This is a genomic window from Streptomyces sp. NPDC006610, assembly GCF_040611575.1.
In the GTDB taxonomy this organism is placed as follows: Bacteria; Actinomycetota; Actinomycetes; order Streptomycetales; family Streptomycetaceae; genus Streptomyces.
Genome location: NZ_JBEXOP010000014.1, coordinates 1 through 170,045, shown reverse-complemented (window position 1 = coordinate 170,045; position 170,045 = coordinate 1). Strand labels below are relative to the sequence as shown.

The following is a 170,045-nucleotide window of genomic DNA, read 5'->3' as shown; positions in this document are numbered from 1 at the left end:
ATGCGCAACTACCTCATCCTCAAGGAGCGCGCCGCCGCGTTCCGCGCGGACCCGGAGGTCCAGGAGGCCCTGCGCGCCGCGCGTCTGGACGAACTCGCCCGGCCCACCGCCGACGACGGTCTGCAGGCGCTGCTCGATGACCGCGCCTCGTTCGAGGAGTTCGACGTCGACGCCGCCGCCGCGCGCGGCATGGCCTTCGAGCGTCTGGACCAGCTCGCGATGGACCACCTCCTCGCCGCCCGCGGCTGAGCAGTCGGCCCGGCCGACCCTTCGGCGCCCCCGCGCGGAACGCCACGGACTCAACAGGTCCGCGACGCCCTCCGCGCGGGGGCCCGCGGTGGCTCAGAGCACTTCCTCCCCGGGGTCGCGCCCTAGCGAGGCCAGCGCGGTGGCCGGGTCGTGGGCCCCGCCCCCGGCCGGCACCCAGTGGCCGTCCTCCGCGCGGTAGGGCCACCAGCGGCCGTCACGGCCCAGACGCAGCTGGGCCGACCCGTCGGCGACCGTCCACCGGTTGCCGTGCACACACAGCGCGGGCCGTTCGCCCTCGTCCCAGGCCGCGTCCAGGGCCGCACACGCGCGTGCCCACGCTTCGCCCCGCACGTCCCACTCCTCCTCCAGCACACGGAGCGCGGTGACGCCTCCGTACCGCCACGCCCGGACGGCCGACGCCAGCTCTTTCCTGCTGCGCCCCGACCCTTCGGCGAGCCGGTCCACGACGGCCCGCTCGGGAGTACCGGCGGCCAGCCGCACGGCATCCTGGCCGACCGTCGGTTCCGCGCCCTCGGGCAGCAGTCCGGGTCCGGCGTGCAGGGACTCGGCCAGCAGCCGGTATGCCGCCACGGCGGTCCGGGCCGCCAGGAACTCCAGCGCCGCCGGATCCACCGGTCGTGCGGGCCGCGTCCCGGTGTCGAGCGACGGCGGGAGTCCCGGCTCGGACGGCAGCTCGGGCAGGGCGGGAAGCGGCGGGAGGATGTCACCGGCCGCGTACGCCTCGCCGGCGTCCACACCGGGCGGTGCCGCGGTCTCCTCGCGGGGTTCGGCGCCGCGTGACTGGAGGTTCGCCAGCAGGGCACGCCCGCCGCGCCCCCGCATCAGCAGCAGCACGAGGGGGTCCTCGTCGAGCAACCGCGCCACCTGGTAACAGAGCGCCGCGGTGTGCCCGCAGTGGTCCCAGGCGCCGCAGTCGCACTCGGGCTCCAGATCACCCGTCCCCGGCAGCAGGTCCACCCCGGCCGCCGCCGCGTCCTCCACGAGGTGCGGTGGCATCTCCCCGTCGAGCAGCGCGGCGACATGCCCCGCACGCTCCGCGGTCATCTCCAGGAAACGGTCCCACTGCTCGGCCGGCAGCTCGGCGAGGAGGACATCGGCCCGGTGCCCCGTGCCGTCCCGGTCCTGCACGACGGCGCTGATGCGCCCCGGCCGCACCGACACCGCTCCCACGGCCCCCGCGCGCGCGAGCCGACGACCGGTCCTCACCTGCTCCCCGTCCAGCGCCGCCTCCTCCAGCGCCTTCAGCCACGCCCGGCCCCACCAGGTCAGCGCGAAACCACGCCCCCGCGCGGGCGGCAGCGCGGCGAAGGTGCGCTCCACTTCGCCGGGCCGGCCGGTGGTGCGCCCGCCGCAGTCGCGGTACCCGTTCATCGCGTGCCTCCTCGCAGCTCGACCAGTTCGGCCAGCTCGGCGTCCGTCAACTCGGTCAGCGCGGCCTCGCCCGAACCGAGCACCGCGTCGGCAAGCTGCCGTTTGCGGCTCAGCATGTCGGCGATGCGGTCCTCGATGGTGCCCTCGGCGATCAGCCGGTGCACCTGCACGGGCCGGTCCTGGCCGATGCGGTACGCGCGGTCCGTGGCCTGTGCCTCGACGGCCGGGTTCCACCAGCGGTCGTAGTGCACGACGTGCTCGGCCCGGGTGAGGTTCAGCCCCGTGCCCGCCGCCTTGAGCGAGAGGAGGAAGACGGGCACGTCACCGTCCTGGAACCGCCGGACCATCGCTTCCCGCTCGGCCACGGACGTCCCGCCGTGCAGGAACTGCGCGGACACGCCGAGCTGTGCAAGGTGCCGTTCGAGGAGCCGTCCCATGCTCACGTACTGCGTGAAGACGAGTAGGCTCGCGTCCTCGGAGAGGATCGTGCCGAGCAGCTCGTCCAGCAGCTCCAGCTTCCCTGAGCGACCGGCGATCCTGGGACGCTCCTCCTTGAGGTACTGCGCCGGATGGTTGCAGATCTGCTTCAGCCCGGTCAGGAGCTTCATGATCATCCCCCGCCGCTCCATGCCGTCGGCACCGGCGATTGCCGCGAGGGTCTCCCGCACCACCGCCTCGTACAGCCCCGCCTGCTCGTCGGTGAGGGACACGGCACGGTCGGTCTCCGTCTTCGGCGGCAGCTCGGGCGCGATCCCGGGGTCCGACTTGCGGCGCCGCAGCAGGAACGGGCGGACGAGCCGGGCCAGCCGTTCCGCGGCGGCGGGGTCGCGGTCGTCCTCGATCGCCCGCGCGTACCGCGCGCGGAAGGCGCCGAGGCGGCCGAGCAGCCCCGGCGTGGTCCAGTCGAGGATCGCCCAGAGTTCCGACAGGTTGTTCTCCACCGGCGTGCCCGTGAGCGCCACGCGCGCGCGTGCGCCGATGGCACGCAGCTCCCGCGCGGTCGAGGAGTAGGGGTTCTTGACGTGCTGCGCCTCGTCCGCCACGACCAGCCCCCACGTCACCTCGGACAGCCGGGCCCGGTCCAGCCGCATCGTGCCGTACGTCGTGAGCACGAACTCCCCGTCGGCCAGACCTTCAAGGTCACGCCCCGCCCCGTGGAAACGGCGCACCGGCGTGCCCGGGGCGAACCGCTCGATCTCCCGCTGCCAGTTGCCCATGAGGGATGTCGGACACACCACCAGGGTGGGTCCGGCGGAGTCCGGGTCGCACTGTCGGTGCAGGTGCAGCGCGATCAGCGTGATCGTCTTTCCCAGGCCCATGTCGTCGGCGAGGCAGCAGCCCAGCCCGAGGGACGTCATCCGGGCCAGCCAGTTCAGTCCACGCCGCTGATAGTCACGCAGGTCGGCGGCGAGTGCGGCAGGCTGCTCGACGGGCTCGTGCGCCTCGGGGTCCGCGAGCCGTTCCCGCAGCTCCGCCAGCCGGCCCGTCGGCTCCACCTCGACGCGGTGGCCGTCGACCTCCGCGGAGCCCGTCAGAGCGGCGCCGAGCGCGTCCACGGGTGCGATCCTGCGGTTCTGCCGGGCGCGGGCACTGCGTACCTGCCGAGGGTCGATCAGTACCCACTGGTCGCGCAGCCGGACGAGGGGACGGCTCGCCTCCGCGAGGCGGTCCAGTTCCTCGCGCGTCAGTTGCCGGTCGCCCAGGGCGAACCGCCAGTCGAAGGCGAACAGCGCGTCGGCGGAAAGGAACGACGGTCCGTCCGAGAGCAGACGCGTTCGCCCCTGCGGGGGACCGACGACTGCCCGCGCGGTCAGCCCGCGGGCCGCCTCCCGGGGCCAGTGCACCTCGACGCCGGCGCCCGCGAGCGCCGCGGCGCCCTCGCCCAGGAGTTCGACGACCTCCTCGTCGGCCAGGTCCACGGTGTCCGGCACCGCGGCCGACAGCAGGGGAGTGAGCGGCGGCCACGCCCGTGCGGCGCGCCGCAGCGCCAGCAGGGCGTCCATCCGCGCACGGGCGCCGAACGCGCGGGCGGCGGCACTGGTCCCGGTCCACACCTCGGCGGCGTCCGTGACCAGAGCGGGATCGCTCAGGCTGTGCACTTGGAGCACGGCGCGGAAGGCGGGCGCCGACTCCTGCGGAGTGGTGTCCGTCAGGCCGGGCGCCTCGACGCGCAGCGAGATGCGCACGCCCGCATCGTGGCCCGCCGCGACGTCGGCAGCCCATTCCCGCAGTTCGGGCAGGTGCTGCGGCTCGGTCGCCGCGTAGGCGGGACCGCCGGTCACCAGTGTGGCCGCCGGGGAGCGGGGCAGCGTGTCGGCGATCGCGTCCAGGAAGGCGCGCAGCAGCAGTTCCGGGTCGGGCAGCCGGAGGGGGCCGTCCGCTCCGGCTGCCTGGGTGTCGCCGGTCCCGCCGAGGGGCGTGGCATGCGCCTCCGGTGGCATGGCGGCGGCGAGCCGCCGGACGGCCTCGACGTCCTCCGAGCCCAAGGGACCCGTGCGCCAGGCGTCATGGCCGCCCGCCGAAAGGCCGGGCAACAGCAGGCCGCGCGCGGCGAACTGCAGGCCGAGCAGGGTGGCCGCGCCCCAGAAGACGGCCGACCGGTGCCCGTCCGCGGACACACGCGCGCGCGTGAGGACGGGCAGTGCCGCGCGTACCGGCAGCACGACGGACGGCACGGTCACGGGCTCGACGGTCTCGCCGTCCGGCACGACGACGGTCAACTCTTCTGCGCTGCCCGTCTCCTGAGTCCGTGGGGCAGTGCCGTCGCCGTGCCAGAACGCGACTCGGCCGGCGCGAGGCGGGTCGCCGGGCAGGAACACGGCACGGCACCGGTCCGGTTCGGAGATGTCAAAGGGGGATGGCGCGGGGAATGTCTGCGCAGCGATGACTGATTCCTCAAATTTGACTACCGGCTTGGAGTCGCTGAGGATACAGCGCTTCACTGGTCGGCTGACGATCTGAGAGTGTGGTGTCCGACACATGCAGGAGGGCTAGGGGAGGACGTCAGGGATCTCTCAGGGTGCCTCTCGGGGTCGGACGCGGAACCGGCCGAGGCGCGGGCGCGTTCTTCCGGACAGAGAGCGGCACCGGCCGCGAAGGAGGCGACACACATGTCGAAGAAGGCGAAGATCGCCGCAGGGGGTGTGGCGGTCGGGCTCATCCTGACGATCTGGCTCCCCTTGTGGGCAGCGCTGCTGATCGTGCTGGGCGTCCCGGCCGCCGCCTACCTCACGCTCGACCCCTCGCAGCGGCGTCGGCTGCGCCGTGTCTCCCGCAAGGAACTCGGCCGCTGAAGGTCACCGGCTCCCGGCGGCGCTGCCGTCCAGCGCACAGGCATTGACCACGTCACCGCCCGAGGGCCGGCCGACGGTCCGGTCCGCGGGCGGGCGGACGCCCCGCTCCGCCCAGGTCACCAGCGCCTCGAAGGCCGTCAGGTAGCAGGGGAGGATCGGCCGGAGCCGGTCGGGGTGGGTGTCGTACAGCCCGTCGACATGGGTTCCGCCCTCGATCGTGTAATAGCGGTGCAGGGCACCCCGCCCGCTCCGGTCGACCATGCGCGCGTACACGTCGGAGTCGGCGGCCTTCGGCAGCAGGGTGTCCAGATCGCCGTGCACCGTGATCAGCGGCTTGCCGACGCGGCCGGTCAGGGCCACTTCGGCCACCGCGCGACGGACGGACGCGGGCCGCGAGGCGTAGTCGTAGGCGGCGTCGGACGCGCACGGCGCCAGGATCTCGTCCAGGGTGCTTCCGGCCGACGCTCCCGGACAGTCCGGGTCGTAGGCGGGGTCGAACTCGGCGCGGTACGTCTTCTGCGTGACGCCCCAGTAGGCCTTCTCGTGGTACGGCCAGAGGAACTCCGAACCGCGCGCGAAGCCGACCCGGTAAAGGTCCTCGTCCGAGGCCGAGCCCACGCTCCGGGCCACCGCGGCGGGCAGGGAGGTGAGCAGGTTGGGCCCGTGCGCCGTCCACAGCGCGCCCTCCCAGTCCACTCCGCCGTCGTACAGCTCCGGATGGTTCTCCAGCTGCCACCGGGTGAGATAGCCGCCGTTGGAGATGCCGGTCATATAGGTGCGGTGCGGCGCCTGCCCGTAGCGCTGGGCGACTGCCCTGCGGGCCGCGCGGGTGAGCTGGGTCGTCCGCATGTTCCACTCGGCGACCGCGTCCCCGGGCCTGGCGCCGTCCCGGTAGAAGTCGGTGCCGTTGTTGCCCTTGTCGGTCGCGGCGTACGCGAACCCCCGCGCCAGCACCTGATCGGAGATGGCCTTGTCCGTCGCGTACTGACGCCGGGTTCCCGGCGCGCCCGTGACGACGAGACCACCGTTCCAGCGATCCGGCAACCGGATCACGAACTGCGCGTCGTGCCGCCAGCCGTGCGTGGCGTTGAACCGCGAGGAATCCGGGAAGTAGCCGTCGATCTGCACCCCGGGCACTCCGGACGGCGTGTGCGTGGCACGGGCGGTGAGCCCCGTCTGGTCGGCCGGATCGGTGTACGGCGTACCGGCCAGACCGGTGGTGGTCAGATCGGGCAGACAGGCCGTCCGCTGGAAGGCCGCGCCCGGCACCCGCACCCGGTCCTGCCGTGCGCAGTGGCCGTCACCGGGGTCCGAGGCGGCGGCCGGAGCCGGCCCGGCCAGGGCCGCCGCCACGAGAGCGGCGCTGAGCAGGGGAACACCACGGGACGGACGCATCGGGGGCCTCCACACGGGACGGAGCGGGCGGGAGCCGTCGGCCGCACGGCCGAGGGCTGCCCCATCGTGCGGTGCTCCGCTCACGTCATCCATGGAGTGGCACCACATGCCGCACGGTGCGCGCGTGGTGGCCCAAGACATTCATCGGTCGGGGCGTCCGACCGGGGTGATCAACTGGGCCGGACGGCCATCCTGTCCAGTGCCTCCAGCAGCCCCGGCAGCTCGGGTCCCCGTCCCACCGGGAGGACTTCCCCGGGAGCCTCGTCGAGCAGCACGAACGCGATGTCGTCGGTCCTGGCCACCAGTGACCAGCCCGGACCGTCGGCGCGCAGCGTCCGCGCGTCCCCGGGCGCGAAGGACGACCGCACCCGACCCAGCGGCGGCGGCGAGTCCACATAACCCCGGGCCTCCGCGAGGACCCGCCGTATCCGGGTCCGGCTCTCGCCCCCGGTCGGCTGCGCGGCGTCCTCGTCCGAGGAGGCGTCGGAGGCGGCGGGGGACCCGTCGGGAGCCTCGGCGCCGTCCGATGTGCCCGGGCCGCCCTGTGAGCCGCCGCCGGACGGCACGAACTGCGAGTCGTCGATCTGCCCTCGCCACGCCGCCCACTGCAGCGCGATCTCGTCCGCGCCCAGGCGCCGCTGGGCGGGTCCCCAGCCCGCGGTGTCCGGCGGACACAGCACGGGACCGTCCACGACCTCGGGGCCCGGGTCGTGCGGCGGGGGCACGTGGGGAGCGGCGACGGCGACGGCGAGCGGCCAGCCGGGCAGGGCCGCCACCACGGACCGCTCGTCGGGGGACAGGTCGTACTCCATGCCGCAGTCCCAGGAGGCGATGGCGACCGCGACGAGCGACACGTCGTCCGTGACGACGGTCCACCGCGCGCCGTCCCCGTCCTGCCCCAGCACCAGGCCGTAGCCGTCGGCGAGCGGCGCGAGACCGAGCGCCGCGCAAGCCTCCGGGTAGTCGTCGCCCAGCACGCTTGGGAACTGCGCCGGCGTCAGCAGCACCGCCGTGAGCACATAGAGCGCATCGTCCGCGGCGGCGACGGCGCCCTCGTCCGTCCCGGCCATCCCAGCCTCCCCAGGAGTTCGTCCAACGGCGCGCACCCTAATGCGCCCGGGAGCCCCTTGTCACGACCTCCCGGACCAGCCGGAGCTGCGGTGATCCAGCGGGAGGAGGGGAAACGCTCCGGCCTGCACCCCGGTTGGGGCGCGCCCTCGGCCGTCGCGGGAAAGTTCTTCTCTCGCTGAGCGTCGATCTACCGCTACGCACCGTAGAGTTGAAGGGAGTCGGCGGCAGAAGGGGGACGGCAGGGTGAGGCGCTTCGAGAGGCTCGAGCAGATCCGGCGGATGGACCCGCACAAGGACGCGTCGGAGATCTACCGGCTCAGCGCGGCGTACGAGTTCCCCTGGGACCACACCCGCGCGCTCGAGCTGGCCCTCTACCGCACCTACGCGGTGCCCTCCATCGGCGGGCTGCTCGCCGAGACGGCGGAGCTGACCGACCGGTCGCAGAAGCGCTACGACGACACCTCGCTGCTCCTCGACACGGTCGTCGAGCACGGCTTCGACAGCGGTCTCGGCCGCACGGCGATCCGCCGCATCAACGGGATGCACCGCTCCTACGACATCAGTGACGACGACATGCGCTATGTACTCTGCACGTTCGTCGTGATGCCCAAACGGTGGATTGACGCCTATGGCTGGCGGCGCCTGTCGCGGCACGAGGTGATCGCCTCCACCGTCCACTACACCACCCTCGGCCGGTACATGGGCATCAAGGGCATCCCGGGCTCCTACGAGGAGTTCGAGTCCTACCTCGACGCCTACGAGGAGACGCACTTCGCGTGGGACGAGGGCGCACGCCGCGTCTCCGACGCCACGCTCGACCTGATGGCCTCCTGGTATCCCCGCCCGCTCGCCCCCCTCCTGCGCACGGCCACCCTCGCTCTCCTCGACGACCCCCTGCTGCGCGCCTTCCGCTACCCGCCGCCCGGCCCGGCCACCCGCGCCCTCGTCCGTCGCGCCGTACGACTGAGGGGGCGCGCCGTACGGCTCCTGCCGCCACGCCGCGCACCCCACTACGCCCGGCAGAACCGCGAGATCAAGGGCTACCCCAACGGCTACCGGGTGAACGACTTGGGCACCTGGCCGGTTCCCGGCTTCGGCGGGTGCCCTGTGCGGCACGCGGAGGGACCGGCCAGGGACGGCTCGGCCGCGGAGTGAGCCCACCCCTGGGCATCACTCTTCCCGGACGGCCAGGGCGAGGAAGCGGGTGTCCTCGTCGGTGTACGACGTCATGCGCCACCCCGCCTTCGCCAGCAGCGGGCGAAGGTTGGGCTCCGCGCGCAGGTCGTCGGATGTGATCCGGCGGCCATGGCGGGCCGCGAGCGCGGCCCGGCCGATGGGGTGGAACAGCGCCAGCACACCGCCGCTGCGCACCACGCGCGCCAACTCCCGCAGATTCGCCAATGGTTCGGGCAAGTGTGCGACCAGGCCCGCCGCGAACACCGCGTCGAGCGAGCCGGAACGCAGCGGCAGTGCCGCCACGTCGGCGAGCAGGAGCCGCCCGTCACGATCACGACCGGCGCGTACCGCGACGTCCAGCATGGCGGCGGTCAGATCCACCCCCAGGACCACCCCCGCGGGTCCCACGGCGGCCCGCAGTGGTGGCAGGGCGCGACCTGTGCCGCACCCCGCGTCGAGGACCCGGTCACCCGCGCGCAGGCCCAGCTCGGCGACAGCCGCCGCGTAGGCCGGGCCGTCGTGCGGGAATCTGCCGTCCCAGCCGGCCGCACGGGCCGCGAAGAACTCCTGGACGTGTGTGCGGTCGTCGCTCATGTTCCGCATCATCCCCCACCAGCGAGTTACGCGTCGGTGTACCCGTGTGCGAGTGGGCTCAGTCGGACACCCCCTTCTCCGCCGGCACCTTGTCGATCACCACCCGGACGAGGAGTTCTCCGGGTACACCGTTGCGGGCGCCGAATTCCTCCGCCCGCTCCTCACCCATGTACCGCGCGCCGAGGAGGGCCGCCCAGCGCCGGACCTCCACCAGATCCTCCACGATCCGGGCGCGGCCCTCCAGGACCGTATGGGCGAACGGCGGCCGGTCGTCGTCCACGCACAGGGCGACCCGGCCGTCCCGGGCAAGGTTGCGTCCCTTGACCGTTCCCCTGCCGGTGGTGAAGACCAGCTCGTCGCCGTCGAGCAGGAACCAGACGGGGGCGAGGTGCGGGCGCCCGTCCGCCCGGACGGTGGCCAGTTTCGCGGTACGGGTGCCGTGTGTGACGAACTCGCGCCACTCGGTGTCGGTCATCTTATCCGCCATGCCCGACATCCTCCTTGCCCGGGAACCGGTCGTGGGGAAGGCTGGCGGAGAGATCCTCCGGCCAGGGGGAGTCGGCACACGGGGAGACCGAACCATGGCGCAGAACCGGAAACTGGGCTGGCTGCTGGACGACCTGACCGAGCGCGTCGAGCATGTGCGGCATGCGCTGGTCCTGTCCAACGACGGGCTGGTGACCGGAGCGAGTACGGGACTGCGACGCGAGGACGCCGAGCACCTGGCGGCGGTGGCGTCCGGCCTGCACAGCCTGGCCAAGGGATCGGGACGCCACTTCGGCGCCGGGCAGGTGCGCCAGACGATGGTCGAGTTCGACGAGGCGGTCCTCTTCGTCACCGCCGCCGGCAGCGGCAGCTGCCTGTGCGTGCTCAGCGGCGCCCAGGCGGACATCGGCCAGATCGGCTACGAGATGACCCTGCTCGTCAACCGGGTCGGCGAGCACCTCGGGCTCGATGCCCGAAAGCCCGAACAGCAGACCCCGAACGAACCGTCCTGACCTGCTCGTTCTTCACCCCTGCGGAGTTATCCACAGGCTCGCCGCGATCTCGGCGAGACCGGTTACGGTTCTGTCATCGCCAACGCACACAGCGTGAGCACAGAACCTCCACGGGGGCACCATGTCAGGCAGCACCGTCACCGCATCGAGGCGCGCGAGCCTCGCACCGAGCCACGCCGCCCGCGAGCTGGGCCTGAAACGACGTGAGTTCGAGCTGGCCGTGAACCTCGGACGGATCCGCACCGTGACCGACGAGGGAGGCGGAGGACGCCGCGTCGCCCGTACCGAGATCGAACGGCTGCGCTCACTGGACGGCTTCCCCGACACACTGCGGGACGGCGTCCGCGCGGTGGCCGGCACCGAGGCGGCCAGACTCATGGACGTGTCCGAGGCGCGGTTCAAGCGCCTGGCCCGCCTCGGCCTGATCGTGCCGGTCCTCTTCTACGTGAACCGCTACGGCGCCCTGGTCTGGATCTACCTGGCCGACGAGGTGGGGCAGTTCGCCGCGGACGAGAAGAACGCCCCGCTGCTCAACGGGCGCACGCCCGAGCCGCTGAAGAAGCAACTGGACACAGGGCTCGACCTGCGCCCCCGCAACTGGCGCGGACGCCACCTCGGATTCATGCTGCGACAGGCCGAGGACCCCTGGGAACGCGCCGGGGCCTTCGCGGCGCTGCTCGACCCCGCGCTGATCGCCGACGTGGTCAAGGACCCCTACGAACGCGCTCACCTGAACCGGTTCCGGCCGGGACCGCCCGGCCACACCAGCCCCGGAACACCGGCCGCGCGGCTCGCCGAGCAGCTCATGACGGCGAGCGACGCGGACGAGATCGACTGGCTGCGGGCCGACCTCGCGGCAGCCCTGGCCGAGGCCCGCGAACACCGGCAGGCGCCGCGTCCCACCCGCCCGTCGGCACCGGTGCACACCCTGCCCGAGCCGCGCCGGGACGCAGCCGAGCCGCAGCGGCCTCGCAGCCTGCTGCACTGGCTGCGGCGATGCAGAGGCGTCTGACTACAGCGCCCGGAACAGCCCTTCCTGGACGACCGACACCAGCAGCCGGCCCTCAAGGTCGTAGATCCGGCCTCGGGCGAGCCCTCGCCCGCCCGTGGCGATCGGCGACTCCTGGTCGTACAGGAACCACTCGTCCGCGCGGAACGGCCGGTGGAACCACATCGCGTGATCCAGCGACGCCATGTCGAACCCCCGCGGACCCCACAACGGCTCGACCGGAATGCGGACCGCGTCCAGCAGCGTCATGTCACTGGCGTACGTCAGCGCGCAGGTGTGCACGAGCGGATCGTCACCCAGCGGACCGACCGCGCGCATCCATACCGCGCTGCGCGGGTCCGCGCCCTTGATCTCGTCGGGCGTCCAGCGCAACCGGTCCACATAACGGATGTCGAAGGGCTGACGCCGCGCCATCCGCTCCAACTGTTCCGGCAACTCCCCCAGATGCTCCCGGATCTCGTCCACCACCGTCGGCAGGGACTCCGGGTCGGGAACCTCTCGGGCCGGCGGCAACTGATGCTCGAAGCTCCCTTCCTCGGGCTTGTGAAAGGAGGCGGTGAGATTGAAGATCGTGCGGCCCTGCTGCACAGCGGTGACCCGGCGGGTCGTGAACGACCGCCCGTCCCGCACCCGTTCGACCTGGTACACGATCGGCACCCCGGGGCGGCCCGGGCGCAGGAAGTACGCGTGCAGCGAGTGCACGGGCCGGTCGCCCTCCGTGGTCCGACCCGCGGCCACCAGCGCCTGGCCCGCGACCTGGCCGCCGAAGACCCGCTGCAGCGACTCCTCGGGGCTGCGGCCCCGGAAGATGTTGACCTCGATCGGCTCCAGGTCGAGCAGATCGACGAGCTTCTCGGCCGGGTTCGTCATGGGTGCCTTTCTCCTGTGCTCACAGCTGTCCGACGTCGGTGACGCGGACCACGGCGCGGCCCTCCGCGTCGGAGGCCGCCAGATCGATCTCCGCGCTGATGCCCCAGTCATGATCGTCATTGGGGTCGTCGAAGATCTGCCGGACGCGCCACAGCCCGTGCTCCGGCTCCTCCTCGATCAACAGCAGCTTCGGGCCGCGGGCGTCGGGGCCGGTGCCGAGGTCGTCGTACTCGTCCCAGTACTTGTCCATCGCCTCACCCCAGGCCTGCGCGTCCCAGCCGGACTCGCCGTCCAGCTCGCCCAGCTCCTCGACCTGGTCCAGGGCGGCCAGCTCGACCCGGCGGAACATCGCGTTGCGCACCAGGACGCGGAAGGCGCGTGCGTTGGCGGTGACCGGCTTGACCTGGTCGGCCTTCTCCTGGGCCTCCTCGGCGGTCATCTCCTCCGGGTTGGCGAGCTGCTCCCACTCGTCGAGCAGACTGGAGTCCACCTGGCGCACCATCTCGCCCAGCCAGGCGATCAGATCCTCCAGGTCCTCCGATTTCAGGTCGTCCGGGACGGTGTGGTCGAGGGCCTTGTAGGCGCCGGCCAGGTAGCGCAGCACGATGCCCTCGGTGCGGGCCAGCTCGTAGACGGAGACCAGCTCCGTGAAGGACAGCGCGCGCTCGTACATGTCCCGGACGACGGACTTCGGCGACAGCGGATGGTCGCCGACCCACGGATGGCTCTTGCGGTACGTGTCGTACGCGTGGAAGAGCAACTCCTCCAAGGGCTTCGGGTAGGTGATGTCCTGGAGCCGCTCCATGCGCTCCTCGTACTCGACACCGTCCGCCTTCATCGCCGCCACGGCCTCGCCCCGCGCCTTGTTCTGCTGGGCGGCGAGGATCTGGCGCGGGTCGTCGAGCGTGGACTCCACGACGGACACCATGTCCAGGGCGTACGACGGCGATTCCGGGTCCAGGAGCTCGAAGGCGGCCAGGGCGAACGTCGACAGCGGCTGGTTCAGGGCGAAGTCCTGCTGCAGATCCACCGTGAGCCGGACGATACGGCCCTCGGCGTCGGGCGTGTCCAGCTTCTCGACGATGCCGCCGTCGAGCAGCGAGCGGTAGATGGCGATCGCGCGCCGGATGTGCCGCAACTGCTGCTTTCGCGGCTCGTGGTTGTCCTCCAGCAGATGGCGCATCGCCTCGAAGGCGTTGCCGGGACGGGCGATCACCGACAGCAGCATCGTGTGCGTCACCCGGAAACGCGACGTCAGCGGCTCCGGTTCGGAGGCGATGAGCTTCTCGAAGGTGTCCTCCGACCAGGCCACGAAACCCTCGGGCGCCTTCTTGCGCACCACCTTGCGACGCTTCTTCGGATCGTCGCCCGCCTTGGCGAGTGCCTTCTCGTTCTCGATGACGTGCTCGGGCGCCTGGGCGACGACGAAGCCCTCCGTGTCGAAGCCCGCCCGCCCGGCCCGCCCGGCGATCTGGTGGAACTCCCGCGCGCGCAGCGTGCGCACCCGGCTGCCGTCGTACTTGGTCAGCGCCGTGAACAGCACGGTGCGGATGGGCACGTTGACGCCGACGCCCAGGGTGTCGGTGCCGCAGATGACCTTCAGCAGACCGGCCTGCGCCAGCTTCTCCACCAGGCGCCGGTACTTCGGCAGCATGCCGGCGTGGTGCACGCCGATGCCGTGCCGGACGTACCGGGAGAGGTTGCGGCCGAACTTGGTCGTGAAGCGGAAGTTGCCGATCAGCTCGGCGATCCGGTCCTTCTCCTCCCGCGAGCACATGTTGATGCTCATCAGCGCCTGCGCCCGTTCCACGGCCTGGGCCTGGGTGAAGTGCACGATGTAGACGGGCGCTTGACGCGTCTCGAGCAGCTCGGTCAGCGTTTCGGTGAGCGGGGTGCGGCGGTACTCGTAGGAGAGCGGCACGGGCCGCGTCGCCGAGCGGACCACCGAGGTCGGGCGGCCGGTGCGCCGGGTGAGGTCCTTCTCGAACATCGAGACGTCGCCGAGGGTGGCGGACATCAGGATGAACTGCGCCTGCGGCAGTTCGAGCAGCGGAATCTGCCAGGCCCAGCCCCGGTCCGGCTCGGCGTAGAAGTGGAACTCGTCCATGACGACCTGGCCGACGTCCGCGTGCCTGCCGTCGCGCAGTGCGATCGACGCGAGGACCTCGGCGGTGCAGCAGATCACCGGGGCGTCGGCGTTGACGGAGGCGTCGCCGGTGAGCATACCGACGTTCTCGGTGCCGAACAGCTTGCACAGCTCGAAGAACTTCTCCGAGACGAGCGCCTTGATCGGGGCCGTGTAGAAGGTGACCTCGTCGCGGGCCAGCGCGGCGAAGTGGGCGCCCGCGGCGATCATGCTCTTGCCGGATCCGGTGGGCGTCGACACGATCACGTTCGCGCCGGACACCACCTCGATCAGCGCCTCCTCCTGGTGGGGGTAGAGGGTGAGACCGCGATCCTGGGCCCACGACTCGAAGGCTTCGTAGAGGGCGTCGGGGTCGGCGGTCTGCGGCAGCTGATCGATGAGGGTCACGCCCCCATCTTGCCTGGCCTGCGGTCGGATGAGGGAATCGGATGCCCGCACGAAGATCGCGAACGCTACGCTGTGTCGCCGGCACGACGTCGGCGCACAGCGCCAACTGCACAGCGGCACACCAGGAACGGGGCGGGCTACGGCGATGATGGGACCAGCGCATTCTCTCTCCGGCGCCGCGGCCTGGCTCGGTGTCGGAGCGGCCGCGACGGCGGCGGGGCACTCGATGCCCTGGCCGGTTCTGCTGTGCGGCGCCCTGATCTGCGCCGGCGCCGCGCTCGCCCCGGACCTCGACCACAAGGCGGCCACCATCTCGCGCGCCTTCGGACCGCTTTCGCGCTGGCTGTGCGGGATCGTCGACAAGCTTTCCTACGCCGTGTACAAGGCGACCAAGAAGCAGGGCGACCCGCGCCGCTCCGGCGGTCACCGCACGCTGACCCACACCTGGCTCTGGGCGGTCCTGATCGGCGCAGGCGCCTCGGTGCTGGCGATCACCGGAGGGCGCTGGGCGGTGCTCGCGCTCCTCTTCGTGCACCTGGTGCTGGCCATCGAGGGCCTGCTGTGGCGGGCCACCCGTGGTTCGAGCAGCGATGTGCTGGTGTGGCTGCTGGCGGCGACGAGCGCCTGGATCCTCGCCGGGATCCTGGACCAGCCCGGCAACGGCGCGGACTGGCTGTTCACGGAGCCGGGCCAGGAGTACCTGTGGCTGGGCCTGCCGATCGTGCTGGGCGCGCTGGTGCACGACATCGGGGACGCGCTGACCGTGTCGGGCTGCCCGATCCTGTGGCCGATACCGCTGGGCCGCAAGCGCTGGTATCCGATCGGCCCGCCCAGGGGCATGCGGTTCCGGGCGGGCAGCTGGGTGGAGCTCAAGGTGCTGATGCCGGCGTTCATGGTGCTCGGCGGAGTCGGCGGCGCGGCGGCGCTGAACGTGATCTGAGGCGCCCTCCTCCGCGGGGCAGCCGCCTGGTCTCATTCGGAGGCGCGGCGGATTCCCTCGCCGTAGCGGCGTTCGAAACGGGCGACGCGGCCCTCGGTGTCGACCGTGCGGGCCTTGCCCGTGTAGAAGGGGTGGCTCTCGGAGGAGATCTCGACGTCCACGACGGGGTAGGTCTCGCCGTCGTCCCACTCGATCGTCTGGTCGCTGGTCGCGGTGGACCTGGTCAGGAAGGCGTACCCGGCGGCCCGGTCACGGAAGACGACGGGGTGGTATTCGGGGTGCTTGTCCTGCTGCATGGCTGCTCCTGGGGTGGCGGTGACGTTGCCGGGTGCGGATGCGGACGGCGGCCGGGGTCAGCCGTAGAGGCTGTCCTCGTCGACGATGTGCACGGCTGCCTCCTCCGCGGAGGCGGCGGCGCCGTCGATGCCGACGTCGGTGGCGACCAGCGCGCTCTCCTCGTCCTCGTGCGCACCTTCGTCCGGGGCGACGAGCCGGCCGGAGCGGGCCGCGCCGACCTCGTTGTCGAGGGGCTCGCCGTCGGTGCCGTCGCAGTCGCCGATGCCGTCTCCGTCCGGCGGGGCGAGGTCGGGGAGTTCCTCGGCCAGCCGCTGGTCGAGGGTTTCGCCAGCCTGCCGCTCGGCGGCGGTGACGCCGGTGTGCTCGACCGCCCAGGGCCTCTCGGGAGGGGACCAGCCGCGGTCCAGAGGACTGTCGACCCCGTCGTTCTCCAGGGTGTCCTCCGCGTCGAGCAGTCCCGAATCGTCCTGAATCTCGGAGGCGTCGGGCTGGTAGACGTCGTCACCCCATCCGTCGGCGCTGTTCACGGGTACCTCCAGGTGGTCAGGACGGGGCCGCTCCCGCAGCGGTCGGCCACGCGGGTTCACGGGCGCTCCCCGAGCCTGCGCCGTCTTCCAGCCTTCCACCCCTTTTCGCACCCGCGCAACGGCACGGGCGACGGCCGCCGGCCTCCGACGGGCGGAGGTCGCCTCCCCGGGCCGGACGGCATCCCGCGCCCGGGACTCCGGGACGGGCCCTTGCGCCGGCGTGCCGCCCGGCGCAAGGCCCGAGCCCGGTTCGGCCCGCCGCTTCTTCCGGCAGCCCAGGTCCACCCCAGGTCTAAGCCCAGGTACGCCCAAGCCCGGGCCCCGCCCCGGTGTCTCACCCGTGCCAGGACCGCCACAGCGCCGCGTACGCGCCGTCCGCCGCGACCAGCTCGTCGTGGCTGCCCAGCTCGGTGATCCGGCCGTTCTCGACGACGGCTATGACGTCGGCGTCGTGGGCCGTGTGGAGGCGGTGTGCGATGGCGACGACCGTGCGGCCGTCGAGGACGCGGGCCAGGGACCGCTCCAGATGGCGTGCCGCGCGGGGATCGAGCAACGAGGTGGCCTCGTCCAGCACCAGCGTGTGCGGGTCGGCCAGCACCAGCCGGGCCAGCGCGATCTGCTGGGCCTGTGCGGGGGTGAGCGCCAGCCCGCCCGAGCCGACCTCCGTGTCCAGGCCGTCGTCGAGCCCTCGCACCCACTCGTCCGCGTCCACCGCGGCGAGCGCCGCCCACAGCTCGGCGTCGACGGCTTCGACGCGTGTCCCCTCGCCCGACCGCAGCCGGGAGGGCGGCAGGGCGAGGAGCAGGTTGTCGCGCAGGGATCCCACGAAGACGTGGTGCTCCTGGTTGACGAGGGCGACGTGGGAGCGGACGCGTTCCGCGGGCATCCGGGACAGTTCGGCGCCGCCGAGGGTGATCCGGCCCTCCCGAGGGGCGTAGATGCCGGCGAGCAGACGGCCCAGCGTGGACTTGCCCGCCCCCGAGGGACCCACCAGCGCCAGCCGGGTGCCGGGGGCGACCTCCAGCGACACCCTGCGCAGGACGTCCACGCCGTCCAGATAGCCGAAGCGCACCCGGTCGGCGTGCACATCGCGCCCGTCGGGCGCCACCGAGGGGTCACCGGCGGCCGGCTCGATGTCCCGGACGCCGACCAGCCGGCCCAGCGACACCTGGGCGACCTGCAGCTCGTCGTACCAGCGCAGGATCAGCCCGACCGGGTCGACCAGCATCTGGGCGATCAGCGCGCCGGTCGTCAGCTGACCGACGTCGAGCCAGCCCTGCAGGACGAACGCCCCGCCGACCATGAGGACCGAAGACAGGACCGTGACATGCGTGACATTGATGACCGGGAAGAGCACCGACCGCAGCCAGAGCGTGTAGCGCTCCCAGGCGGTCCACTCCTTGATCCGCCGGTCGGACAGCTCCACCCGGCGCGCGCCGAGGCGGTGCGCCTCGACGGTGTGCCCGGCGTCGACGGTCTCCGCGAGAGCGGCGGCGACGGCGGCGTACCCGGCGGACTCCGAGCGGTAGGCGGACGGCGCGCGCCGGAAGTACCAGCGGCAGCCGACGATCAGCAGCGGCAGCGCGAGCAGCACGGCAGCGGCCAGCGGGGGCGCGGTGACGACGAGACCGCCCAGCAGCAGCACCACCCAGACGACGCCGATCGCCAGTTGCGGCACGGCCTCCCGCATGGCGTTGGCGAGCCGGTCGACGTCCGTGGTGATCCGGGACAGCAGATCGCCCGTGCCGGCCCGTTCGAGGACACCGGGCGGCAGTCCTACCGACCGGACGAGGAAATCTTCACGCAGGTCGGCCAGCATCCGCTCACCGAGTACGGCGCCGCGCAGCCGTACCTCGCGCACGAAACCGGCCTGCACGATCAGCGCCACCGCGAACAGGGTGACGGTGAGTCCGAGATGGAGCTCCCGTGCGCCCTGCGACACCCGCTCGACGAGCCCGCCGAGCAGGTAGGGGCCGACCATCGAGGCGATCACGGCGATCGTGTTGACGGTGATGAGGAGGAGAAAGGCCCGGCGGTGCCTGCGGAACAGCTCGGCCACATAGGCGCGCACGGTCGCGGGAGCGCCGACCGGCAGCGTGTGGGCCGTCGTCGGGGCCGCCGGGTCGTGGTCCGGCGGCGCGAGGCCGATCATGCGGTCTCCTCGATCTCTTCCAGGTCGTCCAGGTCGTGCAGGTCGTCCATGTTGTTCATGTTCTTCATGTGGTTCAGGCCGTCCGGGTCACCGTGGGGGCCGCCCGTGGCGGTCTCCTCCTCGGTCTCGCGGGTCACCACGGCCCGGTACCGGGGCTCCTTGTGCACCAGGTCCCGGTGGACGCCGACCGCGGCGACCTCGCCCTCGTGGACGAGCACCACCCGGTCCGCGCGGTCCAGCAGCAGCGGGGAGGAGGTGAAGACGACTGTGGTGCGGCCGCTGCGCAGTCCACGCACGCCCTCGGCGATCCGCGCCTCGGTGTGGGAGTCGACGGCAGAGGTCGGCTCGTCCAGGACCAGCACCTCCGGGTCGGTGATCAGGGAGCGGGCGAGAGCCAGCCGCTGGCGCTGGCCGCCCGACAGAGAGCGCCCGCGTTCGGTGATCCGCGCGTCCATCGGGTCGTCGGCGTGCAGGGAGCCCTGGGCGAGCGCCGCCAGGACGTCGTCGCACTGGGCGGCGGCCAGCGCCTCCGCCGGTTCGACGCCCCCGGAGGCGGGTACGTCGAGCAGTTCTCGCAGGGTGCCGGACAGCAGGACCGGGTCCTTGTCCTGGACCAGGACGGCGGTGCGGGCGCTGTCCAGGGGCAGTTCGTCCAGCGGGACGCCGCCCAGCCGCACGGAGACGCCCTCCTCGGAGGGGTGTCCGCCGAGACGTTCCGCCAGCCGTCCGGCGGCGTCCGGGTCGCCGCACACCACGGCGGTGAGGCGTCCGGCGGGGGCGAGCAGACCGGTGGCGGGGTCGTACAGATCGCCGCTCGGCAGGTCGGCCGCGCGGGAGCCGTCCGTGTCGGTGGCCCGTTCCAGTGACAGCACCGCGGCGGCCCGCCGGGCGGCGGGGCGGGAGAAGGAGTACGCCATGGCGATCTCCTCGAAGTGCCGCAACGGGTAGGTGAGGATCATGACGGAGCTGTAGACGGTGACGAGTTCGCCGACGGTGACACGGCCTTCGCGGGTCAGATGGACGCCGTACCAGACGACCACGATGAGCAGCACTCCCGGCAGCAGCACCTGGATCGCGGAGATCAGCGCCCACATGCGGGCGCTGCGCACGGCGGCGTGCCGGACCTCCTGCGAGGCCCTGCGGTAGCGGTCGAGGAACAGTTCCTCGCCGCCGATGCCGCGGAGCACGCGCAGGCCGGCGACGGTGTCCGAGGCCAGTTCGGTGGCGCGACCGGCCTTCTCTCGCTGGACGTCGGCGCGCCGAGTGGCGCGGGGCAGCAACGGCAGGACCGCCACCGCCAGCACCGGCAGGCCGACCGCGACGACGACGCCGAGGGCCGGCTGGTAGACGACCAGACCGACGCAGACGAGCACCGCGGTGACGGCCGCGGCGCTGAAGCGGGAGATGGCCTCCACGAACCAGCCGATGCGTTCGACGTCGCCCGTGGACACGGCCACCACCTCGCCCGCCGCGACCCGCCGGGTCAGCGCGGAGCCGAGGTGGGCGGCCTTGCGGGCCAGGAGTTGCTGGAGGCGGGCGGCAGCCGTGATCCAGTTGGTGACGGCGGCCCGGTGCAGGAAGGTGTCGCCGACGGCGGTGCCGGCGCAGGCCAGGGCCAGCATTCCGCCCGCGAGGGCGAGCCGGCCGCCGGAGCGGTCGACGACGGCCTGGACGGCGAAGCCGACGCAGAACGGCAGCGAGGAGACCGCCACGAAGTGGAGCAGTCCCCAGGCCAGCGACTTGAGCTGACCGCGAAGTTGGTTCCGGCCCAGCCACCACAGCAATCGCGGTCCCGAGCGTGCGTCCGGCACGCCGGGGTCGGGATACGGAAGGTCTTGGATCTGCATGACGTCCCAGTGGCTAGGTGTCGACGGGCGGGGCGAGTGGCGAGCGGGTCAGGGTAAGGAGCGAGAGCGACGAGAGGAGCGGGCGAGCCGGGAGGAGAAGACGTGGGAGGACGAGAAGTCGATGACGGACGACATGCCGTTGCGCAGCACGAAGGGCCGCGAACGGCGGCAGCAGGCCGTGAAAGGTTCGCGTCAACGCGTGGTCGAAAGCAACCCGTTTTCCCCGTGGCCGCACGGATCCGGCTACGTCTTCGCACCCTCGCGGGCACTCACATCCGGCCACGCCTTCGTGTCCCCACACCCGCCCGGATCCGGCCCCCGCCCGGTGCCGGCCACGCCTTGGTACTCCCGCGCGCGGCGGACGAGGTCCTCAGTACGGGCCCTCCAGCGGCGCCCCGTCGATCAGTGTGTCCAGCAGCCCGCCCAGGACACGGCGTTGTTCCTGCGTCAGGGGCGCCAGGATCTCGTCAGCGGCCGAGCGGCGGGCGCCGCGCAGCTCGCGCAAAGCCTTGCGGCCGTCCTCGGTGAGTTCGATGCGGATCACCCGCCGGTTGACGCGGTCGGGCGCGCGCCGGACCATGCCGCTCGCCTCCAGACCGTCGACCAGCGTCGTCACGGCACGCGGCACCACCTCGAGGCGCTCGGCCAGGTCGGCCATGCGCGGCGGCGAACCGTAGTGGGCGAGCGTGCGCAGCAGCCGCGACTGGGCCGGCGTGATGCCGAGCGCGCGCTGCTCCAGATGACGCTTCTGGATGCGGTGCACCCGGCGGGTGAGCCGCAGCAGTTGCTCGGCCAGCAAACCGTCCGGATCGGGGGTGGTCATGCGGGAACAATATCAGGATGCCATTCATTGTGAGTATAGGTAACAATGAGCTACGATCCGCTCGATCCCCTGCGGTCGGCCCTCCCCTCGTGCGGAGCCGCGTCCACCCCTCCATGAGGAGCCCATGCACCCCGACCAAGAACCGACCTGGAAGCCGCCCGCCGACGACGGGGAGGGACCCCGGCAGACGCGGCGCATCCTCGCGCTGTTCCGTCCCTACCGCGGCCGTCTCCTGGTCGTCGCCCTGCTCGTCGGCGCCGCCTCGCTGGTCACGGTCGCCTCGCCGTTCCTGCTGAAGGCGATCCTCGACGTCGCCCTCCCCGAGGGCCGCACCGGCCTGCTCACCCTGCTCGCCCTCGGCATGATCCTCAGCGCCGTGCTGACCAGCGTCTTCGGCGTGCTGCAGACACTGATCTCCACGACCGTCGGCCAGCGGGTCATGCACGACCTGCGCACCGCCGTCTACGGCCGCCTCCAGCGCATGTCCCTGGCCTTCTTCACGCGCACGCGCACCGGCGAGGTCCAGTCCCGCATCGCCAACGACATCGGCGGGATGCAGGCCACCGTCACCTCCACCGCGACGTCGCTCGTCTCCAACTTCACCAGCGTCGTCGCCACGATCATCGCCATGCTCGTCCTCGACTGGCGGCTGACGGTCGTCTCGCTGCTCCTGCTGCCGGTCTTCGTGTGGATCAGCAGACGGGTCGGCGACGAGCGGCGGCGGATCACCACCCGGCGCCAGAAGCAGATGGCCGCGATGGCCGCCACCGTCACCGAGTCGCTCTCCGTCAGCGGCATCCTGCTCGGCCGCACCATGGGCCGTGCCGACTCGCTGACGAAGTCCTTCGCCGACGAGTCGGAGGCCCTGGTCGACCTCGAGGTGCGGGCGAACATGGCCGGCCGGTGGCGGATGGCGGTCGTCACGATCGTGATGGCCGCGATGCCCGCCGTCATCTACTGGACCGCCGGGCTCGCTCTCCATATGGGCGGACCGGAGGTCTCCCTCGGCACGATCGTCGCGTTCGTCTCGCTCCAGCAGGGCCTGTTCCGCCCGGCTGTGAGCCTGCTCGGCACCGGCGTGCAGATCCAGGCCTCCCTCGCGCTCTTCCAGCGCATCTTCGAGTACCTCGACCTGCCCGTCGACATCACCGAACCCGAGCGCCCCGTCCGTCTGGAGAGGATCAAGGGGGAGGTCGCCTTCGAGAACGTCCGGTTCCACTACGACGACAGGAGCGGTCCGGTCCTCGACGGCATCGACCTCACCGTCCCCGCCGGCGGCAGCCTCGCGATCGTCGGCCCGACCGGCGCCGGGAAGTCCACGCTGGGCTACCTGGTGCCACGGCTGTACGACGTGACGGGCGGCCGGGTCACCCTCGACGGCGTCGACGTCCGCGACCTCGACTTCGACACACTCGCCCGCGCGGTCGGCGTCGTCTCCCAGGAGACGTACCTCTTCCACGCCTCGATCGCCGACAACCTGCGCTTCGCCAAGCCCGATGCCACGGACGAGGAACTGCACGCCGCCGCGCGGGCCGCCCAGATCCACGACCACATCGCCTCGCTGCCCGACGGCTACGACACCGTCGTCGGCGAGCGCGGCCACCGCTTCTCCGGCGGGGAGAAACAGCGCCTGGCCATCGCCCGCACCATCCTGCGCGACCCGCCCGTGCTGATCCTCGACGAGGCGACCAGCGCCCTGGACACCCGCACCGAGCAGGCCGTCCAGGAGGCGATCGACCGGCTGTCGGCGAACCGGACGACGCTCACGATCGCGCACCGTCTGTCCACCGTCCGGGGCGCCCACCAGATCGTCGTCCTCGACGGCGGACGCGCGGTGGAACGGGGCACGCACCAGGAACTGCTGGGGCGCGACGGCCGGTACGCCGCCCTGGTCCGCAGGGACGCCCGACTGGAGCCGACCGGCTGAAGATATGCCGGGTTTGCCCGCACCTGCGGGTTACCGTGCCCGCATGCAGACCAACACTCCGCCACGGAACACGATTCGACTGACGCGCCGGGGCCGGGTCGCCCTCATCGCGACCGGAGCCGTCGTGGCCGGCACCGCCGTGGCGGTGCCGCTGCTGACTCTCCAGGGCGAGGAGGACCCGAAGCCCGCCCTGGTGATCCCGGAGGGCTGGCGCGCCACCCAGGTCTACGCGGCCGTCGACAAGGCCCTCGCCCTGCCGCCCGGCACCACGAAGAAGGCGGTGCCCACGGCGGGTCTGACATTGCCGAACGACGCCGAGGGCAACCCGGAGGGCTATCTCTACCCGGCGACATATCCGCTCGACGACAAGTCGACCCCCCGGTTGCTGCTGAAGGTCATGGTCGACACCGCCACCAAGAAGTTCAACGCCGCCCCGGTCGCCGCCGGGGCGCAGCGCAACGCAATGAACGTCTACCAGGCGGTCACCATCGCCAGCATCGTCCAGGCGGAAGCGGCCACCAAGGCCGACATGGGAAAGGTGGCCCGGGTCGTCTTCAACCGGCTGGAGCGCGGGATGCCGCTCCAGATGGACTCCACCATCCATTACGCGCTCAACCGCAGGACGCCGAACACCACGCTCAGCGACACCCGCATCGACAGTCCCTACAACTCGTACCAGCGCATGGGCCTGCCGCCTACGCCCATCGCCAACCCGGGCGCGGACGCGATGCGCGCCGCCATCCGCCCGACGCCGGGCGACTGGCTGTACTTCGTCACGGTCAAACCGGGCGACACCCGCTTCACGGCCGACTACGCCGAGCACCAGCGCAACGTGGCCGCGTTCAACGCACAGCGCCGGCCCGGACAGAGCCCGGCGCGCTGAGCCGGCGCCCGGTCAGGCGGCGAGCGCCTCCCGGGCCAGGAGCCGTCGTATGTCCCGTACGGCCGCCCGCCCGGCCCGGTTGGCGCCGATGGTGCTGGCGGAGGGGCCGTACCCGACGAGATGGATCCGCGGGTCGGCCACCGCACGCGTTCCGTCGACCCGGATGCCGCCGCCCGGCTCGCGCAGACCCAGCGGTGCGAGATGCCCGATGGCTGCCCGGAACCCCGTCGCCCACAGAATGGCGTCGGCGGCCACGCGCTGCCCGTCCCGCCACTCCACGCCGTCCGTCGTGATCCGGTCGAACATCGGCCGGCGGTCGAGCACACCGCTCGCGAGACCCTGCCGGAGGGCGTCGTTCAGCGGCAGCCCGGTGACGGAGACGACGCTGCGCGGCGGCAGCCCCTGCCGCACCCGTTCCTCCACGAGCGCGACCGCGGCCCGGCCCGCCTCCTCGTCGAACGGCCCCTCGCGGAAGACGGGCGGCCGGCGCGTCACCCAGGTCGTGGCCGCGGCCACCGGCGCGATCTCCAGCAGATGCTGCGTCCCGGACGCGCCGCCGCCCACCACGACGACCCGCTGCCCGGCGAACGCCTGCGGACCGGGATACTGCGCGGTGTGCAGCTGCCACCCGCGGAAGGTCTCCTGGCCCGGGTAGCGCGGCCAGAACGGCCGGTCCCAGGTCCCCGTCGCGTTGATCAGCGCCCGCGCCGACCAGACGCCCGCCGAGGTCTCCACGAGCAGCCGCCCGCCCGGTCCCTCCCGCACGGCACGCACGTCCACGGGACGCCGTACACGCAGGCCGAAGGTCTCCTCGTACGCCGCGAAGTAGGCGCCGACGACCTCGGACGACGGCCGTGCCGGATCGGCGTCCGTCAGTTCCATGCCGGGCAGCGCGTGCATGCCGTGCACCTTGCCGTACGTCAGCGAGGGCCAGCGGAACTGCCAGGCGCCGCCCGGCGCGGGGGAGCGGTCCAGGACGACGAAGTCGCGGTCCGGCTCGAGACCGGACCGCCGCAGGTGATAGGCGCCGGCCAGTCCGGCCTGACCGGCGCCGATGACGACCACCTCGACCTCGCGCACACTGTCCACGCTTCCCCCAACCCCCGTGGGGCCGTGGATCTTCCCGCGAGGTCAGCGCCCGCTCGCCACCAGCAGCGGCGCACCGGCCGGACCGCCCGGCGCATGCGTCAGCAGCCCCCGGGCGGCCAGCTCGGGAATCACCCCCTCGCCGAACCAGTACGCCTCCTCCAGGTGCGGATAGCCGGACAGCACGAAGTGCTCGACGCCCAGGGCGTGATACTCCTCGATCCGTTCCGCCACCTCGCCATGGCTGCCGACCAGCGCGGTCCCCGCACCGCCGCGGACCAGCCCCACACCCGCCCACAGGTTGGGGTGGATCTCCAGGTCCTTGCGCGAGCCGCCGTGCAGCGCGAGCATCCGTCGCTGCCCCACGGACTCGCTGCGCCCCAGCGCGGCCTGTGCGGCGGCGATCGTGTCCGGGTCGAGATCGTCGAGCAGCCGGTCCGCGGCCGCCCACGCCTCGGCCGACGAGTCGCGCGAGATGGTGTGCAGCCGGACGCCGAAGCGCACCTCGCGGCCCTCCCGCTCGGCGAGCGAGCGGATCCAGTCGATCTTCTCCTTGACCTGCGCGGGAGGCTCGCCCCAGGTCAGATACACGTCCGCGTGCCGTGCCGCGACCGGACCGGCCGCCGCCGACGAACCACCGAAGAACAACGGCGGCACCGGCTCCGGGGGCAGCGCGGTCAGCCCGCCGTCGATCCGGTAGTGGCTGCCGTGGAAGTCGTACGGCAGCCCCTGCCAGACCCCGCGGACGACCGAGAGGAACTCGTCGGTGCGGGCGTAGCGCTGGTCGTGGCCGAGACGGTCGCCGAAGCGGCGCTGCTCGTCGGAGTCGCCGCCGGTGACCACGTTCAGCAGCAGCCGTCCGCGGGTGAGGCGCTGGTACGTCGCCGCCATCTGCGCGGCCAGCGTCGGCGAGAGCAGCCCCGGCCGGAACGCCACCAGGAACTTCAGCCGCTCGGTGTGCTGGGCGAGCGCCACCGTGGTCAGCCAGGCGTCCTCGCACCAGGTGCCGGTCGGCGTGAGCACCGCCTCGAACCCCAGTTGCTCGGCGGCCTTGGCGATCTGGGCGAGGTACTCGATGTCCGGGGCGCGCACGCCGCCGACCGCGCGGGGCGCGCCGAGGTCGTTCGGGGCGTAGGCGTGCCGGTCCACCAGGGTGCGGCCGTCGCCGCCCGTGGGCAGGAACCAGTGGAGACGGACGGTCATGTCAAGACTCCTTGTAGACGCGGGGAGCGGTGGTGGACGGCGGAAGGCCGCCGTTGTAGCGGGTGTCGACGAAATCGGCGAAGTCGACCTTCTCGGGGATCAGCTTCAGTTCGGCGAAGGTGTCGACGATCTCCTGCTCGGACGCGATGGCCGCATCGTCGACGGCGACCGGGACCCGCGTGCCGTTGGTGCGCTTCACCGAGGCCAGCGCCACCTCGTAGGGCAGACCGGTGTCCTTGGCCCACACCTCGGCCCATTCCTCGGGATGGTCGTACACCCAGTCCTGAGCCCGCCGCAGCCGGTCCAGGTAGTCCTCGATGGCCGCGGACTTCTCCTCGTCCGCGAGGGCGTGCGGCGCGGCGACCTGGAAGGTGAGGCCGTTGGTCACGCCGTCGCCGGTGGTGAGGACGCGGCCCTGCTTCGCCCCCAGCACCTGGGAGGTGTACGGGTCCCACACCGCCCATGCGTCGACCTTGCCGCTGGTGAACGCGGCGAGCGCGTCGGCCGGCTGGAGGTACTTCACCTTGACGTCGCTCGGCGAGAGGCCCGCCTTCCGCAGTGAGGCGACGAGTTGGTAGTGCGCCGACGAGCCCTGCGCCACGGCGACCGACCTGCCCTTGAGTTGCTGCGTGCCGGACAGCTCGGAGCCGTGCGGCACGAGGATGGTGTCGCCCTTGGACGTGCCGTGCCACGCGGCCACGACCGTGATCCTGGAGCCGGCGCCCGCCGCGAACACCGGTGGCGTGTTGCCGACGCCACCGATGTCGACGGCCTTGGCGTTGACGGCCTCCAGCAAGGGCGGTCCGGAGGTGAAGGTGGACCACTTGATCTTGTAGTCGAGGTCGTCGAGTTCCCCGGCGGCGCGCAGGACCGCTTCGGAACCCCCTTTCTGGTCACCGACGTTGAGCGTGAGGGAGCCCTTGCCGTCGACGCCGGACGAGGAGTCGGCTGCCGAGGTCCCGCCGCATGCGGTGAGGGCCAGGGCGAGGGGGAGGAGCAGGGCCGCGGGGAGATGGCGTCGTCGCATGGTGGTTCCGTTCGTCGGGGTCGGGGTCGGGGTCGGGTGCGGGTGCGGAAGGGCCGGGCCGGACAGGTGAGGTGTGGTCGGCGGGCCCGGGTGCGCAGAAGCAGGTCGGGGAGGTCGGTTCGGGGCGCGGGGATTCAGGCGGCCTGGGTGCCGGTGCCGACGCCGAGGCGTTCCAGGAGTCCGGCGCGCAGTGCGGCGAACCGCGGGTCGGCGAGGTCGCGCGGCCGGTCGAGGCCGATGTGCTGTTCGTGGGCGATGACCCCGTGGTCCATGACCAGGACCCGGTCGGCGAGCAGAACGGCCTCCTCGACGTCGTGCGTGACCAGCAGCACGGCGCAGCCGCGCCGCTGCCACAACTCGCCGACCAGGCGCTGGGCGTTGATGCGGGTGAGCGCGTCCAGCGCCCCGAAAGGCTCGTCCAGGAGCAGCAGATCGGGCTCGCGCACCAGGGCGCGGGCCAGCGAGGCGCGCTGGGCCTCGCCGCCGGACAGCGTCTTGGGCCAGGCGTCGGCGCGGTGACCGAGGCCGACCTCGTCCAGCGCCCGCGCGGCGACGGCCCGTTCGGTCCTGCCCGGCAGTCCCAGCAGGACGTTGCGCCAGACCTTCTTCCACGGCATCAGCCGCGGCGCCTGGAAGGCGACGGCCTTGCGGCGCGGCACCAGCACCGTGCCCTCGATCTCGCGGTCGAGGCCGGCGAGGATGCGCAGCAGCGTGGACTTGCCGCAGCCACTGCGGCCGAGCAGGGCCACGAACTCGCCTGGTCGGATGTCGAGTTCGAGGTTCTCGATCACCGCCCGGCCGCCGAAGGAGCGGGTCAGCCCGGCCACGTGCACGGCCTGCGGGGTCACCGGCCGGTGAATGTCGGTCGCCATTGCAGCAGCAGCCTTTCGAGCGAGCGGACGATGAAGTCGGCGAGCAGGCCGAGGAAGGCGTAGACGATGAGGCAGACCACGATCACGTCGGTCCGCAGGAAGTCCCGTGCCTGCACCATGAGGAACCCGATGCCGGCGTCGGCGTTGATCTGCTCCGCGAACACCAGCGCGAGCCAGGCGATGCCGAGCGAGTAGCGCAGGCCGGTCAGCGCACCGGGCAGTGCGCCGGGCAGGACGACGTGCCGCACGAGTCCCCACCGCGACAGGCCGAGCGACTCCCCGGCCTCGATCAACTGGGCGTCCACACCGCGAATACCGGCGTAGACGTTGAGGTAGAGCGGGAAGGTCACGCCGAGGGTGATGACGGCGATCTTCGGGGCCTCGCCGATGCCGAACCAGATGATGAACAGCGGGATCAGCCCCACGAACGGCACCGTGCGCAGCATCTGCACGGAGGCGTCCACCAGGTCCTCGCCGATTCTGAACAGGCCCGAGACCAGGGCGAGACCGGTGCCGACGACCGTGCCGAGCAGCAGGCCGGCGGCGACCCGCTGGAGCGAGGTGCCCATGGCCGCGGGCAGCGACCCGTCGGCCAGCAGATCACCGGCGACCTGGGCGATCCGCCCGGGTGAGGCGAGGACCTCGGCGGCCAGGACGCCCGTCGAGCTGAGGAGTTGCCACAGCCCGAGCAGCAGGACGGGCCCGGTGGTGCGGCGCAGCCAGCGCGGGACACGGGCGGTCCGGTGGTCGGCCGGCACTGTCGACGTGCGCGATATATCGGAAATATCCAGCTGAACGGGGCTGGGTGGGGCATGGCTGATGGTCATGAGGGCTCCACGAGGACAAGAGCGACGCGTGGTGGGCGCGTGTCCCGGCACTGCCACGCCGGAGGTTCAGGAGCCGTCAGCGCCCGTACGACCGTCGAAGCGGGCCGTACGACCGCCGAGGCGGGTCCATGGCCCACGACCCGCGGACAGATCTCGAGCGGGCCAAGGCGGAACCGAAGGCGGGAAACACGCCGGAAGACGCGGGGAAGAGCCGAAGCGAAGAGGGGGAGAGGGCGTCAGCAGCCGCGGCGACAGGCGGCGGAGGCCACCCGCAGCAGGTCGATGTGACCGCGCGTGGTGAGCAGGGCTGAACGCAACATGCGGCAGAAAGTAGCCAGACGGCGGAGTCACGGTCAATGGGTGTCTCGCAGAGTGGACCGGTGTGTCATCCACTGGTCGGCCGCTGCCGGGCACGGCCGGTCCCATGCGTCAGGATGGTGGCATGGCAGATGCGTTCACCACCCGCGTCCTGAACATCGCCACCGGCTCCGCGGAGCGCGTCGTCGACATCACCGGCGACTGCGAGTCCTTCCTGCGCGAGGCCGCGGCGGGCCGGGACGGACTGCTCAACGTCTTCGTCCCGCACGCCACCGCCGGGGTGGCGATCATCGAGACCGGTTCCGGCAGTGACGACGACCTGCTCGCCGCCCTGCACACCCTGCTCCCCGCCGACGACCGCTGGCAGCACCGCCACGGCAGCCCCGGTCACGGCCGCGACCACGTCCTCCCCGCGTTCGTGCCCCCGCACGCGACCCTGCCCGTGATCGACGGGCGGCTGGAACTGGGCACCTGGCAGTCGGTGTGCCTGGTGGACACCAACAAGGACAACACCCACCGCAAGGTCCGGCTGTCGTTCCTCGGCTGACCCGGCGCGCGACCGCGCGGCGCACGGGGACCGCGGGACCGCGCGGTGCGGGGCCGAGGAGCGCGGGGCCGTGGGGCCCCTCGGCCCCGCGCCTTCGAGTGGTGGCCGCCGGGGCGCGGGCGTACGGTCGAACGGTGAACCGTCAGTGGACGGAACCGTTCACCGCCCTCAGCAAGGGCGTTCACTGACTCTCGTGAGGGCCTGCCCCCGAGAGGGCGACATGTCATGACCAGCAGCCCGCAGCCGACGTCCGCCCCGCAGACCACCGCCCGTTCCCGCGGCGGGGGCGGGAACGGGATGGCTCTGCTGGTGATCGCCTCGTGCCAGCTGATGGTGGTGCTGGACATCACCATCGTGAACATCGCCCTGCCGGACATCCAGCGTTCCCTGGAGTTCTCCACCACCAGCCTGTCGTGGGTCGTCAACGCCTACACCCTGACCTTCGGCGGTCTGCTGCTGCTCGGCGGCCGGGTCGGGGACATCCTCGGCAGACGGCGGGTGTTCGTCTTCGGCGTGCTGCTCTTCGTGCTGGCCTCGCTGCTCGGCGGGCTCGCCCAGAACGCCGGTCAGTTGCTGGCCGCACGAGCCCTCCAGGGCGTCGGTGGCGCCATCGCTTCCCCGACGGCGCTGTCCCTGATCAGCACGACCTTCCGTGAAGGCCCGGAGCGCAACCGGGCGTTCGGCGTCTTCGCGGCGGTCTCGGCGGGCGGCGGCGCGATCGGGCTGCTCGCCGGCGGGGTGCTCGTCGAGTGGCTCAACTGGCGGTGGGTCCTGTTCGTCAACGTGCCCATCGGGCTGCTCATCGCGTTGGCCACGCCCCGCTGGATCAAGGAGTCGGAACGTCATCCCGGCCGCTTCGACGTCGCCGGGGCGCTGACCTCCACGGTGGGCATGGTGCTGCTGGTGTACGGCTTCATCCGGGCCGCCCAGGACGGCTGGCGGGACGCGCTGACGCTGGCGTCGTTCGCCGCGGCCGTGGTGATCCTCGCGGTCTTCCTCCTGGTGGAACGGCGGTCCCGGCAGCCGATCACGCCGCTGCACATGTTCGCCGACCGCAACCGTGCGGGCACGTACGGGATCATGCTGTGCCTCGCCGCCGCCATGTTCGGGATGTTCTTCTTCCTCACCCTGTTCGTGCAGAACGTGCTGGACTTCAGCCCGATGCAGGCGGGACTGGCCTTCCTGCCGGTCAGCGCGGTCATCACGGTCGGCGCAGGGCTGGCCTCGCAGTTCCTGCCCCGCTACGGCCCCAAGCCGTTCATGGTGATCGGCGCGATCCTGGCGGCGGCCGGACTGGCCTGGCTGACCCTCACGGACGTCCACTCCACCTACGCGGGCAGCGTTCTCGGGCCGATGCTGGTGTTCAGCCTGGGCATGGGCATGGAGTTCGTGTCGCTGACGCTGATGGCGCTGTCCAACGTGTCGGCGCGGGAGACCGGCGCGGCCTCCGGGCTGCTCAACGCGACGCAGCAGGTGGGCGGTTCGCTGGGGCTGTCCATCCTGGTCACCGTGTTCGGCACCGCGAGCAACGACGAGGCCGGGCGCCGGATTCCGGCGTTCCTCGCCCAGGCGACCCCGGCCGAGCGGGCGCGGTTCGAGAGCACCGGTGAGCTTCCGCCGCCCTGGAGCCACGAGGTCCTCACCGCCGGGGTCTCGGCGGCCTTCATCATGGCGGCGATCTTCGCTGTCCTGGCGGCGCTGATCGCCGTCGTGGCCATCCAGGTGCGCGCCGCCGACGTGGAACGCCTCAAGGGCACGCCGGAGTCCGGCCAGGTGTGACGCAGGTGTGACGCAGGTGTGACGGGGACGCCGGGCGTCAGTGGGCGAGTTTGAGCCCGATCACGCTGCCGACGATCAGCGTCAGGAACACGATTTTGAGCGTGCTCACCGACTCCTGGCCGGTGAGCATCGCATACAGGATCGTGAGCACCGCACCGATGCCGACCCACACCGCGTAGGCCGTGCCGACCGGCAGATCGCGTGTCGCGTACGCCAGTCCGGCCATGCTCGCGCCGAGGCCGACGACGAAGACCAGGGACGGGACGAGGCGGCTCAGCCCTTTGGACCTGCCCAGCGCGGTCGCCCACACGGCTTCCAGAACGCCCGAGAGAACGAGGATGATCCACGACATGACTGCCCTCAAACGGGCCGTCTTGTCGCACGCCGGGTACGGCACCCCTCGTCCGGGAGCCACTGATCGGGCTCCGTTCCACGTTCTCACACGCCCTGTGAGGGGGCAATTCCCGCTGGTTCGGGCCGTGCGGGCCGACGCGGATCGGCCACATGGCGGACGGGGGGTGGCGCGGCGGCCGGTTTTTCCCTAGTTTCCCTATCGAATTACTAGGAAAGCGTTGACGCTCCCAGACCGGGCGAGTGAGGATGACATCGTGACCATCGCACCAGCGGCTCCGGCCCCGGCCTCACAGACGGACGCCGGCCACGCGCACTGGCTGCACGTCGCCCGGGAACTGGCCGACGATCTCGCCACGGACGCCGTGGAGCGCGAGCGGGCCGGCAAACCGCCCCTGGACGAGGTGGAACGGCTGCGCGAGGCGGGCCTGCTGACCCTGCTCGCGGCCACCGCTCATGGTGGGGGCGGCGCGGACTGGCGCACCGCCTACGCGGTCGTCCGCACGATCTCCGCCGCCGACGCCGCGATCGGTGAACTGCTCGGCGTGCATTACTTCCTGTCCTCGGGCGCCCGGTTCTTCGCGGGGCCCGCCCGCGCCGAGCGCGTCGAGCGGGAGTCGGCGGCCGGGCGTTGGTGCTGGAGCGGAGGCATCGCCTCCGACCAGCCGTCGCTCATGCTCAACCCCGGCGCGAACGGGCATCTGCTGGACGGCAGGCTGAGCTGTGCCGTCGGCGCGGGCGTCGCCGACCGGCTGCTGGTCCGCGCCTCCCGCACCGACACCGGCGAGCCGCTGGCCGTGGTGGTCGACCCCTCTCACCCGGGCGTCGTCCGGGGGACCGGCGGCGAGACCTTCGGGCAGCGGCCGGCGGCCGGCGGCAGCGTGGCGTTCGACTCCGTGCCCGTGACGGCCGACGACGTGTTCGGCTCCCTCTCCGCGGACGACGGAGTGCTGTCGCCCTTCGCCGGGCTGGCCGCGCCGACCGCCCGGCTGGTCTCGGCCCAGGTCTGTCTGGGCGCAGCGGAAGGACTGCTCGCCGAGGCGCGCGAGCTCAGCCGGCCCGCGACCGCGTCAGGGCAGCCGTCCGACCCGCTGCACTGGCCGGTGCTGTCCGGCGCCCCGCACTGGCCGGTGAGCCCGGCACAGGATCCGTACGTGCTCGGCGCCTACGGCGAACTCGCCGTCACCGCCCGCTCCGCCGCCGCCCTCGCCGACCAGGCCGTCGACGCGCTGATGCGCGGACTGGCGCGGGGCGAGGAACTCGACGACGACGAAGGCGCGGAGATCACCGTCCTGGCCGGCGCCGCCGAGGCCGCCGCCTCCCGTGCCGCGCAGGAGATCACCACCCGGGCCCTCGACGTCATCGGAGCACGCGCCGCATCCACCCGCTACGGCCTCGACCGTTTCTGGCGCAACGCGCGTACGCACACCCTGCGCACCCCCGTCTCCTCCCGGCTCCGCGAGGCCGGCGACTACCACCTCAACGGCACCCACCCGCCCTTCACACTGCCCTGAGCCGTCGACTCCCGTGCGAGCCGGCCTCGTCGTGAACCTCGGCGTCCTCTGGAACAGGGAGGGAAAACGAATGGTCCACCCGCCGCCCCCGCCGATCTCCCGCCGCCAGGTCCACCCGGCGCCCGCCGGCAGCGCGGACCCCCGGGCCTGACACGGCTCGCGCCCGACAAAGCCCGTCGCGTCCGGGGCCCTCCACGAGTACGCCGCCCCGAGGCGCGCCCTCACGAGTACGCCGCACCAAGTCCCCCCACGAGTACGCCGCCGCGCCGGCGCCGTCGCGGTCCGCCCCGCCACGCCCGCGCCTTTCCGAGGGAGACGCATGCTCGCCACACACCCCGACCCCGTTCCGGCCTTCCGCGGCAGGATCGGCCAGGATCCCCGCAGCGGCTATCACGCCGTCCCACACCGCTACCGCCTGTATCTCACCCCGTCCTGTCCGGAGTGTCTGCGCATCGCCGTCACCCACGACCTGCTCGGCATCGGCGACACCCTCCCCGTCACCCTGCTGCCGGCCCTGCCCGACACGGCCGACGGCGGCCACGGGGCGCTGCGCCCCCTGTACGAGGCCGGATCGCACCGCCACCCGGGACCGGCCCTGGCCCCCGTGCTCGGCGACGACTGGACCGGACGCATCGTCAGCACGCACGCCCCCGACATCCTGCGGGACCTGGCCCGATGGTTCGGCGGACCGGGCGCGGCACTCCGCCCGTGCGAGGCGCAGGAGGAGACCGAGACGGTCGACCGGCTCTGCGAGCGGGGCGTCACCGCGTCCGCCCACCGTGCCGGACGAGCGGACGCCGACGCCGAGACCCGGGACGCCGCGCTCACCGATCTGCTCACCGCCCTCGACGGCTTGGAACGGCGGCTCGCCGGCCGTGCGTACGTCCTCGGCTGCGGTGGCGGACCCACCGCCGCGGACGTGCAGGTCTGGGTCACGCTGGTGTGGCTCGACACCGTGCACGGCCGGCATCTGGACGGCGCCGCGGCGCGGCGGATCGCCGCGCACACCCGTCTGTGGGACTACGCCCGCCGACTGACGGCGCACCCAGCGTTCGGCCGCCACCTCGACCTGGACGCCATCACTCGGCGCCACCGCGCCGAGTGCGGGAACACCGGCGTCTGCGCCGGGGCGCCGAGAATCACGCAACGGGCGGCGTGACGCGAGGCGCCAGCCGGCCTCGGACGACGAACGTGACGGCATGACGCGGACGGTCCGCCCTGGTCACGAGCCCGGAGGCACGACGTGAGCCGCCGGCCTCAGTCCTGCCGCGCCCGCTCCGCGTCCCGCTCCTTGAGGCGGGCCGCCTCCTTGCGGACCTCGGCCTGGGTCTCCTGCTCCTTGCGCAGCCACTCGGGCCGTTCCTGCTTCAGCGCCTCGATCTGCTCGGTCGTGAGCGGCTCCGTGACGCCGCCGCGGGCGAGGCCGGCGATGGACACGCCGAGCCTGGCCGCGACCACGGGGCGGGGGTGCGGGCCGGTGCGTCGCAGTTCCCGCAGCCACTCGGGCGGGTTGGCCTGGAGCTCGTTCAGCTCGGCGCGGGAGACCACGCCCTCCTGGAACTCGGCGGGGGTGGCGGGGAGGTACACGCCCAGCTTCTTCGCCGCGGTCGCGGGCTTCATCGTCTGGGCGCTCTGGTGCGACGTCATGCCGTCCAGACTATCCGCCGGTCACGGGGCCCCCGACCACAGCCGGTAACCTGGCGGGGTGACAGGCTCGGAAGCACCGCCCACGTTCCGGCTCGCGTACGTCCCTGGGACGACACCCGGCAAGTGGGTGCGGATCTGGAACGAGCGCCTGCCCGAGGTTCCCCTGACCCTCCTGTCGGTGACCGCCGCCGAGGCCCCCGACGTCCTGCGCGAGGGCCGCGCGGACGCGGGCGTCCTCCGGCTGCCGGTCGATCGCGAGGTCTTCAGCGCCATCCCCCTCTATACGGAGGCGACGGTCGTGGTCGTGCCCAAGGACCACCTGATCACCGTCGCGGACGAGGTGACGACGGCCGATCTCGCCGACGACGTCGTCTTCCACCCCCTCGACGACGTGCTGGAGTGGGAGCGGCTGCCGGGCCGCCCGGCCGTCGAGCGCCCGGCCACCACCGCCGACGCCGTCGAACTGGTCGCCGCGGGCGTCGGCGTCCTCGTCGTGCCCCAGTCGCTGGCCCGGCTCCACCATCGGCGCGACCTGACCTACCGCCCGGTCGTGGACGCACCCCAGTCGAGCGTGGCCCTGTCCTGGCCCGAGGACGCGACGACCGACCTGGTCGAGGAGTTCATCGGCATCGTGCGGGGCCGCACCGTCAACAGCACCCGCGGCCGGTCCCAGCCCCGGCCGGAGCAGCAGCGGCGCGACGAGAATCCCGCCCGGCGGAAGCCGACGCCGGGCAAGTCCGCCGGCGGGAAGAATCCGCGCGGCCGGTCGGGCGGCTCCCCGAAGGCCGGGGCACCCAGGACCGGAGCCAAGCGAGGCAAGCCGCGTCGCCGCTCCTGACCCGCCGCGGGGCTCGGCCGGCCCGGCCTCTCAGCGCACGTACACCGCCCGCCGCGCGGTGTTCACCACCGCCTCCCCGTCCGCCCGACCCAGCAGCCCTGCCGCTGTCCACGCCTCCACGGTCGACCGCACCCGCGTCACCAGCGCGCCCTTCCCGGTGAACGGTGCCCCGCCCACACCTCGTCCAGCAGCGTCGTGCCGTCGGCCCGACCCGGATTGGCGACTCCCGAGTCCGCGCCGCCGAGGACCACGCGCGGTTCGACGCGCCGGAGCAGGCGTGCGTCGGCTCCTCGACACCCTCGAAGAACGGCGCGAACAGGATGCCGTGCAGCGTGAAGTGGAGCGGTTCGCCCGGTACCGGCGTGAGCGAGGGCAGCAGATCGCCGGAGAGGGCGGCGTTGCCGTACAGGGCGACGTCGAGGTGCTCGGTCGTGCTCGACGGCGGTCCCGAACCTCCCCGCGACGCTGAGCACGGCCGGTTCCGCGCGCAGCGCCTCGCGCACCTCCTCCAGCGCCGTGATCACGGTGCGGATGCGGTCCGCGTACACCTCGTCGCCGGTGCTCGCGTACGCCTGGGACAGCATGGTGAGGAAGTGGCCGGTGTAGTGCCCGCGCAGATTGCCGTTGGCCTCGCCGTCCAGTCCCTCCCAGCCGCCGGGTGCCACCGCACCCCGGGTGGACAGGCCCGCGTTGGCGCGGAAGACCTGCACCAGCCGGTCGACGGCGTAGCCGCGGGCGTGGTCGAGCATCAGCTGCCGTTTCGCGGCGAACAGGCTCTCGCCCAGTTTCACCTCGCCGAGGAGAAGGGGTGCAGAGCCCAGCACGCGGGCGGCGCGGGCGGTGCGGGCACGGCGGCGGACGCCCGCGCCGCCGCTGTCCCGGCGAGTGGGGGCGCTGCGGCTGCGGCGATCGCCGACTGCAGGAGGGTCCGTCGGGAGAAGGGCTGTGCCATGGTGCGCCTCCACGGGGCCACTGGCCGAGGTGGTGGTGCGATATGTCGAACATTGTGCGAAAGGTCGACCGGACGGTAGAGACGGGGTGGGGGCGCGTCAACGGTACCGGCGGGTTCGGCCGCGGCCCGGTGTCACTTCCGGACCGACCGTCCGATCGACTCCACCAGCGGCAGCAGCCGGTGGGGCACGCGTTCCCGCAGCGCCACCTCGGTGCGGGTGCGCACCACGCCGGGGAGGCTGATCAGCTTCTGGATCACGTCCTCCAGGTGCGCGTTGTCCCGCGCGACGACCCGGGTGAGCAGATCGCCGCCGCCCGTGATCGAGAACGCCTCCACGATCTCCGGTACGACGGCCAGCGCGTCGCCCACGTCGTCCAGGTGGCCCTGGGTGACCTCGATGTGCACGAACGCCAGGACCGGATGGCCGAGCGCGGCGGGGGAGAGGGCAGGGGCGGTGCCGGTGATCACGCCCTCCCGCTCCAGGCGGTCGAGGCGGGCCTGGAGCGTGCCCCGGGCGACACCGAGAATCCGGGCGTACTCCCGCACGCTGGTGCGCGGCTGCTCCAGCAGTAGCCGCAGGATGCGGGTGTCGAGCTCGTCGACGGTCATGGCGGCCGTCCTCCTCGGTGTCGCCGGTCGGCTGTGATCACCGTCGACCGTACCAATGGCGCACTCGAACACGGCCGGGCTGGGCCGCCGGATCTGATCCGTTGGCTCGTCGATGGCCGAGTCCTTCCCCACTGTGCTGTGCCAATGGTTCAGTGGAGGAGACGCCACTTGAGCCACTGGTGGCATGAGTGTTGTCATAGAGGTGTCGATGGCGCTGCGGATCCCGCGGCGCCTTTTTCGTGCCGGGTGTCGGACCGGCCGTCACACGTTCGCGGCAAGGGGGCGGAAGACAGTGCTGAAGAGGATGTTCGTGGCTCCGGACCCGGGGCGGGCGCGGCTGCGTTTCGCCGCGCGGGCCGTCCTCGGCATCGGTCTGGCGGTCGTCGTCTGCGGCCTCGCCGGGCACTCCCTCGCCGCCGCCGTCACGGGCGGCCTCGCCGCGCTGCTCGCCCTGTTCACGGTCACGGACCCGAGCGTGCGGCAGCAGGCCGTCACCACCGCCCTGCTGCCCGTGGTCGGCCTGCCCGTCCTGGCCGCCGCGGCCGAGCTGCACGACCAGCCGGTGGCCCGCGACCTGACGTTCCTCGCCGTCGTCGGCGCAGGCGTCTACGCCCGCCGCTGGGGCCCTCGCGGCCACAGCCTCGGCGTGTTCGCGTTCATGACCTTCTTCATCGCGCAGTTCCTGCGGGCCACCCCGGGGCAGCTCCCCGAGCTGTCCGCCGCCGTGCTGCTGTCCGTGGCCGCCGCCGCGGTCGTCCGCTTCGGGCTGTGGTGCTACGAACGCCGTACGCCCCCGGCCCCGGCGATCGCCCCGCCGGACGGCTCCGGTCTCGACCGGATCACCACCCGGCAGGCGATCCAGGCGACCGCCGGCTCCGGCTTCGCTCTCGTCGTGGGCCAGCTCGTCTCCGGCGAGCGGTGGTACTGGGCCGTCGGCGCGACCTGGTGGATCTTCGTGAACACCACCTCGCGCGGCGAGACCCTGGTCCGCGGCTTCCGGCGGCTGCTCGGCACGGTGATCGGCATCGGCCTCGGTCTGCTCGTCGCCGTGCCGGTGGACGGCTCGCCCATCCCCTCGGCCGTCCTGGCCGCCGTATGCGTGTTCGGCATCTTCTACACGGCCGCCGTCTCCTACACCTGGATGATGCTCTGCGTCACCCTGCTCGCCGAGCTGCTCTACGGCCTCCTGGACGTGCTGCACCCCGCCCTGCTCGCCCTGCGGCTGGCCGAGACCGGCGTCGGCGCGCTGGGCGCGGCGCTGGCCGTGCTGTTCGTGCTCCCCGTCACCACCCACACCGTCACCGACGCCTGGATCCAGCGCGCCCTGCGCTGCGTCCACGCCTGCACCGCGGAGGCCGCCGCCCGCCTCGCGGGAACGCCGGACGCCGACCCCGCGCGGCGCGTGGCGGAACTGGAGCAGCTCCTCGGCCGCGTCCGGCTCGCCGTCGCCCCGCTGGTGCACCCGCTCAACCCGATGCTCGTCCGCAAGCGGCGGGCCCGGCGCGTGCTGGCCCTGCTGGACGACTGCGCCCGGGAGATCCGCGGACTGGTCGCCGTGGCCGCCGACCCGGAGGCCTCCCACGACGCTCGGCTGGCCGCCGCCTGCTGGCGGGTCGAGGCGGCCGTCGAGGCGCTCACCGACGGCGACGGCACGCCCGTCGTCCCCACCCCGCAGCCGCCCGCGGCGACCGAACCGGCCCTCGCCCATCTGCACGGCCTGGAACGCGCCCTCGCCGAACTCGCCACGCCCCTGCGCGGCCACTTCGGCCCCTCGCCGGTGGGCGCGTCGAGGCACGATTCCCCGCTTGGTCTAGACCGCGCATGATCGACTGCTACCGTCGCCTGCGACAGCCATGGACCGAGAGGGGACAGCGGTGGCAGACGGCGGGCGGGCGTTCATCGGGTCGTTCACGGCGGCGGGCGGCCCCGGAGTGGTCACGGCGGCCGTGGACGCGACGAGCGGCGCACTGACGGTCCTCGGCAGCACGGGCGGCGTTCCCGATCCCTCCTACCTGACCCTGTCGCCGGGCGGGGACATGCTCTACGCGGTCAGCGAGACCGCCGACGGCGCGGTCGCCGCGTACCGCGTGTCCGGGGACGCGCCCGAACCGGCCGGACCGCCGGTCCCCGTGCGGGGCAGCGGGCCGACGCATCTGTGCGTGTTCGACGGTCACGTCCTCACCGCCAACTACGGCTCCGGCAGCGTCAGCGCCCTGCCGCTGCGCCCCGACGGCACCCTGGCGGGCGGCGATGCCGCGGTGCTCCGGCACACCGGCGCGGGACCGTACACGCCCCGCCAGCAGGGGCCGCACGCCCACCAGGTGCAGCCCGACCCGAGCGGACGGTGGGTCGTCAGCGTGGACCTCGGCACCGACTCGGTGCGCGCGTGCGCCCTGGCGGACGGCGGACTCGTCCTGCACCGCGAGACCGCCCTGCGCCCCGGTTCCGGTCCCCGCCACCTCGCCTTCCACCCGGCCGGCCGGCACGCCTACGTGGTCAACGAGCTGACCCCCACGGTCACGGTCTGCCGCTGGGACGGCTCGGAGGGCTCCCTCAAGCCGCTCGCCGAGACGCCGGTGCTGCACGGCGCCCCGGCCGGCGACGCCTACCCCTCGGGCATCGTCGCCTCGCCCGACGGCCGTTTCGTGTGGACCGCCACACGCGGCGAGGACGTGCTGTCCGTGTTCGCCGTCGCGGGCGACGAGCTGCGGCTCACGGCGACGGTGCCGTGCGGCGGACGCTGGCCCCGCGCGCTCGCCCTGCGAGGCGGGTTCCTGTACGCCGCGAACGAGCACTCGGGCGACGTGACGTGGTTCGCCGTGGACCCGGACACGGGGCTGCCCCGGCGTGCCGGGGCGGTGGCGGTGCCGGCGGCTTCGTGCGTGGTGTTCGGCTGAGCCCCCGAGGCGGCTCACCTGCGCAGAAGGGCCCGCTCCGGCGTCTCGGAGCGGGCCCTCGTCGTGCGGGTGGGTTCAGCGGGCCGGCACGCCCTGGGGCTGCGGGGCGATACCCAGGGCCGTCGTGTACTTGGCCAGGGTCAGCTTGCCGATGGCCGGGTACGCGCCGAGGGACTCGGAGGCGGAGCAGCCCGCCTCGCGGGAGGCGTCCTCGAGCACCGACGCGTCGACCTCGGGGCCGATCAGGTACGGGGCCAGCGCCAGCTGCTGCGAGCCGGACGAGCGCAGCTGCTCGGCGACGGAGGCGATCGAGCCGTCCTGGTCCAGGGCCGCCGCCATCACCGGCACGGCGAGCCGCGCGGCCAGCAGCATGCCCGTGATCCCGGCCGCCTGCACGGCCTCCTCGCCGCCCACGGCGGCCAGGATGATGCCGTCCGCAGCGGTCGCCACGGTGAACAGCCGGGCCCGGTCGGCGCGGGCCAGACCCGCCTCCGACAGCCGCACGTGCAGGGCCTCGGCCAGCAGCGGATGCGGGCCGAGCACGTCGGTCAGCTCGGCGGCGACCCGGCTGTCCATGACGGCCAGGCGGATCTGGCGCAGCAGCGCGCTGTCCGGGCCGGCCAGCAGGGGCACCACGACGGCGACCGGGCCCTCGGGCTCCTTGGTCTCCACGCCGGCGGCCAGTGCCTGCTCGTAGCGGGCGGTGCGCTGGTCGGCCGCGCCGGACAGCACCGACTGGAGCGTGGGGAACTCCGCGTCGTCGCCGTCCACGAACCCGATGCGGGCGTCGAGGCCGGGCAGCTCGGAGCGGGCGATGCTCACGACCTCCTCGGCGAGGCTGCGCGTGGCGGCGCTGGGCGTGCCCGGGACCGCGAGGACGAGCGCGGGCGCGCCCTCGGGAGCCGCCAGGGGCTCGGGTCGGCGGTGCCGCCCGGGCTGGCGGGGGCGCGGCATTCGTACTGGCAGGCCGGACGCGGGCCCAGTGGGGGAGCTCATGGCGCCGCATGTTACTGGTTTCCTGGGCTCCCCTGTTCGGGGAGGGTGCAGGTGAGCGGTATCCGTCCGGTTTTGTCTGATGAGTTACGTACCGATCGGAAGTGATCGGCGCCTTTGCCCGGGATGACCGCCCGCGGCCGGTATCGGCCTCACCCTCCGGGCGCGGTCACCACTTGGAGCAGAGCCTCCTGTTCGGGCAACTCCCTTCTTCCGGCGGCCAGTCCGGTGGCGATGCGGACCGCCCCGTGCAACGGGTCGCCGTCGGCCGGGACCCGGCGGGCGTGCGGCAGCCGCCTCGACAGTTCCTCCTCCAGGGGAACGAGAAGAGGCGGGCCCGTTCTCAGCAGTCCGCCCGTGAGCGCGACCGGCGGCTCGCCCGTCGTGGGGCACACCGCGGCGGCCGAGTCGGCCATGTGCCGGGCCGCCGCCCGCAGGATCTCCGCGGCGACGGGATCACCGGCCGCGGCGCAGTCGGCGACCAGGGGCGCGAACGACGCGAGCACCGCGGCGCGGTCCTCGCGCGGGTACAGCTGCCCCGGCAGACCGGGCGGCGCCCCGAACCGCTCCCGCGCGCACGCCAGCAGCCGGCCGGAGCCGCCGTCCCGGCCGTCGTGGGCCCGCAGCGCCGCCTCCAGACCGGCCCGGCCGATCCACGCCCCGCCGCCGCAGTCGCCCAGCAGATGCCCCCAGCCGTCCGCGCGCCGCCAGCCCGTCAGGTCGGTGCCGATCGCGATCAGCCCGGTGCCCGCGGCGACCACCGCACCGGGCCGGACGCCCAGCGCGCCGACGTACGCCGTGACGGCGTCGGCGGCCAGGGCGACGCACCGCACGCCCCACTCCCGCCGCAGCGCGCCGGGAAGTTCCGCACGCAGAGCGGCGCCCAGCGTCCCGAACCCGGCGGCGCCGACCACCGCCGTGCCCGGAGCCGCGACTCCGGTGTCGGCCATCAGCGCCCGGGCCATCGGCGCCAGCTGATCCATCAGATGCCCGGCGTCGATGCCCCGCGCCCCCGTGCGCACCGGTTCGCGCGACTCCCGCACGCCGAGCACCCCGCGCTCCACGGCGCCGACGGCGACCCGCAGTCCGGAGCCGCCCGAGTCCACGGCGACGAAACCGCCGGCCGTCCCGTCACCCGGGGTGCCGCCGCCCGCCGCCGGGCCGCTCACGGCAGACGCCAGTCCACCGGCTGTCCGCCCTGCCGCATGAGCAGGTCGTTGGCCCGGCTGAACGGGCGGGAGCCGAAGAAGCCGCGGTCGGCCGACATGGGCGAGGGGTGCGCGGACTCCACCGAAGGCAGGTCACCCAGCAGCGGGCGCAGGTTGCGGGCGTCCCGACCCCAGAGGATGGACACCAGCGGCTTGCCGCGCGCGGCGAGGGCGCGGATGGCCTGCTCGGTGACCTCCTCCCACCCCTTGCCGCGGTGGGCCGCGGGTTTGCGCGGGGCCGTGGTGAGCGCCCTGTTGAGCAGCAGCACGCCCTGTTGCGTCCACGGCGTCAGATCGCCGTTGGAGGGCTGGGGGACGCCCAGGTCGGTGGTCAGTTCCCGGAATATGTTGATCAGGCTGCCGGGCAGCGGGCGCACGTCGGGCGCGACCGAGAACGACAGGCCCACCGCGTGTCCGGGCGTGGGGTACGGGTCCTGACCGACGATCAGAACGCGTACCTCGTCGAACGGTTGCTGGAAGGCCCGCAGGACGTTCGGCCCGGCCGGGAGGTAGGTGCGTCCGGCGGCGATCTCCGCGCGCAGGAAGTCACCCATCTCGGCGATCCGCCCGGCCACGGGTTCCAGGGCCTTCGCCCAGCCCGGTTCGACGATTTCATGCAAGGGTCGTGGTGCCACGGGCGTCACCCTACTGCCGGGCGGCGGGCGGCGATCAACCGGTGGCCGGGGCGGTTCCGCCTCATCCCACGACCGCGGCGCGCACGCACAGCACGTCCGGCAGGTGCGACGCCAACTGCCGCCAGCTGTCGCCGTCGTCGGCCGAGGCGAACACCTCGCCGTTGCGGTTGCCGAAGTACACGCCGGCCGGGTCCGCGTCGTCCGTGCACAGCGCGTCGCGCAGCACCGTGCCGTAGTGGTCCTCGCTCGGCAGCCCCGCCGTGAGCGGTTCCCAGGACCGGCCCGCGTCCGCCGTGCGGTAGACGCGGCAGCGCCGGTCGGCCGGGACGCGGTCGGAGTCCGCGGTGATGGGGAAGACGTAGGCCGTGTCCCCTCGGCGCGGGTGGGTGGCCGCGGCGAAGCCGAAGGTGGACGGCAGGCCCTCGCCGATGTCGGTCCAGTGCGCGCCCGCGTCGTCGCTGCGGTAGACGCCCCAGTGGTTCTGCAGGTACAGACGGTCCGGTGTCGAGGCGTCCCGTGCGACCTTGTGCACGCACTGGCCGAACTCCGGGTTGGGGTCCGGCAGGAACACCGCGGAGACGCCGGAGTTGGAGGGCGTCCAGCTCTGCCCGCCGTCCGTGGTGCGGAACACGCCGGCCGTGGAGACGGCGACCGTCACGGACCGTGGATCGCGCGCGTCGGTGAGCACCGTGTGCAGGCCCTCGCCGCCGCCGCCCGGCACCCACCGCGAGCGTGTCGGGTGCTCCCACAGCGGCCGGACCAGCTCGAAGCTCTCGCCGCGGTCCTCCGAGCGGTACAGCGCGGCGGGTTCGGTGCCCGCGTAGACCACGTCGGGCTCGGCGGCGGCCGGGTGCAGCTGCCACACCCTCTCCAGGGAGGCGCCCGTGTCCTGGGGGAACTTCACGGCGGGCCGGGCCGGTTCCGTCCAGGTGCGGCCGAGGTCGTCGGAGTGGAACACCGACGGCCCCCAGTGCGCGCTGTCGCCCCCGGCCAGCAGCCGCGGGGCGGAGCCGCGGGTGTCGATGGCGACCGAGTACACGGCCTGTGCGTTGAAGTAGGGGCTTTCGTCGAACTCCCAGGCGCCACCGCGCCGGCGTCCGATGAACAGGCCTTTGCGCGTGCCCACGGCGAGCAGTACCTCGGTCATGCCGATCACCTCCGCGACATCTTCGTCTCAGACACCGGCCAGTCTGCACCCCACCACTGACAGTCACCTCCGCACGGAGTGTCGTCGCAGGTCAGGGGAGGCCGGCCGGTATCGCCGGAGATGACGGACGGCCGTACGAAACGCTGTGGGGTCCGTTTCGTACGGCCGTTTCCCGCCGGGTCGGTCTACCGGTAGGTGATGTCCGAGGCGGAGTACTTGCAGTAGGTGCCGTCGGGGCCGGAGCCGTTGGTCGTGGGCTCGTCGCCGTCGTCGTTGCCGATGTACTTCTGGCAGGGGACGATCTTCCTGCCGGTGTCCCCGACGATGGTGATGTTGCGCAGGGTCGCGCTGTCGCCGTAGTTGGTGTTGATGCCGACGATGCGGCTGCCCTTGTAGGTGACCTCGACGGTGTTCAGGTTGATCGTCCGCTTGTACTGCGTGGAGCAGTTGCCGCAGGAGCGGATGAACGTGCCGAAGTTCTTCACCGCGAAGTTGGAGACGTTCAGCGTGCCGGCGCCGTTGAACTGGAACACCTTGTCGCTGGCTTCCTTCGCGCCGCCGCCGGTGATGGTGTAGACGCTGGACGAGGAGGTGCCCTTGAAGGTCGCCGCGTCCTCGCCGACGTCCTCCCACCAGACGTTCTGCAGCGTGCAGCTGCCCTGGCAGTGGATGCCGTCCGCGGCCGGGGCGCCGATGATGACGTTCTTCAGGACGGTCCCGGCGGCCAGCTTCAGGATCGGGCCCTGGTCCTCGTCCTGCCCGTCGCTGCCCAGGGCGCCGGAGCCGTACAGGCGCTTCATCCCGTAGTCGTGGGTGCCGGACAGGGAGATGGTGGAGGAGACGGCCTGGCTGCCGTTGGCGGTCGGCCAGGTGGCGGCGTTCGCCGCGGGCACCTGGCCTGTGGTGATCATGCCAACCGTGACGCCGAGCGCGGCGAGCCCGCCGGCCAGCGCGCGCCGCCGCGCGGCGCGGCCCCGGCGGGGGCCTGTCAGTGCGGTCATGTCCCGAGTTCCTTCCGGGTGGGTCCAGGGCCTGTGGGGTCGATGGGGTCGTTGCGGCTCGGCCCTGGTACGTGAACAAGGTTCGTGTTTCTGAACGCTGCAGGCGTGATGCGGCGCGATTTCCTCCCTCGATGGGTCTCAATCGGTCACATCTCTGAACGGAAGGTAGAGGGCAAGCGCTTTCTGGTCAACGGTTCCGACAGAATCCGTGCCTCCGTGGGAGCGCTTCCATGCGCGGCTGTGGACATGTCACCATGCGGTTGCTCCTCCCTCTCAGCGATGCACCGTCGGTGCTCCTTCCCCGCGCCGACGGCCCACGAGCCGCGATCACGAAGGGACGACCACGTGCCCGTCACCGTCTCCGGCACCACCGCGCGCGGAAAGCCGCGCACCCCGCTCCTCACGCTCCTCGGCGCGCTCCTGCCGATGCTCGCCGCCCTGCTCCTGGCCGCACCGCAGGCCGCCGCCCGCCAGCAGGCCGCCGACGCGGTGCCCACCGCGACGCTCACCGAGGTCACCGGCTTCGGCAGCAACCCGAGCAACCTGCAGATGTACCTCTACGTCCCCGCCAACGTCGCCCCGGACCCGGCGGTGCTCGTGGCCGTCCACTACTGCACCGGGTCCGGCCCTGCGATGTACTCCGGGACCGAGTACGCCTCGCTCGCCGACCGCCACGGCTTCATCGTCGTGTACCCGTCGGTCACCCGCTCCAGCAAGTGCTTCGACGTCGCCTCGCCCCAGGCGCTGCGCCGCGGTGGCGGCAGCGACCCGGTCGGCATCAAGTCCATGGTCGACTGGGTGAAGACGAACTACGACGCCGACCCGAGCCGGGTCTTCGTCACCGGCATCTCCTCCGGCGCGATGATGACCAACGTCCTGCTCGGCGTCTACCCGGACGTGTTCGCCGCCGGCGCCGCCTTCGCGGGCGTGCCCTTCGGCTGCTTCGCCACCACCGACGGCTCCGAGTGGAACAGCGCCTGCGCCAACGGCACCGTGACCCGCACCCCGGCCGCCTGGGGCGACCTGGTCCGCGCCGCGTACCCGGGCTACACCGGCCCCAGGCCCCGGATGCAGCTGTGGCACGGCACCCAGGACGACATCCTGCGCTACCCGAACTTCGGGGAGGAGATCAAACAGTGGACCAACGTCCACGGCCTCGGCCAGACCCCGGCCGCCAGCGACTCGCCCGCCTCCGGCTGGACCCGCACCCGCTACGGCGGCACCGGTGACCGCGCGCCCGTCGAGGCGATCAGCCTCCAGGGCGTCGGCCACAACCTCTACACCCAGGGCATGGGCGCCCGCGTGCTCGCCTTCTTCGGCCTGGACAGCGGCGGCGGCCCCGGTCCGCAGCCCCAGCCCGGCGCCTGCAAGGTGACCGTGACCACCAACGCCTGGAACACCGGCCTGACGGCCTCCGTCACGATCACCAACACCGGCACCGCACCCGTCAGCGGCTGGAAACTGGGCTTCGCCCTGCCCAGCGGCCAGACCGTCACCGGTGGCTGGGGCGCCTCGTACGCCCCCGCGTCCGGGAACGTGACGGCGACGAACGCCTCGTACAACGGGACGATCGCGCCCGGCGCGAGCGTCGGACTCGGCTACCAGGCCACCCACACCGGCGACAGCAAGGCGCCGTCCGGCTTCACGCTCAACGGCACGGCCTGCGCGACCGGCTGAGCCGGGGCCCGCGCGCGGGTGGCCGGCTCAGTCCTCCGCGGCCACCCGCGTTTCCCGCGTTCACGCGGGTGAGCCCACGTATCCCGGGGAACACGGCGGGTGAAAGAGAGCGGACCCGTCAGGGAGGCGTGGAAGTCATGACCGCACAGAAACCGCCGCCCCATCTCCCGCAGCCGCTGCGCGCCACCGTCTCGGCCCTGGGGAAGGCGCCCGGCGCCGGAATCGTCCGCAGGGCACCCGGTGTCGGCACCGTGACCAGGGCCGCCGAGGGCGCGCTGGGCTCCGTCGCCGGCATGTCGCCGCGCGGCCGGCGCGTCGCCGTCTACACCGGCGCCGGAGTGCTCGGCGTCGCGGGCGTCGTGGAGTGGCCCGTGGCGCTCACCGCGGCGGGCGTGGCCTGGCTGACCCGGTCGCGGGGCGAGGCCTCCGGGGAGACACGGAAGACCGGACAGGAACGGACCGCAGGCGCCAGGACGGCGTCGTCGGCCGGACGACCGACGGCTTCGGCGGACGACACGAAGACGGCCTCGACCGGCAGCGCCAAGAAGGCCACGGCCGGCAGCGCGAAGACGGCCACGGCCGGGCGGAGCGCCAAGTCGGCGTCCGCCGGATCGGGCCGCAGGACGTCACCCGCCGGACGGAGCGCCAAGGCGGCCGCGAGCGGACCGGGCGGGACCCGGAAACCCGGCAAGTCGAAGTCCGCCGCCGGGACAGCCGGAACCGCCGCCAAGACCGCCAAGACCGCCAAGACCGCCAAGTCCACCGCCAAGTCGGCCGCCGCATCCACGGCCACGAAGCGCGGGACGACCTCCAGGAGCGGCACGTCGACGGGCAGCCGGCGCAAGGCGGGCACGAGAGCCTAGAGCGGGGCCGGGCGACGGGCGGACCGGGTGCGTCACGCCCGGCCCGCGCCCGGCCCTCCGGACTTCGATCACGAGCTGAGGGCATGAGATGGGGCTTGGGTTGCTGACGGGTTCGACCGCGGCCGTCTCCGGCGTCGTACTCGCCGGTCCGCGGCTGCTGACACGGGGCGCCGCGCCCACCGTGGGTGCGGCGGCCGGCGCCGTGGCGGGCACTGCACGCGCGGGCGTGCGCGGCGCGGACGCCGTGGCCCGGGCCGCACGGGTCGCCCGCGGCGCGCTGCCGGGCGCCGGACGCGACTGGCGCTCGCCCGGACGGGCGCACCTCGCGCTGCGGCTCGCCGCGCCGGACCGGGCACGGATCGCCGGCGAAACGGCGCGGGCGGCGCGCCGGGTGGCCGCGGCGCTGGCCGAACGGCCGGATGTCGCCTACGCCTACTGGGACGGCGGGCTGTCCCGGCTGGTGATCGCCGCCAGCGAGGCCGTACTGTCCGACCGGCTGCTGGACAAGGCGTCCGACCTCGCCGCGCGCCACGGCCTGGTGCCCGCGGACGACGACGTGGAGGAGGCGTGCGCGCACCCCGGCGACCGGGGCGAGGTGCGCACCACGACCGCCGCGCTGGTGGCCGACGCGGCGGGCGTCGCCGCCGCCGTGACCGGCTCCGCCCTGCGCTGGCCCGCCTCCCCGCGCTTCGTCACCGCCGCCGCGACCCTGCTGCGCGAGAACCCGCGTTTCCGGCGCTGGATGCGGTCCCGGTTCGGGGCCGCCCGCACGGACCTGGTCCTCGCGGTGGCCAACGCCGCCGTCCACGGCGCCGGACAGACCCCGACCTCGCTGGTGCTCGACGCCGCCCTGCGCTCGCTCCAGCTCACCGAGACCCTCGCGCGCGGCGGCGCCTTCGAGACCCTGCACGACCAGGTGTGCCGCCCCGACCGGGAGACCGTGGCCGCGCACCGGTTCCCGCGCCCTCCGCTGCGCACCACCCCCGCCCACGACTACGCCGTGCACGCGGAGACCGGCAGCATCGCGGGCGCCGCCGCCACCCTGCTGGTCAAGCACAGCGGGGCCGAGGCCGCCGAGGCCGTGCTCGCCGGCTCCCCGAAGGCCGCCCGCTACGGGCCCGCCGCCTTCCACGCGGTGCTGGGCTGCGCGCTGGCCCGCGGCGGGGTGCTGATGCGCGACATGGAGCGGCTGCGCCTGCTGGAGACGGCCGAGACGGTGTTCCTGCATCCGAGCGCTCTGCACACGCCCGAGGGCGACGCCGACCCCTGGGCGGAGTCCGTGCTGGACGCGGCCCGCCGGGCCGGGCTGCGGGTGGTCGTGGTGGACGACCCCGCGCTCGGCGAGTTCACCGCCCTCGCCGACCACATCGTCTCCCCGGACCGGCCCGCGGGCGAGGTCGTGGCCGGACTGCGCGAGGGCGGGGGAGTGCTCACGGTGGCCCGGCCGGCGTCGGCCGACGACCACGACGTGCTGGCCGGGCTGCTCGCCGGTGACGTGGCGGTCTCGCTCGCCGACGGCGAGGCGGCCGTCGCCTGGGGCGCGGACCTGGTCGCCACGGGCGGGCTGGCCGATGTGTGGCGGGTTCTCGCCGCGGTGCCGGCGGCCCGCGCGGTCGGCCGGCGCTCCCAGGTCCTGGCCCGCTCCGGCGCCGCGCTGTCCGGCCTGATGGTGGCCGTCGGCGAGTCCGGGCGCAGCCCCATCCCGATGGTCGGACTGCGGCACGCCCCCGTCGACGTCGGCGCCGCCCTCGCCCTGCTGGACGGGGTGCGCGCCGCGGTCGGCGTGGCCCGCGCCCGCGCCCCGCATCCGCGGGCCCGGGTGGCCTGGCACGCCCTGAAGGCCGGCGAGGTCCGCGAACGGATCAGCCGCGCGAGGGCGTCCGAACCGACGCCGGTCGAGGAGGTCAAGGGCAGGCTGGCCAGGACGGCCGGCGCGCTCGGCCGGACGCCCGCGATGGCACCGGCCCGCTGGTCGCTGCAGCTCGGCCGTGCCGTGCGGGGCGAACTGGACGACCCGCTCACCCCGGTCCTGGCGGTCGGCTCGGCCGCCTCCGCGATCCTCGGGTCGGTCGTGGACGCCCTGCTGGTCGTCGGCGCCCTGGACCTCAACGCGCTGGTCGGGGGCGTCCAGCGGCTGCGGGCCGAGCGGGCGCTGTCCGGGCTGCTCGCCGAGCAGAAGCAGAAGGCGCGGGTGACGGGCGAGGGCGACGGCGACACCGACGGGCCGCGCACCGTGGACGCCGCCCGGCTCAGGCCCGGCGACGTGATCGAGCTGAAGGCCGACGACGTCGTGCCCGCCGACGCCCGCCTGCTGTGGGTGGACGGCCTCGAGGTGGACGAGTCGGCGCTCACCGGGGAGTCCCTGCCGGTGGACAAGCAGCTCGACCCGACGCCGCGCGCGCCGGTGCCGGACCGCCGCTGCATGGTGTTCGAGGGCACGACCGTGGTGGCGGGACAGGCCAGGGCGGTGGTCGTGGAGACGGGCGAGCGCACCGAGGCGGCCCGTGCCGTCCACCTGGCCGCCCGCACGCCGCCGTCTGCGGGCGTGCAGGCGCGGCTGCAGGAACTGACCCGCAAGGCCCTGCCGTTGACGATGGCGGGCGGCGCCGCGGTGACCAGTATCTCCCTGCTGCGCGGCACCCCGATCCGGGAAGCCGTCAGCGGCGGCGTGGCCGTCGCGGTGGCCGCCGTGCCCGAAGGGCTGCCGCTGGTCGCCACCGTGGCGCAGCTCGCCGCCGCGCGCCGGCTGAGCGCGCGGGGCGTGCTGGTCCGTACCCCGCGCACGCTGGAGGCGCTGGGCCGGATGGACACCGTCTGCTTCGACAAGACGGGCACGCTCACCGAGAACAAGCTGCGTCTGGTGCGGGTGACCGACGCCGAGGGCACGGCCCGCACGCCGGACGAGGCGAAGGACACCGAGACGCTGAGGGTCGCGGTACGGGCCTGCCCGCAGCCGGAGGAGGGGCCGCACCGGCTGGTGCACGCCACCGACGAGGCCGTGCTGGCCGCTGCCGGGCGCGACCCGGAGTGGGTGCAGACCGTGGGCCGGGAGTTCGAGGCGGGCCGCGGGTACGCGGGCGCCGTGGGCCACAACGGCGAGGGCCGGGTGTTCGTGGTCAAGGGCGCGCCGGAGACGGTCCTGCCGGCCTGCCGCGACCTGCCCGACCACGCCTCCCGCCAGGCCCAGGAGCTGGCCGGCGACGGACTGCGGGTCCTCGCGGTCGCCCAACGCCGCCTGGCCGACGGGGAGAAGGACGAGGAGGCCGGCGAGGAGCCCTTGGAGGGGCTGGAGTTCATGGGGCTGCTGGCGCTGGCCGACGTGGCGCGCGAGTCGTCCACGGCACTGGTGCACGGGCTGCGCGAGGCGGGCGTGCGGCCCGTCATGCTGACCGGCGACCATCCGCAGACCGCGCGGGCGATCGCCCTCGACCTGGGCTGGCCCGAGGACACGCCCGTGGTCACCGGCGACGAACTCGCCGCCGCGGACCGCTCCGAGCGCGCCCGGATGCTCCACGACGCGGGCGTGGTCGCCCGGGTGGCGCCCGAGCAGAAGCTCCAGGTCGTGGAGGCGCTGATGGACTCCGGCCGGGTCGTCGGGATGGTCGGCGACGGGGCGAACGACGCGGCGGCCATCCGCGCCGCCGACATCGGCGTCGGCATCAACGCCCGCGGTTCGGCGGCGGCCCGCAACGCCGCCGACCTGGTGCTCACCGACGACGACATGACGGTGCTGGTCGAGGCGGTCCGTGAGGGCCGTGCCCTGTGGCACAGCGTCGCCGACGCCGTCGCCATCCTCATCGGCGGCAACGCGGGCGAGGTCGGCTTCGGCATCCTGGGCACCGTGCTGGGCGGCGCGGCCCCGCTGTCCACCCGTCAGATGCTGCTGGTCAACCTCTTCACGGACCTGTTCCCGGCGATGGCGGTGGCGGTCACGCCGACGAAGGACGCCGGAGGCGAGGGCGAGGGTCCGGGCGACGCACCCCTCGGGACGTCGCTGCTGGGCGCCCCGTTGCTGCGGCAGATCCGGCACCGGGCGCTCACCACCTGTCTGGGCGCGGTGGCGGCCTGGCTGATCGGCCGCTTCACCCCGGGCACGGCGGGCCGCACCACCACGATGGCCCTGTGCGCCGTGGTCGGCACCCAGCTCGCCCAGACCCTCGCCGACCGCCGGGACAGCCCTCTGGTCCAGGTGACCGCCCTGGGCTCCGCCCTCGCCCTGGTCGCGCTGGTCGAGACGCCCGGGGTGAGCCGGCTGTTCGGCTGCACGCCCCTCGGTCCCGTCGCCTGGGCGGGCGTCCTCGCGGCCATCGCGCTGGCGCTGGCGGGCCAGCGGACGCTGCCGCGACTGGAGCGGACGCTCACCCGGCTCGGCAGCTGACCCGCCGCCCCGCAGCCGTACCTGCGACCGGGCATGCCGGCGCCGGCAGGGAGCGGACGGCCCCTGGGGCCGACTCCACGCGGCCTGTCGGTCCGGGCCGCTGGGCCGCACGCCGAACCGCCCTGCCGATGTGCGTCTCGTGCAACGGTTCCCGGCATGGCCTACGCGCCGGTCCTCGCCGCCGCCAGCAGCGACTCCCAGTCGGGGAGTTTGACCACGCCGCCCCGCCCGAGCCGCGCCCCCAGTTCGGCCTCGGCCCGCTCGATGGCCCGCCACCCGGCCCACTCCACCGGCTCGGCGCCCGTGGCCCGGAGCGCCGCGAGGGGGTCGGCCGGGACCTCCTTGCGCGCGAGCACGTCCGCGTCCTCCAGCAGCGACGCCACGGTCTCCTTGGCACACGGCCGGTTGGTGCCGATGACGCCGGTCGGGCCCCGCTTGATCCAGCCCGCCACGTACTCGCCCGGCGCGACGACCCCGCCTCGCACCACCCGGCCGGCCAGATGCGGGACCGTGCCGGTGGCCGCGTCGAACGGCAGCCCTTCCAGCGGCACCCCGCGATAGCCCACCGACCGCAGCACGAGCTGGGCCCCGATCTCCTCGAACCGGCCCGTCCCGGTCACCCCGCCCCGGCCGTCGGGCCGCGTCCGCTCGAACCGCACCCCGCCCACCCGCCCTCCGTCGGCGAGCACCTCCACCGGGCGCAGGAAGAACCGCGGCCGGATCCGCCGCGCGGCCCCCCGCACCGGGTGCTCGGCCCAGTCGCGCAACACCTCCACGTTGCGGCGCTGCGCCGCGGGCAGACCGGACGGGTCGGCCCACGCCGGATCCAGCGCCGTCTCCCGCGGGTCGACGATCACCTCGGCGTCCGGCAGTCCGCCCAGCTCGCGCAGCTCCTTGGTGGTGAACCGGGCCTGCGAGGGCCCGCGCCGGCCCACCATGTGGATGTCGGTCACCCGGCTCGCCGCCAGCGCGGTGAGGGCCGCCTGCGGCATGTCGGTGGGGCTCAGCTCGGCCGCGCCGCGGGCCAGGATCCGGGTGACGTCCACGGCGACGTTGCCGACGCCGATCACCACGGCCGACCGGGCGCCGGGCACGAACCCGTCCGCGGCGGCGTCCGGATGGGCGCTGTACCAGGAGACGAACGCGGTTGCCGAGAAGCTGCCCGGCAGGTCCTCGCCGGGGATGCCCAGATGCCGGTCGGTGGCCGCGCCCACGCAGTACACGACCGCGTGGTACAGCTCCCGCAGCCGCGCGGCCGGCACTCCGCCGCCGCCCACCTGGACGCCGCCGAGGAACCGCACCCGCTCGTGCTCCAGCACCGTGCGCAGACTGCCCTGCAGCGACTTGATCTTCTCGTGGTCCGGCGCCACGCCGTAGCGCACCAGCCCGTACGGGCACGGCAGCCGGTCCAGGACGTCGACGAGCACGGCGGCGTCCTGCTGGACGAGGCCCTGGGCGGTGTAGACCCCGCTCGGGCCGGAACCCACGACGGCGACACGCAGCACGGTGGAACTCCTTACCCGGGCGGACCGCAGGAGATCGCTCCGACTCCAGCATCGCACCGCCGCGCCCCGCTGTCAGGGGACCGGGCACGGGCCGCGCGGACGCGCCCTCACAGCATCCGGCGCATCCGGGTGATCTCGCTCGTCTGCTGGGCGATCACGTCGTCGGCCATTTCCTCCACGCGGACGTTGTTGCCCTGCGCCTTCACGTCCGTGGCCATCGCGATCGCCCCCTCGTGGTGCGTGATCATCAGGCGCAGGAAGAGCCGGTCGAAGGCCTTCCCCTCGGCCGCGCGGAGCTGCTTCAGCTGCGCCTCGGTGGCCATGCCGGGCATGGTGGCGTGGTCGTGGCGCCCGCCCTGTTCCCCCTTGCCGTGCTCCTTCAACCAGCCGCGCATGGCGCCGACTTCGGGCTGCTGCGCGGCCTCGATCCGCTCGGCGAGCTTCTTCAGCCGTGCCGAGTCGGCACGCTGCGGGGCGAGTTCGGTCATCTCCAGGGCCTGGGAGTGGTGCGCGATCATCATGCGCGCGTAGTCCACGTCGGCCGAGTTGGGGCTGTCGTCGTCGGCGCGGTGCCGTGCGGCCTCGTCGGCGGACAGGGTGCGGTTGCCCTCGCCGGGCCTGCCGGGCGCCAGCACCGAGGGGCCGCCCGTGCCGTCCGCCCGGTCCGGAGCGCCGTCCGAACCGGACTCGCAGGCCCCGAGTCCCAGCGTGGCCAGCGCGGTCAGGGCGACCGTGGCGAGCGACGCGCGGCGGAAGAGCACGACAGCCTCCTGTGGCAGGCGGGACGCGGAAGGCACCTCGTGAGTGCCGGTGACGGTCCTAGGACTCTTCCGCGCACGCCCCACCGAAAACCTTCATGACAAGTTCGTTGCGCCCTGTTGATCTGCGCATGCCCAAGACCATACTGCGGGGGTTCGTGAACCGTTCCCTGGCGAACGGCACAAGGGAGGAAACAGTGACCCTGTTCAACGATCCCCGAACGCGGCGCAGAGGTTTGGGAGTCACCGCGGCCGCGGCCGGACTCCTGGCCGCCCTGCTGACGGCCCATCCGGCACTCGCCACCCCCGACCCGGGGGACGCGCCGGCGACCGGGCGAGAGGTGTCCCGCGGCACCGAGGCCGAGGTGCGCGAGGCCATCGAGGCCGGGGAGATACCCGGCAAGGACGAGATCGTCCACTCCGCCAACATCGAACACCTCACCAACGTCCCCAAGGACCTGCTGCCCGGCGCCAACACGGACCTCGCCTTCCAGGGCAGGTACGCCTTCGCCGGCAACTACGACGGCTTCCGCATCTTCGACATCAGCGACCCCGCGGAGCCCGAGACGGTCGCCCAGGTGCTCTGCCCCGGGTCGCAGAACGACATCTCCGTCTCCGGCGACCTGCTGTTCCTGTCCACCGACTCCTCGCGCAGCGACGACAGTTGCAACAGCACCACGCAGCCGGTGACCGAGAAGTCCTCCTGGGAGGGCGTGAAGGTCTTCGACATCAGCGACAAGCGCAACCCCGAGTACGTCGCCGCCGTCGAGACCGCCTGCGGCTCGCACACCCACACGCTGGTGCCCGAGCGCCGCAACGTCTACGTCTACGTCTCCTCGTACTCCCCGGACGCCGCCTATCCCGACTGCCGGCCGCCGCACGACGGCATCTCCGTGATCAAGGTGCCGCGGCACGCCCCCGAGAAGGCGGCGGTCGTCGGCTTCCCGGTCCTCTTCCCCGGCGAGGGCCCCGACGGCGGCGGCAACCCCGGCGGCCCGGTCAACCCGGGCGTGTCCAAGACCACCGGCTGCCACGACATCACCGTGCTGCCCTCCAAGGACCTCGCCGCGGGCGCCTGCATGGGCGACGGCATCCTGTTCTCCATCGAGGACCCGGAGCGCCCGAAGGTCATCGACCAGGTCCAGGACAACGTGAACTTCGCGTTCTGGCACTCGGCGACCTTCAACCAGAAGGCGGACAAGGTCGTCTTCACCGACGAACTCGGCGGCGGCGGGGCGGCCACCTGCAACGCCGAGGTCGGCCCGAACCGCGGCGCCGACGGCATCTACGACATCGTCGGCCGGGGCGACCACCGCAAGCTGGTCTTCCGCAGCTACTTCAAGATCCCGCGCCACCAGGCCGACACCGAGAACTGCGTCGCCCACAACGGCTCGCTGATCCCGGTCAAGGGCAAGGACCTCATGGTCCAAGCCTGGTACCAGGGAGGCGTCTCCGTCTGGGACTTCACCGACTCCGACCGCCCGAAGGAGATCGCCTACTTCGAGCGCGGCCCGCTGAGCACCGACACGCTCACGGGCGGCGGTTCCTGGTCGGCGTACTACCACAACGGCCACATCTACTCGAACGACATCGTCAAGGGCTTCGACGTGCTCAGGCTCCACGACCGGCGCACCGCACCGGCCGAGCGGGTGCGGCTGCGCGAGCTCAACGTCCAGACGCAGCCGGACTACTTCGACTGACCCTCACCCGTCGCGAAGAACCGTGACAGCGGTTCCTCGCGCTCCCCGCCGGGCGCCTCGGCGTCCGGCGGGGAGCCCTGCTCCCAGTCCAGCCGGTAGCGGCGGAACAGCTCCGCGCGCAGCGGCGCGATCGGCATCCCCACGTTCGGCAGCACCATCGCGTAGACCGCGCCCATCAGCAGCGCCCGCAGCATCGGATAGTCGGTGGCGAGGTCCGTCGAGCCGTGCCGTGCGCAGGTGTCCCGCAGCAGTTCCGCGAGCCGCTGCTGCTCCGGGCACTGCACGAACCCGACGTCCTGGAGCAGCCCCGCCATGTGCTGACGCATCAGCACGGTACGGTCGCGGGCCAGGCCCAGGACGGCGTCGATGGCCCGCGCCATCCGTTCCCGCCCGTCCTCGGTGCGCGGCTCCCGCTCCAGTGCCTCCTCCAGCGTGCGGTGCATCAGCCGGTGCACGGCCGACTGCACCAGCTGGCGCTTGCCGGGGAAGTAGTACGACACCAGACCGCGTGCCGACCCGGCCCGGTCGGCGATGTCGCCGAGCGTCGTGGACTCGTATCCCCGCTCGTTGACCAGCTCGATCGCCGCTTGCAGGAGCCGCTCCCGGGAACGCCTCCGCAACTCTTCATTGACCGAGGCGCTACGGGGGGTCATGCTGTAACTCCTGCGTTGACTGGCTGCCAGCCAACTATACTCAGGGCATCCGGCGCGACCCCTTGCGGGTCGGGTCCGGGTTTGCTGTCCGTCTCGGGCGACGCGGGGGATCGTCCGAGGCGGGCAGCGCTGTTCTTCGGCGGCGATGTCGCAGGCCGGCGCGGGCGCCGGCGGTCACGGCCGCCACCGCTGGTGGGCCGCGACGGCCAGGGCGACCAGCGTGGCGCCCAGCAGCCAGCCGCCGATGACGTCGGTGGCCCAGTGCACCCCGAGCCAGATCCGGGTCAGGCCCACCCCCGCCACGGACACCGCCGCCACCGCGGCCGCCGTGTGCCGCACCGCCCGCCCGGCGCCGTGCCGGTGCAGCAGCCACAGGAGCACGCCCAGCACCACCGTGGCGGTCATGGCGTGTCCGGAGGGGAACGCCGCGTAGTGCGCGGAGTCGACGGGGTCGGGCCAGTGCGGGCGCTCCCGCCCCACGGCGGCCTTCAGGGACTGCTGGACCACCGTGGCCAGCGCGCAGGTGGCGACGAGCCAGACGGCCGTCCAGCGGGCTCCGCGCCGCCACCACAGCCACACCGCCGTCACGCCGGCCAGCACACGCATCGTCTGCGGGTCCCACACCCAGTCGGTGAGGATCCGGAACGCGTGCGTCAGCCCCGGCTCGTCCACCGCCCAGCGGTGGGTGGTGCGCGCGACGTCGCCGTCCCAGTCGACCAGCAGCCGCCACTCGGCGGCGACCAGGGCGAGCAGCAGCAGCGAGCACAAGGCGAGGGGGACCGCGAGGCGGACGGCCGGGCGCTGCGGGGCCGGCCGGGGCGGGGAGTCGACGGCGGGGGTCTGCATGGTTCGATCCTCGCCGACGAGCCGGGTCCGAGGCCAACCCCGCGCGGGGAAAGGGCCACCCGGCCCGGGGTAAGGGCTACCCGAGGGCGCGCAGCGCCGGCACGAACGTCACCAGCACCGGCACCACGGGCACCAGCGCGGCCGTCGCGGTCAGCCGCAGCCTGCGGGCCACGGTGAGCCGGTTCGGCGGTGTGAGCAGGCGGTGCACCCGCTGCGGGACGTGCGCCTGCGAAGCGGGGGAGGGGCCGAACACCCCGCGGTCCTCGTTCAGTTCCACCAGCGCCAGCGCGGTGGTGAGCCGGCCGAAACGGCGCGAGGCCATGTCGTCGGCGGCGAGTTCGACGAGCCGGTGCATCTCGTCCCGGAACGCGGCGAACACCGGCACCTGCGGGAACCCGCCGGCCAGCGCCTGCGAACAGTGCAGCAGCCAGTCGTGCCGCGCCCGCGCATGCCCCTGCTCGTGCGCGAGTACGGCGTCCAGCTGCCGTCCCTTGAGCCGGCGCAGCGCGGCCGTCGTGACGACCAGCCGGGGCTCGGAGCCGGACAGCCACCAGGCGTCGGGCCGCTCACTCTCCAGCACCACCAGTCGACCGCCCGGCTGCTCACCGGGCAACTCCGGGGCACGCCGCAGCAGTTCCGCCCGGCGCCGCCGACGCCGCGCACGGGCCCGTACGACCTCCCGCACCAGCATGGCCGCACTCCACACCGCGCCGCCCGCGAGCGCCACCGCGATCGTCGCCGCCCAGGGTCCGGTCGGGCCGAAGGCGTAGGCGTCCACGACCGCGCTCGGCGCCGGCGCGAACAGCCGGCCGCGCACCGCGTGCCAGGCGGCCGACGCGCTCAGCGCCATCGACAGCGCGCAGCACAGCAGCACCGCGGCCACGACGCACTGCCACATCCACAGGGCGATCACCGGTTCGCGGTCCGGCCAGTCGGCCCGGGCGAGCAGCCGCGGGGCGAGCACGGCGGTCAGCACGCCGAGCAGCAACAGTGCCGCGGGGACCATCATGGCCACAGCCTATGAGCGCCGGGCCGCTCCGAGGCCGGGCTCGGCGACCAAGTGACGCACGCCACGGTTTCGTCGTCCGTTTTGTCACACGGTTTCTCACACGGTGAGCAGCATCGCCACCATCCCGATCCCCATCGACAGCCGGCACGCCCGCACCAACTCCGGCCGGTCCGCCCAGCCCGCCCGCCGCGAGACGCCCGCGACGGCGGGGACCGGTATCAGCCGGGCGCCGCAGAGCAGGACGTACCCGGTGAAGTAGAGGAAGAGGGCGCCGGTCAGCAGCGGGACGCCCGAGCCGCCGTGGCCTTGGTGCCCTGCCCCGGAGGCCGGGGCGGACATCATCACCAGGGACATGTGGACCATGGCCAGGGCGCCCACCAGATGGTGCAGATGGTGCCGGCTCGTCCTGGCCGCCCACAGGGCGTGCAGCCCGGCCGCGCCGAACACCGCCGCGTAGACGCCCCATGCCCACGGCGGCGGGGTGAAGGCCGCCGCCGGCACGGCCATCGCGGCCATGCCGAACCCCATCAGGGCCTCGCCCCCGGCCGTCCGCCGCTGCTCCTCCACGCCGCTGCGCAGCCGCAGCAGACAGTAGGCGCCGGTGGCCGTGCACAGCGCCACCAGCAGCCAGCCGGACGCAGCCGGTCCGTGCACGTGCCGCTCCTCCCCGCTCGGCGGCCGCGCGACAGGGCCGCGTCGGCCGACGCTCAGTGGCTGCCCGTGCCCGGCGGCGCCCACGCGAGCGCGCAGGGGTGCACAGGGTGTATCCGGTGCACGGCGCACTGCGAGTGCGCCGGGGCGGGCGGCGGCGAGGCGGCGGGGCACGTCGGGTCGGGATGACGGCGGGGCCGCAGAGCGCGCCGGGGCGGCGGTGGCGGGAATGCCGCACAGCACGTCATCCACTTCCTCGCCGTACCGCATCCGCTTCCGGCCGCACCGCCTCCCGCCCCGGCCGGTCCCGCGGCCCGCTCGCCAGGCGCTCGCCGCCGCGCCGACCGGCCAGGCAGCCGCGGCGGACGCGGCGTCCGGCGAGCGGGGCAGGACCGCTGCCCCGGAAGCGGGTCGTGCCGGCCGAAGCCCGCGGACGCCGTACGCTCACCGCGACGGCACGACGCAGGGCCGCTCCTGGACCGGGAGACGGGCACGACGACGGAGGACGCACGGCCATGACGGCGACGAACCCGGGCCCCGGGCCCGGGGAGAACGGGGACGACGGGCCGGACGCGGCTCGCGCGGGGACCGGCGGCGACACCGTCGCCGCCGTCGTGCGGCAGTGGCGGGCCGTGCGGCCCGACCTCGACACCGGGCCGATCGAGATCATCGGCCGCGTCAACCGCTGTGCCGCCCTCCTCCAGCAGGCCGAGGACGCTCCGCTGCGCCGCGCCGGGCTCAGCAGGCCCGAGTTCGACCTGCTCGGCGCGCTGCGCCGAACCGGCTGCGAGCTGACCCCCGGCGAACTGGCCCGCGAGACCTACTCCTCCGGCGCCGCCGTCACCAAGCGCGTCAAGCACCTCACCGAACGCGGCCTGGTGGAGCGGCGCGGCGACGACCGCGACCGCAGGGTGGCCCATCTGCGCCTCACGGACGCCGGACGCGACCTGGTCGACGGCGTCCTGCCCGACCAGCTCGCCTACGAGAGCGCCGTCCTGTCCGGTCTCGGCCCGGCGGCACAGGGGGAACTGGCCGTGCTGCTCGGCACGTTGCTCGGGCGGCTGGAGAACCGCCCGGGTGCCCCGCGCACCTGAGCCGGAGCGGTCCCGAGCCCCGCCGGTCTCAGATGCCCGGCCGGTACCGCATCGGATGGTCCGCCGGCACCTCCACCAGCACGATCGGCGTCCCGTCCGGATCCGCGATCCACATCTCGATCAGTCCCCACGGCTCCCGCACCGGCGGCCGGGCGATCTCCACGCCCGCGGCCAGCAGCTCCTCCTGGGCCGCGGCGACGTCCTTCACCTGGAGCCACAGCCGCACGGACGGGTCGGGCGGCGTCTCGGAGCGGCCGGACAGCTCGAGGAAGCCGCCGCCGAGGAAGTAGACGGTCCCGCGCTGCGGCCCCGTGCCGAACTCCCGATGGACGCAGAGGCCGAGCTGCCCGCCGTAGAAGGCGCGCGAGCGCTCGGGGTCGGTGGGGCGGAGCAGGGTACGGCTGCTGAGTACGTGCACCATGCATCCGCAGGGTAGCGGCAGCGTTAGGCTCGTCGCTGCCGAGCCGCGCGCACGAGAACCGGAGAGCCGACAGATGTCCACAGCCGAGACCGCCGGAACCACCGCGACCGCAGGCCCCGCCGCCGACCTGACCTTCCGGGACGCCACCGCCGCCGACGTCGGCACGCTGGTCGCGCTGATCGAGTCGGCGTACCGGGGTGAGGCGAGCAGGGCCGGGTGGACCACCGAGGCGGACATCCTGGAAGGGCAGCGCACCGACCCCGAGGGCGTGCTCGCGGTCATCGAGGCGCCGGACAGCCGGCTGCTGACGGTGGAGCGGGACGGCGCCGTCGTCGCCTGCTGCCAGCTGGAACACCGCGGCGACCACGCCTACTTCGGCATGTTCGCGGTCAGCCCCCGGCTGCAGGGCGCCGGCCTCGGCAAGCGGATCATCGCGGAGGCGGAGCGGCAGGCCCGGCTGGCCTGGGGCGCCACGCAGATGCACATGACCGTGATCTCGGTGCGCGAGGACCTCATCGCCTGGTACGAGCGGCGCGGCTACCGCCGTACGGGCCGCACCAGCCCGTTCCCGTACGGCGACGAGCGCTTCGGCGTTCCGCTCCGCGCCGGGCTGGAGTTCGAACTGCTGGTGAAGGACCTGGTCTGAGCCTCACGCGGTGAAGCGGCCGGTGCGCTCGATCCCCGGCTGGTCGGCGGTCACGCCGTCCAGCTCCAGGGAGCGCGCCGGCCGCACTGCGTGTTCACCCCCCGGCCGACAGCCCGGATCGTCATGGCCGACTGCCTCGGCAGCGACGGAGTCGGGAAGCGCCCGCGTTCACGCCGGTGACCGACAGGAAAAAATGCGGTGAAGGTGGGGTTGGGGAAGGATAATTTCCCGAGGGTCCCCTTGCTGGGAGAAACCCCGCACGTATACGGTCTGCGTACGAGAGGTTCTCGCGTGGAGGATGGGACATGACGGAAATTCTTGTGCAGGCGGGTGCTGGGGAGCGGATTCCTCCGGCGGACAGGGTGGTGGACCACCCGGCGTGGCCCGTGCTCAAGGATGCCGTGGAGCAGATCCGGCCATGGCAGTCCAAGGACGGGTCCATCGACTTCGACGCCGAGGGCGCCCCCGGCCGCGCGGAGGCCGAGCGTGCCGTGCGCCGCGTCGCCGACGCCGTGACGGAGCTGTCCCCGCTGCTCCCGGACGACGCCGCCTACCACGCCGCCCTCGTGGCCGACCTGCGCCGCTGGGCGGACGACGGCTTCGGCGTACCCGACTTCCTGGACTCGCTGCTGGCCTTCCAGCCCGCCGCCAACCGGCGGGACGGTCTGCAGCACCTGGTCGTCTTCCCGATGTACACGCAGAACGGCAATCCGGACCGCAACCTCGAAGCGGTCGTGCTGCGCATGGTCTGGCCCGACTGGCTGGCCGAACTCGAGCGCACCCGCTACGACAACCCGCTGTTCTGCGGCATCAAGTTCGAGGACTTCACGGCCGGCTACGACACCAACTCCGCCGTCCTGTTCCCCGAGACCATCGCCGTGCGCGAGGCCCCCGAGCGCTTCACCTGGGGCGGCATCTTCTGCGACCGCGAGGCCGCCCGCTTCCGCCGGGTCACCGAAGCCGCCGTCGGCATCCTCGGCCTGGAGCTCCCCGAGGACATCGCCGCGATGGTCCACGACCAGAAGCGGTGCGAGGAGGCATTCGTGCTGTGGGACATGGTCCACGACCGCACCCACAGCCACGGCGACCTGCCCTTCGACCCGTTCATGATCAAGCAGCGCCAGCCGTTCTGGATGTACGGCCTGGAGGAGCTGCGCTGCGACCTCACCGCCTTCAAGGAGGCCGTGAAGCTGGAGGCCGACGGCGTCCCGCAGGCCCGTGACGTGCAGTACGCGGTGCTGTTCGACCGGATGTTCCGCTTCCCGGTCACCGGCGAGCGGGTCCGCAACTACGACGGTCTCGGCGGCCAGCTGCTCTTCGCCTACCTGCACCGGCACGACGTCGTTCGCTGGACCGACAACAAGCTGTTCATCGACTGGCAGCGCGCCCCGCACGTCACCAACCAGCTGTGCGCCGAGATCGAGAAGCTGTACCGCGACGGAATCGACCGTCCCAAGCTGGTCCACTGGTTCGCCGGCTACGAACTGGTCTCCACCTACCTCGCCCCGCACCCCGGCTCCAAGTGGGCCAAGGGCCCCGACGCCCTGGACCTGACCCAGCCGCCGCGCAAGCTGGTGGACGACGTGCTTCCGGACGAGTTTCCGCTGAGCATGTTCTACGAGGCCCTGTCCAAGAAGCTGAAGAACGTGATCGCTTCCACCAAGGGCATCACGGCGGACGGCGCCGAGCGGACGGCCGCGTGAGCGACCGCCGTACCGAGGACACTGCTCAGGAGGAGACGGACATGGGTAACGGCGGGGCTCTCAGCGGTGCGGTGATCGCGGTGGCCGGCGCGGGGGGACCGGCAGGACGGGCGACGCTGCTGCGGCTGGCCGAGGCGGGCGCCACGGTCGTCGGCGCGGACAACGACCCGGAGCGGCTCGCCGAGGCCGTCGACGCCGCGCGGTACGCCGCCGGCGGCTCGACCGTCACCGGCGAGACCGTGGACCTGCTCGACCTGGACACCACCCGCGACTGGGCGACGCGCACCGAGAAGGAGTTCGGGCGCGTCGACGGGCTGGTCCACCTGGTCGGCGGCTGGCGCGGCAGCGAGACCTTCACCAAGACCAGCCTCGACGACTGGGACTTCCTGGAGCTGCTGCTGATCCGCACCGTGCAGCACACCTCCCTCGCCTTCCACGAGGCGCTGCAGCGCAGTGACCGGGGCCGCTACGTCCTGATCAGCGCCGCCGGCGCGACGAGGCCGACGGCGGGCAACGCCGCGTACGCCGCCGGCAAGGCCGCCGCGGAGGCGTGGACGCTCGCCCTCGCGGACTACTTCCGCAAGGCGGGGGGCGAGCAGGGGCCGACCTCGGCGGCTGCCATCCTGGTGGTGAAGGCGCTGGTGCACGACGCGATGCGCGCCGAGCGACCCAACGCGAAGTTCGCGGGCTTCACCGACGTCAAGGACCTGGCCGAGGCCATCGCCGGAGTCTGGGACAAGCCCGCCGCCGAAGTGAACGGAAACCGTCTGTGGCTGACCGAGAAGCCGTGAACCCTCCGAAGACCGACGCGCGCCGCCACCACGACCCGGACAGCCGGGGGTTCGCCAGCGACAACTACGCCGGGGCCCACCCGGAGGTGCTCGCCGCGCTCGCCCTCGCCAACGGCGGGCATCAGGTGGCGTACGGCGAGGACGCGTACACGGAGAACCTCCAGCGGATCGTGCGCAGCCACTTCGGCGCCACCGCCGAGGCGTTCCCGGTCTTCAACGGCACCGGCGCCAACGTCGTCGCGCTTCAGGCGGTCACCGACCGCTGGGGCGCGGTGATCTGCGCCGAGAGCGCGCACATCAACGTCGACGAGGGCGGCGCCCCCGAGCGCATGGGCGGGCTGAAACTGCTCACCGTGCCCACCCCGGACGGCAAGCTCACCCCCGAGCTGATCGACCGGCAGGCGTACGGCTGGGAGGACGAGCACCGGGCCATGCCGCAGGCCGTCTCGATCACCCAGGCCACGGAGCTGGGCACCCTCTACACGCCCGACGAGATACGCGCGATCTGCGACCACGCCCACGCCCACGGCATGAAGGTCCACCTGGACGGCTCGCGGATTGCCAACGCCGCCGCGTCCCTGGACGTCCCCATGCGGGCGTTCACCAACGCGGCCGGCGTCGACATCCTCTCCCTCGGCGGCACCAAGAACGGCGCCCTGTTCGGCGAGGCGGTCGTCGTCATCAACCAGGACGCCGTCCGCCGGATGAAGCACCTGCGCAAGATGTCCATGCAGCTCGCCTCCAAGATGCGCTTCGTCTCGGTGCAGCTGGAGGCCCTGCTGGCGAAGGACCTGTGGCTGCGCAACGCCCGGCACGCCAACGAGATGGCCCAGCGCCTGGCCGAGGGCGTGCGCGCCGTGCACGGCGTGGAGATCCTCCACCCGGTGCAGGCCAACGCCGTCTTCGCCCGGCTCCCGCACGATGTGAGCGAGCGCCTGCAGAAGCGGTTCCGCTTCTACTTCTGGGACGAGGCCGCGGGTGACGTCCGCTGGATGTGCGCCTTCGACACGACCGAGGACGACGTCGACGCGTTCGTGGCCGCCCTGAAGGAAGAGATGGCCCGCTAGCCGCGCCGACGCGCCAAGGGATGCATAGGTATGCGGTTGATCGGAAATGCATTGACTCTCGATCGGCCGCATACCTATGCTCCGATGCCATGCAGCTCATCCAGGAGACGGCCGACCTCTCCGCCTACCTAGCCGCCGACGAGGCGATTGACCACCATCACCCGCTCGTCGTGGAGACCGCCGCGCGGCTGGCCCGCGGGGTCGCCGACTCGTATGAATATGCACGGGCCGCATTCGAGTTCGTGCGCGACGAGATACCGCACTCCCACGACGTCGGCGACCTCCGTGTCACCTGGCGCGCCTCCGACGTCCTCGAGCAGCGCACCGGCATCTGTTACGCCAAGGCCCACGCGCTCGCCGCGCTGCTGCGCGCCGAGGACATCCCGACGGCGCTGTGCTACCAGCGGTTCGACGTGCTGCACGGCCTGGTCGCCGTGCGGTTCAACGGCGCCTGGCACCGCCAGGACCCGCGCGGCAACAAGCCCGGCGTGGACGCGCGGTTCTCCCTGGACGGCGAACGGCTGGCGTTCACCCCCGACCCCGAGGCCGGGGAGGAGGATCACCCGGTCCTCTACGCCCGCCCTCGTCCGGCCGTGCTCCGGGCCCTGCGGGCGGCGCCCGACCGTCCGGCCCTGTGGGCGACGCTCCCCACCGCGCTCTGAGGCGGCGGCTCTGAGGCGGCGGGGAGTTCCCGGACGGCGCGGGACGCTTCCGGGCGGGGCGGGGCGGCTTTCGGGCGGCGCCGGAGTCAGCGCTTCTCGGCCTCGCGGACCTGCTCGGGCGTGGGCGCCGTGCCGCCGAGGTGGGCCGGCAGCCACCAGGTGTCGTCCGCGTCCCGGGGCCGGGTCGGATAGGCGCGCTGCGCCGCCTCCAGAAGCTCCTGCACGCGGTCGCGCAGCCGCCGGGTGATCGCGCCCGCGTACTGGTCGCAGGGGGCCTCGACGGGCTCGCCGACGCGGATGGTCACCGGCGTGTGGCTGCGCTTGAAGTTGCGCGGGTGACCCTTGGTCCACAGCCGCTGCGTGCCCCATACGGCCATCGGGATCAGCGGGACGCCCGCTTCCTGCGCCAGGCGCGCCGCGCCCGACTTGAAGCTCTTGAGCGTGAACGACTCCGAGATCGTGGCCTCGGGGAACACGCCCACCACCTCGCCCGAACGCAGCGCGTCCAGCGCGTGCGCGTAGGCCGCCTCGCCCTGTGTGCGGTCCACCGGGATGTGCTTCATGCCCCGCATCAGCGGACCGGAGACCTTGTGCCGGAAGACCGACTCCTTCGCCATGAAGCGCACCAGACGCTTCTGCGGCAGCGCCGCCAGGCCGTTGAAGATGAAGTCGAGATAGCTGATGTGATTGCTCACCAGCACGGCGCCGCCCGAGCGCGGAATGTTCTCCGACCCCTTGCAGTCGATCTTGAGGTCCCATGCCTTGAACAAGGTGAGCGCGAGACCGACGACGGGACGGTAGACGAGTTCTGCCATGGGCGCGACGGACCCTTCCTGCTCTGCCTGGGGAGGTTCCCGGCCGGAAAGCTACGCTGCCGTAGGTTTACGGCATCTCGCAGATCGTGCCCCAAGAACGGACGGGTAGCCAGCCCTGGTGCCCGCGCGCGGAGAGATCCTCGTCACGTCGGCCCTGTGCCCACCTCGGGCTTTTTCCCTTCCTTGGCCATGCGTCGAGCGTTCCTCGGGGGAAACCCTTGCGGGAGCCGGGAATGTTTGCGGTCCCTGGACCGGTTGGCCAGGGGATGGCAGGAAGAACCCGACCCGTGGTGGGAGGTCGCGCGTGCGCGCACAGGACGAGGACGGGCGGCTGGGCCCGGCGGAACTCGGCGCCGGCCTCGGGGAGCGGGCCACGCTGGTCCAGTTCTCCACGGCCTTCTGCGCCCCCTGCCGGGCGACCCGCCGCGTCCTCGCCGACGTGGCGGCCCTGGTCCCCGGCGTGGTCCACGTCGAGATCGACGCCGAGGCCCGGCTGACCCTCGTACGCGCCCTGGACATCCGGCGGACCCCCACCGTGCTGGTCCTCGACGCCGACGGGCGGATCGTGCGCCGGGCCGCCGGACAGCCCCGCAGGGCGGACGTCCTCGCGGCCCTGGGGGAGGCGCTATGAGGACCGGCGGACCGCCGCGCGCAGGCCGTGCGGACCCGCGTGGGGCCGCCCGCGCAAACGGGCGCGGCCTTGACTGCATCGCACGGATATCGTCAGCCTGCTTTGGCCCGCCCACCCCAGGAGAAGGCCCTTCATGACCGCCGGCACCGAACTCGCCAGCCCTCGGCTCACCGCGTCCGAACTGCTCCGTGCCGCGTTCCGGCGGCACGCGGCGGGCGTCGCGGTGATCACCGCGCGGGACGAGCACGGCCCGGTCGGATTCACCGCCACCTCCCTCACCTCCGTCTCCGCCGAACCGCCGATGCTCTCCTTCGGCATCGCCGTCGGCTCCTCCAGCTGGCCCGCCGTCTCGGCTGCCGAGTACGTCGGGGTGCACATCCTCGGCGAGCATCAGCGGGAGCTGGCCGCCACCTTCGCCCGCAGCGGCGCCGACCGGTTCGCCGCGCCCACCGTGTGGCGCGAGGGGCCCGAGGGCGTTCCGGTCCTCGACGGTGTGCAGGCCTGGCTGGTGTGCCGCGTCCACGCGCGCGTGCCCGTCGGCGACCACCGGATCGTCGTCGCGGAGATCGTCTCGGGCGACCCGGACGGCGCCGGCCGCCCGCTCCTCTACCACCAGGGGCGGTTCACCGCGCTGCGCGATTGATCACGGTCCGTCCGTGTGTGCGGAGCGGGCCGGTTCCGGTTACGCTGCGTTGCGAAGGTCACAGTTCAAAGCGCTTGCTTAGCGGGCATGAACTGGATGTACTGACGAGTAATATCTCGCTCGGGGCGTGGGTCGCTCCGATGGGATCGGCCGCTTGAGGGCGCCTATGCTGCCTGCAAGCAGGCAGCCGAGAAATGACGATGCAGTAGGAGAGCCGGCGTGAGCTTGAGGATCGTTGTCACTGTGAAGTACGTGCCCGACGCCACTGGCGACCGGCACTTCGCCGATGACCTGACCGTCGACCGCGACGATGTGGACGGTCTGCTCTCCGAACTGGACGAGTACGCGGTCGAGCAGGCGCTGCAGATCGCGGAGGCCGCCGACGACGCCGAGGTCACCGTGCTGACGGTCGGCCCCGAGGACGCCAAGGACGCCCTGCGCAAGGCCCTGTCGATGGGCGCCGACAAGGCCGTCCACGTCGAGGACGACGACCTGCACGGCACCGACGCCATCGGCACCTCCCTGGTGCTGGCCAAGGCGATCGAGAAGGCCGGCTACGACCTGGTCATCTCCGGCATGGCCTCCACCGACGGCACCATGGGCGTCGTCCCCGCGCTGGTCGCCGAGCGCCTGGGCGTCCCGCAGGTCACCCTGCTCTCCGAGGTCTCCGTCGAGGACGGCACGGTCAAGGGCCGCCGCGACGGCGACGCCGCCTCCGAGCAGCTCGAGGCCACGCTGCCCGCGGTCGTGTCGGTCACCGACCAGTCGGGCGAGGCGCGCTACCCGTCCTTCAAGGGCATCATGGCGGCCAAGAAGAAGCCGGTGCAGTCCTGGGACCTGGACGACCTGGACATCGACGCGGAGGAGGTCGGCCTCGACGGCGCCTTCACCAAGGTCGAGTCCGCGACCGAGCGCCCGGCCCGCACGGCCGGCACGATCGTCAAGGACGAGGGCGAGGGCGGCAAGCAGCTCGCCGCCTTCCTCGCGGAGCGAAAGTTCGTCTGACGCAGCCTCGCGGGCCGGAAGTTCATCCGAGCCCCGCATTCGCCGACCGCCCCCTCACACTTTCGCAAGCAGGAGAGCATTCCCATGGCTGAAGTCCTCGTCTACGTCGACCACGTGGACGGCGCCGTCCGCAAGCCCACCCTGGAGCTGCTGACCCTGGCCCGCCGCATCGGCGAGCCGGTCGCCGTGGCCCTCGGAGGCGGCGCCGCCGACACCGCCGCCACGCTGGCCGAGTACGGCGCCGTGAAGGTGCTGACCCACGACGCCGCCGAGTACGCCGACTACCTGGTCGTCCCGAAGGTGGACGCCCTGCAGGCCGCGTACGAGGCCGTCTCCCCGGCCGCCGTGCTGGTGCCGTCCTCCGCCGAGGGCAAGGAGATCGCCGCCCGTCTGGCGCTGCGCATCGGCTCCGGCATCATCACCGACGCCGTCGACCTCGAGGCCGGCGACGAGGGCCCGGTGGCCACCCAGTCGGTGTTCGCTGCCGCCTTCACCACCAAGTCCCGCGTGATCAAGGGCACCCCGGTCATCACCGTCAAGCCCAACAGCGCCGCCGTCGAGGCCGCCCCGGCCGCCGGCGCGGTCGAGGCGCTGGAGGTCTCCTTCGGCGAGCTGGCCACCGGCACCAAGGTCACCGGCCGCACCCCGCGCGAGTCCACGGGCCGCCCGGAGCTGACCGAGGCCGCGATCGTCGTCTCCGGCGGCCGAGGCGTCAACGGCGCCGAGAACTTCGCGATCATCGAGGCGCTCGCCGACTCCCTCGGCGCGGCCGTCGGCGCCTCCCGCGCCGCGGTGGACGCCGGTTGGTACCCGCACACCAACCAGGTCGGCCAGACCGGCAAGTCGGTCTCGCCGCAGCTGTACATCGCCTCCGGCATCTCCGGCGCGATCCAGCACCGCGCGGGCATGCAGACCTCGAAGACCATCGTGGCCATCAACAAGGACCCCGAGGCCCCGATCTTCGACCTGGTCGACTACGGCGTCGTCGGCGACCTGTTCGACGTCGTCCCGCAGCTCACCGAGGAGATCAAGGCCCGCAAGGGCTGATCGACGCGCCCGGCCCGGGCCGTACGAGGCCCCCGTGACCGCACCGGTCACGGGGGCCTCGTCTCATCCCAGGGTCAGCGTCGCCTGCACGGGCAGGTGGTCGCTCGGGAACCGGCCGTCCACGGAGAAGGTGTTGATCTCCGCCCGGTGGACGGCGACCCCCGGCGTGGCGAGGATCCAGTCGATGCGGTCGCCGCCGGGCGTCAGCGGCCGGTAGCCGTGGAACGTGGCGTACAGCGGGCCGCGTTCGGCGGCCGTGTCCCAGGTGTCGGTGAGCCCTGCGGCCAGCATCGTGTCGTAGACCGGGTTGCGGTGCGCGGCGACGTTGAAGTCGCCGGTCACCAGCAGCGGCAGCGCCGGGCCGAGTGCGGCGATCCGCCGGGCGATCAGCTGGGCGGCACGCGCGCGTGCGTCCTGGCTGCGGTTGTCCAGGTGGGTGTTGAGGACGCCGAACTCCCGTCCGCCGTCGGCGAGATCCCGGAACCGGACCCGGGTGACCATCCGGATGGAGCCGCCGCCCCAGGTGTTGGATCCGATGACGTCCGGGGTGTCGGAGAGCCAGAAGTGGTCGTACTCCACCGGGGCGAGCCGCCGGGTGTCGTAGAACACGGCCATGAACTCGTCGCGGCTGCCGCCCGCGCGGCCCGTGCCGATCCAGTCGTAGTGCGGCCCGAGGTCGGCGTCGATGTCCCGCAGCTGCTGGTAGAGGCCCTCCTGGGTGCCGAGGACGTGGGGCCGCTCGCGGCGCAGCAGCTCGCGCGTCACCGGCCTGCGCACGGCCCAGCTGTTCGGCTCGGCCGTGCTCGCGAACCGCAGGTTGAACGACATGACCCGCAGCGCGTCGCCCGCCGCTTCGGCGGCCGACGCGGGCGCGGCGGACAGTGCTGTACTGGACAGAGGCAGGGCGGCGGCCGCCGCCAACGCGGTCTGCAGGCCCAGGCGGCGCGTGAGGCGGCTGTGGTTCGGCACGGGGGCTCCTTCGGACGCGGCTGACGAGGCGGACGCGGTGCGGTGGAGGTGCGCTCGTCGAGAGTCTTCCCGCGCCGGATGAGATGAGAGTGAACATGCCGAGAGCCCGGAGTGGCCCGGTCGGGAAGCGGCGTTGACCGGCGTGGGGGTCCCGGATAACTTCGTTTTACGGATTACTGATTCCGTAAAGCGGAAAATGGAGGGTTCGGGATGGGTCAGGGCCAGCAGGAGCAGGTGGCGACGAGCCTCGCCGACACGGTCGCCGAGGAGATCGGCGCCTTCCTCGCCCCCGTCGACGCCGAACTGGCGCGCCGCTACCCCGGCGACCCCGGCACCCGCCAGCCCGTCCACACCGTCTACGTGCCCGGCGACGCCTTCGCCGCCGGCACCGTCCGCTCCTGGGGCGACCGGGCGCTCGCCGCCCTCGACGACCACGCGCCCGACGCCGCCTCCTTCGCCGCCGTCCTCGGCCTGGCCGACGACCTGGCCGAGGCCGTCCACGACCGGGTCCGCGCCAAACTGGAACGGGAGCCGGTGGAAGACCTCCGCATCGACTTCGAGGACGGCTACGGCCCACCCCCCGACGCCGAGGAGGACGAGACCGCCGCCCGGGCCGCCCGGCTCGTCGCCGAGGCGCACGCGGACGGCACCGCGCCCCCGTACACGGGCATCCGCATGAAGTGCATGGAGGCCCCGGTGCGCGACCGCGGCATCCGCACCCTCGACATCTTCCTCACCGGCCTGATGCGGGCCGGCGGACTGCCCGACGGGCTGCTGCTCACCCTGCCCAAGGTCACCTGCCCCGAGCAGGTCACCGCCATGGTCCGGCTCCTGGAGGCGTTCGAGAAGGCGCACGGCCTCCCGTCCGGCCGGCTCGGCTTCGAGATCCAGATCGAGACCAGCCAGGCCATCCTCGCCGCCGACGGCACCGCCACCGTCGCCCGGTTGATCCAGGCCGCCGAGGGCCGCGCCACGGGACTGCACTACGGCACCTTCGACTACAGCGCCTGCCTCGGCGTCTCCGCGGCGCACCAGGCCAGTGACCATCCGGCCGCCGACCACGCCAAGGCGGTCATGCAGGTCGCCGCCGCCGGGACCGGCGTACGCCTCTCGGACGGCTCCACCAACGTCCTGCCGGTCGGCCCCACCGAGCAGGTCCACGCGGCCTGGCGGCTGCACTACGGACTCACCCGGCGGGCCCTGGCCCGCGCCTACTACCAGGGCTGGGACATGCACCCCGGCCACCTCCCCACCCGCTACGCCGCCGTGTTCGCCTTCTACCGCGAGGGCTTCGCCCAGGCCGCCGGGCGACTCGCCCGCTACGCCGAGCGGGCCGGCGGCGACATCATGGACGAACCCGCCACCGCCAAGGCGCTCAGCGGCCATCTGCTGCGCGGCTTGGACTGCGGCGCCCTGGACGTCGCCGAGGTCGCCCGGCACAGCGGTCTGACCCGCGCCGACCTGGAGGCCTTCGCGGCCCCCCGGCGCCGGAACCCGACGGCGACCTGATCCGTCCGTGCGGTGAGACCGAGGCCCGCCGCGTCCGTCCGGCGAGCCCGCGCGGGAGGCCCTCGGCAGGCGCCTCCCGGCTCGCGGGCGCGGACGTACCGCTCCGGGCCGCAGGCCGTCACAGCCCCTCCCCGGCGAACAGCCGGGTGCCCCGGTCGCACAGCCCCCGGTCGGCGCGCGCCCGCGCGCAGAACGCCTCCGGCGTGTCCCCGAACAGCTCGCCCAACCGCGGGAGGGCGACGAGGAGTTCACCGATCAGGACGCGCCGTCGCCAGTGTGCCTGCGGGGCGCACCGGCGGCGCCGTCGTTGCAGGACGCCGTGCCGGTCGACGCACGCGAACCCGCCCGGTGACACCCGGCCTTGGGCGACCTCGGCCCCGACGTCGGGCGAAGGCAGCCACGCCCGGCGGAAGGCGCCGCGCGTGAGCGGCATGCCCTCGCTCGCGTCGAGCACCGTGAGCTGCTCGGCCTCCAGCCACAGCACGAACAACTCCCGTACGGCGTCGTGCGCGGACCGGCGACGCCGAGACGTACCCCATGAGGCTCACGTGCGCCGAGACGCCCACGTCGACGCCGGTCACCCGCGCCTTCACCATCGGCACGCGGGAGATGGCGCCGAACTCGGCCGGCTTGTGACGCAGTTGAGCGGGGGAGGCGTTCGACCCGACGGCGAGCACGGGCCCCCGGCCCTCGTGCACCGGGCGGTCCAGCGGCAGCAGCCGGTCGCCGTCCAGCAGGGCAGCATCCGGCGGCCGGGCGCCCGGGCAGGCCGGCGGCGCCTCACGCGGCACCACGGCCCGTCCGAGGGCCTCCAGCGTGCGGTCCTCGTCCGTGCGGTCGTCCACGGGTGGACCCGTCAGTCCGCCGGTGGCAGCTCACCGGAGCCGCGGGTGATCAGCCGGGTCGGCAGCTCGATGCGGTCCGGGGCCGTCAGGGAGCCGTCCAGCTGACGGAAGAGACGCTCGGCGGCGGTGCGGCCGAGCGTCGCCGCGTCCTGGGCGACCACGGTCACGCCCGGCCGGAGCAGGTCGGCCAGTTCGATGTCGTCGAAACCGACGAGGGCCACCGGGCGGGTGTGCTCGGCGAGCACCCGGATCACCGTGACCGTCACCCGGTTGTTCCCCGCGAAGACTGCGGTGACGGGGGCGGGCCCGGACAGCATCTCCTCGGCTGCCCGCCGCACCCGCTGCGGGTTCGTGGCGCCGAGCGACGTCCAGGAGGCCTCCGCCCGGATGCCGGCGTCCTCCAGGGCCGCCCGGTAGCCGCGCAGCCGCTCGGCGGCGGTGTGGATGCGGGGCATGTCGCCGATGAACCCGATCCGGCGGTGCCCGTGAGCGATCAGATGGGCCACGCCGTCGCGGGCGCCGCCGAAGTTGTCCGAGAGCACCGTGTCCGCCTCGATCATCCCGGCCGGGCGGTCCACGAACACCGTGGCGACACCCGCCTTCAGCTCGGGCTCCAGATAGCGGTGGTCGCCGCCGGCGGGGATGACGAGCAGCCCGTCCACCCGCCGCGCGCACAGTGCCAGCACCAGTTCCTGCTCGCGCTCGGGATCCTCGGCGCTGGAGCCGTTGATCAGCAGGGCGCCGTGCGCGCGGGCCACCTCCTCCACCGCGCGGCTGAGGGGGCCGTAGAACGGGTCCGCCAGGTCCTCGAGGACCAGCCCGATGCTGGCGGTGCGGCCCTTGCGCAGCACGCGGGCGCTGTCGTTGCGGCGGAAACCGAGGGCCTCGATGGCCTCCTGCACGCGGCGTTCCGTCTCGGGCGTGACGCCCGGCTCACCGTTCACCACCCGGGAGACCGTCTTCAGGCCGACCCCGGCGCGCGCCGCGACGTCCTTCATGGTCGGCCGGTTGCCGTAGCGGGTCCCGGTGGGGCGGTCTGCTCGGCGGTGGCTCTCGGGCACGGTGGGGATCCTGTCCTTCTGCGTGGGTCCTGCGGGTTCCCGGGGAGGTGGCGCCTTTCCCGTGGGGATGTGGCGTCGAGCATAGGGCCTGGACGACTGGACAACGTTGTCAAAAGCGGGGACACTGCCTAGGTTTTCCGATGTGACCGATGGCTGACGGGGAGATTTCACACTGATGCACACCGACCTCGTGGCCGCGCTGGACATCGGCGGCACCAAGATCGCGGGCGCGCTGGTGGACGACGGCGGCCGGATCCTGGCGCGCGCCCAGCGCCCCACGCCCGCCCGGCAGGACGGCGACACCGTGATGCGGGCCGTCGAAGAGGTGATCGGCGAGCTGAGCGCCTCGCCCCTGTGGGGACGGGCGGACGCCGTCGGCATCGGCAGCGCCGGCCCGGTGGACGCCTCGGCGGGCACCGTCAGCCCGGTCAACGTGCCCGGCTGGCGGGAGTATCCGCTGGTCGAGAGGGTCCGGGCGGCGACCGGCGGGCTGCCCGTCGAGCTGATCGGCGACGGCGTGGCCATCACGGCGGCCGAGCACTGGCAGGGCGCGGCGCGCGGCCACGACAACGCGCTGTGCATGGTCGTGTCGACGGGAGTCGGGGGCGGGCTGGTCCTCGACGGACGGCTGCATCCCGGCCCGACGGGCAACGCGGGCCACATCGGCCACATCAGCGTCGACCTCGACGGCGACCCGTGTCCGTGCGGGGGACGCGGCTGCGTGGAGCGCATCGCCAGCGGTCCCAACATCGCGCGGCGCGCGCTGGAGGACGGCTGGCTGCCCGGCCCGGGCGGCGACACGTCCGCCGCCGCGGTGGCCGCCGCCGCCCGCGCGGGCGACCCGGTCGCCGTCGCCTCCTTCGAACGCGCCGCCCGGGCCCTCGCCGCCGGCATCGCGGCCACCGCGACCCTGGTCGAGATCGACATCGCCGTCATCGGCGGCGGCGTCGGCAAGGCGGGCGACGTCCTCTTCGCCCCCCTGCGCGAGGCCCTCGCCGACTACGCGACCCTCTCCTTCGTACGGCGCCTGACCGTGGCCCCGGCCCAGATGAGCACGGACGCCGGGCTGGTGGGCGCGGCGGCCGCGGCCCTGACGGGGCGGAGGGGGCGCGTGCGGGCGGCGGGGGTGTGAGAGGGGCGGTGGGGTTGTGCGCCGGTCCCGGGGAGCCTGAGCAGGGGGCGGGCGGGGCGGTCCGTCGGGCGGTACGGGGGGTCGGGCGATGAGCGGTGGTGAGTGTGGGCAGTGGTGGGCATCCGGTGGGTGGTTTCCCCGCGCGGCCCTGCGTGACCCCCGGGCGGCGCCGGCCGTTGAGTGGGGCATGAAGAAGCGCAGCATGCTCGCCATCGCCTCACTCGCCACCGGGTTCGTCGTCGCCGCGATCAGCCCCTCCCACAGCGTGGACCAGCGTCCGGACGGCATCGGGGCCGGTCAGGCGCTCGGGTCGCTCGACGGGGCGGTCGCCGCCGCCGACACGCCGCAGCCGGACGACGCCCCCGCCCCCGGCGCGCGGGAGAACTGACCCAGGACTCACCCCGCACCCCGAGGCGCCGGTCCCCGTGAAGGGGCACCGGCGCTTCCGCTTGTGTGCCCTCAGCAGGGGCTGGTTTCCGTGGCAGGGTGAAGCGGGCAAGCCACAGGGGGCCAACAGAAGAGGGGGACACGTGACCGTCGTTTGGATCAACGGCGCGTTCGGTGCGGGAAAGTCCACGACCGCACGGGAACTGATCGAACTGATTCCGAACAGCACGCTCTTCGACCCCGAGGACATCGGCGGAGCGCTCGGGCACCTGCTGCCGGCCAAACGCCTCGCCGAGGTCGGCGACTTCCAGGACCTGCCGATCTGGCGCCGTCTCGTCATCGACACCGCGGCCGCGCTGCTGAACGAGCTGGGCGGCACCCTCGTGGTGCCCATGACCCTGCTGCGCCAGGAGTACCGCGACGAGATCTTCGGCGGCCTCGCCGCACGCCGGATCAGTGTCCGGCACGTCCTGCTCGCCCCGGCTGAAACGATCCTGCGTGCGCGCATGGCCGCCCGTGAGGTCCCCCCGGACCCGCCCGACGGCGCGATGCGCGAGATACGCGCGGGCCAGTGGGCCCGCGACCACATCGAGCCCTACCACACCGCCCTCGCCTCCTGGCTCGTCGCCGACGCCCACCTCGTCGACAACGGCGCCCTCACGCCGTACGAGACGGCCGTCCGCATCGCGGAGGCGGTCGGCTCGGGGGCCGTGCCCGCCTGCGACATCGTGCAGACGCCGGAACCCACCGCCGAGACCCTCGCCTCCGGTGTCCTCCTCTTCGACGAACGGGACCGCGTCCTGCTCGTCGATCCCACCTACAAGCCCGGTTGGGAGTTCCCCGGCGGCGTGGTCGAACCCGGCGAGGCCCCCGCCCGCGCCGGGATCCGCGAGGTCGCCGAGGAGACCGGGATCCGGCTTCAGGACGTACCGCGCCTGCTCGTCGTGGACTGGGAACCGCCCGCCCCTCCCGGATACGGCGGCCTGCGCCTCCTCTTCGACGGCGGCCGCCTCGACTCCGCCACCGCGGGAAGCATGCTGCTGCCCGGCCCGGAACTGCGCGACTGCCGTTTCGTCACCGAGGAGGAGGCCGCTGGCCTGCTGCCGCCGGTCCGCTATGAGCGGCTGCGCTGGGCCCTGCGCGCGCGCGAACGGGGCGCGGCCTTCTATCTGGAGGCAGGGGTTCCCGTAGGCGTGTAGGGGAGGGAGCGTGCAGGAGAGGCAGCGGGCGGGCCGGTCAGGCGTAGGAGTCGGCCGACGTGCGCAGCGCCGTCGCGGCATCGGTGGTCACCGGGTCGCCGTGCCCGAAGCAGGCGATCCGCGCGTCGAGCGCCGCCAGCCGGCGGAAGGAGGCGACGGCCTGCGCCCGGTCGACGTTGAACACCCCGAGGATCACCGCGCCGTCCACCGGGGACACGGCCACCGCGTCCCCGGTGAACAGCACGCCGTGGCGCGGCAGATGCACCCCGATGCTGCCCGGCGTGTGGCCGGGGGCATGGACGACGTGCGCCCCGCCGCCGAAGTCCAGGACGTCGCCCTCCTCCACCTCGGTGACGCCTGCCGGGCGGGCGTACTCCACCTGCGGCAGCAGAGCCAGGGCCGCCGCGTGCAGGGGCCGCTCCCACTCCTCGAACACCGGTGCCGGGCCCGGCCGTTCCCCCCGCACCACCGGCGCCTCCAGACCGTGCGCCACCACCTCCGCGCCGGTCAGCGCGGCCAACTCGCCCGCCCCGCCCGCATGATCCTCATGAAAGTGAGTGAGCACGATGCGCCGTACGCGACCCCAGTCCCGTACGGCGTCGGCGATCCGTTCCCCCGAACCAGCCGGTCCCGCGTCGATCAGCGTCAACTCGGACCCGTCGCGCCAGACGTAGGCCTGGCCGACCGGAAAGCGCAGCAGGTGAAGACGCGGATGAAGCTCGACGATGTCCATGGGACGACGTTAGGCAGGGCCCTCGCGCCGGGGCGAGGGCCCTCTGCTGTCGGCAGAACGGTTGTCGGCGAAGCCGTCAACTCGCGGCGTAGTTGCGCAGGAACAGCGCCTCCGCCACCGACAGGCGCTCCAACTCCTCCGGCGACACGCTCTCGTTCACCGCGTGGATCTGCGCCTCCGGCTCGCTCAGCCCGATCAGCAGGATCTCCGCGCGCGGGTAGAGGGCGGCGAGCGTGTTGCAGAGCGGAATGGAGCCGCCCTGCCCCGCGAAGCTCATCTCCTGCCCCGGGTACGCCACCGCCATCGCGTCCGCCATCGCCCGGTACGCCGGGCTGCTCGTGTCCGCCCGGAACGGCTGCCCCTGCCCGATCTGCTCCGTGCTCACCCGCGCGCCCCACGGCGTGTGCGCCTCGATGTGCGCCTGGAGCAGCTTGGTCGCCTGCGCCGCGTCCACGCCCGGCGGCACCCGCAGGCTGACCAGCGCGCGGGCGCTCGCCTGCACGGACGGTGTCGCGCCGACGACCGGCGGGCAGTCGATGCCGAGCACGGTGACCGCCGGGCGCGCCCAGATCCGGTCGGCGACCGAGCCCGAGCCGATCAGCCGCACGCCGTCGAGGACCCGGGCGTCCCGGCGGAACTGCTCGTCGTCGTACTCCAGCCCTTCCCACCGGCTGTCCGCACCCAGCCCGTCCACCGTGGTCGAACCGTCCTGCGCGCGCAGCGAGTCCAGCACCCGGATCAGCGCCGCGAGCGCGTCCGGGGCGGCGCCGCCGAATTGCCCGGAGTGCAGATTGCCCTCCAGCGTGTCCACCTTCACCCGCACCAGCGTCATGCCGCGCAGCGTCGAGGTCACGGTCGGCAGGCCGGCGCGGAAGTTGCCCGAGTCGCCGATCACGATCGCGTCGGCCTCCAGCAGCTCCGGATGCTCCTCGGCGTACCGCTCCAGACCGCCCGTGCCCATCTCCTCGGAGCCCTCGGCGATCACCTTGACGTGCACCGGCACGCCACCGTTCGCCTTCAGCGCGCGCAGCGCCAGCAGGTGCATGATCACACCGCCCTTGCAGTCGGCGGCCCCGCGCCCGTACCAGCGGCCGTCGCGTTCGGTCAGCTCGAACGGCGGAGTCGTCCAGGCGGCCTCGTCCAGCGGCGGCTGCACGTCGTAGTGGGCGTACAGCAGCACGGTCTTCGCGCCCTCGGGCCCCGGCAGGTGGCCGTACACCGACTGGGTGCCGTCCGGGGTGTCGAGCAGCGCCACGTCCTGGAAGCCTTCGGCGGCGAGCGCGTCCGCGACCCATCGGGCGGCCCCCTCGCTCTCGCTCCTCGGGAACTGGTCGAAGTCCGCCACCGACTTGAAGGCCACCAGCTCGCCGAGTTCCGCCCTGGCCCGCGGCATCAGCGAGGCGACGGTCTCGGCGACCGGATTCGACGACATGGGCACGCTCCTCGTGGGTGCGACGTGTGGGCGGACGTGCGGGTGCGATGGGCGCCGGCACGTAACGACGTGCGGGTGCACGTCATGATGATCCGTGTGGCTCGATCCTCCCACAGCGGCCCCCGCGGACGGCCGCCGTAGGATGCGGGGGACAGGTGCGGCATGCGGCTTGATCGGAGCAGTAGACCATCGTGAGCAGCGAGAACTCTTCGGCGGACGACGCGCGGCAGGTGTGGGACGTCGTCGTGGTGGGCGCGGGACCCGCGGGGGCCTCGGCCGCCTACGCGGCGGCGGTCGCGGGGCGGCGCGTGCTGTTGCTGGAGAAGGCGGAGCTGCCCCGCTACAAGACCTGCGGCGGCGGCATCATCGGTCCCTCGCGCGACGCCCTGCCTCCCGGCTTCGAACTGCCCTTGCGGGACCGGGTGCACGCCGTGACCTTCACGAACAACGGACGTTTCACCCGCACCCGCCGCTCCCGCACCATGCTCTTCGGGCTCATCAACCGGCCCGAGTTCGACCAGCAGCTCGTGGAGCACGCCCAGAAGGCCGGCGCCGAACTGCGCACCGGCGCGACGGTGACCCGCGTGGAGCAGCACGGTTCCACGGTGCCCGACCGGCGCACGGTGGCCGTCGTCCTGCAGGGCGGCGAGGTGGTGCTGGCCCGGGCCGTCGTCGGGGCGGACGGCAGCGCCAGCCGGATAGGCGCCCACGTCGGCGTCAAGCTCGACCAGGTGGATCTCGGTCTGGAGGCGGAGATCCCGGTCCCGGACACGGTGGCCGAGGACTGGAAGGGGCGGGTCCTGCTCGACTGGGGCCCGATCCCCGGCAGCTACGGCTGGGTCTTCCCCAAGGGCGACACCCTCACGGTCGGCGTCATCTCGGCGCGCGGCGAGGGCGCGGCCACCAAGCGCTACCTGGAGGACTTCATCGGACGGCTGGGCCTCGCCGGCTTCGAACCGTCCATCTCCTCCGGCCATCTGACCCGCTGCCGCGCCGACGACTCACCGCTCTCGCGCGGCAGGGTGCTGGTCTGCGGTGACGCGGCGGGGCTGCTGGAGCCGTGGACGCGCGAGGGCATCTCCTTCGCCCTGCGGTCGGGACGCCTCGCGGGGGAGTGGGCGGTGCGCATCGCGGAGGCGCACGACGCCGTGGACGCCCGCCGCCAGGCGCTGAACTACGCCTTCGCCGTCAAGGCCGGTCTCGGCGTGGAGATGAGCGTCGGCAAGCGGATGCTGGCGATCTTCGAACGGCGGCCCGGATTCGTCCACACCCTGCTGACCGGGTTCCGGCCCGCGTGGAACGCCTTCCGTGAGATCACCCAGGGCTCGACCTCGCTGGGTGAGCTGGTCCGCAGCCATCCGATGGCCCAGCGCGCCCTGACCGCGCTCGACCGGCGGTCACCGGTCGGGAAGGACCAGGAGAGCAAGCAGGAAGGGGAGCGGGAGGGCCGGGGCGGCGACGGAGGCCGCGAGGGAGCCGAGGTCACTTCCTGACCGTGATGCGGAAGACGGGGTGGTCGGGAGCGATGCGACGCAGCTCGGACTCCGGCGAGTCGGGGCCGACCCCCCGGAAGAAGACGCCGACCTCGGCCTTCCAGCGCTTGAGGTAGGCGCGCAGCAGCGGCGGCTTGTCGTCGTCGGCGACCTCCGTGGCGGTGAACTCCTCCACCCGCTTGCCCAGCCGCAGCTCACCGCCGCCCGCGGCACGCATGTTGTGCGTCCACTGGACGTGGCCGCGCGGGGCGACGAGGTACTGCTCGCCGTCCAGCGTCAGCACGTTGACGGGGGTGGTCCGCCACTCGCCGCTCTTGCGCCCACGGACCGCGAGCACGCGGGAGCCCCAGACGCTGAGGCCGCGGCGGGTGAACCAGGCGATGGTCGGGTTGATGACGTTCACGGTGATCCGGCCGGGTTTTTGGACGTGGGTGGAGGTGGACATGAGGGCTCCTTGGGTTGTTGGTGGGTGCGGGGGTGCGGTGAGCGGTGCTCCTATAAGTGAGCGCTGCTCCCGTCCGTGAGCGACGCTCCTTGTTGTGAGCGGTGCTCTCGTTTCCGTGTCTTGAGTGTGCACCGGATCGGTGCTTCGAAGCAAGAGCAGTGCTCTCTTTTGTGTGCGGCGATCTGGGTCCGATCTGTATGGTCCTCATGTTGCGTCGGTGGTCGGGTTTCGGAGCACTGCTCCCAGCGGAGTGCGCCGCTCAGGATCGATCGCCCCGCCCCACATCGCGTGCACCGCTCCAGCCCCAGTGCACTGCTCGAACTCGTGTGCACTGCTCTGAAACGTGTGCACTGCTCCGCCGTCATGGCACACTGACCCCATGACCAACCCAGTGCGCGGCGCCCGCGCCAAGGCGAGAATCGAGGTCACGACCGCCATCAAGGACGAGGCGCGCAGACAGCTCGCGGCCGAGGGCGCCGCCAAGCTCTCGCTGCGTGCCGTCGCCCGTGAGCTGGGCATGGTCTCCTCCGCGATCTACCGCTACTTCCCCAGCCGCGACGACCTGCTCACCGCGCTCATCATCGACGCCTACGACTCCCTGGGCGAGGCTGCCGAAACGGCGCACGACGCGGTTGCCGAGGAGGGTCCCGTCCGGCGCTGGACCACCGTCTGCGAGGCGGTGCGCGCCTGGGCGCTGGCGCATCCGCACGAGTACGCGCTGATCTACGGGTCCCCGGTCCCCGGCTACACGGCGCCGCAGACCACCGTCCGGGCCGCCGCCCGCGTCGGGCTGCTGCTCATCGGCATCGTCCGCGACGCGCGGCAGGGCCTCGGCGTGGCCAAGCCGCGGGTGCCCGAGGAGCTGCGGCCCGAGGCGGTGCGGATGACCGCGGACCTCGCGCCCGATCTGCCGCCCGAGGTCGTGGTCACGCTGGTGGCGGCCTGGGCGCAGTTGTTCGGGCTGGTGGGGTTCGAGGTGTTCGGGCAGTTCAACCGGGTCGTCGAGGAGCGGGAGCCGTTCTTCCGGAACGCGGTGCTCCAGCTCGCCCACACCGTCGGTCTCGTGTACCCCCAGCAGGGCCGTGCGGGCGCCGGACCCCGTCAGGGCACCGCGACCGGCGGTAAGGGAAGCAGCTCCGGGTCCTGACGCAGGATCCGGGCGTGCAGTGACCGCAGCGCGGGCCCGGGGTCCGCGCCCATCGCCTCGGCGAGCCGTTGCCGCGCGCCCTCGTAGGCGGCGAGTGCGTCGGACGGGCGGCCCGCCTGGCACAGCGCCAGCATCAGCAGCTCCACGAGGCGTTCGCGCAGCGGGTGCGCGGCGACGAGCCGGACGAGTTCGTGGACGTACTCGAAGGACCGGCCGAGCCGGATCTCGCCGGTCAGCCTCGCCTCGAGAAGGGTGAGCCGCTTCTCCGTCCAGCGCAGGCGCTCCGCCGCCAGGTACGGCGCCCGGAGGCCCTCGGCGAAGTCGCCGCGCCACAACCCCTCCGCGCGATGGGCCAGTTCGACGGCCTGCCGCACCTCTCCGGCGTCCCGGGCGGCGAGCGCCGCGTCCACCAGCCGGCGGCGTTCGCGCAGGTCGCCGATGTCGGCGCCGGTGAGCCGGTACCCGGCGCCGGTCCAGGTCAGCTCCGGCCCGCCGCCCAGCGCACGGCGCAGCCCGGAGACGTACTTCTGCACGAGGTTGCGCACGTGCACCGGAGGCGCGCCGCCCCACACGGCCTCGACCAGGCCCTCGTACGACAGCGGGCGGCCCTCCTGCAGCAGGAGAACCGCGAGCACCGCTCTCTGTTTGGGCGGGCCGAGCGGGATCTCGACCCCGTCGCGCAGGGCGCGCAGGGGGCCGAGCAGTTCGAACCGCAGGTCGTTCACCCCGCCACCCGCCGCGCCGTTCGTCCCCTCACCCATGGGGCGAGCGTATCCCGAGCCGGCCCACCGCGGCGGAACCGCGGCGGACCGCGACGGTGGCTCCGAGCACCATCGCGCTGCCCAACCGCCTCCGCCCGATCCCGTCCCGCCCCCGCCCCGCCTCATCCCTCCCGCCCGCCGCGCCCAGCCTCCCGCCCCACCTCGCGCCGCGGTGGCCCCCCTCGCCGCCGTGGCCCCCCTCACCGCCGTGGCCCCCTCACCGCCGTGGTCCTCGCACCGCCGCGACCCCCGCGCCCGATCTTCCAGTGGATCTTCCAGCGGGCCTTCCAGCCGTGTGCCCGACCGTGACCGGACGGGAAACACGGTGAAAGGCCCCCCTCATGCTCACTCGGCTCGGCCGCCTGGCCGTTCGGCACAGCCGTGCCGTTCTGCTCGGCTTCCTCCTCGTCTTCCTCGGCCTCGGAGCCTACGGCGCCGGCGCTCAGGGCGACCTCGATCTGTCCCGTTGGGACGCTCCCGGCACGGAGTCCGTCCACGCCGGGGAGCGGCTGCGCGACGACTTCGGCACCGGCAACCCCAATCTCGCCCTGCTCGTCACCGCCCGCGACGGCGACGTGGACAGTCCGGCGACCCGGCGGGCCGCCCGCGAACTGACGGCGGAAATGGAGCAGTTGCCGCTCGTCACGGACGTCACTGCCTACTGGGACGCGGGCAGCCCCGCCCTGCGCGGCGAGGACGGCCGGCGCGCCCTGATCCTGGCCCGCCTCGAAGGCACCGCCACCGAGACGCGCGAGGAACTGGCGGCGCTGTCCCCGGAGTTGACGCGCACGACGCCCGAACTCCAGGTCATGGTCGGTGGGCAGGAGGAGATCTCGCGTCAGGTCGGCGAGCAGGCCCGCGCCGACTTCCTGCGCGCGGAGGCCTTCGCCCTGCCGGCCATGATCCTGCTGCTGATCCTGGTGTACCGGCGCACGGTCGCCGCCCTGCTGACCGTCGCGGTCGGTCTGTTCTCGGTGCTGGGCACGCTCGCCGGGCTGCGCGCGCTGGCGCAGTTCACGGAGGTCTCGCAGTTCGCGGCGAACCTCGCTCTCGTGCTGGGACTCGGACTCGGCATCGACTACAGCCTGTTCGTGATCAACCGCTACCGGGAGGAGCGCGGTGCGGGACACGAGCGGCCGGGTGCGGTGGTCCGGGCGACCGCGGCGGCCGGGCGCACGGTCGTGTTCAGCGGGGTGACGGTGGCGGTGTCGCTGTGCGCGCTGCTGGTGTTCCCGTTCTTCTTCCTGCGTTCGTTCGCGTACGCCGGTGTGCTCGTGGTGGTCGCCGCGGTGGCCGGGGCGGTGCTGTTCCTGCCGGCCGCGCTCGCCCGCTGGGGCCACCGGGTGGAGCGCCCGGCCGCGCCCGCCTCCGGTTTCTGGCACCGCACCGCGCTCGCGGCGATGCGCAGGCCGGTGGCGGCCGGCGGCGCCGTGCTGGCGGTCCTGCTCGTCGCCGCCTCCCCGCTGCTGGGGCTGCGCTTCGGTCTGCCCGACGAGCGGACCCTGCCGGAGGGCACGTCCTCGCGGACCGCCTCGGAGATCGTGCACCGCGAGTTCGCGGCCGAGCCGACCGACACCGTGCAGGTGGTTTTCGAGCGACCCGCCGAACTGGCCGCCACGCGCGCGTACGCCGCGGAACTCTCCCGGCTCCCGGGCGTGCACCAGGTCGACGCCCCCGCGGGCGCCTTCCGGGAGGGCCGGCGCGTCGGGCAGGCCGGCCAGGACCGGCTGACTGCGCAGGGCGGCGGGGTGCGGCTGGCCGTCGTACCGGCCCAGGAGGCGATGAACGGCGACGTGCCCGCGTTCGTCGAGCGGATCCGGGACACCGCCGCCCCCGCGCCCGTCCTGGTCGGCGGCTACCCGGCCGAGACCACGGACTTCCGCGCCACCCTCCTGGACCGGCTGCCGCTCGCCGTGGCCCTGGTGCTGGCGGCGACGTACGTGATCCTCTTCCTGATGACGGGCAGCGTGCTGCTGCCGGCCAAGGCGACCGTGCTGAACCTGCTCAGCCTCTCGGTGATGTTCGGCTGTCTGGTGTGGGTGTTCCAGGAGGGGCACCTGTCCGGGCCGCTCGGGTTCACGCCGACCGGTTCGATCGAGCCGAGCATTCCGGTGCTGATGTTCTGCGTCGCCTACGGCCTGTCCATGGACTACGAGGTGTTCCTGCTGGCCCGCATCAAGGAGGAGCACGAGCGCACCGGCGACACCGAGCGTGCCGTCGCCGAGGGCATCCGGCGCAGCGCCCCGCTGATCACCGCCGCGGCCGGGATCCTGGCCCTGTCGTTCCTGTCGTACGCCACCGGAGGCGTCGTCTTCCTCAAGGAACTCGGCATCGGCACGGCCGTGACGATCCTCGTCGACGCCACCCTCATCCGCGTGGTGCTGCTGCCGGTGACGATGCGGCTCGCCGGGCGTGCGAACTGGTGGGCGCCCAGGGCGCTGCGCCGGCTGCGGATCAGGGAGGACGCCGAGGCACGGGAGGTACTTCGCCGGGAGTACGTGTGATGTCCCCGGGCGGCTGACGTCGTCGGGGGTGGACGGCGTCTAGCGTGACGGGCATGGAGGAGCAGCGCGTACGCGGTCGCCGCCGGTGGACCGTTCCTCGGCCCAGTCCGTGGTCCGGCCGCTTGGAAGAGGAGCGGCCGGCCCGGTGGCCGTGGCGGTCCACGCTGGCGCTGACGGTCTTCGTCGTCGTCGGCTCGCAGTCCGCCGCGCAGGCTCAGGCGGCCGAGCGTGCGGCGCTCGATCCGTTCGCGCGGGTGCTGCTGCTCGCGGCGGCGGGGGTGCTGCTGTGGCGGCAGCGGTGTCCGCGGGCGGTCGTGTTCGGGAACGCGGCGGCGGTGGCGGTGTATCTGGGCGCGGGCTATCCGTACGGACCGGTGCTGCTGACCGTGGCGGTGGCCTGCTTCGGCGCGATCGTGCGGGGACGGCGCCGGGCGGCCTGGGCGGCGCTCGCCCTGCTCTGGGCGACGCATCTGCTGGTCGCCCACTGGCTGTACCGGTGGCTGCCGCCGTCCGGGGACGAGCCCGCCGCCTGGGGGCAGGAGGCCGTGATCGCCGCCTGGGTGGCGGCGATCACGGCGCTGTCGGAACTGGTCCGGGTGCGCAGGGAGCAGCGGGCGCGCGAGCGGGCCGAAAGCGCCCAGGCCGCGCGCCGGCGCGCGGACGAGGAGCGGCTGCGGATCGCACGGGAACTGCACGACGTCCTCGCCCACAGCATCTCGGTGATCCATGTGCAGGCCGGGGTGGGGCTGGCGTTGCTCGACAGCGATCCGGAGCAGGCGCGCACGGCCCTCACCACGATCAAGGCCGCCAGCAAGGAGGCGCTCGGCGAGGTCCGACAGGTCCTCGACACGCTGCGCACGCCGGGAGACGCGCCGCGCGCCCCGGCGCCCGGCCTGGACCGGCTTCCCGAACTGGTGGAGCAGGCGGCGAGCGCCGGCCTCGCCGTCGAGGTCGAGGGCGAGCCGCCGCGCCTGCCGCCGGGCACGGATCTCACCGCGTTCCGCATCCTCCAGGAGGCCCTGACCAATGTCGTACGGCACTCCGGTTCGCGGCACGCACGCGTGCGGCTGGACCAGGACGGCGGGGCCCTGCGGCTGCGCGTGGACGACGACGGGCCCGCGACCGGCGCCGAGGCGGGCGGCAGCGGCAACGGGCTCGCCGGGATGCGGGAACGGGCCGCCGCGCTGGGCGGCGCCATCGAGGCGGGACCGCGGCCGGACGGCGGCTTCAGGGTGCTCGCCGTCCTGCCGTTGCGGGACGGGGACGACGGGGGACGAGGCCAGGGCAGGGACCGGGACAGCGGGGCGGGGCCGGGAGACCGGAGGCAGCGGGAAGGCGGGAGCGACCGGAGCGACCGGAGAGACCGGGATGAGCCCAGGACGGAGACACCGTGATCCGCGTACTGCTCGCCGACGACCAGGCACTGGTCCGGGCCGGGTTCCGGGCGCTGCTGGACGCCCAGCCGGACATCGAGGTCGCGGGGGAGGCGTCCGACGGCGAGGAGGCCCTGCGCGGCGTGCGCGACCTGCGGCCCGACGTCGTCCTGATGGACATCCGCATGCCGGTCCTCGACGGACTCGCCGCGACCCGGCGGATCACCGAGGACGAGGCGCTCGCCGACGTCAGGGTGGTCATGCTGACCACGTTCGAGCTCGACGAGTACGTCTTCGAGGCGATCCGTTCGGGCGCGTCCGGCTTCCTGGTGAAGGACACCGAGCCGGAGGAACTTCTGCGCGCGGTGAGGGCCGTGGTGGCGGGCGACGCGCTGCTGTCGCCCGGCGTGACCCGCAGGCTGATCGCCGAGTTCGCCGCCCGTTCCAAGGAGCCGGCGGCGGCCGGCGCCCTGGCCGCGCTGACCGAACGGGAACGGGAGGTGATGGCCCTGGTCGGCATCGGCCTGTCCAACGAGGAGATCGCCCGCCGCCTGGTCGTCAGCCCGCTCACCGCGAAGACGCACGTCAGCCGTACGATGGTGAAGCTCGGCGCGCGGGACCGGGCCCAACTGGTCGTGCTGGCCTACGAGTCGGGACTCGTACGGCCCGGATGGCTCGGCTGATCCGGATCCCGGGCCACCGGCGGCGCCGCTGCCCTGCCATGGCGCCACAGGACGCCGATCACCCGCGCCGTGAACACCACCGCCGCGAGCACGGACCCTGCCCGCAGCAGCAACGTCTCCACGGGGCCCGGCAGTTCGAAGAGCCACGCAGGCCCGGCCACCGCGCCCAGCAGCACCGCCGCCGCGAACGCCCCGCTGCACAGGGCGTACCCGATCTCGACGGTGATCGTGTCCCGCTCGGCCTGGCCGCGCCGCCGTCCCCCGTACTCGGTCATCCCGCGAGTCAAGCAGGCGTGTGCCCGGCAGGGCAAGCAGACCCTGCCGGGCACACGCGGGGCGGAGGGGTCCCCCTCAGTCGCGGACGGAGACCCGTGCGACTGCCGCCTCCTTCTCGGTGGAATCGGTGGAATCGGTGGAATCGGTGGAGTCGGTGGGCTCGTTGGACCCGGTGGCCTCCGCAGGACGGGTCGACTCGGTGAACGCCCCGAAACCGGCGGACCCGGCGGACCCGTCGGACCCGGCTCCGACGGCCGACGGACCGGCGGGGCGGGCGCGCAGTCCCGACAGGGCGATCAGCAGACCCGCCACCGCGACGCCGGTCACCACGATCAGGCCGGGTCGGTAGCTGTCGAGGACGGCCTGCGGGGTCGGGTCCTCGGGGGCGCCCGCGGTCACCACGGCCGTCACGATCGCCAGGAAGATCGCGCCCCCGACCTGGACCGAGGTGTTCAGCAGCCCGGAGACCATGCCCTGCTCGTGGTCGTCGACACCGTTGGTGGCCTGGATGTTGAGCGAGGGGAAGACCAGGGCGCAGGCGGCGCCGATCAGCAGCATGCTGGGCAGGACGGCGATGGCGTAGACCGGGTCGAGGTCGACGCCGAGGAACAGTGCGTATCCGGCGGTCATCAGTGCGAAGCCCACCGCGATGAGCCGCGGCGTGCCGAACCGGTCGACGATCGCGCCCATCTTCGTGGCGGACAGCGCCACGAGCGCGCCGGCCGGCAGGAAGGCGAGCGCCGTGTGCAGCGCGGACCAGCCGAGCAGGGACTGCATGTACAGCGTGACCAGGAACTGGAAGCCGACGTACGAGCCGAAGAACGTCATGGCGCCGAGCTGGGCGCGGATCTGCACGCCGGAGCGGAGCACGCCGAGCCGGATCAGCGGGCCGGGCGAGCGCCGCTCCACCGCGAGGAACACCGTCAGCAGCACGGCGACCGCGAGGAACGACAGCAGCGTACGGGCGGAGGCCCAGCCGACCTCGGGCGCCTGGACGACGGTGAAGACCAGCAGCAGCATCGAGGCGGTGCCGAGGACGGCGCCGGGGACGTCGTAGCCGTTGTGGTCGCGTTCGCGGGCGCTGCGCGGCAGCAGTTTCAGGCCCGCGGCCAGGGCGATCAGCGCGATCGGCGCGGGCAGCAGCATGGTCAGCCGCCAACTGGCCTCGGTGAGCAGGCCGGAGAGCACCAGGCCCATGGAGAAGCCGGTGGCCGCGCAGGTGGTGTAGATGGACAGGGCGCGGTTGCGCAGCGGGCCCTCGGGGAACGTCGTCGTGATGATCGACAGGCCGGCCGGGGCGGTGAACGCCGCGCTCAGGCCCTTGATGAACCGGCTGGCGATGAGCAGCGGGCCGGAGTCGACGAGCCCGCCGAGCAGTGAGGCGAGGGCGAAGACGGCCAGCGCGACCAGGAAGACCTGGCGCCGGCCCAGCAGGTCGGCGGTCCGGCCGCCGAGCAGCAACAGGCCGCCGTAGCCGAGGATGTAGCCGCTGACGATCCACTGCAGGGCCGAGGTGGACAGGTCGAGGTCGGAGGCGATGGACGGCAGGGCCACGCCGACCATCGACACGTCGAGGGCGTCGAGGAACATCGCGGCGCAGAGCACCAGGAGGGTGCCCCACAGCCGGGGGGTCCAGCGCCCCTCGGACGCGGAGGCGGTGAGCGGAGAGGTCATGACCCCAGAGATTACATGCGCATGCATTGGATGCAAGCGCATTTAATTCGGGTGCAATGAATTCACCGCTCTGCTACCGTGCCGTCATGGCGGCGAAGAAGGCCGAACAGGCGCTCGTGGAACAGTGGCGAGGGATCCTCGCCGTACATGCGCGCACCTCGTGCGAGCTCGACCGTGCGCTGCACCGGCACGGCCTGTGCGCCAGCGACTTCGAGGTGCTCGACGTCCTGGCGGACGGCTGCGGATTCCGCGTGCAGGAGATCGCCGAGCGCGTTCATCTCAGCCAGAGCGCGCTCTCCCGGCTGATCGCCCGTCTGGAGAAGGACGGGCTCGTCGTGCGCGGCATGTGTCAGGAGGACCGGCGCGGCGTCCGCGTCGCCCTCACGGAGAAGGGCCGGGCGCTGCACGGCGAAGTGCTGCCGGTGCAGCGCTCGGTGCTCACTCGGATGCTCGCGGGCCCCGCCGGCGATTCGGGCGAAGCGGCGCGGTAAGGGCGCGCGGGGGAGCGCCCGGTCGTACGGTCGCTCGCACTCCCGCCGCGGTGGGGCCGGTGCATGGCCGGACGGCCGTCGAGCGTTCCGGCCCCAACCGGGCCGCGTGGTCGGACGGCTGCCGAGCGTTCCGGCCCCAACCGGGCCGCGTGGTCGGACGGCTGCCGAGCGTTCCGGCCCAGTGGGCCGCGTGGTCGGACGGCCGCCGATCGTTCCCGGCCCAGTGGGCCGCGCGGTCAGACGACCGCCGAGCGCTCCCGCCACAGTTCGGCCAGTGCGGGGTCGCCGGTCACCTTCGGCACGGGAAGCCGGTTCCACAGCGCCAGGTACAAGCGCTCGGCCGGGCCCGACAGTTCGCACTGCGCCTCCCCGGACTCGCCCCGCGTGGCGACGGGCGGCTGCGCCGACAGCCGTATCGTCCACACCGCGTCGACGTCCGTGGCGCGCACCCGCAGCAGCCGGGGCTCGTCCGTGCGGACGCGGCTCTTGGCGCGGGCGTGGAAGCCGCGCAGCAGTTCGTCGATGCCGTCCGCCGCGAAGCCGGCGTCCAGCGGATCCGGGGCGGGGGCGCCGGGCAGGGCGGCGGCGAGGGCGGCCTGGGCGTCGAAGCGGTGCACGGCCGTCTCGTGGGCCTGCCGCCGGGTCCAGAACGCCAGCGGGGTCGGGGCGGGCAGGAACGTCCAGCACTCCACGTCGGACGGCGCCGCGGCGAGGGTCTCGACCAGCCGGCCGTGACACGCGCGGTACCAGTCCAGCAGTTCCGCGCCGTCGAGATGCCGGGGCAGGTCCTCCATGGGGCGCGGCGACGGATGCCGGTCCGCGACGAATCCGGCGGCCCAGCGGTGCACGACGCCGGTGTGCAGCAGCAGGTCCCGCACCGTCCAGCCGGGGCAGGTCGGCACCGCCGTGTCCGTCCCGGCCCGCTCCGCCGCGGTGGCCAGCAACTCGCCCTCGCGGCGCAGCGCTTCGAGGAAACGGCCCGTCGTGTCGTCGATCTCCATGTCCGTGTTCATGCGGGGAGTCTGCCTGACGGAGCGCGTTCCGGGACACGTGGTTTTCCTCCCGGGCGCGCGGGACGACCCGAAAACGAGACGACCAATGACAATGGGAACCGTTGTCGATAACGTGTCCAGCGCACCGCCCGGAGCCTGGCGCATCAGGCCTCATCGGGCTGCCCTGACATGCCCGTCTCGCGCTGTGAAAAGGGGAATTGTGGGTCATCTGCTGGTGGTCGAGAGCTGGGTCGGCTCGATGAGCAGGCTGCTGCCGCGTGCGATCCGGGAGAGCGGGCACGAGTTCACCTTCCTCACCCGGGACCTGCACCACTACCTGAGAGCGGCCCCGGAGGGAGCAGCGCATCCCCTGCTCGGCGCGCGCAACGTGATCACCGCCGAAACCAACGACGGCGAGACCCTGCTGCCCTTCGTGGAACGCCTGCACGGGGTGCTCGGGTTCGACGGCGTGATCACCTCCTGCGACTACTACCTGCCGACCGTGGCGCGGATCGCCGGCCGGCTCGGACTGCCCGGCCCCGGCCCCGAAGCGGTCGAGAACGCCTGCCGCAAGGACGCCACCCGCCGGGTCCTCGCCGACGCGGGGCTTCCGCAGCCGAGGTTCGCGGTGGAGGAGGAGTGGGCCGCCGTCGCCCGCGCCGCACGGGAGATCGGCTACCCCCTCGTCGTCAAGCCGGTCGACCTGTGCGCGGGGATGTTCGTACGGCGCGTGGACGACGAAAGCGAACTCGCCGCCGCATGCCGTGCCCTGGGCGACTTCCCGGTCAACGCGCGCGGACAGCGGCGCGCGCCCGTCGTCCTGCTGGAGGAGTTGCTCGACGGACCCGAGGTCAGCGTCGAGACCGTGTCCCACGACGGCGCCGTGCACGTCGTCGGCGTGACCGACAAGAGCATCGGCGGGGCGCCCGCCTTCATCGAGACCGGGCACATGTTCCCCGCCGCACTGCCGGCCGCCGACACCGAGGCCGCCGAACAGACCGCGCTGGGCGCGCTGAAGGCGCTCGGCCTGACGGACGGGGTCGTGGCGCACACCGAGATCAAGCTGACGTCCGCCGGCCCACGCGTCGTGGAGGTCAACCCGCGCCCCGCCGGCAACCGCATCACCGAGCTGGTCCGCCACGTCACCGGCATCGACCTGGCCGCCGCCTGCGTCGACGTCGCCCTCGGCCGCACGCCCGACCTGCGGCGCACCGACACCGGGCTGCGCAGCGCCGCGATCGGGTTCCTGGTGCCGGACACCGGGGGAGTCCTCGACACGGCCCCCGACGCACGCCGGCTGCTGGACGAGCCCGGGGTGCTGGAGGTCCAGCTCGCCGAGCCGGGCCGGACGGTCAAGGCGGCCGGCAGCAACAACGAATACCTCGGACACGTCATGGCCGCGGACTCCGGGGGCCTCGGTGCGCGCGACCGGGCCGAGGAACTGCTGGCCGCGGTGCGGGCGGAGCTGGTGATCCGGTGACCGGCGCCGTCGGCACGACCATCGGGCGCCCGCCGTCCTCCCCCGGGCTGCGCGGCCTCCAGGACCTCGTCGACCGGGCCCGCGCAGGTGAACTCGGGCCCGACCCCGAGGACTTGCGCATCGCCGTCGCCTTCCTCACCCTGCAGGCCGTGCGACACGACGGGCGGGGCACCGGCTACCGCAACGAGGTCCTCAGCCTGCGCCTGGCCGAGGTCGTCGGCTCCTGCGCGACCGAGCCCGGCGCCCTGCCCGGCACAGCGCTGGAAGACTGCGTCGGCGCCGACGTCGCCCGGCTGCTGGACCATCCGCTCGCCCCCGTCCGGGTGGCCGCCCTCGACGCCTACCTGATGCACCTCACCCCGCACACACCCGCCCACGGCGCCCGCCCGCTGGCTCTCGCGGCCGGATCGTCGCTGGAGAAGTCCCGGGCGCGGGCCAAGGCGGTCGTGGAACTGCTCGACCTGCCCGCCGGCGCCACGGTTCTCGTCGTAGGCGTCGTCAACTCCCTGCTGGAGGCGCTGCGTTCGCGCGGGCTCCGCTACGTCCCGTGCGACCTCAAGGGCGGCGTCACCGAATGGGGCGAGCCCGTCGTCGCCGACGCCCTCGCCGCCGCCGGGCGCTGCGACGCGCTGCTGGTCTCCGGGATGACGCTCGGCAACGGCACCTTCGACGCCCTGCGCGGGCACGCGATGACGCACGGCAAGCAGCTGGTGATGTTCGCGCAGACCGGCAGCGCGATCCTGCCCCGTTTCCTGGGCGACGGCGTGAGCGCGGTGTGCGCCGAGCCGTACCCCTTCTTCTGGCTGGACGGCGGACCCGGCGCCGTCCACCGCTACGGCGGACCCTGTTCGGAGGACGCCCGATGACCACCACCGCCCCCGTACGCCCCGCCGGCCGCGGCGAACTGCTCGCGCTGCTCGGCCGCACCCCCCTGGCCCGCATCACCGCCGACCTGCCCGGTCCGCACCCCGGCTTCTGGGCCAAGCTCGAAGGGCTCGCCGCGGGCGGAATGAAGGCGCGCGCCGCCGTGTCGATGCTGCTCGGCGCCCGGGAACGCGGCGAACTCCGGCCCGGTGCGCCGGTCGTGGAATCCACCTCCGGCACCCTCGGCCTCGGCCTCGCCTTCGCCGGACAGGCCCTCGGCCACCCCGTCGTCCTCGTCGGCGACAGAGAACTCGAACCCTTCATGCGGCAGTTGCTGCGCTCGCACGGCGTCCGTCTGGAGATCGTCGACCGGCCCGCCGCGCGCGGCGGCTGGCAGGCGGCCCGGCTGACCCGGCTGCGGGAACTGCTCGCCGCGCTGCCGGGCGCCTACTGGCCGGACCAGTACAACAACCCGGACAACACCGCGGGCTACGCCTCCCTCGCCGCCGAACTCGCCGCACAGCTAGACCATCTGGACGTCCTGGTGTGCAGCGTCGGCACGGGCGGTCACAGCGCCGGCATCATCGGCCCGCTGCGCCGCCACTGGCCCGCCCTGCGGCTCATCGGCGTCGACGCCACCGGCTCCACCATCTTCGGCCAGCCCGCCCGGACCCGGCTCATGCGGGGCCTCGGCAGCAGCATCCACCCGCGCAACGTCGCCTACGACGCCTTCGACGAGGTCCACTGGGTCGGCCCCGCCGAAGCGGTGGACACCTGCCGCAGACTCGCGCGCGGCAGCTTCGTCAGCGGCGGCTGGTCCACCGGCGCGGTCGCCCGTGTGGCCGCCTGGGCCGCCCGCGTCCACCCCGGCGCGGTCGTCGCCACCGTCTTCCCCGACGGGCCGCACCGCTACCTAAGCACCGTCTACGACGACGACTTCACCACCGCGCACGGCCTCGACCCGGCCACCGCCGCCACCCGCCCCGTCGAGATACCGCATCCCCGCGCCGCCGAGGCAACCGGCTGGGTCCGCTGCACCCGCGTCACCGACCCGCTGAAGGCTCCCGGGGCCGCACGGCCCGCGGGGACCGACCCCTTGGAAGAGAACCCGTGAAGGCCACCCTGCGCACCGTGCGCCTCGAACTGACCGAGCCGCTGCGCATATCCCGCTCCACCATGTCCGCCCGCGACGCCGTCCTGCTCACCGTCGAGCACGACGGCCTGAACGGCCACGGCGAGGCCGTCACCAGCGTCTACTACGGCCTGGACACCGGCACCCTGGAGCGCCTGCTCACCGCCGCCGGCGACGGTCTGGCCCGCTTCCCGGACCCCGAGACCGCCCTGGCCGCCCTGCGCGAGGGCGACCCGGCGCTCCACGACCACCCGCCCGCCGTGACCGCCGCCGTCGAGGCCGCCCTGCTCGACCTGGCCGGCAAGCGCGCCGGCAGCCCGGTCCACCGCCTCCTCGGCGCCCCGACCGCGCCCTCGGCCCCCACCGCCCGCACCATCGGCATCACCGCGCCCCGCCACGCCGCCGCCGAGGCCCGCGGACTGGCCGCCGCCGGCTTCGAGATCCTCAAGGTCAAGGCGGGCGCCGCCGACCCCGAGGACGACGTCGCCCGCATCCGCGCCGTCCACGACGCCGCCCCCGGCGTCCGCCTCCTCCTCGACCCCAACGGCGCCTGGACCCCGGACCAGGCCGACGCCCTCCTGCCCCGGTTCGCCGAACTCGGCGTCGAAGCCGTCGAACAGCCCCTCGCGCCCGGCGATCCCGAGGCGCTCGCCGCCCTCGCCGCCCGCTCGCCCCTGCCCGTCATCGCCGACGAGGACGCCGTGGGCCTCGCCGACGCCCGCCGCCTCGCCGGACGCGTCCACGGGGTGAACGTCAAGCTCGCCAAGTGCGGCGGCGTCCACGCGGCCCTGCGCATCGCCGAGGCCCTCGAAGGCAGCGGCACGGAGCTGATGCTCGGCTGCCTCACCGCCAGCACCCTCGGCATCGCCCCCGCCGTCCACCTCGCCGACCGCGCCCGCTGGGCCGACCTCGACGGGCATCTGCTGCTCGCCCACGACCCGTGGACCGGCATCGGCGGCGAGGACGGCCGCGTGCGCGCGAGCGACCTGCCCGGCCTCGGCGTCGAACCGCGGGAGGTGAACCGTGCAGACGTGGCGTGAGGTCCGCACCTTCCCGCTCGCCGTCCGGCTGCTCCTGGTCAATCAGCTCGGCGTCAACACCGGCTTCTACCTGCTCGTCCCGTACCTGGCCACCCATCTCACCGAGAACCTCGGCATGTCCGCGGCCGTCGTCGGCGTCGTCCTCGGCGTGCGCAACCTCAGCCAGCAGGGCCTGTTCATCGTCGGCGGCTCCGCGGCCGACCGGCTCGGCGCACGCGGCGTGATCATCGCCGGTTGCGGTCTGCGGACGCTCGGCTTCGGGCTGTTCGCGCTCGGCGACGGTCTGCCCGTGCTGCTCGCCGCCTCGGTGCTCAGCGGCCTCGCCGGGGCGCTGTTCAACCCCGCGGTGCGCGCCTACGTCGCCCAGGAGGCGGGGGAGCGCAAGGCGGAGGCGTTCGCGCTGTTCAACGTGTTCGCGACGGCCGGGGCGCTGATCGGGCCGCTGCTCGGCAGCCTGCTCCTCCTCGTCGACTTCCGCACCTCCGCCCTCACCGCCGCCGGCGTCTTCGCCGCCCTCACCGTCGCCCAGGCGCTGGTGCTGCCCGCACGGGAGACCGAGCCGAGCGGGTCGGGGGTGCTGGCGGACTGGCGGGAGGTCGTCGGCAACCGCGCCTTCGTCGCGTACGCGCTCGCCATGGTCGGCATGTTCACCCTGGAGAACCAGCTCTACCTCCTCCTGCCCGCCGGCGCCCGCGAGGCCACCGGCTGGGACGGCGCGGCCGGCCTGGTCTTCCTCGTCGGCACCGTCGCCAACCTCACGCTGCAACTGCGCCTGACCCGCGTGCTGGGGAGCCGCGGCAGCCGCGGCCGTTGGATCGCGGCGGGTCTCACCCTGATGGGCCTCGCCTTCCTGCCGCCCGCCCTCGTCGCCGGCTCCCCGGCCGGCGGACCGCTCGCCGCCGTCGCGGTCCTGACCGGGGTGCTGCTCCTGTACATCGGTCTGATGGTCGCCTCGCCGTTCGTCATGGAGCTGATCCCCGGCTTCGGCCGGCCCGGACTGACCGGCACCTACTACGGAGTCTTCTACGTCGTCTCCGGTGTCGCCGCCGCCGTCGGCAACACCGTCGTCGGCTGGACCATGGACACCGGCGAGAGCGGCGCCGCCTGGCTGCCCTGGGTGTGCTGCGCGCTGTTCGGACTCGCCTCCGCGGCGGCCGTGGCCCGGCTGCACCGGCGCGACGCGCTGCCCGTCCGCCCCGAGCCCGCCGTGCCGGCGACCCCGCAAGGGAGCCCCCGATGAACCTCCTCACCGACAACCCCCAGCTGTACGAGGCCCGTTTCCCCGACCCCGAGCGGCTGGCCGCCCGCTGGACCGAGGACTGCCTGCGCCGGCACGGCGCCGGTCCCCGCGTGCTGGACCTCGGATGCGGCACCGGACGCGACGCCGCCCATCTGCACCGCGCAGGGCGCACCGTGACCGGCGCCGACCTGTCCGAGGCGATGCTCGCCCACGCCCGCGAGCATCACCCCGGGCCCGACTACGTCCGCGCCGACCTGCACGGATTCGACCTCGGCCGGGCCGCCTTCGACGCGGTGACGTGCCTGGACAGCGCCCTGCTGTACTGCCACACCAACGACCAGCTCGACGCCTGCCTCGCCTCCTGCCGCCGCGCCCTCGCACCGGGCGGCCTGCTCGTTGCCGAGATGCGCAACGGCGCCTACTTCCTGGGCCGTACCGACCTGCTCGACGCGCCGAGAACCGACAGCTTCACCTGGCAGGGCGTCACCCACCGCTCCACGACCACCCTCACCGTCGACCGCACCGCCCAACTCCTGCGCCGTGTCCGCGTCTGGACCCGCGACGACGGCTCACCTCCCCTCGCCCAGCGGTCCGCCTGGCGGCTGCTGTTCCCGCAGGAGCTGCGGTACGTCCTCGCCGCCCATGGCTTCGAGGTCCTCGAACTCTTCGACGGCCCCGGCCCGCGCAGCGAACCGCCCTGGCAGGAGGGCCGGCTGCCCGGCGCCACGGCCGACGGCGACCGCCTGCACGTCGTCGCCCGCCTGACCCCCACCCCCCACTGACGCGTTCGTTCCCACCGCACCATTCGCTCCACCGGATCCATGCGATCCATCGGATCCATGCGATCCATCCGCATGTCCGAACCATCCGCACCCCACCACCCCAAGGACCGCTCATGGACCACCGACACTTCCCCGGCCTGCACAGACGCGGCTTCCTCGCCGCCGCCTCCGGCGCCGCCGCACTCGCCCTCACCGGCTGCGGAGGCGGCGACGCCGACGACCGTCCGGCGGACGGCGGCGACGCCAAGCCCCGCCGCGGCGGACGCCTGCGCGCCGCCTTCGCCGGGGGCGGCGCGAGCGAGACCCTCGACCCGCACCTCGCCAACCTCTTCGTCGACGTCGCCCGCGCCAAGGCGCTCTTCGACAAACTGGCCGACTACGGCCCCGACCTCGCCGCCGAGCCCCGCCTCGCCTCCGGCTGGGAGTCCAACAAGGCCATGGACCGCTGGAAGGTCACCCTGCGCCCGGCGACCTTCCACGACGGCCGCCCGGTGACCGCCGCGGACGTCCTCTACAGCTACCGCCGGATCGCCGACCCCGAGCAGGCCTTCCGTGCCAAGGCGTCCCTGGAGCCCATCGACCTCGACGCCAGCCGCGCCGACGGCGAGCGCGGCATCGAGTTCGTGCTCAAGCGGCCCACGGCCGAATTCCCCAACGTGCTCGCCGCGTTCGGCGCGTACATCGTCCCCGAGAGCGCCGCCGACTTCGCCGAACCGATCGGCTCCGGCCCCTTCCGCTTCGTGTCGTTCGCGCCGGGCCGCTCGGCCGTCGTCCGCCGCTACGACGACTACTGGGACGGCGCCCCCTACCTGGACGAGCTGGAGTTCGTCATCGCCAACGAGGAGTCGGCGCGCGTCAACGCCCTCCTCGGCGGGCAGGTCGAGTACGCCCACGAACTCAACCCCACCACCGGCCGCGCCCACGAGGGCAAGGGGCAGATCGAGATCGTGCGGCTGCGCAACAGCGCCATGCAGGCCTTCGCGATGAAGACCGACCGGCCGCCCTTCGACGACAAGCGGGTGCGGCAGGCGTTCTTCCTCATCGCCGACCGGCAGGAACTGGTCGACGGCGCGCTCGCGGGAGCCGGCGAGATCGGCAACGACCTGTTCGGAAAGGGCTACGAGTACTACGCCGACGGCCTCCCGCAGCGCGAGCAGGACCTCGACCGGGCCCGCGCCCTGCTCAAGCAGGCCGGCGCCGAGAAGCTCAAGGTCACCCTCGACACCTCCGCCGTCGCCGCCGGCTTCACCGAGGCCGCCAGCATCTTCCGCGACCAGGCCGCCAAGGCCGGTGTCACCGTCGAGGTCAAGATGGGCAGCAAGGAGTCCTACTGGAGCGACATCCTCGACTCCGGCACCCTGTCCTGCTACCGCTCCGGCGCCATGCCCATCGAGGCGCACATCTCCCAGCGGCTGCTCACCGACTCCACCACCAACGCCACCAAGTGGCACCACAAGGACTTCGACGCCCTCTACCAGCAGGCCCAGTCCACCCGCGACCGCGCCGAGCGCGCCGCTGTCTACGAGCGGATGCAGCGCCGGCTGCACGCCGAGGGCGGCTTCCTGGTGTGGGGCTTCGCCGACTGGATCCTCGGCACCGCCCGCACCGTGCGCGGCGTGGAACGCGACGCCCCCGCCAACACGCTCGACTGGGCCCGGTTCGACAAGGTCTGGCTGGCGTGAGACCGGGCGGACTGCGCTCCTTCGTCGCCCGGCGGCTGCTGCTCGGAGTGGCGCAGACGGCAGCCGTCGTGCTGCTCGTCTTCGCCCTCACCGAGGCGCTGCCGGGCGACGCGGCGGTCGCCCTCGCCGGCGACCAGCCCGACCCGGCGCGCATCGAGGCCATCCGGGAGGCCATGCACCTCGACCGGCCGGCGCACGAACGGCTCGTCGACTGGGCGGCCGGGCTGCTCCACGGAGACTTCGGCACCTCCCTGACGTCGGGCCGGCCGGTCGCCCAGTACATCGCCGACGGCTTCGGGCCGACGCTGCTGCTGGCCGCCCTCACCGTGGTGCTGCTGGTGCCGCTCGGATTCGGCCTCGGCGTGCTGGCCGCACGGCACGAGGGAGGTCCGGTCGACCGGATCGTCAGCGCCGTCGCCCTCGCCGTGTACGCGGTGCCGGAGTTCGCGCTCGGGGTGCTGCTGGTGACCGTCCTCGCCCTCCAGTGGGGCTGGCTGCCGCCGACCGCCGTGGGCTACGGCACGGACCTGCTCGCCCACCCGGCCGCGCTCGTCCTGCCGGTGCTGGTGCTGCTGTCCCGGCCCGTGTGCTCGCTGGCCCGCTTGGTGCGGGCCGGCATGGTCGACGCGCTGGCCGCCCCGTACACCGTCCACGCCCGCCGCTACGGCATCGGCGCCGCCCGCGTCCGCTACACCCACGCACTGCCCAACGCCCTCGCCCCCGCCGCCCAGCAACTGGCCCGCACCGTCGACTGGTTGCTCAGCGGCGTCATCGTCGTGGAGGCCCTCTACGTGATCCCCGGACTCGGCACCGTCCTGCTCAACGCCGTCGCCGAACGGGACGTGCCGGTCGTGCAGGGGCTCGCCGTGGTGTTCGGCGCGCTGACCGTCGTCCTCAACCTCGGCGCCGACCTGGTCGCCCACCGGTTCGCGCCCCGGGCGGGGGTGGCCGCATGAGCCGCGTGCCGCGCTTCGCGCTCGGGGCCGTCGTCGTCGCCGTACCGCTGACGCTGGCGTTGCTCGGACCGCTGTTCGCGGGGGAACCGGGGCCGCGCACCGTGTCGTTCACCCTCGGCGACGGGCACTGGCTGGGCACCGACTTCGTGGGCCGGGACGTGTGGCGGCAGGTGCTGCACGGCGGCCGGCCCGTCGTCCTGACCGCCCTCGCGGCGACCGCCCTCGCCTACGCGATCGCCCTGCCCCTCGGCCTGATCGCCGCGCTCACCCACCGGCGCCTGCTGGAGGACCTGCTGATGCGCCCGCTGGACGTGCTGCTGGCGGTGCCGTCGCTGCTGCTGATCCTGCTCGTGGCGTCCGTGGTCGAGCCCGGCGCGGTCGGGCTGGCGCTGCTGGTGGCTCTGGTCAACATCCCGGACGGGGCCCGGATCGTCCGCGCCGCCGCCACCGAGGCCGCCGCCCGGCCCGCCGTGGAGGCGCTGCGCATGCAGGGCGAGACCTGGTGGCGGATCGCCGTCGGCTACGTCGGCCGCGCCACCTTGCGCACCCTCGCCGCCGACGCGGGCGTGCGCCTCACCGGCGTGCTCTACCTGGTGGCGACGGCCGCGTTCCTCGGCGTGGGCGTCGCGCCGGACGCCGCCGACTGGGCGGTGATGGTCGACCGCAACCGCACCGGCCTGTCCGTGCAGCCGTGGGCGGTCGTGGCGCCCGCGCTGCTGATCGTCGCCCTGACCATGGGCGCCAACCTCCTGTTCGACGCGGCACTGGACGGACGGAGCACGGACGGCGCCCGTGCGGGACGTGAGAAGGAACGATCGACGTGACCCATGAGCCCGGCGCACCGCGCCCCGTCGCCGAGATCCGCGGCCTGCGCGTCGAGATCGGCGGACGTGCCGTCGTCGACGGCGTCGACCTGCGGGTCCTGCCCGGCCGGGTCACCGCCCTCGTCGGCACGTCCGGCAGCGGCAAGACCACCACCGGCCTCGCGCTGCTCGGCGAGTACCCGCCGGGGGCCCGCGTCACCGGCGAGGTGCGCGTGCCGGACGGCGGCCCCGTCGGCTACGTTCCCCAGCAGCCGGCCTCCGCCCTCAACCCGGCCCGCCGGGTCTCGGCGCTCCTCGACGACATCGCCCGCGCCCGGGTACGGCACCTGCCGCGCCGCGAGCGCGGCGCGGCGGCCCGCGCCCAGGTGCTGCGCGCCCTGGCCGACGCCCAGCTCCCGGACGGCGAGGCCCTCCTGCGCCGCTACCCGCACCAGCTCTCCGGCGGCCAGCAGCAGCGCTTCGTCCTCGCCCAGGCGCTGCTGTCGGGCGCCCGCGTCGTCGTCGCGGACGAACCGACCACCGGACAGGACGCGTCGACCAAACGCCGCATCGTCGAGGAACTGGCCGCGGTGGCCGCGAAGGGCATCGCCGTGGTGCTGCTCAGCCACGACCTCGACGTGGTCCGCGCCCTCGCCGACGACGTCCTGGTGCTGCGCGCGGGCCGCGTCGTGGAGTCGGGCCCGCCCGAGCGGTTGTGGCTCGCCCCGCGCCACGAGTGGACCCGCCGGCTCCTCGGCACCGGCACACCGGCCCAGCCGCACGAACCGCACGCCGGCGCAACGGTCCTGGAGATACGCGATCTGACGGCACGCCACTCGGGTCGGGCGGTCCTCCGGGCCCCCCGTCTCGACCTCCACGCCGGGGAATGCCTCGCCGTCGTCGGCCGCTCCGGCAGCGGCAAGACCACGCTCGCCCGCTGCCTCGCCGGGCTGCACCGCGAGCACACCGGCGAGATCCTGCTGGACGGCCGCCCGCTCCCGGCCAGTCTCCGCCGCCGGAGCCGGGATCAACTGGCCGCCGTGCAGTACGTGTTCCAGGACGCCCGCGCCGCCTTCGACGAGTTCCGTCCGGTGCTCGGCCAGGTCGCCCGTACCGCCGTACGACTGCGCGGAGCCGACGAGGCGACGGCCCGCGCCGAGGCCCTCGCGCTCCTGGCCCGCCTCGGTCTGCCCGAGGAGTCGGCGCTCCGGCCGCCCGGCGCCCTGTCCGGCGGCGAACTCCAGCGTGCCGCCCTGGCCCGCGCACTGCTCGCCCGGCCCCGGGTGCTGATCTGCGACGAGATCACCTCCGGCCTCGACACCGTCACCCGCCGCGGCCTGCTCGACCTGCTGGCCGGTCTGCTGCGCGAGGGCGCCGGCCTCGCCCTCGTCCTCGTCACCCACGACCTGGACACCGCCCGCGCCGCCCACCGGGTCGCCGTGGTGGAGGCGGGCGAGGTGGTGGAGCAGGGGCCGGCCGAGAAGATCCTGGCCGACGAGCGGTACGCGTTCACGGCCGCCCCCCGGGGGGCGGTCCTGGACCGGCCGCCGCCGGAAGCCGGTACCGGACCGGCCGGGGCCGGGTGCCGGTCCTAGATCCGCCCCGCCCTCCGCTGCCGCCGCAGCAGCAGCCCCAGGTACAGGCCGCCGATCACCGCGGTCACCACGCCCACCGGCAGCTGGGCCGAGTCGTGGACGCGCTGGGAGGCGAAGTCGGCGGCGACCACGAGGAGGGCGCCGGTGCAGGTGGCGGGCAGGAGGTTGGGGCCGGGCGCGGCGGTCAGGCGGCGGGCCAGCTGGGGGGCGATGAGGGCGACGAACGGGACGGGACCGGCCGCGGCGGTGGCGACGGCGCACGCGGCCGTGCCGAGGACCAGAATCGTCAGCCGGGTGCGCTGCACGGGCACGCCCAGGCCGCCCGCGACGTCGTCGCCCATCTCCAGGACGCGCAGCCTGCCCGCCGCGAGCAGCACCAGCGGGAGCACCACGGCGAGCCCCGCCGCGGCCGGGCGGACGTCCTGCCAGCCCCGCCCGTTGAGGCTGCCGTTGAGCCACACCATGGCCTGCGCCGCCTCGGTGAAGCGGGCTCTGGCGAGGAGGTAGGCGTTGACGCCCTGGAGCAGGGCGCTGACCCCGATGCCGACCAGCACCAGGCGGTAACCGTGGATGCCGCGCCGCCAGGCCAGTGCGTACACCAGCACCGCGGTGGCCAGGCCCCCTCCGACCGCGCCGAACGCGATCCGCGCCCCGCCGCCCCCGGCGACCAGCACCACCAGCAGGCCCCCGGTGGCGGAGCCGTAGGTGAAGCCGACGATGTCGGGGCTGCCCAGCGGATTGCGGGTCAGGCTCTGGAACAGCGCGCCGCTCAGCCCGAGCGCCGCGCCGACCAGGACGGCGGTCAGCAGCCTCGGCAGCCTGAGCCGGCCCACGACGAAGTCGGTGCGCCGGCTGCCGTTGCCGAGCAGCGTGCGCACCACGTCGGCCGGGGAGATCGTGTACTCGCCGGTGCCCAGGGCCAGGACGCCCACTCCGGCGGTCGCGGCCAGTACCAGCACGCACACCGTCACCGCGCGGACGTCGACGCGCAGCGACAGCCGCTGCGCGGGACTGCGGACGACGCGGGAGCGGGCGGGGGCGGCGGGGGCGCGGTGCGCGGTCGTCATGCCCCCACCGTCCGGCGGTGGCGGACCAGGGCGATGAACACGGGTGCGCCGATCACGGCGGTGACCACGCCGGCGTCCAGTTCGTCGGGGCGGACCACGATGCGGCCCAGGACGTCGGCGTACAGCAGCAGCGCGGGGGCCAGCAGCATGGACAGCGGCAGCGTCCAGCGCTGGTCGGCGCCGGCGATCATGCGGGCCATGTGCGGGACGGCCAGGCCGACGAAGACCAGCGGGCCGACGGCCGCGGTGGCCGCGCCGCACAGCAGCGTCACGGCCAGCAGGCCGACGCCGCGGGTGCGGGAGACGTGGGCGCCGAGGGCGCGTGCGCTGTCGTCGCCGAGCGCGAGCGCGTTCAGGGGCCGGACCAGCGCCAGCGCCAGGGCGAGGCCCACCGCGACGAACGGCGCGAGCGTGCGCAGCGTGGCGTCGTCGGCGCGGGCCAGTGAGCCGACGCTCCAGAACCGCAGCTGGTCCAGCGTCTGCGCGTCGAGCAGCATCGCCGTCTGGCTCACGCCCGTGAACACCGCGGCGATCACCGCGCCGCTCAGCGCGAGGCGTTCGGGCGTGGCCCCGCCGCGCCCGCCGGACGCCAGCGAGTGCACCAGCGTCCCGGCCACGACGGCGCCCAGCAGCGCGAACCACACCGATGCCCACAGGCTGGTCAGCCCGAGCGCGGTGACGGCGAGGACGACCCCGGCGGCGGCGCCCGCGTTGACGCCGAGCAGCCCCGGATCCGCGAGCGGGTTGCGGGTGAGGGCCTGGATGAGCGCGCCCGCCACGCCGAGGGCGGCCCCGGCGGCGACCCCGGCGAGCGTGCGCGGCACCCGTACGTCCCACACCACCGCCCTCGCCGTGGAGCCGTCGTCGTGCAGCAGCGCGTCCCAGACCACGGACACCGGCAGGGACCGGGATCCGACGGCCAGGCTGAGCAGGACGGCGGTCGTCAGCAGGAGCAGCGCGCCGGCCACGGCCAGGGTGCGGGTCGAGGCGCGGCGGCGCGCGGCCCGCGGGGACGGCCGGTGCGGCAGGCTCGCGAGACGGGCCCCGGTCGGTGTGCGGGCCCCGGCGGGCGCCCGGTCGGCCTCAGCCGGCACCGCCGCCCTCCTCCGCGCGCAGCCGCTCGGCGATCCGCCGGCCCAGCGCCTTCTTGTCGGTCTTGCCGACGGAGGTCCGCGGTAAGGAGTCCATCAGCTCCACCCGGTCGGGCAGCTTGTAGGCGGCGAGACCGCGTTCGGTGAGGAACTCGGCGAGCTGCCGCTGCGTCGGGGCCCGGCCGCGCGGCACCAGGCAGGCGCAGGTGCGCTCGCCCATGGTGTCGTCGGGGACGCCGACCACGGCGGCGTCGTGCACGCCGGGGTGGGCCAGCAGGTGGTCCTCCAGCTCCTCCGCGGAGATCTTGTCTCCGCCCCGGTTGATCTGGTCCTTCTCCCGTCCCTCGACGACCAGATGACCGGAGGGCAGCACACGCACCAGGTCGCCGGTGCGGTAGAAGCCGTCCTCGGTGAAGGCGCGCGCGTTGTGCTCGGGCGCCCGGAAGTAGCCGCGCAGGGTGTAGGGGCCGCGGGTGAGCAGTTCGCCGGTGGCTCCCGGGGGAACGTCGCGTCCGTCGGCGTCCACGACCCGGATCTCGTCGGCGGGGGACAGCGGCCGGCCCTGGGTGCCGGTCACCAGGCCGGCGGGGTCGTCCAGGCGGGTGTAGTTGAGCAGCCCCTCGGCCATGCCGAAGACCTGCTGGAGGGCGCAGCCGAGAACGGGGCCGACGCGGGCGGCGGGCTCCGCGCCGAGCTTGGAGCCGCCGACCTGGAGCAGTTCCAGCGAGGACAGGTCGGCGTCCTCCCACTCGACGGCGTCCAGCCACAGCAGGGCGATCGGCGGGACCACGGCGGTGACGGTCACCCGCTCCCGCTCGATCAGCGCGAAGGCGTCCTCCGGGCTGGGCGTGGGGGAGAGCACCACCGTGCCGCCGGCCGCCAGGGCGCCGAGCAGGCCGGGGCAGGCGAGGGCGAAGTTGTGGGCGGCCGGCAGGACGACGAGGTAGACGGTGGACTCGTCGAAGCCGCAGACCTCGGCGCTGCCCCGGACGTTGTAGGCGTAGTCGTCGTGCGTACGGGGGATCAGCTTGGGCCTGCCGGTGGTGCCGCCGGACAGCAGCAGCACCGCGACGCCGGCCGGGTCGGGCTCGGGCAGCGGCACGGGCTCGGCGTCCAGGCCGGCGAGCGGGGTGAACTCGGCGGGGTCACCGTCCACCAGGACGTGCGCGACGGACGGCACCGCCTTGCGCAGGGCGCGGGCCAGGACGCGATGGTCGTAGCCGTCGTGCACGTCGGGGATCGCGCAGGCGGTGGCGCCGGCGACCTCGGCGACGTGCGTGATCTCGCTCTCGCGGTGCGCGGGGAGGGTCAGCACCGGGATCGCGCCCGCCCTGAGCAGGGCGAAGAACAGCACCACGAAGGCGTCCGTGTTGGGCAGTTGGACGACCACCCGGTCGCCGGCGCCGATGCCGAGCCGGTGCAGACCCGCAGCCGTACGGTCGGCGCGCCGGTCGAGTTCGGCGTAGGTCCAGCGGTGGCCGGCGGCGTCCACGAGGGCGGTGCGTCCGGGGGAGCGTACCGCCCGGTCGCGCAACAGCCGGTCCAGCGGCCTGCCCTGCCAGTAGCCCGCGGCGCGGTAGGCGGCCGCCGCCGCGTCCGGCCAGGGCACCCAACCGTCGAGCATCCTCAACTCCCGCCTGCCGATGAGGAAAGGCTTACCTAACGTCCTTTCGGGGTCAAGCCTGTCGGCGTTCTGGACGGGCCGTCCGCGCGGGGCTAGGGTCGTCTCTCGATTAGGTTAGGTTAACCTAACTCAGGGAGGTAGGTCCCTTGCTGCGTTACCGGAGCGCGGAGACGGAACTGCCGGGTGATCCTCTCCGAAGGGCCGCGGAACTGGCCGAGTCGGACCTGTTCGACCAGTACGTGCTCTACGAGCGGGACGGCGACTGCTGGTTCGCCGGGGGAGCGCTCGCCGAGATCGTGGCCGACCGCTCCACGATCCGCAGCCGCCGCCCGGCCGCCGGGAAGACCGGCGCCGGCCCGGAACGCCCGCCCGCCGAAACCACCGCCCCCGTCGGCCCGCACCCTCTCGGCCAAGTCCGCGACCTCCTCGCGGAGTTACCCGTGGAGGGCTGGAACGCCTACGGCTGGACGGCGTTCGAGCTCTCCCACCTGTACGCCGGACGCCCCGACCGGGCCGGCGAGCACGACCTGCTCCACCTGATCGTCCCGCACAGCGAGGTGGAGCTGCGCCGGGACGGCACCGCCCTCGTGCGCAGCGCGGACGAACCCACCCTCGCCGCACTCCTCGCCCTCCTGCGCGTGCCCCCCGCGCCCCGAAGTCCCGCCCCTCCCCGGCCCGTCGACGTGGCCGACGCCGACGGCACCTACCCGGACCTGGTCGCCCGCGCGATCGAGGAGATCAGGACCACCGGCCTGCAGAAGGTCATCCTCTCCCGCGCCGTCCCCGTCCCCTTCCCGGTGGACTTCGCCGCCACCTACCTCCACGGCCGCGCGCACAACACCCCCGCCCGCTCCTACCTCCTCGACCTCGGCGGGCGGCGGATCACCGGGTTCAGCCCCGAGACCGTGGTCGAGGTCGGCGCGGACGGCGAGGTCGTCACCCAGCCGCTCGCCGGCACCCGCGCCCGCGGCCTCGGCGACGCCGAGGACGAGCGGCTGCGCGCCGAACTCCTCGCCGATCCCAAGGAGATCTCCGAGCACGTGCTCTCCGTGAAGCTGGCCGAGGAGGAGATGGCGACCGTGTGCCGGCCGGGCTCCGTGTCGGTGCGCGACCTGCTGAGCGTGCGCCGGCGCGGCAGCGTCCAGCACCTCGGCTCCAGCGTGCACGGCACGCTCGCCGCACCCGCCACCGCCTGGGACGCCCTGCGCGCGGTCTTCCCGGCCGTCACCGCCTCCGGCATTCCCAAGGCCACCGCGTACGACTGCATCGCCCGCCTGGAGAAGGAGGCGCGCGGCGTCTACGGCGGCGCCGTGCTCAGGGCGTCCCACTCCGGAGCCCTCGATGCCGCCCTCGTGCTGCGCAGCGTCTTCGAGCAGGACGGCCGCACCTGGCTGCGGGCCGGCGCGGGCGTCCTCGCCGGCTCCACCCCGGCCCGGGAACTGGAGGAGACCCGCGAGAAGCTGCGCAGCGTCGCCCCGTACGTGGTTCCCGCCCGGGACCGGGGCTAGGGGGCGGCGTGCGGCTGGGAGAAGTGGTCGTCGACGTCGCTCCGCTGCGCTCCGGCAGGAACTTCCGGCTGGTGTTCGCCACCCAGGCGATCTCCATGGTCGGCACCCATCTGACGTCGGTCGCGGCGAGCGTGCAGGTCTACGACCTGACCGGATCCTCGCTCCAGGTCGGCCTGATGAGCCTGGTGCTGGGGCTGTCCCTGCTCGTCGGGCTGGTCGCGGGCGGGCTGCTCGCCGACCGGGCCGACCGGCGCCGGATCGTCCTGGTCACCCGCGCGCTGACCGCGCTGGTCATCGCCGCCCTGGCCGTCAACGCAGCCCTGCCCGAGCCGCGGGTGTGGTTCGTGTTCGTCGCCGCCGTCCTCGCCGGACTGACCGGAGGGCTCGGCGGACCCGCTCTCATGGCGGCGACCCCCGGCCTGGTCGCGCCCGGCCAACTCGCCGCCGCCGGCGCGCTGATCACCCTCACCGCCCAGCTCGGCGCCATGGCCGGCCCCGCGCTCGCGGGGCTCGTCGCGGCCGGGCCGGGCGTGGCGATGTGCTTCGCGATCGACGCGGGGATCTACGTCGTCGGCCTCGCGCTGCTCGCGCCGCTGCCCGCACTGCCGCCCGAGGGCGCCGGCGAGGCCCCGCATCCGCTGCGGGCCATGGCGCAAGGCGTGCGCTTCGTGCGCGGCAACCAGGTCGTGGCCGGACTGCTGCTGATCGACGTGTGCGCCGTGGTCTTCGCCATGCCCTACGCCCTCTTCCCCGAAATGGCCGCCGAGCACTTCGACGGCGGCGCCTCCACCGTCGGCCTGCTCTACGCCGCCCCCGCCGTCGGCTCCTTCTGCTCCGCCCTGACCAGTGGCTGGGCCGGCCGTGTGCACCACACCGGACGGGCGCTGATCGGCGCGGTCGGGCTGTGGGGCGCCGGCATCGCCTGCTTCGGACTGAGCCCCGGCCTGTGGCTCGCGCTTCTCTTCCTCGCCCTGGCCGGATTCGGCGACACCGCCTCCGAGATCCTGCGCCGGGCGCTGCTCCAGCACCACACGCCCGACCGCCTCCAGGGCCGGGTCGGCAGCCTGTGGCTCGCCCAGGCCACGGCCGGCCCCTCCGTCGGCAACCTCGAAGCGGGCCTGGTGGCACGGGCGCTCGGCTCCTCGGCGGGCGCGGCGGCGGTCGGCGGGCTGGTCTGCCTCGCGGGCGTGGCCGCGCTCGCCGTGGCCATGCCGCAGCTGCGCAGGGCCACCCTGCAGGGGCCGCCGGCCACCGAGGACCGCGAGCCCGCCCCGCCGGCCGAGGCCGCCGACCGGCCCACGCCGTAACCACGTCCCGACCCAGGGGGGCTCGGTGCACCGCACCCCGCGCAACAGCAGGAACCAACGAGCCACCGGCACCCGGGCCGGCCCGCACCCCGTCGGACCCCTCGCCACCGACCGGCAGCCGACGGACGCCGCCGGCGTCGTCGAGGGCGAACCCGTCCCGGCCGCCGGCCCCAGCGGCGGCCGGGGACCTGCGCCACCCCCGGCGCGCCCGGCGCCGACGGGGCCGCCGCGCACCCGATCCACCCCGCGAGCAGGAGAGGAACGAGCCATGACCAACCCGTTCGACGACGACAACGGCGTCTTCCGCGTCCTCGTGAACGACGAGGGCCAGTACTCCCTGTGGCCGGAGTTCGCCCCCGTCCCGGCCGGCTGGACCAGCGTCCACGGCCCCGGCTCCCGCGCCGACTGCCTCGACCACATCGAGCGCCACTGGACGGACATGCGCCCGCGCAGCCTCGCCGAGGCGATGCGCGAGGCAGGCGCCTGATGGCCGCCCGCCCGGGCGTGGAGGACGTCCTGCCGCTGTCCCCGACGCAGGAGGGAATGGTCTTCCACACGCTGTACGACGCACACGGCCACGACGTCTACACGGGCCGGCTCGCCCTGAGTCTCGAAGGCCCCCTGGACCAGGACCGGATGCGGTCCGCCGCCGAGGCGCTGCTCGCCCGGCACGCCAATCTGCGCGCCGCGTTCCGCAGTCGGCGCTCCGGCGGGGCCGTGCAGGTGATCAAGGCCGCCGTGCGCACCCCGTGGCGCGTCACCGACCTGCGGGACACGCCCGCCGAGGAGCGCGCCCGGGCGTGGGAACGGCTGCTGGCGGCGGAGGGCGCCGAGCGGTTCGACCTGGCCCGGCCGCCGCTGGTGCGGTTCCGGCTGGTGGTCTTCGGGGAGCGCGAGCACCGGCTCGTCGTGACCTCGCACCACCTGCTGTGGGACGGCTGGTCGGCGCCCGTTCTGGTGCGGGAGCTGTTCCACCTCTACACCGCCGGCGGCGACCCCGCCGCGCTGCCCCGCGTACGCCCCTACCGCGACTACCTCGCCTGGCTCGCCCGCCAGGACCGCCGGGCCGCCGCCCGAGCCTGGGGCGCCGCCCTGGCCGAACTCGACGGCCCGTCGCTGATCGCCCCCGAGGCCCGCGGCAGGCCCGTCGCGGAGCCGTCACGGCTGGTGATACGGCTGTCCGAGCGGGAGACGGCCGGACTCGAGGCCGCCGCCCGCGCCCGGGGCGTCACCGTCAGCACGGCACTCCAGGGCCTGTGGGCCGTGCTGCTCGGCCGGCTCACCGGCCGCACGGACGTCGTCCTCGGCGCGACCGTCTCCGGCCGCGACGCGGACGTGCCGGGCATCGAGTCGATGGTCGGCCTGTTCATCAACACCCTGCCGGTACGGGTCCGGCTGCGGCCCGCCGAGCCGGTCGGCGACCTGCTGGCGCGGCTGCAGGGCGAACAGGCGGCGCTGCTCGGCCACCAGTACCTCGGCCTCGCCGACATCCAGCGCGCCGCCGGGCACACCGTCCTCTTCGACACGCTGCTGGTGTTCGAGAGCTACCCGATCGACGACGACGCCATCGCCGCCGCCCTCGGCCCCGGCGGCCCCCGCATGACGGGCGTGTCCGTCCTCGACGGCACCCACTACCCGCTGACGGTCACCGCGCTGCCCGGCGCCCGGCTGACGCTGACGTTCGCCCGTCAGCCGCAGGCCCTGGACGCCGCGTTCGTGGAACGCGCCGCAGGCGAACTGCGCGGCCTCGTCGCCGCGTTCGCCGCCGACCCGGCCCGCCCGGTCGCCCGCCTCCACACGCCCGGCGACGACGAGCGCCGCGCCCTGCACGAGCGGGCGGCCGGCGCCGACCGCCCGCTGCCGCACCCCACCCTCCGCGACCTGTTCGAGGCACAGGCCGCCCGCACCCCCGGCGCACCGGCCCTCCACCACGCCGACGCCACCCTCACCTTCGCCGAACTCGACGCCCGCGCCGACCGGTTGGCGGGCGCCCTCACCGCCCGCGGCGCCGGACCGGAGACCGTCGTCGCCGTCGCCCTGCCGCGCGGCCCCGACCTGGTATGCGCCATGCTCGCGGTGGCCAAGGCCGGCGCGGCCTGTCTGCCGGTCGACCCGGCCTACCCGCCCGAGCGCATCGCCCTGATGCTCGGCGACGCAGACCCCCGCCTGGTGATCTGCCTCCCCTCCCGGGCCGGCGCCCTACGGGTGGACCCCGCCGCCGTGTGCCCGCCCGACGCCACCGGACCCCTCCCGCGCCCCCGCGCCGGCCTCGCGCCCGAGCACCCCGCCTACATCGTCTTCACCTCCGGATCGACGGGCCGTCCCAAGGGCGTCGTCGGCACCCAGCGTGCCCTGGTCAACCGGCTCGCCTGGTACGCGCGGCAGGTCCGCGAGGCCGCGGCGCCCGGCGTACGGCTCGCCAAGAGCCCGGTCAGTTTCATCGACGGGCTCACCGAGCTGCTCGGCTCCCTGATCGCCGGGGAGCCCGTCGCCCTCGCCGGCGACGACGAGCTGGGCGACCCGCGCGCTCTCGCCGCCCTGGCCGACCGCACCGGCGCCACGATCGTCACGGCCGTCCCCAGCCTCTTGACGGGCCTCGTCGAATCCGCCCCACCCGGCTCCTTCACCACCGTCCGCACCTGGGTCGCCAGCGGGGAGCCCCTCACCGGCGAACTGGCCCGCGCCATGGCCGACCGCTGGCCCGAGGCCCGGCTGCTCAACCTCTACGGCTGTTCCGAGGCGGCCGGCGACAGCCTCGCCCACACCTGCACCGGCGAGGACGGCCCCGTCCCCGTCGGCGTGCCCCTCGACAACACCCGCGTCCACGTCCTCGACCCCTTTCTGCACCCGGTCCCGCCCGGCGCGGTCGGCGAGCTGTACCTCGCCGGCGCCGGACTCGCCCGCGGCTACCTCCACCAGGCCGCCCGCACCGCCGAACGCTTCGTCGCCGACCCCTTCGGCCCGCCAGGCAGCCGCCTCTACCGCACCGGCGACCTCGCACGCCCGCGCCCCGACGGCGTCGTCGAGTACCTGGGCCGCGCCGACGACCAGGTCAAGATCCGCGGCTTCCGCGTCGAACCCGGCGAGGTCGAGGCGGCCGTGCGCACCCTGCCCGCCGTGCGCGGCGCGGCCGTGGTCGCCCGCCCCGGCGACGGCCCGACCCCGCCGCGGCTGGTGGCGTACGTCGTTCCCCGGTCCGGCGAGGACATCGACCCGTTGACCGTGCGCCGCGCCCTGGCCGAGCGGCTCCCCGGCCATCTGGTGCCGGCCGCCGTGGTCGCCGTCGACGCCCTGCCGATGACACCCAGCGGCAAACTGGACCGCCGCGCCCTGCCCGCCCCCGACTTCGGCGCGGCGCACTCCGCCCAGCCGCCCCGCACCGAGGGGGAGAAGGTGCTGTGCGCCCTGTTCTCCGACGTGCTCGGCGTCGAACAGGTCGGCGCCCACGACGACTTCTTCGAGCTGGGCGGCGACAGCATCGTCTCCGTCCGGCTCGCCGACCGGGCCCGCCGCGCCGGGTTCGACCTGGCCCCGCGGGACGTCTTCACCCACCGCACCCCGGCGGGGCTCGCCCATGCCGCACCGGCCGGCCGGGCGGCCGGGGAGTTCACCGCCGGCGACGCCCCACTGGTGTCGCTCAGTCCGTCCCAGCTCGACAAGGTCGAGGCGAGGTGGAGGAACCGATGACCACGCAGTCCGCCGACGCGGGGCAGGACGGTTCGCCGGTCGAGGACGTCCTTCCGCTGTCCCCACTGCAACAGGGCCTGCTCTTCCACGCCCTGTTCGACGAGGCCGCCGCCGACGTCTACACCATGCGGTCCCTGGTGGAACTCGAAGGCCCGCTGGAGCCCGCCCTGTTGCGCACCGCCGCCGAGGAACTCCTCGCCCGGCACCCCAGTCTGCGCAGCGCCTTCCTCCACGAGGACCTGGACGAACCGGTGCAGGTCGTCCTCAAGGAGGCCCCCCTCGACTGGACCGAGACCGCCACCGCCGGCCCGGCAGACCTCCTGGCCCGGCCCGAGCCCCGCTTCGACCTCACCGCCCCGCCCCTGCTCCGCCTCACCCTGGCCAAGGACCCCGGCGGCGACCAGAGGTGGCTGCTGCTCCTGACCAACCACCACCTGCTGCTGGACGGCTGGTCCGTCCCGCTGCTCGTCCGCGAACTGCTCCAGCTCTACGCCGCCCGGCTCCACCCCGGCCGGTCCGCACCTCCGCCGCCCGTGCGCCCGTACCGGGACTTCCTGGCCTGGCTCGCCGCCCGTGACCGCGACGCCGCCGCCGAGGCCTGGCGCACGGCGCTCGCCGGAGCCGCGCCGACCCTTCTCGCGCCCACGGCGGCAGGGCTCGTGCCCGTCCCGCCCGAGCTGCACACCCTCACCCTCACCGAGGAACTCACCGACTCCGTGCACCAGCTGGCCCGCGGTCGCGGCGTCACCGTCAACACCGTCGTCCAGGGCCTGTGGGCGCTGCTCCTGGCCCGGCTCACCGGGCGGGACGACGTGGTCTTCGGCGCCACCGTCGCCGGCCGGCCCGCCGACCTGGCCGGCGCGCGTTCCATGATCGGGCTGTTCATCAACACCGTGCCGGTGCGCGTGACCGTGCCGCCCGGCGAGCGGGCCGGGGCCTACCTGCGGCGGGTGCAGGACGAGCAGGCGCGGCTGATGGACCACCACCACGTCGGCCTCACCGAGATCCAGCGCGTCGCCGGCACGGGCGACCTCTTCGACACCCTGGTCGTCTTCGAGAACTACCCGGTCGACCGGGCCGCCGTCGCCGAGGCCGAGGCGGCGGCAGGACTGCGCGTCGTCCGCGTCGAGGGCTCCGGGGCCACCCACTACCCGCTGACCCTCGCCGTGCTCGCCGAGCGGCGGCTGGGCGTCGTCTTCGAGTTCCGGCCCGACGCCTACGACCGCGCCACGGTCGAGGAACTGGCCGCCCGCTTCGAACGCCTCGTCCGGGCCGTCGTCGCCTCGCCCGACGCCCCGCTCGCCGCCCTCGACGTCCTCGCCCCCGGCGAGCGCGCCGCACTCCTCGCCCAGGGCGGCACCACGCGCGTCCCCCCGCCGCACGCCACCATGCCGCAGATCCTGCAGAGCCAGGCCGCCCGCACCCCGGACGCGATCGCGGTGGCGGGCGCGGACCGGCGGCTGACGTTCGCCGCACTGAACGCCGCCGCCAACCGGCTGGCCCGGCTGCTGGTGGAGGCGGGCGCGGGACCCGAGCGGATCGTCGCCCTCGCGCTGCCGCCCGACCCGGACACGATCACCGCGCTGCTCGCCGTGCAGAAGGCGGGCGCCGCGTATCTGCCGCTCGACCCCGCCTGGCCCGCCGGACGGACGGCCGGGATGCTCGCCGACGCCCGCCCCGTGGCGCTCCTCGCCACCGCCGCCACGGCCCCCGAGAATCCCGGCGGCACACCGCTGCTCCTCCTGGACGACCCCGGCGCCCGGCAGCGGCTCGCCGCCGCGGATCCCCGCGACCTCACCGACGCCGACCGGCTCGCCCCGCTGCGTCCCGAACACCCCGCCTACGTCATCCACACCTCCGGCTCCACGGGCCGCCCGAAGGGCGTCGTCGTCCCGCACCGGGCCGTCGCCAACCTGTTCGCCGCCCATCACGCCGCCCTGTTCGCGCCGGCGTCCGCCGCGGCAGGCGGCCGTCCGCTGCGGGTCGGGCACGCCTGGCCCACCGCCTTCGACGCCTCCTGGCAGCCCATGCTGTGGATGTTCGCCGGGCACGCCCTGCATCTCGTCCCCGACGAGGTGCGCCGCGACCCGGACGCGCTGCGCGACTTCCTGGCCGGGCACGGCATCGAGTTCATCGAACTGTCCCCCTCGCTGGTCGGCGAGCTGGTCACCCGGGACGGCTGGCGGGCCGGGCTGAGGGTGCTCGGCGTCGGCGGCGAGGCCGTACCGCCCGGCCTGTGGCGCACCCTGCGGGCGCAGGACGGCCTCACGGTGCACAACCTCTACGGGCCCACCGAGTGCACCGTCGACTCCGCCCACTGCGACCTCGCGCTCAGCGACCGGCCCGCGGTCGGCCGCGCCGTGGCGGGGGCCCGCCTCTACATCCTCGACGGGCACCTCAACCCCGTCCCCACCGGTGTCGACGGCGAGCTGTACATCGCGGGCGAGGGCCTGGCACGCGGCTACCTCGGCCGCCCGGCGGCCACCGCGGGCCGGTTCGTCGCCGACCCGTTCTCCGGCCGGCCCGGCGCGCGCATGTACCGCACCGGCGACGTCGCCCGCTGGACGCCGGACGGCCTGGTGGAGTGCCTCGGCCGGACCGACGACCAGGTCAAGATCCGCGGCCATCGGGTCGAGCCCGGCGAGATCGAGGCGGTGCTGCTCGGTCATCCGCTCGTGGAGCGCGCCGCGGTCGTCGTCCGCGAGGCCGCGGCCGGGGCCCGCCGGCTGGTCGCCTACGTCGTGCCGGCCCCGTCCGCCGCACAGAACACCCCGGACGCCTGGGAGCCGCTGTCCGACGAACTGCGCCGGGCGGCGGCCGGGGCGCTGCCCGACCACATGGTCCCCTCGGCGTTCGTCCGCGTCGACGGCTTCCCGCTCACCCTCAACGGCAAGCTGGACACCGCCGCCCTCCCCGTCCCCGCCCGGCCCCCGGGTCCGGCCGCGCTGCCACCCCGCGACACCCTGGAACGGCGGCTCGCCGAGCTGTTCGCGCAGGTGCTCGGGCTGGACACGGTCGGCGTGCGGGACAGCTTCTTCGCGCTCGGCGGCGACAGCATCGTCTCCATGCGGCTGGTCGCCCAGGCCCGTGCCGCCGGGCTCGCCCTCTCCCCGCGCGACGTCTTCGAACAGCCCACGGTCGAAGGCCTGGCCCGGCGCGCGACCCCGGCCGGCCCGGCCCGCGCGGCGGGCGGCGACGGCACCGGCGACATGCCCCTGACCCCCGTCCTCGCCGCGCTCGTGGCACAGGGCGGCCCCTTCCGCCGGCTCAGCCAGGCGCGGTTCCTGAGAACCCCGCCCGGACTGGACCTCGACGGCCTGCACCGTGTCGTCCAGGCCGTCCTGGACCGGCACGACCTGCTGCGCGCCACCCTGTCCCACGACGGCTCCCGGCGGTTGACGGTCGCCCCCGCCGGATCCGTGGCCGCCGCGGGCGTCGTACGACGGATCGACGCGGCCCACCTCGACCACGCGGCCGTCGGCACGCTGGTCCCGGGCGCGTTCGACGAGCTGGCGGGCGAACTCGACCCGGCGGAGGGCGCGGTGGCCCGGTTCCTCTGGTACGACGCCGGGGCGGACCGCGAGGGCCGGCTGCTGGTCGTGCTGCACCACCTCGTCACCGACGCGGCCTCCTGGGGCGTCCTGGTGGCCGACCTGGCGGCGGTCGGCACGGGAGCGGCGCCCTCACCGCCCGGCACCTCCTTCAAGCAGTGGGCCGAGGCTCTGCACACCGAGGCCCGCACCCCGCGCCGCACCGCCGAACTCGCCCTGTGGGAAGGCATCCTCGACCGCCCCGAACCGCGCCTGGGCGCAGCCGCCCTCAACCCCTCAGTCGACACCACGGCCACCCTGCGCACCCACTGGACCACCTACGTCCCCGGCGCCCCCCTCACCGGCGACCGCGTCCGGGAGACCCTGCTGACCGCCCTCGCCCTCGCCGTCCCGGCATGGCGACGCGCCCTCGGCCGCCCGGCGCCGGACGACGACACCTCCGTGCTGATCGCCCTCGAGAGCCACGGCCGCGAGGAGCACCTCCTGCCCGGCGCCGACCTGTCCACCACCATGGGCCGGTTCACGACCCTCTTCCCGGTCCGCCTCGACCCCGGCCCTGCACCCGGCAGACGTCAACTGCTGCGCGTCCGTGAACAGTTGACGGCCCTCCCCGACGGAGGCATCGGCCACGGCCTGCTGCGCCACCTCAACCCGGACACCGCCACCCGCCTCGCCCGGCTCCCCGCACCCCAAATCCGCTTCCACCACCTCGGCCGCCCGGCGTCGGGCGAGCGCCGCGACTGCGCGCTCTTCACCGGCGCTCCCGAGACCGGCGTCATGGGCGGCACGGCCGACCCCGACATGCCCGTCCCGTACGCGCTGGCCGTCGACGCCGCCCTCACCGGCGAAGCCCCGGGCGGGGACGGCGCCGAACCCGTGCTGCGGGTCTCCTGGCAGTGGCCCGACCGGCACTTCACCCGAGCAGAGATCGAACAACTGGCCGAGCTGTGGGTCGGCCTCCTCGACGAGCTGCGGAAAGGCGAAGACCAGTGACACAGACGCCCCCCGCGACCGACCTCGCCGCCCGCAGGCGCGAACTGCTGCGCCGCCGCCTGGCGCACGCCGGCCTCGCCGACGCCCGCGCCCGCGGCGAGCACATCCCGCGCCGCCCGGCCGACGCCGGCCCGCTCCCGCTGTCGTACGCCCAGTCCCGCATGTGGCTGCTCCAGCAGCTCGACCCGGCCTGCCCCGCGTACAACGTCTGCCTCGCCCTCCGGCTGCGCGGCCCTCTCGACGCGGACGCGCTGCGGACGGCGCTGCAGGGCCTGGTCGACCGGCACGAAGTGCTCCGCACCCGCTACCCGGTTTCCGCCGACGGCACCCCCGTGCAGGCGGTCGACGCGAGCGCCGGCGTGGCCTTCGAGGCGGCCGAGCTGAGCGCACTCCCGGCGGCCGAACAGGACCGGCGCGCCGACGAACTCGCCCGCACCGCCTCCGCCACCCCCTTCGACCTCGCCGCCGACCACCCGCTGCGCGCCCTGCTCCTGCGCCGCGGCCCCGACGACCACACCCTCGTCCTGACGGTCCACCACATCGCCTGGGACGGCGGCACCTTCGCCGTCCTCTCCCACGACCTGACCGCCCTCTACCGCGCGGCCACCACCGGCGAGCCGTCCGGCCTCGAACCGCCGCCCGTGCAGTACGCCGACTACGCGGTGTGGCAGCGCACCACCTGGACCCACGAACGGCTGTCCCGCCACCTCGACCACTGGCGCACCGCCCTCACCCCGCCCCCGGCGCCCCTCGCCCTGCCCCTCGACGCCCCCCGCGCCCCGCACCCCACCGCACGCGGCGACCGCCGCCACCACACCTTCGCCGCCGACGTCACCGACCGCCTCACCGCGTTCGCCCGTTCGACGGGCGCGACCCCGTTCATGGTGCTGCTCGCCGGACTCGCCGCGCTGCTGCACCGCTGCACCGGCGCCACCGACATCCCCGTCGGCTCCGCCGTCATGCACCGCGACCTGCCCGGACTCGACCGGCTGATCGGCAACTTCGGCAACACCCTCGCCCTGCGCGCCGACCTCGACGGCGACCCCGGATTGGCCGAACTCGTCGACCGCGTCCGCCGGCTGACCACCGAGGCGTACGCCCACCAGGACATGCCCTTCGACCGGCTGGTGGAGGAACTGCGCCCGGAACGGCCCCCGGGCCGCTCCGTCTACTTCGACGTCATGCTCCTCTTCCTCACCCAGGGCCTCGAAGGACCCGAACTGCCGGGCGTGAGCGCGAGCTGGGAGACCGTCCACAACGGCACCACGCAGTTCGACCTCTCCCTGGAGGCGTTCCTCACCGGAGGGCGGCTGCGGATCGAGGCCACCTGGCGCAGCGAGCTGTTCGCCCCGGACACCGTCGACCGGCTCCTCGGCCACCTGGAGACCCTCCTCGCCGCCGGCCTCACCGATCCCGAACGGCCCGCGTCCCGACTGCCGTTGATGACCCCCGCCGAACAGGACCGGGTCCTGCGGGACTCGGACGCCACCGGCCGCCCCCTGCCCCCCGCCACCCTCACCGCCCTGCTCGCCCACCAGGCCGCCCGCACCCCCGACGCCCCGGCACTGCGCGCCGACGGCAACACCCTCACCTACGCCGAACTCCACGCCCGCGCAGGCCGCCTGGCCCGGCTGCTCCTCGCCCACGGCGCCGGCCCCGAGCGCCTGGTCGGCGTCGCGCTGGAACGCGGCCCCCACCTGGTCGTGGCGCTCCTCGCCGTCCTCAAGGCGGGCGGCGCCTACGTCCCGCTGGACCCCGGCTACCCGCCCGAACGACTGGCGTTCCTCCTGCGGGACACCGCCCCCGCGCTCGTGCTGACCGCCGGCGCCGTCGCCCTCCCCGCGACCGGCGCGCCCGTCCTGCGGCTGGACGATCCGGCCGTGCGGGAGCGGATCGCCGCCCTCGACCCCGCCGAACCCACCGACGCCGACCGCCCGCACCCGCTGCTCCCCGGCCACCCCGCCTACGTCATCCACACCTCCGGCTCCACCGGCCGCCCCAAGGGCGCCGTCGTTCCGCACGCCGCGATCGTCAACCGGCTGCTGTGGACGCAGGACGCCCACCCGCTCGGCCCCGACGACCGCGTGCTCCAGAAGACGCCGGCCGGGTTCGACGTGTCCGTGTGGGAGTTCTTCTGGCCGCTGATCAGCGGCGCGACCCTGGTGCTCGCCCGGCCCGGCGGCCACCGCGACCCCGGCCACCTCGCCGCGCTGATCCGCGAAGAGGGCGTCACCACCGTCCACTTCGTCCCCTCCATGCTGCGGGTCTTCCTGGACGACCCCGCCGCCGGGACCACCCGGGGCGTGCTGCGCCGCGTGCTGTGCAGCGGCGAGGCCCTGCCCGCCGGCCTCGCCGAGCGCTGCGCCCGCCTGCTGGCCGGCGCCGAGGTGCACAACCTCTACGGCCCCACCGAGGCCGCCGTCGACGTCACCGCCTGGCCCTGCGCCGAAGGAGCCCGCACCCCGGCCGGATCGGCGCCCATCGGCCGGCCCGTGTGGAACACCCGCACCCTGGTCCTGGACGCCCGCCTGCGCCCGGTACCGCCCGGGGTGCCGGGGGAGTTGTACCTGGGCGGCGTCCAGCTCGCCCGCGGCTACCTCGGCCGCCCCGCCCTCACCGCCGCCCGCTTCGTCGCCGACCCCTACGGCCCGCCCGGCGCCCGCCTGTACCGCACCGGCGACCTGGTGCGCCGCAATGCCCGCGGGGCGCTGGAGTTCCTCGGCCGCACCGACGACCAGGTCAAGATCCGCGGCATGCGGGTCGAACCCGGCGAGACCCGGGCCGCGGCGGCCGCCCTGCCCGGCGTGTCCCAGGCCGCCGTCACCGTACGCCCGGACGCGCACGGCGACCCGGAGCTGACCGCCTACGTCGTCCCGCTCCCCGGAGCCCGCCTCGAACCGCCGCGCGTCCGACGGGACCTCGCGGCGGTCCTGCCGGACCAGGCGCTGCCCGCCGCCGTGGTGGTCCTGGAGGCCCTGCCGCTGACGCCCCACGGCAAGGTCGACCACCGGGCGCTGCCCGCACCCGACCGCACCGGCCCGACCACGGCCGTCGCAGACCCGCCGCGCACCGCGGCGGAGGCGCTCCTGTGCCGGCTCTTCGCGGACCTGCTCACCCTGCCCGCCGTCGGCGCGCACGACGACTTCTTCGCCCTCGGCGGCCACTCCGTGCTGGCCATCCGGCTCGTCGCCCGCCTGCGCGCCGAACGCGGCGCCGCCGTGCCCCTGCGCGCGGTCTTCGACACCCCGACGGCCGCCGCACTCGCCCCGCTGCTCGACACGGCGGGCGGCGGCTGCGCCCGGGCCGCCCTGCGCCCGGTCGTCCCGCGCCCCGAGCCGGTCCCGCTGTCCTCCGCGCAGGCCCGACTGTGGTTCCTGCACCGGCTGGAGGGCCCCGCGCCCACCTACAACATCCCCACCGCCCTCCACTTCACCGGACCGCTCGACCCGCACGCCCTGCACGCCGCGCTCACCGACGTGGTCGCCCGGCACGAGGCGCTGCGCACGGTCTTCCCCGACGACGACGGCACCCCACGCCAGCACGTCCTGCCCGCCCCCGACGTGCCCTTCGAGACCGTCACCGCCCGCGACGGGGACCTTCAGGACCTGCTGCGCGACCGCGCGGCCCATTGCTTCGCGCTGGACCGCGACATCCCGTTGCGCGCCACCCTGTTCGCCCTCGCTCCCGAGCAGCACGTCCTGCTCCTGCTCGTCCACCACATCGCCACCGACGGCTGGTCGGCCGGCCCGCTTCTCGCCGACCTGGAGACGGCGTACGCGGCCCGGCTGGGCGGCGCCCCGCCCGACTGGCCGCCGCTGCCCGTGCAGTACGCCGACCACACCCTCCGGCAGCGGCAGTCGCTCGACGCCGGCGCCGCAGCCCGCGCACTCGACCACTGGAAGGAGCGCCTGGCCGGGCTGCCGGAGGAGATCGAGCTCCCCACGGACCGGGCCCGCCCGCCCGTGCACCACCACGACGCCGACGCGGTGGACTTCACCCTCGACGCCGAACTCCACGCCGCGCTCCGGGAGTTGGCCGCCGACACCGGCGCCACCGTCTTCATGACGCTCCAGGCCGCCGTGGCCGTGCTGCTCAGCCGGCTCGGCGCCGGCGACGACATCCCCCTCGGCACGCCGGTCGACGGGCGCGGCGACCCCGCCCTCGACGGCCTGGTCGGCCTCTTCGTCAACACGCTGGTGCTGCGCACCGACGTCTCGGGCGACCCGACCTTCCGCGAACTGCTCGCCCGCGTCCGCGCGTCGGACCTCGACGCGTTCGCCCACCAGGACCTTCCCTTCGAGCAGCTGGTGGACGCGCTGGGCCCCGCCCGCTCGATGGGCCGGCACCCGCTGTTCCAGGTCATGCTCGCCCACGAGCACGCCCCCGCGGGCGCCCGGGCCTTCGCCGGGGCGACCGTCGCCGAGCGCCGCGTCGACTTCTACACCGCCAAGACCGACCTGGCCTTCCATCTGCTCGAACACCCCGACGCCGGCGGTGTGCGCGGCTCCCTCGTCTTCAGCGCCGACCTGTACGACCGCGCCACCGCCCAGGACTTCGCGGACCGCCTCGTCCACCTGACCGGCGAACTGGCCCGCCACCCCGACCGCCCGGTCCGCGACGCCGACGTCACCACCCCGCGCGAACGCGCGCTGCTGTTCGGCGCGTGGAACGACACCGCCCGTCCCATGCCCGCCACCACCCTCACCGCCCTGGTCGAGGAACAGGTGGCGAGGACCCCGCACGCGACAGCCGTCGAGTACGGCACGGTGGACGGCCCCCGTCTCACCTATGCCGAACTCGACGCCCACGCGGGCGCCGTCGCCCGCCGCCTGACCGCCCTCGGCGTCGGCCCGGAGCGCCGCGTCGGCATCCATCTGGAACGCTCGGCGGAAATGGTCGTGGGCCTTCTCGCCGTCCTCAAGGCGGGCGGGGCCTTCGTCCCGCTGGAGCCGTCCTGGCCGGCCCGCCGGATCGCCGAGGTGAGCCGCGGAGCCGGCCTCGCCGCGATCCTCGGCCGGCCGGGCGACGTCCTGGACGGCCCGCCGCTCGTGCCGGTCGACCTGCGGGGCCCCGCGCCCCGGGACGCCGGCGGTCCGGGCGTCGCCGTCGACCCGGAAGGGCTCGCCTACGTCATCCACACCTCCGGCTCCACGGGCGTGCCCAAGGGCGCGATGATCCGGCACCGGGCCATCGCCCACCGGCTGCTGTGGCAGCGCGGGCTGCTCGGCTTCGGGCCGGACGACGCGGCCCTGTTCAAGGCACCGCTCGGCTTCGACATCTCCATCAACGAGATCTTCCTGCCGCTGGTCAACGGCGGCCGGGTGGTGATCGCCGAACCCGGCGGCGAGCACGACGCCGACCGGCTCCTCGACACCGTCGAACGCCACCGCGTGACCTTCGCCTACCTCGTCTCCTCGACCCTGGACCTGCTCCTGGAACTGGACGGCTTCGCCCGCCGCGCCCGCTCCCTCAAGCACGTCTGGTGCGGCGGCGAGGTCCTCACGCCCGAGCTGTTCGCCCGCTTCCGCGCCGCGAGCCCCGCCGTCATGTACCACGGGTACGGCCCCGCCGAGGCGACCATCGGCGTCAGCCACGTCGTCTACCGCACCGGCGCGATCCGCAGCGCCGTCTCCATCGGCCGCCCCAACACCAACACCCGCCTGTACGTCCTCGACGACCGTCTGCGCCCCGCCCCGGTCGGCGTGCCCGGCGAGCTGTACGCCGGCGGCGTCCACCTCGGCCGCGGCTATGTGAACGACCCGCGCCGCACCGCCGCCCACTTCGTCGCCGACCCCTTCGGCCCGCCCGGCGAACGGCTGTACCGCACCGGCGACCTGGTCCGGTGGCGCCGCGACGGCACCCTGGAGTTCCTGGGCCGCGCGGACCACCAGGTCAAGATCCGGGGGATGCGGGTCGAACTGGAGGAGATCGAGGCGATCCTCGAACAGCACCCGGCCGTCCGGCGGGGCGTCGTGGTCCTGCGCGAGGACCCGCCGGGCGTCGAACGGCTCGCCGCCTACTGCCTGGCCGTCCCCGACGCCGTGACCGGCCTGCGCGACTGGCTCGGTGAACGGCTGCCCCAGCACATGGTGCCGGCCACGCTCACCGTCCTCGACGCGTTCCCGCTGCTGCCCTCCGGCAAGGTCGACCGGGCCGGCCTGCCCGCACCCGCGGCGGTGGGGCGGGCTCCCGCGCGGACGCCCGCGACCGCGCGCGAACGGCAGCTGTGCGAGCTGTTCGCGCGCGTGCTGGGCCTGCCGCGGGTGGGGGCCGACGACAACTTCTTCGAGCTGGGCGGCGACAGCATCGTCTCCATCCGCCTCGTGACCCTGGCCCGCAAGGCCGGCCTGCCGCTCACCGCCCGCCAGGTCTTCCGGACGCCGACCCCCGCCGGTCTCGCGACGGGCCTCGCCGCACCCGCCCCCGCCACCGGCCCCGCAGGCGCCGACGACCCGATGGGCGAGGTGCGCCTGACTCCGGTCATGCACTGGACGGCCGGCCCCGGCTTCTCCTACGGCGGTCTCGCCCAGGCCGTCCTCCTGACGACCCCGCCCGAGGCGGCCGGCGACCACCTGGCCGCCGTCCTCCAGGCCGTGCTCGACCGCCACGACATGCTGCGGGCCCGGCTGGAGGACGATCCGGAGGCGGGAGCCCGACTGTTCGTGCCGCCGGAAGGCAGCGTCCGCGCGCGGGACGTTCTCACCGAAACGCAGCCGCTCCAACCCGGCTCGGTGGAATACGAGTTGGCGTCCGCGGTGGCGCGCCTCGACCCGCGCGCGGGGCGGATGCTCCAGGCCGTCGCGTGGAGCTCCGGCGCCACGGACCCCGGCCGACTGCTCCTGGTCGCCCACCACTTGGCCGTCGACGGCGTCTCCTGGCGGATCCTCGCCGCCGAACTGTCCGACGCCTGGCAGGCCGTACGGTCCGGCGGGCCTGCCCGGCCCCGGCGCACCGGAACCTCCTTCCGCACCTGGAGCACCCTCCTGGCCCGCGAGGCCACGGCCCCCCACCGGGTGCGCGAACTGCCCTGGTGGATCAGGCAGTCGGAGGACGCCCGCCCCCTGTTCGACCACCCTTCCCCCGCCGCCGGCCTCCCGCGCGAGCGCGCCCTCGTCCTCCCCGCCGACCTCACCGTCCCGCTGCTGACGACCGTGCCCGCCGCCTACCACGCCGCCGTCCCCGAGGTCCTGCTCACCGCGCTCGCCCTCGCGGTCGCCGCCATGCGCGAGGAGCACGGCGACCTCGCGGGCCGCTCGTTGCTGGTCGGCGTCGAGGGCCACGGCCGGGTGGAGGACCTCGCCGAGGGCGTCGATCTGTCGGCCACCGTCGGCTGGTTCACCGCCTACCACCCGGTCGCCCTCGACCCCGGCCCGCTGGACCTGGCCGAGGCGCTGGCCGGCGGACGGGCGGCGGGCACCGCCCTCAAGCGCGTCAAGGAGCAGCTCCGCGCCGTCCCCGGCCACGGCCTCGGCTACGGCCTGCTGCGTCACCTCAACCCCGACACCGCGCCCGCCCTGGAGAAACTCCCGCACCCGCAGGTGGTGTTCAACCACCTCGGCCGGTTCACCGCGTCGGCCGCGGCCGACGAGCCCTGGCAGCTCGCGCCCGAGGCGCCCATGCTGCGCATGCCGCCCGACGCCCGGCCGGCCCCGGCGACCGGGCTGGAGATCAACACGGTCGCCGTCGAGTCCGGCGAGGACGTACGGCTGCACGTCCAACTCACCTGGCCCCACCACTTCCTGGCGGACGCCGGGGCCGACCGGCTGGCGTCCCTGTGGGAGCGGGCGCTGCGCGGGCTCGTCCGGCACGTCGAGACCGCCCCGTCCGGCGGCCTCACCCCGTCCGACCTGCCCTTGGTGACGCTGACGCAGGAGGACATCGACGAGTTCGAGCACGACTTCGGCGAGGGCTTCGAGGACGGCTCGGGAGACGACTTCGCCGCCCCCGAGCACGCCGCCCCCGACTACGCCGCCGGCGAGGGCCTCGGCGACGACGGCCCGCGGAGCGACTTCGAGCGACAGCGGAGGAACCGGTGACGCAGCACCCCCCGACCACGGACGAACTGCTCCGTCCGGTCATCGACGCCATCGGCTCGGCACAGGACGCGCCGGGCGAGGACGACAGCCTCATCTCCTGGGGCCTGGACTCGATCACGCTGATGAGGATCGCCGGCGGCTGGCGGCGACGGGGCGTGAGGGTCGGCTTCGCCCAGCTGGCCAAGGAACCGACCCTGCGCGCCTGGCGGGCCCTCCTGGAGGAGCACCTGGGGCCGCACGGCGGCGCCGGGGCCCCCGAGGAACAGCGGCCCCATCTCGCCGCGCCCGACCCGGCCGAGCCCTTCCCGCTCGCCGTGATGCAGCACGCCTACTGGATCGGCCGGGGCGAGGACACCACCCTCGGCTCCGTCGCCGCCCATCTCTACGTCGAGTTCGACGGCCCCGGCCTCGACCCCGACCGCCTCGACACCGCCGTACGCGCCCTCGCGGCCCGGCACGGCATGCTGCGCGCCTGCTTCACCGACGACGGCCGCCAGCGGATCCTGCCCGCCCTCACCCGCCCCGCCACCACTGTCCACGACCTCCGGGAAGCCGACGAGGAGACGGTCGCCGCACGCCTGGAGAAGCTGCGGCACGCCGGCTCGCACGCCCGGCTGGACGTCGAGTCCGGCGAGGTCTTCTCCGTACGGCTCTCCCTGCTGCCGGACGGCCGCGGCCGGCTCCACGTCGACGTCGACATGCTGGCCGCCGACGCCCTCAGCTACCGGATCCTCCTCTCCGACCTCGCCCGTCTGTACGAGGCCGGCGAGGACACGCTGCCCCCGATCCGCACCAGCTTTCCGGCCTACCTCGCCGAGCGCGCCGAGGCGCGCCGGCTGAGCAGGGAGCAGGCGCGCGACTGGTGGCGGCGGCGGATCCCCGACCTGCCCAGCGCCCCCGACCTGCCCCTCGTACCGGAGGACCGGCGCGGCGATCCGACCCGCGTGACGCGCAGACACCACTGGCTGCCGCCGCGGGGCAAGCGCCGGCTCACCGCGCGCTCGCACCGGCACGGGCTGACCCCGGCCATGGCGGTGGCGACCGCCTTCGCCGAGGTGCTCGCGGCGTTCGGCGGCCGGCACCGCTTCCTGCTCAACGTGCCGATGTTCGACCGCCGGGGCTCCCACCCCGACGTCGACCTGCTGGTCGGAGACTTCACCGGCTCGGTGCTGCTCGACGTCGACCTGTCCGGGGAGGCGGCCTTCGCCGAGCACGCCCGCCGGCTCCAGGACCGCATGCACACCGACTCCGCGTACGCCGACCACTCCGGTGTGGAGGTGCTGCGCGACCTGTCCCGGCACCGCGGCGAACAGGTCCTCGCGCCGGTGGTGTTCACCAGCGCGCTCAATCTGGGCGAGCTGTTCGACGCGGCGGTGCGGCGGTCCTTCGGCGAACCCGTCTGGATCATCTCCCAGGGCCCGCAGGTGCTCCTGGACGCCCAGGTGACGGAGGTCGACGGAGGCATGCTGGTCAACTGGGACGTGCGCGAGGACGCCTTCCCGGCCGGCCTCGTGGACGCGATGTTCGCCGCCTTCCACGGCCTCGTCACCCGCCTCGCCGCCGACGACACGGTCTGGGAGCGGCCCGTGCCCGCCCTCCTTTCCGCCGAGCAGCGGGCGGTGCGCGCCGCCGTCAACGCCACCGACGGCCCCCGCGCGGTGCGGCTGCTGCACGACGGCTTCTTCGCCCGGGCCGCCGAACGACCCGAGGCCCCGGCCCTGTTGTGGGCGGGCGACGGCTGTCTGTCCTACGGCGAACTGGCCGACCGTGCGCTGCGCTGCGCCGGGGCACTGGCCGAACGGGGGGTGGGCCCCGGTGACACCGTCGCGGTGAGCCTGCCCAAGGGGGCCGACCAGATCACCGCCGTGCTCGGCGTGCTCGCGGCCGGAGCGGCCTACGTCCCGATCGGCGTCGACCAGCCGTCCGCCCGCCGGGCGCGCATCCGCGCCGTCGCCGGATGCCGCGTGACGCTCACCGACGGACGCCCGTACGAGGGAGAGGACACCCTGCCCGTCGCCGATTCGGTCCGGCGTGCGCCGCTGCCCGGGGCGCTGCCCGGCGACCCGGAACGGCTCGCCTATGTGCTGTTCACCTCCGGCTCCACCGGAGTGCCCAAGGGCGTCGAAGTGCCGCACCGGGCCGCCCGCAACACGATCGAGGACCTCAACGACCGCTTCACCGTCGGCCCCGGGGACCGCTGTCTGGCCCTGTCCGCCCTGGACTTCGACCTCTCCGTCTACGACGTGTTCGGCCTGCTCGACGCGGGCGGCGCCGTCGTGCTGCCGGACGAGGACGACCGCCGCGAGGCCGCCCGGTGGGCCGAGCTGGTCCGCGCCCACCGGGTGACCGTCCTCAACTGCGTACCGCCCCTGCTCGACATGCTCCTGCACGCCACCGCCCCCGGCGAACTCACCGGGCTGCGCGCGGTGCTGCTCGGCGGTGACCGGGTCGGTCCCGATCTGCCGGGGCGGCTGGCCGAACGGGCCCCCGGCTGCCGGTTCGCCGGGCTCGGCGGCACCACCGAGACCGCGATCCACTCCACCGTGCACGAGGTGACGGATCATCAGGTGCCGGTGGACTGGCGGGCGGTGCCCTACGGCACCCCGTTGCGCAACGTGCGCTGCCGGGTCGTGGACGGACGTGGCCGGGACTGCCCCGACTGGGTGCCCGGCGAGCTGTGGATCGGCGGGGACGGAGTGGCCCTCGGCTACCGGGGCGACCCCTCGCGCACCGCCGACGGATTCACCGAGCGGGACGGGGTGCGCTGGTACCGCACCGGGGACCTCGCCCGGTACTGGCCCGACGGAACCCTGGAGTTCCTCGGCCGCCGGGACCATCAGGTCAAGCTGCGCGGCTTCCGGATCGAACTGGGGGAGGTGGAGGCGGCGCTGGCCCGGCATCCCGCCGTACGGCGCGCCGTGGCCGGGCCGACCTCCGGGCAGGGCGTGCAGCTGGCCGCCGCGGTGGCCGCCGAACCGGGCGTGACCGGCGCGGACGTGCGCGACTGGGCCCGGTCCGTGCTCCCGCCGCACATGGTCCCGGCGCGCGTCGCCGTCATGGCGGACCTGCCGCTGACCGCCAACGGCAAGCTCGACCGCCGGGCCGTGCGCGCCCTGTGGGCCGGCGGCGAGGACCATGAGCACCGCGCGCCCGGCACCGCCCTGGAGACCGTGGTCGCCCGCACCTGGGCCGACGTCCTCGGCGTGGAACGGGTCGGACTGGACGACGGGTTCTTCGCCCTCGGCGGCGACTCGGTCCTCGCCACCGTGATCGTGGCCCGGCTGAGGGAGGCGCTGGACACCTCCGAGGTCTCCGTCCGCTCCCTGTTCGCCGGGCTGACGGCGGGCGGCATGGCCAAGCGGCTCACGGCCGAGGAGCACACGTCCGGCCGGCTGGAACAGGTCGCCGCCCTGCACCTGGAGATCGCCGACATGACGGCCGAGGAACTGGAGGCGGCCCTGGGAGAGGAGGCCTAGGAGAGGCGACGGCGGGGCGGGAGGGCTGCGGGAGCATCCCGCAGCCCTCGAAGCGACACCCGAAGCGACCCGGAGAAGTCGCGTTCAGCGGTCGAACCCGGCGAATGCGGACTCCAGGTTGTCCAGCGCCCAGGGAATGCCCAGCGCGGAGGGGCTGCGGAGCTGGCTGATCGTCTCCACGTCGGTGACGAGGTAGTTGCCCTTCTTCACCGCCGACATGCTCTTGACCAGCGCGCTCGACTCGAAGGCCCGCTGGAGGTCCTTCGTCGTGAACGCGATGACCACGAGATCGCCGTCCAGCTTGTCGAGCTGCTCGAACGACAGCTCACCCGTGGGCGAACCGCTCACCGTCTTGATGCCGGTGATCGACGGCGCCAACCGCAGGCCCAGCTCGCCCATCAGCTTGGCCGCGAAGTCGTCCTCGGAGGCGATCGTGTAGATCTTGGCCGGGGTGTTGCCGATGGACAGGGTGTACGTCCTGCCGTCCAGCCCCGGATGGGCGGTCTTGACGTCCTCGATCGCGGCCTCGGTGGCGGCGACGACCTTCTCGGCCTCGTCCGGCTTGCCGACGGCCTTGCCGACCACCCGCACGTGCTCCTGCCAGGGCTGCGCGCCCCAGGTCGTCTCATAGCCGATGGTCGGGGCCACCGCGGCGAGGTTCTCGTACTCCTTGTCGAGCTGGAAGTCGGCGGTGGCCAGGATCAGATCGGGCTGGAGCGCGGCGACCTTCTCGAAGTCGACGCCGTTCACGGTGTCGAGCAACGTGGTCCTCTCGGTGTCCACCCTGTCCTTGAGCCAGGGGTAGATCCCGTCCTTGGAGAAGGGATCCTTGGAGATGCCGACCGGGGTGATGCCGAGCGCGTACAGGGCGTCGATGTCGTCGGTGCCGCCGCCCCCGATCACCACCACCCGCTCCGGGGCCTCGGTGATCCTCGTGGCGCCGAACTTGTGCTTGACGGTGACGGGGAAGACGGACGAGGAGGCGCTCGGTCCGTCCGCCGCTGTGCCGGCGTCGTCCTCGTCCTCCTCGACGGAGCCGCAGGCGACGAGGCCGGCGGCCAGGGTGACGGAGAGAAGGGCGGTCAGGAGCTTTCTCGGCATGGTGCGTCCCTTTTCGCCGGATGCTTGGGGGGAGGCGTACGGCCGTCAGTAAAGCAAGGTAAGGCTTGCCTCACAATGCATTCCGGTCAAAGTCATCGACCGCGGACCGAAGGTGACGTTCCCTCAAATCGATTGCATGCAAGGGCGGTTGGCCGCGCCCGTCCCGTCGCCCCCGGCCCGGGCGACCCGGAGCTACGGGCGGTCCGTGAGATAGCCGCCCATGGTCCGGAAGTAGTCGCCGGCCGCGTACTCGCCTCCGTCGTCCGTGCGCACCCGGCGCAGGAGCAGTCCGGGGTGGCGGCCGGTGTGCGCCTCCGGCCCGGCCACGACGACCACCCCGTCGCCCTCCCGGATGAAGACGCGGCCGGGCGTGCCGCCGTAACGCCCCTGCGAGAGCGCGGCGGAGACGATCCGCAGGCGCTGTCCGCGGTGATACGTGTACGCGTTGGGGTACGGGTCGGACTGGGCGCGCACCAGCCGCTCCAGCCACTCGGCCGGCCGGCGCCAGTCGATGCGGCTGTCCTCGCGGGAGCGTTTGTGGAAGAAGCTCGCCCGGCCGCGGTCCTGGGGCAGCCACCGGCCGGCGTCCCGGCCCGAGGCGATCAGCTCGAGGGACTCGTGCACGATCGGCGCGATCAGGTCGACCGTGCGGTGGAACAGGTCCGTCGCCGTGTCCGCCGGGCCGACCGGCACAGCGCGCTGCACGAGGATGTCCCCGGCGTCCAGTTCGCCGTTCATGCGGTGCGCGGTCACGCCGACGCGCTCCTCGCCGTTGAGGAGCGCCCAGATGATCGGGGAGAAGCCGGCGTAGGCGGGCAGCAGCGAGTCGTGGACGTTGAGGGTGCCGTGCGGCGGGAGGTCGAAGACCTCGGGGGGCAGCCAGGTGCGCCAGTTGTTGGCGACGATGATGTCCGGGCGGGCCTCGCGCAGTGCGGCGAGCAGTTCCGGGTCGTCGGGGCGGTTGCGCAGCAGGACGGGGACGTCGTTCTTCTCGGCCAGTTCGGCGACCGAGTCGTCCCAGATCTTCTCGTAGGCGTGGTCGCTCTTGGGGTGCGTGACCACGAGGACCACCTCGTGGTCGGAGTCCAGCAGGGCGCGGAGCGTGCGGTGACCCCAGGTCTGGTACCCGAACATGACGACGCGCATGACGGTTCTCCCCTCCGGCTGCTCCATTGCAAGGTAAGGCTTACCTTATCTAACATGTGGCTGCCTGAGGGAGGCGATGCCACGGTGAAGTCACCGCTCAAGGGATCGAACCCGGACAGCACCCACGACGTCCTCGGAATCGGCTTCGGGCCGTCGAACCTCGCACTGGCCATAGCGATCGAGGAGAGCAACGCCGGCCGGCCGCCGGACCAGCGGATCGCGGCCCGGTTCCTCGAACGGCAGCCGCGGTTCGGCTGGCACCGGGGCATGCTCCTCGACGACGCCACCATGCAGGTGTCGTTCCTCAAGGACCTGGTGACGCTGCGCGACCCGGCCAGCGACTACAGCTTCCTGTGCTTCCTGCGCGAGCGCGGCAGGCTGATCGACTTCCTGAACCAGAAGACCCTCTTCCCGCTGCGCGTCGAGTTCCACGAATACTTCGAGTGGGCCGCCGAACGCGTCCGCCACCTGGTCTCCTACGACCACGACGTCCTCGCCGTCGAGCCGGTGCGCGACGAGACCGGCACCGTCACCTGCTTCGACGTGGTCTGCCGCGACGGCGGCGTGGGGGGCCGCACGGTCACTCGCCGCGCCCGAGACCTCAGCATCGCCGTCGGCCTCGAACCCCATGTGCCGCCCGGCACCACACTCTCCGAACGCGTCTGGCACACCAGCCAGTTACTTCCCCGCGCCACCGAACTCGCCGCCGGGGCAGCGCCGGTGCGCCGGGCCGTCGTCCTCGGAGCGGGGCAGAGCGCCGCCGAGGCGGTCGACTTCCTGCACCGTGCCTTCCCCGAGGCGGAGGTGTGCGCGGTCTTCGCCAAGTACGGCTACACCCCGGCCGACGACAGCCCGTTCGCCAACCGCATCTTCGACCCGGACGCGGTGGACGTGTACTTCGGCGCGCCCTCCGAGGTCAAGCAGTCGCTGTTCGACTACCACCGGTCCACCAACTACTCCGTGGTCGACATGGAGTTGATCGAGGCCCTGTACGCCACCGCCTACCAGGAGAAGGTCACCGGCCGACAGCGGCTGCGCTTCCTCAACGTCTCCCGCATCCGGGACGTCGGCGCCCGTGCGGACGGCTCCCTGGACGTCGTGGTGGAGTACCTGCCCACGGGTCAGGAGAGGATCCTGAACGCCGACGTCCTCGTCTACGCCACCGGGTACCGGCCCCGCGACCCGGCCGCCCTGCTCGGCGAGGCGGCCAAGGTGTGCCTGCGGGACGACGGCGACGCGATCCGGGTGACCCGCGACCACCTGGTGGAGACCGCCCCCGACGTCACGGCCGGCATCTACCTCCAGGGCGGCACCGAGCACACGCACGGGCTGACGTCCACGCTGCTGTCGACGACCGCCGTCCGGGCCGGCGAGATCCACCGGTCCCTGCTGGAGCGGCGCCGGGCCCGGACGGGGGCCGCGGCGGCTCAGTACGGGCCGTGAGTCCAGCGGCCGGCCAGCATCGTGGCGTGCACCGGCATCGCCCGCAGCGTGGTCGGCCCGGCGTCCGCGGGGTCGGCGTCCACCACGACCAGGTCGGCCGCGTCACCGACGGTGAGCCCCGCCCGGCCGCGCGCGGCGGCGGTGAGGGCGGCCGGCAGCGGAATCCGCTGTTCGGGGTGCCAGGCGGGACGTGAGTCGTCGGTGCGGTGCACCGCCGCGGCGATCCCCAGCCAGGGGTCGAGCGGCGACACCGGGGCGTCGGAGCCGAACTCCAGCCGGGCCCCGGCCGCCAGCAGATCGGCGTACGCGAAGGCCCGGCCGGTGCGGCCCGCCCAGTGCCGGTCGGCCACGTCCCGGTCGTCGGTGGCGTGCGCCGGCTGCACCCCGGCCGTCACCCCGAGCGCGGCGAACCGCGGCGGATCCGCCGGCGTCAGCAGCTGGGCGTGCTCGATCCGGCCCCGGCAGCCGACGGCCGCGAAGGCGTCCAGCGCGAGGGCGTTGGCCCGGTCGCCGATGGCGTGGACGGCCGGCTCGATGCCGTGGGCGGCGGCCCGCCGCATCAGCCGCACCAGTTCCTCGTACGGCGTCTCCTCGATGCCGTACGCCTCCCCGGTGCCCTCCATGCCGGGGTAGGGGTCGTGGCACAGCGCCGTACGGGTGTTGAGCGACCCGTCCGTGAACAGCTTCAGCGGGCCGACCCGCACGAGCCCGTGGGTACCGGGCAGTTCGTCCCCCGTGCGCAGCCCGCGGCCGACGGCCGCATCGAGGTGCGCGGGGTGGACGGCCGCGTCCACGCGGACTTCGAGCGGGGCGCCGGCCGCGCGCCGCGACCAGTCGGCGACGTTGTCGGCGTAGTGGAAGTCGACGATGCCGGTGACCCCGCGCGCCGCGGCGGCCCGGCACGCCTCGCGCACCCAGCCGTCGAGGACGTCCGCCGGAACCTCGGGCAGCGCGGCGACCGCCGCGAAGCACTCGCCCTCGCGCAGCACACCGGTCGGATGGCCCGCGCGTCCGACCAGCGCCAGGCCCGCCGAGTTGAGCCACGCCGCGTGCAGATCGGCGCTGACCAGCGCGACCGGCCGGTCCGGGCACACCGCGTCCAGCAGCGACCGGTGCGGCGCGTCGGGCCACAGCCCGTCCCGGAAGCCGTACCCGACGAGCGTCTCCCGCGCGGGCAGCCCGCCCGCCCGCTCCCGCACCGCGTCGGCGACCGCTCGCGCCGACGGCAGCCCGGACAGATCGAGCCGGCGCTGCACGCTCGCCCACTGCGCGGCGTGCACATGCGCGTCCCACAGCCCCGGCAGCACGGTCCGCCCGTCGAGATCGACCACGGGCTCCCCGGCCCCGGCGCACACCAGCGCACCGTCCGTCACCACGGCCGTGATCCGCCCGCCCTCGACGCGTACGCACCCCAGCGGCCCGCCCGCGCCGATCCGCACCGAGGCGAGCGTCACCGCGGCCGGAATCCCGGCCCCGGACCCCTCGCCCCGCACCGACCCGGCCATCCCCGCCTCCCCGCAGTCCCCACCGACCAGCCCGGCCACCAGCGTAGGACGGCGGGCGCGCTCGGGAGGACGGAAACGGCAACCGCCGATCGGGGTGATCGGGCCGCACCGATCAGACCGTCAGGACCCGGATTCCCGCCTCCTCGAAGCCGCGCACCGCGTCCGCGTCCGCCGCCGTGTCGGTGACCAGCGTGTCCACCGCCTCGGCGGCGCAGATCCCGGCGAACGCCCGCCGCCCCAGCTTGGTGGAATCCGCGGCGACCACCACCCGCCCCGCCCGCTCGCACAGCAGCCGGTTGATCGCGGCCTCCGCCTCGTCGTGCGCCGCCGCTCCGTGCACGGCGTCGAACGCCACCACGCCGAGCACCGCCACATCGAGGGTGATCCGGCCCAGCACCCCGTCCGCGAGCGGTCCGACCAGCTCGTACGACTGCGCCCGGGCCACTCCGCCGGTCACCACGATCTTGAACTGGGGTCGCACCGCCAGCTCGTTCGCGATGTTCAGCGCGTTGGTGACGACGGTGAGCGCGGGCGAGCCGGAGGACAGGTCGCCGCGCACGGCCAGGGCGCGCGCCACCTCCGTGGTCGTGGTGCCGCCGGTCAGTCCCACCGCCTCACCGGGCGCGACGAGTTCGGCGACGGCCTTCGCGATCCGCTGCTTCTCGGACGGGCGGCGGGCGATCTTGTAGCGCAACGGCAGTTCGTACGACACCCCGTGCACCAGCGCGCCGCCCCGGGTGCGCACGAGCATCTGCTGTTCGGCCAGCCGGTCGAAGTCCCGGCGGATCGTCGCGGGCGACACCGACAGCTCGGCCGCGGCCTCCTCCACGTCCAGCCGGCCACGCTCGACGAGCAGTTCCAGCAGCGCCTTCCAGCGCGTGTCGCGCGACATCCGCGGCCTCCCCGCGTTTCACCGACCACGGCCGTTGCCCGGTCCGGGCCGTTTCTCGACCCGGTCCGTTCCTCGTTCCAGGCCCTGACTCGGCCCTCGGCCGTTCCTCGATCCTGGCGAGATTAGCGCACACCACCTCCCGCGCGATGCTTGAAGTTGCTCGAAAGTGAGCAGTACCTTGCAGGAACAGTCACCGCTGTCGTCGGGGAGGGGTTCCTGCATGACGTACGTGGAGGACGAGCTGCGCAGCCAGCCCGCGTGCTGGGAACGCGCCGCGGCGGTGGCGCCCCGGCACCGAGGGGTGTTGCCGGCGCCGGGGGAGCGGGTCGCGATCGTCGGCTGCGGCACCTCGTACTTCATGGCCCAGTGCGGCGCGGCCCTGCGCGAGGGGGCCGGACAGGGGGAGACGGACGCCTTCCCCGCCTCGGAGTTCCCGTACGGCCGCCGCTACGACCGTGTCCTCGCGATCACCCGCTCCGGCACCACCACGGAAGTACTCGACCTGCTCGGCCGGTTGCGCGGAGGCACCCCGACGACCGCCCTCACCGCCGCCCCCCGTGCCCCCGTCGCGACCAGCGCCGACCACACCGTCGTCCTCGGCCACGCGGACGAACGCTCCGTCGTGCAGACCCGGTTCGCCACCACCGCCCTCACCCTGCTCCGCGCCCACCTCGGCCTGCACACCGAGGCCGCGGTCGTCGACGCCCGCACCGCCCTCACCGCCGAACTGCCCGAGCGGCTGCTGGACCGCGCCCAGTTCACCTTCCTCGGCGCCGGCTGGACCGTGGGCCTGGCCCACGAGGCGGCGCTGAAAATGCGCGAGGCCGCCCAGTGCTGGACCGAGTCCTACCCGGCGATGGAATACCGGCACGGCCCCATCAGCGTCACCGCGCCCGGCACGGCCACCTGGATGCTCGGCCCCGCCCCCGTCGGACTCGCCGAACAGGTCGCGTCCACCGGTGCGTTGTGGCGGGAAAGCGCCCTCGATCCGCTCGCCGAACTCGTCCGCGCCCAGCGCCTGGCCGTCGCCGTCGCCCTGGCCCGCGGCCTGGACCCGGACCGCCCCCGCCATCTGACCCGCTCGGTGATCCTCGCGCCCTGACCCTCAGCCGGCCGGACCGACCCAATGTCCCCGCGCGCCCCCGGAAGGCAGCCATGCCCCTGACCACCACCGCCGACCTGGTCGCCCGCGCCGCCGCGGCCCGCAGCGCGGTCCCCGCCTTCAACATCGTCACGCTGGAGCACATCGAGGCCGTCGTCGCCGGAGCCGAGTCGGAGAACGCCCCCGTCGTGCTCCAGGTCAGCGAGAACACCGTCACGTTCCGCCACGGCCGGCTCCTCCCGCTGGCCCGCGCCGCCGTCGCCGCCGCCGAACGGGCCGCCGTGCCCGTCGCCCTGCACCTGGACCACGTCCACAGCGACGCCCTGCTCCGGCAGGCCCCGGACGCCGGGTTCAGCTCGGTGATGTACGACGCGGCCCGCCTGCCGTACGCCGAAAACCTCCACGCGACCAGGGCCGCCGTCGAGTGGGCGCACGCGTGCGGGCTGTGGATCGAGGGCGAGCTGGGGCAGATCGGCGGCAAGGACGGACGGCCGCCGCTGGACGTCCACGCGCCCGGCGCCCGCACCGACCCCGCCGAGGCACGGGCGTTCGTCGCGGACTCCGGCGTGGACGCCCTCGCCGTGGCCGTCGGCAGCGCGCACGCGATGACCACCCGCACCGCCACCCTCGACCTCGGCCTGATCCGGCGCCTGTCCGCCGCCCTGGACGTGCCCCTCGTCCTGCACGGCTCCTCCGGCGTCCCCGGCGACCGGCTCACCGCCGCCGTCGCGGGCGGCATCGCCAAGGTCAACGTCGGCACGGCCCTCAACGCCGCCATGACCGGGGAGATCCGCGCGTTCCTCGCCGCCCACCCCGGAGCCGTCGACCCGCGCGCCTACCTGGCCGCCGGCCGCGAGGCCATGGCCCGCACCGCCGCGGGCGTCATCCGCACCCTGACGGCGCCGGCCGCCGCTACCGCTTGACGGCCCTCAGCACCACGAACTTCGGATCGCTCGCCACCAGCCGGCAGTTGCCGAACAGCTGCCGCAGCTTGACGTGGTAGCCGAGATGCCGGTTGCCGACCACCCACAGTTCGCCCCCCGGCCGCAGCACCCGCCGCGCACCGGTGAACATCCGCCACGCCGTCGCGTCCGTCGTCGCCTGGTGGGAGTGGAACGGCGGGTTGTTCAGCACCAGGTCGACGCTGCCCGGCGCCACCCCGGCCAGTCCGTCCGCCACCCGGAACTCCGCGTGCCCGGGCACGCCGTTGGCCTTGCAGGTCGCCTCCGCAGACGCCACGGCCTGGAACGACTCGTCGACGAACAGCACCTCGGCCGCGGGGTCGGCCAGCGCCATCGCCGTCCCCACGACACCGTTGCCGCAGCCCAGGTCCACCACCCGCCGGGCGCCGCCCCCGTAGGGCAGGTGGGCCAGGAAGAACCGGGTGCCGATGTCCAGCCGGTCCGCGCAGAAGACGCCCGCGTGGTTGACGACCGTCCGCCCGGACGCCGGCCCGATGCCCTCCGGCAGGGCATACGCGTACGGCCACGGATTGGCGGGCCGCCGCAGCGCCGGGTCCGGCGTGCAGAGGATCAGCCGCGCCTTGCGCTCGGCGAGCGAGGTGCGGGTCGGGCCGAGGATGCTCTCGAAGAGGTCCAGCGTCGAGGTGTGGATCTCCTTCACCATGCCGGTGCCGACCACGACCGTGCCCTCGTGCACGCCGGGCGCCAGCCGCAGCAGCTGGTCCTCCAGCAGGGCCAGGCTCTTGGGCGTGCGCACCAGGAGCACGTCCACGCGGTCGGGCGGCGCGTCCTGCGTGGTGAGCAGACTCACGGTCCCGGGGGCGACGCCGTGGCGGGCGAGGTTGGCGCGGGTCGCCTCCTGCGCGAGGTGGGAGTCGGTGATCTGTGTCAGCGCGGCCTCGCCGGCCGGCCGCGGTGCGCGCGCCGCCAGCGCCGTGACCAGGGCGCCCCAGCGGTCCCCGAGCACCACGACGGCCCCGGACAGTGGGACGTTCCCGGCCGCCAGGTGCCGGAGCAGATACTCGTCGGAGGCGTCCCAGGCGCGCAGGCGGTCGCGCGGGTCGGCGGGGAAGCGGGCGAGCTCCAGCTCACCCCAGGGCGTCGTCATACGGTCGTTCATCGTGCCGCCCAGGTTAGGCCCTGCCGCTCGCCCTCCCGTCCGCCTCGCGGCGCCCTGCGCGCACGCCCGCCGCACCGGCGGGCACGGTCCGGCAGCGGCCCGCGGCCGGTGACCGGCGAACGGGCCCCGGGCCCCGGGGTGCTCGCGCCGCCGTGACGCCCGGCACACCGGCGGATCATGGGAGACTCGCCCTCATGAGCGGCAAGGCGGACCCCCGGCCGGCGGGGGAAGGGACCACCTCGAGGACGCGGCTGGACCGGGGGCGCGGCGCGCTCGGGCCCGCGTTGGAGCTCGTGCACACCGGGCGCGCGCCGACCCGCGCCGTGCTCACCGCCGAACTCGGCGTCACCCGTGCCACGGCCGGCGCGGTGGCCGCCGAACTGGAGGCGCTCGGTCTGATCCGGGTGGACGCCCGGCCCGGCGCGGCCGCCGGCTCCCAGGGCCGGCCCTCCCACCGGCTGATACTCGCCGAGGACGGCCCCGTCGCGCTCGCCGCGCAGATCCACGCCGACGGATTCCGCGCGGCGCTGGTCGGCCTGGGCGGGCGGATCGTGGCGACCGCGCCCGGCTGCGAGACCGTCGACGCCGACCCGGCCAAGGTGCTCGGCTCCGTCGTCGAGGCGGGCGCGCGGCTGCTGCGGGAGACCGGGCGGCGCTGCGTGGGGGCCGGGCTCGCGGTGCCGTCGGCGGTCGCCGAACCGGAGGGGCTGGCGCTGAACCCGCTGCACCTGGCATGGCCGCCGGGCGCGCCGGTGCGGGAGATCTTCGCCGAGTGCGTGCGCGCCGCCGGCATCGACGGGCCCGCCTTCGCCGCCAACGATGTCAACCTCGCCGCGCTCGCCGAACACCGGCACGGCGCGGGACGCGGCGCCCGCGACCTGCTGTGCGTGGCCACCGGGCACCGGGGCGTCGGCGGCGCGCTGGTCCTCGACGGGCGGCTGCACTCGGGCAGTTCGGGCCTCGCCCTGGAGGTGGGCCACCTCACCGTCAACTCCGAGGGCCGCCCCTGCCACTGCGGCAGCCGCGGCTGCCTCGACGTCGAGGCCGACCCGCTGGCCTTCCTCACCACCGCGGGCCGCGACCCGGGCCCCGAGGTGTCCCTGCTGCAGCAGTGCAACGACCTGATCCGCCACGAGTACGCGGACCCGGCCGTCCGGGCCGCCGCCGAGGCGCTGATCGACCGGCTGGGCCTGGGCCTCGCGGGCCTGGTCAACATCCTCAACCCGGACCGGATCATCCTCGGCGGACTGCACCGCACCCTGCTGGACGCCGACCCGGAACGGCTGCGCGCGGTCGTCGCCGACCGCAGCCTGTGGGGCCGCAGCGGCGGGGTGCCCATCCTGCCCTGCACGCTGGATCACAACAGCCTGGTCGGCGCGGCCGAACTGGCCTGGCAGCCGGTCCTGGACGACCCGCTGGGCGCGCTGTCCGCCGTCTGACGCGGCCCCGGTCGCCGTACTCCCCGCGCGGTACCCGCACAGCAGCCGGCCGTACGACGACGCGGGCCCCCTCGGCGCGGGAGTCTCGAAGCGTCAACCGGAAACAGCCGCTGGGAGATGGTTCGAGATGGAGACCCTCGCACAAGGCAACGGCGGACCCGGCCCGTGGATCCTGTTCCTCCCGCTGATCTGGGCGGCCGTCGTCGTCGGGGCCGTCGTCGTGCTGCGGCGCACCCTGTGGCGCGGACCGCGCGGGCCCTGGCAGGCGATGGGGGAGCAGCGCCCGTCGGGCGACTCGCCGCTCGCGGTGCTCGGCCGCCGCTTCGCCTCCGGGGAGATCGACGAGGAGGAGTACGGGCGCCGGCTGTCCGTCCTGGACGAGCGGTTCGGATCCAAGGGCGGCGGATGACCGCCGCCCCCTCACCGCCCGGTCAGCCGGCGACGGCCGACCGGGCGGGAGCGTGCTCGGGGCTGCGGTCCTGGGCGGCGGGCGCCGGTGGACCCGCCTCCACCAGCCGGCGCACCGCCGGCTCCGCGGCCGTGCGGCGGACCCGGTGGACGGGCGTCCTCGCCGGCGGCGGGCTCGTCGGGAGCGTGAACCAGACGACCTTGCCCCTGTCGCCGTCGGGCCGCACGCCCCAGCTCTCGCTCATCTCGGCCACCATCGCGAGCCCGCGCCCGCAGGTGGCCAGGGGTTCCGCGTCCTCCACGACCGGGAGGCGGGGATCTCGGTCGCGCACCGAGACCGTGAGCCGGTCGAGCAGCAGCTCGATCTCCACGGTGCACGTCTTGTCGGGCTGGGCATGCCGGTGGACGTTGGTCAGCAACTCCGTCACACCGAGCGCCGCTCGGTCTATCAGTGGATCCAGGTGCCAGTAGCGCAACTGCGCAGATACGATTCTTCGGATCTGGCCGATCCGCGACGGCAGGGCCTGGAGCTCCACCGTGCAGTGCCTGCTTGGGTGACTGATCACGGCTGCGACTCCCCGACGTGAGGTCCGGAAGAACACGGAGTTCGGATCCAGCAGGAGCCTGCGTGGAGACGGCCGCCTGCTGTCGTGGCCGGCGGGCTGGTTCGCAGCGTTATCGCCGGTAAACCCAGAGTGACGTGTGTCCAGAGTGGCGCAAGGGGTTCGGGGCCGCAACTCGCGGACGACGACCGGGCACGCGGCCCGCGTGGCGCTCAGTCACCGCGCCCGGCAGCCCTGCGCACCGCCTCGATGAACCGGCGCGCCGCGGGCGGCCCCGGCTCGCCGGGCGCCGGGTCCCGGTCGCCCAGCGTCAGCAGGTACCGCTTGCCGTCGAGGTCGGCCATCGCCCGGTCCTGCGGCGCGAACCAGGGCCTGGAGGCCCGCACCGCCCGCACCGGCGCGCTGTCGATCTCGCTGCCGTAGCTGGTGAGCAACTCCAGCCTGCCGTCGCTGATCCGCACCTGCCCGGCCCGGGTGAGGGAACGCAGGCCCTTGCCTATGCGCACCCCCCTGGCCCTGAACTCCGGCTCCGCCATGCCCTCCTGCCCCCTCGCGCGTCGTTCCCTCCGGGCCGTGCCCCCTGACGCCGTGCAGTCTGCCCGCCACGGTGAGCGAACGCCAGAGGTCCGGCGCGCCGGTCACGGTCACCCGGAGCACTCGGCCGAATGCGCCCCCCGCCGGGTGTGATCCGCTTTCGGCCGTCCGACCCCCAGTCGCCCTTTGAGCCGCTCAAAGAAGCGTTTATGCAGGTGAGCGGCGTGCGCCGGGCGCATATGATCGGTGTGCCGATCGCCTGACGCGCCGTCGGCGCCCCAGCGTAAGGAGCACCGCCGTGAGTTCGCGCACCCCGCACCCGACCGGCGCCGGAGCCGCCCTCGACACCCTCGACGTCGACCGCAGCGACCCCGCCCACCGCGGCTGGCTCAAAGAGGCGGTCCGCAAGGTGCAGGCCGACGCCAACCGCTCCGCCGACACCCACCTGCTCCGGTTCCCGCTGCCGGAGCACTGGGGCATCGACCTCTACCTCAAGGACGAGTCCACCCACCCCACGGGCAGCCTCAAGCACCGGCTCGCGCGCTCCCTGTTCCTCTACGCCCTGTGCAATGGCTGGATCCGGCCCGACCGCCCGGTGATCGAGGCGTCCAGCGGTTCGACGGCCGTCTCCGAGGCCTACTTCGCCAAGCTGATCGGCGTGCCGTTCGTCGCCGTGATGCCGCGCACGACGAGCGCCGAGAAGATCCGCCTGATCGAGTTCCACGGCGGCCGGTGCCACTTCGTGGACGACCCGCGCACCATGTACGAGGAGTCCGCCCGCCTCGCGGCGGAGACCGGCGGCCACTACATGGACCAGTTCACCTACGCCGAGCGGGCCACGGACTGGCGCGGAAACAACAACATCGCCGAATCCATCTTCCGCCAGCTGGAGTTGGAGCGGTTCCCGGAGCCCGCGTGGATCGTCGCCACGGCCGGCACCGGCGGCACCTCGGCGACCGTCGCGCGCTACGTCCACTACATGCAGCACGACACCCGCGTCTGCGTCGCCGACCCGGAGAACTCCTGCTTCTTCGAGGGCTGGACCACCGGCGATCCGGACGTCACCTGCGACTGCGGCTCGCGCATCGAGGGCATCGGCCGGCCGCGCATGGAGCCCAGCTTCGTTCCCGGCGCCGTCGACCGGATGATGAAGGTGCCCGACGCGGCGAGCGTCGCCGCGGTCCGCGCCCTGGAGCGGGCCATCGGCCGCAAGGCGGGCGGCTCCACGGGCACCGGGCTGTGGAGCGCGCTGAAGATCGTCAGTGAGATGGTGGCCGAGGGGCGCAACGGCAGTGTGGTCACCCTGCTGTGCGATCCGGGGGACCGCTACCTCGACAAGTACTACTCCGATGCCTGGCTGGCCGAGCAGGGCCTGGACGTCACCCCCTACGCGGCGGCGATCGACACGCTGCTGGCCACCGGGGTGTGGCCCGGCTGACGCGGCCCGGCGGACCGCGCGTCAGGCCTCCTCGGCGCCGTCGGCCCCGGGCTCCTCCTCGCCCGCCACCACCAGGCGCCGCAGGTGCTCGGAGATCTCCGCCCGCGCCCCGGCCGACAGCCCGGCGTCCGTCACCAGCGTGTCCACCTGGTCCAGTGCCGCGAACGAACTCAGCCCCACCGTCCCCCACTTGGTGTGGTCGGCGACCACGACGACCCGCCGCGCCGACTGCACCAGCCGCCGGTTGGTCTCGGCCTCCGCGAGGTTGGGCGTGGACAGGCCGGCCTGCGGCGATATCCCGTGCACCCCGAGGAACAGCACGTCGAAGTGGAGCATCGCGATCGCCTGGTCGGCCACCGGCCCCACCAGCGAGTCGGACGGCGTGCGCACCCCGCCGGTCAGCACCACCGTGGCCGTGCCCTGCCGCTGCCCCGAGGAGCGCTGGGCGGCGTGGAAGACGTCCGCCACCCGCACCGAGTTGGTCACCACGGTGAGGTCGGGCACGTCGACCAGCCGGTGCGCCAGCGCGTAGGTCGTCGTACCGCCCGACAGCGCGATCGCCGAACCCGGCGCGACCAGCTCGGCCGCCGCCCTGGCGATGTCCTCCTTGGCGGTCGGCTCCAGGCCCGACTTGGCCTCGAAGCCCGGTTCGTGGGTACTGGCCTCGAGCACCGGCACCGCGCCGCCGTGCACCTTCTCCAGCACTCCCTGGCGGGCCAGCGCGTCGAGGTCGCGGCGGATCGTCATGTCCGACACGCCGAGCTTGCGCGTCAGTTCGTTGACGCGGACGCCGCCCCGGCGGCGCACCTCGTCCAGGATCAGGGCGCGCCGCTGCTCCGCGAGGAGGTTCTGATTCTCGCTCACGTAACGCTCCGGTCCTTTCCTCGACCCGTCCGGCAGACCCGTGAACCCGCTGCGACGAGGACGTTCTCCCCGGTCCGGCGGTATGGGCGTCCCATCCTCGCACGGCACGCGCGGGGCCGCGCCACCGCCTGTCCCGTCGCGTACATGACAAGAACGTGTCCGCATCGTTGCCGGTGCGTCACACGGAACGGGGAGATTCCGTGACGAGGGGTGTGCATCATGGGCGCAGCCGGGATCCTGGTGACCGCGCGGTCCGCGCGGTCCGTTGCGGGACACTCAGCCGACGGTGCGTCACGGGGGAAGCGACAAGTGGACGTTGTACGGGAACGTGCCGCGGACGACGGGGCGTGCGGCCCCGTCGAGCGGCCGGAGGACACCGGGGCCGCCCTGGAACTGCTGGTGCACGGGGTGGGCGGCGCCACACCGGAGCACATGCTGGACGACCCGCGCACGGTGCGGGTCTCCGGCGACGACACGGCGGCCGTCTTCCGCCGCGCCGACGACGTCGAGGCGGACGGCACCGAGGGCGCCCGCCGCGACGGGCGGCCGGTGCCGGAGGCGTACGTCTGGTGCAACCTCACCTCGGGCAACGGCGCACGCGCCCTTTGGCTGCTGCTCCTGCCGTTCATGGTCGTCAACCTCGCCCACTGGATGCGCCCCTCGGCCAAGGGCCGGCAGGGGACGGTCCGGCTCTACGGCGCCCTGGTGCGGCTCGTGGGACTGAGCCTGACCGTGCTGCTGGTCGCGACGGCCTGCGTGGTCGCGATGGACCTGACGGCCTGGCAGTGCGCGGGCACGCGCGCGTGCGCCGAGGCGCACACCTGGCTGCGCTTCGCGTCGCCCACCGCGTCGGGCGGCGGCTGGTGGAGCCCGCCCGGCCGCAGACTCGCCCTCGCCGCCGCCGTCCCCACCGCCCTGGTGGCCCTGCTGTGGTACCTCTCCCGGCGGACCTGGCGCACCTACGAGTCCGAGCAGCCGGTCGCCCGCGCCGAGGCCGACGACACCAGCCCCACGGCGCTCGGCCGCCCCGGCTTCTGGTTCGGCCGCAGGCTGGTGGCCCGGCTGCGCGGCGCGCACACGGCGGCCGGCCTGCTGACGGTGGCCGCGGCCCTCACCCTCCCCGCCGCCGCCCACGACCGCGACCCCGGCGGCCCCGCCGCCCTGGAAACGCTCGGCATCCTCCTGCAGGCGGCGCTGACCGCCTGCGCGATCACCGTGGTCGCGGTCGTCTGCGGACGCGGACGCAGCGAACGGCGCCTCGACCGCGGGGACGACCCCGCCGTCGTCCGCCGGCTGCCCGCCGTCGCGCTCCTGCTGCTCGCCCTCGCGCTGCCGTACGCCGGCTGGGACCGCCCGGAGTGGCGCTCGGCCGACGGACTGCCCGGCGACGCGGCCTTCGGCGGCATCGCCCTCGTCCAGGGCCTGCTGGTGATCGTCCTCGCGGTGATCGCCCACCTGCTGTACCGCACCGGCCGGCTCCCCGGCGACCGCACCGCCATGCGGGGACTGGCCGGCCCCGCCGTCGCCCTGCTGGCCTGCGCCCTCGGCGGAGTGATGACCGGGGGCCTGTCCCAGCGCGTCGCCGACTGGCTGGACGGCACCGGCGACGGACTGCCCGGCGCCCCGGTCCTGCTGACCTGGCAGGCGTCCGTGATCCCGCCCCTGCTGGCCGTCCTGCTGCTCCTCACCGCCTGGCAGGCATGGCGCACCCGCGCGCTCGCCCGCGCCGAGCGCGCCGCCGTCGAGGCCGAGTACGCCGAGGAGGCCAGGAACCCCGAGCGCACCCGCGTCATCGCCCGCGTCCGCGCCATGGCCACGCTCACCGACCGCGGCCCCCTGTTCGTCGCCGTCGTCTGCGCGGTGACGCCGGCCCTGGGCGCCGCCGCGCTCATCGGCGGCATGACCTCGGGGGAGACCCCGAGCCAGGCCGCCCGGGGCGCCCATCCGCTGGTGCACGGCGCGGCCGAGACCGCCCAGGCGCTCGGCTCCTGGTTCATCGGGATCGGCTTCCTGATCTTCGTCACCCTGGGCCGGCGCGCCTACCAGGACGCCTCCGCCCGGCGCACCATCGGCATCCTGTGGGACGTCGGCACCTTCTGGCCGCGCGCCGCCCACCCCTTCGCACCGCCCTGCTACGCCGAGCGCGCGGTGCCCGACCTGACCTGGCGGGTCGCCACCTGGACCCGCGCCACGGGCGGACGGCTGGTCATCTCCGGCCACTCCCAGGGCAGCGTCCTCGCCGCCGCAACGGCCTGGCAGCTGCCTCACGCCGTCCGCAAGCGGGTCGCCCTGCTGACGTACGGCTCCCCGCTGGAGCGGCTGTACGGCCGCTGGTTCCCCGCCCACTTCGGGCCCGAGTCGCTCGCCGCCCTGCACGACGAGGTCGACTGCTGGCGCAACCTGTACCGGCTGACCGACCCCATCGGCGGCCCCGTACGGGTGCCGGAGAACGGCGGCCCGCGCGTCGACTGCGAGCCGCTGAAGGACCCCCTCGCCCACGGCCGCACCGACCTGCACCCGCTGCCCGCGCCGATCCTCGGGCACTCCGACTACCAGGCCGACCCGGTGTTCGCCCACGAACGCGACCGGCTGCTGGACCGGCTGAGCCCGCCCGAGGTGCCCGCCCAGCGGCCGACGGGGTCCTGAACGGACGCCGCCCTCACGGCAGTTCCGGCACGTCCTCCGGGTACAGCAGGGTCAGGTCGTCCGTGCTCGTCTCGTCGAGCTGGGCGACCCGGCTCGCATGGCGCTCCACCATCGCCTCGAAGGTCTGCCGGGCGGTGCGGCCGTTGCCGAACGCGGGGCCCTTCGGGATCGCGGTGAAGTACTTCGTCAGCGCCTCGGCGGTCCCGGGGGCCAGCCGGTACTCGTGCTCCTCGGCCTGCTGCTCCACGATCCGCAGCAGCTCGCCGGGCCCGTAGTCGCCGAAGGTGATGGTGCGTGAGAAGCGTGAGGCCACGCCCGGATTGACGGACAGGAACCGCTCCATCTCGGCGGTGTACCCGGCCACGATCACCACGACCGCGTCCCGGTGGTCCTCCATCAGCTTCACCAGCGTGTCGATGGCCTCCTTGCCGAAGTCGCGGCCCGCGTCCTCGGGCGACAGGGCGTACGCCTCGTCGATGAACAGCACGCCGCCGCGGGCCCGCTGGAAGGCCTCCTGGGTGCGGATCGCGGTGGAGCCGATGTGCTCGCCGACCAGGTCCACCCGGGACACCTCGACCAGGTGGCCCTTCTCCAGCACGCCGAGCGAGGCCAGGATCTCGCCGTACAGCCGCGCCACGGTGGTCTTGCCCGTGCCGGGGGAGCCGGTGAAGACCAGATGCCGCTTGACCGACGCCGCCTTCAGGCCCGCCTGCTGCCGGCGCCGCCCCACCTCGATCATGTCGGTCAGGGCGCGCACCTCGCGCTTGACGCTCTCCAGCCCGACCAGCGCGTCGAGTTCGCCGAGGACCTCCTTCGAGGAGCGGACCGGCCGCTCGGAGCCTGCCGCGGCGATGAGCGGCTCCTGCTCGGTGGACCGCTGCCCGGGAATCGCGCCGAGCAGCCCCGGCGTCGCCCCCGGCGCCGACGTCTCCACGGCCGTCTCACGCGCCGCCGGCGGCCGAACGCCGGCACTCTCGTCGCTGCTGCAGTCCTCGACCACCGGACCACTGCCCGGCCCGGCGTCGGGACCGGCGTCCGCGAACTCGTAGCCGCCGCGCGCACAGCGCTCCGTACGGCACTTGCGCAGCGTCGTGCGGCAGCCGTCGATCACGTGGAAGCCGTAGCCGCCGCTGCCGCGCACCCGGCAGCCGGCGAACGTGCCCCGGCCGCCCGCGGACACGTAGAAGCCGGCCTCGGCGGGGGAGTCGACCGTGCAGCGCTCGATCGTGGGGTCGGCGCCCTTGGTGACGATGACGCCGGTCTGCACGCCGTCCAGCGTGCAGTTGGCCAGCGTGCCGCCGCTGCCGTGGTCGCGGAACCACGCCCCGGTCGCCGCCTCCCGGATGCGGCAGTCGTCGAGCTGCGCGGTCGCGCCGTCGCTCACCGACACCGCCGTGTTGCGCACCTGCGACAGATCGCTGTCGACCACGTCCGCGCGCGAACCGCGGTCGAGCACGAACAGCGCGTCCGGCACGTCGTGCACCCGGCAGGAGTCCAGCACCGCCGTCGCCCCGTCGCTGACCCACACGGCCGGGTAGTCGCCGGTGCTGTCGAAGATCTCGCACTGGTTGGCGTCCACGCGGGTGCCCGGGTCCCACACCGACAGGCCGTTGCGCCCGAACTGCCGCACGCTGGTGCGGGTCAGCGTCAGCACCGCGCGGGAGCGCAGGTCGACCGCGTTCTCCGGGATGTCGTGGATACGGCAGTCCGCGAGCGTGAGCACAGCGTCCGTGTCGAGGGTGACGCCGTCGGACGTGGTGCGGTGCACATCGCAGTCGGCGAGGTGCGCGGTGGCCCGGGCGGTGATCTGCACGCCGCTTCCCCGCACCTCGTAGACCTCGCAGCCCACGGCCTCCAGCGCGGAGTTCTCACCGGTCGCGGTCAGCCCCGAGCCCGCGGCGTGGTGCACCCGGCAGCGCTCCAGCCGCGGATGGCCGCCGCCGCGCACCGCGACTCCCGCCTGCCCGGCCGCGACGACCTCGCACTCCTCGAACACCCCGCCCCCGCCGTCGACCACGGCGATCCCGATGCCCGCCGGGTTGTCGACGGTGCACCGCCGCACGGTCGGCCGCGCCCCGCCCCGGACCTCTATCCCGGTCGCGGACCGGGTGACGACGCGGACGTCGCTCAGCTCCGGCGCGCCCTCCTCGATCAGCAGCGCGGGCGCGGCGGCGTCCTGGCCCTCCACGAGCAGGTCCTGGACGATCGCGGAGGCGCGCACGGTCAGCGGCACCCCGTCGGCGGGCGCGATCCGCACCGAGCCGGGCGAGCCCTCCGGGCCGCGCAGCGTCACCGCGCGCTGGACGACGAGGTTCTCCCGGTAGGTGCCGGGGGCGACGGTGAGCACGTCGCCGTCGGCCGCGGCCTCCAGGGCGGCGGCGAGCGATGCGTACTCACCCGTGCGGCGCCGCCACCGCGACGTGCCGGTGTGCGTCACCTGGACCGTGCCCTGTGCCATGGCGTTGCTGTGCCCCCACCTCGTGGTACGTGTGGCTCGTTCGCCCTCGGGTGCGTCCCTCGGGCGCCCTCGCGCGCGGGTCGATGCCGACGTCGGGTTCGGCCGGTCCACCGTAGCGTGCGCGCGGACCACGGGTTGACCGCGGCCGAAAGGCGGTCAGCTGCCGGTGCCGGTCCTGCCCCAGTCCGGGCCCACCCGCTCCCAGGCCCGGTCCCAACAGGCGTATCTGCGGCGGACCAAGTACCAGACCACCAGCCGTCTGGCGCCCTCCGCCAGGGCGGCCGTCAGCAGCGTCACGCCGAACCCGGCGAGCACCGCGTGCGTCGTGGCCATCGCCGGGTCCAGCGGGCGGGCGACGAGGTGGCCCCGCCCGTCCGTCCATGTGGTGAAGCGGTCGCCCGGCCGGGGCGCGGCGAGCCTCGTGAGCACCTCGCCGCTGCGCACCGAGCCGTCCGGCGCGGTCCAGCGGGCCAGCACCCGGGTACGGGTGTCGCGCACGAACGCCTCCGGGTCCACGGGCGGCGCGGAGCGCTCCACCGGTCGTACGACGGTCGCGGTCACCAGGTGGCGGGAGCGGTGCTGCTCGCCGACGGACTCCTGGAGGGACTCCTGGGCGAGGGCGCCCGCCAGGGCGCCGGCGACCGGGGCGCCGACGAGGATCAGCAGCAGGGCGGCCAGCGCCGTCCAGGCCTCCGCCAAGTCCGTTCGGCGGCACAGCGGATTGCGCCGCCACCGCCGGATTCCGCCGATCGCCCGCACGCCGGCCCCCCTTCCCTCCGCTTCCCGCCCTCTCCCACCCGACTCACGCGGTGCGACGGTTCAACGCGCGGACGAGGGCGGGGGGTTCCCGGGGAGGCCGGTGCGGCTAGCCGAGGACGCGGACCGGGTCGCCGACGCGGATGGTGCCGCGGGACTCGGGCACCAGGTTCTGGCCGAAGACCACCTTGCCGCCGATGCGGCGGTGTCTGCCGAGCGTGTGCAGCGGCTCCCGGCCGCGCTCGGCGCTGCCCTGGTCGGTGGTGGTCACGACGCAGCGCGCGCACATCTTGGGGACCCGGAAGGAGACGTCGCCGATCGCGATGCGCCGCCAGCCGTCCTCCGCCCAGGGTTCGGCGCCCGCGACGACCACGTTGGGCCGGAAGCGGTTCATCGGCAGCGGGCCCTCGTGGGCGTGTTCCCCCTCGGCGATGAGCGCGTTGAGCGCGTCGAGGGAGGCGGTGGAGGTGACGAGGAGGGGGTAGCCGTCGGCGAAGCTCACCGTCTCGCCGGGCAGCGCGTAGTCCGGGTCGACCGGCCGGCGCGTGGCCGGATCGTCCATGTGCACCAGACGGGCGCCGACGCCGAGGAACGTGCTGCACCAGTCGTGCGCGGCGCGGTCGGCCAGGACCCCCTCCACCTTGTCCCGGAAGATCTCCAGCGTGACCGTGCCGACCGGCTCCGGGACGGCCACCGTCAAGGGCTCCATGCCGGGCGCGGACAGCAGGACGCCGCCGGGCACGAGCTCGGCGGCGGCCAGCGCGAGGCGCGCTTGCTGGCGCTGGGTGATGACCTTTCCCCCGTCGTCGATCAGCACCCAGCGCCGGTCCCCGGCCAGACCCCAGGGCTCCACGACGGCCTCCGCGGGCGCCAGAGCCCTCAGTGCCTTGACCGGATGGACGTGAATCGACTGCAGCTGCGCGTTCCCCATGAGGCAATCGTGCCAGGCGGCGCCGACAACGCCTCGTCGGGGCCGCTCAGTAGCCGCGGTACTGCTGGTTGTTGTACGGGTCCTGGTACTGGGGCTGCTGGGGGCGCGGGGCCGCCGGACGCATCGCCTCGTACCCGGCCGGGGCCGCGGGGCGCGGGGGCTGCGGCTGGGGCCCGGGGTATCCGCGCGGGGCGGCGGCCTGCTGCGGGATGTACGCGGTGGGCGCCTGGTGCAGCGGGGCGGGCTGCGGCTGCTGCGGGTAGCCGTAGGAGGGCTGGACCGGGGCCGCGGGCAGGGCGGGCAGCGCCGACGGGAGAGCGGGCAGGTGGCTGCTCGGGGCGTCGTACGCGGCGGGGACCCGGATCGGGGCGATCTGCGGGGTGCCCCGCTCGGCCACGAGCGAGTCGTAGATCGGGGTGTCCGGGAAGGAGGCGGAGTAATAGCCGCCGCCATAGGTGGAGCGGGGGGAGGTCATGCCCATAAGTTAAGCCCACGATGTGCTGGTTGGGGAGACCGATAAGAAGGTTGTTTTCCGTGTCGGCGGTGACGTGGGCTCCCCAATGCGAGCGAACTCGGGAAAAAGGGGCGGCGAGCGGCCGCTCGATCGTGTAAAGCCTCAGTTCCCGGGGGGTTACCGGCGGTTGGCCAGTTGTCTTGGGGCCCTTGCGAAGGGCCCGGCATGAAGGGGGACGAACATGTCGATGCCGAAGGGATCGAACGTTCCGGTGCCGACGGCGGCGCTGCGCGTCGAGGTGGGCTGGGAGACCGGTCCCGGCGTCCCCGACGTCGACGCCTCGGCGCTGGCCCTGGCCGGCGGAAAGGTCCGCTCCGACGCGGACTTCGTCTTCTACAACCAGCCGGCGCACGCCTCGGGCGCCGTCCGGCACGAGGGCAGGCGCGACCTCGGCGCACGCGTCACCGACACCCTCCTCGTCGACCTCGCGCGTGTGGAGCCCGCCGTCGAGACCGTGGTGGTCGCCGCCTCGGCGGACGGGGGCCCGTTCGGCCGGGTGCCCGGCCTCTGCATCGAGGTCCGGGACGCCGCCCGGGACACGGTGGTGGCGCGGTTCGACAGCACCGGGGCGAGCGTCGAGACGGCCTTCGTGCTGGGGGAGTTCTACCGGCGGCAGGGCGCGTGGAAGTTCCGCGCGGTGGGGCAGGGGTACAGCAGCGGGCTCGAAGGGCTGGCCACGGACTTCGGCATCACGGTGGACGAGCCGCAGCACGGGCCGGCCCCGACGGCCGCGGCGACTCCGGCCCAGGCCCAGCCCCCGGCTCCGGTGGCGCGTACGGCCGCTGCGCCGTCCGCCCCCGCCCCGCCCGCCACCGCGCCCTCCGCTCCCGCCGCCCCGGTCCGGCTGACCAAGGTCACGCTCACCAAGACCGCGCCCTCCGTCTCCCTCGCCAAACAGGGCGGCACCTCCGGCGCGCTGCACGTGAACCTCAACTGGCAGACGCGCAAGCAGTTCTCCGGCTGGACCGGCAAACTCGGCCGTGCCGTCGCCCAGCACACGGACCTCGACCTCGACCTGTGCGCCCTGTACGAGCTGGCCGACGGCAGCAAGGGGGTGGTCCAGGCCCTCGGCAACGCCTACGGCTCCCTGCACCGGCCGCCGTACATCCACCTCGACGGCGACGACCGCACCGGCGCCGTGGCGAGCGGCGAGAACCTCACCGTCAACCTCGACCACAAGGACGCCTTCCGGCGCATTCTCGTCTTCGTCACCATCTACGAGGGCGCCCGCTCCTTCGCCGACCTGCATGCCACGGTCACCCTGCGCCCCCAGCACGGCGCCCCGATCGACTTCTCCCTGGACGAGTGCACCGTGCCCTCACCGGTGTGCGCCCTCGCGCTGATCACCCGTACCGGCACGGACCTGGTCGTCCGGCGCGAGGCCCGCTACCTGGTGCCCGAGCGGGGCGTCAGCCCGCAGCGGACCGTCGACCACGCCTACGGCTGGGGCATGAACTGGACACCGGGCCGCAAGTGATCGGGCCCCACGCCGCCCGGCGCTCACCCCTCGTCCGGAACGGCGCCGGGACGGGCGTAGGTGCGGCCCTTCCAGGCGGCGCCGCGCCCGCGGTGGTGCTGCACCGCCGAGTCGACCGTCATCAGCAGGTACAGCAGCGCCGTGAACGGCAGCAGGGGAGCGAGCCACGGCGGCTGCCCGTAGTAGTGGAGCATCGGGACGTACGTCCCCGTCATCACGAGCCAGGCCGCCCCGCCGAGCGCCGCGGCGGCCGCGTCGCCACCGGCGAGACCCGCGGCCAGGGCGGCGGGCGGCGCCAGGTAGACGAGGACCAGCCCGGCGACCGTGCCGAGCAGCAGCAGCGGGTTGTGCCGGAGCTGGGCGTAGGCGCTGCGGGAGACCATGCGCCACAGGTCGCGCAGGCGCGGATAGGGGCGGACGCTGTCCACGCGGTCGGCGAGCCCCAGCCACAGCCGCCCGCCGGCCGCGCGGACGGCCCGCGCGAGCGCCACGTCGTCGATGACGGCGTCCCGGACGGCGTCGGGGATCCGCGCGCGGACGGCCGTCTCCGTGCGCAGCAGCACGCACCCGCCCGCGGCGGCGGCCGTGCGCGCCCCCTCCCGGCCGATGCGGCGGAACGGGTACAGCTGCGCGAAGAAGTAGACGAACGCCGGGACGACCAGCCGCTCCCACAGGGTGTCGACCCGCAGCCGGGCCATCTGCGACACGATGGCGAAGCCGCCGGTGCGGGCCGCCGCCACCAGCGTCCGCAGGCTGTCCGGCGCGTGCGCGATGTCGGCGTCCGTCAGCAGCAGGTACTCGGGCTCCCGCGCGCGGGCGATGCCGATGCCGTGCCGCACGGCCCACAGCTTGCCCGTCCAGCCCGCCGGCGGCTCGCCGGGACGGGCCACGGTCAGCGGCAGCCCGCCGTGCCGCAGCGACAGCTCGCGGGCGACGTCGCCGGTGCCGTCCGTGCTGCCGTCATCGACGAGCACGACCTCGGCCCGGCCGGGGTAGTCCTGCGCCAGCAGCGACGGCAGGCTCGACGGCAGCACCGCCGCCTCGTCGCGCGCCGGCACGACGACGCAGACGTACGGCCACGCGTCCGGATCCCGGCGCGGCGGCAGCCGCACGTCGGTGCGCCAGAAGAAGCCCTGGCCGAGCAGCAGCCACAGCCAGGCGAGGAGGGAAGCGGCGGCGGTCCACACGATGGCGCTCACCCGCGCAGTGTGCCCCACCCGGCGGGCCGGGAAGGGCCCATCGTCTATCGTGGCCGGGTGAAGATCGCGCTCATGGACTCCGGAATCGGCCTGCTGGCGGCCACCGCCGCGGTACGGCGCCTGCGGCCCGACGCCGATCTCGTGCTCTCCCTCGACCCGGACGGAATGCCGTGGGGACCGCGCACCCCCGAGGACCTCACCCGGCGCGCCCTGGCCGTCGCCGAGGCCGCCGCCGCGCACCGTCCCGACGCCCTCGTCGTCGGCTGCAACACCGCCACCGTGCACGCGCTGGCCGCCCTGCGCGCCCGCCTGGAGCCCGCGCTGCCGGTCGTCGGCACCGTGCCCGCGATCAAGCCGGCCGCGGCCGGCGGCGGCCCCGTCGCCATCTGGGCCACCCCCGCCACCACCGGCAGCCCTTACCAGCGCGGGCTCATCGAGGAGTTCGCCGACGGCGTCGCCGTCACCGAGGTGCCCTGCTGGGGACTGGCCGAGGCGGTCGAACGCGCGGACGAGTCGGCCATCGCCGCCGCGATCGCCGCCGCGGCCGAACTGACCCCCGACGGGACCACCACCGTCGTCCTCGGCTGCACCCACTACGAGCTGGTCGCCGAACGCATCCGCGCGGCCGTGCACCAGCCCGGCGCTGCTCCGCTCGTCCTGCACGGCTCGGCCGGCGCCGTGGCCGCCCAGACCCTGCGCCGCCTCGGCGTCCGCCCCGCGCCCGAGGCCGGGCCGCCCGGCGCGGTGACGGTGCTGCTGAGCGGGCGCGAGGGCCCGCTGCCCGCCGCCGCCCTCACCTACGAGGAGGGCAGGCTGCTCGCCACGGCCAGCCCCGCCCACTGAACCGGCCACGCACGGACCACCGGCCCGCCGGTCACGCTGCGCGACGGCCTCCCCGCGCAGCGAAAGCTGAGTAACCTCGAAACATGAGGGACCACCCCCGCGACGCGCACACCCCGCACCCCGACGTCTGGACCGGACGCGCCACCAACCGGGTCCAGTGGCTGCTGGCGCCGATCGGCTGCGCCTGTCTCGCGCTCGGCATCGAACTGGCCGTGGACTCCCCCTGGACCGACGGCGTCGTTCCGCTCGTCATGTCCGTCGTCGGCTGCATCGCGGCCGGACTGCTCGTGCTGTTCGGCACCCTCGCCTTCGTGCACGTCGCGCTGCGGGTCGACCAGGAGTGCCTGGAGGTGCGCTGCGGCCACATGGGCGTGCCGCGTCGCCGCATCCCCCTCTCGCACGTCGTCGGCGCCGAGTTCGTCGAGCACGTCACCCCCCGCCACTGGGGCGGCTGGGGGTACCGCTGGCGGCCCGAGAAGGGCACCGCGGTCGTCGTCCGGCGTGGCGAGGGGCTGCGGCTGCGGCTGGGGGACGGCCACACGTTCACCGTCACCGTCGACGACGCGGAGGCGGCCGTACGCGTGATCAGGGACCGGCTGCGGCCGACCACCCCCGGCACGGCCCACTGAGATCCCACCGACCGGCGAGCGGGTTTCCGCTCCGCCCGCGCTGTGGGCCGTCCGGCCCGCCGCCGTACACTCCGGGAGTGACCGTCACCGCAACCTCCGTGGCCGCGTCGGACGACGTGGACCCCGCCGCGGCGCCCGCCTCGCGCGCCGCGCGGCTGCTGCGCCGCCTGCTTCCGGCCGCCGTCGCGGCGCTCTGCGGAGTGCTGCTCTACGTCAGCTTCCCGCCCCGCACCCTGTGGTGGCTGGCCCTGCCGGCCTTCGCCGGATTCGCCTGGGTGCTGCGCGGCCGGAGCCGCAGGGCGGCCCTCGGTCTCGGTTACCTCTTCGGCCTCGGGTTCCTGCTGCCGCTGCTGGTGTGGACCGGCGTGGAGGTGGGGCCGGGGCCCTGGCTCGCCCTGGTCGCGATCGAGGCGCTCTTCGTCGCGCTCGTCGGCGTCGGCGTCGCCGCCGTGTCGAAGCTGCCGGGAGCGCCCGTGTGGGCCGCCGCGGTCTGGATCGCCGGCGAGGCGGTACGCGCGCGCGTGCCCTTCCACGGCTTCCCCTGGGGCAAGATCGCCTTCGGCCAGGCGGACGGCGTCTTCCTGCCGCTCGCCGCGGCCGGTGGAACGCCGCTGCTCGGCTTCGCGGTCGTCCTGTGCGGCTTCGGCCTCCACGACGTCGTCCGTCTCGTCCTTCGGCGCCGCCGCACCGGCACGGTCCGGCGGCCGGCCGCGGTCACGGCGCTGCTCGCCGTCGTCCTGCCGGTGGCCGGTGCCGCGGCCGCCCTTCCGCTGGTCGGCGACGAGGCCGAGGACGGCACGGCGACCGTCGCCGTCGTCCAGGGCAACGTCCCGCGCGCGGGCCTCGACTTCAACGCCCAGCGCCGCGCGGTCCTGGATCACCACGCCCGGGAGACGGAACGGCTGGCCGCCGAGGTGAAGGCGGGCAGGATGCCACGGCCCGACTTCGTGCTGTGGCCCGAGAACTCCTCCGACATCGACCCCTTCACCAACGACGACGCCCACGACGTCATCGACCGCGCAGCCAAGGCCGTCGGCGCGCCGATCTCCGTCGGCGGCGTCGTCGAGCGCGAGGGCAGGCTCCTCAACGAGCAGATCCTCTGGGACCCGGAAAAGGGCCCGGTCGACACCTACGACAAGCGGCAGATCCAGCCCTTCGGCGAGTACCTGCCGCTGCGCCCCCTGCTGGACGCGATCAACGACGACTGGACCGGCATGGTCCGCCAGGACTTCAGCCGCGGCGCCGAACCGGGCGTGTTCTCCCTCGGCGGCACCCGGGTCGGCCTCGTCACCTGCTACGAGGCGGCCTTCGACTGGACCGTGCGGGACACCGTCACCAGCGGCGCCCAGCTGATCTCGGTGCCCAGCAACAACGCGACCTTCGGCCGCAGCGAGATGACCTACCAGCAGCTCGCCATGTCCCGCATCCGCGCGGTCGAGCACAGCCGCACCGTCACCGTGCCGGTCACCAGCGGGGTGAGCGCGATCATCCTGCCGGACGGCACGATCAGCCGGCGGACCGGCATGTTCGTCGCCGACTCCCTGGTCCAGGAGGTGCCGCTGCGCTCCTTCGAGACCCCGGCCACCCGGCTCGGCATCCTGCCGGAGATCGCCCTGGTCCTCGTCGCCGGCGGCGGCCTCGGGTGGGCGGTGGCCGCCGGAGTGCGCGCCCGGCGCGCGGGGGACGCGTAGCCGTACGCGCGCGGGCGGACGGTGGCGGCCCGTTAGGGTCGCCGCATGGCTACTCCTGACTTCATCCGCACCCTGCGGGCCTCCGCCGGACACCAGCTGCTGTGGCTGCCCGGGGTGACCGCCCTCGTCCTCGACGACACGGGCAAGGTGCTGTTGAACCGCCGCACCGACAACGGCAGGTGGTCGCTGCTCGGCGGCATCCCCGAGCCGGGGGAGCAGCCGGCCGCGTGCGCCGTGCGGGAGGTCTACGAGGAGACGGCCGTGCGCTGCGTGCCCGAGCGGGTCGTGCTGGTCCAGGCCCTGCGGCCCGTCACCTACGAGAACGGCGACGTCTGCCAGTACATGGACATCACCTTCCGCTGCCGGGCCGTCGGTGGCGAGGCGCGGGTCAACGACGACGAGTCGCTGGAGGTCGCCTGGTTCGACGTCGACGCCCTGCCCGAGCTGGGCGAGTTCGCGACGCTGCGGATCAAGCAGGCGCTGTCGGACGACGCCCCCACATGGTTCGACACCACGAGCCTCGAATGAAGTGTGGGGGCTGACCACATGGGTCGTCCGGGGCACGCTGCCTAGGGTCGAGACATGACCGAGCCCCGTGCCCTCCCGGGCCCCCACGCCTCCCCGCTCGACCTCGGCGGCCGCACGGCCCTCGTCACCGGCGCCGCCGGCGGCATCGGAAGCGCCTGCGTGCTGCGCCTCGCGTCCGCCGGGGCCAAGGTCAGAGCGGTCGACCGGGACGCCGAGGGCCTGGAGCGGCTCACCGAGCGGTCGGCGGGCCTGCCCGGCAGCGTCGAACCGCACGTCCTCGACCTGACCGACCTGGACGCCGCCGAGGCCGCCGCCGCGGGCGCCGACGTCCTGGTCAACAACGCCGGGCTGCAGCTGGTCCGCCCGATCGAGGAGTTCCCGCCCGACGTCTTCCGCACGGTCCTCACCGTGATGCTGGAGGCGCCGTTCCGCCTCATCCGCGGCGCCCTGCCGCACATGTACGGGCAGGGCTGGGGCCGCATCGTGAACATCTCCTCCGTGCACGGCCTGCGCGCCTCGGCCTACAAGTCGGCGTACGTCGCCGCCAAGCACGGACTGGAGGGCCTGTCCAAGACCGCGGCCCTGGAGGGCGCCCCCCACGGCGTCACCTCGAACTGCGTCAACCCCGGCTATGTGCGCACGCCCCTGGTGGAGAAGCAGCTCGCCGACCAGGCCCGGGCGCACGGCATTCCCGAGGAGCGGGTGCTGACCGAGGTGCTGCTGCAGGACAGCGCCCTGAAGCGGCTCATCGAACCGGAGGAGGTCGCCGCCGCCGTGGCCTACCTGTGCGGCCCGCAGGCTTCCTTCATGACCGGCGCCTCGCTCGTCCTGGACGGTGGCTGGACCGCACACTAGTGCGACCACAGGCGGCCGTGTGCCGGGTGCGCCCCGAGTTCTCCACAGGGCTGACGGGCCGGCCGTGCGATGAGGAATCCTGTGAGCATGTCCCGCGATCACGTGCAGTCCACCGAGCGCCCCGGCGAGGGCCCGCCGGCGCCCCCGGGCGCCGCGGAGACCCCGTTCCTGGAACTGCTGGCCCGCGGCGCGTCCGCCGACGCCTATGAGCAGCCGGTGCTGCTGGCCCGCGCCGAGGGCCGCCCGCCCGAGTGGATCGCCGCGCTCGAACACGCCAAGCCGCTCGCCCTGCGGGTCCGCTCGGAGCTGGAGGGACGCCGCCGCCGGGAGGCCGAACTGTCGGCGCTCTTCGAGACCGCCCACGACCTCGCGGGACTGCGCGACCTGGACGCCGTGCTGCGGGCGATCGTGCAGCGCGCCCGCTCCCTGCTCGGCACGGACGTCGCCTACCTCAGCCTCAACGATCCCGCGCGGGGGGACACCTACATGCGGGTGACCGAGGGCTCGGTCGCCGCCCGCTTCCAGCAGCTGAGGCTCGGCATGGGCGAGGGCCTCGGCGGACTCGTCGCCCAGACGGCCCGCCCGTATGTGACCGACGACTACTTCAAGGACGACCGCTTCCAGCACACCACCGCCATCGACGCCGGCGTGCGGGACGAGGGCCTGGTCGCCATCCTCGGCGTGCCCCTCACGCTCGGCGACCACGTGATCGGCGTGCTCTTCGCCGCCGACCGGCGGGCGCGCGTGTTCGAGCGCGAGCAGATCGCGCTGCTCGGCTCCTTCGCCGCACTGGCCGCCGCCGCCATCGACACCGCCAACCTCCTCACCGAGACCCGTTCGGCCCTGGCCGACCTGGAGCGCGCCCACGAGATCATCCAGGACCGCAGCGCCGTGATCGAACGAGCCTCGGACGTCCACGACCGGCTCGCCGCGCTGGTGCTGCGCGGCGGCGGGGTGCACGAGGTGACCGCGGCCGTCTCCGAGGTCCTCGACGGCACGGTCGAGTTCACCGACGCCACCACCGCCCCCGCCCGGGCCCTGGAGGCCTTCCGCACCGAGAACCACGCCGTGCGGCACGGGGACGACTGGTACGCCGCCGTCACCGCCGGCGGCGAGCTGCTCGGCGCGCTGGTGCTGCGCGGCCACCCCGCCCTCGACCCCGTCGACCAGCGCACCCTGGAGCGCGCCGCGATGGTCACCTCCCTGCTGATGCTCGCCCGCCGCTCCGCAGCCGAGGCCGAACAGCGCGTCCGCGGCGAGCTGCTCGACGACCTCCTCGACGCCCGCGACCGAGACCCCCGCCTGCTGCGCGAACGCGCCTCCCGGCTGGACGCCGACCTCGACGCCGCCCACGTCGTGCTCGCCGCCCGCCTCGACGGCGTCACCGCCGACGCAGATGTGGAGGCGGACGCCCGCCGCCGCCTGTGGTCCGCCGCCTCCCACCTCGCCGCGACCCGCCACGGACTCGCCGCCGCCCGCGACGGCGGCACCGTCCTGCTGCTGCCCCTCGAACCGGGCGACACCGCCACCGGCCTGGCCCGCCGCACCGCCCGCCACCTCGGCACCGCCGTGCACGACGCGGTCACCGTCGGCGCCTCCGCCCCGGTCGAGCGCCTGCGCGACGACCGGGACGCCGTGCCCACCGCCTACCGCGAGGCCCGCCGCTGCCTGGACGCCCTGCGCCTGCTCGGCCGCACCGGGGACGGCGCCGCCGCCGAGGACTTCGGCTTCCTCGGTCTCCTCCTCGCCGCGGACCGGGACGTCGAGGGCTTCGTCGACCGCACCATCGGCCAGGTGGTGGCCTACGACGAACGCCGCGGCACCGACCTGGTGCGCACCATGGACGCCTACTTCGCGTGCGGCATGAGCCCCGCCCGCACCAAGGACGCGCTGCACGTGCACGTCAACACGGTCGCCCAGCGCCTGGAGCGGATCGCCCGCCTCCTCGGCGAGGACTGGCAGAGCCCGGCCCGCGCCCTGGAGATACAGCTCGCCCTGCGCCTGCACCGCCTGGCGGCCCCCGAACACCGCTGACCCCCGCACGCCGGAGGCGCACGGGGGCCGGCGGTCCGGGAACGGACCCGGGCATCACACGGTGCGGGCGTCCGCCTTCCGCGCCGTCGCCGCCGCGTCCTCCACGGACGCCGGGACGACGTCGGCGAGATCCCGGTTGCGGGTCTCCTTCGCCGCCGCCACGGCCACGATCGTCACCAGCGCCGCGGCGATCACGTACAGCGAGATCGGCGTCGAGCTGCCGTAGTCGTTCAGCAGTGCGGTGGCGATCAGCGGGGCGGGCGCACCGGCCGCGACCGAGGCGAACTGCGCGCCGATGGAGGCGCCGGAGTACCGCATCCGCGTCGCGAACATCTCGGAGAAGAACGCGGCCTGCGGTGCGTACATCGCCCCGTGCAGCACGAGGCCCACGGTGACGGCGAGCAGGAGACTGCCGAAGCCGCCGGTGTCGATGAGCGCGAAGAACGGGAACATCCACAGTCCGACGCCGGCCGCGCCGATCAGATAGACGGGACGGCGGCCGATCCGGTCCGACAGCGCGCCCCACAGCGGGATGACCGCGAAGTGCACGGCCGACGCGATGAGCACCGCGTTGAGCGCCGTCTGCTTGGAGACGCCGGCCGAGGTGGTGGCGTAGACGAGGATGAACGCGGTGATGACGTAGTAGCTGATGTTCTCCGCCATGCGGGCGCCCATGGCCACCAGGACGTCCCGCCAGTGGTGGCGCAGTACGGCGACGAGCGGCATCGTCTCCGCCTCCGCGGTGGCGTCCGCCTTGCGCGCCTCGGCCGATGCGAGCGCCTGCTGGAAGACGGGAGACTCGTCGACGGACAGCCGGATCCACAGACCGACGATCACCAGCACACCGGAGAGCAGGAACGGAATGCGCCAGCCCCAGCTGGTGAACGCGGCGTCGGACAGCACGGCGGTGAGCAGCGACAGCACGCCCGTCGCCAGCAACTGCCCGGCGGGCGCGCCCGTCTGCGGCCACGACGCCCAGAACCCGCGCCGCCGCGCGTCCCCGTGCTCCGACACCAGCAGTACGGCGCCGCCCCACTCGCCGCCGAGCGCGAAGCCCTGCACCAGCCGCAGCACCGTCAGCAGCACGGGTGCGGCGCTGCCGATCGTCGCGTGCGTGGGCAGCAGACCGATCGCGAAGGTCGCCCCGCCCATCAGCAGCAGGCTCAGCACCAGCAGCTTCTTGCGCCCGAGCCGGTCGCCGTAGTGCCCGAACACCAGAGCGCCGAGCGGCCGTGCGGCGAAGCCGACCGCGTACGTCAGGAAGGACAGCAGCGTGCCGACGAGCGGGTCGGACTCGGGGAAGAACAGCTTGTTGAAGACGAGCGCCGCGGCGGAGCCGTACAGGAAGAAGTCGTACCACTCGATGGTCGTCCCGATGAGGGACGCGGCGACGATGCGCTTGAGATTGGACGGGGCCGGCGGAGCGGCTGCGGGCGACGACATCGGCACCACTTCCTGGCGTTTCGACGGGGACGGTTGTTTGTCGCCACACCGTAGGAATCCGCAGGTCAGGCGCACATGTGGTGGGACAACATAGTTCGGGGGTTGGCTATGCGCGTGGCCACCATGCCGACGTGGGGAGAGGCGGCTCAGGGGGCAGTGGTGGTCGAAACGAACGCTGTCCCGGATGCGGGATTCTGACCGAGCACCAGGAGATCCGCGTGCCCGTGGACGTCGGCCGTGGTGCCGACGAAGGGCGAGGGGTGTACCGGGTGCACGTCTGGGGGTGCGTGCGCCGCAAGGTCGACGCCTTCCTGCTCCACGGCTCCCTGCCGGACCGCGGCGGCTCGTGCGGCGCGGAGGAGAGGACGAGTGAACGGCGGCGCGCACCGCAGCGTTTCGCCGTGAACATCCCGAATGCCCAGTAAGCAAATCGGACCTATGGTGCTGTCATGGAGCACTCACTCAGCCCTGCGGCCCTCGCCGAGCTGCGCCGCCCGCGCCCCTACCCCGCCGTGTCGGTGCTGACCCCGACGCACCGGCGTGAGCCGGACAACGCCCAGGACCGGGTGCGGCTGCGCAATGTGGTGGCCGAGGCCAAGCGGCAGTTGGAGGCCGACCCGGCGGTCACCCGCGAGCGGCGCGCCGACGTGGTCCGCGAACTCGACGAGGCCCTCGGAGAGGTCGATCTGACGTACGCCGAGGACGGTCTGGTGATCTTCGCGGCGCCGGGCGAGCACCAGGTGTGGTCGCTCGCCCGCCCCGTGCCCGAACGCGTGGTGCTCTCGGACACCTTCCTCACCCGCAACCTGGTCTCCGCGCAGGCCACGGAGCGGCCGTTCTGGGTACTGTCGGTCTCCGCCGACCGGGTCGCCCTGTGGAACGGCGGCGGGGGCCGGGTCGCCGAGGAGCACGTCGGCGGCTTCCCGCTCACCCGGCGCGAGCGGGACTTCGACCCCGAGCGCCAGGAGCGCCAGGGCGACACGCCGAGCAGCTTCCGCGACGAGGACACCCGGCACTTCCTGCGGGAGGCCGACGCCGCGATGGCGCGGATCCTGCGGGACAGCCCGCGCCCGCTGTACGTCACCGGGGAGCGGGCGGCGCTGTCCCTGCTGGAGGAGGTCGGCACCGTCGCACGGGACGGCGTGCACGTCCCGCACGGCGGCCTCGCGCACGGTTCGCCGGAGGCGGTGTGGCGGGCGGTGCGGCCGCTGGTCGCCGCCGAGGAGCTGAAGAACCTCGACGCCGTGACCCGGGAGTTGGAGGCGGCCCGAGGGCAGCGGGAGTTCGCGGCCGGCGTGGACGAGGTGTGGCGGCACGCCCAAGAGGGCCGGGTGCGGCTGCTGGCCGTCGAGGAGAACTTCCGGACGACCGTGCGCGACGACGGCGGCCATCTGGTCCCTGCCGGGAGCGAGGACCTGGACTCCCGCGAGGACATCGTGGACGAGATCGTCGAGCGGTGCCTGGACACCGGCGCCGAGGTGCGTTTCGTCCCCGACGGCGCCCTCGGCGACGCCGGCGGGATCGCCGGCGCGCTGCGTTACTGAGACGCCGCCCGTCACCAGCGCCTGCGCGGGGAGGCCGCCGCCGACGGCCTGGGCGACCATGTGGCGCCGGTCGGCATCATGCCGATCGCGGCCGAGCCCGGGCGGTTCGCGGCCGTCGCGGCGTACGACCGCGCCGGTGCGCGCTGCGGCTTCTCCCTCCGGGCGGGGCCCGACGCCTGCGGGAACATATGCCGGGGCATGACGAGCGGGCCCGCCACACCAAGGCGCGAGGTGTGTACGGGCCCTCCCTCGATCTTCGGCCGGGGCGCCCCTGGGGAGCCGGGCCGCGGGAACGGTCAGACGGTGGTCTTCACCGACTCCTCGTCCGTGTCCTCAGTGGTCTCACCGGCGTTGCGGGCGCGGACGAACTCGAGGAAGGAGTTCAGCTCGCGCTTGACGACAGGGGCGAGGAGGTAGAGGCCGATGATGTTGATGACGGCCAGCATGAACAGCACGGCGTCGGCCATGTCGATCAGGGTCTGGAGCGTCAACAGCGAGCCGGCGACGGCGAACAGGGTGTAGAGGACCTTGAACGTCAGCTCGCTGCCCCTGCTGCGGCCGAAGAGGTGGGTCCAGGCCTTGAGGCAGTAGTAGCCCCAGGTCAACACGGTGGAGATGGCGAACAGCAGCACCGCGACGGTGAGGATGTACGGGAACCACGGCATCACCGTCGCGAAGGCGTCGGACGTGATGGTGACACCGCCGATGGACTCGCCCGCGCGCGCCTCGGCCCAGCTCGCGGGGTTGGCGATGACGATGGTCAGCGCCGTCATGGTGCAGATGATGACGGTGTCGATGAACGGCTCCAGCAGGGCGACCAGGCCCTCGCTCGCCGGGTGCTTGGTCTTGACCGCGGAGTGGGCGATCGGGGCGGAGCCGAGACCGGCCTCGTTGGAGAACGCGGCCCGCTTGAAGCCGATGATCAGTGCGCCGAGCACACCGCCGGCCACGCCCTCGGGGTTGAAGGCGCCCTCGACGATGGTGGCGACGGCCGCCGGGACGGCCGTGACGTGGAACAGGATGACGACCAGGCAGGCGGCGATGTAGATGCCCGCCATCGCGGGGACGAGCTTGCTCGTGACGTTGGCGATGGAGCGGATCCCGCCGAGGAGCACGATGCCGACGAGCGCGGCGACGAGGACGCCGAAGAAGACCGCGCCGGCGGAGGAGCCCAGCATGCCGTCCTCGCCGCCGGTGACGGACACCAGCTGCGCGTAGGACTGGTTCACCTGGAAGAGGTTGCCGCCGAAGAGGCCGAAGAACAGGACGAAGAAGGAGGCGAGGAGCGCGAGGACCTTGCCGAGCTTCCTGCCGTTCTTGCCGAAGCGGTCCGCCAGGCCCTTGGGCAGGTAGTGCATCGGGCCGCCGGAGACGGTGCCGTCGGCGTGGACCTCGCGGTACTTCACGCCGAGGGTGACCTCGACGAACTTGGTGGCCATGCCGAGCAGGCCGCACAGGATCATCCAGAACGTGGCGCCGGGACCGCCGATCGAGACGGCGACGGCCACACCGGCGATGTTGCCCAGGCCGACCGTGCCGGAGACGGCGGCGGTCAGGGCCTGGAAGTGGTTGACCTCACCTGCCGACCCCTTCTCGTCGTACTTCCCGCGGACCACGTCGACGGCGAGCCTGAACTTGCGGATCTGGACCAGTCCGAACCAGGCGGTGAAGACCAGACCGGCGACGACGAGCCAGGCGACGATGAGCGGGAGCTCCGTACCGGCGACCGGGACGGAGTAGAAGACCACTTCCCCGAGCCAGGTGGCTATGGGCTCGAAGAATCCGCTGACGGCCTCGTCGACGGATGTGGTGAGGGAGTCGAGTGACACGGTGGTTACCTCGATGGCGCAGGACCGGCGCATGAGTCTGCGCCAGCGGGATGTGCGGTCTTGGAGCGAACGCCGTTGTCCGATCGGCGACCCCGGGGCCATGCTCGACGGACTCGAAGCGTGATCACCCTGGTCGTGCTGCCGACGCGCGTCGGCGGCTCCGCGCTGTGACGAGGGATGGTGCCACCTGCGGAGTTGCGCTGTTCTACCACGACCTTTACGACTTCTTTAGTGATGCACATCACATAACCGCGAGTAGTCCTCGAAAGTCCCAGCGAGCGCAATCAGACCGTTATCCGGAGAGCCCGGTCCGTTCACCGGACGGCTCTGCGCTCCGTCGGCTTTTTGCCGTGCGCCTTTCGCCTCCCCGGGGGCGCCGAGCGGGGGTCCTTGCCGGACGAGGGGCCGCGGCGGTCGCCGACTGCACCCCCGCTCACCGTCCCGAACGCACGGCGCGCCGCTGGGCGTGGGGGAGAAGTGGCGGTCCTGTGCCCGGCCCCGCGCCGGCGATCGTCCGGCTCCGAATCCGCGAGGCGCTCGGCGAGACCACTCGCGTGCCCGGGGAGGCGGAATCGCCGCATCTCAGCATCGCCGTATACCCCCAGGGGGTATATAGTGGCGGTGTGGCCGCCACCGGCCACACTGGAAGTCGAATGGGGATGAAAGGTCATGGACCACAGCGCGCACCACGCCGGGGCCGCCCCCGCGGGCGGCAACGGCCACCACGGTCACCACGGCCGCATGGAGCACGGCGGCCGGGGCGGGGGCGCTTCCTGGTCGACGGCGGTGCGGGCGACGCTGCACTGCCTGACCGGGTGCGCCATCGGCGAGATCCTCGGCATGGTCATCGGCACCGCCCTGCTGTGGGGCAACGTGCCCACCATGATCCTCGCGATCACGCTGGCCTTCGTCTTCGGCTACTCGTTCACCCTCTTCGCGGTGATCCGCGCCGGGCTCTCCCTCAAGGCCGCGATCAAGGTGGCGCTGGCCGCCGACACCGTCTCCATCGCGGTCATGGAACTGGTCGACAACGCGATCATCGCCCTCACGCCGGGGGCGATGGACGCGCACCTGTCCGACGGGCTGTTCTGGTCGGCGCTGCTCGGCGGCTTCGCCGTGGCGTTCGTGATCACCACGCCGGTCAACAAGTGGATGATCGGCCGCGGCAAGGGCCACGCCGTCGTCCACGCCTACCACTGACCTCCCGCGCTGTTCCCGCGCTCGTCGATGTGACAGCCGCAATCATTTGGGAGCGCTCTCACGGCTCGCCGTCTGCGTCTATTGTGGTTGTACAGATCCAGCCAGATCCCTCGCAGAGCGATCGCAGACGCACAAAAGGAGCGCCCGCCTTGCCGGAGCAGACCGTGAGGCCCCGTCCCACGCTGGAAGCCGTCGCGGCGCGCGCCGGCGTGTCCCGTGCGACGGCCTCGCGGGTCGTCAACGGGGGCGCGGGCGTGCGTCCCGCGCTGGTCGACAAGGTGCGCCTGGCCGTCGAGGAACTGGGTTACGTGCCCAACCACGCGGCCCGCACCCTGGTCACCCGGCGCAACGGCGCGGTGGCGGTGATCATCGCCGAGCCGGAGTTCCGGGTCTTCTCGGACCCGTTCTTCGAGCAGCAGATCCGGGGCATCAGCCGGGAACTGACCGCCCATGACGCGCAACTGGTGCTGCTGTGGGCGGAGGGCTCCGGCGATCACGAGCGGATCGGGCGCTATCTGGAGGGCGGGCACGTCGACGGCGCGCTCGCCTTCTCCCTCCACGACGACCGGCTGCCGGCGCTGATCGCCCGCACCGGCGTTCCGGCGGTCCTGGGCGGCCGGCCGGCCGCGGGCGACGGTCTGACCGTGCCGTTCGTGGACTGCGACAACCGCGGCGGCGCGCGGGAGGCGGTGCGTCACCTGGTCTCCCTGGGCCGCGGGCATGTCGCGCACATCGCGGGCCCGCGCGACCAGACGTCGGCGGTGGACCGGATCCACGGTTACCGCGACGTCCTGGTCGACGTCGACCCGCAGCTGCTGTGCCAGGGCGACTTCACCGAGGCGAGCGGCGCCCGCGCGATGGCCGAGCTGCTGGAGCGGCGGCCCGAGACCGACGCGGTCTTCGCCGCCAACGACACGATGGCCCTGGGCGCGCTGCGCACCTTGCGTGAGCGCGGGCTGCGGGTGCCGCAGGACGTGGCGGTGGTCGGCTTCGACGACATGGAGCCCGTGGCCCTGGCCGCGGATCCGCCGCTCACCACGGTCCGCCAGGACATCGAGGGCATGGGCCGGATCATGGTCAGACTGCTCATGCGGCTGCTGGACGCGCCGGGCGGCGACGTGCCCGACTCCGTGATCACCCCGACCACCCTGGTCCGCCGGGCCTCCGCCTGACGGGACCCGGCCGGCCGGCTCGCGCAGGCACGGGCAGGGCTGTGCCGGCCGGAGGCCGAGGGGCCGAGCCCGCAGCCCCGAGACTGCCTGCCCGGGCCACCCGGTCCCCGTCCGCACGACGCGCGGGCACCGGGAGCCTCGTCCCGCAGCGGCCCACCGTGGACGTCCGTCCGCACGACAACGGCGGGCACCGGGCCGGAGCCCGGTGCCCGCCGTCACTCACTGTGCCGGGGCGGTGCGTGCGTCACTCGTAGGGGATGACCACCACGGACGTGTCCGTGCCGGTGCGCAGGCGCGCGTCCGCGTTGCCGATCGCGCTCCACACCTCCAGCCGCACCGTTCCACCGCGCAGGTTGCCGAGGGCGCCCGTGGCGGACTTCAGGCCGCGGGCCTGGCTGTACTCCTCCCAGCCCGTGACCGGGTCGGTGGCGAAGTAGTTGTACGTCTCGATCCGGTCGAAGGTGCCGTCACCGGTGAGGTCGTAGCTGACGCGGGCCTGCTGGCCGAGGCCGACCGCGGTGCCGGCGTCCACCGGGAGGCGGAAGGCCGTGGACGCGCCGCTCTTGAGGGTGGCGTTGACGCCCTTGACCTCGTAGACGAGCGGCTTGTTGGGCGTTCCGTCGTAGTTGCGGCCGCCCGCGGAGGGGATGGTGTCGCTGCCGGCCGTGGCGCCGGTGGCCGTGGTGAGCGTGCCGCCGGTGCGGAGCTGGAAGGTGTTGCCGGTGGACGGCTCGGGGTTCTGGCCGCCGGAGTCCGTGCCGGTGCCGGTCGCGGTGGACCGCGCGGGCACCGACAGTGTCTTGCCGTCGGAGAAGGTGACCGTGCGGGCCGTGGAACCGTAGTTGTGGGCGGCGTAGGTGCGAACGCCGTTCTTGCTGAACACCGCGGACGTGGGAAGGTCGCCGGTGACCGAGGGGTCGGGGGCGCCGAGCGCGTCCAGGGTGGTGATCCAGTGGTAGGTGTGGGCCTTGGACTCGCCCTGCTCCGGGGTGTATCCGGCGTTGCCGGCGTCCCACTTCGCCTTCGCGGTGGCCGGGTCGGCCAGCGACTCGAACTCCCAGAGGATGTCGCGCCATTCGACGGCGGGGCCGCCGTTCTCGCGCTCCAGCTCGGCCAGGTTGCGCCGGATCGCCGCCTTGTGGCCGCCCAGGTGCAGGGATCCGCCTGCGGTCACGGGCAGGACGTTGATGCCGTGGATCTCCTCGGGGTTGGCGGTCCACCAGGTGGAGTAGGACCCGCCGCTGCCCCAGACCATGCCCACGGTGTCGTGGGTGAAGGAGCCGGGGAAGACCTGCTGGTCGGCGTCGAACCAGTACTGCGCGATCGCCTCGCCCTCGGTGGCCAGCAGGTAGCTGCCGAGGTCGCGCAGGGCGGTGTCGCCGGTGGCCGAACCCCACAGCACCAGCGCCGCGCTGAGGTTGGTGGACTCGGAGGAGGACTCCTGGTTGTTGCCGGCGGCGAAGCCCTGGTGGCCGGAGGCCCAGCTGTGCCCGGCGTAGACGTCGAAGCCGCGCAGGAACGGGAAGGCGCTGTCGCTGCGGCTGGGGTTGGCGCTGTCGCGGATCAGGGTCTTGACCATGCCGCCCCAGGCGGAGTCGGCGGCCCAGGCGGCGTCGTACTGGGCGACGATCGCCGCCGCGTAGACGTAGTAGCCGTAGTGGAAGTGGTGGTCGTTGAGCTCCGCGTCGCTGCCGTAGGAGGCGGGGTAGCCGATGAGGGTCTTCCACGCCTTGTCGTAGGAGAACTCGCTCGCGCCGCCCGCGGTGAACCACTCCTGGAGCCGGCCCTTGAGCAGGCCGATGAACTTGTCGCGGACCGCGGTCTCACCGATCTGGTCGGCGAGCGGCACCAGCTGGGCGAGCTTGCCGAGCGCCTTGCCGGTCCAGTAGGTGTCCGTGGCCCCGCTGAACGGGTCGGACGCGTTGGCGACCTCGTTCAGGTACGTGCGCAGGCGGGCGGTGTCGACCGCGCTGTTCCTGGGCAGGCCCGGCAGGACCGGGGCGACCTTCTGCCGGGTGGTGAAGGACGCGCTCTCCCTGACCTTCATGGTGCCGCGGGGAGAGACATAGGTGTACGGCGTCAGGGCGTCGGTGGTGTGGAGCCACTGGTGCCGGTACAGGGCCTGGAGGGTGCCGCGCTCGGTGCCCTCCTTGGCCTCGGTCGTGAGCTTGTAGGTGGCGCTGACCGTGCCGCCGGAGGTGCTCCAGTCGACCTGCGACCCGGTGACGAAGCTGAACGCGTACTTGCGGAACGTCGCGAGCGCGTCGGTGGAGGGCAGCACGGCGACGGAGAAGTAGTCCTTGCCGCCCAGGCCCGCGGTGATCGTCGTGCCGGAGACGTTCCAGTCGGTGCCGGTCGGCGAGAACAGGGCGTAGTGGTGACCGCCGACCGTGATGCCGAGGACGTTGCCCTGGTCGGAGAAGACGCTCGGCGTGGCGGCGGTGGTGATCTGGGCGTTGCCGCCGGTGCCCTGGGCGTAGACGAAGGGCAGGCCGTGGCCGATGGTCGTGCGCAGGGTGCGGGCGCCGTCGGACCAGTAGGGGGTGACCGTCCAGTCGGACCAGGAGTCGGCCTTGGTGTCGGGGGAGTTGAGCCCGCTCAGGCCGAGGGTGAGGTCCCGCTTGTGGGTGTACTCGTACTGGCGGCCGTCGCCGACGATGGCGGGGCTGGTGGGGTAGCCGACCTCCAGTCCGCCGGAGACGGCCTGGTAGGTGAGCGGGTGGCCGTACATGGGGGTGGAGTACGGGTTGTCGCCGTAGCGCTGGAA

The 170,045-nt window shown here is 73.9% G+C and carries 136 protein-coding genes, 3 pseudogenes and 1 riboswitch; of the genes and pseudogenes, 74 read left to right on the top strand and 65 right to left on the bottom strand.

The features are described from left to right. Positions 1 to 249: pseudogene (locus ABZY13_RS14535) on the top strand (xylose isomerase); the annotation flags it as partial. Positions 250 to 342: 93 nt separating this feature from the next. Here ABZY13_RS14535 and ABZY13_RS14530 read toward each other — a convergent pair. Both ABZY13_RS14530 and ABZY13_RS14525 read right to left on the bottom strand, forming a co-directional pair. After that, the gene (locus tag ABZY13_RS14530; RefSeq protein ID WP_356630413.1) at positions 343 to 1,641 is read right to left on the bottom strand and encodes an SWF or SNF family helicase; all 1,299 of its coding nucleotides are present in this window, start codon (positions 1,639 to 1,641) and stop codon (positions 343 to 345) included. Then, positions 1,638 to 4,622: a DEAD/DEAH box helicase gene (locus ABZY13_RS14525; protein WP_356630411.1), complete on the bottom strand. Its 2,985-nt coding sequence runs from the start codon at positions 4,620 to 4,622 to the stop codon at positions 1,638 to 1,640. The genes ABZY13_RS14530 and ABZY13_RS14525 overlap by 4 nt, the downstream gene beginning before the upstream one ends. A 129-nt stretch (positions 4,623 to 4,751) precedes the next feature. Here ABZY13_RS14525 and ABZY13_RS14520 point away from each other — a divergent pair, with 129 nt between their 5' ends. Continuing rightward, the gene (locus ABZY13_RS14520; protein WP_356630409.1) at positions 4,752 to 4,934 is read left to right on the top strand and encodes a hypothetical protein; all 183 of its coding nucleotides are present in this window, start codon (positions 4,752 to 4,754) and stop codon (positions 4,932 to 4,934) included. Between the two features lie 3 nt (positions 4,935 to 4,937). Here ABZY13_RS14520 and ABZY13_RS14515 read toward each other — a convergent pair whose 3' ends face one another. Both ABZY13_RS14515 and ABZY13_RS14510 read right to left on the bottom strand, forming a co-directional pair. Then, positions 4,938 to 6,329 (bottom strand): tannase/feruloyl esterase family alpha/beta hydrolase, encoded by a 1,392-nt coding sequence (locus ABZY13_RS14515; protein WP_356630407.1) that lies wholly within the window; start codon positions 6,327 to 6,329, stop codon positions 4,938 to 4,940. A 170-nt stretch (positions 6,330 to 6,499) separates the two neighbouring features. Beyond that, positions 6,500 to 7,399 (bottom strand): hypothetical protein, encoded by a 900-nt coding sequence (locus tag ABZY13_RS14510; protein ID WP_356630405.1) that lies wholly within the window; start codon positions 7,397 to 7,399, stop codon positions 6,500 to 6,502. Positions 7,400 to 7,643: 244 nt separating this feature from the next. Between ABZY13_RS14510 and ABZY13_RS14505 the strand changes: the two genes are divergently transcribed. After that, the gene (locus ABZY13_RS14505; RefSeq protein ID WP_356630403.1) at positions 7,644 to 8,555 is read left to right on the top strand and encodes an oxygenase MpaB family protein; all 912 of its coding nucleotides are present in this window, start codon (positions 7,644 to 7,646) and stop codon (positions 8,553 to 8,555) included. A gap of 15 nt (positions 8,556 to 8,570) precedes the next feature. Here the strand turns inward: ABZY13_RS14505 and ABZY13_RS14500 are convergent, their stop codons facing one another. Further along, on the bottom strand, positions 8,571 to 9,170 hold the full coding sequence (locus ABZY13_RS14500; RefSeq protein WP_356630401.1) for a class I SAM-dependent methyltransferase: 600 nt from the start codon (positions 9,168 to 9,170) through the stop codon (positions 8,571 to 8,573). Positions 9,171 to 9,228: 58 nt separating this feature from the next. Then, entirely contained in the window at positions 9,229 to 9,657 is a 429-nt protein-coding gene (locus tag ABZY13_RS14495; RefSeq protein ID WP_356630399.1) for a PPOX class F420-dependent oxidoreductase, read from the bottom strand. A gap of 94 nt (positions 9,658 to 9,751) precedes the next feature. Between ABZY13_RS14495 and ABZY13_RS14490 the strand changes: the two genes are divergently transcribed. Then, on the top strand, positions 9,752 to 10,168 hold the full coding sequence (locus tag ABZY13_RS14490; protein WP_356630397.1) for a roadblock/LC7 domain-containing protein: 417 nt from the start codon (positions 9,752 to 9,754) through the stop codon (positions 10,166 to 10,168). Positions 10,169 to 10,289: 121 nt separating this feature from the next. Then, positions 10,290 to 11,180: a DUF6397 family protein gene (locus ABZY13_RS14485; RefSeq protein WP_356630395.1), complete on the top strand. Its 891-nt coding sequence runs from the start codon at positions 10,290 to 10,292 to the stop codon at positions 11,178 to 11,180. On the opposite strand, the gene ABZY13_RS14480 is transcribed toward ABZY13_RS14485, so the two are convergent. Both ABZY13_RS14480 and ABZY13_RS14475 read right to left on the bottom strand, forming a co-directional pair. Then, positions 11,181 to 12,047 carry an acyl-CoA thioesterase II gene (locus ABZY13_RS14480; protein ID WP_356630393.1) on the bottom strand — a complete coding sequence of 289 codons (867 nt, stop codon included), beginning with the start codon at positions 12,045 to 12,047 and terminating at the stop codon, positions 11,181 to 11,183. Positions 12,048 to 12,066: 19 nt separating this feature from the next. Next, positions 12,067 to 14,631, bottom strand: a complete 2,565-nt coding sequence (locus ABZY13_RS14475) for a DUF3516 domain-containing protein (RefSeq protein ID WP_356630391.1) — start codon at positions 14,629 to 14,631, stop codon at positions 12,067 to 12,069. Between the two features lie 94 nt (positions 14,632 to 14,725). On the opposite strand from ABZY13_RS14475, the gene ABZY13_RS14470 reads away from it, so the two are divergent. Then, positions 14,726 to 15,520 carry a metal-dependent hydrolase gene (locus tag ABZY13_RS14470; protein ID WP_356630433.1) on the top strand — a complete coding sequence of 265 codons (795 nt, stop codon included), beginning with the start codon at positions 14,726 to 14,728 and terminating at the stop codon, positions 15,518 to 15,520. Between the two features lie 32 nt (positions 15,521 to 15,552). Here ABZY13_RS14470 and ABZY13_RS14465 read toward each other — a convergent pair whose 3' ends face one another. From ABZY13_RS14465 to ABZY13_RS14445, 5 genes are all read right to left on the bottom strand, one after another. Further along, positions 15,553 to 15,816, bottom strand: coding sequence for a type B 50S ribosomal protein L31 (locus ABZY13_RS14465; RefSeq protein WP_356630389.1), 264 nt, complete (start codon positions 15,814 to 15,816; stop codon positions 15,553 to 15,555). A gap of 57 nt (positions 15,817 to 15,873) precedes the next feature. Further along, positions 15,874 to 16,344, bottom strand: coding sequence for a DUF5709 domain-containing protein (locus tag ABZY13_RS14460; RefSeq protein WP_356630387.1), 471 nt, complete (start codon positions 16,342 to 16,344; stop codon positions 15,874 to 15,876). Positions 16,345 to 16,678: 334 nt separating this feature from the next. Further along, complete coding sequence (locus ABZY13_RS14455; protein ID WP_356630385.1) at positions 16,679 to 18,496, bottom strand: ABC transporter ATP-binding protein; 1,818 nt, start codon at positions 18,494 to 18,496, stop codon at positions 16,679 to 16,681. Continuing rightward, positions 18,493 to 20,343 carry an ABC transporter ATP-binding protein gene (locus ABZY13_RS14450; protein ID WP_356630383.1) on the bottom strand — a complete coding sequence of 617 codons (1,851 nt, stop codon included), beginning with the start codon at positions 20,341 to 20,343 and terminating at the stop codon, positions 18,493 to 18,495. The genes ABZY13_RS14455 and ABZY13_RS14450 overlap by 4 nt, the downstream gene beginning before the upstream one ends. A gap of 370 nt (positions 20,344 to 20,713) precedes the next feature. After that, positions 20,714 to 21,166, bottom strand: coding sequence for a MarR family transcriptional regulator (locus ABZY13_RS14445; RefSeq protein WP_356630381.1), 453 nt, complete (start codon positions 21,164 to 21,166; stop codon positions 20,714 to 20,716). 124 nt (positions 21,167 to 21,290) lie between these two features. On the opposite strand from ABZY13_RS14445, the gene ABZY13_RS14440 reads away from it, so the two are divergent. Next, positions 21,291 to 23,093: an ABC transporter ATP-binding protein gene (locus tag ABZY13_RS14440; RefSeq protein ID WP_356630379.1), complete on the top strand. Its 1,803-nt coding sequence runs from the start codon at positions 21,291 to 21,293 to the stop codon at positions 23,091 to 23,093. Between the two features lie 43 nt (positions 23,094 to 23,136). Continuing rightward, positions 23,137 to 23,976, top strand: coding sequence for an endolytic transglycosylase MltG (gene mltG, locus ABZY13_RS14435; protein ID WP_356630377.1), 840 nt, complete (start codon positions 23,137 to 23,139; stop codon positions 23,974 to 23,976). Between the two features lie 12 nt (positions 23,977 to 23,988). Here mltG and ABZY13_RS14430 read toward each other — a convergent pair whose 3' ends face one another. The 6 genes from ABZY13_RS14430 to ABZY13_RS14405 form a co-directional block, all read right to left on the bottom strand. Further along, a complete protein-coding gene (locus tag ABZY13_RS14430) occupies positions 23,989 to 25,065 on the bottom strand; it encodes an NAD(P)-binding domain-containing protein (protein WP_356630375.1) in 1,077 nt (358 codons plus the stop codon). Between the two features lie 42 nt (positions 25,066 to 25,107). After that, positions 25,108 to 26,265 carry an LLM class flavin-dependent oxidoreductase gene (locus ABZY13_RS14425; RefSeq protein WP_356630373.1) on the bottom strand — a complete coding sequence of 386 codons (1,158 nt, stop codon included), beginning with the start codon at positions 26,263 to 26,265 and terminating at the stop codon, positions 25,108 to 25,110. A 1-nt stretch (position 26,266) separates the two neighbouring features. Then, positions 26,267 to 27,292, bottom strand: coding sequence for an ABC transporter substrate-binding protein (locus tag ABZY13_RS14420; RefSeq protein ID WP_356630371.1), 1,026 nt, complete (start codon positions 27,290 to 27,292; stop codon positions 26,267 to 26,269). Positions 27,293 to 27,426: 134 nt separating this feature from the next. Then, positions 27,427 to 28,164 carry an ABC transporter ATP-binding protein gene (locus ABZY13_RS14415; protein WP_356630369.1) on the bottom strand — a complete coding sequence of 246 codons (738 nt, stop codon included), beginning with the start codon at positions 28,162 to 28,164 and terminating at the stop codon, positions 27,427 to 27,429. Beyond that, positions 28,137 to 28,991, bottom strand: a complete 855-nt coding sequence (locus tag ABZY13_RS14410; RefSeq protein WP_356630367.1) for an ABC transporter permease — start codon at positions 28,989 to 28,991, stop codon at positions 28,137 to 28,139. Before ABZY13_RS14410 ends, ABZY13_RS14415 begins: the two co-directional genes overlap by 28 nt. A 236-nt stretch (positions 28,992 to 29,227) precedes the next feature. Continuing rightward, on the bottom strand, positions 29,228 to 29,311 hold the full coding sequence (locus tag ABZY13_RS14405) for a putative leader peptide (RefSeq protein ID WP_349817350.1): 84 nt from the start codon (positions 29,309 to 29,311) through the stop codon (positions 29,228 to 29,230). Between the two features lie 122 nt (positions 29,312 to 29,433). Here ABZY13_RS14405 and ABZY13_RS14400 point away from each other — a divergent pair, with 122 nt between their 5' ends. Continuing rightward, a complete protein-coding gene (locus ABZY13_RS14400) occupies positions 29,434 to 29,856 on the top strand; it encodes a secondary thiamine-phosphate synthase enzyme YjbQ (RefSeq protein ID WP_356630365.1) in 423 nt (140 codons plus the stop codon). 225 nt (positions 29,857 to 30,081) lie between these two features. Then, entirely contained in the window at positions 30,082 to 31,635 is a 1,554-nt protein-coding gene (locus ABZY13_RS14395; protein ID WP_356630363.1) for an MFS transporter, read from the top strand. Positions 31,636 to 31,672: 37 nt separating this feature from the next. On the opposite strand, the gene ABZY13_RS14390 is transcribed toward ABZY13_RS14395, so the two are convergent. Next, positions 31,673 to 31,987: a multidrug efflux SMR transporter gene (locus ABZY13_RS14390; protein WP_356630361.1), complete on the bottom strand. Its 315-nt coding sequence runs from the start codon at positions 31,985 to 31,987 to the stop codon at positions 31,673 to 31,675. Positions 31,988 to 31,998: 11 nt separating this feature from the next. After that, a riboswitch (guanidine-III (ykkC-III) riboswitch) is annotated at positions 31,999 to 32,064 on the bottom strand. A gap of 179 nt (positions 32,065 to 32,243) precedes the next feature. On the opposite strand from ABZY13_RS14390, the gene ABZY13_RS14385 reads away from it, so the two are divergent. After that, a complete protein-coding gene (locus tag ABZY13_RS14385; protein ID WP_356630359.1) occupies positions 32,244 to 33,500 on the top strand; it encodes an acyl-CoA dehydrogenase family protein in 1,257 nt (418 codons plus the stop codon). Between the two features lie 319 nt (positions 33,501 to 33,819). Next, positions 33,820 to 34,659 (top strand): glutathione S-transferase C-terminal domain-containing protein, encoded by an 840-nt coding sequence (locus ABZY13_RS14380; RefSeq protein ID WP_356630357.1) that lies wholly within the window; start codon positions 33,820 to 33,822, stop codon positions 34,657 to 34,659. A gap of 98 nt (positions 34,660 to 34,757) precedes the next feature. Here the strand turns inward: ABZY13_RS14380 and ABZY13_RS14375 are convergent, their stop codons facing one another. Beyond that, positions 34,758 to 35,147: a DUF5997 family protein gene (locus tag ABZY13_RS14375; protein ID WP_356630355.1), complete on the bottom strand. Its 390-nt coding sequence runs from the start codon at positions 35,145 to 35,147 to the stop codon at positions 34,758 to 34,760. A 58-nt stretch (positions 35,148 to 35,205) separates the two neighbouring features. Here ABZY13_RS14375 and ABZY13_RS14370 point away from each other — a divergent pair, with 58 nt between their 5' ends. Continuing rightward, positions 35,206 to 35,985, top strand: a complete 780-nt coding sequence (locus ABZY13_RS14370; RefSeq protein WP_356630353.1) for a LysR substrate-binding domain-containing protein — start codon at positions 35,206 to 35,208, stop codon at positions 35,983 to 35,985. Between the two features lie 425 nt (positions 35,986 to 36,410). On the opposite strand, the pseudogene ABZY13_RS14365 reads toward ABZY13_RS14370, so the two are convergent. Together ABZY13_RS14365 and ABZY13_RS14360 are read right to left on the bottom strand one after the other, a co-directional pair. Continuing rightward, positions 36,411 to 36,937 (bottom strand): annotated as a pseudogene (locus tag ABZY13_RS14365) (beta-L-arabinofuranosidase domain-containing protein); the annotation flags it as partial. A 132-nt stretch (positions 36,938 to 37,069) separates the two neighbouring features. Then, positions 37,070 to 37,546 (bottom strand): Lrp/AsnC family transcriptional regulator, encoded by a 477-nt coding sequence (locus ABZY13_RS14360; protein WP_356630351.1) that lies wholly within the window; start codon positions 37,544 to 37,546, stop codon positions 37,070 to 37,072. 292 nt (positions 37,547 to 37,838) lie between these two features. Here ABZY13_RS14360 and ABZY13_RS14355 point away from each other — a divergent pair, with 292 nt between their 5' ends. Next, entirely contained in the window at positions 37,839 to 39,371 is a 1,533-nt protein-coding gene (locus tag ABZY13_RS14355; RefSeq protein WP_356630349.1) for an FUSC family protein, read from the top strand. A gap of 28 nt (positions 39,372 to 39,399) precedes the next feature. Next, entirely contained in the window at positions 39,400 to 40,443 is a 1,044-nt protein-coding gene (locus ABZY13_RS14350; RefSeq protein WP_356630347.1) for a lactonase family protein, read from the top strand. A 75-nt stretch (positions 40,444 to 40,518) separates the two neighbouring features. On the opposite strand, the gene ABZY13_RS14345 is transcribed toward ABZY13_RS14350, so the two are convergent. From ABZY13_RS14345 to ABZY13_RS14325, 5 genes are all read right to left on the bottom strand, one after another. Beyond that, the gene (locus tag ABZY13_RS14345; RefSeq protein ID WP_356630345.1) at positions 40,519 to 41,439 is read right to left on the bottom strand and encodes a hypothetical protein; all 921 of its coding nucleotides are present in this window, start codon (positions 41,437 to 41,439) and stop codon (positions 40,519 to 40,521) included. Between the two features lie 149 nt (positions 41,440 to 41,588). Continuing rightward, the gene (locus tag ABZY13_RS14340) at positions 41,589 to 42,605 is read right to left on the bottom strand and encodes a BadF/BadG/BcrA/BcrD ATPase family protein (protein ID WP_356630343.1); all 1,017 of its coding nucleotides are present in this window, start codon (positions 42,603 to 42,605) and stop codon (positions 41,589 to 41,591) included. Continuing rightward, entirely contained in the window at positions 42,602 to 43,279 is a 678-nt protein-coding gene (locus ABZY13_RS14335) for a uracil-DNA glycosylase (RefSeq protein ID WP_356630341.1), read from the bottom strand. The genes ABZY13_RS14340 and ABZY13_RS14335 overlap by 4 nt, the downstream gene beginning before the upstream one ends. A 61-nt stretch (positions 43,280 to 43,340) precedes the next feature. Then, complete coding sequence (locus tag ABZY13_RS14330) at positions 43,341 to 44,426, bottom strand: exo-alpha-sialidase (protein WP_356630339.1); 1,086 nt, start codon at positions 44,424 to 44,426, stop codon at positions 43,341 to 43,343. Positions 44,427 to 44,611: 185 nt separating this feature from the next. After that, on the bottom strand, positions 44,612 to 45,427 hold the full coding sequence (locus ABZY13_RS14325) for a pectate lyase (protein WP_356630337.1): 816 nt from the start codon (positions 45,425 to 45,427) through the stop codon (positions 44,612 to 44,614). A 426-nt stretch (positions 45,428 to 45,853) separates the two neighbouring features. On the opposite strand from ABZY13_RS14325, the gene ABZY13_RS14320 reads away from it, so the two are divergent. The 3 genes from ABZY13_RS14320 (at position 45,854) to ABZY13_RS14310 (ending at position 52,345) form a co-directional block, all read left to right on the top strand. After that, positions 45,854 to 47,104, top strand: coding sequence for a PHB depolymerase family esterase (locus ABZY13_RS14320; RefSeq protein ID WP_356630431.1), 1,251 nt, complete (start codon positions 45,854 to 45,856; stop codon positions 47,102 to 47,104). A 137-nt stretch (positions 47,105 to 47,241) separates the two neighbouring features. After that, positions 47,242 to 47,967 (top strand): hypothetical protein, encoded by a 726-nt coding sequence (locus tag ABZY13_RS14315; RefSeq protein ID WP_356630335.1) that lies wholly within the window; start codon positions 47,242 to 47,244, stop codon positions 47,965 to 47,967. An 88-nt stretch (positions 47,968 to 48,055) separates the two neighbouring features. Further along, positions 48,056 to 52,345, top strand: a complete 4,290-nt coding sequence (locus ABZY13_RS14310; protein WP_356630333.1) for a cation-translocating P-type ATPase — start codon at positions 48,056 to 48,058, stop codon at positions 52,343 to 52,345. Between the two features lie 161 nt (positions 52,346 to 52,506). Here the strand turns inward: ABZY13_RS14310 and ABZY13_RS14305 are convergent, their stop codons facing one another. Together ABZY13_RS14305 and ABZY13_RS14300 are read right to left on the bottom strand one after the other, a co-directional pair. After that, positions 52,507 to 53,850, bottom strand: coding sequence for an FAD-dependent oxidoreductase (locus ABZY13_RS14305; RefSeq protein ID WP_356630331.1), 1,344 nt, complete (start codon positions 53,848 to 53,850; stop codon positions 52,507 to 52,509). Between the two features lie 107 nt (positions 53,851 to 53,957). Then, the gene (locus tag ABZY13_RS14300) at positions 53,958 to 54,611 is read right to left on the bottom strand and encodes a DUF305 domain-containing protein (protein WP_356630329.1); all 654 of its coding nucleotides are present in this window, start codon (positions 54,609 to 54,611) and stop codon (positions 53,958 to 53,960) included. Between the two features lie 194 nt (positions 54,612 to 54,805). Between ABZY13_RS14300 and ABZY13_RS14295 the strand changes: the two genes are divergently transcribed. Further along, positions 54,806 to 56,308, top strand: a complete 1,503-nt coding sequence (locus ABZY13_RS14295) for a hypothetical protein (protein WP_356630429.1) — start codon at positions 54,806 to 54,808, stop codon at positions 56,306 to 56,308. Here ABZY13_RS14295 and ABZY13_RS14290 read toward each other — a convergent pair. The 4 genes from ABZY13_RS14290 to ABZY13_RS14275 form a co-directional block, all read right to left on the bottom strand. After that, a complete protein-coding gene (locus tag ABZY13_RS14290; protein ID WP_356630327.1) occupies positions 56,296 to 56,961 on the bottom strand; it encodes a helix-turn-helix domain-containing protein in 666 nt (221 codons plus the stop codon). The two genes, ABZY13_RS14295 and ABZY13_RS14290, sit on opposite strands and share 13 nt — an antisense overlap. Positions 56,962 to 57,135: 174 nt before the next feature. Further along, positions 57,136 to 57,807, bottom strand: a complete 672-nt coding sequence (locus tag ABZY13_RS14285; RefSeq protein WP_356630325.1) for a phosphatase PAP2 family protein — start codon at positions 57,805 to 57,807, stop codon at positions 57,136 to 57,138. A gap of 76 nt (positions 57,808 to 57,883) precedes the next feature. Then, positions 57,884 to 58,816 (bottom strand): M48 family metalloprotease, encoded by a 933-nt coding sequence (locus ABZY13_RS14280; RefSeq protein WP_356630323.1) that lies wholly within the window; start codon positions 58,814 to 58,816, stop codon positions 57,884 to 57,886. A gap of 96 nt (positions 58,817 to 58,912) precedes the next feature. Beyond that, positions 58,913 to 59,470, bottom strand: coding sequence for a DUF5134 domain-containing protein (locus ABZY13_RS14275; protein WP_356630321.1), 558 nt, complete (start codon positions 59,468 to 59,470; stop codon positions 58,913 to 58,915). 512 nt (positions 59,471 to 59,982) lie between these two features. Between ABZY13_RS14275 and ABZY13_RS14270 the strand changes: the two genes are divergently transcribed. Beyond that, positions 59,983 to 60,561, top strand: coding sequence for a MarR family winged helix-turn-helix transcriptional regulator (locus ABZY13_RS14270; protein ID WP_356630319.1), 579 nt, complete (start codon positions 59,983 to 59,985; stop codon positions 60,559 to 60,561). Positions 60,562 to 60,589: 28 nt separating this feature from the next. Here ABZY13_RS14270 and ABZY13_RS14265 read toward each other — a convergent pair whose 3' ends face one another. Further along, positions 60,590 to 60,982: a VOC family protein gene (locus ABZY13_RS14265; RefSeq protein WP_356630317.1), complete on the bottom strand. Its 393-nt coding sequence runs from the start codon at positions 60,980 to 60,982 to the stop codon at positions 60,590 to 60,592. Between the two features lie 73 nt (positions 60,983 to 61,055). Between ABZY13_RS14265 and ABZY13_RS14260 the strand changes: the two genes are divergently transcribed. From ABZY13_RS14260 to ABZY13_RS14240, 5 genes are all read left to right on the top strand, one after another. Beyond that, a complete protein-coding gene (locus ABZY13_RS14260; RefSeq protein WP_356630315.1) occupies positions 61,056 to 61,628 on the top strand; it encodes a GNAT family N-acetyltransferase in 573 nt (190 codons plus the stop codon). A gap of 305 nt (positions 61,629 to 61,933) precedes the next feature. Beyond that, positions 61,934 to 63,331, top strand: coding sequence for a DUF6421 family protein (locus ABZY13_RS14255; RefSeq protein WP_356630313.1), 1,398 nt, complete (start codon positions 61,934 to 61,936; stop codon positions 63,329 to 63,331). A 41-nt stretch (positions 63,332 to 63,372) separates the two neighbouring features. Then, complete coding sequence (locus ABZY13_RS14250; RefSeq protein WP_356630427.1) at positions 63,373 to 64,122, top strand: SDR family oxidoreductase; 750 nt, start codon at positions 63,373 to 63,375, stop codon at positions 64,120 to 64,122. Then, entirely contained in the window at positions 64,119 to 65,189 is a 1,071-nt protein-coding gene (locus ABZY13_RS14245; RefSeq protein ID WP_356630311.1) for a low specificity L-threonine aldolase, read from the top strand. The genes ABZY13_RS14250 and ABZY13_RS14245 overlap by 4 nt, the downstream gene beginning before the upstream one ends. Positions 65,190 to 65,278: 89 nt before the next feature. Next, the gene (locus tag ABZY13_RS14240) at positions 65,279 to 65,851 is read left to right on the top strand and encodes a transglutaminase family protein (protein ID WP_356630309.1); all 573 of its coding nucleotides are present in this window, start codon (positions 65,279 to 65,281) and stop codon (positions 65,849 to 65,851) included. Positions 65,852 to 65,937: 86 nt separating this feature from the next. Here ABZY13_RS14240 and ABZY13_RS14235 read toward each other — a convergent pair whose 3' ends face one another. After that, positions 65,938 to 66,666: a lysophospholipid acyltransferase family protein gene (locus ABZY13_RS14235; RefSeq protein ID WP_356630307.1), complete on the bottom strand. Its 729-nt coding sequence runs from the start codon at positions 66,664 to 66,666 to the stop codon at positions 65,938 to 65,940. A gap of 304 nt (positions 66,667 to 66,970) precedes the next feature. Here ABZY13_RS14235 and ABZY13_RS14230 point away from each other — a divergent pair, with 304 nt between their 5' ends. The 4 genes from ABZY13_RS14230 to ABZY13_RS14215 all read left to right on the top strand — a co-directional run bounded on the left by ABZY13_RS14230 (position 66,971) and on the right by ABZY13_RS14215 (position 69,992). Then, the gene (locus ABZY13_RS14230) at positions 66,971 to 67,297 is read left to right on the top strand and encodes a thioredoxin family protein (protein WP_356630305.1); all 327 of its coding nucleotides are present in this window, start codon (positions 66,971 to 66,973) and stop codon (positions 67,295 to 67,297) included. Positions 67,298 to 67,430: 133 nt separating this feature from the next. Further along, the gene (locus ABZY13_RS14225) at positions 67,431 to 67,940 is read left to right on the top strand and encodes a flavin reductase family protein (RefSeq protein ID WP_356630303.1); all 510 of its coding nucleotides are present in this window, start codon (positions 67,431 to 67,433) and stop codon (positions 67,938 to 67,940) included. Between the two features lie 219 nt (positions 67,941 to 68,159). Next, entirely contained in the window at positions 68,160 to 68,945 is a 786-nt protein-coding gene (locus ABZY13_RS14220) for an electron transfer flavoprotein subunit beta/FixA family protein (protein ID WP_356630301.1), read from the top strand. Positions 68,946 to 69,029: 84 nt separating this feature from the next. Continuing rightward, positions 69,030 to 69,992: an electron transfer flavoprotein subunit alpha/FixB family protein gene (locus tag ABZY13_RS14215; protein WP_356630299.1), complete on the top strand. Its 963-nt coding sequence runs from the start codon at positions 69,030 to 69,032 to the stop codon at positions 69,990 to 69,992. Between the two features lie 63 nt (positions 69,993 to 70,055). On the opposite strand, the gene ABZY13_RS14210 is transcribed toward ABZY13_RS14215, so the two are convergent. Then, positions 70,056 to 70,961, bottom strand: coding sequence for an endonuclease/exonuclease/phosphatase family protein (locus tag ABZY13_RS14210; protein WP_356630297.1), 906 nt, complete (start codon positions 70,959 to 70,961; stop codon positions 70,056 to 70,058). A gap of 210 nt (positions 70,962 to 71,171) precedes the next feature. Here ABZY13_RS14210 and ABZY13_RS14205 point away from each other — a divergent pair, with 210 nt between their 5' ends. Then, positions 71,172 to 72,470 (top strand): aldolase/citrate lyase family protein, encoded by a 1,299-nt coding sequence (locus tag ABZY13_RS14205; RefSeq protein WP_356630295.1) that lies wholly within the window; start codon positions 71,172 to 71,174, stop codon positions 72,468 to 72,470. 92 nt (positions 72,471 to 72,562) lie between these two features. Here ABZY13_RS14205 and ABZY13_RS14200 read toward each other — a convergent pair. After that, positions 72,563 to 73,315, bottom strand: a pseudogene (locus tag ABZY13_RS14200) (hypothetical protein); the annotation flags it as partial. An 11-nt stretch (positions 73,316 to 73,326) separates the two neighbouring features. Continuing rightward, positions 73,327 to 74,376, bottom strand: a complete 1,050-nt coding sequence (locus ABZY13_RS14195; protein ID WP_356630293.1) for a LacI family DNA-binding transcriptional regulator — start codon at positions 74,374 to 74,376, stop codon at positions 73,327 to 73,329. Between the two features lie 175 nt (positions 74,377 to 74,551). On the opposite strand from ABZY13_RS14195, the gene ABZY13_RS14190 reads away from it, so the two are divergent. The 3 genes from ABZY13_RS14190 (at position 74,552) to ABZY13_RS14180 (ending at position 77,094) form a co-directional block, all read left to right on the top strand. Then, positions 74,552 to 75,508: an ROK family protein gene (locus ABZY13_RS14190; protein ID WP_356630291.1), complete on the top strand. Its 957-nt coding sequence runs from the start codon at positions 74,552 to 74,554 to the stop codon at positions 75,506 to 75,508. A 187-nt stretch (positions 75,509 to 75,695) separates the two neighbouring features. Continuing rightward, entirely contained in the window at positions 75,696 to 75,896 is a 201-nt protein-coding gene (locus ABZY13_RS14185) for a hypothetical protein (protein WP_356630289.1), read from the top strand. A 142-nt stretch (positions 75,897 to 76,038) separates the two neighbouring features. Next, positions 76,039 to 77,094 carry an NUDIX domain-containing protein gene (locus tag ABZY13_RS14180; RefSeq protein WP_356630287.1) on the top strand — a complete coding sequence of 352 codons (1,056 nt, stop codon included), beginning with the start codon at positions 76,039 to 76,041 and terminating at the stop codon, positions 77,092 to 77,094. A gap of 37 nt (positions 77,095 to 77,131) precedes the next feature. Here ABZY13_RS14180 and ABZY13_RS14175 read toward each other — a convergent pair whose 3' ends face one another. Both ABZY13_RS14175 and ABZY13_RS14170 read right to left on the bottom strand, forming a co-directional pair. Then, complete coding sequence (locus tag ABZY13_RS14175; RefSeq protein ID WP_356630285.1) at positions 77,132 to 77,827, bottom strand: MBL fold metallo-hydrolase; 696 nt, start codon at positions 77,825 to 77,827, stop codon at positions 77,132 to 77,134. A gap of 76 nt (positions 77,828 to 77,903) precedes the next feature. Next, on the bottom strand, positions 77,904 to 79,259 hold the full coding sequence (locus ABZY13_RS14170; RefSeq protein WP_356630283.1) for a dipeptidase: 1,356 nt from the start codon (positions 79,257 to 79,259) through the stop codon (positions 77,904 to 77,906). A gap of 191 nt (positions 79,260 to 79,450) precedes the next feature. Between ABZY13_RS14170 and ABZY13_RS14165 the strand changes: the two genes are divergently transcribed. Then, complete coding sequence (locus ABZY13_RS14165) at positions 79,451 to 80,752, top strand: geranylgeranyl reductase family protein (RefSeq protein WP_356630281.1); 1,302 nt, start codon at positions 79,451 to 79,453, stop codon at positions 80,750 to 80,752. On the opposite strand, the gene ABZY13_RS14160 is transcribed toward ABZY13_RS14165, so the two are convergent. Continuing rightward, on the bottom strand, positions 80,742 to 81,197 hold the full coding sequence (locus ABZY13_RS14160) for a nitroreductase family deazaflavin-dependent oxidoreductase (protein ID WP_356630279.1): 456 nt from the start codon (positions 81,195 to 81,197) through the stop codon (positions 80,742 to 80,744). The two genes, ABZY13_RS14165 and ABZY13_RS14160, sit on opposite strands and share 11 nt — an antisense overlap. A gap of 379 nt (positions 81,198 to 81,576) precedes the next feature. On the opposite strand from ABZY13_RS14160, the gene ABZY13_RS14155 reads away from it, so the two are divergent. Further along, positions 81,577 to 82,344, top strand: a complete 768-nt coding sequence (locus tag ABZY13_RS14155; RefSeq protein ID WP_356630277.1) for a TetR/AcrR family transcriptional regulator — start codon at positions 81,577 to 81,579, stop codon at positions 82,342 to 82,344. On the opposite strand, the gene ABZY13_RS14150 is transcribed toward ABZY13_RS14155, so the two are convergent. Continuing rightward, complete coding sequence (locus ABZY13_RS14150; RefSeq protein ID WP_356630275.1) at positions 82,299 to 83,105, bottom strand: AfsR/SARP family transcriptional regulator; 807 nt, start codon at positions 83,103 to 83,105, stop codon at positions 82,299 to 82,301. The two genes, ABZY13_RS14155 and ABZY13_RS14150, sit on opposite strands and share 46 nt — an antisense overlap. Positions 83,106 to 83,446: 341 nt before the next feature. Here ABZY13_RS14150 and ABZY13_RS14145 point away from each other — a divergent pair, with 341 nt between their 5' ends. Genes ABZY13_RS14145 through ABZY13_RS14135 form a run of 3 tightly spaced genes read left to right on the top strand, consistent with a single transcriptional unit; the run spans position 83,447 to position 87,665 of the window. After that, positions 83,447 to 85,609, top strand: coding sequence for an MMPL family transporter (locus ABZY13_RS14145; RefSeq protein WP_356630273.1), 2,163 nt, complete (start codon positions 83,447 to 83,449; stop codon positions 85,607 to 85,609). A 53-nt stretch (positions 85,610 to 85,662) separates the two neighbouring features. Then, entirely contained in the window at positions 85,663 to 87,003 is a 1,341-nt protein-coding gene (locus tag ABZY13_RS14140) for a sensor histidine kinase (protein WP_356630271.1), read from the top strand. After that, positions 87,000 to 87,665, top strand: coding sequence for a response regulator transcription factor (locus tag ABZY13_RS14135; protein ID WP_356630269.1), 666 nt, complete (start codon positions 87,000 to 87,002; stop codon positions 87,663 to 87,665). The genes ABZY13_RS14140 and ABZY13_RS14135 overlap by 4 nt, the downstream gene beginning before the upstream one ends. Here ABZY13_RS14135 and ABZY13_RS14130 read toward each other — a convergent pair. Beyond that, entirely contained in the window at positions 87,626 to 87,940 is a 315-nt protein-coding gene (locus tag ABZY13_RS14130) for a DUF6332 family protein (RefSeq protein WP_356630267.1), read from the bottom strand. The two genes, ABZY13_RS14135 and ABZY13_RS14130, sit on opposite strands and share 40 nt — an antisense overlap. Positions 87,941 to 88,016: 76 nt before the next feature. Beyond that, complete coding sequence (locus tag ABZY13_RS14125; RefSeq protein ID WP_356630265.1) at positions 88,017 to 89,615, bottom strand: MFS transporter; 1,599 nt, start codon at positions 89,613 to 89,615, stop codon at positions 88,017 to 88,019. 86 nt (positions 89,616 to 89,701) lie between these two features. Between ABZY13_RS14125 and ABZY13_RS14120 the strand changes: the two genes are divergently transcribed. Then, positions 89,702 to 90,106, top strand: a complete 405-nt coding sequence (locus ABZY13_RS14120; RefSeq protein ID WP_356630263.1) for a MarR family transcriptional regulator — start codon at positions 89,702 to 89,704, stop codon at positions 90,104 to 90,106. A gap of 236 nt (positions 90,107 to 90,342) precedes the next feature. Here the strand turns inward: ABZY13_RS14120 and ABZY13_RS14115 are convergent, their stop codons facing one another. Further along, positions 90,343 to 91,119 carry a maleylpyruvate isomerase family mycothiol-dependent enzyme gene (locus ABZY13_RS14115; protein ID WP_356630261.1) on the bottom strand — a complete coding sequence of 259 codons (777 nt, stop codon included), beginning with the start codon at positions 91,117 to 91,119 and terminating at the stop codon, positions 90,343 to 90,345. Positions 91,120 to 91,318: 199 nt separating this feature from the next. Here ABZY13_RS14115 and ABZY13_RS14110 point away from each other — a divergent pair, with 199 nt between their 5' ends. The 10 genes from ABZY13_RS14110 to ABZY13_RS14065 all read left to right on the top strand — a co-directional run bounded on the left by ABZY13_RS14110 (position 91,319) and on the right by ABZY13_RS14065 (position 102,672). Continuing rightward, entirely contained in the window at positions 91,319 to 92,578 is a 1,260-nt protein-coding gene (locus ABZY13_RS14110) for an ATP-grasp domain-containing protein (protein WP_356630425.1), read from the top strand. 20 nt (positions 92,579 to 92,598) lie between these two features. Continuing rightward, on the top strand, positions 92,599 to 93,444 hold the full coding sequence (locus ABZY13_RS14105) for a DUF364 domain-containing protein (protein ID WP_356630423.1): 846 nt from the start codon (positions 92,599 to 92,601) through the stop codon (positions 93,442 to 93,444). Continuing rightward, complete coding sequence (locus ABZY13_RS14100; protein WP_356630259.1) at positions 93,441 to 94,556, top strand: pyridoxal-phosphate dependent enzyme; 1,116 nt, start codon at positions 93,441 to 93,443, stop codon at positions 94,554 to 94,556. Before ABZY13_RS14105 ends, ABZY13_RS14100 begins: the two co-directional genes overlap by 4 nt. Continuing rightward, the gene (locus ABZY13_RS14095) at positions 94,553 to 95,614 is read left to right on the top strand and encodes a dipeptide epimerase (protein ID WP_356630257.1); all 1,062 of its coding nucleotides are present in this window, start codon (positions 94,553 to 94,555) and stop codon (positions 95,612 to 95,614) included. The genes ABZY13_RS14100 and ABZY13_RS14095 overlap by 4 nt, the downstream gene beginning before the upstream one ends. Further along, complete coding sequence (locus tag ABZY13_RS14090; protein WP_356630255.1) at positions 95,598 to 96,854, top strand: MFS transporter; 1,257 nt, start codon at positions 95,598 to 95,600, stop codon at positions 96,852 to 96,854. Before ABZY13_RS14095 ends, ABZY13_RS14090 begins: the two co-directional genes overlap by 17 nt. Next, a complete protein-coding gene (locus ABZY13_RS14085; protein WP_356630253.1) occupies positions 96,851 to 97,636 on the top strand; it encodes a class I SAM-dependent methyltransferase in 786 nt (261 codons plus the stop codon). Before ABZY13_RS14090 ends, ABZY13_RS14085 begins: the two co-directional genes overlap by 4 nt. Before the next feature lie 113 nt (positions 97,637 to 97,749). Beyond that, positions 97,750 to 99,318 (top strand): ABC transporter substrate-binding protein, encoded by a 1,569-nt coding sequence (locus ABZY13_RS14080; RefSeq protein WP_356630251.1) that lies wholly within the window; start codon positions 97,750 to 97,752, stop codon positions 99,316 to 99,318. Then, complete coding sequence (locus ABZY13_RS14075) at positions 99,315 to 100,274, top strand: ABC transporter permease (protein WP_356630249.1); 960 nt, start codon at positions 99,315 to 99,317, stop codon at positions 100,272 to 100,274. Before ABZY13_RS14080 ends, ABZY13_RS14075 begins: the two co-directional genes overlap by 4 nt. Continuing rightward, a complete protein-coding gene (locus tag ABZY13_RS14070; protein ID WP_356630247.1) occupies positions 100,271 to 101,098 on the top strand; it encodes an ABC transporter permease in 828 nt (275 codons plus the stop codon). The genes ABZY13_RS14075 and ABZY13_RS14070 overlap by 4 nt, the downstream gene beginning before the upstream one ends. Then, complete coding sequence (locus ABZY13_RS14065) at positions 101,095 to 102,672, top strand: ATP-binding cassette domain-containing protein (protein WP_356630245.1); 1,578 nt, start codon at positions 101,095 to 101,097, stop codon at positions 102,670 to 102,672. Before ABZY13_RS14070 ends, ABZY13_RS14065 begins: the two co-directional genes overlap by 4 nt. Here ABZY13_RS14065 and ABZY13_RS14060 read toward each other — a convergent pair. From ABZY13_RS14060 to ABZY13_RS14050, 3 genes are all read right to left on the bottom strand, one after another. Beyond that, complete coding sequence (locus tag ABZY13_RS14060) at positions 102,669 to 103,739, bottom strand: iron chelate uptake ABC transporter family permease subunit (protein ID WP_356630243.1); 1,071 nt, start codon at positions 103,737 to 103,739, stop codon at positions 102,669 to 102,671. The two genes, ABZY13_RS14065 and ABZY13_RS14060, sit on opposite strands and share 4 nt — an antisense overlap. Then, the gene (locus ABZY13_RS14055) at positions 103,736 to 104,713 is read right to left on the bottom strand and encodes an iron chelate uptake ABC transporter family permease subunit (protein ID WP_356630421.1); all 978 of its coding nucleotides are present in this window, start codon (positions 104,711 to 104,713) and stop codon (positions 103,736 to 103,738) included. Before ABZY13_RS14055 ends, ABZY13_RS14060 begins: the two co-directional genes overlap by 4 nt. A gap of 109 nt (positions 104,714 to 104,822) precedes the next feature. Beyond that, positions 104,823 to 106,454: an AMP-binding protein gene (locus ABZY13_RS14050; protein WP_356630241.1), complete on the bottom strand. Its 1,632-nt coding sequence runs from the start codon at positions 106,452 to 106,454 to the stop codon at positions 104,823 to 104,825. Between the two features lie 146 nt (positions 106,455 to 106,600). Here ABZY13_RS14050 and ABZY13_RS14045 point away from each other — a divergent pair, with 146 nt between their 5' ends. The 7 genes from ABZY13_RS14045 to ABZY13_RS14015 all read left to right on the top strand — a co-directional run bounded on the left by ABZY13_RS14045 (position 106,601) and on the right by ABZY13_RS14015 (position 129,012). Further along, positions 106,601 to 107,962, top strand: coding sequence for a salicylate synthase (locus tag ABZY13_RS14045; RefSeq protein ID WP_356630239.1), 1,362 nt, complete (start codon positions 106,601 to 106,603; stop codon positions 107,960 to 107,962). 8 nt (positions 107,963 to 107,970) lie between these two features. Beyond that, positions 107,971 to 109,269 (top strand): enterobactin transporter EntS, encoded by a 1,299-nt coding sequence (gene entS, locus ABZY13_RS14040; protein ID WP_356630237.1) that lies wholly within the window; start codon positions 107,971 to 107,973, stop codon positions 109,267 to 109,269. 268 nt (positions 109,270 to 109,537) lie between these two features. Beyond that, complete coding sequence (locus tag ABZY13_RS14035) at positions 109,538 to 109,756, top strand: MbtH family protein (protein ID WP_356630235.1); 219 nt, start codon at positions 109,538 to 109,540, stop codon at positions 109,754 to 109,756. After that, positions 109,756 to 112,956: an amino acid adenylation domain-containing protein gene (locus ABZY13_RS14030; RefSeq protein ID WP_356630233.1), complete on the top strand. Its 3,201-nt coding sequence runs from the start codon at positions 109,756 to 109,758 to the stop codon at positions 112,954 to 112,956. The genes ABZY13_RS14035 and ABZY13_RS14030 overlap by 1 nt, the downstream gene beginning before the upstream one ends. Continuing rightward, positions 112,953 to 117,500: an amino acid adenylation domain-containing protein gene (locus ABZY13_RS14025; protein WP_356630231.1), complete on the top strand. Its 4,548-nt coding sequence runs from the start codon at positions 112,953 to 112,955 to the stop codon at positions 117,498 to 117,500. Before ABZY13_RS14030 ends, ABZY13_RS14025 begins: the two co-directional genes overlap by 4 nt. Further along, the gene (locus ABZY13_RS14020) at positions 117,497 to 125,536 is read left to right on the top strand and encodes an amino acid adenylation domain-containing protein (RefSeq protein WP_356630229.1); all 8,040 of its coding nucleotides are present in this window, start codon (positions 117,497 to 117,499) and stop codon (positions 125,534 to 125,536) included. The genes ABZY13_RS14025 and ABZY13_RS14020 overlap by 4 nt, the downstream gene beginning before the upstream one ends. Continuing rightward, a complete protein-coding gene (locus ABZY13_RS14015; RefSeq protein ID WP_356630227.1) occupies positions 125,533 to 129,012 on the top strand; it encodes an amino acid adenylation domain-containing protein in 3,480 nt (1,159 codons plus the stop codon). The genes ABZY13_RS14020 and ABZY13_RS14015 overlap by 4 nt, the downstream gene beginning before the upstream one ends. A gap of 84 nt (positions 129,013 to 129,096) precedes the next feature. Here the strand turns inward: ABZY13_RS14015 and ABZY13_RS14010 are convergent, their stop codons facing one another. Together ABZY13_RS14010 and ABZY13_RS14005 are read right to left on the bottom strand one after the other, a co-directional pair. Then, the gene (locus tag ABZY13_RS14010) at positions 129,097 to 130,113 is read right to left on the bottom strand and encodes an iron-siderophore ABC transporter substrate-binding protein (protein ID WP_356630225.1); all 1,017 of its coding nucleotides are present in this window, start codon (positions 130,111 to 130,113) and stop codon (positions 129,097 to 129,099) included. A 192-nt stretch (positions 130,114 to 130,305) separates the two neighbouring features. After that, positions 130,306 to 131,259: a methionyl-tRNA formyltransferase gene (locus ABZY13_RS14005; RefSeq protein WP_356630223.1), complete on the bottom strand. Its 954-nt coding sequence runs from the start codon at positions 131,257 to 131,259 to the stop codon at positions 130,306 to 130,308. Between the two features lie 84 nt (positions 131,260 to 131,343). Here ABZY13_RS14005 and ABZY13_RS14000 point away from each other — a divergent pair, with 84 nt between their 5' ends. Beyond that, a complete protein-coding gene (locus ABZY13_RS14000; protein ID WP_356630221.1) occupies positions 131,344 to 132,702 on the top strand; it encodes a SidA/IucD/PvdA family monooxygenase in 1,359 nt (452 codons plus the stop codon). On the opposite strand, the gene ABZY13_RS13995 is transcribed toward ABZY13_RS14000, so the two are convergent. Together ABZY13_RS13995 and ABZY13_RS13990 are read right to left on the bottom strand one after the other, a co-directional pair. Next, positions 132,687 to 134,207 (bottom strand): amidohydrolase, encoded by a 1,521-nt coding sequence (locus ABZY13_RS13995; RefSeq protein ID WP_356630219.1) that lies wholly within the window; start codon positions 134,205 to 134,207, stop codon positions 132,687 to 132,689. The two genes, ABZY13_RS14000 and ABZY13_RS13995, sit on opposite strands and share 16 nt — an antisense overlap. A gap of 112 nt (positions 134,208 to 134,319) precedes the next feature. Beyond that, positions 134,320 to 135,099 carry a DeoR/GlpR family DNA-binding transcription regulator gene (locus ABZY13_RS13990; RefSeq protein ID WP_356630217.1) on the bottom strand — a complete coding sequence of 260 codons (780 nt, stop codon included), beginning with the start codon at positions 135,097 to 135,099 and terminating at the stop codon, positions 134,320 to 134,322. 220 nt (positions 135,100 to 135,319) lie between these two features. On the opposite strand from ABZY13_RS13990, the gene ABZY13_RS13985 reads away from it, so the two are divergent. Next, on the top strand, positions 135,320 to 136,201 hold the full coding sequence (locus tag ABZY13_RS13985) for an SIS domain-containing protein (protein ID WP_356630215.1): 882 nt from the start codon (positions 135,320 to 135,322) through the stop codon (positions 136,199 to 136,201). A gap of 53 nt (positions 136,202 to 136,254) precedes the next feature. Further along, entirely contained in the window at positions 136,255 to 137,124 is an 870-nt protein-coding gene (locus ABZY13_RS13980) for a class II fructose-bisphosphate aldolase (RefSeq protein ID WP_356630213.1), read from the top strand. Here the strand turns inward: ABZY13_RS13980 and ABZY13_RS13975 are convergent. Continuing rightward, positions 137,114 to 138,271 carry a methyltransferase gene (locus ABZY13_RS13975; RefSeq protein ID WP_356630419.1) on the bottom strand — a complete coding sequence of 386 codons (1,158 nt, stop codon included), beginning with the start codon at positions 138,269 to 138,271 and terminating at the stop codon, positions 137,114 to 137,116. The two genes, ABZY13_RS13980 and ABZY13_RS13975, sit on opposite strands and share 11 nt — an antisense overlap. Positions 138,272 to 138,477: 206 nt before the next feature. On the opposite strand from ABZY13_RS13975, the gene ABZY13_RS13970 reads away from it, so the two are divergent. Next, positions 138,478 to 139,722: an ROK family protein gene (locus ABZY13_RS13970; RefSeq protein WP_356630211.1), complete on the top strand. Its 1,245-nt coding sequence runs from the start codon at positions 138,478 to 138,480 to the stop codon at positions 139,720 to 139,722. A 127-nt stretch (positions 139,723 to 139,849) separates the two neighbouring features. Then, positions 139,850 to 140,131 carry an SHOCT domain-containing protein gene (locus tag ABZY13_RS13965; protein ID WP_356630209.1) on the top strand — a complete coding sequence of 94 codons (282 nt, stop codon included), beginning with the start codon at positions 139,850 to 139,852 and terminating at the stop codon, positions 140,129 to 140,131. Between the two features lie 22 nt (positions 140,132 to 140,153). Here ABZY13_RS13965 and ABZY13_RS13960 read toward each other — a convergent pair whose 3' ends face one another. Both ABZY13_RS13960 and ABZY13_RS13955 read right to left on the bottom strand, forming a co-directional pair. Continuing rightward, positions 140,154 to 140,696 carry an ATP-binding protein gene (locus ABZY13_RS13960; RefSeq protein WP_356630207.1) on the bottom strand — a complete coding sequence of 181 codons (543 nt, stop codon included), beginning with the start codon at positions 140,694 to 140,696 and terminating at the stop codon, positions 140,154 to 140,156. Between the two features lie 209 nt (positions 140,697 to 140,905). Then, positions 140,906 to 141,229, bottom strand: coding sequence for a hypothetical protein (locus ABZY13_RS13955; protein ID WP_356630205.1), 324 nt, complete (start codon positions 141,227 to 141,229; stop codon positions 140,906 to 140,908). Positions 141,230 to 141,525: 296 nt separating this feature from the next. On the opposite strand from ABZY13_RS13955, the gene ABZY13_RS13950 reads away from it, so the two are divergent. After that, a complete protein-coding gene (locus ABZY13_RS13950; protein WP_356630203.1) occupies positions 141,526 to 142,665 on the top strand; it encodes a PLP-dependent cysteine synthase family protein in 1,140 nt (379 codons plus the stop codon). Positions 142,666 to 142,686: 21 nt separating this feature from the next. Here the strand turns inward: ABZY13_RS13950 and ABZY13_RS13945 are convergent, their stop codons facing one another. Further along, positions 142,687 to 143,529, bottom strand: a complete 843-nt coding sequence (locus tag ABZY13_RS13945; protein ID WP_356630201.1) for a DeoR/GlpR family DNA-binding transcription regulator — start codon at positions 143,527 to 143,529, stop codon at positions 142,687 to 142,689. Positions 143,530 to 143,916: 387 nt separating this feature from the next. Here ABZY13_RS13945 and ABZY13_RS13940 point away from each other — a divergent pair, with 387 nt between their 5' ends. Further along, a complete protein-coding gene (locus ABZY13_RS13940) occupies positions 143,917 to 146,175 on the top strand; it encodes a hypothetical protein (protein WP_356630417.1) in 2,259 nt (752 codons plus the stop codon). Between the two features lie 13 nt (positions 146,176 to 146,188). Here the strand turns inward: ABZY13_RS13940 and ABZY13_RS13935 are convergent, their stop codons facing one another. From ABZY13_RS13935 to ABZY13_RS13920, 4 genes are all read right to left on the bottom strand, one after another. Further along, positions 146,189 to 148,633: a right-handed parallel beta-helix repeat-containing protein gene (locus tag ABZY13_RS13935; protein ID WP_356630199.1), complete on the bottom strand. Its 2,445-nt coding sequence runs from the start codon at positions 148,631 to 148,633 to the stop codon at positions 146,189 to 146,191. 156 nt (positions 148,634 to 148,789) lie between these two features. After that, positions 148,790 to 149,392: a hypothetical protein gene (locus ABZY13_RS13930; protein ID WP_356630197.1), complete on the bottom strand. Its 603-nt coding sequence runs from the start codon at positions 149,390 to 149,392 to the stop codon at positions 148,790 to 148,792. 106 nt (positions 149,393 to 149,498) lie between these two features. Beyond that, complete coding sequence (locus ABZY13_RS13925) at positions 149,499 to 150,320, bottom strand: MOSC N-terminal beta barrel domain-containing protein (protein WP_356630195.1); 822 nt, start codon at positions 150,318 to 150,320, stop codon at positions 149,499 to 149,501. 46 nt (positions 150,321 to 150,366) lie between these two features. After that, positions 150,367 to 150,795: a DUF6643 family protein gene (locus ABZY13_RS13920; RefSeq protein WP_356630193.1), complete on the bottom strand. Its 429-nt coding sequence runs from the start codon at positions 150,793 to 150,795 to the stop codon at positions 150,367 to 150,369. A 226-nt stretch (positions 150,796 to 151,021) separates the two neighbouring features. On the opposite strand from ABZY13_RS13920, the gene ABZY13_RS13915 reads away from it, so the two are divergent. Then, positions 151,022 to 152,311, top strand: coding sequence for a TerD family protein (locus ABZY13_RS13915; RefSeq protein ID WP_356630415.1), 1,290 nt, complete (start codon positions 151,022 to 151,024; stop codon positions 152,309 to 152,311). A gap of 23 nt (positions 152,312 to 152,334) precedes the next feature. Here the strand turns inward: ABZY13_RS13915 and ABZY13_RS13910 are convergent, their stop codons facing one another. Then, a complete protein-coding gene (locus ABZY13_RS13910) occupies positions 152,335 to 153,510 on the bottom strand; it encodes a glycosyltransferase (protein ID WP_356630191.1) in 1,176 nt (391 codons plus the stop codon). Positions 153,511 to 153,567: 57 nt separating this feature from the next. On the opposite strand from ABZY13_RS13910, the gene ABZY13_RS13905 reads away from it, so the two are divergent. The 6 genes from ABZY13_RS13905 (at position 153,568) to ABZY13_RS13880 (ending at position 160,090) form a co-directional block, all read left to right on the top strand. Beyond that, positions 153,568 to 154,353: an aspartate/glutamate racemase family protein gene (locus tag ABZY13_RS13905; protein ID WP_356630189.1), complete on the top strand. Its 786-nt coding sequence runs from the start codon at positions 153,568 to 153,570 to the stop codon at positions 154,351 to 154,353. Between the two features lie 83 nt (positions 154,354 to 154,436). Further along, on the top strand, positions 154,437 to 154,982 hold the full coding sequence (locus tag ABZY13_RS13900; protein WP_356630187.1) for a hypothetical protein: 546 nt from the start codon (positions 154,437 to 154,439) through the stop codon (positions 154,980 to 154,982). A gap of 77 nt (positions 154,983 to 155,059) precedes the next feature. After that, entirely contained in the window at positions 155,060 to 156,673 is a 1,614-nt protein-coding gene (gene lnt, locus ABZY13_RS13895; RefSeq protein WP_356630185.1) for an apolipoprotein N-acyltransferase, read from the top strand. 45 nt (positions 156,674 to 156,718) lie between these two features. Continuing rightward, a complete protein-coding gene (locus ABZY13_RS13890) occupies positions 156,719 to 157,201 on the top strand; it encodes an NUDIX domain-containing protein (protein WP_356630183.1) in 483 nt (160 codons plus the stop codon). A gap of 54 nt (positions 157,202 to 157,255) precedes the next feature. After that, a complete protein-coding gene (locus tag ABZY13_RS13885; RefSeq protein WP_356630181.1) occupies positions 157,256 to 158,056 on the top strand; it encodes a 3-hydroxybutyrate dehydrogenase in 801 nt (266 codons plus the stop codon). A gap of 87 nt (positions 158,057 to 158,143) precedes the next feature. Then, complete coding sequence (locus tag ABZY13_RS13880) at positions 158,144 to 160,090, top strand: GAF domain-containing protein (protein WP_356630179.1); 1,947 nt, start codon at positions 158,144 to 158,146, stop codon at positions 160,088 to 160,090. Positions 160,091 to 160,144: 54 nt separating this feature from the next. On the opposite strand, the gene ABZY13_RS13875 is transcribed toward ABZY13_RS13880, so the two are convergent. Next, complete coding sequence (locus ABZY13_RS13875; protein ID WP_356630178.1) at positions 160,145 to 161,533, bottom strand: MFS transporter; 1,389 nt, start codon at positions 161,531 to 161,533, stop codon at positions 160,145 to 160,147. Between the two features lie 218 nt (positions 161,534 to 161,751). Here ABZY13_RS13875 and ABZY13_RS13870 point away from each other — a divergent pair, with 218 nt between their 5' ends. Continuing rightward, the gene (locus ABZY13_RS13870) at positions 161,752 to 161,958 is read left to right on the top strand and encodes a hypothetical protein (protein ID WP_356630176.1); all 207 of its coding nucleotides are present in this window, start codon (positions 161,752 to 161,754) and stop codon (positions 161,956 to 161,958) included. 24 nt (positions 161,959 to 161,982) lie between these two features. Then, on the top strand, positions 161,983 to 163,077 hold the full coding sequence (locus ABZY13_RS13865) for a chemotaxis protein (protein ID WP_356630174.1): 1,095 nt from the start codon (positions 161,983 to 161,985) through the stop codon (positions 163,075 to 163,077). A gap of 296 nt (positions 163,078 to 163,373) precedes the next feature. Here the strand turns inward: ABZY13_RS13865 and ABZY13_RS13860 are convergent, their stop codons facing one another. Continuing rightward, the gene (locus tag ABZY13_RS13860) at positions 163,374 to 164,906 is read right to left on the bottom strand and encodes an alanine/glycine:cation symporter family protein (protein WP_356630172.1); all 1,533 of its coding nucleotides are present in this window, start codon (positions 164,904 to 164,906) and stop codon (positions 163,374 to 163,376) included. Between the two features lie 669 nt (positions 164,907 to 165,575). Between ABZY13_RS13860 and ABZY13_RS13855 the strand changes: the two genes are divergently transcribed. Next, the gene (locus ABZY13_RS13855) at positions 165,576 to 166,106 is read left to right on the top strand and encodes a DUF4396 domain-containing protein (protein WP_356630170.1); all 531 of its coding nucleotides are present in this window, start codon (positions 165,576 to 165,578) and stop codon (positions 166,104 to 166,106) included. A gap of 149 nt (positions 166,107 to 166,255) precedes the next feature. Next, entirely contained in the window at positions 166,256 to 167,278 is a 1,023-nt protein-coding gene (locus ABZY13_RS13850) for a LacI family DNA-binding transcriptional regulator (RefSeq protein WP_356630168.1), read from the top strand. 244 nt (positions 167,279 to 167,522) lie between these two features. Here ABZY13_RS13850 and ABZY13_RS13845 read toward each other — a convergent pair. Next, the coding region (locus ABZY13_RS13845; RefSeq protein WP_356630166.1) for a glycosyl hydrolase at positions 167,523 to 170,045 on the bottom strand (2,523 nt) is incomplete at its 5' end.

Coding starts and splice junctions, on each gene's coding strand:
- ABZY13_RS14350 (WP_356630347.1), top strand. CDS start 39,400: ATGGACCGAGAGGGGACAGCGGTGGCAGACGGCGGGCGGGCGTTCATC.
- ABZY13_RS14010 (WP_356630225.1), bottom strand. CDS start 130,113: ATGCCGAGAAAGCTCCTGACCGCCCTTCTCTCCGTCACCCTGGCCGCC.
- ABZY13_RS14515 (WP_356630407.1), bottom strand. CDS start 6,329: ATGCGTCCGTCCCGTGGTGTTCCCCTGCTCAGCGCCGCTCTCGTGGCG.
- mltG (WP_356630377.1), top strand. CDS start 23,137: ATGCAGACCAACACTCCGCCACGGAACACGATTCGACTGACGCGCCGG.
- ABZY13_RS14225 (WP_356630303.1), top strand. CDS start 67,431: ATGACCGCCGGCACCGAACTCGCCAGCCCTCGGCTCACCGCGTCCGAA.
- ABZY13_RS14450 (WP_356630383.1), bottom strand. CDS start 20,343: ATGCAGATCCAAGACCTTCCGTATCCCGACCCCGGCGTGCCGGACGCA.
- ABZY13_RS14050 (WP_356630241.1), bottom strand. CDS start 106,454: ATGCTCGACGGTTGGGTGCCCTGGCCGGACGCGGCGGCGGCCGCCTAC.
- ABZY13_RS14405 (WP_349817350.1), bottom strand. CDS start 29,311: ATGTTGCGTTCAGCCCTGCTCACCACGCGCGGTCACATCGACCTGCTG.
- ABZY13_RS14175 (WP_356630285.1), bottom strand. CDS start 77,827: ATGGACATCGTCGAGCTTCATCCGCGTCTTCACCTGCTGCGCTTTCCG.
- ABZY13_RS14150 (WP_356630275.1), bottom strand. CDS start 83,105: ATGGGTGAGGGGACGAACGGCGCGGCGGGTGGCGGGGTGAACGACCTG.
- ABZY13_RS13920 (WP_356630193.1), bottom strand. CDS start 150,795: ATGACCTCCCCCCGCTCCACCTATGGCGGCGGCTATTACTCCGCCTCC.
- ABZY13_RS13865 (WP_356630174.1), top strand. CDS start 161,983: ATGGAGCACTCACTCAGCCCTGCGGCCCTCGCCGAGCTGCGCCGCCCG.
- ABZY13_RS14250 (WP_356630427.1), top strand. CDS start 63,373: ATGGGTAACGGCGGGGCTCTCAGCGGTGCGGTGATCGCGGTGGCCGGC.
- ABZY13_RS13880 (WP_356630179.1), top strand. CDS start 158,144: ATGTCCCGCGATCACGTGCAGTCCACCGAGCGCCCCGGCGAGGGCCCG.
- ABZY13_RS14115 (WP_356630261.1), bottom strand. CDS start 91,119: ATGAACACGGACATGGAGATCGACGACACGACGGGCCGTTTCCTCGAA.
- ABZY13_RS14100 (WP_356630259.1), top strand. CDS start 93,441: ATGACCACCACCGCCCCCGTACGCCCCGCCGGCCGCGGCGAACTGCTC.
- ABZY13_RS13925 (WP_356630195.1), bottom strand. CDS start 150,320: ATGGGGAACGCGCAGCTGCAGTCGATTCACGTCCATCCGGTCAAGGCA.
- ABZY13_RS14465 (WP_356630389.1), bottom strand. CDS start 15,816: ATGCAGCAGGACAAGCACCCCGAATACCACCCCGTCGTCTTCCGTGAC.
- ABZY13_RS14235 (WP_356630307.1), bottom strand. CDS start 66,666: ATGGCAGAACTCGTCTACCGTCCCGTCGTCGGTCTCGCGCTCACCTTG.
- ABZY13_RS14470 (WP_356630433.1), top strand. CDS start 14,726: ATGATGGGACCAGCGCATTCTCTCTCCGGCGCCGCGGCCTGGCTCGGT.
- ABZY13_RS14140 (WP_356630271.1), top strand. CDS start 85,663: ATGGAGGAGCAGCGCGTACGCGGTCGCCGCCGGTGGACCGTTCCTCGG.
- ABZY13_RS14240 (WP_356630309.1), top strand. CDS start 65,279: ATGCAGCTCATCCAGGAGACGGCCGACCTCTCCGCCTACCTAGCCGCC.
- ABZY13_RS14375 (WP_356630355.1), bottom strand. CDS start 35,147: ATGACGTCGCACCAGAGCGCCCAGACGATGAAGCCCGCGACCGCGGCG.
- ABZY13_RS13935 (WP_356630199.1), bottom strand. CDS start 148,633: ATGGCACAGGGCACGGTCCAGGTGACGCACACCGGCACGTCGCGGTGG.
- ABZY13_RS13990 (WP_356630217.1), bottom strand. CDS start 135,099: ATGTCGCGCGACACGCGCTGGAAGGCGCTGCTGGAACTGCTCGTCGAG.
- ABZY13_RS14120 (WP_356630263.1), top strand. CDS start 89,702: ATGGCGGCGAAGAAGGCCGAACAGGCGCTCGTGGAACAGTGGCGAGGG.
- ABZY13_RS13980 (WP_356630213.1), top strand. CDS start 136,255: ATGCCCCTGACCACCACCGCCGACCTGGTCGCCCGCGCCGCCGCGGCC.
- ABZY13_RS13985 (WP_356630215.1), top strand. CDS start 135,320: ATGACGTACGTGGAGGACGAGCTGCGCAGCCAGCCCGCGTGCTGGGAA.
- ABZY13_RS14290 (WP_356630327.1), bottom strand. CDS start 56,961: ATGACCCCCCGTAGCGCCTCGGTCAATGAAGAGTTGCGGAGGCGTTCC.
- ABZY13_RS14070 (WP_356630247.1), top strand. CDS start 100,271: ATGAGCCGCGTGCCGCGCTTCGCGCTCGGGGCCGTCGTCGTCGCCGTA.
- ABZY13_RS14495 (WP_356630399.1), bottom strand. CDS start 9,657: ATGGCGGATAAGATGACCGACACCGAGTGGCGCGAGTTCGTCACACAC.
- ABZY13_RS14480 (WP_356630393.1), bottom strand. CDS start 12,047: ATGACGAACCCGGCCGAGAAGCTCGTCGATCTGCTCGACCTGGAGCCG.
- ABZY13_RS14185 (WP_356630289.1), top strand. CDS start 75,696: ATGAAGAAGCGCAGCATGCTCGCCATCGCCTCACTCGCCACCGGGTTC.
- ABZY13_RS13875 (WP_356630178.1), bottom strand. CDS start 161,533: ATGTCGTCGCCCGCAGCCGCTCCGCCGGCCCCGTCCAATCTCAAGCGC.
- ABZY13_RS13975 (WP_356630419.1), bottom strand. CDS start 138,271: ATGACGACGCCCTGGGGTGAGCTGGAGCTCGCCCGCTTCCCCGCCGAC.
- ABZY13_RS13955 (WP_356630205.1), bottom strand. CDS start 141,229: ATGGCGGAGCCGGAGTTCAGGGCCAGGGGGGTGCGCATAGGCAAGGGC.
- ABZY13_RS14490 (WP_356630397.1), top strand. CDS start 9,752: ATGGCGCAGAACCGGAAACTGGGCTGGCTGCTGGACGACCTGACCGAG.
- ABZY13_RS14360 (WP_356630351.1), bottom strand. CDS start 37,546: ATGACCGTCGACGAGCTCGACACCCGCATCCTGCGGCTACTGCTGGAG.
- ABZY13_RS14395 (WP_356630363.1), top strand. CDS start 30,082: ATGACCAGCAGCCCGCAGCCGACGTCCGCCCCGCAGACCACCGCCCGT.
- ABZY13_RS14280 (WP_356630323.1), bottom strand. CDS start 58,816: ATGATGGTCCCCGCGGCACTGTTGCTGCTCGGCGTGCTGACCGCCGTG.
- ABZY13_RS14320 (WP_356630431.1), top strand. CDS start 45,854: ATGCTCGCCGCCCTGCTCCTGGCCGCACCGCAGGCCGCCGCCCGCCAG.
- ABZY13_RS14025 (WP_356630231.1), top strand. CDS start 112,953: ATGACCACGCAGTCCGCCGACGCGGGGCAGGACGGTTCGCCGGTCGAG.
- ABZY13_RS14160 (WP_356630279.1), bottom strand. CDS start 81,197: ATGTCCACCTCCACCCACGTCCAAAAACCCGGCCGGATCACCGTGAAC.
- ABZY13_RS14530 (WP_356630413.1), bottom strand. CDS start 1,641: ATGAACGGGTACCGCGACTGCGGCGGGCGCACCACCGGCCGGCCCGGC.
- ABZY13_RS14205 (WP_356630295.1), top strand. CDS start 71,172: ATGGGTCAGGGCCAGCAGGAGCAGGTGGCGACGAGCCTCGCCGACACG.
- ABZY13_RS14420 (WP_356630371.1), bottom strand. CDS start 27,292: ATGCGACGACGCCATCTCCCCGCGGCCCTGCTCCTCCCCCTCGCCCTG.
- ABZY13_RS14410 (WP_356630367.1), bottom strand. CDS start 28,991: ATGACCATCAGCCATGCCCCACCCAGCCCCGTTCAGCTGGATATTTCC.
- ABZY13_RS14500 (WP_356630401.1), bottom strand. CDS start 9,170: ATGAGCGACGACCGCACACACGTCCAGGAGTTCTTCGCGGCCCGTGCG.
- ABZY13_RS13915 (WP_356630415.1), top strand. CDS start 151,022: ATGCCGAAGGGATCGAACGTTCCGGTGCCGACGGCGGCGCTGCGCGTC.
- ABZY13_RS14330 (WP_356630339.1), bottom strand. CDS start 44,426: ATGACCGAGGTACTGCTCGCCGTGGGCACGCGCAAAGGCCTGTTCATC.
- ABZY13_RS14215 (WP_356630299.1), top strand. CDS start 69,030: ATGGCTGAAGTCCTCGTCTACGTCGACCACGTGGACGGCGCCGTCCGC.
- ABZY13_RS14445 (WP_356630381.1), bottom strand. CDS start 21,166: ATGACCACCCCCGATCCGGACGGTTTGCTGGCCGAGCAACTGCTGCGG.
- ABZY13_RS14325 (WP_356630337.1), bottom strand. CDS start 45,427: ATGACCGCACTGACAGGCCCCCGCCGGGGCCGCGCCGCGCGGCGGCGC.
- ABZY13_RS14315 (WP_356630335.1), top strand. CDS start 47,242: ATGACCGCACAGAAACCGCCGCCCCATCTCCCGCAGCCGCTGCGCGCC.
- ABZY13_RS13970 (WP_356630211.1), top strand. CDS start 138,478: ATGAGCGGCAAGGCGGACCCCCGGCCGGCGGGGGAAGGGACCACCTCG.
- ABZY13_RS13965 (WP_356630209.1), top strand. CDS start 139,850: ATGGAGACCCTCGCACAAGGCAACGGCGGACCCGGCCCGTGGATCCTG.
- ABZY13_RS14485 (WP_356630395.1), top strand. CDS start 10,290: ATGTCAGGCAGCACCGTCACCGCATCGAGGCGCGCGAGCCTCGCACCG.
- ABZY13_RS14260 (WP_356630315.1), top strand. CDS start 61,056: ATGTCCACAGCCGAGACCGCCGGAACCACCGCGACCGCAGGCCCCGCC.
- ABZY13_RS14510 (WP_356630405.1), bottom strand. CDS start 7,399: ATGGCCGGGACGGACGAGGGCGCCGTCGCCGCCGCGGACGATGCGCTC.
- ABZY13_RS14415 (WP_356630369.1), bottom strand. CDS start 28,164: ATGGCGACCGACATTCACCGGCCGGTGACCCCGCAGGCCGTGCACGTG.
- ABZY13_RS14400 (WP_356630365.1), top strand. CDS start 29,434: ATGGCAGATGCGTTCACCACCCGCGTCCTGAACATCGCCACCGGCTCC.
- ABZY13_RS13900 (WP_356630187.1), top strand. CDS start 154,437: ATGAGGGACCACCCCCGCGACGCGCACACCCCGCACCCCGACGTCTGG.
- ABZY13_RS14170 (WP_356630283.1), bottom strand. CDS start 79,259: ATGTCGTCGAATCCGGTCGCCGAGACCGTCGCCTCGCTGATGCCGCGG.
- ABZY13_RS14440 (WP_356630379.1), top strand. CDS start 21,291: ATGCACCCCGACCAAGAACCGACCTGGAAGCCGCCCGCCGACGACGGG.
- ABZY13_RS14270 (WP_356630319.1), top strand. CDS start 59,983: ATGACGGCGACGAACCCGGGCCCCGGGCCCGGGGAGAACGGGGACGAC.
- ABZY13_RS13855 (WP_356630170.1), top strand. CDS start 165,576: ATGGACCACAGCGCGCACCACGCCGGGGCCGCCCCCGCGGGCGGCAAC.
- ABZY13_RS14310 (WP_356630333.1), top strand. CDS start 48,056: ATGGGGCTTGGGTTGCTGACGGGTTCGACCGCGGCCGTCTCCGGCGTC.
- ABZY13_RS14030 (WP_356630233.1), top strand. CDS start 109,756: ATGGCCGCCCGCCCGGGCGTGGAGGACGTCCTGCCGCTGTCCCCGACG.
- ABZY13_RS14285 (WP_356630325.1), bottom strand. CDS start 57,807: ATGCAGACCCCCGCCGTCGACTCCCCGCCCCGGCCGGCCCCGCAGCGC.
- ABZY13_RS14005 (WP_356630223.1), bottom strand. CDS start 131,259: ATGCGCGTCGTCATGTTCGGGTACCAGACCTGGGGTCACCGCACGCTC.
- ABZY13_RS14455 (WP_356630385.1), bottom strand. CDS start 18,496: ATGATCGGCCTCGCGCCGCCGGACCACGACCCGGCGGCCCCGACGACG.
- ABZY13_RS13890 (WP_356630183.1), top strand. CDS start 156,719: ATGGCTACTCCTGACTTCATCCGCACCCTGCGGGCCTCCGCCGGACAC.
- ABZY13_RS14145 (WP_356630273.1), top strand. CDS start 83,447: ATGCTCACTCGGCTCGGCCGCCTGGCCGTTCGGCACAGCCGTGCCGTT.
- ABZY13_RS13995 (WP_356630219.1), bottom strand. CDS start 134,207: ATGGCCGGGTCGGTGCGGGGCGAGGGGTCCGGGGCCGGGATTCCGGCC.
- ABZY13_RS14525 (WP_356630411.1), bottom strand. CDS start 4,622: ATGTGTCGGACACCACACTCTCAGATCGTCAGCCGACCAGTGAAGCGC.
- ABZY13_RS14125 (WP_356630265.1), bottom strand. CDS start 89,615: ATGACCTCTCCGCTCACCGCCTCCGCGTCCGAGGGGCGCTGGACCCCC.
- ABZY13_RS14155 (WP_356630277.1), top strand. CDS start 81,577: ATGACCAACCCAGTGCGCGGCGCCCGCGCCAAGGCGAGAATCGAGGTC.
- ABZY13_RS14080 (WP_356630251.1), top strand. CDS start 97,750: ATGGACCACCGACACTTCCCCGGCCTGCACAGACGCGGCTTCCTCGCC.
- ABZY13_RS14035 (WP_356630235.1), top strand. CDS start 109,538: ATGACCAACCCGTTCGACGACGACAACGGCGTCTTCCGCGTCCTCGTG.
- ABZY13_RS14520 (WP_356630409.1), top strand. CDS start 4,752: ATGTCGAAGAAGGCGAAGATCGCCGCAGGGGGTGTGGCGGTCGGGCTC.
- ABZY13_RS14190 (WP_356630291.1), top strand. CDS start 74,552: ATGCACACCGACCTCGTGGCCGCGCTGGACATCGGCGGCACCAAGATC.
- ABZY13_RS13885 (WP_356630181.1), top strand. CDS start 157,256: ATGACCGAGCCCCGTGCCCTCCCGGGCCCCCACGCCTCCCCGCTCGAC.
- ABZY13_RS14380 (WP_356630357.1), top strand. CDS start 33,820: ATGCTCGCCACACACCCCGACCCCGTTCCGGCCTTCCGCGGCAGGATC.
- ABZY13_RS14060 (WP_356630243.1), bottom strand. CDS start 103,739: ATGACGACCGCGCACCGCGCCCCCGCCGCCCCCGCCCGCTCCCGCGTC.
- ABZY13_RS14085 (WP_356630253.1), top strand. CDS start 96,851: ATGAACCTCCTCACCGACAACCCCCAGCTGTACGAGGCCCGTTTCCCC.
- ABZY13_RS14425 (WP_356630373.1), bottom strand. CDS start 26,265: ATGACCGTCCGTCTCCACTGGTTCCTGCCCACGGGCGGCGACGGCCGC.
- ABZY13_RS14265 (WP_356630317.1), bottom strand. CDS start 60,982: ATGGTGCACGTACTCAGCAGCCGTACCCTGCTCCGCCCCACCGACCCC.
- ABZY13_RS14130 (WP_356630267.1), bottom strand. CDS start 87,940: ATGACCGAGTACGGGGGACGGCGGCGCGGCCAGGCCGAGCGGGACACG.
- ABZY13_RS14345 (WP_356630345.1), bottom strand. CDS start 41,439: ATGAGCTCCCCCACTGGGCCCGCGTCCGGCCTGCCAGTACGAATGCCG.
- ABZY13_RS14255 (WP_356630313.1), top strand. CDS start 61,934: ATGACGGAAATTCTTGTGCAGGCGGGTGCTGGGGAGCGGATTCCTCCG.
- ABZY13_RS14390 (WP_356630361.1), bottom strand. CDS start 31,987: ATGTCGTGGATCATCCTCGTTCTCTCGGGCGTTCTGGAAGCCGTGTGG.